Source organism: Clostridium bowmanii (genome assembly GCF_018861315.1).
Classification (GTDB): domain Bacteria; phylum Bacillota; class Clostridia; order Clostridiales; family Clostridiaceae; genus Clostridium_AD; species Clostridium_AD bowmanii.
In genome coordinates this window covers 1-185782 of sequence record NZ_JAHLDL010000005.1, presented here as the reverse complement: position 1 = coordinate 185782, position 185782 = coordinate 1, and the positions used below count along the sequence as shown (strand labels likewise).

The 185782-nt window shown below is 31.7% G+C and carries 159 protein-coding genes, 8 pseudogenes and 1 other annotated feature; of the genes and pseudogenes, 40 read left to right on the top strand and 127 right to left on the bottom strand.

What is annotated here, in order from left to right:
- Positions 1-344: 344 nt before the first annotated feature.
- From KPL51_RS05325 to KPL51_RS05305, 5 genes are all read right to left on the bottom strand, one after another.
- A complete protein-coding gene (locus KPL51_RS05325) occupies positions 345-485 on the bottom strand; it encodes a hypothetical protein (protein WP_216158198.1) in 141 nt (46 codons plus the stop codon).
- Positions 486-647: 162 nt separating this feature from the next.
- The gene (locus KPL51_RS05320) at positions 648-5063 is read right to left on the bottom strand and encodes a rhoptry family protein (protein ID WP_216158196.1); all 4416 of its coding nucleotides are present in this window, start codon (positions 5061-5063) and stop codon (positions 648-650) included.
- Positions 5063-5773, bottom strand: a complete 711-nt coding sequence (locus KPL51_RS05315) for a DUF6063 family protein (protein WP_216158194.1) — start codon at positions 5771-5773, stop codon at positions 5063-5065. The genes KPL51_RS05320 and KPL51_RS05315 overlap by 1 nt, the downstream gene beginning before the upstream one ends.
- 1 nt (position 5774) lies before the next feature.
- Positions 5775-7310 carry an Elf4 domain-containing protein gene (locus tag KPL51_RS05310; RefSeq protein ID WP_216158192.1) on the bottom strand — a complete coding sequence of 512 codons (1536 nt, stop codon included), beginning with the start codon at positions 7308-7310 and terminating at the stop codon, positions 5775-5777.
- A 13-nt stretch (positions 7311-7323) separates the two neighbouring features.
- The gene (locus KPL51_RS05305) at positions 7324-8457 is read right to left on the bottom strand and encodes a Wadjet anti-phage system protein JetD domain-containing protein (protein WP_216158190.1); all 1134 of its coding nucleotides are present in this window, start codon (positions 8455-8457) and stop codon (positions 7324-7326) included.
- Positions 8458-8679: 222 nt separating this feature from the next.
- Here KPL51_RS05305 and pyk point away from each other — a divergent pair, with 222 nt between their 5' ends.
- Positions 8680-10101 carry a pyruvate kinase gene (gene pyk, locus KPL51_RS05300; RefSeq protein ID WP_216158188.1) on the top strand — a complete coding sequence of 474 codons (1422 nt, stop codon included), beginning with the start codon at positions 8680-8682 and terminating at the stop codon, positions 10099-10101.
- A 96-nt stretch (positions 10102-10197) separates the two neighbouring features.
- On the opposite strand, the gene KPL51_RS05295 is transcribed toward pyk, so the two are convergent.
- The 3 genes from KPL51_RS05295 to KPL51_RS05285 form a co-directional block, all read right to left on the bottom strand.
- Positions 10198-10842, bottom strand: coding sequence for a YidC/Oxa1 family membrane protein insertase (locus tag KPL51_RS05295; protein WP_216158186.1), 645 nt, complete (start codon positions 10840-10842; stop codon positions 10198-10200).
- 26 nt (positions 10843-10868) lie between these two features.
- On the bottom strand, positions 10869-11114 hold the full coding sequence (locus tag KPL51_RS05290) for a hypothetical protein (RefSeq protein WP_216158184.1): 246 nt from the start codon (positions 11112-11114) through the stop codon (positions 10869-10871).
- 228 nt (positions 11115-11342) lie between these two features.
- A complete protein-coding gene (locus KPL51_RS05285; RefSeq protein WP_216158182.1) occupies positions 11343-11546 on the bottom strand; it encodes a DUF6440 family protein in 204 nt (67 codons plus the stop codon).
- Between the two features lie 305 nt (positions 11547-11851).
- On the opposite strand from KPL51_RS05285, the gene KPL51_RS05280 reads away from it, so the two are divergent.
- Together KPL51_RS05280 and KPL51_RS05275 are read left to right on the top strand one after the other, a co-directional pair.
- Positions 11852-11989, top strand: coding sequence for a zinc ribbon-containing protein (locus tag KPL51_RS05280; RefSeq protein ID WP_216158180.1), 138 nt, complete (start codon positions 11852-11854; stop codon positions 11987-11989).
- 24 nt (positions 11990-12013) lie between these two features.
- Positions 12014-12878: pseudogene (locus KPL51_RS05275) on the top strand (aldo/keto reductase).
- Positions 12879-12929: 51 nt separating this feature from the next.
- On the opposite strand, the gene KPL51_RS05270 reads toward KPL51_RS05275, so the two are convergent.
- The 7 genes from KPL51_RS05270 to KPL51_RS05240 form a co-directional block, all read right to left on the bottom strand.
- Positions 12930-14243: a hemolysin family protein gene (locus tag KPL51_RS05270; protein ID WP_216158178.1), complete on the bottom strand. Its 1314-nt coding sequence runs from the start codon at positions 14241-14243 to the stop codon at positions 12930-12932.
- A 104-nt stretch (positions 14244-14347) separates the two neighbouring features.
- Positions 14348-15436 carry a DUF1648 domain-containing protein gene (locus KPL51_RS05265; protein ID WP_216158176.1) on the bottom strand — a complete coding sequence of 363 codons (1089 nt, stop codon included), beginning with the start codon at positions 15434-15436 and terminating at the stop codon, positions 14348-14350.
- A gap of 11 nt (positions 15437-15447) precedes the next feature.
- Positions 15448-15828 (bottom strand): GntR family transcriptional regulator, encoded by a 381-nt coding sequence (locus KPL51_RS05260; RefSeq protein ID WP_216158174.1) that lies wholly within the window; start codon positions 15826-15828, stop codon positions 15448-15450.
- Positions 15829-15848: 20 nt separating this feature from the next.
- Positions 15849-16295: a DUF3887 domain-containing protein gene (locus KPL51_RS05255; protein ID WP_216158172.1), complete on the bottom strand. Its 447-nt coding sequence runs from the start codon at positions 16293-16295 to the stop codon at positions 15849-15851.
- 517 nt (positions 16296-16812) lie between these two features.
- Positions 16813-17367, bottom strand: coding sequence for a hypothetical protein (locus KPL51_RS05250; protein ID WP_216158170.1), 555 nt, complete (start codon positions 17365-17367; stop codon positions 16813-16815).
- Between the two features lie 2 nt (positions 17368-17369).
- A complete protein-coding gene (locus tag KPL51_RS05245; RefSeq protein WP_216158168.1) occupies positions 17370-18200 on the bottom strand; it encodes a hypothetical protein in 831 nt (276 codons plus the stop codon).
- Positions 18201-18330: 130 nt separating this feature from the next.
- Complete coding sequence (locus KPL51_RS05240; RefSeq protein ID WP_216158166.1) at positions 18331-22269, bottom strand: PDDEXK-like endonuclease domain-containing protein; 3939 nt, start codon at positions 22267-22269, stop codon at positions 18331-18333.
- A gap of 268 nt (positions 22270-22537) precedes the next feature.
- On the opposite strand from KPL51_RS05240, the pseudogene KPL51_RS24465 reads away from it, so the two are divergent.
- Positions 22538-22678: pseudogene (locus tag KPL51_RS24465) on the top strand (redoxin domain-containing protein); the annotation flags it as partial.
- A 12-nt stretch (positions 22679-22690) separates the two neighbouring features.
- On the opposite strand, the gene KPL51_RS05230 reads toward KPL51_RS24465, so the two are convergent.
- The 5 genes from KPL51_RS05230 to KPL51_RS05210 all read right to left on the bottom strand — a co-directional run bounded on the left by KPL51_RS05230 (position 22691) and on the right by KPL51_RS05210 (position 27855).
- Positions 22691-24346 (bottom strand): oleate hydratase, encoded by a 1656-nt coding sequence (locus tag KPL51_RS05230; RefSeq protein WP_216158164.1) that lies wholly within the window; start codon positions 24344-24346, stop codon positions 22691-22693.
- A gap of 322 nt (positions 24347-24668) precedes the next feature.
- Positions 24669-25427 (bottom strand): AIM24 family protein, encoded by a 759-nt coding sequence (locus KPL51_RS05225; RefSeq protein WP_216158162.1) that lies wholly within the window; start codon positions 25425-25427, stop codon positions 24669-24671.
- 134 nt (positions 25428-25561) lie between these two features.
- Positions 25562-25744, bottom strand: coding sequence for a hypothetical protein (locus tag KPL51_RS05220; RefSeq protein WP_216158160.1), 183 nt, complete (start codon positions 25742-25744; stop codon positions 25562-25564).
- Positions 25745-25991: 247 nt separating this feature from the next.
- Complete coding sequence (locus tag KPL51_RS05215) at positions 25992-26840, bottom strand: methyl-accepting chemotaxis protein (protein ID WP_216158158.1); 849 nt, start codon at positions 26838-26840, stop codon at positions 25992-25994.
- Between the two features lie 235 nt (positions 26841-27075).
- Positions 27076-27855 (bottom strand): SDR family NAD(P)-dependent oxidoreductase, encoded by a 780-nt coding sequence (locus tag KPL51_RS05210; RefSeq protein WP_216158156.1) that lies wholly within the window; start codon positions 27853-27855, stop codon positions 27076-27078.
- A 137-nt stretch (positions 27856-27992) separates the two neighbouring features.
- Here KPL51_RS05210 and KPL51_RS05205 point away from each other — a divergent pair, with 137 nt between their 5' ends.
- From KPL51_RS05205 to KPL51_RS05195, 3 genes are all read left to right on the top strand, one after another.
- Positions 27993-29567: a PucR family transcriptional regulator gene (locus KPL51_RS05205; protein WP_216158154.1), complete on the top strand. Its 1575-nt coding sequence runs from the start codon at positions 27993-27995 to the stop codon at positions 29565-29567.
- 202 nt (positions 29568-29769) lie between these two features.
- Positions 29770-31707 (top strand): NAD(P)/FAD-dependent oxidoreductase, encoded by a 1938-nt coding sequence (locus KPL51_RS05200; protein WP_216158152.1) that lies wholly within the window; start codon positions 29770-29772, stop codon positions 31705-31707.
- Between the two features lie 53 nt (positions 31708-31760).
- Positions 31761-32555: an acetoacetate decarboxylase family protein gene (locus tag KPL51_RS05195; RefSeq protein WP_216158150.1), complete on the top strand. Its 795-nt coding sequence runs from the start codon at positions 31761-31763 to the stop codon at positions 32553-32555.
- 75 nt (positions 32556-32630) lie between these two features.
- Here the strand turns inward: KPL51_RS05195 and KPL51_RS05190 are convergent, their stop codons facing one another.
- Positions 32631-32924 carry a hypothetical protein gene (locus KPL51_RS05190; protein ID WP_216158148.1) on the bottom strand — a complete coding sequence of 98 codons (294 nt, stop codon included), beginning with the start codon at positions 32922-32924 and terminating at the stop codon, positions 32631-32633.
- Positions 32925-33282: 358 nt separating this feature from the next.
- Here KPL51_RS05190 and KPL51_RS05185 point away from each other — a divergent pair, with 358 nt between their 5' ends.
- Together KPL51_RS05185 and KPL51_RS05180 are read left to right on the top strand one after the other, a co-directional pair.
- The gene (locus KPL51_RS05185; protein WP_224853844.1) at positions 33283-34740 is read left to right on the top strand and encodes a sensor histidine kinase; all 1458 of its coding nucleotides are present in this window, start codon (positions 33283-33285) and stop codon (positions 34738-34740) included.
- A 71-nt stretch (positions 34741-34811) separates the two neighbouring features.
- Positions 34812-36005 carry a leucine-rich repeat domain-containing protein gene (locus KPL51_RS05180; protein WP_216158146.1) on the top strand — a complete coding sequence of 398 codons (1194 nt, stop codon included), beginning with the start codon at positions 34812-34814 and terminating at the stop codon, positions 36003-36005.
- A gap of 1 nt (position 36006) precedes the next feature.
- Here KPL51_RS05180 and KPL51_RS23375 read toward each other — a convergent pair whose 3' ends face one another.
- From KPL51_RS23375 to KPL51_RS05165, 4 genes are all read right to left on the bottom strand, one after another.
- The gene (locus KPL51_RS23375) at positions 36007-36192 is read right to left on the bottom strand and encodes an FMN-binding protein (RefSeq protein ID WP_312888414.1); all 186 of its coding nucleotides are present in this window, start codon (positions 36190-36192) and stop codon (positions 36007-36009) included.
- Positions 36193-36340: 148 nt separating this feature from the next.
- Entirely contained in the window at positions 36341-36658 is a 318-nt protein-coding gene (locus tag KPL51_RS23370) for a hypothetical protein (protein WP_224853848.1), read from the bottom strand.
- Positions 36659-36803: 145 nt separating this feature from the next.
- Entirely contained in the window at positions 36804-38939 is a 2136-nt protein-coding gene (locus KPL51_RS05170) for a transporter substrate-binding domain-containing diguanylate cyclase (protein ID WP_216158144.1), read from the bottom strand.
- Positions 38940-39194: 255 nt separating this feature from the next.
- Entirely contained in the window at positions 39195-39353 is a 159-nt protein-coding gene (locus tag KPL51_RS05165; protein ID WP_216158142.1) for a hypothetical protein, read from the bottom strand.
- A gap of 96 nt (positions 39354-39449) precedes the next feature.
- Positions 39450-39503: a sequence feature (sodium ion sensor (DUF1646 type); this cis-regulatory element may regulate processes involved in with the transportation of sodium ions), on the bottom strand.
- 478 nt (positions 39504-39981) lie between these two features.
- Here KPL51_RS05165 and KPL51_RS23970 point away from each other — a divergent pair.
- The gene (locus KPL51_RS23970; protein WP_263628297.1) at positions 39982-40113 is read left to right on the top strand and encodes an LDCC motif putative metal-binding protein; all 132 of its coding nucleotides are present in this window, start codon (positions 39982-39984) and stop codon (positions 40111-40113) included.
- Between the two features lie 101 nt (positions 40114-40214).
- Here KPL51_RS23970 and KPL51_RS05160 read toward each other — a convergent pair whose 3' ends face one another.
- The 3 genes from KPL51_RS05160 to KPL51_RS05150 form a co-directional block, all read right to left on the bottom strand.
- Positions 40215-40676 carry a hypothetical protein gene (locus KPL51_RS05160; protein WP_216158140.1) on the bottom strand — a complete coding sequence of 154 codons (462 nt, stop codon included), beginning with the start codon at positions 40674-40676 and terminating at the stop codon, positions 40215-40217.
- A 160-nt stretch (positions 40677-40836) separates the two neighbouring features.
- The gene (locus KPL51_RS05155) at positions 40837-41019 is read right to left on the bottom strand and encodes a ferredoxin (protein ID WP_216158221.1); all 183 of its coding nucleotides are present in this window, start codon (positions 41017-41019) and stop codon (positions 40837-40839) included.
- A gap of 462 nt (positions 41020-41481) precedes the next feature.
- Positions 41482-42593 (bottom strand): IS3 family transposase gene (locus KPL51_RS05150; protein ID WP_216158138.1). Its coding sequence is split into 2 segments (ribosomal slippage): positions 41482-42347 and positions 42347-42593, totalling 1113 coding nucleotides; the frame shifts between segments, so codons are not numbered across the junction.
- A 128-nt stretch (positions 42594-42721) separates the two neighbouring features.
- Between KPL51_RS05150 and KPL51_RS23965 the strand changes: the two genes are divergently transcribed.
- The gene (locus KPL51_RS23965; protein WP_263628298.1) at positions 42722-42850 is read left to right on the top strand and encodes a hypothetical protein; all 129 of its coding nucleotides are present in this window, start codon (positions 42722-42724) and stop codon (positions 42848-42850) included.
- A gap of 308 nt (positions 42851-43158) precedes the next feature.
- On the opposite strand, the gene KPL51_RS05140 is transcribed toward KPL51_RS23965, so the two are convergent.
- From KPL51_RS05140 to KPL51_RS23365, 14 genes and pseudogenes are all read right to left on the bottom strand, one after another.
- Positions 43159-44058 carry an AraC family transcriptional regulator gene (locus tag KPL51_RS05140; protein ID WP_216158136.1) on the bottom strand — a complete coding sequence of 300 codons (900 nt, stop codon included), beginning with the start codon at positions 44056-44058 and terminating at the stop codon, positions 43159-43161.
- A gap of 383 nt (positions 44059-44441) precedes the next feature.
- Entirely contained in the window at positions 44442-45050 is a 609-nt protein-coding gene (locus tag KPL51_RS05135) for a hypothetical protein (RefSeq protein ID WP_216158134.1), read from the bottom strand.
- Positions 45051-45155: 105 nt separating this feature from the next.
- The gene (locus KPL51_RS05130) at positions 45156-46826 is read right to left on the bottom strand and encodes a transposase (RefSeq protein ID WP_216158133.1); all 1671 of its coding nucleotides are present in this window, start codon (positions 46824-46826) and stop codon (positions 45156-45158) included.
- A gap of 439 nt (positions 46827-47265) precedes the next feature.
- The gene (locus KPL51_RS23960) at positions 47266-47754 is read right to left on the bottom strand and encodes a transposase (RefSeq protein WP_312888411.1); all 489 of its coding nucleotides are present in this window, start codon (positions 47752-47754) and stop codon (positions 47266-47268) included.
- A gap of 17 nt (positions 47755-47771) precedes the next feature.
- Positions 47772-48710 carry an IS4 family transposase gene (locus KPL51_RS05120; protein WP_216158131.1) on the bottom strand — a complete coding sequence of 313 codons (939 nt, stop codon included), beginning with the start codon at positions 48708-48710 and terminating at the stop codon, positions 47772-47774.
- A 305-nt stretch (positions 48711-49015) separates the two neighbouring features.
- Positions 49016-49279 carry a Txe/YoeB family addiction module toxin gene (locus KPL51_RS05115; RefSeq protein WP_216158129.1) on the bottom strand — a complete coding sequence of 88 codons (264 nt, stop codon included), beginning with the start codon at positions 49277-49279 and terminating at the stop codon, positions 49016-49018.
- Positions 49267-49521, bottom strand: a complete 255-nt coding sequence (locus KPL51_RS05110) for a type II toxin-antitoxin system Phd/YefM family antitoxin (protein WP_216158127.1) — start codon at positions 49519-49521, stop codon at positions 49267-49269. The genes KPL51_RS05115 and KPL51_RS05110 overlap by 13 nt, the downstream gene beginning before the upstream one ends.
- A 234-nt stretch (positions 49522-49755) precedes the next feature.
- Positions 49756-50148 (bottom strand): tyrosine-type recombinase/integrase, encoded by a 393-nt coding sequence (locus KPL51_RS05105; RefSeq protein WP_312888402.1) that lies wholly within the window; start codon positions 50146-50148, stop codon positions 49756-49758.
- Positions 50149-50471: 323 nt separating this feature from the next.
- Positions 50472-51467: a CPBP family intramembrane glutamic endopeptidase gene (locus KPL51_RS05100; protein ID WP_216158125.1), complete on the bottom strand. Its 996-nt coding sequence runs from the start codon at positions 51465-51467 to the stop codon at positions 50472-50474.
- Positions 51468-51502: 35 nt separating this feature from the next.
- A complete protein-coding gene (locus KPL51_RS24260) occupies positions 51503-51571 on the bottom strand; it encodes a hypothetical protein (protein WP_312888409.1) in 69 nt (22 codons plus the stop codon).
- 229 nt (positions 51572-51800) lie between these two features.
- Entirely contained in the window at positions 51801-53621 is a 1821-nt protein-coding gene (ltrA, locus tag KPL51_RS05090; RefSeq protein ID WP_216158123.1) for a group II intron reverse transcriptase/maturase, read from the bottom strand.
- Positions 53622-54926: 1305 nt separating this feature from the next.
- Positions 54927-55397 (bottom strand): DUF6773 family protein, encoded by a 471-nt coding sequence (locus KPL51_RS05085; protein ID WP_216158121.1) that lies wholly within the window; start codon positions 55395-55397, stop codon positions 54927-54929.
- Positions 55398-55399: 2 nt separating this feature from the next.
- Complete coding sequence (locus KPL51_RS05080; protein WP_216158119.1) at positions 55400-55594, bottom strand: helix-turn-helix transcriptional regulator; 195 nt, start codon at positions 55592-55594, stop codon at positions 55400-55402.
- Between the two features lie 242 nt (positions 55595-55836).
- Positions 55837-56003, bottom strand: a pseudogene (locus KPL51_RS23365) (FAD-dependent oxidoreductase); the annotation flags it as partial.
- 351 nt (positions 56004-56354) lie between these two features.
- Between KPL51_RS23365 and KPL51_RS05075 the strand changes: the two are divergent.
- Together KPL51_RS05075 and KPL51_RS05070 are read left to right on the top strand one after the other, a co-directional pair.
- Positions 56355-56642 carry a hypothetical protein gene (locus KPL51_RS05075; protein WP_216158117.1) on the top strand — a complete coding sequence of 96 codons (288 nt, stop codon included), beginning with the start codon at positions 56355-56357 and terminating at the stop codon, positions 56640-56642.
- A 159-nt stretch (positions 56643-56801) separates the two neighbouring features.
- Complete coding sequence (locus KPL51_RS05070; RefSeq protein WP_224853852.1) at positions 56802-57704, top strand: HAD-IA family hydrolase; 903 nt, start codon at positions 56802-56804, stop codon at positions 57702-57704.
- A gap of 556 nt (positions 57705-58260) precedes the next feature.
- Here the strand turns inward: KPL51_RS05070 and KPL51_RS05065 are convergent.
- Positions 58261-58548: a hypothetical protein gene (locus tag KPL51_RS05065; RefSeq protein WP_224853856.1), complete on the bottom strand. Its 288-nt coding sequence runs from the start codon at positions 58546-58548 to the stop codon at positions 58261-58263.
- 341 nt (positions 58549-58889) lie between these two features.
- On the opposite strand from KPL51_RS05065, the gene KPL51_RS05060 reads away from it, so the two are divergent.
- From KPL51_RS05060 to KPL51_RS05050, 3 genes are all read left to right on the top strand, one after another.
- Positions 58890-59492 (top strand): recombinase family protein, encoded by a 603-nt coding sequence (locus KPL51_RS05060; RefSeq protein ID WP_216158115.1) that lies wholly within the window; start codon positions 58890-58892, stop codon positions 59490-59492.
- Between the two features lie 345 nt (positions 59493-59837).
- The gene (locus KPL51_RS05055; RefSeq protein WP_216158113.1) at positions 59838-60020 is read left to right on the top strand and encodes a hypothetical protein; all 183 of its coding nucleotides are present in this window, start codon (positions 59838-59840) and stop codon (positions 60018-60020) included.
- A 167-nt stretch (positions 60021-60187) separates the two neighbouring features.
- Positions 60188-60451: a hypothetical protein gene (locus KPL51_RS05050; RefSeq protein ID WP_216158111.1), complete on the top strand. Its 264-nt coding sequence runs from the start codon at positions 60188-60190 to the stop codon at positions 60449-60451.
- Positions 60452-60622: 171 nt separating this feature from the next.
- Here KPL51_RS05050 and KPL51_RS05045 read toward each other — a convergent pair whose 3' ends face one another.
- Together KPL51_RS05045 and KPL51_RS05040 are read right to left on the bottom strand one after the other, a co-directional pair.
- Positions 60623-60760 carry a hypothetical protein gene (locus KPL51_RS05045; RefSeq protein ID WP_216158109.1) on the bottom strand — a complete coding sequence of 46 codons (138 nt, stop codon included), beginning with the start codon at positions 60758-60760 and terminating at the stop codon, positions 60623-60625.
- 20 nt (positions 60761-60780) lie between these two features.
- Positions 60781-61497, bottom strand: coding sequence for a hypothetical protein (locus KPL51_RS05040; protein ID WP_216158107.1), 717 nt, complete (start codon positions 61495-61497; stop codon positions 60781-60783).
- A 357-nt stretch (positions 61498-61854) separates the two neighbouring features.
- Between KPL51_RS05040 and KPL51_RS05035 the strand changes: the two genes are divergently transcribed.
- The 3 genes from KPL51_RS05035 (at position 61855) to KPL51_RS05030 (ending at position 65508) form a co-directional block, all read left to right on the top strand.
- Positions 61855-64710 (top strand): Tn3 family transposase, encoded by a 2856-nt coding sequence (locus tag KPL51_RS05035; protein ID WP_224853861.1) that lies wholly within the window; start codon positions 61855-61857, stop codon positions 64708-64710.
- A gap of 84 nt (positions 64711-64794) precedes the next feature.
- Positions 64795-64929, top strand: coding sequence for a hypothetical protein (locus KPL51_RS23955; protein ID WP_263628300.1), 135 nt, complete (start codon positions 64795-64797; stop codon positions 64927-64929).
- A gap of 30 nt (positions 64930-64959) precedes the next feature.
- On the top strand, positions 64960-65508 hold the full coding sequence (locus KPL51_RS05030) for a tyrosine-type recombinase/integrase (protein ID WP_224853864.1): 549 nt from the start codon (positions 64960-64962) through the stop codon (positions 65506-65508).
- Between the two features lie 558 nt (positions 65509-66066).
- On the opposite strand, the gene KPL51_RS05025 is transcribed toward KPL51_RS05030, so the two are convergent.
- The 14 genes from KPL51_RS05025 to KPL51_RS04950 all read right to left on the bottom strand — a co-directional run bounded on the left by KPL51_RS05025 (position 66067) and on the right by KPL51_RS04950 (position 81719).
- On the bottom strand, positions 66067-67674 hold the full coding sequence (locus KPL51_RS05025; RefSeq protein WP_216158105.1) for a chemotaxis protein CheW: 1608 nt from the start codon (positions 67672-67674) through the stop codon (positions 66067-66069).
- Positions 67658-68431, bottom strand: coding sequence for a ParA family protein (locus KPL51_RS05020; RefSeq protein WP_216158103.1), 774 nt, complete (start codon positions 68429-68431; stop codon positions 67658-67660). Before KPL51_RS05020 ends, KPL51_RS05025 begins: the two co-directional genes overlap by 17 nt.
- A 33-nt stretch (positions 68432-68464) precedes the next feature.
- Positions 68465-70702, bottom strand: a complete 2238-nt coding sequence (locus tag KPL51_RS05015; RefSeq protein ID WP_216158101.1) for an Hpt domain-containing protein — start codon at positions 70700-70702, stop codon at positions 68465-68467.
- Between the two features lie 12 nt (positions 70703-70714).
- Complete coding sequence (locus tag KPL51_RS05010; protein WP_224853867.1) at positions 70715-71086, bottom strand: response regulator; 372 nt, start codon at positions 71084-71086, stop codon at positions 70715-70717.
- Positions 71087-71102: 16 nt separating this feature from the next.
- Positions 71103-71927, bottom strand: coding sequence for a CheR family methyltransferase (locus tag KPL51_RS05005; protein WP_216158099.1), 825 nt, complete (start codon positions 71925-71927; stop codon positions 71103-71105).
- Positions 71924-73783, bottom strand: coding sequence for a HEAT repeat domain-containing protein (locus KPL51_RS05000; protein ID WP_216158097.1), 1860 nt, complete (start codon positions 73781-73783; stop codon positions 71924-71926). The genes KPL51_RS05005 and KPL51_RS05000 overlap by 4 nt, the downstream gene beginning before the upstream one ends.
- The gene (locus KPL51_RS04995; RefSeq protein WP_224853896.1) at positions 73776-75227 is read right to left on the bottom strand and encodes an Hpt domain-containing protein; all 1452 of its coding nucleotides are present in this window, start codon (positions 75225-75227) and stop codon (positions 73776-73778) included. The genes KPL51_RS05000 and KPL51_RS04995 overlap by 8 nt, the downstream gene beginning before the upstream one ends.
- Positions 75228-75254: 27 nt before the next feature.
- Entirely contained in the window at positions 75255-75665 is a 411-nt protein-coding gene (locus KPL51_RS04990) for a response regulator (RefSeq protein WP_216158093.1), read from the bottom strand.
- Between the two features lie 35 nt (positions 75666-75700).
- Positions 75701-76780 (bottom strand): protein-glutamate methylesterase/protein-glutamine glutaminase, encoded by a 1080-nt coding sequence (locus KPL51_RS04985; RefSeq protein WP_224853871.1) that lies wholly within the window; start codon positions 76778-76780, stop codon positions 75701-75703.
- 111 nt (positions 76781-76891) lie between these two features.
- Entirely contained in the window at positions 76892-78367 is a 1476-nt protein-coding gene (locus tag KPL51_RS23355; RefSeq protein WP_312888399.1) for a chemotaxis protein CheW, read from the bottom strand.
- An 18-nt stretch (positions 78368-78385) separates the two neighbouring features.
- Positions 78386-80332: a methyl-accepting chemotaxis protein gene (locus tag KPL51_RS04965; RefSeq protein ID WP_216158091.1), complete on the bottom strand. Its 1947-nt coding sequence runs from the start codon at positions 80330-80332 to the stop codon at positions 78386-78388.
- A 51-nt stretch (positions 80333-80383) separates the two neighbouring features.
- Positions 80384-80632, bottom strand: a complete 249-nt coding sequence (locus tag KPL51_RS04960; RefSeq protein WP_216158089.1) for a hypothetical protein — start codon at positions 80630-80632, stop codon at positions 80384-80386.
- 53 nt (positions 80633-80685) lie between these two features.
- Positions 80686-81045 (bottom strand): response regulator, encoded by a 360-nt coding sequence (locus KPL51_RS04955; protein ID WP_216158087.1) that lies wholly within the window; start codon positions 81043-81045, stop codon positions 80686-80688.
- Between the two features lie 281 nt (positions 81046-81326).
- A complete protein-coding gene (locus tag KPL51_RS04950) occupies positions 81327-81719 on the bottom strand; it encodes a bacteriohemerythrin (protein WP_216158085.1) in 393 nt (130 codons plus the stop codon).
- Between the two features lie 610 nt (positions 81720-82329).
- Here KPL51_RS04950 and KPL51_RS04945 point away from each other — a divergent pair.
- From KPL51_RS04945 to KPL51_RS04930, 4 genes are all read left to right on the top strand, one after another.
- Positions 82330-83474, top strand: a protein-coding gene (locus KPL51_RS04945; RefSeq protein WP_224853874.1) for an IS3 family transposase whose coding sequence is annotated in 2 segments (ribosomal slippage) — positions 82330-82567 and positions 82567-83474 — 1146 coding nt in all. Because the reading frame shifts where the segments join, the coding sequence is not laid out codon by codon here.
- Positions 83475-83510: 36 nt separating this feature from the next.
- Positions 83511-84572, top strand: a complete 1062-nt coding sequence (istA, locus tag KPL51_RS04940) for an IS21 family transposase (RefSeq protein WP_216158207.1) — start codon at positions 83511-83513, stop codon at positions 84570-84572.
- A gap of 55 nt (positions 84573-84627) precedes the next feature.
- Positions 84628-84831 carry a hypothetical protein gene (locus tag KPL51_RS04935; protein WP_216158083.1) on the top strand — a complete coding sequence of 68 codons (204 nt, stop codon included), beginning with the start codon at positions 84628-84630 and terminating at the stop codon, positions 84829-84831.
- Entirely contained in the window at positions 84828-85280 is a 453-nt protein-coding gene (locus tag KPL51_RS04930) for an ATP-binding protein (RefSeq protein ID WP_216158080.1), read from the top strand. The genes KPL51_RS04935 and KPL51_RS04930 overlap by 4 nt, the downstream gene beginning before the upstream one ends.
- Here the strand turns inward: KPL51_RS04930 and KPL51_RS23950 are convergent.
- Together KPL51_RS23950 and KPL51_RS04925 are read right to left on the bottom strand one after the other, a co-directional pair.
- Positions 85262-85390, bottom strand: coding sequence for a hypothetical protein (locus KPL51_RS23950; RefSeq protein WP_263628302.1), 129 nt, complete (start codon positions 85388-85390; stop codon positions 85262-85264). The genes KPL51_RS04930 and KPL51_RS23950 overlap by 19 nt on opposite strands.
- A gap of 278 nt (positions 85391-85668) precedes the next feature.
- Entirely contained in the window at positions 85669-87357 is a 1689-nt protein-coding gene (locus tag KPL51_RS04925; protein WP_216158078.1) for an IS1634 family transposase, read from the bottom strand.
- Between the two features lie 208 nt (positions 87358-87565).
- Here KPL51_RS04925 and KPL51_RS04920 point away from each other — a divergent pair.
- A pseudogene (locus KPL51_RS04920) lies at positions 87566-87742 on the top strand (tyrosine-type recombinase/integrase); the annotation flags it as partial.
- A 118-nt stretch (positions 87743-87860) separates the two neighbouring features.
- Here the strand turns inward: KPL51_RS04920 and KPL51_RS04915 are convergent.
- The 22 genes and pseudogenes from KPL51_RS04915 to KPL51_RS04810 form a co-directional block, all read right to left on the bottom strand.
- Positions 87861-88049, bottom strand: a complete 189-nt coding sequence (locus KPL51_RS04915; protein ID WP_216158076.1) for a ferredoxin — start codon at positions 88047-88049, stop codon at positions 87861-87863.
- 28 nt (positions 88050-88077) lie between these two features.
- Positions 88078-88242 (bottom strand): rubredoxin, encoded by a 165-nt coding sequence (rd, locus tag KPL51_RS04910; protein WP_216158074.1) that lies wholly within the window; start codon positions 88240-88242, stop codon positions 88078-88080.
- A gap of 22 nt (positions 88243-88264) precedes the next feature.
- Positions 88265-89452: pseudogene (locus tag KPL51_RS04905) on the bottom strand (anaerobic nitric oxide reductase flavorubredoxin).
- Between the two features lie 123 nt (positions 89453-89575).
- Positions 89576-90790, bottom strand: coding sequence for an NAD(P)/FAD-dependent oxidoreductase (locus tag KPL51_RS04900; protein WP_216158072.1), 1215 nt, complete (start codon positions 90788-90790; stop codon positions 89576-89578).
- Between the two features lie 150 nt (positions 90791-90940).
- Positions 90941-91129, bottom strand: a complete 189-nt coding sequence (locus KPL51_RS04895; protein ID WP_216158070.1) for a hypothetical protein — start codon at positions 91127-91129, stop codon at positions 90941-90943.
- A 194-nt stretch (positions 91130-91323) separates the two neighbouring features.
- A complete protein-coding gene (locus tag KPL51_RS04890; RefSeq protein WP_216158068.1) occupies positions 91324-92595 on the bottom strand; it encodes a sensor domain-containing protein in 1272 nt (423 codons plus the stop codon).
- A gap of 273 nt (positions 92596-92868) precedes the next feature.
- Positions 92869-94434 (bottom strand): FAD-dependent oxidoreductase, encoded by a 1566-nt coding sequence (locus KPL51_RS04885; RefSeq protein ID WP_216158066.1) that lies wholly within the window; start codon positions 94432-94434, stop codon positions 92869-92871.
- 235 nt (positions 94435-94669) lie between these two features.
- Positions 94670-98098, bottom strand: coding sequence for a pyruvate carboxylase (locus KPL51_RS04880; protein ID WP_216158064.1), 3429 nt, complete (start codon positions 98096-98098; stop codon positions 94670-94672).
- 210 nt (positions 98099-98308) lie between these two features.
- On the bottom strand, positions 98309-98875 hold the full coding sequence (locus tag KPL51_RS04875; protein ID WP_216158062.1) for a hypothetical protein: 567 nt from the start codon (positions 98873-98875) through the stop codon (positions 98309-98311).
- 78 nt (positions 98876-98953) lie between these two features.
- The gene (locus tag KPL51_RS04870) at positions 98954-99658 is read right to left on the bottom strand and encodes an LrgB family protein (protein WP_216158060.1); all 705 of its coding nucleotides are present in this window, start codon (positions 99656-99658) and stop codon (positions 98954-98956) included.
- Entirely contained in the window at positions 99651-100004 is a 354-nt protein-coding gene (locus KPL51_RS04865) for a CidA/LrgA family protein (protein ID WP_216158058.1), read from the bottom strand. The genes KPL51_RS04870 and KPL51_RS04865 overlap by 8 nt, the downstream gene beginning before the upstream one ends.
- A gap of 515 nt (positions 100005-100519) precedes the next feature.
- Positions 100520-101953: a YfcC family protein gene (locus tag KPL51_RS04860; RefSeq protein WP_216158056.1), complete on the bottom strand. Its 1434-nt coding sequence runs from the start codon at positions 101951-101953 to the stop codon at positions 100520-100522.
- 59 nt (positions 101954-102012) lie between these two features.
- Positions 102013-103188: a beta-aspartyl-peptidase gene (gene iadA, locus KPL51_RS04855; RefSeq protein WP_216158054.1), complete on the bottom strand. Its 1176-nt coding sequence runs from the start codon at positions 103186-103188 to the stop codon at positions 102013-102015.
- A 151-nt stretch (positions 103189-103339) separates the two neighbouring features.
- On the bottom strand, positions 103340-105031 hold the full coding sequence (locus tag KPL51_RS04850; RefSeq protein WP_216158052.1) for a sigma 54-interacting transcriptional regulator: 1692 nt from the start codon (positions 105029-105031) through the stop codon (positions 103340-103342).
- Between the two features lie 47 nt (positions 105032-105078).
- A complete protein-coding gene (locus tag KPL51_RS04845; RefSeq protein ID WP_216158050.1) occupies positions 105079-105930 on the bottom strand; it encodes an FAD binding domain-containing protein in 852 nt (283 codons plus the stop codon).
- 267 nt (positions 105931-106197) lie between these two features.
- Positions 106198-108558, bottom strand: coding sequence for a xanthine dehydrogenase family protein molybdopterin-binding subunit (locus KPL51_RS04840; protein WP_216158047.1), 2361 nt, complete (start codon positions 108556-108558; stop codon positions 106198-106200).
- Positions 108551-109093: a (2Fe-2S)-binding protein gene (locus tag KPL51_RS04835; RefSeq protein ID WP_216158045.1), complete on the bottom strand. Its 543-nt coding sequence runs from the start codon at positions 109091-109093 to the stop codon at positions 108551-108553. The genes KPL51_RS04840 and KPL51_RS04835 overlap by 8 nt, the downstream gene beginning before the upstream one ends.
- Position 109094: 1 nt before the next feature.
- On the bottom strand, positions 109095-109955 hold the full coding sequence (locus tag KPL51_RS24255; protein WP_216158043.1) for an FAD binding domain-containing protein: 861 nt from the start codon (positions 109953-109955) through the stop codon (positions 109095-109097).
- Between the two features lie 151 nt (positions 109956-110106).
- Positions 110107-111375, bottom strand: coding sequence for a uracil-xanthine permease family protein (locus KPL51_RS04825; RefSeq protein ID WP_216158042.1), 1269 nt, complete (start codon positions 111373-111375; stop codon positions 110107-110109).
- Between the two features lie 184 nt (positions 111376-111559).
- Positions 111560-111862, bottom strand: a complete 303-nt coding sequence (locus tag KPL51_RS04820) for a cyclase family protein (RefSeq protein ID WP_224853878.1) — start codon at positions 111860-111862, stop codon at positions 111560-111562.
- 24 nt (positions 111863-111886) lie between these two features.
- The gene (locus KPL51_RS04815) at positions 111887-113296 is read right to left on the bottom strand and encodes a YlbE family protein (protein ID WP_216158040.1); all 1410 of its coding nucleotides are present in this window, start codon (positions 113294-113296) and stop codon (positions 111887-111889) included.
- Between the two features lie 14 nt (positions 113297-113310).
- A complete protein-coding gene (locus KPL51_RS04810; RefSeq protein ID WP_216158038.1) occupies positions 113311-113517 on the bottom strand; it encodes an oxamate carbamoyltransferase subunit AllH family protein in 207 nt (68 codons plus the stop codon).
- 391 nt (positions 113518-113908) lie between these two features.
- Here KPL51_RS04810 and KPL51_RS04805 point away from each other — a divergent pair.
- Both KPL51_RS04805 and KPL51_RS04800 read left to right on the top strand, forming a co-directional pair.
- Positions 113909-114298 (top strand): annotated as a pseudogene (locus KPL51_RS04805) (ABC transporter ATP-binding protein); the annotation flags it as partial.
- Between the two features lie 16 nt (positions 114299-114314).
- The gene (locus KPL51_RS04800) at positions 114315-114941 is read left to right on the top strand and encodes an ABC transporter permease subunit (protein WP_216158036.1); all 627 of its coding nucleotides are present in this window, start codon (positions 114315-114317) and stop codon (positions 114939-114941) included.
- A 200-nt stretch (positions 114942-115141) separates the two neighbouring features.
- Here KPL51_RS04800 and KPL51_RS04795 read toward each other — a convergent pair whose 3' ends face one another.
- The 10 genes from KPL51_RS04795 to ssnA all read right to left on the bottom strand — a co-directional run bounded on the left by KPL51_RS04795 (position 115142) and on the right by ssnA (position 129471).
- A complete protein-coding gene (locus KPL51_RS04795; RefSeq protein ID WP_216158034.1) occupies positions 115142-116452 on the bottom strand; it encodes a dihydroorotase in 1311 nt (436 codons plus the stop codon).
- Positions 116453-116481: 29 nt separating this feature from the next.
- The gene (gene dpaL / locus KPL51_RS04790) at positions 116482-117741 is read right to left on the bottom strand and encodes a diaminopropionate ammonia-lyase (protein ID WP_216158032.1); all 1260 of its coding nucleotides are present in this window, start codon (positions 117739-117741) and stop codon (positions 116482-116484) included.
- A 298-nt stretch (positions 117742-118039) separates the two neighbouring features.
- Entirely contained in the window at positions 118040-119062 is a 1023-nt protein-coding gene (locus KPL51_RS04785; protein WP_216158030.1) for a molybdopterin-binding protein, read from the bottom strand.
- Positions 119063-119091: 29 nt separating this feature from the next.
- Positions 119092-119901, bottom strand: coding sequence for an XdhC family protein (locus KPL51_RS04780; RefSeq protein WP_216158028.1), 810 nt, complete (start codon positions 119899-119901; stop codon positions 119092-119094).
- 4 nt (positions 119902-119905) lie between these two features.
- Positions 119906-120715, bottom strand: coding sequence for a selenium-dependent molybdenum cofactor biosynthesis protein YqeB (gene yqeB, locus KPL51_RS04775; RefSeq protein ID WP_216158026.1), 810 nt, complete (start codon positions 120713-120715; stop codon positions 119906-119908).
- Positions 120708-121322 (bottom strand): molybdenum cofactor cytidylyltransferase, encoded by a 615-nt coding sequence (mocA, locus tag KPL51_RS04770; protein WP_224853881.1) that lies wholly within the window; start codon positions 121320-121322, stop codon positions 120708-120710. The genes yqeB and mocA overlap by 8 nt, the downstream gene beginning before the upstream one ends.
- Positions 121323-121649: 327 nt before the next feature.
- A complete protein-coding gene (yqeC, locus tag KPL51_RS04765; protein WP_216158024.1) occupies positions 121650-122384 on the bottom strand; it encodes a selenium cofactor biosynthesis protein YqeC in 735 nt (244 codons plus the stop codon).
- Positions 122385-122517: 133 nt separating this feature from the next.
- On the bottom strand, positions 122518-125076 hold the full coding sequence (xdh, locus tag KPL51_RS04760; protein WP_216158022.1) for a selenium-dependent xanthine dehydrogenase: 2559 nt from the start codon (positions 125074-125076) through the stop codon (positions 122518-122520).
- A 41-nt stretch (positions 125077-125117) separates the two neighbouring features.
- A complete protein-coding gene (ygfK, locus tag KPL51_RS04755; RefSeq protein ID WP_216158020.1) occupies positions 125118-128120 on the bottom strand; it encodes a putative selenate reductase subunit YgfK in 3003 nt (1000 codons plus the stop codon).
- A 19-nt stretch (positions 128121-128139) separates the two neighbouring features.
- Positions 128140-129471, bottom strand: coding sequence for a putative aminohydrolase SsnA (gene ssnA, locus KPL51_RS04750; protein WP_216158018.1), 1332 nt, complete (start codon positions 129469-129471; stop codon positions 128140-128142).
- Between the two features lie 318 nt (positions 129472-129789).
- Here ssnA and dpaL (KPL51_RS04745) point away from each other — a divergent pair, with 318 nt between their 5' ends.
- The 5 genes from dpaL (KPL51_RS04745) to KPL51_RS04725 all read left to right on the top strand — a co-directional run bounded on the left by dpaL (KPL51_RS04745) (position 129790) and on the right by KPL51_RS04725 (position 136220).
- Positions 129790-131001, top strand: coding sequence for a diaminopropionate ammonia-lyase (dpaL, locus tag KPL51_RS04745; protein WP_216158016.1), 1212 nt, complete (start codon positions 129790-129792; stop codon positions 130999-131001).
- A gap of 49 nt (positions 131002-131050) precedes the next feature.
- The gene (locus KPL51_RS04740; RefSeq protein ID WP_216158014.1) at positions 131051-132361 is read left to right on the top strand and encodes a YgeY family selenium metabolism-linked hydrolase; all 1311 of its coding nucleotides are present in this window, start codon (positions 131051-131053) and stop codon (positions 132359-132361) included.
- Positions 132362-132597: 236 nt separating this feature from the next.
- The gene (gene ygeW, locus KPL51_RS04735) at positions 132598-133791 is read left to right on the top strand and encodes a knotted carbamoyltransferase YgeW (protein ID WP_216158012.1); all 1194 of its coding nucleotides are present in this window, start codon (positions 132598-132600) and stop codon (positions 133789-133791) included.
- 96 nt (positions 133792-133887) lie between these two features.
- Positions 133888-134817 (top strand): carbamate kinase, encoded by a 930-nt coding sequence (arcC, locus tag KPL51_RS04730; protein WP_216158010.1) that lies wholly within the window; start codon positions 133888-133890, stop codon positions 134815-134817.
- A 50-nt stretch (positions 134818-134867) separates the two neighbouring features.
- A complete protein-coding gene (locus KPL51_RS04725) occupies positions 134868-136220 on the top strand; it encodes a uracil-xanthine permease family protein (protein WP_216158008.1) in 1353 nt (450 codons plus the stop codon).
- Positions 136221-136321: 101 nt separating this feature from the next.
- Here the strand turns inward: KPL51_RS04725 and KPL51_RS04720 are convergent, their stop codons facing one another.
- From KPL51_RS04720 to ade, 5 genes and pseudogenes are all read right to left on the bottom strand, one after another.
- Positions 136322-137683, bottom strand: a complete 1362-nt coding sequence (locus KPL51_RS04720; protein ID WP_216158007.1) for an NCS2 family permease — start codon at positions 137681-137683, stop codon at positions 136322-136324.
- Positions 137684-137973: 290 nt separating this feature from the next.
- Positions 137974-138741: pseudogene (locus KPL51_RS04715) on the bottom strand (amidohydrolase family protein); the annotation flags it as partial.
- On the bottom strand, positions 138690-138863 hold the full coding sequence (locus tag KPL51_RS04710) for a hypothetical protein (RefSeq protein ID WP_216158002.1): 174 nt from the start codon (positions 138861-138863) through the stop codon (positions 138690-138692). The pseudogene KPL51_RS04715 and the gene KPL51_RS04710, both read right to left, overlap by 52 nt.
- Positions 138864-138953: 90 nt before the next feature.
- Positions 138954-140312 carry a uracil-xanthine permease family protein gene (locus KPL51_RS04705; protein ID WP_216158000.1) on the bottom strand — a complete coding sequence of 453 codons (1359 nt, stop codon included), beginning with the start codon at positions 140310-140312 and terminating at the stop codon, positions 138954-138956.
- Between the two features lie 367 nt (positions 140313-140679).
- Entirely contained in the window at positions 140680-142404 is a 1725-nt protein-coding gene (gene ade, locus KPL51_RS04700; protein ID WP_244998004.1) for an adenine deaminase, read from the bottom strand.
- Positions 142405-142700: 296 nt separating this feature from the next.
- On the opposite strand from ade, the gene KPL51_RS04695 reads away from it, so the two are divergent.
- The gene (locus KPL51_RS04695) at positions 142701-143342 is read left to right on the top strand and encodes a helix-turn-helix transcriptional regulator (protein ID WP_216157998.1); all 642 of its coding nucleotides are present in this window, start codon (positions 142701-142703) and stop codon (positions 143340-143342) included.
- A 29-nt stretch (positions 143343-143371) separates the two neighbouring features.
- A complete protein-coding gene (locus KPL51_RS04690; RefSeq protein ID WP_216157996.1) occupies positions 143372-144763 on the top strand; it encodes a PLP-dependent cysteine synthase family protein in 1392 nt (463 codons plus the stop codon).
- 57 nt (positions 144764-144820) lie between these two features.
- On the opposite strand, the gene KPL51_RS04685 is transcribed toward KPL51_RS04690, so the two are convergent.
- From KPL51_RS04685 to KPL51_RS04675, 3 genes are all read right to left on the bottom strand, one after another.
- Positions 144821-145798: a 2-hydroxyacid dehydrogenase gene (locus tag KPL51_RS04685; RefSeq protein ID WP_216157994.1), complete on the bottom strand. Its 978-nt coding sequence runs from the start codon at positions 145796-145798 to the stop codon at positions 144821-144823.
- A 213-nt stretch (positions 145799-146011) separates the two neighbouring features.
- The gene (locus KPL51_RS04680) at positions 146012-146659 is read right to left on the bottom strand and encodes a L,D-transpeptidase family protein (RefSeq protein WP_216157992.1); all 648 of its coding nucleotides are present in this window, start codon (positions 146657-146659) and stop codon (positions 146012-146014) included.
- Positions 146660-146795: 136 nt separating this feature from the next.
- A complete protein-coding gene (locus KPL51_RS04675; protein ID WP_216157990.1) occupies positions 146796-147506 on the bottom strand; it encodes a DUF8091 domain-containing protein in 711 nt (236 codons plus the stop codon).
- 468 nt (positions 147507-147974) lie between these two features.
- Here KPL51_RS04675 and KPL51_RS04670 point away from each other — a divergent pair, with 468 nt between their 5' ends.
- Together KPL51_RS04670 and KPL51_RS04665 are read left to right on the top strand one after the other, a co-directional pair.
- Positions 147975-148466, top strand: coding sequence for a metallophosphoesterase family protein (locus KPL51_RS04670; RefSeq protein WP_216157988.1), 492 nt, complete (start codon positions 147975-147977; stop codon positions 148464-148466).
- Between the two features lie 111 nt (positions 148467-148577).
- Positions 148578-149435 (top strand): phage holin family protein, encoded by an 858-nt coding sequence (locus tag KPL51_RS04665; RefSeq protein WP_216157985.1) that lies wholly within the window; start codon positions 148578-148580, stop codon positions 149433-149435.
- Positions 149436-149641: 206 nt separating this feature from the next.
- Here the strand turns inward: KPL51_RS04665 and KPL51_RS04660 are convergent, their stop codons facing one another.
- The 5 genes from KPL51_RS04660 to KPL51_RS04640 all read right to left on the bottom strand — a co-directional run bounded on the left by KPL51_RS04660 (position 149642) and on the right by KPL51_RS04640 (position 154657).
- Positions 149642-149854: a heavy-metal-associated domain-containing protein gene (locus KPL51_RS04660; RefSeq protein WP_216157983.1), complete on the bottom strand. Its 213-nt coding sequence runs from the start codon at positions 149852-149854 to the stop codon at positions 149642-149644.
- 244 nt (positions 149855-150098) lie between these two features.
- On the bottom strand, positions 150099-151844 hold the full coding sequence (locus KPL51_RS04655) for a methyl-accepting chemotaxis protein (RefSeq protein ID WP_216157981.1): 1746 nt from the start codon (positions 151842-151844) through the stop codon (positions 150099-150101).
- Positions 151845-151916: 72 nt separating this feature from the next.
- Positions 151917-152450 (bottom strand): DUF5317 domain-containing protein, encoded by a 534-nt coding sequence (locus tag KPL51_RS04650; RefSeq protein ID WP_216157979.1) that lies wholly within the window; start codon positions 152448-152450, stop codon positions 151917-151919.
- 13 nt (positions 152451-152463) lie between these two features.
- Positions 152464-153732 carry an HD-GYP domain-containing protein gene (locus KPL51_RS04645; protein WP_216157977.1) on the bottom strand — a complete coding sequence of 423 codons (1269 nt, stop codon included), beginning with the start codon at positions 153730-153732 and terminating at the stop codon, positions 152464-152466.
- 277 nt (positions 153733-154009) lie between these two features.
- Positions 154010-154657 carry a hypothetical protein gene (locus tag KPL51_RS04640; protein ID WP_216157975.1) on the bottom strand — a complete coding sequence of 216 codons (648 nt, stop codon included), beginning with the start codon at positions 154655-154657 and terminating at the stop codon, positions 154010-154012.
- A gap of 586 nt (positions 154658-155243) precedes the next feature.
- Here KPL51_RS04640 and KPL51_RS04635 point away from each other — a divergent pair.
- From KPL51_RS04635 to KPL51_RS04625, 3 genes are read left to right on the top strand one after another with little or no spacing between them, the layout of a single operon-like run.
- The gene (locus KPL51_RS04635; protein WP_216157973.1) at positions 155244-155726 is read left to right on the top strand and encodes an NADH-quinone oxidoreductase subunit NuoE family protein; all 483 of its coding nucleotides are present in this window, start codon (positions 155244-155246) and stop codon (positions 155724-155726) included.
- Positions 155727-155766: 40 nt separating this feature from the next.
- Positions 155767-157662, top strand: a complete 1896-nt coding sequence (locus KPL51_RS04630) for an NADH-quinone oxidoreductase subunit NuoF (RefSeq protein ID WP_216157971.1) — start codon at positions 155767-155769, stop codon at positions 157660-157662.
- 49 nt (positions 157663-157711) lie between these two features.
- A complete protein-coding gene (locus tag KPL51_RS04625; protein WP_216157970.1) occupies positions 157712-159448 on the top strand; it encodes an NADH-dependent [FeFe] hydrogenase, group A6 in 1737 nt (578 codons plus the stop codon).
- A 38-nt stretch (positions 159449-159486) separates the two neighbouring features.
- On the opposite strand, the gene KPL51_RS04620 is transcribed toward KPL51_RS04625, so the two are convergent.
- From KPL51_RS04620 to KPL51_RS04600, 5 genes are all read right to left on the bottom strand, one after another.
- Entirely contained in the window at positions 159487-160659 is a 1173-nt protein-coding gene (locus KPL51_RS04620; RefSeq protein ID WP_216158201.1) for a SpoIIE family protein phosphatase, read from the bottom strand.
- 1 nt (position 160660) lies between these two features.
- On the bottom strand, positions 160661-162379 hold the full coding sequence (locus KPL51_RS04615) for a [Fe-Fe] hydrogenase large subunit C-terminal domain-containing protein (protein WP_216157968.1): 1719 nt from the start codon (positions 162377-162379) through the stop codon (positions 160661-160663).
- Positions 162372-162629: a (2Fe-2S) ferredoxin domain-containing protein gene (locus KPL51_RS04610; protein ID WP_244998003.1), complete on the bottom strand. Its 258-nt coding sequence runs from the start codon at positions 162627-162629 to the stop codon at positions 162372-162374. The genes KPL51_RS04615 and KPL51_RS04610 overlap by 8 nt, the downstream gene beginning before the upstream one ends.
- Before the next feature lie 297 nt (positions 162630-162926).
- Entirely contained in the window at positions 162927-164117 is a 1191-nt protein-coding gene (gene hydF / locus KPL51_RS04605) for a [FeFe] hydrogenase H-cluster maturation GTPase HydF (protein ID WP_216157965.1), read from the bottom strand.
- Between the two features lie 452 nt (positions 164118-164569).
- Positions 164570-164815 carry a TM1266 family iron-only hydrogenase system putative regulator gene (locus KPL51_RS04600; protein ID WP_216157963.1) on the bottom strand — a complete coding sequence of 82 codons (246 nt, stop codon included), beginning with the start codon at positions 164813-164815 and terminating at the stop codon, positions 164570-164572.
- Positions 164816-165161: 346 nt separating this feature from the next.
- Here KPL51_RS04600 and KPL51_RS04595 point away from each other — a divergent pair, with 346 nt between their 5' ends.
- On the top strand, positions 165162-165929 hold the full coding sequence (locus tag KPL51_RS04595) for a polysaccharide deacetylase family protein (protein ID WP_216157961.1): 768 nt from the start codon (positions 165162-165164) through the stop codon (positions 165927-165929).
- A gap of 72 nt (positions 165930-166001) precedes the next feature.
- Here KPL51_RS04595 and pssA read toward each other — a convergent pair whose 3' ends face one another.
- From pssA to KPL51_RS04530, 13 genes are all read right to left on the bottom strand, one after another.
- Entirely contained in the window at positions 166002-166520 is a 519-nt protein-coding gene (gene pssA, locus KPL51_RS04590) for a CDP-diacylglycerol--serine O-phosphatidyltransferase (protein WP_216157959.1), read from the bottom strand.
- A gap of 156 nt (positions 166521-166676) precedes the next feature.
- Positions 166677-167855, bottom strand: coding sequence for an acetyl-CoA C-acetyltransferase (locus KPL51_RS04585; RefSeq protein WP_216157957.1), 1179 nt, complete (start codon positions 167853-167855; stop codon positions 166677-166679).
- A gap of 389 nt (positions 167856-168244) precedes the next feature.
- Positions 168245-169981 (bottom strand): sigma-54 interaction domain-containing protein, encoded by a 1737-nt coding sequence (locus tag KPL51_RS04580; RefSeq protein WP_216157956.1) that lies wholly within the window; start codon positions 169979-169981, stop codon positions 168245-168247.
- A 235-nt stretch (positions 169982-170216) separates the two neighbouring features.
- Complete coding sequence (gene gltS, locus KPL51_RS04575) at positions 170217-171425, bottom strand: sodium/glutamate symporter (protein WP_216157955.1); 1209 nt, start codon at positions 171423-171425, stop codon at positions 170217-170219.
- A gap of 323 nt (positions 171426-171748) precedes the next feature.
- Positions 171749-172960, bottom strand: coding sequence for a sodium/glutamate symporter (gltS, locus tag KPL51_RS04570; protein ID WP_216157954.1), 1212 nt, complete (start codon positions 172958-172960; stop codon positions 171749-171751).
- A 185-nt stretch (positions 172961-173145) separates the two neighbouring features.
- Positions 173146-174021: a response regulator gene (locus KPL51_RS04565; RefSeq protein WP_216157953.1), complete on the bottom strand. Its 876-nt coding sequence runs from the start codon at positions 174019-174021 to the stop codon at positions 173146-173148.
- A gap of 2 nt (positions 174022-174023) precedes the next feature.
- Entirely contained in the window at positions 174024-175262 is a 1239-nt protein-coding gene (locus tag KPL51_RS04560; RefSeq protein ID WP_216157952.1) for a sensor histidine kinase, read from the bottom strand.
- A 353-nt stretch (positions 175263-175615) separates the two neighbouring features.
- Positions 175616-177304, bottom strand: a complete 1689-nt coding sequence (locus tag KPL51_RS04555) for a tetratricopeptide repeat protein (protein WP_216157951.1) — start codon at positions 177302-177304, stop codon at positions 175616-175618.
- A 73-nt stretch (positions 177305-177377) separates the two neighbouring features.
- Positions 177378-178523 carry a sensor histidine kinase gene (locus KPL51_RS04550; RefSeq protein WP_216157949.1) on the bottom strand — a complete coding sequence of 382 codons (1146 nt, stop codon included), beginning with the start codon at positions 178521-178523 and terminating at the stop codon, positions 177378-177380.
- 258 nt (positions 178524-178781) lie between these two features.
- Positions 178782-179171, bottom strand: a complete 390-nt coding sequence (gene dhaM, locus KPL51_RS04545; RefSeq protein ID WP_216157947.1) for a dihydroxyacetone kinase phosphoryl donor subunit DhaM — start codon at positions 179169-179171, stop codon at positions 178782-178784.
- 3 nt (positions 179172-179174) lie between these two features.
- Complete coding sequence (dhaL, locus tag KPL51_RS04540) at positions 179175-179825, bottom strand: dihydroxyacetone kinase subunit DhaL (protein ID WP_216157945.1); 651 nt, start codon at positions 179823-179825, stop codon at positions 179175-179177.
- Between the two features lie 60 nt (positions 179826-179885).
- On the bottom strand, positions 179886-180884 hold the full coding sequence (dhaK, locus tag KPL51_RS04535; protein ID WP_216157943.1) for a dihydroxyacetone kinase subunit DhaK: 999 nt from the start codon (positions 180882-180884) through the stop codon (positions 179886-179888).
- Between the two features lie 263 nt (positions 180885-181147).
- Positions 181148-182665 (bottom strand): ATP-binding protein, encoded by a 1518-nt coding sequence (locus tag KPL51_RS04530; RefSeq protein WP_216157941.1) that lies wholly within the window; start codon positions 182663-182665, stop codon positions 181148-181150.
- A gap of 321 nt (positions 182666-182986) precedes the next feature.
- Here KPL51_RS04530 and KPL51_RS23350 point away from each other — a divergent pair.
- A pseudogene (locus KPL51_RS23350) lies at positions 182987-183254 on the top strand (cupin domain-containing protein); the annotation flags it as partial.
- A 64-nt stretch (positions 183255-183318) separates the two neighbouring features.
- Here KPL51_RS23350 and KPL51_RS04525 read toward each other — a convergent pair.
- The 3 genes from KPL51_RS04525 to KPL51_RS04515 form a co-directional block, all read right to left on the bottom strand.
- Entirely contained in the window at positions 183319-184521 is a 1203-nt protein-coding gene (locus tag KPL51_RS04525) for a BaiN/RdsA family NAD(P)/FAD-dependent oxidoreductase (RefSeq protein WP_216157939.1), read from the bottom strand.
- Between the two features lie 247 nt (positions 184522-184768).
- Complete coding sequence (locus tag KPL51_RS04520; protein ID WP_216157937.1) at positions 184769-185587, bottom strand: ABC transporter ATP-binding protein; 819 nt, start codon at positions 185585-185587, stop codon at positions 184769-184771.
- A partial coding sequence (locus KPL51_RS04515; RefSeq protein WP_376770074.1) for an oligopeptide/dipeptide ABC transporter ATP-binding protein occupies positions 185580-185782 on the bottom strand: 203 nt, incomplete at its 5' end. The genes KPL51_RS04520 and KPL51_RS04515, both read right to left, overlap by 8 nt.

Here is a 185782-nt window from a genome sequence, read left to right as displayed (position 1 = left end):
TAATAATTCATTTTCTAGAATAAAAAATAATTATAGATATTTAAGTTAAATAATTTGTTAAAAGTTTGTAGTATTGTTGAAAATACAAGTAGAAAATACCCTAAAATTAAATATAGGGATTTTATAATATATTGTGCGGAGTATAAGCTCTAATAGGATTTTTGTTTAGCATAGCAAAAGAGGTTCCTTTTGCAAAAGAAACCTCTTTGAATGAATAATGTAATTCACAGTGATGTTTGTCAAATTTACTATTATAACGTGAGTTTCTAAAAAAAATAGGACGTTGCAAAATGATTTTCAAAAATCATTTTGCAACATCCTAACTTTTCTACTAACATTAAAGACTATTTAATGTTACCTGCTCCTGCGCTTTGTGTTCCGTAAATTGCTGGTCTCTTAGTATTTTTCTGCTTTGAAGATTTTTCTTTTTTCTGGTCGATGACTTTTTTCATTATTTCCATGTTTTTGCTCATTTCATTTTTCATATGTTTTACCACCCTCTTCTTTATTTTTTATATGCATTACATTTTTTACATTTTTATTAGACTTTTTACTTCTAACTTATAAATTAATATTCCCAATGAATATTTTCAAAGTATGGTTTATTCTTTTACTAATTTATTATACCCTAAAAACAGTCCTTTGAGTTAGGATAAATTTAATCCCAGCTGCTCATGTGCTATTTTTCTAAATTCAACTTGCTCCACTGAAACCTGACTTCTTACTTCCATTACTACTGTCTGTTGCTTATTTCCCATAAGTTTTTGGCCTAGTATATAGTTCACATCAAACCTTCCAGAGATAGCGGGTGTTGCACCACGAGTCGGCACAATTAGCTGAACATTATTGGTTTTTAAAAACTCAAATATAGGCTCCCAAATGTATATGTCTTTAGCTGCTCCAAAAGGGTTATCTACAAATATTGTTTTTCTTAATTTATTATTATCAGCATTGAAGGAATTTATATTTTTAATGTAATTGATGATGGATATTAAAAATTGAATATATATTCCTTGTGACTGACCTGTACTACCAACAGCTTCCTCATATTCTAAGGTTTTGCTTTGCTGCGCTATCTGCTCTCTTTTATATAGCTTTAAAACTATTTTATTCATGTCTGTTACGATGACAGAAAAAAGTCTTTTAAGGGCTAGTTGATTTTTAATATATTTAATTTTTTCTATAGTATCATCCATATTATCTACATTTTTTATTGTTTCTTCAATATATTGTGACATGTGGAACTTTTGCTCATCCTCTCTGACATAAGGTAGTTGTAAACTAACCATTTGTATTATCTCATTATTCAAGTTTAATCTTGATAAACGAGGAAGCCTGTCAAGCTCTGTTTTTACATCTCTACAACGTTGGAGGCATTGATTCTGAAAGTTTTCTTTAATTTGTTCCATGTCCTTAATATCATTTTCTATTTTTCCTTTTTGAAGGGATATAAGTTCCTTAATATTCTCTAGGTTTTCTATTAGTATTCTGCATTCACTAATCATATTTGGAACATTGATGCTCCGTGAAAATTCTTCTGCTAGCTCAAAAGCCCCTATATCATTAAGAATTTTTATATTTTTTTCTTTATTACTTTCAAAACTTGCTTTACTATCTTTTGCCTTTTTACAAACTTTGTCATAGTCTTTTTCTAAAATTCCATAATAAGTTTTAATATTTTCTATGTGCCCTAAGATGCCCAATGCCTTATCCTTAGAAATATTACTAGACCTTAAGATTACCTCTATATTAGCTATCATAGCCTTTAATTTTTCAATTGCTTTATCGCTGCTACTTTGTAACTTTAAAAGTTCATTTTTTTTCAAAGCAAGCACTTCTCTCTTTTTAATATTGTCCTCTTGAAATTGTTTAAGTTTAAACACTTCAATTTCAATAGCTACATATTTTCCAAAATCATTTGAGAAATCCTCTTCTAATAGTTCAATCTTTGCCTCTATACCATTTTTACCCAGTCTACATCTATCCACATCTTTTCGAAGATCTTCAACCTGATTTTTAAGCTTTTTTAATTCTTCTCTTAATTTCCACAATTCTTCTTCTGCAGTTAGTGAAATCTCATTTCTATTTTTAAGCTCATAAAGCTTATCTATAGAATATCCTCTATTACCAGCTTCTTTTTCATTCTTATCCATATTGCTTTGGTAATTATTTAATAGTTTCTCTTTGTCTTTTATATCCGAACTTTTTTCTTCTAATGCATCTTTGAGCCCGCGAAATTTTGCTTCTAGTTCATCATCACTTATGCACAATTCTTCATATTGGTCCTCATTATAATATGTTTTATACATATCATTCCAGTCAGCTTTTATTAAATCTCTTTTCATTTCTAAGGATCGTTTTATCTCAAGCTCACTAGCCTGTTGAGTTTTCTCCAAAATCATTAGGTTTTCAATTTCAATATGTTTTAGATTTATTAATTTTAAGTTTTCTATAAAATCATGAAGTGCCTTTTCTTCAAGATTTAAGTTATCCAAATTAGCCTTCAATTCTTTAACGGTCTTTAAATTTTCATCTAAAGTAGCTAACTTATTTTGTAAACTTGTATTTTCTAAGTTTATGTTTTTTATCTTGAGGTCAAGACCATCTAATGCTTTAATGCATGCAATTCTTTCATTTTCCAATGAATTTTTATCTGATTTTAATTTACCACAATTATCTCTAATTACTTCTATTTTGTTATCATAAGAAAACTGAAATTCTTTAATATATGTACTGTCTATTTTTAGTGTTTCTTCATTTCTTTTTAGAAGCTCTAGGTTATTTCTTATATCTACTATCTGACTTTCAATTTTATCTTTTTCTTCTTTGATTTTCTCTGAATTTATAAAGTTTGATTTATCTTTTATAGCAAAGGTCAAACCATTAACATTGAAATTAAGTTTATCTTTAATAGCCTCTAAATTAATAATTGGAATAGCATAATTTCCAAAATCGCAGTCCTTAAATTTTTCATCTTTAAGAAGCTTATTAAAATTGTAAGTTACAATAACGCAGTAAGGTAGAAAAGGTATTTTACTTAAAAGGTTTTCTTTTTCTAGTGCAGAGCGACCTTGGAGAAATTCTATGCCTAAGATACCGTCCTCATTGTAGTTCTTATTAATATATTCTTTAACTTTTAATATTTCTCTAGTTGTAGGCATAGGTTTATCTTGATCTAATTGAGTATAATAATCTAAAGACTGTTGTAATTTTTCCTCTTGCCCGAGTATTATTTTAAGGAGCTCTTTATATTTAATATCTAGACCATTACTTAAAGATAAAACATCACTGGCTCCATAAACTTCTATTAATTTATAAGTCTTAATTTTATCTATATCATACTGAGTAGTTAAATCATTATACTCGGTAATTTTGCCTTCTATGGAGGTTATCTTTTCATCACGTTTAGCACTATCAATTTTATAATTACTCATTTGATCCTTCACATGATCAAATAGGGACTTATTGTTTTTCAATTTTTGAGAAGTATCAGCTCTATCTACTTCAAAACTCGCAATATCACTATCTATATCACCTAAAATCATAATATCCAACTGATTTCTAAGAGTGATACCTACCTTTTTCAGCGATTTAAGCTTATCCTTTGATTGTACTATATTACTTTTACAGATAGCTATATTATTATCAATATCTCTTTCAGTCTTTGTAGATTCCATTATCTTACTTGAAAGGTCAGTAACTTTACTCAAAGATTCACTAAGCTTATTATTTAAATCTTTAAGAACAATCTCATCTCTAATTTTTTTATTATAAGCTAGTATTTTTAATTCCGCGGCTATTGTTTCATTGGCTTTAAAAATATTCTGCATCAACTGATTTATTTCAGAATATTTGTTTTTACTGTCTACAAAATCCACAAAATAATTTTTCGCTTCTCTAAGGTTAATCTCATTGTCTATTCTATCAGCCTTAAACTTTGCACTTTTAAATTTGTTATCTGAAGTTTCAAGTTCCTCTTGTATTTTACTTAGCTTATTTTTCATAATCTGTAGCTTTATAGTTTGGATGTTCTTTTCTATTTCCATATTTTCTTTGTTTATACTTTCTATTTCTCCTTCTAGTGAATTTTTCTCTTCGTATTTGCTTTCTATATTGCTTTGCACCGTATTAAAGGTTTTCACAATAGCATCTTCTATTTTATCTTTATCTTCATATACATTAAGGAGTGTATTGGTCTTGTTTACAAAATCCAAAGCAACATCTGATTGCCTATCAAATTTCGAGATTTCGCTTTTCTTTTTAGATAACTCTATTATTTTATCCTTTATATCCAAAAGAGTTTTTGCCATATCCTCCTCGTCATTCAACTTATTAGTTTTAGCCATAAAAGCCTTTTGAATAATTTTTTCTATAAGTAAATCCTCGACGATCTTTCTTGAGGTCCTATAGTTTTGCTCAAAATAACCTCTCACATGACCCTCAGTCTTATTTATTCCCCTAATAATTTCCCATTCGCTCTCATATAAACCATGCTCACTAATAAACCTTTGATATTCTCCCTTTCGGTCTTCAAAGATGTCGGAAGTAACAATAAAAGAGTTATCACTTTGAAGCGCTCTTAATTGTTTTTTTAGGCCATTATAGGTTACTCTTTCTTTATTATCTTGCAAGGATAAATTATTTATATCATTTTCATTATAAGTATTATAAAACATACAGTAGTTAAAATAATCGAATGGTGCAGTATCCTTTTTATTTTCACTACTTCCAGAAGTATCTGTACCTTTTCTAGCGCAAAAACCTGTTACCATATACTTATAACCAGATTTATCTCCATCATCTAATTGCCACTCGATTAGTGAGTGAATCACATTACTAGATTCTTTGCCTCTAAAGAGCTTTTCTATTGGTTGCTTCTCATCTAGATGACAATTTGGTATAAGGTTTTGCAGGAGCAATAACATTAGAAGGCTTTTACCCCCACCGTTTGCAAGGTCATAAAGTGTATTGCTACATGAAAATTCCATTTTGAAGTCATCATATGTTTGAGTCCCATTATTATATTTAACATTATTTACTCTTACCCTATTTATTTGCGGCATTAATTGAGCCCTCCTTCTGACATGATTTCATAGAGCCTGCCTCTAAAATCTTCAAAGTAATTTTCTATCAATGCTTTAAATCTATCATTAGCATAATAACGTTCTTCTACCTCAATAAAAAGGTTCTGATCCTTTAGAAAATTAAAGACAATTTTTATATATCCAAGCTTTGAACCTTTATATGCTCTAGTATTTACTACTAACTCATTGCTGTGCGTTAAAGGAAGCTCCTCCCATAAAACAGCTATGGCATTAAAACTATTCTCCTCAAGTTCATTTTTTGCTATTACATCTAATTTACTAATGATACTAGAAAGTGAGCCATCAACACTCCGCAATACATCCTCAATTTTTATATATTCTTGAAAGGTGTAACTTGAGGAATCCTTATAAAACAATGTAATGATATTATAAATAATAAAATAGCACGTATATAATTCTTTATTGACCTTAAGTCCTAGCATCTTCCTTAATTCTTCATTAGTATAGCCAAAAACCTTATTCTTTTCTCCAGCGGTAATGTATAAAGCTTCCTTATGTTGATATAGTGTTAAATTAAGTTTATCAATCATGCTACCAAATATATTATACATTTCCATATTTGAATTATATTCTTCGTATAGGTCTGTATTGTCTTTCGCACTTACACTCTCCCCTGTAATAAGCTTTGAAAACAGCTCAAGGGCTTTCTCCATATTCCAGTTATCCAATTTATTCAACCCTTTCAAATTTTATATTGGTAATTTTAAATAAAGATGATATTTCTATTACATCCTCTGGTATTGGTATTACTTTAAATTTAAGTCCTTTAAACTCATTGCGGTTTTCAGGTGTTAATATGTCAATAATTATTTTATCGAATATAGTTTTTTCATCTTCTATAAGTTTGGCCATATCATAATAATTCTTTTGTGCAATATGGAGTATAAAGGAATAATAATCACCATTTTTCAATATATCCCCTTTAAACACGTCTACTAAATACTCATTAAACTCTCGAAGGGAAAACTCACCCTTCTCCAAAAGACACTTCATTAATAGCTTCATAAGTATTATGAAATTCTGAGCTATTCTTTCATCTTCTACATCATCAAGGGAGGTATATTCTATTTCCTCACTTACGGTAACTTCTTCTATATCTTCTTCATTATTAGGTCTATAGGTTAATAGCTCATCTGTATTTTTCAAATTAAAAGTCTTGTTAAACTTTATCTTTAACAATGGATTCATAAGGTATGCTAGTAGCTCAACATTATCTAAAAGTAAAGTCTTGTCATAGATAGCTTTGAAGTCAAAAGACATTCTAAGTTTATTTAACGTAACCTTCTTAATTATTTCATCTGATTTTATCTTAAGGTCAGTAGAAGAGTTTAAAAGCTCACTATGCTTTGAAATCGCTCGTTTAATCTCAGTTTCTAGATTGTAAATATATTCTCTATTTTTCAAGAAATCCTCTTCTGTACTACTACTAGCATTTTCCTCAATTCTTTCAAGGGCTAGTTCTATTAACCTCTTATTTTTATCAAAGAGGCTCTGCTCCTCATCAAACCACTTCATATTATTTCTAAAAAGTTCATCTGATGCTTTTATCCCTTCAAAAACGTTATAACTCAAAATATTCAAAATCTCATTCTTCCGCTTAATTAGTTTGCTAACTTCATTATTAATTCTTTTTACAACTTCAATACCGCCTTTAAAATTCTTTGACTCGATCATTTTCGACAGCAGTATCTGTTGAATGCTTATTTTGCTCTCATCTTTTATTTCCTTTGTATCAAGGTAAAACTCAATTGCCTGCGAGGTTATGTAATAACTGATGGTATTATCCTCTATTTTGGATTCAATTAATTTGATTCTAGAAGACATCCTTTGCTTTTCCACAGGATCAAAGTAATTATAGGAAAAAGGCTTTCCATCATTTATAATTTTATCGAAAATGTAATTTACAAGTTGCATGTTTTCTTTTTCATCTAGGTACAAATTGTAATCCCGTTTTAAAATTTCAGTGGTAAACTGAGAATACTGTTCAAAGGATACCCCTATGTCATTAAAATTGTTTTCTTCTATAAATAGCCTTAATGTTGCTATCACAATGTAACCCATGTCAATATAGTTATATATGCCATCCTTAAATGAATCTAAAGATACATCCCTAATCTTAAAAAACGGATAATATTTTTTAAGATTTTGCATCCTTTCATTATGCTCACTCATTATCTCATCAATATAATTGAATTCACTATTCAAAATTCACCAACTCCTAATCTATATCTATTAATGCAACTGCTTCCTGGGGTATATACTTCTTACTATTTAATATCTCAATAAGCTTATTTGAATAATAATTTTCAAATTCTAAATTAACTACTTCTATAGCACAGCTTAATACATTAGGTTCTATGGTGTAATATCTGGAAAGATCAATGCTATTCATATTTTGTATATCTTCTCCTTGATTTAAACCGATATTAACATCCTCATCCCTCAAAAAATTTCTAAGCCTTGGAAGGACGTCAATATTAAAATTATCTAAAAGTATTGAATATAAAGAACTGCAAAACTTTATATTGTAACTTGCGAATTTTTCTTTAAAGAGCTTGTATATTAAAAAACCCTCACTATCTATGTCCCCAAAGTATTTAATACTGTCCCTGAAATTTATACCATACTCCTTTGCGAGGTCAAAAGAACTTATAATCTTTTTTCCTTCTCCATATATAATCATATCGAATACCTCACAGATTTTTTTGTTTTTTAATGTGGAATAGGTATCTTTGTTTTCAATAATTAGAATTTCTCTGCTTTCCTTTTGAAAAAAGCTCGCTTTCACCTGATAAAAAAATGGTTCCTGTGTTTTATAGCAATTAAAATCCTCATATTTCATTTTAAGATTCAACAAAATTTCAAGTCCTAAATTTATCTTACTCTTAGGATTTTCGAAAAATTTTTCATCATTAAACAACTTAAAAGATAATTCATTCGAGGTGAGGTGTGGCCTATCTTTCTGAATATAATAGTCATTAAGCTTTTGCAAATACTTCTTATGTTTTTTATATTTATCCTGATTCCTAAAATAATAATCAAGATTTTTTAAATTTAGCTTACTTATCTCAAGGATGATTTTATTATCCGTTTCCTTATTACTAATATTATCTATAACATCAAATTTACAGTGAATTCGATTCCCTTTTTTTACTTTTCCACGAGACTTTAGTTTACTGTCAATACATAATTTACTGATAACATTTTCAAATAACTTATATTGAGATACCCTAATATAATTCACTTTGCTTTCATTATCATGAGAAAAGAAAAGTAGTTTTTCTATATCAATAGTTTTGTTTTTATAACTTTTAAGATTTTTTATAATATTCTTATATATTTCTTCAAACATGAGGTTCTTCCTTTCTTTATTATATATCTTTAATTATATTATAGTCGTTTCCTTACAATTTTCATAGCTGGCTAACTTTGCCTTATCAGAATATACTTTTATGTCATTATCTCCGCCTTATACTTGAATTTATGTTATAATTAGTATAACTATAATTACAGTAAACGTTTGTGTAAATCATCACTTTTCTGATGATAACTCAATGAAAGGAGTTAATAAACAATGAGAATGACAAAAACAATATGTACCTTAGGACCTGCAGTAGATGATGATAATTTATTAGAACAACTCATCCTTGGAGGTATGGATGTAGCAAGATTAAATTTTTCTCATGGTACTCACGAGGAACAAAAAATAAGAGTGGATAGAGTAAAAAAAATCAGAGAAAAGTTAAACATCCCCGTTCCATTATTACTTGATACTAAAGGACCGGAAATTAGATTAGGTAAATTTGAGAAAGGTGAAGTAATATTAAAAGAGAACAATGAGTTTGTACTTGTAAATGAAAATATCTTAGGAACGGAAGCTAGATCAACTATTTCCCACAAGCAACTATATGAAGATGTTAAGGTTGGTACAAAAATATTAATAAATGATGGACTTGTAGCAATAGAAGTACAAAATGTTGTAGGCAAGGACATCCATTGCAAAATATTAAATGGTGGAGCCATAAGTAATAATAAGGGAGTCAATATTCCTGAAACAGACACCCATTTACCTGCAATAACAGATCAAGATATTGAAGATATAAGGTTTGCTATAGATAATGAATTTGATTTTATAGCCTGCTCTTTTGTAAGAAAGGCTTCAAATGTAATTGAAGTCAGAGATATATTAAAAAAATATGGCGGTCAGGATATAATGGTAATTTCAAAGATTGAAAACAGAGAAGGTGTAAACAATTTTGATGAGATACTAAACGTTTCAGATGGCATTATGGTGGCTAGAGGAGATTTAGGTGTAGAAATACCTACAGAGGAAGTTCCAATTGTTCAAAAAATGATAATCAAAAAATGCTATAAAAGTGGTAAACCAGTAATAACTGCAACTCAAATGCTAGATTCAATGATTAAAAATCCAAGGCCTACAAGAGCTGAAGCTAGCGATGTAGCAAATGCTGTATATGATGGAACCAGTGCAATTATGCTTTCAGGTGAAAGTGCTATTGGTAAATATCCTATTGAAAGTGTAAAAACTATGGTTAGAATTGCTCAAATGGCAGAAAAATCTATTGATTATGGCAGTAAACTCGCTGCAATGCAATTTAACATGGTGGAGAATGTTACTAATGCTATAAGCTATGCTACTTGTGCCATTGCTCTTCAGTTAAAAGCAGCTGCAATAATTTCTGCAACTGAATCTGGCCAAACCGCTAAAATGATTTCTAGATTTAGGGCATATTGTCCCATAATAGCAACTACATCAAATCCAAGAGTTCAAAGACAGCTATGTATTTCCTGGGGGGTAGTTCCATTACTAGTTAAAGAAGCATTAAATGTTGAAGAAATGTTTGAAATTGGAGTTGAAAAAGCTTTATCCATTAAATTAGTTAAACAAGGAGATGTTGTTGTAATAACAGCTGGAGGTCCAGTAGGAATAGCTGGAACAACTAATTTATTAAAAGTTCAAACAGTTACCCAATAGGGTTCAATTAATAAGTAATTAACAATTCATTTTCCAATAAGATATTAAAAATCCTGCTACCAAAATGCGATAGCAGGATTTTTTTTCTAATATTTATTAATTTTGAGTTTTGAGATTTTTCATATATATTCTAAAAATAAGCTCTTCTAAAAAGTTAAATACACTTGTGGTTATTAAATATATACCCACTGCAATTGGCGCTGCTTTAGCAACAAATAAGCCAACCACAGCCATTATTACAATATTACTTTTGCTCATAGTAGCCTGCCCTTCAATTTTGAAGAAAGTTACATATGAAAGTAAACTTGGAGTTAACGATGCAAGTACATATATCAGTGGAATTATAAAATAACTGTCTGAAATTTTAATACTAGACACCCAAGGTATAAGATATGTTCCCACATCTACAGGAATTTTATTAAACACACTCCACATAGTCATTAATATAGGCAGTTGAATCAATGTTACTAAACATCCTAGCATGCCTTTTGCACTTTCAACAGAATGTTTTTTAACCTCTTCTTCAAGTCTAATTTTATTATCTTTATATTTTTCCTTAATTTCTTGCATTTTTACAGAAAGCTTTTGCTGCTGTTGCATAGATTTTTTTTGTTTAAAAGACATCGGTGAAAGTACTAATCTCACACCTACAGTAAGTAAAACTATTGCTAGTCCCCAATCCCCAGTAAAACTAAAAATTGAATTTAATAAAAGACTTAAAAAATCAAAAATGATGTTCATTTTTATCCTCCTTCGAATAATTTTGGCTAAAACATCATTTCAATTTTAAATCGCTCTAAATATATCCATATACCATATTTTTCATAAGTTATATAATCCTCAGGAAGTAACTTTTTTATAAATCCAAGCCACCGAATTAAAACATTTCTTGTAATGTTTCCTTCAGTTTTCTGCCTAAGATTTTTACAGGAGTATACAGTATAAGAGAATATGCTAGCAACTAATATCACTAAAAACATTAACTGAATTAAATTTATTAAGTCATAATTCAACTTACACTCCCCCTTCTTTACTATTTTTATTTATTATATCATAATAAGTTTATTATATACCATAGTATTTTCATAATAGATAGTAAACATTTACAAGTGTTTATTATCTATGTTAGAACAATAACACATATAATTGAATAAAAAGCAATTATATGTTAATGTTTACATATATTTAACAATAGAAATATAAAAAACTATTAGTAAATAGACTATGAAAATATAAGAATATTACAATTTCATTTGTGAAAACATAGCATTTCCATCCTTATCCAATAATAATGTGAGCCCGCCAGTATAATCCTTGATATTAATCAAATAATTTATTCCTGTTTTCGCATTTTCAATCATTTTGCAACGTACTGTTATGGAATTAGTGGGATCATATACAGTTTTAAATATCTTATTTCTACTATTATGGTTTGTACCGAACATTTTTTCCTCCTATATTCCTGTGACTTAATATTATATAAATTAGTCTTACATATTATACCTTGAAATTTTAAACTCTTCTTAAACATGGCCAAATTATAAAGATTTTAATCATAACTTTTATTAGTATTTAAGTTTGTCCCATTAAACATCAACTTGCCTATAAATCAAATTAAATTACTTATAAAAAATTGCTATTATTATCAAAGTTTTGTACTCTTAGTATAACGTTTGACTTATGCCCTTAAATTCTAACAATATAATTACAAAATAATATTGAATACATATATAAAAAGGAAGTGATAAGATTGAATACTACAGGACAAAAGCCTGGAAAAGGCGATTACAAATGTACTACTTGTGGAGAAATCGTTCATTTAGAGCTAGATTCTGAATTTTTACCTTTATGCCCTAAATGTCGCAGAACTACCTATGAAAAACTGTAGATATAAAAATATGGAGGTGTGCAAATGGATAAAATACAATTAGGAAGAACAAATTTAACGGTAACAAGAAGCGGTTTTGGGGCACTGCCCATGCAAAGGATAGAAAAACACTACTTGAACATTTGCAAATAAGTCTTAAAAATTTGAAAACCGATTATGTAGATATCCTTCAGTTACATAACCCAGATATTCTTCCCGATCCCGAAGATCCAGAAGGTCTCTATGCTGGTCTTCGGGAAGCTAAGAAAAAAGGACTTGTTCGTTTTATAGGAATTACAAATCACAAAATAAAAAACGCAATGGATGCAGCCGCTTCAGGGCTATATGACACTGTTCAATTTCCCTTAAGTTCACTATCTGCGGATATTGATTTAAGATTAATTGAGGAATGCAAAAAAAAAATGTGGGCCTTATTGCAATGAAGGCACTTTCTGGTGGTCTAATAACTAATGCTGCCTCGGCCTTTTCATTTCTAAGACAATTTGATAATGTTGTACCTATATGGGGGATACAAAGAGAGACCGAGTTAGACCAATTTATTTCTCTTGAAAAAAATCCACCACCACTAGACAAGTCTATGTGGTCCATTATTAGCAAGGATCGTGCTGAGCTTTCTGGAGATTTCTGTCGTACTTGTGGCTATTGTCTTCCTTGCCCTGCTGGAATTGAAATTCCTACATGTGCCAGAATATCTCTTCTTTTTAGAAGAGCTCCTTATGAAGGCTTCTTAGAGGATAGCTTTAAAGAAAAGATGGAGCTTATAAATAATTGTATAGAATGTGGGCACTGTAAAAATCACTGTCCTTATAAGCTCGATACTCCAAACCTTTTAAAAAGAGAACTTAAAAACTACAATGAATTTCAAATACACTTGTTTTATAAGCAATAACTGTACCAATGTATAAATAAAAATGCTCTGCTTTTAAAAGCAGAACATCATTTATATGCATATCTTAATCTTTCCTATTCTTCTTTCTTTAACTTCCTCTATTTTAAATGTTACATCACCATATTGAATAGTTTTGTTTTCATTTTTCTTTGGAATACACCCCAACAGACTAACTAAAAATCCGCCTATTGTATTGTAATTTTCTGACACTAAATTCAAGTCTAGATTATCATTTAATTCATCTATTGAAAGTAGTCCATCCACTATATAAGTGTTGTTATCAACTTTTCTTATATCAGGTTCGTCATAATCATATTCATCCTCAATATTTCCCATAACTTCTTCTATAAGATCTTTAGTAGTAACTACCCCTGTAAATCCACCGTATTCATCTATAAGTACAGCCATATGATTTTTAGTTTTCTTTAGTTCTCTAAATAATTCATCTATATTTTTGCTTTCATAAACAAAGTAAGGAGAGTGTAATATATTCTTAATATTTACATTTTCAAAACCATTTGTACGAGCCTCTATTATAAAATCTTTCATGTGAAGTACTCCTATGATGTTATCCACATCACCGTCATATACTGGCACTCTAGAATACTTTCCATCTAATAGCTCGTCTAAAAATTGCACAACAGGATCATTTATATCAATCAAGAACACTTCGGTTCTTGGAGTCATAACTTCTGTAGCTGATTTATCATCAAATTCGATAATATTATTTATCATCTTTTTTGCAGTTTCATTTATAGTACCGCGTTCTTGTCCCACTTCTATCAGTGATTTTATTTCTTCCTTTGATATTTCTTCTTCTATTTTTTTATTGCTAAGACCAGTAATCTTAACTAAAAAATTAGTAGATGCTGAAAGTAACCATGCAAAAGGGACAACTAATTTAGATATATAAAGAATAGGTACTACTGAAAACATTGCAATAGCTTCTGACTTTTGCTGTGCTATGCGCTTTGGAAACAATTCACCAAACACAAGCATTCCATAAGTTAATCCAATTATTATTAAAGCTAAAGCTATTCGCTTACTATAAGGTACGTTTAAACTATTTAAAACTCCAGCAAAACTATTAGATATATCCGTAGCAGCAGAAGCAATAGCAAAAAATCCAACAACTGTAATTACAATTTGAATAGTTGATAAAAATTTTGTTGGCTCCTCAATAAGTTTTGATAATATCTGTGCTTTTCTATTACCTTCCTCAGCAAGCTGCTTAATTTTATTTTTGTTCAATGATACTATTGCCATTTCTGCTGATGCAAAGAATGCATTGACCAGTATTAAAATACCAATTAGTATAAATTGCGCCATAATATTATTGGGCGCAGGGTCTGGGATTGAATCCATTAATAATTCCTCCTCTTAAATAAAAAATCTTCATACCTTACATCATACCACAAAAACTGATTGTTTTATTGATATTATAAGAATTATTATATTATTACACCTAATTAATTCAATATATATGGTAGCATTAATACTGCTATTACAACGCCACTACCTAATAATATACCTACCGCTCTCCCTAAATTAACTGTCCACCCAACACCAAATCTTTTTTCTATAAAAATTGTTGGATCTTCCTTATTTATATAAAAAATTCCAAATCTCCAGTACTTATCATCATTTCGATCTAACATCTTACCATGAGTTGTCATATTATCTTTAATTTTCAGTCTGCTTCCTCCTTGTCCTGTGAGTATTGATAAGGCAATAGAAACACCCACAAGAATCCCAATGATTATAATTAGCATAATTATCATTAATTTAGTTGAAAATTGTGCAACTTGAAATATGATTAAGTTTGCATAAAGAAACAATAAATTCATAATGGTTGCAGCGAAAACCATATAACCAGACCATATATATCTAAATCTTTTATTTTTCTGTTTTGATTGTTCTGGATTTGAAGTATTTAGCTGTTGTTTTCCCCACCCAATTATCTTATATGAAACAAAAGAAATAATAAAGATAACTATCTGAAATTTTGGCATTGCATAGATAATTTTTGAAGATTTCATCATATTTCCATTTATTTCACCAGCAAAGTCCCAATGAGTTGGTACTATCTCAGGTAATAACTTATAATATTTAAAACCTATATAAAATGTAATTGAGATAATTAATACAGGAACTAAAAACCACCAAGGAGACACTAAAGTTTTTGTACCTTTATCTTTAGAAAAACTAGTGTCGATTGTAACAATCTGTTTTTTTATTATTAATACTTTTTTATTACTAAAGATATAAATTATTAGTGTAAATAACAAATATAATAAAATTAATACAGTATACTCAATAGATGCATAATAGTTAAGAAAAATATACATTATTATTATTAAAATTGCAAAAACAGCAGTGTTAAGTACGATATAGTTCTTATACACTTTTTTTAAAAGTGCACTATCCCTCTCATTTTCTGGTACTCTTATTCCAAAATATATTTCTTTTCTTGTGATTTTTGGTTTAATAATTTGAAATGCAAAAATTACAATAAAAATGCAGAAATTCAAAATAAAATTAACAGTATTATTAATCATCTTGTTTCACCTCATCTATTTGAATATTGTTTAAAAGCAGTTCTTGTGATCTTTATAAATTCTTCTTCAGTAATTCCTCTGCAATAGGCCTCTGCAATTATAAACTCTACCTCTTCCGTCAGTTGTTCATGATATTCATCTGTAAGTAGTGTACTTGTACTGTTTACTACGGCACCTTTTCTTCTATCTATTGAAATAAAACCCTCCGCTTTTAATTCATTATATGTTTTATTTACGGTATGCATGTTAATACCAATATCCTCTGCCATTTGACGGACTGAAGGTAAGCTTTCACCCCGTGAAAGCTCACCTTTTGCCAATCCAAGAATTATTTGTTTTTTTAATTGAACATATATTGGTATTTCACCTTCAAAATCTATTTTTATAATCATTAATATCACCTGTCTTTAGTTTATTTTACAAGATTAGGAGATTTAAAAAATATGCCTTCTACAAGTATTTTGCCATCATTTTCTGTAAAACTAGCAGTAACCTGAACATCTTTTTTTTCCTTAGAGTATTTTGCAGTGTATATTACAGTTTTAAATATCTTTCCGTCTTTTTTAGTTTCAGCTGCTGCAGTAAATTTCTTAGACTCATACTTTCCTATTTTATCACTAAAAGAAGTGCAAAGTGTTTTAAAACTTTCCTCTGGAATACCTTTTTTTAACTCATCACTAAAGTCTTTAGAAAATTGTGCATAATCACCTTTTCCCACTGCCTGAAGAATATTCTCAGTTAATGGTGCTGCATATTCTACATCTTTTTCTGCTAATTTTTTGTTGCACCCAGTAAGTATTGAAGCCATAACAAGCACTGAACATAAAATTACAAATAATTTTTTAAATGAATCTTTCATCATATTTCCCCCTTATTATTTATTTATTTTTCAGATGATCGTAACTTTTCCTCAGTTTTAAATTTATTTCTAAATTTAAAACTTGTTATTATAGATATAAAAGCCATAATCATAACATAAACCTCAATAAATACAGTATTTACTCCAAAATGCATCAAAATCCCCAAAGGACTATCTAGTAGAGCATGAAAAAATATTGCATAAAGAAAATAAATATTTTTTCTATACTTTACGACTTAAAGTACCATTACCACTCCCCCTTCTTATTGAAAAAAAGGATCATTACTGTTATGGTTGTTATACATATACTATAACATCTATAACTGTTGTTCAACCTTTCTATTCTTTCTTATTTTATTAAATTTAACCTGTTTAGCCATTATAATGTTAATATCTTCTATATGCTTGGTTTTACTTTAATTTTATAATAGTATTAGAGAAATCATAAAACTTTTTTAGTATTATTATAATAAAAGAATTACTCACTTATCTTGTGAGTAATTCTTTTAAATACTTTTTATATCAAAACTCCCTTACATTTTTTAAACACTAAAGCAACAGAAATACCTGCACACATTTGAATAATTCCTACAATAATCAAAAAAACAATTCTAACATTTGAATATAGATTTATTGAGAATGGAGCACAGGCCAAATATATTAAAGATATAATCAAGTAAAATTTCATTGAAACCCTTGAGCTCTCCATAAGTTCATTTAACCCTCGTTCTTTACAAAGCTCATATACTCCCATGCATAAAATACATATTAGATAAATTTTAATTATTATAGCTATGGAGGCAATTATCAATGTGAGTAATCCCACATTATAAACCTCACCTGTTATAACATTGCTACTGGGGTCATTCCATATGTCATTTAATGTAAGTAATATTAATATCACAACAGGTATTTTTCCTTTTTCATATAATTTATGCTGTGATGATAAAATACACAAACTAGAATAAATAAAAATATATCCTATGAAATCTGGCAGTATATTTATAATGTTTACATTAAAACTAATAAAAACCATAGCCCAAGATAATCGTTTATACCCTTTAGCATACATTTTTACTCTTCACCTCCAATATTTTTCAATGCATCTATATCAAAATACTTTGGCGACTGCATGTGCATATTAAAAAAACAAGGAGTACTTCCTAAATTACCGGATAAATCTTCTGTTAGAACATTCAAAGGAAAACTATAAGCATTATTTTGCTTTATAAGATTTTCATTAAAATTGAACCCATAGTTTATATAAAGTATTTCACCTTTTTTTAAATATAAAGGAAACTTAACTTCAGAAAGTAATTTATTATTAACTTTAATTTCTAGTATATCTTTTACCTCTTCATTAAACCTACCATCTATTCCCGTAACTTTTAAATCTTTATCCGCTATAAGATTAGAGCTGCCCGTATTATCACTGGATGATGAGGCGCTATAAAATTTAAAAGCTCTTGCCAGAAGCTCATCGCTAAACAAATATATCTTACCCAAATTTACATTCATGGTTTTCCCATCTGAAAATTCAATAATGGCTTTAGTAATGACCTTATTCTTATATTCCTCTGGTATATCAGAATCACTTCCATTTAAAATGTCAATTCTTATGTTTTTCAACATGTAATATCGCTTATCACTATTAACATCGGTATCAGTAAAATTCATGCTTTGCGTTCCTAGTTCAGGAAATATGACACTTGTTATTTCTCTTTGTGAACTTAGATCTTTAATATAATATATATCAAAACTATTCATACCTTTTGGTATATCATAATAATGATTTATAAATAAAGGCTCTTTAATAACTTTATTTTGATAATAAGCAATATTTAAAGTCCAGCATAATACTAGAATTGCCAACCCCAGAATTATGTATTTTTTATTGAAATTCATACTTATGCCCCCTATTCTTATAACCATTCCACTAACACGATTCAACATAATTATGATATTTCCTTTAAAAAACGCATTAAAAGAAATGAAATGCTCCAATTGTATTGAAGTGTTTCATTTCTTTTCCAAACTATTTAATATTCTCCGTATTTATAGCCTTAGCTCCCCCCAACTTAAATTTATTTACTTCATTTACAATTTTCTTAATTTCCTTTTCAGGATTTGTCCACCAATCTTTGCTCCAAATTCTAATAATATTCCAGCCTCTACTTTCAAGATATCGTCGCCTAAAAATATCCCTCTCTCTTGCAGACTTTGAAGAGTGGTAGGCTGCTCCATCACATTCGATACCTAAAATATATTTAGAATTTTCCTTGTCATATACTGCTAGGTCTATCTTGTAACCAGATACCCCTATTTGAGAATCAATAATTAAGCCTTCCTTTTCAATAGCATCGTGAACTTGGTTTTCAAAATCCGAATCAAAATTATCCTCTTCATAACGAGTAACTCCAGAATCGCATACACTATAAAGTATGTCTCGTGCTATTTCATTATTTCCTTCTGAAACTGCCTTTACATATTGAAGATATTTTTTAAACAATTTAGGTCCATTATTTTTTGAAGAATCAACATTTAAATCCTCTGGTTCTATGGAAGTTACAAGGTAGATCTTTTTCTTAGCTCTACTAATAGCAACATTTAATCTATTTTCTCCACCGTCTTGAGATAAAGAACCAAAACTAGCAGTTACTCTACCATTTTCATTTTTTGCATAAGCAGTAGAAAATATTATAATATCTCTTTCATCTCCTTGTACATTTTCAATGTTCTTTACAAATAAACTGAAATCCTCATTATTTTCCACTCTATCACTCTCTGCAAAATACCGCTCCCCAAATTCGTGGTCTTTCCCAGCCTCTAGTTCTAATAAATCATCAATTAAATCCCTTTGAGTAATATTAAATGTAATTATCCCAATAGTTTCATTTTCATTTCTATTTTTAAGAATGGTTTTAACAAGATTAATAACTTCCTTGGCCTCTTCAGGATTTGTCCTAGAAGTCCACTTTCCACAAACTTTAATTCTCTCAATGGGGTGTACTCCCTCACTATTTGTCTTAGCTATGTTTGGTGAAACCTCAAGTTTTCCACCATAAAAGGCATAATTAGAGAAATTAATAAGTTCATCATATTTAGATCTATAATGATAATAAAGAGAGGTAGATACAAAGCTATACTTTGCAAGATCTAAAAGACTTTCTTCTTCAAATGCTGCAGCAGTTTCTAAATCCTCATCTTCTTCTTCTTCACCATCATATTTACTAGTAAAAGTTGATGATGGTTTTAACTGTTTACTATCACCTGCGACCACTACTTTTTTACCCCTATATACTGTAGGGATTGAGGATTCGATGAATATCTGAGATGCTTCATCAAATATAATTACATCAAATAACCCCTCTACTAAAGGTAACACCTCAGAAACTGATTCAGGCGATAACAGCCAGCAAGGATAAAGCTCAAATATGCTGTCAGAGAATTTCGAAACAAACTCCCTAATATGAAGAAGCCTACTCTTTTTGGTGCACTGTCTATGCATTTCCTTCCAAAGTTTCTCATTACAAAACTTGTTTTTCAAAGCAATATTATCCCATTTTCGATTTATATAAAGAGGTACAGATTTTCTCTTTTTAACCATAGCATCAGAAATCTCTGTCCTTATTGTTTCAAAATTTTCTATGCCTTCTAGCTCTCTTGCATATTCACGTTGTAATCTAGAAATTTGAACCTGAATAGCTAGTGCAGGTAATTTAGTTAATATCTCCTCTGCCTTTTCAAAATCGTCTTCCTTACAATAAACATAGTCTAGTACTGTTATTTGATTTTCTTTTATATCATTTACTATCCCTTTTAATGAACTTATCTCATCATATTTATTTAGCACATTTAATATTAGACATAGGCTTTCTAAAGTTTCTTCATTATTATCAAAATTTTGGATTACTTTATCAAACTCATCCGCAATTAATACAGCCTTTAGGAATTCAAATTTTCCAGTTATCTCTTTTATGCTAGAAACTTCCACTTCAAGTTTTTTAACAATTTCACTTTGTATCTGTTTAAATTTTCTCAAATTACCTTCTTCGAGAGCCCTATTCTTCTTTAAGTTTAACCAATAACTTATTCTAAATTTGGAACCATTAGTTAGCTTTTCTAGAAGATTCCCGTTCTCACTTTCATTTATCTTCCTAGCGCTTTCATTTAATGAGGTATTTTTAATAGCTAGGTCTTTTGAATAGGACAAATACTCAAGGTTACTTTTTAATTCGTTTAGCTTAACTTCGTAATGTTCGGATAAATCCTCTATCTCATGCAAGGAATCTTCTAAATCATAAATATCAATATTATCTTTTATATATAGAGAATATTTATTATCTCCTGCAATATTCTTTAGCCTATAGAACTTATGAGCTTTTTCATCTAAAAGTAAAGATTTGCATATGTTTTCCAGCTCTTTATATTCCAACTTTTCAAAAGGATATGATTTTCTAAAACCCCTAAAGAACTTATCTAAATTATCATCCACTTCCATAACAATTCTTTTTGAGCTGTACATCTCTTGCAGTGATAATCCAAAATCTTGCTTTTTAGTTAATACATTTCCTAAGATATTAAGCTTTTCTAATCTTTCATCTACAATAGTCGACATAGCTACTATTTCATCAGAATTTAGTTCCTTCATTTCTAATGACTCAATTCTATCTGCAATAATTGCATAAAACTTCTTTTTATCAACATCTTTGTTGAACATTATCATCTTTGAATTAATTCTAGCCGAGCGATTATAAATTACGTCTAGTGCTGCTTTCTTTTGGGAAACCATAAGCACTTTCTTGCCCTTACTTAGATATTGTGAAATTATATTCACTATTGTCTGAGATTTTCCCGTTCCTGGAGGTCCATAAATAACCAATGCTGAGCACTCACTTGCCCTTTTAACTGCAATTTCTTGGCTATAATCCAAATCAGAAATGAAATAATAATCCTTTTCCAAAATGTCTCTTTTTTCATTTTTATCACTTATTTCTAAATCTGCTAAAGCTTCAATGGTGTCTTCATTTTTAAGCAACTTATACATTAAATCATTACTTAAGTCTTCACTTTCCATATCTTTATAATCATTATAAATAGAATTCGCTATATTGAAGTGTCCCATAACAATATTGTTTCTAATTACGAGTTCTCCCAATCTATAATTAAACACAGTTTCTTTTACAATCTCTTTAAACCTCGTTGTCTCTGATTCATCGTAAGATATAATAACGTTAACTTTTTTTAATTCTTCAAGTACCCCTTTAATTAAATCGTCCCCAAAAATACTCAAATCATCATATTCAGTCTGAATATTCGCTATCTTTTCTTCATTATACTTTGCATATCCTATTAAAAATACCTTATTTAAAATAATAGGAAAATCCACTCTGTTTTTTATGTACCACTTATCCCCCTTTTTATTAACCTCTATGGGGAATAAAAAAATTGGTGCCTTAGTATACGTCTTGTCCTTAAAGTATCCCTCTACAAAAGGATATCCTATATATAATTCATATCTTCCCGTTTCTTTTTCTGTACTTTTAATTTCTTTTATAAGTGTCTTAATAGTACTAGAATATGTTGTAATTACTTCTTGTTTTTGTCTTAACTTTTCATCTGCTTCCTCATATATATTATTAAATTTGTCCTCAAGCACCTTCAATTTTAAATCTGAGGAGTTTTCTGATGCTATTATCTTTTTAGCTTCTTCCGCACTAGTTTTCTTATGTTCATGCTTTAGCTTTTTTGATTCATTATTGTACCACTGGTATGGATCTTCTAATATCTTAATTTCTTTATTGCTTCTACAGCTTAAAAACTCAATTAATTTCTCGCTGATTTTTTCATCAAATTCACTAAGTCTCATGATATCAAAGGCTCTTTTTTTATAGAGCTTTTTAAGCACTAGGCTTCTGTTTCTTGCACTAACATTCACTAACCTGGTGCTATATTTTTCTAATATTTCTTTCATATTATCTCCTATTTTAGTTTTAAGTTTATTTGTATATCCATTATTCATCAGTATTTATATGAATTTTTCTATGTGGATATACACCCTTATTAATTTTATCTCTTGCTCTCAGTAATTGCAAGGTTTCATCCTACTACACATTTTATTTTAAGCCGATAACCACTTATCATGTGAATGGCACCTATCTATTAAATAATGGTATAATTATTATTATTATTATTATTAAACAAGACGAGTGATACTTATGCTAAACTAAGGAGATAAAGCACCTAACTTCACATTAAAAAGCGAGCAAGATAAGAATTTAACTTTAAGTGATTTAAAAGAAAAAAGGGCAGTTCTTTACTTTTACCCCAAGGATGATATCGAAAAAAAGAGTCATAAGCTTTTAAAGCCTATGACTCTTTAATATTGTTTTGTATTATTTCAGTAAAGATTTTATTGCAATTAATTCTTTACTTAGGTTATCATCCTTCATCATTTCAAGTGCAGAATTAAGTAGTACACGTACATCATGTTGTCCTTTATAAATAGGAGTAAGTCTCTTATTTAAATTTAGGAATTTATAAACAGCAATCTGTGCACCTCTTACAGAATAATCCATAGTAAATACTACATCATCTTTTATTTCACAGAATTGTCCAAGTAATGCTAAGTTAGTTGAACCTTCTGGAATATTTAGAGGTCTATCACCCTTTGCCCTAGTTAAAAATTGTGCAGTTGTAAAAGGTAATATACATGGTATACAAATAGATGTTTCAATAATCTTCTTCATATCTTCCTTAAAGTTTAGATGATATAATACCTCAGCTAATATTTCCTCACCAGTACAATCTACCATTCTCTTCTTTATAAAATCACCTTTTGCGTATGGGAACAGTGAATAGCCCCATATAATTTGTATTTCCTCAGGTTGACTAAGGAAATGTGGTTGATTATGCAAAACTATTGTCATGAGCCATGAAGAGTCTCTAAATGTCATATGAGCCCCAGTTCCAGGCTGATTCCCTGAGAATTCTATTATTTTCTTATACATTGTTGGGTCCTTAAGTGTAACTGTAAAAGATTCCCACATGGACTCTTCAACACGGTCATCAAAAACATTTGGATTACCAAATTCAGGACGACCTACAGCGATTTTCTCCCATAAATCCCATGCTCCACCTACATGTTTATCATTAATTACTGGAGCTGTAGTCATTGATCCAAGACTAGTACCAGCTGTTAATGAACCGATAGTAGCAAATGCAAAATCTCCCTCTCCAACCTCTACTCTACTCTCTTTTCCATTTTTAAGACATTTGAATGCTGTAACAGTAGTTTCAGTATCTGATGGTTTAAATTCTAAATCAATTACTCTTGTATTTAATTCAAAATTAACACCTTGTGCCTTTAACCATTCTGTCATAGGTAATAACATTGAATCATATTGATTATATGGTGTACGACGTATTCCAGATAAATCTTTAAGTCGTGGTAATTCTTGTATAAACCTATGAAGATATCTCTTAAGTTCAACAGCACTATGCCAAGTCTCAAATGCAAAGAGTGTAGTCCACTGAAGCCAAAAATTTGTTTTAAAAAATGCTTCTGGAAAACAATCTTCGATAGTTTTTGTTCCTAGTGAATCTTCAGAATTAATCATTATATCCATTAATGCCATTCTATCCTGGCGGTCAAGCCCTAAAGTTGATACATCTAATATGTTAGCATCATTATCTATTAATCTAGCCTTTGCATGAGTATGAATTTTTTTATTAAAAGCATTAAATTCATCAAGTATTGAAACTTTAGGATCAGTTAATGAAGGAATGCTCTCCATTATTCCAAAAGTACAAGCATAAGCTTCTCTATCAAACATTCTTCCACCACGGATTACATAACCATCCTTTGCATTACCATTTCCGTCCATACTTCCACCTGTTATGCCTAATTCTTCATATATATGAATATTTTTTCCTGGAACATGTCCATCTCTAATTAAATATATTGCAGCTGCCATTGATGCAAGTCCAGCACCAACCATATAGGCATTTGTTTTTTCTACATCAATAGTTTGATCAAAATTAAATTTCATTTTTAATACCTCCATTTGAAAATATACCATAAGTTATTAACCTACAGAAATTTTACATTTATTAAGTTTACTACTTGCAACAACTTGCAAGCACTTGTAATCACTTGCAAGTACTTGCTATAGGTATAATATAAATCCAAAGGGAGGTAAGGTATACAATCACTTTCGGGAAATTGTCTTAAAACCATACACATAGCTCATAATGTATAAATATTTTTACAACTAAATAAGTACCACCCATATGCAAGCAGCAGGTTATAATTGAAAAAAATACCCCCTAAAGCATGTACACTCATGCCTTAGAGGGCGATTAAAATATGAATTATACATTCATTGGTTTATTTTTTCTGGTAGGTGCGATCCAAACCTCTCCAGTTCCTTGGAAGGTTTGTAAATATCCTTCGCGTTTTGATTTTTCTATTTTAGTTTCTATTTTACCTCTTATTACAATTGAAAAGTTACCATCAATTTTTAATGTCTCATTATTCAGTTCATAAATTAGAACTTCGTCGAAGGGAACCTCACTCTCTAAAACAGCGATACCACTTCCACTTAGTTTTGGTTGTCTAAATCCATCTCCGCTTACTAAACCTGTGGCAATGTTTTTATTTGTATGTACGGAAAGTTCAATGCTATCTTCACAACAATAAAACATTCCATCATCTAAAATAAGATCTTCGTTATCTAATTCTAGAATATAAAAATACTTATACGAGGGGTCTAAATATATTTCACCGTATTTACCATAATACTTTGAGGTAAATGAGGCTTCTCCAGTACCAACATTCTTAAAAAATCCCTTAGAGGCAGAAGGTGCGTTTTTCTGAATCTCTATTTGGATTGGGCCCTTCATAAATTGAAGCTCCCCAGGTTGTACGAGTACTCCTCCACCGTTAATGCTAATTCTAACTTGACGAAGCTTTTCCCCACCATATTGTGTAGGTATAGTATTTACCGAAGCAGCGTTAAAAACACCAGCATTTCTAGGTTTTTTATATTCAAGTACTTCAAATATTGTATTATTAACGCTTGTTGACGTATCTATTACTCTTACTGCATCTGAAAAATCAGGATTAAACATAATTAATTTCCTCCGTTATTTTATTTATTACTACTGTTATTCTTGTATACTTTACCATTACAACCACCATTTTTCAACTTTATCACAGCATATAATAAATTCTATAATTGCACCACCATCTTTTGTAAATGCTCCTATTTAAATAAGTTTATAAAAAACTTTATAGCAATAATAATAAACCTTTCAAAACAAAAACATACAATTTTTTTTGAAGAATCTTTCAGAGCTTCATCAAACCCATCTTTTACAGGTTGGCGGACTTGTAAAAAACTGCGGTTGTGAGCCTTCAAAAGATTTTTTTGTTTTTTGTTTTTCAATATGACTCCTCCTTTATCGCACATTATTGCTCCCAATATGAGGATTTAATTAAAATGTACTATATCGTATAGGAACATATGTTCTCATAAATAGAGTATAGCATAAAATAATAGATAAGTATACCAGCCCAAGCCACCCCTTAGGAAATTATTGTTATATGCTAGTGCCACCCAAGTGACAAGTTATAAGTCACAAAAAAATAGTGCCCTCTCACAGGCACTATATCATCTAAATTTATTAAGTTATTTAAAAAAGAGTTTCTGCCATTTTAATTAGATTTTCGGATACATCATTGAGTTTATCACTACTAGCTGCTAATTCTTGAGCTTGAGCAGCCTGCTGCTGGCTAATTGCCGCAAAATTCTCTAAAAAACCTATTAGACCATTTACATCACTTTTCAATGAAGACAAGGTTGCACTTATTTTTGTGGCAGAATCTTTAGTATTATATGCTAATTTTCTAATTTCCCCAGCAACAACTGAAAATCCCCGTCCATGCTCACCCTCTCTAGCAGCTTCAATAGATGCGTTTAGCCCCAAAAGATTTGTAGTACTAGCTATAGATTTAACATATGAAACTACATCATCCATGCTATTAATTTGCGCTTGTATTCTATTAATCTCACTATTCATATTTTGCGAACTGCTAGCTAATTCCTCTGCAGAAGCAGCAAATTGATTAACAGAACTTGATAATTCTGCTGAAAATATTTGTAGTCCTTTCGAAGAGTCTAAGACTGACTGCTCCTTAGCTTGTGAGATCCCAACCCCTACAGTCCCTACCACATTCCCTGTATCACTATTTATTAATGGAATTGCAAATGTATTTATACAAAATCCAAATACTTCTTTTGGAAATGACAGAAATTGTCGCTCTTTAGTTTCGATGGCTTTTTCAGAGCCACCCTTTTTATTAACATTAGAAAACAGCTCATTTCCCTCCTTAATGCCTAATTGAAAGGTTTTTGCTGGTTTAACTAAAATAACCTTTTCTAAATCTGTAAGAATGATAAAAGCATCTGTAACAAACATAGCTGTAATTATATCAAAAGACGTCTTTACTGCTGAAAAAAATTGTTCATCACTTGAATTCATATGTATTCCCCCTATTTTTATATAAATTTAAATTTTAATTGGTTCCCTCATTTGTATATACATATAATTTAATAAATAATATATCATGTCATTTTGAATTATATCATATTTCATTAAAAATCAAGAAAATATTTACAACAAAATAAGATGCCCTAAGCTCAATTAGGAGTTTAGGGCATTTATAATTTTCATACTATTTTCTATTGCACAGAATTAAAATCTCATTCCATAAAATTTAAGTTAATGTATATCCACCATCAACTAAAATTGTTTGACCTGTTATAAATCCACCAGCTTCAGAGCAAAGCATATTTGCAATTCCTTTAAAGTCTTCAGGGAATCCCCAACGTCCTACTGGACATTTTGCAGCAACTACTCTATCCATCATTAGTTTTTTCATTGGTGGGTTTGCAGTCATTTTAGTAAAAATAGGACCTGGAGCAATTGCATTTACAGTAACTCCATAAGGAGCTAGTTCAAGTCCGAAAGATCTAGTAACCCCTCTTATTGCATGTTTTGTAATTACATAAGGTGACATTCCAGAACGCATTCCTAAATAACCAGCTATTGAAGATACATTCAAAATTCTTCCACCATTTCCGGCTTTAATAAAGTATTTTCCTGCTTCTGCAGTAAGTGCAACCACCTGATTTAAATTTATTTGCAAGCAACGTTGATATTCTTCTTCACTATAAGTATCCCCAACAGGATTATGTGATTCTACTCCTGCGCCATTTATTAATATATCAAATTTTCCATATTCTTTTAAAGCTTCAGGTATAATTGTACCTACTTCTTCTGCTTTTCCTACATTGGCATGTATTGGAAAAAACTTTTGTCCCGCTGCTTCAACAAGAGCTTTGGTTTCCTCATATGATGTACTTGAATATGTGCCGGCAATATCTACCCCCGCTTCTGCTAGGCCTACTGCGATTGCTTGACCAATTCCAGTTGCTGAACCAGTAACTATAGCCACTTTTCCCTTAATATTTGATAGAACGTTTACATTTTTCATAATTTATTACCCCCACTTTTAATCTATTATTAATATAACATAGTGTATCATGCTGAAAAATCTGTTACTATATTAAATAATCCAAAAGCTATTGTCTTAGTTGTGCGAAATGCACTATAATAGAATCGAGGTGGATTATGAGTATAAATTTTAATGGCTTACGTGAATATCTTTTAAAAAAAACTAAAGAAGTTTACTTTAATATTGAACCGCAAAACAGTTTTGTTGATACAGAGTTAATTACTGATGAAACAACACTTTATTTACAAGATTATATATATGTTGGTTGCACTTCAAATTTCAAGGTAAATATGGACAAATTAGCTAATGCATGCTTTATTTTGATAAATGATGATTGTACAATATTAGAAAAATACATTAACAATAACTTGAAAATAATCGAGATAAACCCAAATGAAAATATATTAGAAATTTTTAATGAAGTAAGAGCTTTTTTTCGTAGAGACATAAAATATAATCAATTTAAAATATCCTTACTAGAGGCTTTTCTTTCAGGTGAAGGCCTATGTAAAATAATAAATATCGCTTCAAAATTAATTGGAAACCCCCTAATTGTTATTGACCTCAGTTTCAAGGTATTAGCTAGTTCTCCAATAGAAAATATTACTGATTTATTGTGGATGGATAATGTAAAAAAAGGGTATTGCTCTTATGAATTTATTGCTGAATTAACAAAATTAGAAACTCTAAAAAAAGGAAGAAAAACAAAACGTCCCTTTGTTGTCACCTGCCCCCTAAGTCCTATCAAAAAAATCGCATTCAAAATACAAGTGAACGATAAAACTATAGGAAATATTTTGTTACTTGAATGTGAAAAACAAACTGATCCTGATGACTATAATTATCTGATATTAATAAGCGAAATAATATCAAAAGAATTAGGAAAGAAGCAATTTTATAAGAATACAAAAAATGTTCTAAGTGAGGAAATCTTATATGATTTATTAGAAAACAATATAAAAAACAGATCACTAATCCAAGAAAGATTGAAAAATTGCACCTTAATATTTAGTAAGCATATTTTTGTGTTAGTGCTTGATATATCTAATTTTGAACTTAAACAATCTGTATATTCCAGGTATTTGAGTCCTACACTGTTAAGTCTTTTTCCAATGAGCAATTCAATTTATTATAATGGCGCTATTGTGATAATAGATGACAGGGAAGAATTTGTAGAAAAAGAAAATAAAACTCAACTAGTTAAAAATTTTTTAATAGAAAATAATTTAAAAATGGGAATCAGTAGCGAGTTTTCTTCAATAGAAGATTGTAGCATATACTATCATCAAGCAATAAGGTCATTGGAAATAGGAAATATCCTTGGCGAAGAAGAATGTATTTATAAGCATGAAGATATTGAGCCTTATAATTTTATTTACATGATTAAAAACAATGTATTAAAGGAAGATTTTTATAACAATTCAATTTATATACTAAAAAAGTTTGATAAAATAAATAGTTCTGAATTGTACAAAACATTATATATATATTTGAAAAATAATCATAATATGACAAAATCATCAGATGAATTGTTTATACATCGTAATACTTTAAGGTATAGATTACAGAAAATTGTAGACCTTATAGGACTAGATTTAGATGAAAATGATAATAGCTTTAAACTATATTATGCTTGTAAAGCAATAAATTTTTATAAAAAACTTACTAATTCACACATTGCAAAAAAATAAATAAATCTCTTTATAATCTCTGATTTTTCAGAGATTATTTTTATTTATCGCATATAATTTCATCAATAATTTATGTTATAGTGCATAACGCACAATGATTATATTAGTTTTTGGATTTTCTCCCATAGTAAGCCATTTTCTACAATGTTATAATTCAATTAATCTAGAAGACCAGCAAAAATGTACGGGAGGGTTATATACAATGAAATATGAAAAGCTTTTCAGCAAGGGTAAAATAGGTAGCTTAGAAATAAAAAATAGAATAGTAATGCCTGCAATGGGAACGAATTTGGCTTCCTATACTGGGGAAGCATCTAATGAAATCATTGCTTATTATGAAGAAAGAGCAAAAGGTGGATGTGGACTCATAATCACTGAAATCACTAGAATAGATGATGAAACTGGAGCAGGAATGCCCAATCAATTGTGTTCAATGAGCCTAAAACAAATTCCAAGACTGGAAAATCTTTCTAGTAGAATGCATAAACATAACACAAAAATATTTTTGCAATTACATCATCCAGGTAGAGAAAATCACGCTATGATGATTGATGGTCGTCAAATAGCTGGACCAAGTCCTATAATGTCATCAGCTATTGGCGAAATGCCTAGAGAGATGACAATAACTGAAATTGAAGGACTAGTTGTAAAATTTGTAAAGGGTGCTGTTTTTGCACAAATGGCTGGTATAGATGGAGTAGAAATTCATGCTGCTCATGGATATCTTGTTGCACAGTTTTTGAGCCCACAATCAAATCATAGAGAAGATAAATATGGTGGCAGTTTTGAAAAAAGAATGAGATTTATAACTGAGATAATCATGGGTATACGTGCAAAATGTGGTCCTAAATTCCCAATATCAGTAAGAATTGATGGAAATGAATTTGTTAAAGATGGCATAACTTTAGAAGAGGCAATTCAAGAAGCAATTTATTTAGAAAAAATAGGTATAGATGTTATTAATGTAAGCTCTGGAACATATGAATCGGTTACTACAATAATAGAACCAATTTCATATCCTCAAGGCTGGAAAAGACATTTAGCTAAAGCTATAAAAGCCGCAGTTAAAATCCCTGTAATCGCTTGTGATGTCATTAGAAAACCTGATATGGCAGAAACTATATTAAACGAGGATAATTTGGATTTTGTTGCACTAGGTAGAGCACAATTGGCAGATCCAGAATGGGGCATTAAAGCAAAACAAGGTAGAGAAGACGATATTAGACCTTGTATATCATGTCTTAACTGTATAGAAAGTGTTATGAAATGCGAAAACATAAAATGTGCAGTTAACCCAAGAGTGGGAAGAGAATTAGAATATCCTGATTTTCCAAAGACCGGAGAAGGTAGAAAAGTTGTAATTGTTGGTGGTGGTCCTGCCGGAATGGAAGCTGCAAGGGTTTTAGCATTAAAACAATTTGTTCCTATAATATTTGAAGAAAAAGAATATTTAGGTGGAAATGTATATCTTGCTACTAAACCTCCACTAAAAGAGAAATTGGATTGGTTCCTTGAATACCAAAAATCAACAATTAAGAAGTTAAATGTTGAGGTAAGATTAAATGAAAAGGCAACTTTAGAAAAAATTAATAAAATTCAACCATATGCAGTATTTATTGCAGCAGGATCAAATTCTATAGTTCCAAATATTCCAGGAATAGACCAAAGCTTTGTATATACATCAACTGATATTTTAGAAAGCAAGGCTGTATTAGAAAATAAGAATATAGTAATTGCTGGTTCAGGAATGACAGGTCTTGAAATAGCTGAGCTATTAACTTCTAAGGGAAATAAAGTAACTGTAATTGAGATGGCAGATAAAATTGGACCTTCCGGATATCTACCTAATGTAATAGATATAAGTATGAGACTTGCAAAAGCTGGAGTGTCACTTCTGCCTTGTAGCAAACTTATAAATATTAAAGATGGCGAAATAGATATTGAAAATACTAAAGATCAAAAATTGACTACATTAAAAGCTGATGCAGTAGTATTATCTTTAGGTGTTAAATCCAATAATGAAATAGTAAAAGAAATAGAAGACAATTATGGTATTGTTGAACTATTAGGAGATGTTTGTAAACCAGGTAGAGTCGTAGATGCAGTTTTAAATGGATTTGAAAAAGCATATGTGCTTTAGTAAGATATAGAATTATATAAAAATAAAACTAATTAATTGAGGGGGCTTATATTATGTATAGTTTTACAAAGACAATGGATCAAATAAAGTCATTACAGGGAAATCAGACAATATTTTTCGGAGCAGAAACATTAAACACAGTTTGGGAAACAAAACCAGAAATTATAGCGAAATTACTTCCAGCTCCATTGAAACCAGTAAAGAACAAACCATTAGTTTCAACTTTTGTAGCAAATTATCCTAAAACAAGCTTTGCTCCTGCATACAAAGAAGCTGGGTTGTTTATACTTGCAGAATTAGACGGTGCAGTAGGTAGATACTGTTTATCTATGCCAATTACTGATGGAATGGCAATGTCAATGGGAAGAGAAGTTTGTGGACTTCCAAAAAAAATGGCGAACATAGATTTCGAAGTAAAAGATGGAAAAGCAGTAGGAAAAATTAGTCGTAATGGAATAGAATTTTTCACAGTTAATGCTGATGTGTTAGGAAAATTAAATGAAGATGGTAAAGTTTCCGAACTTAATGAAGCCATAAGTGAATTTATGTATAATATAACCTATGCAAAATCAGCAGATGGTTGTGGTTTCTTATTAAGTCCTACTTTGATAAAACAAAAATTAGCAGTCGCTGATATAACAGAAGATAAATTAGCTACCTCTTCTGTAGTTATGATAGATTCTCCACATGATCCATGGGCAGAACTTGAAGTAGTAAGAATGATAGGTTCTCAATATATGGTTAGTACAAATACATTAGAACCTGGCGAAAATATGTACTTCAATAAGATTGATCCTATGGGATTTGTTCCATACTCATTCACAAAATGGGATTGGTGGTCTAAGTAACAATAATTTTCATATAATTTTAATCTTAAAGGAACCTGTCACACCTGCTCTTTAGGGGGTATGGTCAGGTTCCTTTTATACTATTTTCTCCAATGCACCCTTTAACCCTAACATAGGTAAATGTATTTCATTTTCCTTCATCAGCTCTTCTAATACTTCCATAAAAACACCTTTTTCACTTTTAATATGTACCCTATCTATTACTTCATTAATGTCATCTAGTCCTGAAAACTCCCCTCCCCATTCACCACAACATGTAATGTTCACACCACAGCTCGGACTTCCATCAATCCCAATAACACCAAGAACTTCGAATTTATCTGTTTCATTTATATATTCCTTCAATTGTAATATGATGGGCTTTAACATCCTTCTACAATTTTCTTTTTATCCATAATTTTCCTTCCATATATATTAAATTATATTTTAATTTATTACATTAAGTTTAAATATACCACATTTTATTTATCATTAAAAATTCAAAATACTAATAGATATAAAGTTATCAATAGGCAATAGCTATAAGCCAAAATACTGATTTTTAAAGCAATTAGAAAACCTCACCGTTAAGTTATTTATAAATGAATTCTTTTTATTATAATGAATTGTAACATATTGTAGTATTATGTAATATATTGTGTTATTATGTTAAAAGAGATAATTCTATTAAATTTAAAATAGAATCAAATTGTAATAGAAGTTTATTTGAGAATCGAGGATAATTATTATGTGTAAAAATAAAAGTAGACGAACTATGGTATTGGGGTATTTTTCTATTGCTTGTTTATCACTAGTTATAATATTATTTAGTATTTATAGTATGAATAAGGTATGTATGGAATCTGATTTTATTATAAAAAAAATACTTCCAGCAAAAACATTTTCAACGGAAATTCTAACATCATTAATTAACCAAGAAACAGGTATAAGGGCTTATATCATTTCAGAAGATAAAAGTTTTTTAGAGCCCTATTATTTAGGACACAATCAATTACAAGGCTATTATAATTCTCTTGATAATTTGAAACATACGTCAGTAGGAATGGAAACTGCTAATCAACTTAATGCTCAGATGAAATCCATCGAAGCATTTTTTAAAAATCAAATATCCTTAGTTGATAATGGAAACTCAGCTCAGGCAAAATCTAACTTAAATAAAGGTAAAAATTTAGTCGACCAATTTAGGGCCACTGATAATATACTGATAAACAAAATTAATTTAGAGGTAAATATTTCTCGTAACAATGTTGCAAATACTCAAATAATTCAACGGTGCCTATTGGCCTTCTTAGGCTTTATACTTATTGTATGTAATCTTCTCTTTATTAGGTATATATGGAATTATACTTACGAAGAAGTTAAGAAAAAAAATGAAATGAACAAAGAATTACAAAAATTACTAATATCCCACGAAGAATTTACTGCAAACATCTCACATGAACTTAAAACACCATTAAATGTGATTTTTTCAGCAATACAACTCTTCCAAATGTATTGCAATAATGGTTCATTAGACCAGCGAAAAGACACAATAATTAAATATCTTGACTCAATGAAACTAAATTCTTATAGGTTATCAAAACTTATAAATAATATAGTTGATTCATCAAAAATTCAAGCAGGATTTTTTAAATTAAACTTGTCAAATAACAATATAGTGGAAGTTGTAGAAGACATAGTGATGTCTGTAACTGATTTTACCGACAGCAAAGGCTTACATATTATTTTTGATACAGATACAGAAGAAAAAATTATTGCTTGTGACCCCGAAATGATACAGAGAATATTATTAAATCTTATATCAAATGCAATAAAGTTTTCAAAAGTTGGTGATGGAATATTTGTAGACGTTGTGGATAAAAATGAATTTGTTGAAATATCAGTTAAAGACAATGGAATTGGAATTGAAAAAAAGAACTTAGATATGATATTTGATAGATTTAAACAGGTAGACAAATCACTATCAAGAAATGCAGAAGGTACGGGGATTGGCTTAAGTTTAGTTAAATCCATCGTAGAATTACATGGCGGTAGTATATGTGCTGAAAGTGAATTTGGAAAAGGAAGCAATTTTATCGTTTCACTTCCTTCAGCCAAGGTAATTGAAGAAAATGATCAATATAATAGCAAAGTTAAAAGTGGAGATGAAAGTATAAAAGTAGAGCTCTCAGATGTTTATTCGTAATTGCTTATGGGCTTAATATACACTAACAACGTTAAATGTGAATATATTACTATAACTGGAGGATCATGAATATGATAAATGAAATACATATTAAATTTAAGTTTATAAATAGCATTACTATTTTTTTATTTAGTATTAGTATTGTTGGTTGTAGTTCTGCACAAATTGTGTTTTCAAATAGCGCTACTGAACAAACCTCAATAAGCGTCCAGGTTACGGAGAGTACAGTTATTACATTTCCAGATAAGAATTTAGAACAAACAATAAGAGATGAAATACAATGCCCTACTGGAGATATTTTAAAGGATGATGTTGATAAGATAACAAAGCTTCAAAATGCTGAGGGCAAACATATTGCGAATCTTTCAGGTATAGAGCATTTAACTAATTTGTCCTCGTTAAATTTAGGTAATAATCATATTATCAACATAAGTCCTTTAAAGCATTTAACTAACTTGACTAATTTGAATTTAGCCACTAACCAAATAAGTAACATAGACCCTTTGAAAAATTTGACTAACTTGACTAATCTGGATTTAGCTACTAATCAGATGAGTGACATTGAACCTTTAAAATGTTTGACTAACTTGACTCATTTGAATCTAACTGCTAATCAAATGAGTAACATAGAATCATTAAAAAATCTAACTAAGTTAACTAATTTATATTTAGCTACAAATAAAATGATTAACATAGAGCCCTTAAAAGGACTTACCAACTTAACTAATCTAGATTTAGCCACTAATCAAATCAGCAACATAGAATCTTTAAAAGGTTTAACTAACTTGATCAATTTAGATTTAGCTACTAATCAGATGAGTAATATAGATTCCTTAAAAGGTTTAACGAACTTGACTAGTTTAGATTTATCTACTAATCAAATGAGTAACATAGACCCTTTAAAAGGATTAGATAACTTAATTGAATTAAATTTAAAAACTAATCAAATCGAGGATTATTCTCCGGCTGTAGTTTATTCCAAGAGCATGGTAAATATATACATTGCCAACACAACTATTGTACCTAAACAAAAGACATTAAGTGATATTAATCAAGTTGCAGATAGTCCAGTTATTACAACTCCAGATGATAATTTTCAAAAATCAATAAGTGGTACAACACCATCTCCTACTGGAGATATTTTAAAGAGTGATGTTGATAAGATAACAGACCCTCAAAACAATACAAATGTTTCAGGAATAGAAAATGTTACTGATCCCAATTTAGATACTAATAACATTAGTGATAAAGGTAACTTAAATTAATCTATGCTTTAGCTTGGCTTAACGCATCCTGAGCTGCACTGATAATTCCTTCACTACTGTAAGTAGCACCAGAAACAGTTTCTACAGAAGTTGATTGAGCTGAGATTATTTCAGAAATTATAGTACTTTCTGCCACATCGTAAAATCTTGGGGTATCCTGATTTGATACTGTTTCAACATTAGTGATTTTATTATTTTCTACTGTAACTGAAATTTCAGTTGTACCTCTTCTAAACCCAGTGCCAGTTCCTGTATAGGTTCCATCCGTATATTTTTGAGAAGTGCTATTTGTACTAGTACTTACAGTCGTACTAGTTGATGCGCTTAATGCACTTTTAGCTAATACAGATCCCCCCTACATTATTAATAGCATAAAGTCCTACCATAGCAGCTATGGCTACAGAACTAGCTAGTTCAGGAGTTATATTTTCACCAAGAACATTTACCTTAGTATTACTCCTAGGACATGTTTCAATACACTTTAAACAATTAATGCAATCTCCACCACATACACTCTCAACTTTATAGAGGGGTAATCCCATGGTCCATACAACAACTATAAGTAATAGCAGGACTAAATATTTTACGTATTTTAGAGCAGCATCTACTTTTTCGTTTACTTTAAAATTTATCTTGAATACATTTTTGGACAATAAATGAAGTAAATCATTATAGGTTCCAAAAGCACAAATCCAACCACATTTTTATTTGTTTTGTGTAACTTTTGATAAAATGGAATTTATTTAGCATCAAAAAAAGTGCCTATTTAGGCACTTTTTTTCATCATACATTCTTCTTTTATTTTTCGTTTTTAATTTTCTTTTTATCTTCATACATTCTTTTATCAGCAAGAGCAATTATGGTATCAATATTTTCTTCAGAACAATGTCTTATAGCATATCCAAATGCTGCAGATATTTTAATGCTTTTATTTATATTAACTATTAAGCTTTTTTCTGAAATAATCCTTTTAACCTTTAATATGTACCTATCTACTTCCTCTTCATTTATGCTCTCCAATATTAAAAGGAATTCATCACCACCCATTCTTAAAATAAGGTTACATTCAGAAAAAGCTTGTCTCAGTGTATCAGCAAAACATTTTAACAATTCATCACCAATAATATGACCATATTTGTCGTTAACCGTTTTTAAATTATTCACGTCAGAAACAATTATTGTCTGAGGATATTTACAAGTGTCTAGCTTGTCCTTTACTTTATCATTATAATAATTTCTATTGTAAACATTTGTTAATGCATCCGTATATAAAAGATGTTCCTTTTCCCTAAGCAAAGATGTCTTAGTCTTTTCACTTATCAAATCTTTAAATAATTTAATTACAAACAATATTATCAGAAATATCAAAGCAGCTAGACCTAGAATTGCAAAAATAAGGTATTTGTATTTCTGATTACTTGTTTCATGAGGTACTTCAGCATAGCCCGCATTGAATAATTCATCCATATCCATAAGAGGGATAACCTTATCAATTATACTTGCAAGTTCAGGAGTATTTTTTGAAATTCCATAATATAAGTATGAATCTGTACTTGTTGTTCCCTTTTGAACAATATCATATAACTGCATATTTTCAATATAAAAACGAAGTACACTTGGATTTTCTATAATATATTCAACTTTTCCTTCTTGAAGTAGCTTTAGTGATTCCTGAATATTGTTAGTCTCTATAATGTTTACACTTGTAAGGTTTTTCCTAAGATATTCATTGTGCCAAAAACCTTTTATAACAGCAACTTTTTTTCCTTCAAGTCCAAAAACATCACTAGCATCTTTTATTCCAATTTTGCCCATAATTATATCTCTTTCAGTGCTGTAAGGCCTTGGGTATATTATATGTTTTAGTCTATCATCAGTTCTAGCAATATTTAAAACATTTATTTCACCTTTCACAAGCTTTTGCTCAAGTATATCAAAATCATCATAAACATAATTAAATTTTATACCAGTTTTAGCCGATATATCTTTTGTAATTTCTCCACTTATGCCTCCATAAATACCATCTTTGTAATAATCAAAGGGAAGGTAATCCTTTGTAATACCAATAGTTGCTGTGCCATTATTCTTAAGCCAGTCCGTTTCACTTTGTGTAAGTTTCATAATTTTTATGTTATACTCAATTCCGCTTTCCATCATCAATTTAGGCAGGCTCCTAACCAATAATTCATTAACCTCTTTATCTAATATTGAAGCCAGAATCTTGTCCACTTTTCTTGTAGAAAGTGTTCTATCAGAGCTTATTTTATCTAGCTTAAAAACATACTTTAATTCTGGAAACTCATAAATATAATCATATACTGCATCACCGCCTGATGTAATAAATGCATCAATTTCATTATTCTTTAATGCTGATATCAAGTCTATTTCAGAATTATATGTTTTTGGGGCATACTTTATATTCTTATAAAGTTGAGGCAATAGTTCCATTACAATATCATTTTTAAGAAACCCTATTGCTCTTTTATCAATATCACCTATGGTATGTATATCTCCGCCTTCTCTAGCTATAAGTGCATAAGGAGACTTGCTTAAAGGCTTAGTGAAAACCATGAGTTTATCTCTTTCAGGAGTTTTGTTTGCTCCAAAAAGAATATCAACACTACCATTTTGAAGTCCAGAATAAACCTCTCCCCAAGTCTTTGATGCTTCAAGTCTTATATTAATACCTAAATCTTTATTAATAATTTTTATTAGTGGAATTAAATATCCTTTTTCTGCAGCATTATATTTAAAATATTCACTTCCAGAATACGGGTCTATGCCAAGAGTTAAAACTCTATTTTTATTTTTAGCTAGCCATTGTTGTTCTTCACTAGTTAAAGATACAGCGCTACTTGAGCTTGAAAATACAATGCTTCCAATGGAAACCACTATAATTAAAATAAGTAAAAAATTTTTCAAAAAATATTTCAATTGTATCACACCCCAAAAGTAATTATTATACATTTGTTATCCCTTTTAATCAGTTATAATATTTACTATAGTTCTATAAACTAATTAAAATTCCTTTAAAAAAAACATATTGACTAAATCCTTCAATGTTTAAGCTACATTTTTTTGCAAAAAATAATTTATGGGAAGCCATTTTGGCTTACCATAAAAATTGCAGTATTATTAATGTGTAGTATCCTCTGCTTAATAGAATGTCCCAGGAGCCATCTTTTATCCTTATTTTTTATTTGCTTTCTTTTGTCTTTCTTCTTTTTCTCTCTCTTCTTTTTCTCTCTCTTCTTTTTCAATTTTTTTAGGAAAAACAAAAGTAAAGTAAGCAAATCCTAAAATTAATACCCCCACTGTAAACATTATCATTATATCTTGACCAGTCATATGATTACCTCCTCGTATTAGTTGGTGTCAGTCTTTTATGTTAATATTTTAAAATAAATTTATCAAAAAAATAATAGGGTGGGAACCTCAAATAAGAGTTTCCCACCCTAGAAACAAATTTCTTGGAATCAAACCTAAGTTTGTCCAACCGATAAAAAATATTATACTACCATGATACTACAAAATTTATATTAATTCAATTTATGATGTAGTACCGCCCACATGGCAAGTGCCCCCTATGTAGAGCTGCAATCTGTTTCGCAGTATGAATTGTAATTATAAAGTATTTATTAAGTTTAATAAAAACACAGATTATCCGTATATAATATAAATTGTAAGAAGAACACTATTGAAATATTTACTAGGGTAACTTCCTCTGTTTAAGTTGATGTATTCGAGTTACATATTATAAAAACTTGAAGTTATAGTTAGAAACCTTACCTTAATTATTGGCATTAGGTAAGTTTTTTATGGTTAAGCATAAATCATTATAATTTTCCTATTAAATTAATTTTTATTGTATAATCTTTATATTATATTCATATCTTAATGCTAGACTTAATTATTAGATAATAAATATTTCAAATAAATCGTGTTGTTTAAAATTAATTTAAATGGAGGTATATATATGAATATATTTAAAAAATGGTATAACAATTTTATAAAAGATATGGAAAAAGCCAATAAAGAAAGTTTTGGTGATAAAAAATTAGATTGCTGTGGCTTAAATGATAATAAGAAAAAAAAAGGTCATAAGTAATGCCACCTACACGACCAATGAATGTCAAAAATCCTTAGCTTAGGCTAAGGATTTTTGAGTTTCTACTCTTTCCATTTAATAATTGAAATTTGCGATATATTTTAGTAACTCTTTAACATTTTCTCATGTAATAAGTATATTTGCTTCATTATAATTTTATCAGCTTGAACTTGTGTTATTGTTCCATTATCTACAAGATTCGTTAATGGATTTATATAACTTATATTGTTGCTATACTTATGTATTTTAGGATCTTGCTCAGCCATAGTTTTAGTCTTTTCTAGATTTATTTTCTTTCCATCTTGAGGTTTACTAATTATAGCTTTAATTTTATTTGCTTGGTCTGCAGTTATAGTATTGGGAGCTACAGGGTTTACAAAATTTTTATCTAAGCCCTGTTTTATATTAACATTACCTAGTTTGCGCTCATTTGTTAAAAGTGCCCTTCCATATATGTTTAGTGGTTGCACAGTTGCTGCAAAAGCATTACTAACGGATGATAAAAGTATACCTCCTGTTATTAATCCTGCAAGAATCTTTGTTCTTGAAAATATATTTATCACTTTAATCTTTCCTCCTTCATTTATTCTTATTGATTCTATTTCTAAATTATATCCAATAAAAATGTCAAAAAGGTGTCAATATTATGTTTGTTTTGTGTATTTTTCATTAATAAAGGGACTATACTCAATTAAAAGTTTAGTCCCTTTATAATTTTACTGTTTACTCCACTATTATGGCACTCACTGGACACTGCTCTTCAGCATCTTTAGCACTCTCCATTAAATTATCTTCTATTTCATTTTCAGAAGCTTCAGCCTTTCCATCATCATCCATTTCAAAAATTTCAGGACATACAGCCGCACACAATCCGCATCCTATACATGTTTCTACCTCGTATTTTATCTTATCTAAATATATTTTACATTATCCTGAAAGCATAGATTTAAAGGCATCTATCAGATATATAATAATTTTCATGCTTTTATATTAACTAATTGTATCTGATTGTATTTTATGTAACGGTGGCAAATGGGTGGCATTGCCACCATAAAACTCAACTTTAGTATTTAACCTACATCACATATTTCAACCCGTTAATATTTCTATATTTATACTTAACATGCTATAAAATAGTGCATATGAATTTAGTTTCCTTAATCAACAATAATTCTAATCTACACATGCTTATACGTCAACAGTCAACATATTTCATTTTATTATTATTCTACCTTTCAATAAACAAATACATAAAAAGGAAAAAAATTTCACATGACTTCTCTTTTCATTAAAAAAATCATAAATAAACCCTCGACCTTCAGATTCGAAAGAAACAGTTTGGATTGTCAACACTTTCTTGTACAAATTTTATTCGGTCATATTTGCTAGGGGATATTCTATTGGTGTCATATAATTTAAAGCACTCTGAATACGCTTATTGTTATACCAGAATACATAACTTCGTAAATCCCTTTTTAGCTCTTCCAAGCTTTTAAAAATCCTGTTAAATGCAAATTCTGTTTTTATAATTTTATAACTAGCCTCAGCAACAGCATTATCATAAGGACATCCTTTTTTGCTTAGTGAACGCTTTATCTTAAAGGCTTCTAAAACTTCGTCTATTATCTTATTTTTAAATTCATTACCCCTGTCGGTGTGGAATATTTTTATTTTAGTTAAATTTATATTAGTGCTCATAAATGCTTCATAAACTAATTCAGCATCCTTTCTAGGACCTGATGAATATCCCACTATTTCTCTATTAAAAAGGTTGATTAATAAACATATATAATGCCAGTTACCTGACACATTAACATATGTAAGATCACTTACTACTATTTCTAGATCGCTCCTATTATCAAATTCTCTATTTACTATATTATCTATCTTTTCCTCATTACAGCTAGCCTTATGCCCCTTATACTGCTTTACAGTATAATTAGAAACTAATCTGTATTTATCCATAACCTGCCTTATTTTTCTTCTTGAGGCTATTATATTTTGCTTTTTTAACTCTATTTTTATCTTTCTTGAACCATAATTATTTTTGCTTTCTCTAAATATTAATATAACTTCGTTTTCAAGCTGAGTATTATATACCCTAGCTTTTTTCTTATAATAAATTAGACTTCTGGGTATACTTAACGTTCTACACATTGCGCTGATACTGTACTTTTCCTTGTTTGATAAAATCAGGTCTATCTTCGTCCCATTATCAGCGCTGCTTGCTTTAAAATATCATTTTCCATCATTAATTGTTTATTTTCCTTACGAAGACGTAGTAGTTCATTCTCTTCTATGGTCCGATTATCTTTAGCCTTGAAAGACCCAGATTCGCTATAATCATTTAACCACTTAATTATTGTAGACTTTGCTATTTGATACTCTCTTGCTATATCTGCTGTTGATTTACCATTTTGCTTAAGAGCTACTATTTGCTTTTTAAATTCCTCTGTATAATTTTTTGTTTTTCCTGCCATGATATTTTACACACTCCTTTTTATCTATTATATCATGACCGAATGTTTACCGTACAATTTATTATAACCTATCCACCTTACGTAAACAACAAGAAGGCTTACCATCCCCAAAACAAATTAAAAGAGAAATGACAGATGCTAGTAAGGATATTTTAATTGCAGCTAAAAATAAACGTATTCAAGATCAATTTAAAGAAATTAAGAAACTTAAAGTGGAACTATCATACCTTCGAGGACAAATATATGATAGTAATTAATTCTATCATATAGATAAAAATAGGGCTCTTGATATAAAATACTCTAGAGCCCCATTTTACTTGCTAATCAAAATACAGTTGGCATCGTTGACCGATTCTACGAAAAAAAAGGAAAATTGTTAACTAAGGTAAGTCAAAAGTCTTCCCTTAAAACCAGCCTCAATGATTACGAAAAGCGCCTAGATAAATCAAATCACAAAATATATGTTTAATAAAATGCAGAAGTGATTTATATATAATATTTAGTCTGGTTAAATACAAGATACTATATCACAAGAAAACTTTATTTTTATATAGTATCATACATTTTATATGCTTTTTATTGGAATATAAATCTTCATTGAAACTTTATCATATTCCCAAGAATGACAATGCTCATCATAATGCTCAAAGTCGAATTTACTTTCGTCAATTTCATATTGTGAATTTGGAAACCATTGTTGAAGTATATAGGTCCAAGTTCCATTTATGGAATCTATAAAGTTTTCTTCTTGCACTTCTGGTGTCGTAAATATAGCATAGGTAGCAGCAGGAATTTCTAATTTGTACATATCATCAATGGCTTTATCAAAGTTATCAACACCAACACCCATTAGATATGAAAAGTCATCAGTATCCATATTGGTATTAATACAAATGCAATACTCACCATGTTTTAGTGGAGTTAGCTGTTGATACAATTTTTCCTCACAATTGTTATCATCAAAACCACGTTGAGCCCAGAATGCTGGGATATCACTTGAACGTAATACATTTTTAAGGTTATTCTTAAATTCATACCCAACCACCTTAAAGCTAGGCATTTCAATTATTTTAGGTCCCATTATAATTCCTCCAGTTTGATTATTTCTTAAATATACTAAATTTATTTTTGGTGGTAATCCTTTTGGAGCATGAATTCTGTATAGACTTGGTGGATATCCAAAAGCACGTTTAACGGCTTTATTAAAACCTGCATGAGTTTCAAAGCCATAATCCATTGCTATATCAATTATCTTTGCTCCATTCGTTAGATTTTGTAAAGCAAATTGCAATTTTCGTTTTGTTACATAATCCATTACTGATAAATGGACAAAACTACTAAATATTTTATAATAATGATAGGTTGAAAACCCTGCAATTGAGGCTAGTGTATCTACAGATAATTTATCCTCAATATGCGCATCAATATAATCAATAGTTTTTTGTATTAAGTTAATATACTCCATTAATTCACCTCATTTAAACTCATTAGATCCCCGTACGGTAATTATATAATAGCATTTATAAATAAAATTTCTTGTCCTAACTTGTTAATATTATAATTTTAAAAGAAGTATCATAACATTTCTTTAAATCATAATAGCAAAAAATTTAAAGATAGGCTAAATCTAACTACCAACATATGTGATGAAAAGTCATTTATCATCAATCTTAAGAAAAATAAAAAAGGCATTGCTGCCTCCTGGATTTGTGTACAATATCTTACTATAGAGAATTTTCTTTACAATATAATATTATCATTTAATTCCATTTATTTAAATATTTTTTAACTATGGATTACACATTGTTTACATACCAACAACGTGATAACTAGTTATTTAAGACACTTTCATATAACTGAGTATAGATAACGAGTATATGTCGGCTGTACCCGTAATTTTGTCCATTTTTCTGAAATCCACGATAAGTCTACATCCTTAAATTCTTCCTTCGGTATTTTTTCTAAACGAGCTAATTTTCTATTTTTACGTATAATAGTTATTACGTCCTCCATTGTTTTATCTTGTGTTGTAGAATATAACTCTACATTATCCAAAACTTTAAAAAGAGTTACTCTGCACTTTCCTTTAATGCAGTCCCATGCAAATGGAAAATAATTATCACCAGCATATGTATTATGAATTTCACATTTATTTATAATTTCATCTGGATTTAATGTATTCTGTGTCTTTAAAGCTTCAGCTATTGCGTCAAAGCGCTCTTCTTTATTCCCTTCTGTTTTATATGCAATCATAATATCTTTTAAAGTGGTTATTAAATTACAAGCTGTCTTTGAATGAGCCAGCTTGTATTCAATTTGTTTATCACGTGCTTTATTTTGTCGTGACTTAACTAATTTAACAAACATTTCGCCAATGTCATCAAGAATGTTAGCATATTTTTGGGTAATAAATGCAACAGCAAGAGTGTATCTTTTATATTCTTCAAGTTCTTTCATTTTTGAGGCATTTAATGCAACATTGTTAATAAAATATGATAAAATTTATATTCTATGACATGATTAGACCACAAAAACTTGCGTTTTATCCGTTAGGATATTGGGCTATTCCAATTTTAGCTTGTTTAACTTGAATATATTGTAAAATACCAGAAAAATAGCAATAAAAAATTTATTTAGGGCGTCAGCCGTATTTTTGAGAAGGTTAACTAGCAGCTTTTTAAAGTTATATGCTGCAATTTTAAATCCGACCCATAATTTTGAGCGCAGTAGTCCCAGAATAGGCATATTGTCAATTTTATATCTTCGTCTTAGTACTGAGGGTATACCCTCAACATCTGCTCTTTGATTAATAATTTCGATATATTCTGATTGAGACATTTTTTCTCTTTGAAGGTCATTGTTACGTCTTTTCTCGCTAACACTGATAGTATTAAATTTCTTTTGTGATTTTATTGGGCATTTATTCTTAAGAGGACATTTTTCACAGATATCTTTGCTAAACTTTGCTGTATAGGCGTTTGATTTGTTATATGATTCTTCAGGTTCAGCTCCGTTAGGACAACTAATTATTATATTTTTTTCTTTATCCACAGCAAATTTACTGTAATCTAGTTTATCTGTGGATGGTTTTCTTCCAACTAGCTCACCTGGTATTAACTCAATATTTTGCTTGAGTGCTTCTTTTGATTTTTCTTGCTCGTAATAAGCACCATCTGTAATCATTTGAATCTTTTCATCAGCTTTTTTCTTTTCAGAAATAGCCTTTATAACATCATCTGAAAATCTAGAATCGCTGTAGATATTAGGCTTAAGGTCATAATCAGTTATAATGCTAGTATCATCGTTAAAAGTTTCAACAATATTTGCAACATAACCGATATTCCCAGTATACTTAAATCTAAATGTAGCATCTGGATCCGTAGGATTTTGGAGACTTGTTGAAGTTATCTCTTTACCAACCTTAGGCGTTAATTTATTATTTTCATCTATAGTTGTTTGGTCTTGAAGCATTCTAACTAAAAGCTGATAATTTTCGCTATTGGTTATAATTGAATCTAACTTTGAACATGTATCATAAAGCATTTCTGAATGCCTAAGTAAAGTTAACAACTTAGAAGTAGCTTCTAAGTCTTGAGTTCTATATATAGTTTCATTTTTATTACCTTTCTCCAGGTAGGTTAAACATTCCTCCGGAATAAGGGAGTTATTATATTCATTAAGGTCTTTAATGACCCTATAGTTAACAGAATAAACTAATTCAAGCCTGCTAAGTTTTTTACATGAAGAACTAACCATTAAAGAATCTACTCTAACTTTTTTGTTATCAATGCAAAGATATTTTGCAGCAGAGGCGGCTAGCACTTCTACTTCAAGTTTAATTAAATCAATGCCCGTAAGTTGTTCATATTCAATAACTCTATTTCTAAAATTTGTTAAGGTATTTATAGAAACAGGCTGCTTATCATAGGCTGTAGTATAAAGGGCATACTGGTATCTTATATCAAAGTGAAGAGAACCAATAAGTTCTTCATCAGTCTGTTGAAATATTTCTTTTATCATAAGTAAAGCAATAATGATATTTATAGGTGTGTTGGGTCTTGATGCATGATTACTACTATAAATTACAGAAAAACGCTCCTCATTTATTTGAGGAAAAACATAATCTCTAAAGGACTGAGCCCAGCAATTCTTTAAAATATTTTGAAGATATTTAGGCATTTGGGCTACAGGATCCAAAAATGTAGTTTGTTGAGTGTTATTTTTGCAAAACATAGTAATCCTCCTAAAGTGGTCATTTTGGTATTATTATATCATAAATACTGCTCTTGGAAGTAATTACAAGCTTTTTGTGGGATAATCATGACATATAATCATAATACTTATATTTTATTGTCATAGAATTTTTAAAACAGTTATATATCAAGTGTTTTAAAGAATTTAGTAGAATACTTATTGCGTTAGATTACCAAAATATAATTTAGGAGTAGGGTTAGAGCCAACTAATCCGACAATGTTGGCGCAACCCCATAGCCATCAAGCTAAGCAATATTAAATAATATTGGGTTATAACCAAATACAATATTTTGCCATTAATTTTCCTTTTGTAAATGTGAATGGGGTATTGTAAGTGCATATTAGTATTTGACCAATTTTATGGCGCACCAAAAAAAACACGTATATAGTGGGAAATTTATGAGTTTATTAATTTGATTTATGCTGCAAATTTAACCTTTGTTGAAATCTGTTTATAACATACTCCAAGAATATCAAAAACAGTTTTCTTGTCCTTTTTATGAGATTTAAGGCCATTTTTAACTACATTTTTAAATACTGACTTTAAGTTATTGAAAGTTTTACTAGGAAACTTTATAAGATCAAAGTATAGTCTATCAATATATTCATGAACTATCTCAGAAACCTTCATTTCACTGGCTTCAAGTTCTTTATTCTTTATTGCCAAAGATCTCATTTTAAACATTACAGCAGAGCTTAAAAGTAGCAGAATAAGTTTTCCGTAAAGCTGACATTGAAACCGTTCTATTTTAACTTGCTTTACAGCATGTATATGAAATATGGATTTCCACGTTTTAAAGATTATTTCAATTTGCCAACGCAATTCATAAAACTCATATACTTGCTTTGCACTTAAAACTTCTTGCTCAATATTTGTTATATACATAGATATTCCTAATAAATCAATCGTATTACCGCTTTTTTCTATACCTTTCTTTTTAGCATTCTTTTTACTTTTTTCTGACCTTTTTTCAATTGCTCATTTGTTAGTTTATATAAAATAAGCCTGGTTTTTAGCTTTTTCCCTTGACCTATATAGACATCTTTAAGTTCGTAATGTTCTCCATCATTCATTTGTTTCATGATGTCAGAAATATAGATTCTTTTAAAAACGCTTGATTTTTTTGGAGTACCATTCTTGTAATACTCTATATCATTACTTTCTATATACACTGCTATATTAGGCTTGAGTCTCGATATATAAAATGCTTTTCTTTTTTCTATGTCCAAAAAATCTTCAAAGCTGAAATATCCAAGGTCTCTTAAAATAAGATCCCCAGCTTTGATAGTCTCTCTTATTTTGCTTCCAAAAGTATTGTCACTTCCGGAGCCAGCTTCTACTTGCATATTAAGAAGATTTCCAGATTTCAATTCATATTCTAGTTGTATTTTTACACCTGAAGCTTGAGAGCATCCACCAGATCCGGGATAAATACCTTTATAGCTTTCTGGTACTTGAAAAGCAGTAGAATCAAGTATTCTTATTCGTTTGAAATATTTATCCCATTTACTTGGTATACGCGTATTATTTGTGATTGTTTGGTGTAATAATTTTTCGAAAATCTTCTTCAAAAACTTTACACATCTTTCATTTAAACGTTGGTCTAATGCCTGATTGGACACAAATATGCCTGTTTTTTCACTAAGTTTTGTGCATAAGGTGACAAGTGTATTACTGGCTACATCTACATCCATAAAGCAGCATAAGCAAACGTATTCCCATGCGCGAGTTTTACTTTTTCTTTTCACAAAACCTGTTTCTCTCGCGACTTCTTCAATCTCTTCTTTTGAAAAACAGAGTTTAAGTTCATCTGCAAAAAGTTTTATATCTCCATCCAATTTTATTTTTTTTCCTTGTGTCATTTATAATTCCCCCATGATGTCTTTTTATTGTCTCTTTAATAATAACATTTTTACAAATGGGGGAATTTATTTTCATGGGGTTCTCTTAGCTTGATGGCTATGTTGCCTTACCCCATCATGGCCAAGTTCCCGTTAAATTCTTTTTCCTTAATGGGGTACAAGTAGTATATATATCATGAATACATTTGTATTATACAGAAAAATTTAATTTTTAGTACTTATAAAAATACACCTATATATTGGCGCCACTTCTCAAAAATAATTAAAAAATGATTCCTTCCCAATACAGAAATCATCAACACATATTATTGATAATGTGTCCACATTCTTAAAATCTTAATTATATTTTCTTTTTCATAAACATCATAAATTAATCTATGCTTTATATTAATCCTTCGAGAATAGAAGCCTTTTAAATCGCCTATAAGTTTTTCATATGGTGGTGGAGTTTGATAAGGATTTTCTTTTATTATCTTTAACAGATCTTTTGCTTTTTTATCTAAACTACAGGATTCTAATTTTTTAGCATCCTTTTGAGCTTGTTTGGTGAAAACTATTATATATCCCATCCTATATCCTCCAAAGACTTACACTCTTCAAGAGGCTCATTAGCTCCATCTAAAATACTTTCCCTCATGCCGGGTATTCCTAAAAGGTATAAAGTTTCTTGAATTGATGACCAATCTTCCAGGCTTACCATTACAACATCACCTTTCTTACTAGTTATCTGTACAGGTTCTGAATTTGCAATAGTTTGTTCTATTATATTGAATATATCTTTCCTAGCATTAGTAATCGGAACAGTTCTCATAATTAATCACCTCTTTATATATATATTCTACTGTACATTTTAACGTACGTCAAAACATTTTTTAATTAAAAAATGTTTTGTCTTATAAATAAAAATTCTCTATGCTCTTATCTTTTATATCCTCATTAATACCAATATATCTTAAAGTAACACTAGGTGAGGAATGATTGAATATTTCTTGAAGTAGCGCAACATCTTTATATTGTTTGTAGTGCCAATAGCCAAAGGTCTTTCTTAGGTGTGAGTCCCTATCTCTGCAAGTCCAATATGCTTCGCTACACTATTAAGTATTCGATATGCCTGGACTCTACCAATGGGATGATTTTCACCTTTTCTACTTTGGAATAAATAATCTTCTTCCGACATTAGTCTAATATATTTATCTATTTCTATTTTTAATAATGAATTTATGAGAAATCTTCTTATTTTATTTGTTTTTTGCTCTATTATTTTAATGTGTGTTTTATTTTTTAAATCTTTAACTTTAAGTTCTAATATATCACCGATCCTAAGACCTGTATTAATTCCTATAATAAACATTAAATAGTTTTTATATCCTGTTCTCAACAAATCTATTTTCATTTCTTCAAGCTTTTCCCTATCTCTAATTGGCTGAACTAGCTTCATGCTCTAACACTCCTTAATATTATAATTAAGACTGTTATAATACATTCAAAGTAAAAAATCAACTTATTATAATACATTCAAAACAAAATTTTTAAGGAATGAGCAATACACCCAAAGTGAATGTAACTCAATTACACTTATGTTACATTCACATTGCTAATATAAACTTAACACAAGTAACCCCATATCAAGATATGGGGTTACTTCGACATATAAGAAACATGCGAACTAACTTATTTAAAACAATATATTGAAGTAGATTATTAATATTCAATAGCTTTGCTTAAAGATATTACAAATTAAACATTTACAAATTTTTTTAATTATTCTCTAGATATCTTACCCTTATACTCTTTAGTAAATAGAAATGGTAGGAATACAATAGTGCAAAAGATTAAACTTAGTATTAAGTCCTTTAGTGAAATTGGTTTACCATAGGCACTACTGGCATCAATAAAAATACTGTTATTAATTAAATGAATAATTATAACTGACCAAAGGTTTCTAGTTTTCATATAGACAAATCCAAAGAAAATACTAATCAAAATACAATAGCCAATATGAGATATTACACAATAAATAGGGGTGGATGGACTGTATAGCATAAAACAAAGTGGTAAATGCCATATCCCCCATATAAATCCTAATATAATAACACCAAGTTTTTCACCGAATAAAACTTGAAGTTTTGGCTGTAAGTATTCCCTCCATCCCAGTTCTTCTCCAAAGAATAATATAAAGGAGGACAAAACACCAATTGGCACAATAATAATAAGTAAAGGGACTGTATGCATAGTTTTTTTTAGTATTTCAGATAAATTACTATAAGTAAGTCCACTAAATATAACTATAATTAATCTAAGTCCAATATACAATAAACCCAATAATATAACATTCTTAAAGTTCTTTCCAAAAACCATACTAATTTTTTCAAAACAATTATCTTTATTAATCTTTATCATAAAGAAAGCAAATATACTAACTATAGTTACGAGTATCACTATAACATTAGATACATGAGCTGGAAAAGCAAAAACTCCAACAATCAATATAAGGATAGATAAAATACTGTAAATAATATAGAGCTTAAAGAAGCTCATTAATCCCTTGGGAATATTATCTTTATCATAATAAATTTTTACCCCAATGGCAGCTAATGCGGGATAAAGCATCTGTACTGATGCAAATGCTTGAACACCACTGGCATCAATATGTTTGTATACAAAAAACATTAATATACCCATACTAAATGTAATTGAAAAGGTAGCTAATAAGAATGCTACTATTTCGTTTTTAATTTTATTCAAATTTGTATCCATATAATCTCATCCTCACCATAAATTATTTAAAAGTACTATATATAAAACTTTTTCAACTCATTCTTTATTTCTTTTGAAAGATTATACCATCGGATTCCCTGTATTGCGCCTTCTAACGCATATAACCTATTTATGCAAGCAGAGTATTAATACTCTTATTCTAAGCCAAGCTTGCTTATATCCAATTTCAATTAAATATTTAACCTTTTCTACACCATTCATATTTAAAAATACTGATGGTTGTCGGGTAGGTAGGGAGCCTTACGGCTCCTTTCCACCCTAAGAACCGGACTTGTATGTTTCCACACATCCGGCTCAAGCCTTCTTTTTACCTCAAACAAGTTGGTATTTAAACTTCTTAAAAGCCTTCTTAATCATTTGGTATCCTTCTTTGCTATTAGGTTCTACTTGATTATTTTTGAAGTACGTGGCGATTTTTGGTAAATCTCTTCCTCCTCCATATTTTTCAAGTAGTGTTCGGTGGTATCGCTGACAACTTTTATGTAACAATTCTAAGTTGTCATATCTTTCATCACCGCCTAATTTACGAGGTACAATTTGATTAATATTTAAAGATTCTTCTCCCACTAATGATTGTTTACATACTCTACATTTGTAGTTACTGAGTTTTGCTAACTTTCTTCTGCTCGAAACATTATCATTTATAAAATCTTTCTTATCTCTTTTTTCAAAATACTCTTTTAAACTTCCATCATCAGGACTATTCCTATATTTAACTACAGCATGCCTCACTATTGGTATCCAGCTCATTTTAAATAACTGGGTATTTCTATCATGAGGGTCTGTTAGTATCCATTTATCTTTACTAACTCCTGTATAATCTGACTTGAAATAGTTTTTGTAAATCCATTTAAATGGTTTTTGGGGGTGTAAGCTTTTCAGATGCTTTCTTGTCTTAATCCATATATAACTGTCGAGTTTTCCAAATGTTTTCTTTGCAACTTGGCTTGACCAATATTTTCCTACCCCTCTTATTATAGGGTTCAATTTTTTTATTAAATCACCAACTGGTCTTCCTCTAAATTGTATGAACACATTCTTTATTGTTTCCCTGGCTTTTTTTACACTTGTGTTTGATGGTTTTATTAATAAATGCATACCATTGTTAGTCTTATACTGTCTTAGATTGAATCCAAGAAAATCGAAGCCTTCACTAATATGTGTTACTTTAGTTTTATCATCTGCAAGTGTTAGCCCTCTTTTATTAAGGTATGGTTTAAGTTTTTGATACATATTTATAGCATCTTCCTCTGTTTTACATAAAATTACAAAGTCATCAGCATATTTTACTACTCCAACCGAGTTCCTGGCTAATGTATGATTCCCACCATCGATGTGGTATCTTACACCAATTTCTTCTTCCATACCATGCAAGGCTATATTAGCTAATAAAGGTGAGACAAGCCCCCCTTGCGTGGTTCCTGAATGTGTATAATTGAATGAATTATTATCAACATATCCTGCTTTCAACCATTTGTATATAGTTTTTATAGCAGGAAACCCCGTTAAACAATCTATAATGTATTGATGATTGAGATTATCAAAGCAACCCTTGAAATCGCCCTCAAATACCCACTGTCTTGTACTTCTTGATGATAGCTTAGTGAATAGGTTGACAATGGCATCTTGGGTTCTTCGCTTAGGTCTGAATCCATATGAGGAAGGTTCAAATTTCGCTTCCCATTGTGGCTCAAGAGCATTTTTAACTATGTTTTGATAAATCCTATCTTTTATAACTGGTATTCCTAAAGGTCGCATTTTACCATTTTTCTTAGGTATGTATACTCTCTTTACTGGCTTTGGTCTAATATGTTTAATGCTATATTTCTTGAGAAGATTATACAATTTCAATCTATCACTTGAAGTGATTGCAATTTGACCGTCAACACCAGCTGTTTTTTTACCTTTATTAATTTGTGTAACTCTTTTTATTGAAAGCAGCAAATTAGCATTAGTTCTAATCATTAGTCTTTGAAGTTTTCTTACTTTTCTTTTCTGTCCCAACTGTTCGGCACGAAAAATCCGTTGGCGAAGTTTCTTCACATATTCATATATTTTCTTCCAGTTTATTAATGACCAACTCTCTATATGTGGAGAAACAGCCGAGGTATTAAATTTATTAATAGTTTTCATAACATGTCTCTCCTTAAAAAGATTCTTCTTTACGTTTTCTTTCATGTTGATGACCACGTAGAAGTCTGCCCTCTTTCGAGTGAGTTATAAAACTCTATCCAGCGGGTTATTTTTTTTACCCTGAACTTTCATCCTACTGGCATTCGCTTTCTCCACTATCCCTTACCCCCTGGTATTGTAGCTTTCTTTCGATTGCCCTACCTCTAACGAGGAACACAAAGGGCTTATCAAGTTCCACTATTAGTAGATTCAAATGGGGAAGCATCCCTCTATACTCCGATGGATATATGGGTTACTGCATGATTGGAATGCGATACAATCTTTCCTATCCATATTAAGCTTGTTATTCCGCAGTACACTTATCGTAAATGACGAAGATTACAAAGGTTCAACTTTCGTTTATACTTTCCATTTTTCCCCTAACCCAACATTGCTTCTGCGCAAAGCAATGACCTTAGGTAATTAACTCTCATGCAACCTACAAACCAATTACTCGGAATGCAGTTTCGAGCGAGGATACGTTTAGTAACTAACGCAGTTTCTCACGAAACACTACTAATTAGCGACTTCTTGTCGCACCACATTCTATTACCACTACGCAACAAAAATTTTATTTAATTATACTATTATTACCGTAATTTGGATATAAAAAAATGAATGTAAGATTTTATATAAAAGATTACATTCGTACATAAGAATTTAAAACTTAAAATTTATAAAAATAATTAACTCTATGAATTTAAAAGTAAAATAATTGAATTTATGTAATTATAGTTCCTTAACGTACGAAATATCATTTTTGCTGAAGCTACCCCTATTACTAAAAATAATGACATTATTAATTTTGATTTATTATTATTAATCTAATCCACCACCTTTAACTAATCTTATGGCTACGAAACAACCTATTGGTAGATTATACTATTAATAATGAGATTATATATATCAATAATTTTCATTGTTTTTTTAATGAAGTTCGTGTTTTATCAGCTTAAAGAATATTAGTTCGATATTGAATAGTTATAAAATATAGTATAAAAAGCAACTTGTAAATTCAAAGTTACTACGCAAAATGTAAGTACTTATAGGCTTGATTACAATAAACTTGGGTTTGCTAGCTTTGTTGCTGTGGGAGAGACTATTGAAGGTACAACACTTGCATTTCCGTTAGGTTTATCGGCTATATATTCTATAATATTCTGCTTGTAGGTTATTTAGTATTTGAAAAACGGAATATTTAAAGGTCTTATGTTTAGATAAAAGGTGCTAATTTACACGCCAACTGCCATGTAAATTAGCACCTTTTTATTTATCTTCATATTGTTTAGCAATTTTATCCACACGTTTTTTTGAAAGTCGATTCAATCCCCAATGGCTCAAAAACCAATAAGAAAACATACACAAAAAAATAATGAATATTCTTTCTTTATTTTGCTGATATCTTGTATAATCATTTATTACTAAAAGTGTTGTAATGGTTAGACTCGAAATTAAACTGGAGAATAGGTATTTTATTATTGTAGGATTTTTTGTACCAATAACACAATAAGCATTAATGTCATTACCTATCATGATATTTTTAAAAACAACATAGGCTGAACCACCTAAAAACGCAATAAGCTCTGTCATATAACTGCTAAAAGGTGTAATTAATATAAATTGCTTATACACTATAGAAGCTAATAAAAAAATAGATACTAATTGATATGTATCGCTACCTATTTTTCGTTGTAGCTCCACAACTCTTTCATCTTCTTTAATGTTATTGTTTGTCATTTTCATTCCCCCCAAAATAAATCATTTAATGTTTTATTTAATACATTGCATATGGTAATGGTAAGATTAAGTGATGGATTATAATTTCCTGTTTCTATCATACTAATTGTCTGTCTTGTGACTCCTACCTTTTCCGCAAGTTGTTCCTGTGACAAATCGCACTCTACACGAGCGATTTTCATACGTTTATTTTTCAATCACAAAACCTCCTTATATTGCTTATTGTAATATATATCATTCTAAATGTCAATTATATATTGTTTAGAGACTTATGAGCAAGTATATAATTCCTCTTCCGACTATATAAAAACACTTTTAATGAATTACATTTACAATAAATTTATTAAATTATGTCGAATATATATACTTACATAGAATTCATAATGTAAAGGTTGAAGGGGTTCATGTGGACACCACAAATATAAGTTTGCAAGGTTCTTACAAGGGTTACCATTCTAACTGCATTTGTTGCTAGTGGTATATAGCTCTTATCCTTTGCTGAGTTATAGCTACCACACAACACGCTCCTGCTGTATATACTCCCTCAGCACTAGTTCTCATATACTCTTCTATTATTATTGCTCCGTTTGGAAGAGCATCTAATTTGGGTGTTTTTGCCTATCCCCCCGAAAAGGTAAGTTAGTATGTTAATATGAGGCTATAACAGCATCCTTTGGTACTTAAAAGTAATATGTTACATAATATAATCAAATATTAATAATAAGTAACATTCAAATTGATATTCTATATCAGAATACAAAAAATCGTTGGTAACTAAGGAAAGTGAAAGTTACACAAGTATATTGTGTAACTTTCAAAACACCTAAAATCCGTATTAATAATATCTTTTGCACCTAATATACCTTTTTGGCGGGATAGGCAAAACTACCCATTATACAAAGTAATTTGGAAGCAATATTAAATTCTTTTATAAGTATTGCAGATGGTAGCAACAATTTGATAAAAAATAAAGACATAGAGCTTGAAGAACTAAAGAATAAATATAAAAACATGTTATCAGATAAAGAAAGTAGTATTATAGAACAAAAAGAAGAATTACAAAAAGTTTACGAAGATTTACTTGTAGTACAAAAAGATAGCAAAGAGAGCAGTGATGAACTACTAAGCATTAGAATTGATCATAGCAAACAAATGGAGCTATTAGCGGGTACAGCCGACATACGAGTAAAAATGAGCCACATGATGGAATTAATATCCAATATGTGGCTATGTATTGTTTTATAGGTGTTGCACCAAGTCTATTTGTATTTGAAACATTTCATATATTCTTTTTATAACCCCAATGAAACATATTTTAATAGTGTCATTAGGGTATACTTTGTGAAATATATCGTTAATTTTCAAATAAAACACCTTTAAAGCCACATCATGGAACTATTATCCATGATGTGGCTCATTTTTACATGTATGTCGGCTGTACCCGTTCGTGATATTAAGAAAGCAGTGAGATTAATTAATAATGGTGCAAAATTTGTTGGGACAAACACTGATAGAACCTTTCCAAGTGCCGAGGGACCCTTACCAGCAGTTGGAACAATTGTAGAGGCGATTCGAGTAGCAACAGAAAAGAGACCTATAATTATAGGAAAGCCTTATCCATACATGTTTAATAAAACCATTGAAAATTTAAAAATGTCATCTAGAATAGTAATGGTTGGAGACAATCCATATACGGATGTTTTAGGAGCACATCAGGTAGGAATACCAGCTATTTTAGTATCAGATGAAAAGACAAATAAATTTCCATCAGTCAGAGATTTCCGTAATCCAGATGCCACGATTCAAAACTTAAAGAATTTATTTGATAGTAATGTAAGCATAAAAAAATGGATTTCGCCTTCTTTTTTATGGCCAAGTGACGGTGTTAAAGCAGGGGTGGCAGGCATTGTATTTGATAAGTCGGAGCAAGTTCTTTTAATGAGACGTGTAGATAATGGGATGTGGGGTATTCCCTCGGGGCACGTTGAACCTGGAGAAAGCGTAGAAGATGCAATAATCAGAGAAATTTGTGAGGAAACTGGTCTAATAGTTAAAGTTAACCGATTAATAGGAGTTTATTCTGACCCAGTTTCACAAGTTTTTCCATATCCCAACGGTGAAGTGAGTCATTTTATTACCACTTGTTTCGAATGTGAAGTTGTTGGAGGTAATTTAATTAAAAATAGTGAAGAAACATTAGATGTAGATTACTTTGATTTTAATTGTTTACCAAAAAATCTTTTGCCAATGCATCCAAGATGGCTTAAAGATGCGTTAGAAAAAGAAAAAATTTCATATATACGTTAATATGGATTCTTGGGGATTAATAATCATATACAATGAATCATAATTTATCTTTATATATTGTAATAATTCCTTACTATAATATGTAAATATAATTTAAGCAAAAGTATCGTTGTATTCTTCTATATAATTAAGTTTATGATATTAAATGTAATATTGTATACTACTTTTGCATTTAGTAAATGTGATTAAACCTAAAAGCAACAATCTTTATCCTCAGTATCTTTTACCAACTAAAACTAGCGTGTATGAAGAATTAATGAAGAGTTATCCAATATACTCCAAACTATTAAACCTTGTTACTAATTCTAACAACTATCTTTTCAAGCTATGAGATTTAATAATTTTATAGCTAATTTTTTTTCTTTAAATGGTTATTGAAGAATTAATACAAACAACATCTCCATAGAAAGTTGGAATATCTCTTTTAAAATCAAAAGACCAATAATAACATTTACAGATGAGTTAGGTGTTGAAGCATGATTATCACTGTATAAATTGGGTGTTTTTGCCCATCCCCCCGAAAAGGCTGAATAAGCAAAACATCCTGGTATGAATATTATGTAGGATTCCCGTCATAGTCACCATCTATTTCTACTTCGGCCTCATGTAGTGCTTCATCTTCTTCTGGATTATCTGGATCAATATATTTTCTACATTTAGCATAAAGCCATATATTCATTGGGCGGTTATTGACGACTTCGACTTCATCAAAATCAAGTTCAGAATTTCGCATCAAATAATCCTCTATAATCTCTTGCAAGTCCTCTTCATTGATTTCAAATTTATGCTCTACAAAACCTTCTTTGCTATAATACTTTGTTGGATATACATCACGTATTGCCATAGTCCACCTCTTCCCCTTAATCAATATTTGTATTTATTATAATATAAACATTGATGTTATAACACAAAAATAATCACAGTACTAAAATAGCACCTAATACATCCATTGCTTTTAAAACAGTAGCAATGGACTTAATTCAATTTGGTTGTTTTTGCCCATTCCATCCAAAATACGGAATAAGGACTATTTCACAAAGTACACTTTTTGAAATGGTGATATTATTATACTTTTTATATGTCAAAACTTCAACATTTTTATATATGAAACACTTCAAATAGATTGTATACTTATTGAAGTATTATTATGATTTTCATATAAAGTTTAATAAGGAGCTATATAGGATGAGAAGTTTTTTTTATGCAAGGGTAAGTAGTAAAGACCAATCTTTAGAAAGACAAGTTGCTACAGCTAAAGAACTTGGAATACAGGATGAATATATATTTATAGAAAAAGCCAGTGGTAAAGATTTTAAAAGACCTGAATATCAGTTAATGAAGCGTATTCTTCGAAGTGGTGATATTTTATACATCAAATCGCTTGATAGATTAGGAAGAAATAAGCAAATGCTTTTGGATGAGTGGAAGGAGCTTATAAAAAATAAAGAAATTGATATAATTGTTTTAGATATGCCTTTGCTTAATACAACAAAATATAAGGATATGAAAGGTATAGAAAGTTTAATTGTTGATTTGATACTGCAGCTATTAAGTTATATGGCAGAGGATGAACGTACAAGAATAAAAGAAAGACAAAAGGAAGGCATTAGCATTGCTATGAAAAAAGGAATCAAATTTGGAAGAAAGAAAATACCCATTGATGAAAACTTTAAAGATGTTTATAGGAAGTGGAAGCAAGGGAATATAACTGCTGTAAAAGCTATGGAGCTTGTTGACATGAAAAATAATACTTTTTATAGAAGAGTTAAAGAATATGAATCACTTTGATAATATTTTAAAAATTCCTTGGATAATTTGCCTATTCCACCTTTTCGGGGGGATGGGCAAAAACACCCTATAAGTATACTTTAACTAACTCGTTTTGAGCAAAAAAATAAGAGCTTTATCATTTAGTGATTAAACCCTAGATATATCAATGCTTTACACTGATGTTATATTCTTTTTCGAGTTAGAACTATTAGGTATTAGTTCTAACTCGGAATTTTTTGATAAAGCATATTTTTGGTAATAACTGTCTTAACGTATATTTTCCGCGTTTTGCGAGCACTACCCCTAATAGTAAATACAGAGAGGGAATATACTGTTGCCGACATCAATAAAAAAGAACTGGTATTGCCAAAGCCTTCAACAAGGTACATAGGCATTTTAAAAGCCCAAACAGAAAAAATACGGATAGCAACAAGCAATAAATATTTCAAGTTTGACGAAGAAGATGGGGTTAAAAGTTTTAGCAGAAGAGAATATCTTCTTGACCAACCGAAATCAAAATTATATGCAATCTGTAAAAATCATTAGCTAATGAGGATTTGGAGGCTATTAAAAGCAATGCTTTTAAAATTCAAACTTGAATATATTTACCATTGTAGGAATATAATAATGTAAATATATACAAAATGTGCTATAATTTCTATAGATTTAAGTCGGCATTGTAAAATATTATGAATTAGTGGGGGGGAAAGATTATGAAGTCAATGATATGTAAAAACCCAGTAATATCGGTAGTTGTTATAAATATAATTACTTTCATTATGGTTATGTATGCAATAAGCGAAAGGGCATATGCCTTTATATTGTTACTAACAATAGTAGGCATTGTAAATAGACGAATTATTGAGAATGGAGAAAATATTGATAAACAAAAGAAAACTACAATGCTTATCAGTTTCTTTTTAATAGTGATTATTCAATTTGCTTATCTTATGTATATGATATACTCAAATCATTAATGCGTTATAATATACAATATTCTAATTAAGCATTACAACTACTAAAAACAAATAATCCATAAAATACCGTAATATTCATAACTGAATTTACGGTATTTTATGGATTATTTGTTATTTTTCCCAATGAGACAAAGTCTAAATATAGATATATTTAACGTTAAAAGAACATATCTAGCAAGAATAACCATGATTACAGCAATTACAAAATTTAGTTAGAAGTCCTTTATACTTGCTAGCTGGTTGTTTTTGCCCAAATATAGCAAGAATTATAACAACTATAAATCCTATAGTAGATGAAATATTCCCCATATTATGTCTCCTTTATAATGTTATTGTGAAACAACTGTGTAAACCATCTCATTAGCCATGTGAATACAAACACCTCGACCAACATTATTAGTATCTATTCTATTTGCAAGTAATAGTATATAGCCACTTGTTAAGATTTCTGCTACAAGGGATACTGGACTTACTACACCTATAATTCCGCATACTGCCCCGTAAGTTCCTCCAACACCACCTATCCCATTTAAGTTACCAACTACTTTATGAACGGTATTATTACTTAAATATCTGTTATATCCCCACCAAAAATAATGTGTAACTGTAACGCCTACGTCTGCCGCCATAGTTACAGCAGATAAATCACTGTTAGTAGTAGCTTTATTTGTTATATTTATATTTAAATTATTATCAGTTACTAATTCACCAGATTTAATAAGTTTGTTTAAAACATCAAGATGTGCTGCTAACCCATTAACAGTTTTACTTTGATAACTGCTTTTAATAGCCTTACTTACATCTAATGTTAATGTTCCATTAGAATTTCTAGTTATATATTTGTCTAATCCAATTAATTCAGAAGGTGCAGTTTCAAGTGTCGTTTGAGGTACAGCTTGAGTTACAGCTGGTGGTACAATAGTGCTAGTAGTAGCCTGAATTGAATTGTTATTATTTAGTGTAGACTTGGTATTTGTAGTTGCAAAAGCAGTAGTGCTACCAAATACACTACAAACTAAACATAATGCAATTATTTTCTTATGCATATTAATAATTCACTCCCTTGTTTATAATATTTTTTTAGAAATATAAGGTAATACCTTAATTATTACTATACTACATAAATTTGTATAATTCAACACCAAAAGTATTAAATGTTATTATCTGGACATAAAATAGCTAAATTTGCTATAATCTCCTAATAGGGGTATGAAGAACATAGCTGTCACCAGAAGCAATAGGAAATTTTTGATTTTCCATATATGAAAGTTCCGAATCTTATTTTGGAACTTGAACTTAGGTGTATTTAAAGCGTTTAATTGAGTATTTTTGGGCTATATGCTATGCTAATACCAGAAAAAGTTCCTACTCTTGACATTATAGGAACTTTCGAAAGGTGATATATGGAATCTAATAATAAAATTGATCAGAGCTTTAAATTTAGTGAGATAGAAATAGATTTTGTAAATAATAATAGAAAAGTAGAAACAAAAATAGGTTTTGCAGTTCTTTATAAATTCTTTCAAAATAATGGACGTTTCCCATATTCCAAGTTTGAAATTTCAAATGAACTTATTTGTTATATTTCTGAACAAATTGGAGTAGATAGCTCTTGTTATAATGATTATGATTGGAATGGAAAGTCAATAATTAATCACAGAAAGCAAATTAGAGAGCTCTTCTTATTTAGAGAGTGTACCGTTCAGGACTATAATACGATTAAAATATGGATTTTGAGTAACGTCCTCCCTAAAAATGATGATTATGAATTAGTTAAAAATGAAGTATATAAGCAATTCAAGGAACTAAAAATAGAACCAACCACACCAGAAAGAATAGAAAGAATAGTCAGTTCAGCTATAAATACATATGAAAATAATATCTTTGAAAGTATTTTTAATAAGTTGACAGTTGAAACTATCAAAAATTTCGACTTGTTCCTTGCTACTGAATCACAAAATAACAACATGGAACAAATAATATGGTTTAATGATTTCAATATTGATCCTGACGGTGCAAATATTAAAAGTGTTTTTAATGAATCTAATAAATTAAAAACTATTGAAGGTATGATGATACCAGAAGATATTTTCAAGGAGGTACCGCCTAAGTATTTAAAAAAGTACTATAAACGCAGTAAAGCTGAAAATATCAGCGAATTTAAAAGGCATCCGGATGCCATGAGAAATGGTCTATTAGCTATATTTTTTCATTTTAAATCAATGGAGATTAAGGATAATTTAGTGGATTTACTTATAAAAATATTGAATAATTTAGACACAAGTGCAAATAGAAAAATAAAAAAGGAACTTGCAGAGAGCACAAATTATACTAGGAATAAAAATAAATTACTTTTAAAAATTGCTAAAGCTGTTGTAGAGATCCCAGAAGCTAAGACGTGCGACCTAATATATCCAATAGCAGATGAGCAAAAATTAAAGGATTTAATTAATGAGTTAGAAAATAAGAGTGATGATATATTAAATAAGAAAAATTATAATAACATGAGATCTTCCTATCAAAGGCATTATAGGCGTATTTTGCCGGATATAATAAATGCGTTGAATTTCAATTCAAATAATGATAAATATAAGCCTATAATAAAGGCAATAGAACTTATAAAGAAGTATTTAGATTCAAAATCACGTTATTATTCAAAGGATGAAATAGTTCCCATTGAGGGTGTTGTTAGACCTATGTGGAAAGATATGATAGAAGATAAATCGGGGAAAAATAACGCACTTAGAATTAAGAGAGCTAACTATGAATTGTGTGCCTTGCAGGCTTTAAAGGATAAGCTTCGCTGCAGAGAGGTTTGGATAAGTGGCGCTGATAAATACAGGAACCCTGATGAGGATCTTCCAAAGGACTTTGATATAAAAAAAGAGGAATACTACTTAGCAATAAATCAGCTTTTAGATGTAAATGACTTTATTGAAAAGATAAAATCATCTATGAAAGATTCTTTATCTAAGCTAAATAAGACTATTCCTAAAAATGAAAAGGTTAAAATCCTAGATATAGGAAATGGAAGAATAAAAATTTCGCCATCTCCAAAACAACCAGAGGCAAAAAATCTTTTGAAATTGAAACGTGAAATATCAAATCGTTGGCCTGATTTGAATTTATTAGATGTTTTTAAAGAAGCTGACTTAAGAATTGACTTCACAAAACATTTAAAAACTAGCGCAACTCAAGAAAGGTTAACCCGAGAAATTATAAGAAAACGTTTGTTAGTCTCTCTTTATGGAATGGGAACAAATATGGGACTAAAAGCTGTTTCTTCAAAGGGTTTAGATGAAAACTATATGGATTTGGAGTACATAAAAAGAAAGTTCATAAACAAGGATAATTTAAGAGCTGCAATTGCTGAAGTAGTAAATGCTACTTTGAAAATTCGCAGTGAAAATATTTGGGGGAGTGCGACAACAACTTGTGCATCAGATTCTAAAAAATTTGGAGCATGGGACCAAAATTTAAGGGCAGAGTGGCATAACAGATATCATGGCCGAGGAATTATGATTTACTGGCATGTTGAGAAAAAGTCTTTATGTGTATATTCTCAAGTGAAATCTTGTTCATCGTCAGAGGTTGCTTCTGCTACTTACGGTGTTCTTAGACATTGTACTGACATGAGTATAGAAAAAAACTATGTTGACACACATGGACAAAGTGAAGTAGCCTTTGCGTTCAGTTGTTTGCTTGGTTTCAAGCTAATGCCTCGTATCAAAAATATCAACAAACAAAAACTGTATAAACCTGAAATAAGTGATGAAGATTATTCGAACATTGAACTTGTTATGAAAAAGAAACCGATTAATTGGGAATTAATTAGACAGCAATATGATCAAATGGTAAAATACGCAACAGCATTAAGACTTGGTACTGCTGATGCAGAATCTATTTTAAAAAAATTTACTAAAAATAATCTTCAGCATCCCACATACCAGGCATTAAGTGAGCTTGGAAGAGCAATAAAAACTATATTTATTTGCAGATATGTTATGTCAGAAGAAATGCGAATAGAAATTAACCAAGGATTAAATGTTATTGAAAATTGGAATAGTGCAAATAATTTTATTTTTTGCGCAAGAGGTCGTGAATTTTCAACTAATAATATTGAAGACCAGGAAATATCAGCTTTGGCTCTCCATTTAATACAAAACTGTATGGTATATGTTAATACATTATTGATTCAAGATATTTTATCTGAGAAAGAGTGGTTAATAGTATGGAAAAAGAAGATTTTAGAGCTATAACGCCATTAATTTATAGCCATGTTAATCCCTATGGTAATTTTAACTTAGATATGGATAAACGGATACATTTGGGGGTGAAAAAAAATGTCTACTAAATTACAAAGAACAGCTCTCAAAAAAAAAGCAAAGGAACTTGCAAAATATCTTCGTAAAGAAAGACCTGACTATAATTATTTGAAAAGTTTATTCAAGTATCTTAGAGAAGAATTAGAAATTTAGGTTCCACGAAACGCAAGAAAATTACCGTATGTGCCAACAGAGGATGAAATAAAAAATTATTATAAAGTAGTATGGAATTCCAAAAATTTTCAGGACATGCTAATTATCAAGGTTTTGATTTATACGGGTGTTAGAGTCAGTGAGTTAGTTAACATAAAGATTAGTGATATAGATTTATTAAACTGTCAGATAAAAATTAATCAAGGTAAGGGTAATAAGGATCGTGTGGTTCCTTTCCCAGAGGGATTTAAAGAGGTACTTGGTATACATTGTAACAATAATCTGAAAAATAATGCCACCTATTTATTTGAATCGTCATGGAAAAAGAAATATACAGACCGTGGCATAAGAAAAATCTTAGAAAAATATTCTGTGCAAGCTGGTTTAAAAACAATGATATCTCCCCATAAATTAAGGCATTTCTTGTTTACCTGGCTAAAAAAACAAGGCATAGACGATGCTTTGATACAACCATATTCAGGTCACGAAAGCAGAAAAACCCTTGAAATATATTCAAAATTATCAATTACTGAAGCTCAAGAGGCTTATAATGAGGTGATTAACGAATTCCCAATATAAGGATTCCGGTTTGCGGTTGCTAGCAGCTATGTTCTTCATACCCCTAGTAGGGGTAGTCAAAAAAATACTTACTTGTAGTCTATCCTCCGATATAAAAACACACTAACTTACCTTTTCGGGGGGATAGGCAAAAACACCCAAGTTCAGTATACTCTGGGTGCAATATCTCAGAGTTTTTTTATTTCACATCTTAAAGTGTACAATAATCAACCCCTACCGCTTATAAAGGGATTATGTTTTGGTTATACTAGATATAAAAGTGAGGTGTTACTAATGGCTATAGCTCATAAAACAGTTATTTCCTTTGGACTTGTTGCTATTCCAATATCAATGTATATCGCGACGCAAGACCGGGTACAGCCGACATATACACGTATGTCGGCTGTACCCGAAACCCATCTACAGCAATATCACATTCCCCATACCTTTTTAAAAATTTAAACAAGAAAATTCTGCTTATTGCATCATCTTCAGCTATTAATATCCTCATAACGGCTTCTCCTCAATCTAAGACTTGGTTGCTTATTTAATAAGTCTTTCTCATTGTGCCTCGCCTTTTTACATAAAGCCTAACACTTCTTTAAGATTCAAAATTAAAACAATTCTTTTTCCATCATCTAGTTTTGCTATTTTATCTATATAACTATCATTTTTATCAAATACACCTTTGGCCCCTTCCAAATAACTTTTTGAAAACCTTAATACCTCAGAAGTGGAATCTATTATAATACCTACTTTGTTATTTTTGAACTCTACAACTAAGAATTTGGATGCCCCAAATATACCTAAATCTTGAATATCAAACAATTTTCTAAGATTTAGTATTGGTATTATATCTCCTCGTAAATTAACCATGCCGGTAATAAAAACTGGAGCACCGGGCAAATGAGAGATTTCACTGATTCTGTTGATCCCTTGTACATTATTAATTTCTATTCCATACTCCTCCGCTCCTAGTTTAAAAACTACTATATGCTCAAAATCATTGTCTTCTTCAGCCACATGTAATGATTTATCATTTACTGTTTCCATGTGATCAACCTGCGAAATTCCTTTCACTTCCTCTGAACTAATTAGTTTTAGAGGTTCCAACATCATTATCAGCCTTTTACCCTTATTTAGGTTATAAATTCCTTTAACGTAGGAACTACTGGCAATATCACTACTTTTTTTAAATAATTTCTTCGCAACCACCATTACATGTGATACTTTATCAACTATTACTCCAAAGGAAAAGCTACCATTGTTTATAATTACCACACGACTGCACTCCTCGGGCTGGTTACAATCCATACCAAGAAGTTTTCCTAGATTAACCACCGCTAGAAGCTTATTTCTGATAGAAAACATTCCTTCAATGAAGCTTGGCGTATTAGGTACCTTCATGATATCTGGCAACCTGATTATTTCTTTTACATGATTAATACTTACCCCATACTCGCCTATGCCAATATTAAATATAATGATTTGGTCTTCTTCATCCTCTTTGGTTTGTAAAACTTTTAAACTTTCCAAAGGTGTATGTCCATCATTCGTCATTTCCTTAAGATCGCAAGCTTTTGTAATTTTCTCAGCATCAACAAGCATCACCACCCTTTTCCCATTATTAAGTATGAGAATAGAATTTATAACTCCACCATCAATTCCCTTAATGCTACTTGGTGGTTCTTTAATAGTTGACCCCTCAACAGTTATTACTTCAGTAACCTTATCACATAAAAGTCCTACCTTGTTACCATGCATATCTGTAACAATAATTCTACTGCTGTCGTCAAATTCCTTGTGAGGAATACCGAACAATTTTCTGCAGTCAATAACAGGTAGCAAATCGCCCCTTAGGCTACATAAACCAGTTATATACATTGGTACATTAGGAATCTTTATCAGTTCTGGAATCCTAATTATTTCTTTTATATTGGATATATTTAATGCAAATTCTTCTTCTTCCACCTTAAAAACTATCACTTCAATTTTCTTTACAGCTATAATAGTTTGTTTCTTTCCCTGTTGCACCTTTGGATCAATATATTCTTGACTTCCTTTTTCTATATCTAATTGTATATTTACCAGATTTTTTTGTATCTTGGCCTTTTGTTTTTTTGCAGTCATTTCCTTTTTTATCTTTTCAAAATTATCAGAACTATTTTTACTAACCTTTCCTGCCATGTATACCCACCAGCCTTTCCACTATATGCTGAAATTGCTTGGAGGACTCTTCATCACATTCAAAAACTGTTTTTCCCATCTTACCACTTTCTGTAATTTTAATTCTTCTGTAAATAGGTGCTGTTAATACATCAGTATCTTCAAAAAATTCCTTCATGAACTCTAAATTTTCCTTTCCATCACTGGTTCTCTGATCAAACATATTGGGTACTACCATAGAAATCATACGCTCGTCTAAGTTCAAGTCTGAAAGGTACTCATAAATATTTCCGATGGCTCTTACAGCAGCAGCTTCTACCTGAACCGGCACAATAATACCATCAACAAAATGTAAAACCGCATCATTAATTTTACTTCGCTGTGGTCCGCAATCCACAATCACATAATTATAGCTAAGCTTTTCTAGGTCCATAAGTTTATCCTTTAAAAATGAGCTTATATCAGGTTCTTTATAAAGTTCTTCATTGATTCGATTAATATATTTTGAAGGGAGTAAATCCAAATTTTCCCTTGCACTCAATATACATTCGCGAAGAGTTATGTTATCATGTTTAACTATAATATCATATAAACTCTTTTTATAATCATCTGAAGTAAATCCAAGAAAAAGACTGGCGTCATTTTGTCCATCCATATCTATGAGCAATACTCTTTTTCCCCTTATAGCGAGGCCATGTGCAATATGCACTGCAATAGTGCTTTTGCCCACACCTCCTTTATTATTTAATACGGCGTATTTCTGAAGTTTTTCATCCATTCCACTGAACCTCCTTTTAAAGGCAGTAAATTTTTAATTTTCCACAAATTTCAATATATCAACAGGATTTACAATTAAGACCACTTGCCCATTTCCAAGTAAGGTTGAACCGGAAATGCCTGGAATAGAAGCTAGATGCCCCTCTAATGTCTTTACTACAAACTCCTGTTCATTTTTAAGCTTATCCACGGCGATTGCATAATTTACAGTGCCATTAGATAAAATTATAGCATTTACTTCTTCATTTTCAGTATTCCTCTCCCCCGTTAGAAAAAGCTTGCTGAGCCATTCAATTCCAATTGCCTCTCCCCTTAAATAGGTAAAAAACTTCCCATTAAATTCATGAATGCTATTTCTACTAATTTTTACGGTTTCAACTATATACTCCAAAGGAAAAATGTAGGTTTCGCGTTCTACTTCCACAATCAAACCTCGTGAGACTGCCAGTGTAAGTGGTAATCGAATAATCATCTTTGTTCCTTTATCCACTTCACTTTCAATTGTAACCTTTCCATTGATTTTAGATATATTACTTTTTACTATATCCATTCCAACCCCACGACCAGATACTTCCGTAATCTTTTTTGCCATACTGAAGCCTGGGAGGAAAATAAGGTTTATCAATTGATCTTTATTCATCACTTCAGCTTCTTTTTCAGTGATTAGGCCTTTATCAATCGCCTTTTGTTTTACATTCTCTGAATCTATTCCTTTTCCGTCATCTTCTATTTCAATTAACACATTTTTGTTCTTATTATAAGCCCTAAGTATAATGCTTCCAGTTTCTGGCTTACCTTTAAATAGACGCTCATTTGGATCCTCAATGCCGTGATCTGCAGAATTTCTTATTAAATGTACTAATGGATCGCTGATCTGCTCGATAATTGTTTTATCAATTTCTGTGCTCTCACCCTCCATGTATAATTCCATCCTTTTACCAGTACTCTGAGCAATATCCCTTATAACTCTGGGCATTTTTTGAAACACTGTTTTAATTTCTACCATTCTTATAGACATAATTGCATTCTGAAGTTCATCAGAGATTCTATTAACATATGCTCCTACCTGCTTTACTTCCTTGGACATTTCTGGTAGATCATACTCCAGATTCAATTTTTCAGATATATGCATAAAGGAATTTTTCGCAATTATAAGCTCTGAAATAGTATTCATCATTTTATCAAGCTTATCTTCATTAACCCGAATGCTTTGCGGTACGCTACCATTTGACTTTATATCCTCAGTCTTACCTGCATCTTGCCCGATTATTGCCACAGCACTTTTTCCTAAGGGGGTAGATAGTTTTTCAACATTTGATATCTGTTCTTTGATTTTTTCAATGATTCCCTTATCATACACTGCATTAAATTCTTCTGAATCAACAGAACTCATAAAAGACTTTAAATAATCCATCATAATAAAACTTAAATCAACCAGATTTTTTTCAAACTTACATTCCTTATCCCTTACCAAAGCTAGCAGGCTTTCAAAAGTATGTACAACTTTGGAAAATTTCTTTAGACCCGCATAAAGACTACTCTGTGGATTCGTAACTGCAAGGTATATTCCTATTCCACCTTTGATACTGTGGACAGCTCTGAATATTTCATTGATGGCCTCCCTGTCATTGCTAGTGGTATCAAGTCTTATTAATAAATCATTTTCCATTCTCTCAATATTTTCTGTGCTTTCAATGAGAAACTGCTCTTTGATTCCATAAGCTAGTCCTTCCTTAAATTCCTCTGATTCTAAAATATCTAAGCTTATCTCATTCTCCAATGGTTGTTGTTCCCCAGTATTAATGTATTCATCGCTTTTCACTTCGCAATTTACAAAGGCTAGCTTTAAAATTTCAAGTATATCCTCTTCCCTCTGCTCATATTTAAGTTCCAGATACATCACACCATTTTCAGACCTAAAATCTCGCTTTTTTAGTACCTCAAACAGCTTTTTTATATAAGCAGATAAAAAGTCTACATACAAAAGTATACTATCAATAAGCCCAGTGTTTACAGTCACTTTTAAATCTTTTATAGCATCAAGTGTAATTTCAACCTCATAACTTAACCTTGTAATGCTCCTAAGCCCTACGAAGGAAGAACCGCTCTTTATACTGTGGACGCATTCAAAAATATTATTGAGTATTTGGCTATCTTTTGAGTGAAGTTCCAGTTTCAGTATTTCTTTCTCAAGTCCATCAAGATATTTCACCCAATCATCAATAAACATTTTTAACATATGGATATCTTCTATATAGATTCTACTGCACATAATATTCACCCCTTAGCCTTGAAGAAGCATTTTGATAGTTCTTACTAATTTTTCAGGATCCGTAGGTTTTACCATTTGTATTCTATTATCTTGTTCCGTTCCCATGAGTTTTGATTCATACTCATCCTCAGTGGAGATTATAATAACTTTAATAGCAATACCATGTTCCTGTACATTTTTTATAAGTTCGTATCCATCCATTTTGGGCATGTTTATATCTGTTACTAGTAGTTGATATTCATCACTAAGAAGCTTTTCAAGGGCTACAATCCCATTTTCCGCAGTTTCCACCTCATAACCAAACATTTTTATTATATAGCTGTGGAAATTTCTTACCATTTCCGAATCGTCCACCACCAGTATTTTCTTTTTAGGGTTTTTCACTGAACTTCTCCTCCTCTCATTTAGGCCTTGAATACGTTATGGTGTCCCCTATTCTTTTAACCTTGTAGGCAGAAGAAATCCGCCCCACAGATTCTGAGTGTCCAAGGAACATAAAGCCACCGGGATTCAAGGACTCATAAAAGCTAGCTAAAACATTTTTTCTTGACTCGTCATCAAAGTATATTAAACAGTTACGACAAAATATAAAATCACAACCGTTAATATTATTCATCTCATATTCATCCATCAGATTAATTCGTTTAAAAGTTACTGATTTTCTCACATTCAGATTAACAAGGTACTTGTCATTTCGCCTTGTGAAGTATTTCTCCAGGTACTCAGGAGGAACATCCTTTATAGCTCTACTTTCATAAATCCCCATTTTTGCACTTTGTAGCACTTCAGTGTTTATGTCGGAAGCAAGTATCTGAATTTCCCATTCCTCTGACCTCTCAAGCATTTCTTGAAGAATAATGAACAAGGTATAAGGTTCTTCTCCTGTAGCGCAGGCTGCGCACCATATTTTAATTTTTTTGCTGTTTTCTTTTTCTTTTGTAACTATAGGCAATACATCCTCTGCAAAATTACGCAATTGAGGAAAATCACGAAAAAAGTAAGTTTCGTTTACAGTAAGATCGTTGATTAGTTTATAAAACTCAGAGGAGTCATTTGTAAATTTTAATATCATAAAATACTCATTTAAATCTACCATTTCCAGTAATTCGGCACGCTTCTCAATCCTCTTTTGCACAAAATACTTTTTATTATATTCGTAATGTAATCCTGTTCTTTTGTAAATCAATTTTATAAACTTATCAAATAGTTCATCTGATAATATCATTCCACCACCTCATTTTTACACAAAGCTTGAGTGGCAGCTTCAATGACTTCTTCAACCTTGTCACTTAGCATTCTTTCCAGTACACTAATTGCCTCTCTGCTTTTCATAAAACTCAATGCTTTAACGGCTGCTATTCTTGTGAGGGTATCGAGGCTATAGGCGGCATCCTTTATAATATTTAACACAGTATCATTATTAAATCTGTACAAATTAGAGATAATTTCCATCTTGTTTACAGTATCACTTTCATCCTCATAGAGTTTTTTCAATAGGTTAAGACTCCTATCATTAATTCTACTATTCAAGACTTTTATAGCCCTTTTTCTAACCAATGGATATGGGTCATTAATCATTGTAGTCATAAAATCGTAAAACCCATCATCTTCAGACCACTTAACAATGTCTACCAAACCGGCCCTAACAATTTCATTCATGTCATCCATTCTAGAGTTTATAAAATTCCAGCCCATACTAGCATCAATTCTAAATAAAACTTCCAAAGCCTCAATACCTTCTTCCCCGGTGTTTCGCTTCACTATTTCCTGGAGCAATTTAATATTTACATCATAAGAAATTGAAACAAGCTTTTGGGCTACTGCTTTCCTGACCTTTGGACTTTTATTCTCCAATTTTAAAAGAATGCCCTCAATATCGAGGTTGTCTGTAGTATCTATATTTTCAACTGATGCTACAGCGGCTTCTTCATAGAAGTCAGACAACTCTTCAAGCAATAATGTATTTTTATATGAATGAATATCTGTAATAATAGAAATAGCTAATATGGATATGTCTCTGTCTCTGGAATTGCATAATTCCTCTACTAATTTATTAAATCCCTGTATCTGTTTTTTATGAATTAGCTTAAGGCCCATCAGTACTAATTCCGTATCTTTGCATCCTAATATCTTATACACAAAATCTTTAGGGATATTCTGAAGTTCTTGAATAAGCTCATAAATGTTCTCTTTGAAGAATTCTTCACCCTTATTAAAATTATAGATTTCTTCCATATCATCAAGAAAAAAATTCAACTGTAGTTTTACTAAGGCAGCAACAAAGACAAGTATTTGTTCTGAATTATGATAGTCTAAGTGCTCTCTTAAAATTAATTCAAGTTTCTTAACAGGTACTTCAGGAAGCTTGGACACTTCAATTTTTGATATCAGACTGCTTAATGCAAAAATCAGATTTGAATCATCTATCACAAAATCTCTTGTGTATTTATTTATGATAGAGTCAATATCACGGTATGAACCTAAACTCCCAAGGGTCCTAATGTAGGTATTCACTAAAATATTTTTTTCTATATCAGTTGCATTCACAGAAAAAATTTTCTCCTCCATACACTCCAATAAATGTTTTAAATCCAGACTTCCAACGGTCCTTAAAAGTGCATTAATAATCCACACACTACTTGTCTTTTTTAGGATTTCACAAAGTTTGTTCTCAGCCTCTTTATATTGATGCTCAGCAATAACTTCCAAAACTGCTTCCACAACATTCTCATCCTCATCCTCAAGAGCTTCCAAAGCAATCTCAGCGCTTTGTCTTCCCTTTATATATTTTAAAGCATCTAATGCGAATTTTCGTATATTTCTGTCCTTATCTAAAAGTTTTACTTTTAAAATCGGTAATGACTTCTCTGAAAGTGTTATTAATATCTCAATAGCAATATTCCTTATGTACGCATCCTTTGAATAGAGCAGGTCAGAAGCAAGCTCAGCACTTCGTTCATGTTTCATACTGCCGATTTTTTGTGCAAGCTTCTCCTGACGGTACCTTTCCTTTTCTACTAAAAGTCCTTCTATAAGTGCCTTCATTTCTTTTTCATTAAATAGATTTAAATCATTATTCATGCTTCACCTCCTTTACCTTTTCACTAATTCTATTGAAAAATTTCTCAGACTGAAAAACTTCTGAAATTGCATGGCGCTCCGACACGAATACATTAAATTCCTCAATGGATTTTATAGAATCAAAGATATTAATTATACGTCTAACATTAGGACCCTCTGCTATAATACCTACCTCTATGTCTTGGGATTCTAGGTGTTTTTTTATCTCTATGAAATCCTTAACTTCATTTTCATGCAATATTGACAGCTTGCTTAAATCTATAAGAAGTACTAAAGTTGCAGACTTGTTCAACTTTTCAATAAACTCCTTAAGTCTACTGATAAAGTTGTCTCCTTCTAATTTGAAAATATTTACAATATATTTGCCTTTTATTTTATTATAGAGCACTTCCATTTCATTTATTATTTGAGCTTGGATAGAGTAGCAAAGTTTTTCATCCGCCTCCACTTCTCCCTCATATATCCTAATGATATTGCTATATAATTCATTGAAATGCGCTATACACTCGCTAATCATATTTTTATTTTTCATATCACCAAAGGCATCAACAGCTCGGCTGTGTAAAGACGTCATTATGTCAACATCTTCTTTATCTGTTTTAAATTCCTTAGACAGATTGAATGCTATTTTATGTAGTTTCATAAATGCCTTTAGAATAATCAGGTACAAGGTACAGTCATCATCAATAAAGCTATAATCCTTTTGCTCCACCTTACTTCTGCTTAAATCCACTATATTTATTTTTTCGATATAAAACAAGGTAAAATGTGTATATAATTCAGCCTCATCAATATCTGTGGTTATAATAATTTCAAAAGCTTTTATATCATTATTACAGGAGCCTTCTGAAAAATAATCGTCACCAACACTTGAATATACAAGAGTTCCAATATCGCCCACACAATTTAATATCATTAGTATTACAGGGGATACCATAGGTGCATCCTCTTCAAAAAAGAAGGTTATATAATACTTATTTTCCCCCTTAGACTCTTTACTTAAGTGAAAAGAAATAATTCCAAGCTCAGGCTTCTCTATAACAGTCTTTTCCACTTCCTTTTTATTAACTCTTATAAATACTTCAACCATTTCTTTAATTCTGGTTGCAGAATTTTCAAGACTCTCCATAATTTCCTTAGACCCCTGCTCATTTTTATATAACAGCATCTTTTTAACGGTATCCAAACCTTCGAAACAAAGAGATACTATACTCTTGTCAAAGAGGATTGAGCCGTTTCTTGCACAATCCAGCATATCTTCAATTTTATGCATAAGGTTCCCAATATCCTCATATCCTACCATGTGAGAAGAACCCTTTATAGTATGTGCTATTCTGAATAACTCATTAACGTCAAGGCCTGAGTATTCCATTTCAAGTCTTATGATGCATTCTTCTGCCCTTTGGAGCATATCTTCCGTTTCTTCCATATATAACTGCATCATGTCATCCACTAAACTCACCCCCTAAAATTATTTAACAATTTGTATTATAGCCTCTCTCCACCTTTCTAGTTTTTGCACTGAATGATCAATGATATTCATCACATACTCCTCACTTTCAAAAGGTTTATATATATAATCATTAGCTCCATATTCTAAGGAGCCTAGTATTTTATCCATAGTTGAATGTTGTGTCATCATTATAATCTGAGTCATTGAATCATATTTTTTTATTTCTCTTAAGAGCCCAAGCCCATCCATTTCTGGCATTTCAATATCTATTAGTACAATGTGGTACTTGTCACCTTTAATTTTTTTAAAAGCATCAATAGCGCTTTTAGTAGTTTCAACTTTATAGCCTTCTTGCTCCAATCGTTTCTTAAGTGTAGATAACTCTTCTTCCTCTTTATCAACTATCAGAATCTTATATTTATACTTCATTAGAACCCCCCTACAATAAATAAAAATCTTGTAACCTAAGCTCTTTTCACCGCTTTTATTATTGCATCTGCTATCTTATAAGAGGGTAGTACTATTTCTGCACCGCCTCTTTCTATTGCTTCCCTTGGCATACCGAAAACCACTGCAGTAGATTCATCCTCAGCGATGGTAAAACCTCCAGCACGTCGTATCTTTACCATGGCATCAGCTCCATCGTCCCCCATGCCTGTCATTAAAACCCCAATTACATTTTTCCCACCATAAGACTCCAGCACAGATTCCATTGTTACATTCACTGATGGCATAAAAATTGTTTTAGGAGTACTTGGGAGTCTTAAGGTACCACCGTCCCCTCTAATCACCAATTGATATCCCCCAGGAGCAAGATATCCTCTGCCATTTTGGAGAACATCACCTGGCTCTGCTTCCTTAATTGGAATGCGGCAGGCACCATCTAATCTTTTTGCAAAAGAAGATGTAAAAGAGGGTGGCATGTGTTGTATGATGATTACAGCGGCTTTGAGATCCTCTGGAAGCAATGGCAGTACCTCCATAAGAGTTCCCGGGCCACCTGTAGAAATACCTATAACCACTACCTTTGACAGTTTAGTGTCTTTTCTATACTCTGATTTCTTTACGTCTGCATATCTCTTTGTAGGAGTAACGCTACTGCGTCTTTGTACTCTATCCCTTATACTTTTCTTATTTACACTTTTATAAGCCAGCTTTATCTTTTCTATTATCTCTCTTCCAACTATATGAATATTGGAAGATACGGTTCCTGAGGGTTTTGCAACATAGTCAAAGGCACCAAGTTCTAAAGCTTCAAAGGTTGTCATTGCACCTTCCTCAGTAAGAGAACTTACCATTAAAACAGGCATTTGAGGATAATCACTCTGTATATATTGCATAGAAGTTAACCCATCCATAACTGGCATATTAATATCCATAGTAATCACATCCGGATTCAATTCATGTACCTTTTCAATAGCGTCTTGACCGTCCCTTGCTGTACCCACCACTTCAAGACTTGAGTCAGTCATGATTATCTCTTTCAAGGCCCTTCTCATAAGGGCAGAGTCATCTACTATTAATACTTTAATTCTGTCTTGCACAATTATCACCTACCATAATTATTAGATAAATCTGGCATACTCAAAAGCATAAATTTTATTAATACTTCGGAGTATGCCTTTATTAATTATCACCTACAGTGATGTCTAAATTTAACTAAAGCTTAACACTTTACTAATATCAAGAATCAAAATCATTCTTTTTCCGCCCTCAAGTTTACCAACAGCTTCTACATAGTCACTATCTATCCCACTGCTCAATATATCTGGTGGAGACTCTATAAGGTTTTTTTCAAACCTGAGAACTTCAGATACTGAATCTACAACAATTCCTGTTCTTTTCCCATTAAAATCAACTATGATAATTCTTGTAGAATCCGTTACCTGTTTTTCAGGAAGATTAAAAAGTCTTCTTAAATTCAGAGCAGGAATAACATTACCTCTTAAATTTACAATCCCTTCTATACAGTAGGGAGCCCTAGGTACCTTAGTAACTTCTGGCATTCTATTGATTTCCTGCACATTAGTTATCTTAACCCCATACTCTTCCAGATCTATTTTGAAGGTAACCAACTGCTCTTCCTCCACCAAATTTGCTATAATGTTTTTCTCCTCTGCATTCTTCTCATGATCTCCATTGATGCTACTGATTGAACTTAATTCATCCTCTGAAATCAGTTTTAAGGGTTCTAGAATCAGAATCATTCGTTTACCATTATCCAGCTTTGCAATTCCTTTAAGCTGTTCCCCACTTTGAGAGGAGAATTTTGGAGGTGGCTGAATAATACTTGTAGGTACCCTCAAAACTTCTGAGATCTTGTCCACCATTATTCCAGCAGTGAAAGTGCCCATATCTACTACGAGTATTCTAGTATGGTCGTCGATGTCCATGTGCTCCATTCCAAAATAAGCCCTTAAGTTTATTATAGGGAGCAAATTATTTCGCAATGAAACTACTCCTTCTACATAGGCTTCACAATTAGGAATCTTTACGATTTGAGGTACACGTATAATCTCTTTCACCTTCATGATTCCAATGGCATATTCCTCTTTATTCAGAAGAAATGAAACCAGTTGTTCCTCATCTATAGACTGAGCATTCGTACTATCTATTAATGTATTATTTTTTTGAGAGCTTTGGTCCTGCCCCTTTTTTTTCTGTTTCACGGTGCCATTTACGTTTAAAGCCCTAACCACATCTAAAAGCATTACAAGTCTTTTTCCATTGTTAAGCTTTACAACACCATTCAAATAGTCAGAATCCACATTTTTAACAATCTGAGGTGGTTCTTCTATATGGTCAGTAGCTACCCTAATTACCTCGGATACCTTATCCACGAGCATTCCCGTAGGCTTACCATCCACATCAATGACAAGAATCCTGCTGTTTTCATCTTTACTTTTTCTTTCTAAATTAAATCTGATTCTTCCGTCTATAATAGGTAGCACATTACCTCTTAAGTTGCAAGCACCTTCCACATAACTTGGCGCATTAGGTACCTTTGTGATATCAGGAACTCTTATAATTTCTTTGACATCCATGATGTCTGCCCCGAACTCATCCTCTCCAAGCAGGAAGGTAACTAGCTGACGCTCTGCATTGATAGTATTGTTTATACCAGTAGCCATAATTATCCCCTCCATCAGTTACATATTTTGTAGTTCATCAGCCAGACCAGATATTTCTTCAATAGCTTCAGCTAGCTCCTGCATACCTTTTGATTGCTCAGAAGCTGCATTTGAGGCCTGTTGTGCTGCACTACTTGCTTCCTGAGCTGCAGTAGCAATCTGATCCACACCTTTTCTTGCCTGCTCTAAGGCTACCTGAGACTCATCAGATCCTGTCTGGATTTCATTAGATCCAGTAAGTATTTTTATCATGTTTTCCTCGATAACGTTAAGATTATGAGTGGTCTTCTTTGCCTTTTCCACTTCTGAGAAAGAGTTTTTGCTAGAAATTTCTGTATCCGCTGAGACCCTTTGAATCTGGTTTTGGATGGCGCGTACAAGGTCTTTTATCTTATCTGTGTTTTCTGCAGATTCATTAGCAAGAGCTCTTATATCAACTGCAACTACAGAGAACCCTCTTCCGAATTCTCCTGCCCTTGCAGCTTCAATAGAACCATTTACTGCCAACATATTTGTCTGTATAGTAACATTTACAATGGCATCTACGATTTTATCAATTCTTCTGGTAGTCTCTTCAAGACTTTTTATATTTTTAGCCGCAACCATTGAAATTTGTGCAGAGCTAGATATACCTGTGGTCATGTTATCAAGTGCAATTTTATTGGTTTCTAAAAGTTTTTGAAGCTCACCTATCTTATCTGCAGAAAAACCTGCTCTTTCACTCATTTGCTTTGAAGCTACGGCAAGCTTTTCAGCAAGTAAGGCAGCTTTATCCGTAAGATCACTCTGATCCTGTGCTCCTGCAGATATCTGCTCCATAGCCTTTAATATCTCTGCTGAAGTCGAGTTTCCTTCCTCCACATTGGATGATAGTTGTTCCGAGGCAGCTGCCATAGATTCAGAAGACTTCTGAGCATCCGTGGAAACCTTCAGATCCTCTGCCATTTGAGCCAGGTCTCCAGCACCAGCATTCAGCTCGTTGAATGCCTTGTTTTGCATTTGGATTGACCTCTCAACTTCTTCTGCAGCACTACCTTGCTGCTCTGCAGCTACTGCAATTTGTTCAGCAATAGCCAAAAATTCCACTGCTCCCTTGTTTGCATCTATTGCATTTTGGGATACTTCTGCTATTCCTTTCATAACTAAAATAACCTCTTCATTAATTTTAGCAAGATCTGCTGTAGTTTTCTTTGCATTTTCAACCTCATCATTTGCAGCCTTACCCGCATTCTCTATATCAACAACTACAACTTTTACGTTATTTTGAATCTCATTTACCAGCTCTTTGATGTTTCTTGCAGACTTCTCGGAGGTTTCTGCAAGATTTCTAACTTCATCCGCTACTACTGCAAAGCCTTTTCCATGTTCACCAGCTCTTGCAGCTTCTATAGCTGCATTTAATGCAAGAAGATTGGTCTGATCAGCAATTCTCACAACAGCCTGTACTATTTCACCCACTTCGTTTGATTGCTTTTCCAGTTCGCCAATAAGTCTTACTGATTCCATATTTGTCTCTGCGGATTCTCTGATGCCCTTAATCATAAGTTCTATATCATTTGATGTATTTGAGATCAACTCTTGTGCTATTTCAGCTCTTTGAAGGGATTCCTTTGCATTTTTATCGGCTATAACTGATGCTTTATCTACCTGATTAATAGCCGTTCTTGACTCTTCAGCTGCAGAAGCGGTTTCAGTGGCTCCGCTGGCAATCTGCTGCATAGTTGCTCCTAGCTCCTCTGCCGCACTGCTTGCCTCTTCTATTCCTGAAGCCATTTGCTCTGTTGCTACTGCAATTCTCTCTGCCAATTGTTGTTGCTTTGCCATAGTTCTAGCTTTTACCTTGTCCTGTGCTTGTCTTCTGGCAATCTCTCTCTTTCTCTCCATTTCATCCGTTGCAGTTACAGTGACACGGGATGTACCCTTTTCAATTTTGCTGCTTGAAGGTCTTGCTAATTTCTTTTCCATAATAAATTACCCCCTAAAGTTTTTAATCATCTAATTTAATATCTATATTAATTAAATTTCGTTACTATCTTTTTCATGCCCTGGATAATAAATTATATAGTACATATTCATGCCATCTCCCGTAGGTTCATTTCCTAAATAACCATCACGATGCAAGAGACCTACCTTCTGGCGAAGCTCTTCAATACTACACCTAATGTTTTTTTCAACAAGCAGCTTATGAATTTCAGCCAAAGTATTTAACTCCGACTCACTACTTTTTATGTACATTAAGAGTTCTTCTTCACTCAATTGAAGCATTAAACTACCTCCCTTCATTGCATAATATATTACCAATAATTTCTTTAATGTACTTACTTTTTAAACTTACTCAAATTCTTTATCACCACATCACTTTTGTAAGGCTTTACTAAAAAGCCTTTTGCACCAGCTAAAATAGCCTTCTGTACAGTAGATTCTTGTCCCATTGCTGAAATCATTATAACTGTAGGCACATAATCCATTTTTTTTATCTCAATCATACATTCAAGACCGTCCATTTCAGGCATTGTTATGTCAAGTGTAACCAAATCCGGTCTTAGTTCTTTGATTTTTTTTAGTGCCACTTTTCCATTTTCAGCTTCGCCTACAACCTCGAAACCATTACTCTGGAGCAATTGCTTCAGTTGTAACCTTATGAATGCAGCATCATCCACAATTAATACTCTAGTCATATAAATCCTCCTTTCTGATTAAATGTCTAATCCTGTACCCTTAGTACTTTTATATTGCCATCCTGCGAAAAATCTATATAATTTGACCCAACACTAATATTAGAGTCTAAATATCTTGTGGAGGCACATATACTATTTCACCTAAATCTACATTGATTAACACGAGAATAGTCTAATAGCCAACTAAATATATATACAATAAGCCTATGTATTATTTATATCAATTTACGTATAATAAGTATATGATAGCAAATGTGTGAATTTTATAAAAAAATTTAAATTTACAAGTTTTTTATAAGACTATCCTTCTTTAATATGTGCTCAAGAATCCAATCAAATAAAAATAAAATTAATTCCATAATGTCTTTATCTTGGTTTTGGTCTAGCTTAGCTAGATTATAAGAATCTAGCTTTTTAATAAAGCCATCATGTTCTACCTTTTGATCAGAATAATCTCGGTAATTGTTTTTTAACATATATTCCTCTTCATATTTGAAGTGATATTTAGCGTATTGAAATAAATCTTCTATTATTTGAACAATTTCATGATATTTATCTAAAGTAATATTATTATTTAACAAATTTAATGCGCTGTTTCCTAATTCAAAAAGTTTTTTGTGCTGCGCATCAATTAAGGATACACCGATTAAATATTCATCTTTCCATTTTAGCATAATTCTTTTTCCCTCCATTTAATTATTAGTAGTTATTAAATTAAATTACAAACCACTTGTTGTTAATAATATAAAATCTATATTATTTATTATCGACTGATATTTTTTAATCTTAATAGAGTTGTTCACATAGTGAGAATTTTTTTGCTATTTACAATATTTATTACATATTATATTTGTAGCTAATATACCCTACGTAAAGGTATACCATTACGTAGGGGCAAAAATCCTATAAAATTATGTTCGTAAAGTATAATAAAACAATTACGAATATCTACGTAAATTGCAATTACCTTTATGACGATGTTTTAAGGTTCTGTTGGTGTGATTCAGCCCTATGTTGGAGAGACCCCACCAACTACTAAAAATAATAATCGAAATAAGAAAAGCCACGTATTGAAATTAATATCCAGAATGTGGCTCATTTTTACTCGTTAACTATACTATAAAAATAGATAGCACTTATAGTACACATAGGAGTTAAAAACACAAGGTTTGTACGTTGTTTAATAAAAAACTATACCTTGTGTTTAAAGTATGGTGTTAGTATAGTATTGTAGACACGGAAACTCGAACGGTATAAAATAAGAATTGAAGGGATGTGTCTACAATGGGAAGAACTCAAAAACAATATACAGATGAATTTAAAAATACTTTAGTAGAACTATATAATTCTGGAAAGTCCTTGGCAGATCTAAGTCGCGAATATGGCATAGCAAAATCAACAATAACAGTGTGGATAAATAAACTAAAACCAATAGCTGTTGATAATGATAAAATTATAACTACAGAAGACTATCGGAAAATGTTAAAAAAGATAGCAATACTTGAAGAGGAAAATGAAATATTAAAAAAGGCCACTGCCATATTCGCAAGAAAATAAGTAGTATATTTGATTTCATTACTGATAATACGAATTATCACGGTATTAGAATCATGTGCAAGGTACTAAAGGTCTCCAGGAGCTCCTATTACAATCATTTAAGTAAGAAACCATGCAAGCGTGAACTAGAAAATCAAATGCTTGAAAGTGAAATATTACAAATATATACAGCTAGTAAAAAGCGGTATGGATCACCAAAAATCAATAAATCTCTTCAACAATTGGGTATAAATATTAGTTTGAAAAGGACCCAGAGAATTATGAGAAAGCTGGGGATAAAATCTATAATTATTAAAAAATATAGACCAACCTCTTCAAAAAACAAAGTTGTGGAAAAACAAAATGTTTTAAAAAGGGATTTTTCCACAAATACAATAAATGAAAAATGGGTAACTGATATAACCTACATATATACAATTAAGGATGGCTGGTGTTACCTAGCCTCAGTTATGGACTTGCACACAAGAAAAATAGTAGGGCACTCTATGTCTAAAAACATAGATACAAAATTGGCTTTACAAGCTGTTAAGAATGCCGTAAAGCTACAAAGGCCTACTAAACAATTGATACTTCATAGTGATCTTGGTAGTCAATACACAAGCTTAGACTTTAAAGAGTATATATTAAACTCAAAAATAATAACGCACTCATTTAGTGGTAAGGGCTGTCCCTATGATAATGCTAGTATCGAGTCTTACCATGCTTCGCTCAAAAAGGAAGAAGTGCATCTTGTTAGTTATTATGACTTTAATGCTGCAAAGCTAGCTGTTTTTGAATACATAGAATCTTGGTATAACAGAATAAGGATCCATAGTAGCATAGGTTATATTTCTCCACAAAAATGTGAAGACCTAGCTAGAAAGATTTCATGATTTGTTCGAGAATATGTGTCTACACTATTGACATAGATCCATATTGAAGAAAACCAACAAAAAAGACATGCCGGTAGGCATAAGCAGCAAAGGAAGAAAATTGATATATATGATGCGTTGATAGAAGAAAATTATGATATAAGTTATCCAACTGTGAGTAACTATATAAAAAAAATTCTTAAAAATAGAGCGGAAGCATTTATTAAATTAGAATATGAGCTTGGATATATTTGTGAATTCGATTGGGGGGAAGTTAAATTAACTATTAATAATGTGAATAGAAAATTTCAAATGGCAGTATTTACATCTGCAAAAGGTAATTATAGATATGCGCAGTTATTTCCTAAACAAAATTCAGAGTGTTTTCAAGAGTCACATGCTTTATTCTTTGAACATATAGGACAAGTATATAGAACAATAGTTTACGATAATATGAAAGTTGCAGTGAAAAAATTTGTAGGTCCAACTGAGAAGGAGCCTACGGAAGCATTGCTTAAAATGTCCATGTATTATGGTTTTGACTTTAGGTTTTGTAACGTTAGATCAGGTAATGAAAAAGGTCACGTAGAGCGAAGTGTAGAGGTAGTAAGACGTAAGGCATTTTGTAAAAATGATAGTTTTATGTCATTAGAAGAAGCTAATGATTATATTATGGAAACGTGTGATAAATTGAATAACAAACCCCAGAAATCAAGAACTATGAAGACTGCAAAAGAAATTCTTAATGAGGAGAGAGAGCACATGGGGCCTTATATGGCAAAACTTGATACAGTAAGAATAGAAGAGCCTAGAGTAGATAAATATTCAACGTTCTCAGTAAATACCTGCCGGTATTCTGTGACTGATATGTACGTTGGAAAAAGAATATTCATTAAAATATATTCAAATAATATTGTTTGTTTTAGTGAGGGCAAAACAATAGCTTGCCATGAAAGGAAGCTAGGGTTTTATGAATGGTCCATTAAACTAGAGCATTATCTCAATACCTTTAAAAGAAAACCAGGATCATTAGCTTCAAGCACTGCAATGCTACAAGCAGACCCTAGGATCCAAAGTATCTACATACCTATTATAACAAAAGAGAAAAGGATTTTATAGAGTTACTTTTGTTTATAGGAGAAAATAATATTTCTAAGTTCAAAATGCAATAAGTTTGCTAAATAAAATAAATTCCACAGATATAACAACTGAAAAAATAAAGTCCATTTGTAATAGAGATTATACTAACTTCATTGAAAATAATGTTATTCAACTAAGTTCAACTGTTGAACCAGAACCTAATGATTTGCTAGATGCGTATAAATTTTTAATACCTATATCAACAGAAGGCTTTAATAATGAGGTGGCAATAATATGAATGATAAAAAGAAATTATATAAAAATATTGAAGAATTAACAATAGAACTTAAGCTTTCAGGTATAAAAAACAGCTTTGAGGAATGTGCAAAAGATGCTTGTGTTAATGATGTAAGCTATGAAGAATTTCTTTATAATCTGTTGGGAAAAGAACAGGTTTTAAGAAATGAAAGTAACAAACAAAGTAGAATTAGAATAGCTAAGTTTCCATATAAAAAATATATCGAAGATCTTGTAATAGAAGATTTACCAGTTGATGCTAAAAAGAAATCAAAGACGTTAAGCTCACTTGAATTTATTAGTACAGGACAAAATGTAATTTTAGCTGGAAATCCTGGGACAGGCAATTATAGAAAGTTTTTGTTTATCGAAAGATTTTTAAAAATATCAAGTAATAATGTCTTATATATATTAAAATCTTTCGATAATAATTACTTACAAAAATCCTGAAGCCAATTTAACAAATCAGTATCTTCTGTCCAAATCGGAATATCTTGCGTTACAACATCAATATACATTGATTCCAATGCTTTTCTTTTTATTTCTGTATCAGCTCTCAAATAGACTTCTGTTGTAGTAACGCTTACATGTCCAAGAAAATCTCTTATATCTTATACTCCGCACAATGTATTAGAAAATCCTTATATTTAATTTTAAGGGTTTTTTTAGTTGTATTTTCAAAAATAGTGCTAAATTTTTACATACTTTAATGATGAAGTTAATTGTAATTTTTTTCTATGTTATATATAAACTATAAGTCATTAACTTTAGAACTTTAGAACTTTAGAATATCAGAATATTAGCTTAAAATAATATTAAACATTAATGTTATTTACTTTTATTCATTCCAATAAAATACGCATTCAGATATGCCCAGATATTTCAGTAATTTTTTATGGCTTTCTGAAATTGGGCGAACCAAAGAACGATATTTTTTACCTTCAACTGTGATAACCTTAACACCTATACCCGTGTTGAAAACACCTAATATTGCGACCAAAGATGGCTGCTTCATTTTTATGCCGCCAGGCCCTATTATAATTGCATCTTCTGCCTTCATTTCTCGCCTTACCACATTTTCAGCAACAGATAGTATCATCATTGATATTAAAATAAGGTACGTCAGTGCCTCTATACGCTCTGGTGTATCTAAATATAGTGAATTAACAAAATGTGGTGATTTAAGCTGATGAAACTTTTTTTCAACTCCAATTTGTGTTTTATATTCCCTAAGTAAATCTTCAGCTTTTAAACTAAGATCATTGCTACAAAGTATGAATGTACAAGCTTGCTCAAAGTTTTTCTGTATTTTTTCTTCATCTTCGCTTATTTCTATTTGTAAAAAATGCTCCATTATGTGTTCAACTTTACTTGTATCCGTGGGTTGACGACCTTTTTTCTTTTTTTCTGTAACTATTATTTGTATACTTACATTGTGATATTTGACTTTTTTTAAGTCCTTTTTAAATAATCTTAAAATTTCTTTGTTAGCATCTTCTTCACATGCAAAAGCTGTCTTTATATATGTTTTTGAAAGTTTTCTCAATACCTCTTTTTCCTTAATTACTTGCTTTACAATTGTTTTCTTCTTAATATTTTCAAGATTTACAGAATAACATACTGCACATTTTAATTTGGTATCTTCATATGTGCAATCTCGCTCTATTATATAATATTTACTTACTTTGCCTTGTGATGTTTGAATTTCTATCTCTCTCATTTGCGATCTACGATCGAGAGCTTCTCGTATAGATTCTTTTGCAAGTGTGGTCGTTTCAGGCATCCTTGTTATAAGCTTAATATTTCTGATTTCTGCTTTTTTTAAATTTCCTGCTGTAAAAAGTGCACTATCTGCTATATAATGAAAATCTTCAGTGGAAATGTTGAGTCTTTCAAGAACATCTTTAACATCTTCAAGAGTTTCGCTATTATATGTTTTGTCATCTTTGTTTCCTGATAATACCTTTGCATCAACTATAACTCCGTTAGCTACGCCTATACCCATCTTAATTTGTTTTTTATCTTGTCTTTTTTGTTTACTGTGACCAAAATCTATTGATATTACGCCTTGCTTAAGTTCCTCAGTTTCATATGTTCCCCACATTACCTTTGAAGTTGTGTCATAATTTATATTTACTACTTTTATTCCATAATTAGCAAATGCTTGAGCACTTAGTTCTCCAAAGATTTTCCTTGGTCCAGCGGCATAAAATGCATCTAAAAATTTACCAAATCTATCATCATTAATTTGACTCAAATCTATAGGGCTATGAAATATTCCTTCAAGGTCTTTTTCCTTATAGTATTCATTTAAAAGGTATAATGGGTAATGGTTATCACAAATATTTACAATCATCATCTCAGCCATTATCCCGTAAGGGATATCAGTCTTTCTTCCTAAACTTTTTTCCAAACTTAAGTTGAACACTTCTGCTAAATTGAGCTGTTCGCAAAGACCAACCATGAAATTCATTTTACTATCGTAGTACGTTTCAATATCAAGAGATAACATATCATTTATATCCATAAGTTTACTCACCTTCAAAAAGTATTTTATGAATATATTCGACATAAAACTAAGAAATCCTTTTTGTAAATAATTGTAAATGAATATCTTTTTAGTAAATAATTAGTTTTAAAATTCATTCAGCGGAGTATAAGTTATATAAATAAGATTCACACCAGCTTCTAACAGGTGAAAAGCTTTTGTGTGCCTTAAATGGAGAGCTCCCCATTTTAGGCATACACATGCCACCATGTTACTTGAAGCTGGTGCAAACATAAAGGATATTCAAACTCGCCTTGGTCACAGTAAACTATCCACCACTATGGATACCTATTCCCATGTAACTACTAAGATTAAAAATGATAGTGTTAATATTTTTGAAAATATAATTGCCACCATAAAATAATTAACGGTGGCAAATGGGTGGCAAATACATTATCTCTAAGTTGAAATACCTCTTAATATTGGGCATAAAAAAGCACCAGCTTCAGCTAGTGCTAATATTTATTACTATTGTTTATTATTTACTCAACTGTTATAGCACTAACTGGGCACTGTTCTTCAGCATCTTTAGCACTATCCATTAGCTTATCTTTTATTTCATTTTCTGATGCTTCTGCTTTTCCATCATCATCCATTTCAAAAATTTCAGGACATACAGCCGCACACAATCCGCATCCTATACATGTATCCTTATCAACATAACCTTTCATAAAAATAACCCTCCTTTATCAATAAATTTTATTCTTCCACTTTTTCAAAATCTGATTTTGGTACCCCACATAATGGGCATACCCAATCTTCGTCTATATCCTGAAATTTTGTTCCAGGAGCCACCCCACTATCATTATCTCCTTCTGCTGGATCATAAATATAACCACATACTATACAAACATATTTCTCCATAATAAACCTCCTTAAAATGTAATTAGATTTTTTCTATAATATTCCTTCCAAAATCTCTACATCTGTTCAATCCATCCTCATCTGGATTCCACAATTCTCTTATTCCATCATTTATTACCTGAAAACCAGCTTTGTTTAATTCATCAGTAATTAATTTTGTAGATTCTCCACTCCATCCATAACTGCCAAAGGCGGCTGCACTCTTTCCTTTAAATTCAAGTCCTTTAATCATTTCTAGTATTGCCGCTGTGGAGGATAATATTCCTTTATTTATTGTTGATGAACCAACAAGCACGATTTTTGATTTAAATACTGCTGTAATAATATCATTTTTATCACTTTTAGACGAGTTGAAAATCTTAATTGTAATATCACTATTAGAACTTTTTACACCTTCTGCTATGGCTTCAGCCATTCTTCTTGTATCATTCCACATAGTATCATAAATTATAGTGATTTGATTTTCCTGATAATTTTTTGCCCATTCCATATATTTATTTACTACTTGCAATGGATTATCTCTCCATATTATCCCATGACTAGGACAAATCATATCAACAGATAAATTAAAGCTTAATATCTCTTCTATTTTCCTTACTACAAATTTGCTAAATGGAGTTAAAATATTGGCATAATATTTTGTTGCTTCTTGAAATAATTCTGCCTGATCAACTTTGTCATTATACATAAATTCTGAGGCATAATGTTGTCCAAAGGCATCATTACTAAATAGGATATTCTCCCCAGACATATATGTAAACATAGTATCTGGCCAATGAAGCATTTTTGCTTCTACAAATGTCAATTTATTTTTACCTAAATCTAGTGTATCCCCAGTTTTAACCTCTACAAAGTTCCAGTCCTTGTGATAATGTCCCTTTATTATCTTAGCTCCACTTTTTGTGCAATAAATTGGGGTGTTAGGTATTTCCTTCATTAAATCTGTAAGGGCACCACTATGATCACTTTCAGAATGATTCATTATTATATAATCAATTTTGTTTAAATCAATTTCATTTTTTAAATTAGCAATAAACTCCTTAGAAAATGGGCTCCAAACAGTATCCATTAGTACTGTTTTTTCATCTTTAATTAAATATGAATTATATTAAGACCCTTTATGTGTGGAATATTCTTCACCATGGAATGTTCTAAGCTCCCAATCTATTTTTCCAATCCAGGTTACAGTATCGCTTATTTTAAAGCTCATAAACTCTCCTCCATCTTTCTATTAAATAAAACTATCTATGCTTGTTTATAGGTTTATTATAGTTCTATAAACTTATAACTTCAGTAACGCATGTTACCGCTTTGAAATCGCTTATCTCTTGTATTAACTACTTTTAAGTTTCAGTAATAAATCATTTACTCCTACATTTAATAAATCTATGTTTGAAAACACAATCTTTTTTTCTATGGCATTCTTTAATATTGTAGAATACTTATTGTCACCTATTACAATAGCACCTATTATTTTATTATCTCTAATAAATAATCTCTTATACGATAAACTATCAGTACTCTCCTCTATTATTGTTTTATCACATCGCTTCTCATCTACCTCACCCATAGAGAAAAGTGCTATATTAAAAGCATTTAATATAGTCACTGGTACAACACCAACGTATACTTCATGTTTACCTACAATATTATATCCAGCTGTTTTCCCTTGCTCAATAGCAATGTTCCAAAGTCCCACTATCTTTCCATCTAACTCTGCTACATCCCCTGCTGCATAAACATTCTCTACATTAGTTTCCATTCTGTCATTAACTACAATCCCAATATTAGTTTTTACCTCTGTGTTCTCTAATAATTCCTTATTAGCCCTTATTCCAACAGAAAAAATCACCATATCACTGTCAATAGTTTTTCCATCCTTTGTTTCTACACCTTTCACCTTATTTTCTCCAAGAATTTTTACTATTTGCGAATTTAAAAGCACTTTAGTTTTAAACCCTTCAATTGCCGTTTTAAGAATTTCAGATGCTCTTTTATCTAACTGGCGAGGCATTAACCTTTCTTGAAACTCAACTAGGATAGCATCTTTACCATACCTATAGAGACTCCATACTGTCTCTATGCCTTGCACTCCACCTCCTACATTTAGTATAGTTTTCTTATCATTAATACTATCTTGTATATTTCGTATATTATCTAATTTTCTTATTGTATAAACATTTTCCTTATTAATACCATCAATGGATGGCATAAAGTTTTTAGAGCCGTTAGCTAGTAATAGCTTATTATAACCAAATCTGTTTCCATCATGCAATATAATTTCACTTTTAATTGTGTCAATTCCAACAACTTCAGTATTAAGATACAATTTCACATTATTTGATTCATACCAGTCTTTTTTCTGAAGCATTATTTTTTCTTCTTCTAGATTATCAAATAATCCTTTTGTTAACTTTATTCTATAATAAGGATAATATTTTTCATTTTGAAATATGAATATATTTATATCACTATCAATTTCTCTAATTGCTTTTACTGCATTTACAGCTGCAACACCGCCGCCTATTATAACTACGTTATCAATCATTTTAATCGCCTCCATTGTAATTGATTCGTAATACTATTCTATCCCTTTTCGTCTTCCTTTAATATGATTTAAATCAAATAGAATCTTTAAAATAACCATAATTGCTTATACTATTTAATCTATTATGGTTATTCTTATTTAGGGTACTTTTTATTTGGAAACCTTTATACTATAAGCTGTTAGTTGTCGTTTAGTTTCTTCCAATTGACCATCAACTACACTCGCTTTTTCTATGTGATTTACTATACCTTCAGATGTTATTTTTAATATTTCATCAACATCTACTATTTCTTTACTCATGTTTTCAATGTGGCACTTTTGCTCAGTTAAAATTTCCATTACTACCTTAACTTCCTTATCCACTCTCGCTACAGATGATAGACTCCCCTCTATCTTTTCTGCTGCATTACTAGAAGCCCTAACTCCACTGGCAATTACCTCATTAAATCTACTTGAATTATTTAAGACTACCTTTGTTTCATCTTCTATGCTCCCTATTAAATTTGAAATGTCCTTGGTGCTTTTTTTTATAGTTATTCTGTAATATAGAAGTTATAATCCTTACCACCTTTTTTCTTAGTAAAGTACATAGCATTATCTGCATTATGAATAAGATCTTTCATATTATCTGAATCACCTGGATAAATAGCTATTCCTATGCTTATATCTACATCCAAATTCACATTATTCCATTGCACAGGTTTAGCTACATAATCAAGCATTCTATTAGCAAGATTTGAAGCATCATCCTTAGTCTTTATAAAAGGTTGAATCACAAGGAACTCGTCTCCTCCAAGTCTTCCAATTATATCAGCTTTTCTTACATTCTCTTGTAGTCTTTTTGCTATGTTTTTTAACACTTCATCCCCTGCATTGTGTCCATGTAAGTCATTTATTGATTTAAATTTGTCTACATCAAAAAGCATCACTGCAAATTTATACTTGTTTCTTTTAGATTGCTCTAATATTTTTTTAAATTGCTTCATCAAAAATCCTCTATTTGGAATATCTGTTAAAGCATCATAATTTGCAAGATACTTAATTTTTTCTTCATATTGTTTTCTTTCAGTAATATCACGAATAATATGAATCCTAACCAATTCACCGTTTATCTCTGTAGTCCTGGAGCTTACTTCTACAGGAAAACTTGAACCATCTTTTCTAACATTGACACATTCATATACTATTCCATATGAAGATGACATTTCCATTTGCTCTTGATAATCTTTCATAGTTAAAGGATGTCTTAATTGTTGTAATTTCATATTTAAAAACTCTACACGAGAGTAACCATATTTTTCTACCGCAGTTTTATTTGCATCAATAATTCTTTCATCTGCATTAATATAAAGTATTATATCCTTCGCATTCTCAAACAGTATAAAGTGTTTTTTTAACACTTCATTAGCTTTCATAATATCTGTAATATCTGTAATATCATTAAATATAATAATAACTTGGCCTTTAATTGGACTAATAATATTAACTTTGAAGTACTTGTCTATAGTTTTAAAGTATATGTTTTGTTGCATTCCTTTACCGCTTGAAGCAACTTGACCACATGCATCAATCCATTTTGTATCTATATCCGGGTATAATTCCTTTATTGTTTTACCTACAATATTTTCTCTACTACCTCCAGCCATATTAATAAAATAATTATTTAGCTCTAATATTTTAAAGTCTAGCGGGATTCCGTCACTCCCACAAATAACCTCATTTAGTAGAAACCCTTCTTCCAAAGAATCAAAAAATTTACTGAAATATACCTCACAATCACCATTACAGACGTAACGTTTAAACATTTATATATATCCACCCCTTAAATGTTAATTTAGTGACTTATTATACTTTAAACTCAATAAAGCCATGGAAACCTAATCAATACACGATTAAAATCCCTGACTTTATATTAACATTAATTTTCATTTAAGTTATCTTTTATTTTGAGGCCTTATGATTAATGACATACTCCCCAATATGAGATGCAAAATCTTTTTTACTTATAGATAAATTAACTATATTTTTATCATCAGCCATTCCAAACAAAACATTTGACGATACCCATTTGATTTATATCAAATTATCTTTGAATCAATTATGTTTTTACCCTCTTTGTAGTGATTTAATTTACGAACAGCAGGACCTTCTATAATATCGCCTTCGAAAGTAAATCTTGATCCATGACAAGGACAATCCCAAGATCTTTCTGCACTATTCCATTTTAGTTCACACCCTATATGTGTGCATGTTATATCAACTATATGAAGCTCACCATTTTTATCTCTATATGCCCCATATCTTTCTCCACGGAGCTCTACTATCTTTCCCTCATCAACATTTAAATCAATATTATGTTGCCCATCATTAAGCTTTCCTTTTATTAACTCCACTGCAACATCATAATTTTCTTTTATGAAGTTTTTAATTCCTTCAGTTAAAATATGGCGCGATGGATTGTATACCTCTTGATATGGGTTTTCTTTTTTAATTATTATATCCCTTAGTATATTAGCAGCTGCTGTTCCATTTGTCATGCCCCATTCTCCATAACCTGTAGCCACATAAATATTTTCTGATTTAGAAGTAAGATTTCCTACATATGGCACACCATCTATTGTTATGTAATCTTGAGTTGACCATCTATATAAAAACTTCTCAACTGTAAAATTTTGCTCTGCACATTTCTTCAAGTTTTCATAATGTTCCATCATGTCGCCACCGTGAGCAGTTTTATGGTCTTGCCCCCCAATAATTATCATCTGACTATCCCTATATTTCTGCATGCGAAAATACCACCCTGTATCTCCTGCATCTACAAATGTACCTTTAGGCAATTCTTCTTTTATTTTTGCAGTTATTACATATGACCGCTCTGGCCTAAGTCTTGCAAAATATAATCCTAGCCCATCATAAAAAGGAAAATGTGAAGCTAAAATAACTTTTGAAGCTGTTACTTTGAAACCTGTATCGGTTATTACAGTATATAATTTATCGTGTTTTATATCTACAGCTCTTGTATGTTCATATATTTGACTATCACTTCCATAAATAATTTCGGCAAGCTTAAGAAGATACTTTCTTGGGTGAAATTGAGCTTGATTTTCAAAGCATATTGCAGCTTTAATTGAAAATGGCAACTCTAACTTTTTAACATAATTTGCTTTTATCCCTAGACTTTTAGCTGCTTTAGTTTCTTCCTTAATAATCTCCATATAATTCTCATCAGTTGTATAGATATAAGCTGGTAGTCTACAAAAATCACAATCAATGTTATATTCTTTTACGGTGTTTTCTATGAAATTTATAGCACCCTCATTAGCATCTGCGTATTGCTTAGCTTTTTTTATTCCCATGTTTTTAATTAGTTCACTATATATTATATCGTGTTGTGAAGTAATATATGCTGTAGTGTGTCCTGAAGTTCCCTGGGCTATTTTTTCTGCCTCTATTAATGCTACTTTGAAACCTTCCTTTTTTAAAAGAAGAGCAGCTGTAATTCCTGTAATACCTCCTCCTATAATTACTATATCAACATTAATGTCTTTATCTAAAGTGGGATAGTTTGTTTCAGAAGTTGAATCTAACCAATAAGATTTAGGGGTTAGATCATTATCAACAGTTATATCATTTTTTTCATTCATAAGTTTTACATCCTTTCTTAAACAATAAATGGATGTACTTATTTTGTGCTTATATCACTAAAAATATGTATATTATTAGTAATACCTTTGAATCTAATAATAAATATTTAAAATAAATTCCCCCAAACTTATAGTTTGAGAGAATTTAATTTGATTCTTAGTTCGTATATACTTTCATTGCTAAAACAATTCAACCTTTTTTACTTCCACCAACATGTCACGTGGGTGGCACCGCCTATTTTAAATTTATAAGCAGTTCTCCAGCCTTTACCTGTTGTCCTTCTTTAACAACAATTGAGTCAACCACACCTGCTACAGATGTGCTTACTCTAGTCTCCATCTTCATAGCTTCAACTATCATTAATGGTTGATTTTCAGTTACTGTATCGCCCTCTACAACTAGAATAGCAGAAACAGTTCCAGGTATTGGTGCTCCAATTTCTAGTGGATTTTCTGCATCCGCCATTTCAATAGCGGCAAACTCTTGTAGATCTTTGTTATTTCTATCTTTTATTTTTATTTCTCTTCTATTTCCATCCACTTCGAAAGCAACAACTTTGTTGCCTTCTAAATCAAGTTTGCCAATTTTAAGTAGCTTTATCATGTAGGTTTTCCCATCAGCTATTTCTGCTTCACAGGTTTCACCCTCATATAGACCGTGAAAATACACATCACTTCCGATTCTACTTAAATCTCCAAACTCCTTAGTGTATTTTAAATAGCCATCGAATACCTCAGGGTATAATGAATAGCTTAGTACATCTTTTTTATCTGGGATAAAATTAAACTTTTCTGTTAAATGTTTTTCTATTTCACCAAAATCTTCATCAGGAAGTAATTCACCAGGTCTTGTAGTAATTGGCTCCGCGCCTTTTAAAACTAATTTCTGCAGTCTTTCTGGAAATCCTCCCATTGGCTGACCCATCATTCCTTTAAAGTATGATACCACTGAATCTGGGAAAGACATATTAGTTGCTTTATCGTATATATTTTCTGGTGTTAGTTCATTTTGAACCATAAATATTGCAAAATCTCCAACCATCTTAGATGATGGAGTTACTTTTACAATATCACCCACCATGTCATTAACCACTTTATAGGTTTCTTTAATTTCACTAAATTTATGTCCAAGACCGAAACTTTCCACTTGAGGCTTAAGATTAGAATATTGACCTCCTGGAATCTCATATCTATAAATTTCAGCGGAACCAGATTTGAGTCCCGATTCAAACTGATAATAAACTGGTCTTACTGCATCCCAATAATCGGAAATACCTTGAATTCCTTTAAGGTCTATACCTGTATCTCTATCAGTATTCTTAAGTGCTGCAACAACTGAGTTCAGAGCTGGTTGACTTGTAAGTCCTGACATACTATTAAAAGCAGTATCTACAATATCAACACCAGCTTGCGCCGCCATTAAAACTGTAGCAACTCCATTACCCGTAGTATCATGGGTATGAAGATGTATAGGCATTCCTACTTCTTTCTTTAGTGCATCTATTAACTTAAAGGCAGCATGGGGTTTAAGTAAGGCAGACATATCTTTTATCCCTAAAATATGAGCTCCTGTTTTTTCAATTTCCTTAGCTAGCTTTATATAATAATCTAAATTGTATTTATCTTTTTTATCATTTAAGATATCTCCAGTGTAACAAATACAAGCTTCTGCAACCTTACCACTTTTAAGAACTTCTTCTATTGAAATCTCCATTCCTTTTAGCCAATTTAGAGAATCAAAAATTCTAAAAACATCAATGCCTGTGTCTGCAGACTCTTTAATAAATTCACGGATTATATTATCTGGATAATTTTTATACCCAACTGCATTGGCTCCACGTATAAGCATCTGGAAAAGTACATTAGGAATTTTCGATCGTAGCTGCGTTAATCTTTCCCATGGGGACTCATTTAAATAACGATAGGCTACATCAAAAGTAGCTCCTCCCCACATCTCAAGTGAAAATAAGTCTCCTCCATAAACAGAAGTAGCGCTTGCTATCTTTAACATATCCTTTGTTCTTACTCTAGTTGCCATTAGTGATTGATGAGCATCTCTCATAGTGGTGTCTGTTAACAGTAATTTATTTTGTTCTTTAACCCATTTTAAAAGCCCTTCAGTCCCCTGCATATCTAAAATCTGTTTTGTACCGCTCAATTTTTCTGGCATTATAATTTTAGGAACTTGTGGCACATCATAAAACTTTTTGATGCCATTGGTTTCATTCACCACTTTTTCTCCAATGAAATTAAGTACTCGACTTTCTTCATCTGCCTTAGGCGCAATGGATATTAATTCAGGATTCTCTTCAATAAAATCTGTATTACATTCTCCCTTTAAAAAAGTAGGATGATTCAGTACATTAATTAAAAAGCCTATGTTTGTCTTTACCCCTGTAATTCTAGTTTCCTCCACTGCTCTTATAGATTTCTTTATAGCATCTTGAAAGGTTCTAGACCAGGATATATTTTTTACGAGTAGACTATCATAGTAAGGGCTGATTACCGCCCCAGCAAATCCATTACCGCCATCTAGCCTTATTCCAAAGCCAGAACCTGTTCTATATTCTTCTATTTTCCCAGTATCTGGGGCAAAACTATTAGAAGGATCCTCTGTTGTTATCCTGCACTGAATAGAATAACCGTTAACTTTAACATCATCTTGACAAGATATCCCGATATTTTTAGAATTTAGAGCATAATCTTCCGCTATAAGTATTTGACTTTGAACTATATCAATACCTGTTACCATTTCTGTAACGGTATGTTCAACTTGAATTCTTGGATTCATTTCTATAAAATAATGGTTTCCATGAGTATCAACTAAGAACTCCAAGGTTCCAGCGCTTCTATAATTTACTGATTTAGCTATTTTTATTGCATCATTACAGATTTCATTTCTTTTTTCCTGGGATATTGAGAAAGCAGGAGTGAATTCTACAACCTTTTGATGCCTTCTTTGGATGGAACAATCTCTTTCATGCAAATGGACAATATTACCAAATTTATCTCCGAGAACCTGTACTTCTATATGTTTAGACTTTTCAAGATACTTTTCTATAAAAAGATGGTCTATACCAAAGGCTTTCTTTGATTCACTTTTAGCGCTTCTATAAGAAGAGGCCAGTTCACCCTCATTTCTTACAATTCTCATACCTCGTCCACCGCCACCTGCAACTGCTTTTAGCATAACGGGATATCCACATTTATCCGCAAGGATCTTTGCCTCTTCAAATGTTTCAATATTTTTTTCATCACCAGGTATAGTAGGAACTCCTACTGCTTTTGCAACAATTTTAGATTTAATTTTATCCCCAAGTTTATCCATCATTTCCGCGGTAGGTCCTATAAATTCAATGCCTGCACTAGCACATTTTTTTGCGAATTCAGGGTTCTCTGATAAGAAACCATACCCTGGGTGAATGGCATCTACCCCTTTTTTAAGTGCAAGACTTATTATCTCCTCAATATTTAGATATGCCTCAACAGGACTTTTGTTTTCTCCAATTAAATAAGCTTCGTCTGCCTTAGTTTTGAACAGTGAATATTTATCCTCATTAGAATAAATCGCTACTGTACGAATTCCAAGTTCATGACAGGCCCTAAAAACTCTTATGGCAATTTCGCCTCTATTTGCTACAAGTACTCTTTTAAATTTTTTCACAGTTGTTCCCTCCTGTATTAAGCTTTTGTGCTCTTTATTATTCATTATTCACTACAACAAGAATACAGGATTTTCAACAAAAATGCAATTTTATTTTATATTCTGCGTCATTTTTTTGGAATTATATTCAAAATAAGAAAAGCTATCCACATGCCATTTGCCATGTAGACAGCCCTTATTTAACATGCCACTTGCCACGTGTGTGACACCTTATTTCAATTCATTTAAGGTCTCCAATAATACATTAAAATTCTTCTTAGCTATTATTTCTCTATCCTTATAGGTTCCCATCTTTTGTTTTTGTAGCTTTTCATTTTTGTCTAAATTTTCTAGTTCCTCCACTATAGTTTGTTTAAATCTTGGGATGATGTTTATTATTTTTTTGATTCCATAAACATATTCATCGTCATAAAGCTTAAAACATTGAAATAAACCTGATGTAAGCCTACCATCTGAAAACATATAAATATACCTATCACTCATTTCCTCTGATAAATCGACTTCAACTTTATGCTTATACAACCTAAAAATAACATCATTTTTCTCAACAAAAATGGGAAATATCATAGAAAAAAGCACAATTATTTTCTGTTCTTCTTCAACTAGACCTGAAAAATCATTTTCATTTAATTTTTCAATTATATCATCTGTAAAAATACACTTTCGTATTTCTTTTCCCAATTTGCTTCTCAATTTTTGCTCTTTCTCGTCAGACAATAGATTATCTATTGAATTAAACAACTTATTTAGTGGACCTATGGCTCCATTTTTTTCCATAAACTACCTCCTTAATTAGGTACATTATATTTATAGGTACAATTAAATTCTCCAAAAAATATAATATACTTCAAAAAATTATTTTAAGAACATAAGAAACAATCTCCATAAAGTTGGATATAAAAGAACAGCAACAATACCTGAAATAGCCATAGTTATGCCACTCATTGCTCCCTCTGTTTCACCTATTTCCATAGCCCTTGCAGTGCCTAGTGCGTGGGAAGAAGCACCCATAGCAATTCCAAGCGCGACACTATCATTAATTTTAAATACATTATATAAAAGTGGTCCACCAATTGAACCTATAATCCCTGTGATTATTATACCTACAACTGTAATTGATGAAATTCCACCTAACTGATTTGATAATGCAATTCCTATAGGTGTTGTTATAGACTTAGGTAACAATGATTCAATAAGCACATGGTCAAATCCAAATACTTTCGAAAGAAATACCACACATAAAAAACCTACAATAGCACCACTAAAAATTCCTATAAGTATTGCAATAGCATTTTTCTTAAATAGTGCAAATTTCTTATACATGGGTAGTGCTAATGCCACCGTTGCAGGAAATAAGAAAAAGGAAATTATTTGACCTCCCTTATTGTACTCTTCATATTTAATATGAAACTTTGTAAGAAAAAATATTAGTATAATAATGGCTATCATAAGTGGATTGAAAATTGAAAGTTTCCCTTTCTTCTTTATGTAAATTCCAATTTCATAAGCCATAAGAGATGCTACTACACCAAAAACTGGTGAACTAATTAACTCATTCATATTTACGCCCGCTCCTTAGAAATTTAACTACGAATACTGTTACAATCCAAACTAAACACGTGGAAATAACAACTATAATGAGAAATGGTATCCATTTTCCTTTTAGCACGCCAAAGGCCGTCATTAGGCCTACCCCCGCAGGTATAAAGAAAAATGACATGTTTGATAGAAGAAACTCGCAAAGTTCTTCTATCATTTCAACTTTAATTATTCCTACTTCTAGTCCTAAGAACAATAAAACAAGTCCAATAACTGATCCTGGAATCGGCAAATTAAATGTTAATTGTAATACTGTACCAATAAGGTATGGAATCAAAATAATCATCAATTGTCTTAAGTACTTCATTATTTCACCTACTTGTTATAAATTATTTTGTTTCACAAAACTCAGGAATGTAATCTTATTATTTATGATTATAAAAATTCTACTTATTTATACATGTACTCTCTCCCAAAATACAAGTTCAAATGAATCGGAAAACATATTTTTTAATAGTGTTTTATAAAACAGTTTATCAGCAACCAAAATATATCACTCCTTAATTAAATATTAATGATACAAATATTAAACATACTTTACCAATAATTACTTATACACATCATACCCATAACAACTAGTCCATTTAGGTATAACATTGTTTGACCCAGTAGTCAAAAGCGAAACATTGAAGATTAATCCTTAGTAAACGATAATCATAATTTCATAGATATGGGAATGTCCCATTTGCTTACTTTTCCTAAAAAAAGGTGTCATCCACATGGTAAGTGGAATGTGACTAATACCTTTTTCAACAAAAATAACCCCAGTAACTACTAACTTATTCTAGTAATTACCGGGGTTATTCAAAAACTTTATATATTTTAAACTGCACTAATTCCCAATCCAACTATTAAGAAAATAGCTGCTATTACCCATAATACGGCTACAAGCGGAAGTATGAATTTCACATATTTATTCCATGGAATTCTTGCTATTCCAAGTGCTGCCATTAGAGTTCCTGATGTTGGTGTAATCATATTTGATAAACCTGTTCCATATTGATATGCAGTTACTACTACCTGTCTGTTTACATTCACTAAATCGCCTAGTGGAGCCATAACTGGAATAGTTAAGGCGGCCTGTCCCGAAGAAGATGGAACTAGGAATGCAATAGCATTTTGTACTAAAAGCATAAGACTTGTAAATATCCCTTTAGGAAGCCCACTCAAAGTGTTAGCTAGTGTATTCAATATAGTATCAATAATTTTACCATCTTGTGCTACAACAAGGATACCTCTTGCTAGTCCTATAACTACAGCTGCAGAAGTTAAATCTTTACATCCTTGAACAAAAGAGTCTGCTATTTCCTTTTGCCCTGCTTCTTTAGCTATCATAGTAATAATTGCTGCAAACAAAGCAATTCCAAAGAATATCATAGATATTTCTTCTATATACCACTCCCACTTTTTAACTCCATAAATCATAAGCATAATACCAAATGCAAATCCTAAAAGCACTAATGCATGATTCCATTTAAATTCTTTTTTGTCTGCATCTCCTGCGTTTCCTAAGAAATATGCTTTATTTTCTTTATCCAATTGGAACATGGGTGACTTTTCCGGATTTTTTTTGACTCTATGTGCATACCACATTACGAAAGTAATCACAAAGGCCATGAAAATCACCCATTGAATCCACCTAAAACTAACACCAGAGCCTGGTGCAAGTTCTGCGATTCCTTGTGCTATTCCAACCGAAAAAGGATTAGTTGTGGATGCTGCCGTTCCAGCTGCTGCTGCTAGAGATACAGTCATAAACCCCGTTATGGAATCATAACCCAATGACATCATCAGAGGAATAAATACCATGTAAAAGGGAATGGTTTCCTCGCACATTCCAAAGGTAGTGCCCCCAAGGCCAAACAAAATCATGGCTACTGGAATGATTAGTAAATCCTTGCCTTCAAGAGTTCTCACCGTCTTTGCAAGTCCTGCTTCAATAGCACCAGATTTAGATATAATTCCAAAAGATCCTCCAATAATTAGAACAAACACAAGCACTTCTGCCGCTGCTTTTCCACCTCTTATTGGTGCCATTAATATGCCTTTTACACCTTGACGTACATCTGTTACTTTCCCATCTTTGTCCGTAGTAACTTTGTTTATATTTTGATAGGTGCCAGCTATAGGAACAGTTTTTCCTGCTTTTTCTTCTGTGTTAAATTGACCACTAGGAATGATCCAAGTTAAAATCGCCATAAATACAATAATAGAAAAAATTAGTATATAGGTATGTGGTATTCTACTTTTTTTCATTATTTCCCCCCTAAATTTAATATTAAATAATTAAGTTAATTTATGTGAAAATCAAAAGTCTATTTCTCAAAAATTCCTTTTACAATTACCTGTCCCTGGGACACCATTTCCCTTCCCTTTGCCAAAACATATTGAATATCCAGACTTTCATTATCAATAATAACTATATCCCCATCCCTTCCTTCTTGAATTTTCCCTTTATTAAATAATTTTAAATTGTCTGCCACATTAGAAGTTATAACTTTAATAGCATCTTCAAAATTAACACCATCTTTTAAAACTGCATCCTTTACTTCTCTATACAATGATTTTACAGACCCAACACCAAGACCCGTAAATTCTCTTTTTTCATTAAAAATAGGCATACTTCCCTGTCCATCTGAAGAAAATGAAATTTGCTCCACAGGGATTCCCCGTTCTAATAACATCTTTAACCCTGTACTAGCTTTTACTTCATCTTCCTCTAAAAAATCTGGATCCGAACTTGTTGTTAAATCTACAATACCACCAAGTTTTGCAAACACAACCCCAGCCTCAAAAACTTTTATGCTTCTGTTTATATGAGTAGGAATTACCTGTTTTATTGGTATTTCTGTTTCCTCCACTAACCGATGGAGATATTCTAATCTTCTTTTCCCATCTCCAATGTGGACATTTACAACTCCAGCTTTACCAGAAAGCATTCCTCCCACTCTAGCTAGTGCCACTACATTTGCAAACTGTTCAAAGGTAGGTTGCGTTGATCTATGATCTGATAATGCTATCTCTCCAACGCCAATTACTTTATCTATTAAAATAACGTCTGTTTTACAATTTTCTGTAATTGTTTTCACAGGAATGTCATAAGCTCCTGTATATATATACGTAGTAATTCCTTCTTCTTCTAAGGCTCTAGATTTTGCAAACAGACTATTCATATCCCTACATACCCCATCCGTACCTAAACATCCTACTACTGTTGTAATTCCACCTGAAAGAATTTCAGACAATTGTATCTCTGGCGTTCGAGTTTTAAAACTACCTTCACCACCCCCACCTAAAATATGTACATGTGAATCTATAAAACCAGGTAATACCATTTTTCCCTTTGCCTCAATTACCTTTATATTTCCAAAGTTTTCCGGCACATCAATAGCATCATATATACCCTCAATTACTCCTCCTGCGATTACTACATCCTTTTTTCCTAAATACTTAGGTGCATATACTTCTCCATTTTTAATTACTGTAATCATTATTTGCCTCCTTGTAGTTTGAAAGTTCTAAATCTTCTTCCAAATATAAGTAAAGCAAGTTCCATGCCAATGCAGGAACTTGCTTTTTACAACACTTTATGTTCTTGATGGTGATGCTACTGGTTAAAATCATTAACCATTAGCATCACCATTATATATTTTTACCTAGAAGTTGTTCACCTTTTTCCGTTAATTGAGTTCCCACTTTTCCTCTTCCCTTTGTAATAAATCCATTCTTTTCAAGATGATTCAATTTACTCCTCATGGCTTGTTCTGTAACCAAATTTCCTTTAGATGAAATCACTTCTGAGAGCTTTCTTCTTCCTACTAAGATTCCTTCTTTCTGCAATCTAAAGATCTCCAATAAAATACTTCCCATTTCCTCAGACAAATCTGTTTTTTGTTTCACTTCAAAACAGCATCTTTTTTGAACATCTAAAGGCAAATCCAATGCTTGTAATTTATCTTCCTCTCTTAATGCAATTGCATACTCTACTGCATTTAAAAGTTCACGAATGTTCCCGTACCAATCTTGCGATTCTATCATTTCTATAAAACTTTCCCCAAACTCCAGTTTTTCCTTGTTGTTTTTTATAAAATTTCTTGCAATAGGTAAAATATCAACCTTTCTGCTACGTAGTGGTGGAATCTCTATATATCCTATTTTTAATCTATAGTACAAATCTTCCCGAAACTTTCCCTCTTCTATCCGTTTTAGTAAGTTTTTATTGGTTGCGGATACAATTCTTATATCTAAGGAAAGTATCCGATTCCCCCCCACTCTCATAATTTCTTTTTCTTGTAGAACCCTTAAGAGTCTTGCTTGAACTGCTAAAGGAGCATCTCCAATCTCATCCAAAAAAATAGTTCCACCACTAGCTTGTTCAAATATTCCCATCTTGCCACCTTTTTTAGCTCCTGTAAAAGAACCCTCTTCATAACCAAAAAGCTCACTTTCCACTAAATTCTCCGGTAGCGCGCTAAAGTTAAGTGCAATAAACGGGCCATTTTTCCTTTTAGAAGCATTATGAATAGCAGAAGCAAAAAGTTCTTTTCCAGTTCCACTTTCTCCATGAATTAATACTGCTAAATCTGTTTTAGCAAGTTTTTTTCCAATGCTTTTAGCATTTTTAATACATTCACTGACTCCAATAATGTGGTCAAAGGTGTACTTTGCAAAATATCTTTTTTGAATCAAAACATTTTCTATATGTTTTTCAAACTCAAGCATTTCTTTGTTTTTCACCATTAAATTCTTGCTAAGTTCTATAATTTTTTTAACATATCTAAGCGAAATATCCGTTGCTCTGCCATCTACACAATCTATTTTATACATAATTTCAAACAAGGTGCTCATATCAAAAGGTCTAGACCCTATATCAACTATTGTTTGTATTCCTTTTGGAACCTTATCTACCTCTCCAGGAGTTACTGCTATATCACAATGTTGATAACTTTTTATACCTGGATAATAGGGTATATATTTGATATGATCTATTCCTAGACCCATTAGAATATCTATACAACCATAGGTGGTTTCCGCTACATCATTGACAAAAATCACTTTGCATCCACTTGGTAAAAATAAAAGCTTGTCAATATTGCTATAGTTAATAGTTCTATTTGCAATAACAATAGGAATATCTTTCTTTATCTCAAAAGATATTTCTTTAAGCACCAACTCACTAGAAAAAATAAACAAATCCCCCCAGATTTCTTCGTCAATGCCCTCGTCAATTGCATAACTCTTTATAGATGCGATATCAGAAAAATATTCTTTAAGCTGACTATGCAAAAATACCTTTGTTTGGGATGTGCCGGCAATTAAAACTAATTTTTTCATTCTTTCACCTTCTTATTTACTGTGCCAAAATGCAGAAAATTCCTCTATTATTTTGTATGAATATTTTCCAAAAACTCTCCCATCAAATTCAAGCAAACACACTTTCTATAATCAACTATAGACTTCTCATCATTGCTTATGGGTATTATAATTTTAAAATATTCTTCCTTTATATTTTCTATTATACTTTTAAGCTCTCCCTTATTAAGTCCCTTAAGCCTATCCTCAAGTTCCCTGGACCTCACTGACCTTGACCCCACTGCCACAAAAGCCATTCTCACATCTACAATTCTCTCATGTTCCAAAGTATAAAATCCTATAAAGGATGCTTTTGTAAGTGCTGTAGATTTTCTTGTTCCTACTTTCCTGTAGTAGAATAACATGGGATTATTTATAGGAATTCTAATTTCTACTAAAAGCTCCTGTGCTTTTAAATCTTTTTTGCCGGGTTGTAGCACAAAATTCACTAATTCTATTTCTCTTATTTCATTTAAGCTTTCTACTACTAATGTAGCATCTAAAGCATATAAAAGCGGTAATATATCTCCTGCTTCTAAGGGATTGCATATATTTCCTCCTATAGTTGCAGCATTTCTAATTCCTGGTGATCCAATGGACAATATTACTTCTTTAAAATATTTAGGTATTAATATATTTGTTTCTAATTCAGCAAGTGTACATGCAGCTCCAATTGAAATGTATTTCTCATCTATCTTAATGTTTTTGAGTTCTTTTAAATGTTTTATGAGGATAACATCACAATCAAATTCATGCAGGCTTTCTGACCATTTCTTTGCTTTTACTACTAAATCTGTACCACCAGCTAAAATTGTGCATTTTCTATTGTTTAAAAATCTTAGAGCTTCTTCCTTACTTTTAGGTATAAAAGTTTCTACCATGGCCTTCCCCCTTCTAGAAGCTAAAAAAATTGCTTCTGTAACACTATTATTATATCATGTACATATTCATTAATTGCATAATATTTATTACCATATTTATCCTTTCCATGTTAGCTTTTCTTCTTAATAAGCCTTATGGGCTTATTACCGCATATCGATCACAACTCCACATAAAAGTGCCAGGTATATACCTGCAACTAATGCATTTAAAAATGCTAAAGTTAGGGAATATGCCTGACACCATGTTTTAAAATTCCAACTCTAATATTACTTTTCCAATAGCTTTACAATGGCAAGTGCAACATTTTCAGGAGAGAGTGGTAACTTATAAAAATTAATGCCTAATGCATCATAAAGTGCATTTCCAATAACAGATGGCACAGAAATCATAGGGTGTTCACCAACCCCTCTGGCACCAAAAGGCCCATCCGGTTGAGGATTTTCAATTAATATAGGAATAATCTCTATTGGGATATCCTTTGCAGTAGGTATTTTATTGTCTGTAAAGGATGGATTCATAAGTCTTCCCTCTGGAGTAAACTTATACCCTTCAATTATTGCAGAGCCTATCCCCTGAAGTACTCCACCCATAATTTGTCCTTCTACAAGTTTCCTGTTGATTGCCTGCCCTATATCAAAAGCAGAGACTATTTTAATAATTTGAATGTCTCCTGTTTCAACATCAACCTCAAGTTCTACTCCATGAGCTCCAAAAGTCCAATCAAGAGCTGGTAATCCCTGTCCTGTTTCCGGGTCTAGAAAAGTAAGTCCATCAGCCATATAGGTACCCTTTGCTATAAGAGGTCCACCGATGCCATTTCCATTACCATAGGCATAACCAAGAGCAAGATCCTTATACTTTATTTTTCTATCCTTATGATGAATACGGAAAATATATTCATCTCCATGTGCCAAGTCTTCAACTGAAGTTCGGAGTGCTTGAGCGGCCATTTCCTTCATTTGACTTAACATATTTTCTGCACATCTCTTTACTGCATTTCCACCCATAAAAGTATATTTTGAAGCAACAGTAGACCAGTCATAAGGATGACGACTTGTATCGTTTTCGCATATTACTTTTACTTTTTCTATTGGCATATCAAGTACTTCTGCTGCAATTTGAGCCATTATTGTATTTGCTCCCTGACCAATATCTATAGCCCCAATCATAATGCGTATATTGCCATCATCATCCATCTGCATGATTGCAGAGGTAGAAGTATGTGGCGGCATAGCTGGAGCTTTCTGAAGGCAAGCAAGTCCCTTTCCACGGAGCTTTCCAGTACCTACGTTTTCCTTGCGCTGCTCATCTGAGCGGTATCCCGTCCAACCTATTTCCTTTGCCACAGCCTCTAGACATTCATCTGGCCTTCCTGAATTTTCATTTATAAGCTCACCACTTATTGTGTGACAACCAGGCCTTAATATATTTTTCATACGGAATTCATAAGGATCCATTCCAAGTTTCTGTGCCACCATATCCATCTGGCGCTCCATAACCCAGTGTGTTTCAAGATGCCCAAAGCCTCTATAAGCAGTGCTAAACACTTTGTTTGTATAAAGTGTTCGAGAGTGAAGCTCAATATTAGGTATTTCGTAGGGTCCTGCACCGGAATAAGTTGCTGACTTTCCAACATTTACACCATAATCAGCATAAGCTCCACTGTCCCAATCGTAATAAATTTCGACTGCAGTAATGGTACCGTCTTTTTTTACGCCGGTCTTAACACGCCCACGCATACCAGCCCTTGTCGGAAGTTGATTGAATTCCTCTTCCCTGGTTGCAGTTAACTTCACAGGCCTTCCTTTGCAAGCACGTGAGAGAACTGTTACCAGTGGTTCAAGGTGTATTCCTGCCTTGCCTCCAAATCCTCCACCCACATAAGGTACTATTACCTGTACATCAGATGTGGATATATTAAGAGCTTTGGCCAGTAGTTTACGTACTCCGAAGGGAGATTGAGTAGAGGTCCATATTTTAACCTTATTTGTATAGATGTCAGCTTGGGCTATGGAAGCATGAGTTTCCATTGGTACGTGAGCAACTGCTGGCAAAGTAAGTTCGTTTTCAACAATAAGGTCAGCTTCCTCGAATCCCTTTTTAATATTACCCTTTATGGTCTTATTCCAACTTGCAATGTTGGAGTCCTTTTGTGGGAAGAAAACACCTTTAACATATTCAAGTTCGTTTATATCATCATGAACGAGTATTTTACCTTCTAGTGCTTCATCAACAGTTTGTATACTAGATAACTGTTTATATTTAATTTTAACTTTTGTTATTGCAAATTCAGCAGTCTTTTCATCTACTGCGGCTACTGCAACAACGGGCTCTCCCTGGTATCTAACCGTACCTCTTGCCAATATTCGCTTATCAACCATATAAAGTCCCACAAGATATGGTATATCATCACCTACAAGTACAGCTTTAACCCCAGGTATTACTTTAGCTTCACTTACATCTATAGATACAATTTCTGCTCTTGCAAAAGGAGAATAAATACACTTCGCATACAACATTCCTGGAAATTCCAGGTCTGCCGCATAATTTGCTTGACCTGTTACTTTTTCCAGTGCTTCAGCTCTGTCAGAAGTTTTTCCAATATGGCGATACTCTTTATCACTCATTCAGCATTTCCTCCCTTTCAAGCTTAGCTGCTGATGTAATTGCCTTAATAATTGGAAAATAACCTGTGCAGCGACAAAAATTACCTGCAATTGCTTCTTTTATTTCCTTCTCATTAGGATTGGGATTTCTGTCTAAAAGCGCACGCGCAGACATTAGCATTCCTGGAGTGCAAAAGCCACATTGGAGGGCATCGTAGGTTATGAACTCCCTTTGAAGTATTGATAATTTTCCGTTTTTATTAAGCCCTTCTACAGTTATGATGTTAGCATCCATAGCTTCTAATGCTAGGACGATACATGAATTTATAGCATAACCATTCATTATTATTGTGCAAGCTCCACATTCACCTTCGCCACAGCCTTCCTTTGAACCGAAAAGCTTTAACTCATTACGTAAAAAATTAAGAAGAGTCATAGTTGGATCAATATAAGTACAAACACTTTCTCCATTAACAGTGCAGTTAAGCCTAACCTTTGGAAGCCCAGAATCAAAATGAGTAAAGCAGTTTTCACTATTATTATGTTTTTCGCACATTCTATTTACCTCCCATTACTGTTGCCGCTAAATGTAGTAGAGCACGTTTTACAAGAACTCCACATACATGAAGACGATATTCAGAAGATGATCTCACATCAGAAATTGGCTTTATGATATTCCTTACTTCTTTACCAGCCATAATTGCAAGTTCAGTATTTAGTGGTTGCCCACTCAGCTCTTCTTCAAGCTTTACTATCCTAATTGGTGTTGCTGCCACAGCAGTGATAGCTAATCTTATTTTTTTATCATCTGTCAGCCTAGCAGTCACACCCACTATAGCAAGGTCATGCCCCTTTATCCTTCCTTGTTTCAAAAATATGCTGGTATCACCTTCTAAAACATCTGGAAGAGAAACTCCAATAACAAGTTCATTTTTCTTAAGCACTGTCTTCTTCACACCTGTAAAAAATGAATTGATTGGTATCGTTCTAGTACCTTCTGCACTTGCAATATGAACCACTGCATCATATACCATAAGGGGACCTGCAAGATCTGCTCCAGGTGATGCATTGCAAATATTCCCCACAAGTGTAGCACGGTTTCGTAGCTGGTAAGAAGCAAGACAATTTGCTGCTTGTACCAATGCTGGATACTTTTCAATAATAGGCTTTGATTCTGCAACTTGATTAACAGTAACGCAGGCTCCAATAAATAGCCCCACTGTGCTTTTATAGTCTAAACGATTTGTCTCAGGTATGCCTTTAATATCAAGAATATGCTGGGGTGTTTCTAAATTATGTCTAAGAATGATCATTAAATCTGTGCCACCAGCCAAGATTCTAGTGCCCTCATTTTGCTGAAGATAATTAAGAGCTTCTGTCAACATTTGCGATTTTACATAATCAAACTTGCTTAACACTATTGACCTCCTTATTGTACTGACTAAAAGCCGTACATTAATTTATAATATTTATATTAGATTCATAAGTTGACCCTTTAAATTAAAATCCCCCCCGAACTATTGTCCGAGGGATGATAAATTTTATTATTGAACAATATATATAATAGTCTTAATTATTTTTTAATGGTTTTTTCCTATTTAATAATGCATTTAATACAATTCCAACTATTGCAGCAAGACTAAGTCCTGAAATCGTAACGTTTTCATTTATAGGTATTCCAATATTAATTCCTGTATATTTTTGTAAATAAGTTGTTCCAAGGCCTATAATTAACATAGCAGCTATTACTGTAATAATTCCAGCATCATATACTTTAATATTAGTTTTCATATTTTTAACACCTATAAGAGCAATCATAGTAAAAAGCATTAAACTTATTCCACCCATTACTGGTACTGGAATTGACATTAGGAAGCCACCAACTTTTGCAACAAAACCAAGAATAATCGCAAATATAGCAGTAAGTCTTAAAATCGATGGATCATAATTTTTTGTAAGCGCTAAAACTCCCGTATTTTCACTATAAGTAGTATTAGCCGGTCCACCTATAAATCCAGCAACCAATGTAGCTAATCCATCTCCCAGTAGTGTACGATTTAAGCCTGGGTCCTTAATAAAGTCTTTCCCTACTACCTGACCGTTAGTTGTTATATCACCAACATGTTCCATGAAAACAGCCAAAACCACTGGGGTAATGATCAAAATAGCACCCATATCAAATTTAGGGAAAGTAAAGTTAGGTATAGCAACTATAGCAGCTTTACTTATTATTGAAGTATCAACAAAACCTATGGCAAGACACACTAAGTATCCTACAATAACACCAGACAGTATTGCAATTTGTTTGAAAAACCCCTTACCTTTTAAGGTTATCAGTAGTGCTGTTCCTAAAGTTATAACTGCAACCCATATTTTAACTTTAGCCATATCAATTGCCACTGGAATTAAATTAAGTCCTATTAATATTATCATTGGGCCTACAACCTGTGGTGGTAATACATTTTTAATTTTTTCAACACCAATTTTTTTAATGATTATAGATACTATTACATAAATAAAACCAGCTACAACTATACCTCCCTGAGCATAAGTAAGATCTCCATTAAACATTCCCTTTACTGTAATTATTACTGGTATAAATGCAAATGAGGATCCTAAAAATACTGGTACCTTTCCCTTCGTACATAAATGGAATATAAGAGTACCTACTCCTGCCGCAATTAATGCCACTGATGGATCCAGACCTGTTAGTATAGGAACCAAAACTGTAGCTCCAAACATTGCAATTAAATGTTGAATGGCTAAAATAGTTTTTCTAGAGGTTTTTAGAAACTTTACCTTTCTTTCCACGTTGGTATTATTAGGGTTATTAACCATATAATATTCTCCTTATATATTAGTATGTAACCAGTCTAATTTAATAAGCTGCCTAATTAATATATATGTGCGTATTTTACTAAATATGGTTAACTATTATAAGATTTCAACATTATTTTTAATTTTTTCATTATTTTTGTGTTCTATAATTATAATTATTTTATATTATGTTTTATATTATGTTTTATATTATGGAGACAGTTAATAATAAATTCGATAAATCAACAACAACTCCAGGTGCCACAAGTTCTTCTAATGGAATACTTGCTATATCACGTCCATGTGTACAAAAATGTAGTGAACCATCAAGATGAGTACCAACATGATTTGAATGAGTTAGCACCTGGCCATTTGCACCATTGGATGATAGTCTTTTAAAGAACTTAATTTCCAGTGGTTCATAGGTTGGCCATGCTGGTGTTAAATGAGAAATTTTTTGAGTTAAATCGTACATTTTCACATTTTTAAAAGCATCAATAATATTCATTATAAAACCTCCATTTATATTAAGTTAAATTATTTTAGTAAGAAAAGAAGTAAGTGCATCTTCAAAACACTTCATTGGTGGGCGAACTATACCTGCCCCTACTTGGCCAATACCAGCTCTATTACATGCGATTCCAGTATTTATTACAGGTAAAATTCCTATTTCAATAACTTTTCTAATATCAATCCCAGTTGGAGTTCCCCTAAAATTTATATTTGGAATTTTAAATGAATTATTTTCAGTACAAGTTATCTCGTACATACTTGTTGTATAATTTATAGCATCCTTAGGTGTTCCCCCTACGAATTGAACAATTGCCGGGGCCGTTGCCATAGCAAAGCCACCTATTCCTGCTGTTTCAGTTATACAGCTATCTCCAATGTCTGGATTAGCATCCTTCTCCTCAAAACCCGGAAAATAGAGGCCCTTAACCAGCGCGCAAGGTGCGGTAAACCATTCATCCCCTGTGCCAGCTACCCTTATCCCAAAATTAGTACCGTTCCTTGACATTGCATAAACCACAGTACTATTTGGAATATCACTTAGCGGATCTAAGCTACATTTACATGCTGGCATAGATACATTTAGGAAAAAATGATCATTTTTATCTATAAAGGTCAATACTTCAGCTTTTTCATCTTTAGAATATTTCGTTTTAACAATACTAGGTGCAAGTTCCCTAAATAAAAGTGAGGTTCCTGCCTTATTTCTGTTATGTCCCTCATCACCCATTTGAAGACTTTGAGCTATTATACTTTTCAAATCAATACTTCCCTTTATTTCCAAAGCTTCCTTAAGTACCGGTGCAAGTATATTTTCCATCCAGTTAAGTCTATCAATGACTTCTGGGCTAAATGCTCCGAACCTAAGTACCTTGCCTAAGCCTTCGTTGAGAGTACAGTATGCAAAATTTCCAAAGGTCTTATTTTTCAAAATCCAAACTGGCATTGAAGATGTAACTACCCCTGCCATAGGTCCTACTGTGCAGTGATGATGACAAGAATCAAATATTATCTCCCCTGAAGAAGCAAGAATTCTTCCTTCTTCCTCATTTAATACTAATCCTTCATATATTAATCCACCAACAATTGCCCCTTTAAGTGGTTCACTCATTTGTTCCCAAGCTATGGGTGGACCTGCATGAAGTATTGTATTTTTAGTCATTCCTGGTATATGTGTTCCTGCCGTTCCTATACCAACAATTATGGGCTCTGCCGCAAGAAGTCTGGCAATTGCCTCCTTGTTTGCAACATCAATTTTTTCACTTACACTGTCTCCCTCTAAAAGTGAAAGCTTTTTACTTGCCTCACTTGGTGGCCTCCAATTAACCTGCATACTCTGTACATCCTGTGTCTTTAAATCAGTATTAAAAGACTCTAGTCCCATATTTATAACAATAAGTTTTTCACTGAATATTTTATTTATATCGGGCATTGCACGCACCTCCACTATATTTTATTACTAACTCTAGTTATCTTTTGAAGCCCACAGCCAATTATTTCACTGTTAAATTTGTATATTTGATTAAGATTTAATTTGTAATAATTACCCATATATATGCATGCCATCATGAGCCCGCTAATAAAATCATCCATTGCTGGAGTAAGCTCACTGAATATTGCATGCATTTTTAAAAACAGAAAGAACTTGTCCACATAATCCTCCTCTTTTTAAAATAAGGTTTTGAAGATTCTCGCATATAAATAATCCTTTCATTAAGATCATCCCTTTATATTTAAATCTTATTATAAAATTTCTTTTTTTATTCGTTAATATCTTTATATGTAATTTATAAATATTTTATAACTTATTTTTAAGAATATTAATTGACACAAAATTCCTGACTTAGCATTAATAATAAATAGGGAATATACCTAGCTTTATGTAAACAGTCCAGCTATAATTTATAAGCCTAAAATAGATTGCAAATTTTTTCTAACTTTTTGTCCTATTGTACGTTTAATAATTGCGAGGTGAAAAAAATGAATGCAATAAATATATCGAATCTAAAAAAATCTTATGATGGAAGGACTAATGCAATAAACACTTATAAAAGAACTTGCACGAGAAAATGAAGTTACAATCTTTCTTTGCACTCATCAGTTAAAATATGCTGAAGATATTTGCACATTGTATGGTTTCGTAAATAATGGTAATGTTCTTGGCTTCGGTACTTTTGATGAACTTGCGTCAAAGAAAAATGCAAGTCTTCAATTAAAAATCAGAGGCAAAAATATTTCTGAGAAATATGGACTTATTTATGAGGGGAATAATCTATATGGTAAATCTATTTCAAGGGACGCCGATGTGAATGCTATTATACATAATATAGTAGCAACCGGTGGGGAAGTTTATGAGGTGCTGCAACAGAACTGGTCCTTGGAGCAGCTGTATTTCAAGTATATAAAAGGCACAGTAGGTGGTGTAACATTGTAATAATGGGGGGATTAATATGAATAGAATTGAAAAAGCATTAATTAAAAAATATTTAAACGAGATAACAAGTTCAAAACAGGTAATGAAAATTGCTATAAATTATATGTTTCCATCATACTTTCTTATAATACCCATAATGTGTTCAGGAATTATTGGAACCAGTAGTTTAGTAGGCGAAAAAGAACATAAGACAATGGAAACACTACTTTATACACCAATATCCATGGAACAACTGCTAAGGGCAAAGATTTTAGGTGTTTTTATACCATTCTATATTATAACTCTACTTTCATTTATAGCTTTTGGCATAATAATCAATATAGGCGGCCTCATACATTTTGGAGGACTAATTTTTCCAGATATAAAATGGCTCATTATCATACTTTGGATTTCACCTGCATTTAATTTGTTATCCTTAACCTTCACTGTGATGGTGTCCGCAAAGCAAAAAACCTTTCAAGAAGCGCAGCAAGTAAGCGGCATTCTTGTTCTTCCTGTAATTCTTCTACTGGTAGGTCAAATGACAGGTATAATTATGCTCAATAACTTTATTATGTTTACAGCAGGTGCCGTACATCTAATAATAGATTCTGTATTAATAAAGATGATTACTTCTAAATTTATTCCTGAGAAGCTGATTTAATGTTAAATCTAACAAAACTTACTCTATATTTATGTGAGAATTTTCTTATGTCTATATAGAATCATAAGTAATAATTTTTAAGATTAACTGTTTTTTCTTAGATTATGCTAACAAAAGTATATATTGCGTAGAATGCATTCCAGCAATGTATACTTTTCGTTATAGCATAATCTATGAAAAAACCTTTCAATTCTAAATTCTTAATACTTTAATTCCCGACTTAAATACTCACCCTTCCCGCCTATGAAAACACCATCTTTAACTACAAATTTACCCTTAGCAATAGTCGAGCAAACCTTTCCGGTTACTTCCATATCACTGTACATATTGTAGTCCGCATTTGAATGATTATCTTTTATAACATAATGTGTATTCTGATCAAACACAACTATATCTGCATCTGTTCCTGGAAGTAGAGTTCCTTTGCTGGGATACAATCCATGTGTAATTGCAGGATTTTTAGTAAACTTGTCTATTATTTTTTCCCCAAACTTAGCGTACATTAATGGGAAAGAATATTCTACTCCCCCTACACCCATAGGGATTTCATCAACGAATTCTCTATTTTTCTCCGCTGAATTAAAGGGGCAATGATCTGTGCCTATTGTAAAAATATTATCTATTTGATCATTTAATTTTTTCACTTCCCTATCACTTCGAAGTGGAGGTGTCATTGTGTATAAATACCCATTCCTCTGTAGATATTTAGCTGAAGAAAAAATAAAGTAATGCGGACAACTTTCAAGGATAAAATCCTTATTGAGGATAGACTTATAATTTTCCTTAAGTCTCTCAACGGTTGTCCCACAATTCGTATGAACAATATACATTCTTCCGTCTCTATATTTAGTCATTTCAGCAAGCTTTATAACCTCACTTATTTCTGCTATTGCAGGTCTTGCACTTTCATGCTGCATTACATGTATTTTCTCACCTTCTAATATTAGACCATCATTTTCTGAATGTGCCAGTAGAAGAGTCCCTATTTCTTTAGTATTTCTCAAAAGCTTGTCTATAGTTCTATCCATTGTACGTCTACCCGAACTTGAATAGGTGGTAAATAGTTTTATTGTAGGAATTCCGAGTGTTTTAGCTTCATTCATAAAACTAGCAGGTTCTTCGTCTAAACCAGCAATAGTTGCATGAAATGCATAATCGATGACGCTATCCTCAGCCAAAGATCTCCTTAGAGTGTAAGCCTTTTTTAATGCTTCATTGCTTTTTACTGGATCTAAAAAATCAATATATGTTGTAATGCCACCAAAAGCTGCAGTTTTTGAACCATTATAGAAATCATCTACTGAAGTGTTTTTTCCGCAATTAAGATCAAAATGCACATGAGGATCAATAAACCCTGGTAATACATCTCTTCCCTTTGCATCATATTCTTCTTTAGCTTCAAGTGCCACTCGGGAAATTGTTGATATTTTATCATCTTTAATATACAGATTTCCTTCATACCAATGACCTTCTATATATATCCTTCCATTTATAATTCCTAAATCAAACATCTACTACACCTTCTCCTCTCTATATTATGCTATTTGTTTAAATGTGGCTCGCAATCAAGACATGGCAGTTCATACATACCATCCCAAAGTATATCTCTATAATTTACAGGATCCGTATCTCCCTCAGTACTAAATAATAGTACAACAGAATTTTTATCTAATTTAAGCTGTTTTCTTATAGACTCTGTATACTTTTTTTGCATAAGAATAGATAATAAACCTATACCAACAGCGCCAGATTCCCCCGAAACAATCTTTTCATCTTGTCCTAGCGGACTAGCAAGAATTCTCATACCTCTTGCAGTTACATAATCAGGACAAGTACAATAACAATATGCAAAATCCCGTATTATCTCCCATCCCATAGGAATAGCTTCACCACAAGCAAGCCCTGCCATAATAGAGTGAAGTGATCCCTCTACTTTATGAGGTTTACCATCATTAATAGACGCAGACTTAAACATACAAGCCGCATTTGTAGGTTCCATAATTGTCACAATAGGATACTCCGCCTTGTATAAATTCACATATGCCCCAAGTACCCCTCCGGCCATAGCTCCTACCCCTGCCTGTAGAAAAACGTGAGTTGGCTTTTCAATTCCTAAATTATGTAGTTGCGCAAAAGCCTCATATCCCATAGCGGAATAGCCCTGCATAATCCACATAGGTATTTCAGTGTAGCCTTCCCAAGATGTATCTTGAACCATTTGCCATCCATTATCCAAGGACTTTTGCAAGGCATATCTAACAGTATCATCATAGTTAAAATCTGTTACTTCAGCTTCTGCACCTAAATCTTTAATAGCTTGTACACGTCTAAAAGCTGTACCCTTTGGCAAATATATTACTGCCTTTTGACCTAGTTGTTTAGCAGTCCAAGCTACTCCCCTGCCATGGTTGCCATCTGAACAGGTAACAAAAGTAATTTCCCCAGTCTTTTTTCTTATCTCCATAGACTTTAAATCTTCAAAACTTGTATCTTCTATATTTACACCTAATCTTTGGCATAAAAATTTTCCAATGGCATAAGATGCACCTAACATCTTAAAGGAATTTAGATCTATCCTTTTGGATTCATCCTTAACAAAAATACTTTTTACTCCAAGCTCCCTGGCCAAACTTTTAAGTTCTACTAGTGGCGTAACATTGTAAGCTTTAATGGTTTCATGAAATTTCTTTACTTTTTCAAGTTGCTCCACACATAAAAATTCCGGATAATTTTCTTTTTTATCCCTGTGTTTTTTTTTAGAAAAAATAGCCTGTATTTTATTTTCGTGTAATAAATCCATGAATAGACCCACTCCTTTTGTATTATAATTTTGCATTTGCCTTTTTAACTTGTACCAATATAATATTTACAAATATTAAAAAAATTACATAACAAAGAAAATAAAATATGATGTTCTAAAGCTCGCTTCAATGCATTATACGTAATATATACTTTTTTTGCGTATAAAAACATTTATTAACAAATGAAAACTTATAAAAGTTATCCACATTGTTTTCCGCAAGCTGTTTCCTATATAATAAAAACAAAAAATAATTAATCTAAAATTAATTTAAATAATTTCTCATACTTAGTTTACATTAGTAACCCTTTCCGAAGTTACAATTAGGATATCTACACACTTCACATTCCATGCAAAGACCACCATGTCCATACCTTGCTATATCAACAAAGCTCAACTTCTCCTTTGCTAGAATCCTTGGCAAAACCAAATCAAATATCGTTGTCCTACTATACATTACGCAACCTGGTAGTCCTAAAATTGGAATATCTCCTTTATAAGCTAATAAAAACATTGCCCCTGGAAGTACCGGTGAACCATAAGTTATAAGCTCTGCTCCTGTTTTTATAATCGCTGCTGGAGTAACATCATCAGGGTCTACTGACATACCGCCTGTACAAATCACCATGTCACAACCCTTGTCAATCCAAGTTTCCACTGCCTCTGTTATTTTTTCCTCATCATCAGAGCATATGACTTGTCCAAGTACTTCACAACCATATTCCTCTACTTTACTTCTTATTACTGGACCAAAGGCATCTTTTATTCTACCATGGTATACCTCACTACCTGTAGTTACAATTCCAACTTTCATTGCTGTATATGGAATAATACTTACAATTTTCGAATCCCCAATTAAATTCTCTGCTTTTTTTATCTTTTCCTCATCAATAACAAGAGGAATAACTCTTGTTCCAGCAACTTTTTGTCCTTTTTTTATAGGATAGTTATTGTGAAGTGTAACTAAAATTATCTCCCCTAAGCAATTAAGCTTAAGTAATAGTTCCGTATTAATTACAAGAAGTCCATCATAAGCTGCTATAAAATTAATTTTACCTTCTTTTACTTCACTAAAAGTTAATCCGACTCCTGCTGTAAGTGCTGTAAGTCTTGCTGCTGCATCATTTTCATGAAGATATCCTTCTTTTTTCTCCCATACAAATAGGTTCTCTTTCCCTATGGAAAGTAATACTGGTATATCTTCTTCTACAATTATATGACCTTTTTTAAAGGCTATATCCTTGAGTACTCCTGGAATAATTTGAGTAATATCATGACATAAAACTGATCCAACTGCTTCTTTTACAGGTATTTTTTTCATATTAGTCACCTCTATTTAGTATAGTAGATCTAAAAATTTACTTTTTTTACATCCTTTAAACTTTGCAGCGAACCTTTATTTTTAACCAATAATATTTCACACATAATTCCAAAAGCAATTTCATTTGGCTCCTCTGATGAAATATTAATTCCTATTGGTGCATATACCTTTTTAAGTGTTTCTCTTGCAATTCCTTCACTTAAAAGATTCTTCATAACAAATTCTGTCTTTTTCTTGCTTCCAATCATTCCAATATATGAAGCATTAGATTCGGCAGTAGCCTTAAGTGCATCTGCGTCACATTTATGACCTCTTGTTACTATGATAACATAGGTGCTTTTATCAATAGAATACTCAGAAACCCTAGCCCCTATATCCCCCACAATTATTTCATCTGCACCTTCAAAACGCTTTTCATTTGCAAATTCTGCCCGATCATCAAATATTACAGTATAAAAATCTAGTATCTTTGCTAACTTAAAAAGTTCTACTCCTATATGTCCCGCCCCTATAATAAGTAGCTTTAATCTAGGTTTAAATATCTTTACATACACAATAGCTTTTCCTCCGCACTGCATATTTAAGTCACCCTCATCATTTAATTCAAAGGTGAATTCTCCATCTTTTTCTTCCTTAATGCACTCTATGGCTTTTTCTATCACTACAAACTCAATATTCCCTCCACCAATACTTCCCTCAATTTTTCCATCTTCCCAAACTGCCATGAGAGATCCTTTTTTTCTTGGTGTAGATCCCTTTATGTCTATAATTGTGACTAAGGCCGCCTTGTGTCCGTTTTTTAGATTTTCATAAATTTCTTTTAAGATTTTCTCTTCCATAATATTAAACCTCCTGAGTTTCAGTCATTAAATAAAGTATTGCTTCTAATACTCCACCTGCTATACTTCTTGCTTTATCAGAGATAGTGTAACAATTTGTTTTTTCTGAAAGTCTTGGATCAATATCTGCTATTTTAAATCCCTCAGTTACAGTTATTCCACTGCGCAAAATTCCTCTTAATAAACCTGATATCGTTGCTTTTATTGGTACATCTCCTATATACGCAATAATATCATCTTTTTGGACCACATCACCAATATGAAGAACATTCACCATTGTTCCGGCGCAAACAGAGTGTATTACTCTTTCTTTAGAAAACCCCATGATATTTCCTGGAATACCTGTGTTTTTAGCAGCCTGTCCCTCAAATATTAGCCTACCCAAATTATGCCCTCTAGTAGTCTCTATTACAACATCCACATCTTCTCCTGCTGTAAACCCGGGTCCTAGCGCAATGGTTATATCAGCCATATCCACTGTTGTCCCCAAATTTTTCTTAGCAATAATAGCATCAACTACTATTTTAGGCTTAATTATTTTAATATATTTACCTTGTTCATCTATAATCACTGGAACTTTTTTATCATTCCAGGCATTTTCTATTTCACTTAAAGAGTTTACATGGATAGCTATGATTCCTTCTATTTCTATTTCCCCTTGATATACTGCTTCACCAAAAGAAACATCTCGCCTTATAGAGGTAGGCTCTGGTACCTCTAAAACCAATACCTTAAATCCACTTCTAAACAATTTTTGAATGGTACCAGATGCTAAATCTCCTCCGCCACGTATAACCACAATATCATTAAACATATTCATTATTCTCCTCTAGTTTTAGAATATACTCATAATTTTCATTAGTATCAACATCAAATAGTTCCCAGCCATCATTTATTTCTATAAGTTTAACTTTATCTAAATTTTCATTTATTATTATTTTCCCACCAACGTCTCCTTGCAATTTCAAAAAGTCATCCTTAAAGGAAATTGGAAATATAACAGGATTCCCATGCCTGACATCACACTTTGGAACAATTATATAATCGTAATTTTCTGTAAACTCATGGGTTAATTTTTTTATTGTATTTTCATCTAAAAAAGGCTGATCTGCCGTAAAAAACATATATCCATTAGTTTTTTTGGCATGAATTACACCCAATTTTATAGATTCACTTATTCCTTTATCTGCATTTTGATTTTTCACAACTACTAAACCGTATCTATTTCCAATTTCTATTATTTTTTTATTCCTACCTACAAGAATAATCTCTGAAAACCCACACTTTTCAATAGTTTCAATTGTGTGCTCTATTAGTGATTTGCCTCTATATTTCAAGAGAAGCTTGTTCTTACCCATTCTTCTTGAGTACCCCGCTGCTAATATTATTGCACTTATGCTCATTATATCACCTGCTTTCATGCTTAACTACACTTAGTTTACTAAATTTCATTTACTTTACATATGCGTCAATATTTCTTTTGTGACTTGCAAAAGAACTCTAAACAGGAAATTTAATTAAGAAGTTCTAATCTTTTGCAAATATAAAATTCTCTATCCTCTGGGCAATTATCTGGAGGACATAACAATTATTAATTGTTATGCGCTCACATTCGTCATCCTGCCTCAGGTTCGCTAACCTGACATCCTGTCAGGTTCACGAGAATTTTATATTTTTAAAAGAAGAATTTCTAAAATGAGTTTCAATTGTTTTTTTCGTTTCTTATTGCAAGTCACTCCGGATAAATTTCATACATTACTGTAATATGTGTCATTTTTTAGACTTCCAATGATTATGTTATCTATTAAGTTCTTAGGATTTAAATTCATTTCCTCTATTAACAACTTAGCTAGTATTAAATCATCAGGCTCTTCTACTTTATTGATAAATAATATTTTTTCTCCCTTCGCTGCCTTGAACAATCCTAGTGGATTCAATATTAGCTCAGTTAGGTGCTTAAGATTAACAGTATTCCCCATTTTAGCACCAGTTATTTCACAGAATATTTTACTTCTATGAATATTGTCCTCATTGATTATCATTCCTAATGATTGTATATCCATTATACCTATAGTTTTTGTAGTTTTCCAGTGTATAATTGGTTCAAATTCACTCCATGCTTTTAAGCTTTTTTCCTTCGCTCCATCTGCTTCTATTAATATATAGTCAAAATAAGGTACTAACTCATCTAAGTCTTTTAAACTGAGTCCTAATATTTTATTTTCATCATTTATTCCTAATCCTAATACATAAATTCCATTTTCATTCATACTAGAATATCTAAAAAAATCATATTTATCAGTACAGATGAAATCATATTTATCTAATGATGGAAGATATATCTTTGTGGTTGTGGTTACTAAAATTTTATTACTCTTTCTAAGCTCTTCTGCAAGTTTAAACATCATGGTTGTTTTCCCACCTGCTCCAACAATAGATAAAATATCCTTTTTCACTAATCCAATATATTTACTTAGCTTCATATGGTCACCCACTCATTAATATCCAAAAAATAACTAGTCAGTATACTAGTTATTTTTTGAATATGGTTAATTAAAATTAGCAACTGCTAACTTGTTTTTTTAGTTAACAGTGAACAATAATCTACATTTTATTTTATTTTTTCTTACTGTATGGTGTATTGGTAAGTGGTAACTTTGTTCTAAACTCTCCATCATAGTTATAGTATGCACCAGCCACAGCAGGAGGAGTAGGTATTGAACATATCTCTCCTATTCCTTTTGCCCCATAAGCAAGATTAGTGTTTCCTCTACCTAAAATAATAGATTCTATTTTTGGTATTTCTGTTGATTTAAATAATCCTAATGTTCCAAATTTTGCAGTGGGAACACTATTTTTAAGAGGATAATCTTCTGTTAGAGAATATCCAAGGCTCATAACAACTCCGCCTTCAATCTGTCCCTCAATGTTTTTAGGATTTATAGGAGTTCCAACATCATGAACTGCAATAACCTTTTCAATTTTACCTTCATCATTTAACAAAACAACATGTGTAGCATAACCGTAAGCTACATGACTTACAGGATTTTGTTTATTCGAATTCATTTTATCAGTTATCCCTTTAAATTCGCCATAGAATTCTTGGCCCTCTAAATTTTCTAAGGTTTGATAACTTAATACATCTAAAAGTTTTCTAGCTGCTCTTTTGGCTGCCTCACCTGTGAATAATGTTTGACGTGAGGCTGTTGTATTTCCAGAATTAGGGCAAGTCAAAGTATCTGGCGCCGCATGTACAACCTTATCCGGTGATATATTAAGAGTTTCACAAACTATTTGTGTTAAAATAGTCCCAAGCCCTTGTCCAATACATGCTGCACTGGTATGAATATAAACTTTACCATCCTTTATAATCAATTTACATCTTCCAACATCAGGAAGGCCAACCCCAAGTCCACTATTTTTTATAGCACAAGCTATTCCCGCTTTAGGGTTTTGCATGCAAATTTCTCTTACTGCATCCAGTGTTTCTACAATTGATGTAGATGAGTCTGCAATTTGACCATTAGGAAGTATCTGACCTGGCCTAATTGCATTTCTATATCTTATTTCAAAGGGAGTTACTCCTGCCATTACTGCAAGCTGATTCAAATTACTCTCTATTGCAAAACAACTCTGTGTTACTCCAAAACCTCTAAATGCACCAGCTGGCGGATTATTCGTATATACTGCTTTCCCAACTATATCAATATTTTGATAATTATATGGGCCAGCTGCATGGGTGCATGCTCTTTGTAGCACTGGTCCACCTAGTGATGCATAGGCTCCTGTATCAGCTATTATAATAGCTTTCATAGCAGTCAAATATCCATTTTCATCACAGGCAGTTGTCATCTCAATCTCCATAGCATGACGTTTAGGATGAACCATTATACTTTCCCTTCGACTTAAGGCAAACTTTACAGGTCTCTTGGATAAATAAGCAAGAATTGCTGCGTGGTGTTGAACACTCATATCTTCTTTTCCGCCAAAACCACCGCCAACTATTTTGCTTATAACTCTTACTTTACTTTGGTCTATTCCTAATGCTTCTGAACATTCCTTTAGTGTTTGATAAATTCCCTGATCTGCGCAATATATTATTATTCCATCATTGCCATCTGGCAGGGCAACTGATGTTTCTGTTTCTAAAAAAGCATGTTCTGTAAATGGCGTACTATATTTATTTGTTATTACATATTTTGAATTTTTTATATATTTATCTGGATTACCAAACACTAAGTTTTCAGTTGTGAGTATATTACCAGTTGCATGTATCTGAGGCGCATTTGCCTTTAGTGCCTCTTCTGGACAAGTAACCGGTGTTAATTCCTCAAAATCTATTTTAACTAGCGATTTAGCTTTTTCTAGTATTTCTGATGTTTCAGCAGATATTAGTACTATAGCATCTCCTATGCAATGGGTTATACTTCCTACTGGTATTAATACATCCCAATCCTTTACAATGTGACCAATCTTTTGATTACCTGGGAGTTCATCAGCTGTTATTACTGCATACACTCCTTGTAACTTTTTAGCTTCACTAATATCTATGGACTTTACTAAAGCACGTGGATATTTAGTTCTAACCGCTCCACCATAAGTCAAACCATCTATGCGAATATCATCTACATATTCTGCCTTGCCTAGAACTTTGTCCACAGCATCAATTCTATTTAATTTTTCTCCTACTAAGCCCTTACAACTACAAACAGACACTTGTATATTTTCTCTTATTACTTTAGCAGCTAATTTTACAGCATCAATTATTTTTGCATATCCCGTGCAACGGCAGATATTATTTTTTAAAGCATTTTTTATTTCATCCTCGGTTGGATCTTCTACCTTATCAATAAGGCCCTTTGCACTTATAACCATTCCTGGAGTGCAAAAACCACATTGAACTGCCCCTGATTCCATAAAAGCATATCCATATACATCTTTTTCTCTGCCACTTAATCCTTCAACTGTTATAATATTTTTATCTACAAGCTTACTTGTTTTTAAAATACATGCTTTTTTCGCCTGGCCATCAACTAAAACCATACAAGTTCCACAGGCACCTTCAGAGCAACCATTTTTTACTGATGTTAAATTCAAATCTTCTCTTAAAAATGTAATTAACTTTTTATCTTCACTAGTACTAACCTTATTACCATTTACAACAAATTCAAACATTATTGCACCCCATTTTGTGATGATTTTTATTACACCAACTTTTAAATCATATAACTATAATCTGTTATTACAGCCCAAATCATATTTTCAATTTCTATAGGTATTCCTGTATCATCGGAAGTTAAATTAACTTCTAAAACCTTATCTTGTAGTCTAACTCTTACAATCTTTTTATCGCTATCTATTAATACAAATCCCTGGTTTTCGCTATTTTCAAAGTCTGCTTCCTTAGCAAATAGTGTGAATTTTTCTTTATATGGAGCACTATCATAAGGACAGAACATCTCACAGTTTCCACACTCATTACACATTTTATCAACATGAATTATTTGATGCATGCTATTTCCCTTTACTTTTATAGCAATATTGGCACGATTAGGACATACATCAACGCAGGCTTCGCATACTGTTGAACATTGAAGACATCTTTCACATTCTGCTTTGCCACTTACGGACATTTTTAGTATACCCTTTTTAGCTGTTATTGCTTTAATATTCGTGTTTGCCTCAATTAGTTTCATTGAAAAATCATGGTTCTTTTCTTGTTTAACTATAGCTCTTGCAACTTTTGTAGCATCGGCTATTCCCTCAACTACTGTAGCAGGTCCGTGCAATCCATCTCCTGCCACGTATACCCCTTTAATATTTGTTTCTAATGTTACCACATCTACAATAGCTTGCTCTTTTTCATTTATACTAATATTATTTTCCTTGAATATTACAGCATCTACCTTTTCACCAACTGCTGATATAACAATATCTGCTGGTATATCTATCATCTTGCCACTTGCAACTGGTCTTCTTCTACCACTTTCATCTGGTCGTCCTAGTTCCATAATCTCACAACTAAGAACACCTTTTGTAATCTTAACTGGTGCTAGCAATTCCTTAAATTCTACTCCATCTTGGAGCGCTAACTGCAATTCTTCCATATCTGCAGGCATGTATTTTTTAGTTCTACGATAAACTAAATATACAGTTTCTACTCCCTCTGCTCTTTTGGCTGCTCTAGCTGCATCCATAGCAGTGTTACCACCGCCTACTACAACCACATTTCTTCCAAGGTTTAATGTACTATCTTTACTTCTTAATCTCTCTAAGAATTGTAGTACATTAATTACATTTTCACCTTCGATGTTTAACTTACCTGGTTTCCACGCACCAATGGCAAATAAGACATATTTATATCCTTGTTTTTTCAAATTCTCTACAGAATTCTGCTCTGAATTTAATTCAACCTTAATTCCTAGGCTACAAACCAGGTCAATGTCTTTTTGAACAGTGTCATGTGGCAGTCTAAATTCTGGAACAATATGATTCACTATTCCTCCTAAAGCATTCCTTTTCTCGAAGATAGTCACATCCATTCCTTCTCTTGCAAGGAAATATGCTGCTGCAAGACCTGTAGTTCCTCCACCGACTATGGCTACTCGTCCACCACTCTTTTCTGTTTTTACAAGTTCCTTTAATAAATCCTCATATGCATTTTCTGCTGCTTGTAATTTTATATTTCTTATATTAACTGATTCATCGCAGAAATTCCTAATGCATTTGCCCATACATGCATGGCTACATATTGTTCCCGTAATAAATGGTAGTGGGTTTTTTTCTACTATAACCCTTAGTGCTTCAAGATGTTTCCCTTGATCTACAAGATTTATGTATTCTGGAATATCTTGAGATATAGGACATCCCACTTCACATGCTGAAATAAAACAATCCGCTAGCGGTACTTTTTTATTTATTTTTCCAGTATAATTTGGTTTTATAGGTTTTATATGATGAATATCCTTTACTGATTTATCTTTTAGCTCATTTAATTTTTCATTATCCATAACATATTTATTTGCATATTCTAACTTGCTTAATTTTTCAGCAATTTGAACACATCTATGATAGCCACCAACCTTTAACAATGTTGTTGCTATAGTTATAGGCCATATTCCAGCTTCAAATATATGATCTATATTAAAAAAGTCTGCACCACCTGAATAAGATATTTTTAATTTTCCATCAAATTCATTTGAAAGCATAGATGCTAGAGCTATAGAAAGAGGATATAGAGATTTTCCTGACATATACATCTCATCACCTGGTAATTCTGCATTTTTAATGAGCGCTGGAACTGTATTAGTTAGTTTAACTCCAAAGGACAATCCCTTTTGGCTTGCTAAATCTTGCAGTTTTCTAAACATAACAATAGCATCATTAAATTGTAAGTCTTCATTGAAGTGATGCTGATCAAATGAAACGTAATCATATCCCATACTATCTAAGGTTTTACGTACAAATTCATACCCTAATAATGTAGGATTACATTTTACATAGGTGTTTAATCCTTTCTCATTTATTAAATATGTTGCAATATGTTCAATTTCTTTTGCAGGACATCCGTGTAATGTGGATAAAGTTATTGATCTACATACTCTAGGTGATATGTTTTTAACAAATTCACTATCTATATTTTTAAATTTATTTATATTGTCTAATACGTATGAGGTGCATTCCCTCCATATTCTACTTTTAGATGCATCTTTAAGACCCATAATAAATTCATCTATTTTAGGTGAAGAAATCCCTTTAAAATCGTATCCTACACTCATATTAAAAATAAATCCATCTGGGCTTCCTAGCTCTAACTCTTTTGATAATATTTTTAGTGCAAGCCAAGCTTTAACATATTCATCATAGGCCTGCGTTACTCTAAGTTCTGTGGACCATTCCACGTTGTAGCACTCATCTTCTGCACTTATACAAGGCTTTGACACAGGTAAATCTTCTCCATCAAGAGTTTGTACTGTTTTTAACTCAAAAAATCTACATCCTGAAACATATGCTGCAATTATATTTTGTGCTAACTGTGTATGTGGACCAGCTGCAGGTCCAAAAGGAGTTTCAATTTTTTCTCCAAATATTTCAAGCACCTTATCATCATTCTTTTTAAAAAACTTGTTTACTCCAAATATTTTTCCCTGCTCTTTATTTTCATAAGTTATCCATTCCATTAATTCTTTAAATGGAATAGGTGTCATTCTATCACCCATGGTAAAACCCCCTATTATTTTATTTATTTATTCTACTCCATAATTCATTTGACACTTCTCTTGATTTTGCCATGATTTTTTCAGAATCAGCAACAATTATTTTACGGTCCTTCATAAGAACTTTACCATTTATCATAGTGGTTGTTACGCATCTTCCATTAATACCAAATAGAATATGAGAATTAGCATTATTTGCGTTTAATGGAGTTAATGGATCGTATTCTGCTACTATAATATCTGCATAAGCACCTTTTTTTATAACTCCCAATGGTTTTTCAAAAAATCTACCTGCAATCTTTGCATTGTTATCAAAAATCATTTGTGGTACTTCGCCCCATGCAACTGTTGGGTCACAGTTCTGGTGCTTGTGCAAAATGTTTGCAACCTTCATGGACTCAAACATGTCACTGGTATATCCATCAGTTCCAAGACCTACAGTCAATCCTTTTTTTATAAGTTCTAGAACAGGTGTACAGCCTACAGCATTGCCCATATTAGATTCGGGATTATGAACTACCATTGTATCCCTTTCCTTTAATAAGTCCATCTCAGAAGGATTTATATGTATACAGTGAACTGCAATAGTCTTACTACCTAAAATATCAAAGTCGAATAAATGGTTAACTAATCTTTTATTATATTTTTTAAGAGAATCGTATACATCATCTATACCTTCAGCTGTATGAATATGGTATCCAGCATCATATGGCATATTTTCAGCACAATACTCAAGAGTTTTATTACTTAATGTAAAGGATGCATGAAGTCCCATCATTCCCTTCTGCATATCAGAACGATCATTTTTTGCCGACTTCATAAAGTCAACGTTTTCACTTACAGCTTGTTTCATTTTTTCCTGTCCATCTCTATCGGAAACTTCATAACATAGAGATGTACGAATACCTAGCTCTTTAGCTACATCTGCTATTTGAAATAAACTTCCGCAAGTACTACCGTAACTTGCATGGTGATCAAAGACAGTTGTAACACCGTTTCTTATACAATCTAAATAGGTTGCATATGCACTATATTTTGTATCTTCCAGTGTTAATAATCTATCTATTCTCCACCACATTCCCTCAAGAATGTCTTTAAAACCTTTAGGGTTATAACCATTAATAGAAAGCCCCCTAGCAAAGGCACTATATATGTGATGATGAGTATTAATTAATCCTGGCATAATTAAACCATTTTTAGCATCTACAAACTCAGCTCCCTGGTACTTTTTCTTCATTTGCTCCGTGCTTCCTAAATCTACAATAATATTAGCATCAATGCAAACACACCCATCTTCAATAAATGTATTCTTATCATCTCTTGTAAATAACGTACCATTACCTATTAGTATCATACTGTCCCTCCTATAATATATTTAATGTAATACAAAATTAATTAATTGTTCTAATTATTTTCATTATTCTAAATTTATTTTACCATTGTTTTTAAACATTTTCAATTTATTTCTAAAATTTTTGTAAGTTTAAAAAATATTTGTATTTTCCCATTGATTTTTAAAAAGCATACTGATATACTTAATTTATAAAATATTTGCAAAATTTAAATAATTCATGGATTTTTGATAATTTTGGATAAACTTATTGCAAGTATTAAAAGGATCTAATCTACTATTACATAAATATATCGAAATAAAATTTTTGGAGGTTTTGTTATGAACAAAATAAAGTGGTTACGGAATGAACTTCCTAAAACCTGTGATAAAAATCTTAATATAATGTCTCATGAAAACGTTGCTAAAGCAGCTTCTTTTCATAAAAGTTTCCCGGAGTATACTGAAACGCCTTTAGCCAAACTAGATAATATGGCTAAATTCCTTGGACTTAAAAAACTTTATGTAAAAGATGAATCTTTTAGATTTGGATTAAATGCTTTTAAAGTCTTAGGTGGCTCTTATGCTATAGGTCGTTACATAGCAAAACAATTAGATAAGGATATATCGCAGCTTCCTTATGATGTTATTACATCAAAAGAACTTCTTAATGAATTCGGTCAGACAACTTTCTTTACTGCGACTGATGGAAATCACGGAAGAGGTCTTGCATGGGCAGCTAATAAGTTAAACCAAAAATGTGTTGTTTTTATGCCTAAAGGTTCATCTGAAATTAGACTTAAAAACATTCAAAAGGAAAATGCTACAGCTACAATAGAAGAAGTAAATTACGATGAATGTGTCCGTATTGCAATGGCAGAATCAGCAAAAGTTCCGAGTTCTGTAGTTATTCAAGATACAGCTTGGGAAGGTTATGAAGAAATACCTTCTTGGATTATGCAAGGTTATGGAACAATGGCAATGGAGGCTAATAATCAATTACATAAAGATAATTGTGATGCACCCACTCATATTTTCATACAGGCAGGTGTAGGTTCTCTTGCTGGTGCAGTTCAAGGATATTTTGCAAATGTTTATCCTGATAACCCCCCAATAGTTACTGTAGTAGAGCCAAATAAAGCTGATTGCATATTCCGCTCTGCTGCTGCTAAAGATGGAGATATAAGAATCGTTACTGATGATATGCAAACAATCATGGCAGGACTTGCTTGCGGCGAACCAAATACAATTGCATGGGATATTTTGAAAAATAACAGTTCCTTCTTTGTATCTTGTCCTGATAATATTTCTGCTAATGGTATGAGAATACTTGCTGTACCACTTAAGGGAGACCCTAGAGTTATTTCTGGTGAATCTGGAGCTGTAACAATGGGTATTTTGTTTAACATTATGCAAAATGAAGATTTAAAAGATTTAAAACAAGCTTTAAAGCTTGATGAAAACTCAAAGGTTCTAATATTCTCAACAGAGGGCAATACTGACCCAGAATTTTTCCGTGAAATCGTTTGGAATGGTGATTATTCATCATTATAATAAATATGCTTCAACATAAAATTCCCAAATTTAAGGAGGAATAAAAAAAATGGATTTTAATGCTATTAAACAAAAATCAGAGGCTTATGAAGTTCAGATGACAAAATTTTTACGTGACTTAATTGCTATCCCTGGCGAAAGCTGTGGAGAAGAAGGTGTTGTTAAAAGAATAGAGCAAGAAATGAACTCTCTTGGTTTTGACAAAGTAGAAATTGATGCGCAAGGTAATATTTTAGGTTACGTGGGAACAGGTAAAACCCTTATAGCTTTTGATGCTCATATTGACACTGTTGGTCTTGGAGAGCTCAGTAACTGGACTTTTGATCCTTATATAGGTTATGAAACTGAAGAGGAAATTGGTGGACGTGGTACGTCTGACCAACTTGGTGGTATCGTATCCGCTGTATACGGCGCTAAGATAATGAAAGATCTTAACATGTTAAGCAAAGACTACACAGCTCTCGTGGTTGGATCAGTACAAGAAGAGGACTGCGACGGAAACTGCTGGCTGCACATCATAGAACAGGACAAAATCAAACCTGAATTTGTTGTAAGCACAGAACCAACTGATAGCGGTATCTACAGAGGACATAGAGGACGTATGGAAATACGTGTTGATGTTAAAGGTGTTTCATGCCACGGTTCAGCTCCAGAAAGAGGAGACAACGCAATCTACAAAATGGCTGAAATATTAATGGATGTCAAAAACCTTAACACAAATGATGCTGCTGATTCTACAGAAATCAAAGGTCTCGTAAAAATGTTAGATAAAAAGTTCAACCCTAATTTTGAAGAAGCTAATTTCCTCGGACGTGGCACTATAGCTGCATCAGAAATATTCTTTACTTCACCAAGCCGTTGCGCTGTAGCTGACTCTTGCGCGATTTCACTCGACCGTCGTATGACATCTGGAGAAACATGGGAAAGCTGTTTAGAAGAAATTCGTCAACTTCCAGCTGCTAAAAAATACAATGCAGAGGTTACTATGTATAACTATGACAAAAAAAGTTGGACTGGCCTTTCATACCCTCAGGAATGCTACTTCCCTACATGGGTTATACCTGAAGATCATGCTGTTGTTAAGGCAATGGAAGAATCATACAAAGGGATGTTTGGATTAGCAAGAAGCGGTTCTGCCAGCACTGATGAAGTGAGAAAAGCTCGCCCACTTACTGATAAATGGACATTCTCAACAAACGGTGTTGCTATAATGGGTCGTCATGAAATACCATGCATAGGTTTCGGCCCGGGTGCAGAATCTCAGGCACATGCTCCAAATGAAAGAACTTGGAAAGAAGACCTAGTTAAATGTGCTGCTGTATATGCTGCTCTTCCAACAATATATTGCAAAAACAAATAAAGTCATATGTTGCTATAAATGCTATCTCTCTTCACTAAGTAATTCTAATCGGATTTTATTAAAATATCCTAAAAATCATAAACTCGCTATGCTCAAACATATGATTTTCTAACGACTATTTCAACAAAATCCGTTAAGAATTGCTAAGTTTGTTCAAATAGCATTTTACAAAACATATAACTTTTTAACGTACTAAAAGATGTAAAAAATAATTAAATATAAAGGGGAGTTTATAAATGGCTTTAATGGATAAATACGTTAGCAAATTGAACACACTAGATTTCAAAAATATGTACAATAATGATTTTCTTCTTACTTGGGAAAAATCAAAAAACGAATTAGAAGCAGTATTCACTGTTGCAGAAGCTCTTAAAGAATTAAGAGTAAATAACATGTCCTCAAAGATTTTTGATAGTGGTCTTGGAATTTCACTATTCCGTGATAATTCAACTCGTACAAGATTTAGCTTTGCTTCCGCTTGTAACCTCCTTGGACTTGAAGTTCAAGATCTTGATGAAGGAAAATCTCAGGTTGCTCATGGTGAAACAGTAAGAGAAACTGCTAACATGATTTCATTCATGGCAGATGTTATAGGTATTCGTGATGATATGTATATTGGAAAAGGTAATGCTTATATGCGTGAAGTATCTGCTGCTGTAAAAGAAGGTAACGACGAAGGAGTACTCGAACAGCGCCCAACACTTGTTAATTTACAGTGTGATATAGATCATCCTACTCAATGCATGGCCGATTGTCTTCATATTATCAATGAACTTGGCGGCATTGAAAATTTGAAAGGTAAAAAAGTTGCTATGTCTTGGGCATACTCACCATCTTATGGTAAGCCACTTTCAGTTCCTCAAGGAGTAATAGGTCTTTTAACCCGTTTTGGTATGGACGTTGTTCTTGCCCATCCTGAAGGTTACGAAGTTATGAGTGATGTAGAAGAAATTGCAATAAAAAATGCTGCAGAGTCTGGTGGTTCATTTACAAAAACAAATTCTATGGAAGAAGCATTCAAAGATGCTGACATAGTTTATCCCAAAAGCTGGGCCCCTTTTGTTGCTATGGAAAAAAGAACAGATTTGTATGGAAAAGGTGATACTGCTGGTATAAACCTACTTGAAAAAGAGCTTTTGGCACAAAATGCTGAGCATAAAGATTGGGAATGTACTGAAGAACTTATGAAAACAACAAAAAATGGAAAAGCACTTTATCTTCATTGCTTGCCTGCTGATATTTCTGGGGTTAATTGTGAAGTTGGAGAAGTTGCTGCCACTGTATTTGATAGATATAGAAAACCACTTTATGCAGAAGCCAGTTACAAACCATATACAATAGCATCTATGATTTTCTTAAGTAAAGTTAAAAATCCACAAGAAGTTTTATCTATGCTTGAAAAGAAGAATGAACAACGTGAAATAAAATAATATTCTAATTTGTTTTTATAGTAAAAGGCTATGCTGAATTATAAATTCTACATAGCCTTTTAATTTTAAAATTGAATTCACAAGGGGGATAATATCATGAAGAAAAAAGTAGTAATCGCATTGGGTGGCAATGCTCTTGGAAGTAATTTAAAGGAACAAATGGCAGCTGTAAAATCTACTGCAAAAGCTATAGTTGATCTTATAGAAGAGGGAAATGAAGTTGTTATATCTCATGGAAATGGGCCTCAAGTTGGCATGATTAATATTGCAATGAGTGAACTCCATAAAAACAATCCTAAATATTCACTATGCCCCATGTCTGTATGTGTTGCAATGAGCCAAGCTTATATTGGTTACGATTTACAAAATGCACTTAGAGAAGAACTACTTACCCGTAATATAGACAAAAATGTTTCAACAATAATAACGCAAGTTGAAGTAGACCCTACGGATAAAGCCTTTGAAAATCCAACTAAACCTATTGGCAGTTTCATGACAAGAGAAGAAGCTGACCTTGCTATAAAAAACGGCAAAAAAGTTGTTGAAGATGCTGGTCGTGGATATAGAGAAGTGGTTGCATCACCAAAGCCAGTAGGCATTATAGAAATTGAAACAATAAAATCATTGGTAGATATAGGCCAAGTTGTTATCGCATGTGGCGGTGGTGGTATTCCTGTTATAAAAAAGGGTAATCATCTAAAAGGCGTAAGCGCAGTTATCGATAAGGATTTTGCTAGTTGTACTCTTGCAAAAGAACTTAATGCAGATTGTCTTATTATTTTAACAGCTGTAGAAAAAGTTGCTATAAACTTTGGTAAACCAAATGAAAAATGGCTCCATAATATTACAGTGAATGAAATTAGTAGATATGCAAAAGAAGGTCACTTTGCTCCTGGTTCAATGCTTCCTAAGGTAGAGGCTGCAATCGATTTCGCTTCTTCAAAAGAAGGCAGATATTCACTAATTACTCTACTTGAAAAAGCTAAAGATGGTATAGCAGGTACTACAGGTACTATTATAAAATAAATAAAATAAGGATAGTGTTTACACTATCCTAAATCATTGGAGGTAATTTTATGAGTTCTAATCAAAAGTCTTTACTATTTCAATATGATGGTAGACCTTCACTCAAAGAAATTATACCATTAGGCATGCAACACGTTGTTGCTATGATTGTGGGTTGTGTTACACCCGCGCTCATAGTTGCCGGAGTTGCAAATCTCACTGCTGCTGACAAGATTTTGCTTGTACAATCCTCACTTTTTTTTGCCGGCATAGCCACTTTAATTCAGATCTTTCCACTTGGTAAACGTATTGGTTCTAGGCTGCCTGTAATTATGGGTGTAAGTTTTGCATACGTTCCAACATTAACGGCTATTACTGGTGAATTTAATATTGCTACAGTTTTCGGTGCCCAAATAATAGGTGGTTTAGTTGCCATAATTTTTGGAATATTTTTAAAAAAACTTATAAAATTCTTTCCACCGCTTGTTACTGGTACAGTTATATTTTCCATAGGATTATCACTGTATTCAGTCGCTATTAAATATATAGCTGGTGGAGTTGGTTCTGCAACTTTCGGTTCTCCTAGAAACTGGGTTGTTGCATTAATAACACTTGCCGTTGTAATGTTCTTAAATTTTTTCACTAAGGGTAATCTCAAGCTGGCCTCTATTTTAATAGGTATGGTGGTAGGATATGTTATTTCTATATTTCTTGGGATGGTATCCTTTACTGCAGTTACTTCAGCAGGTCTCTTTCAGGTTCCCAGGCCTCTACACTTTGGTATTAGCTTTAATACTACGGCTATAATATCTATGGCTATAATGTACATTGTAAATTCTGTTCAAGCTATAGGTGATTTATCAGCTACAACAGAAGGGGGTATGGATAGATTACCTACACATAAAGAGCTTTCTGGTGGTATTATCGGAAACGGATTTTCAAGTATAATCGGTGCTCTATTCGGTTGTATGCCAACTGCAACTTATAGCCAAAATGTTGGTATAGTAATAACAAATAAAGTTATCAATAAATGGGTATTTGCTTTTGCTTCTTTCGTTGTAATTTTAGCTGGCCTTATTCCTAAATTTGCTTCACTACTTACAACTATTCCTCAATGTGTTCTTGGTGGTGCAACAATCTCTGTTTTTGCTACAATAACAATGACTGGAGTTAAGATGATTGCTTCAAATAATCTTTCAATGAGAAATTCAGCGGTTGTAGGAATCGCAATTGCCTTAGGTATAGGTATTGTTGAAGTCCCTAATGCATTTGCTTTATTCCCAATATGGTTTATATCTATATTTGGAAAATCATCTATTGTTGTTACAACATTAGTTGCCATAGCATTAAACCTAATCTTACCTAAAGATAAAACTGAAGAAGCTATTATTCACAATGCTGAAGATCAAAAAAAAGCAATGTAATAAATGAATTAAATAGCCTTTATAAAATAAAGAACAATTCGCACTATATAATAATGCGAATTGTTCTTTTACTTATAATTACTTATTTTATAATATTCCTATTATTTCATCCCAGTTACAACTAACTTAGCAATAAACAGTACTGCTAAAATATAAATTACAACTGAAACCTTTTTCCTTTTACTAGGATCTTTAGTGAATATATTGTTTATAAGATTTAACACAGCATATGAAAGGATTCCCATAGTTAAACCATCGCCTATACTATAAGTAAGTGGCATTAGTGCGATTGTTAAGAAAGCAGGTACACCCTCTGTATAATCACTGAAATCTATTTTAACTATATTTTCAATCATAAAGAACCCTACAATTATAAGAGCAGGTGCAGTTGCGCAGGTTGGTATTGCAATGAATATAGGTGAAAAGAACATTGCCAGTAAGAATAATATACCTGTTACAACAGAAGCAAGTCCAGTTCTAGCACCTTCTGCAAATCCAGCTGAACTTTCTACAAAAGTAGTTACAGTTGAAGTTCCAAGAACAGCTCCTACAGTAGTACCAACGGCATCTACAAGTAGCGCACGTCCACAATTTTTTACGTTACCATCTTTATCAACCATTCCAACCTTTGAAGCAACTCCTACTAGTGTTCCTACAGTATCGAAAAAATCAACAAATAAAAATGTTAACATTATTGTTAGAAATTCTAATATTCTACTTGAATCTTTTAAGTATGAAAAATCTAGTTTACCTGCAATTGGTGCTATTGATTCAAATTTAAATATACCTTTTGGTGTACTTATTCCAGCAGCTACTGCAGCTGTTGGTGATATTATTGCGAATAGCCAAGCAAGCATAGTACTGGCAGCTATTCCCCATAATATAGCTCCTTTAATATTTTTCTTTGATAACACTACAATTATAATTACCCCTACTACAGTTATTAATACCGTAGGCTTTGTAAAATTACCTAGGGCTACCTTTGTTGCTGGATTAGTAACTACAATACCTGCATCTACAAAACCAATAAATGCAATAAAAAGTCCAATACCTGCTGTAACCGCTAATTTTAAAGTTGTTGGTATAGCGTTAACTACCGCTTCTCTAACACTAGTTAAGGATAATATGATAAAAATAACACCTTCTACAAACACAGCTGCTAGTGCTACTTGCCATGGAACTTTCATTCCTATTACTACCGTATAAGCAAAGAATGCATTGAGTCCCATTCCAGGTGCTAGCGCAAAAGGAAGATTAGCATATAATCCCATAAAAATTGTAGTAAGTCCCGCCATTAGGCAAGTTACTGTTACTATTGCAGGAGCTGGCATTCCTACGGCAGGATCTCCCAATATGTTGGCATTAACTGCAATTATGTATGCCATGGTTAAAAATGTGGTCACTCCTCCAATAATCTCTTTTCTCACGTCACTTCCATTTTCTTCAATCTTAAAATATTCCATTTTGTTCCCCCCATGTTTTATATTTATTAAGCCCTACGAATTATGCGCAAGACGAAATTTCAAATATAGTTTATCCACTTTTCAAAATAGCATTTTTAATACATATGTTTGATTTACATTGGCATATTTTATGGGCTATTCTTTTAAAAAATTTTTAAATTGCGCCTTCCTGAATATCTGATATGTTCCCATCAGGTTCCAGTTACTTTATCAAAAGCATCAACTCTTCTAATACTTTTTCCAATACTCATTTTATGCCTCCTTATATACTAAATATATTCTTTCTTTCTTTAATACTCTTTTACAAATTTCTTTGCCACCTCATGGCTTTCATGATAGATTTTTTCTTCATCAATATTTACAAGCACACCATCTTTCACTACAATTACACCATTTACCATAGTATAATCCACAGCACATTTAACCCCCACAGTACTAAGTAGAGCTTTAGGATCAAGTTCAGCTCCTATAAGCTCTATCTTATTAAGGTTTATCATAAATAAATCTGCTGCCATTCCAACAGATAGTTTTCCAATATCTGAGCGTCCAAGAACTTTTGCACTACCTTTTGTAGCTATTTTTAGTATGTCATATGCAGTTGGTGCATTTTTACCAGAATTTAATCTATGGAGTAAAAATGCAACTCTCATCTCTTCAAGCATGTTTGAACCATCGTTGCTTGTGCTTCCGTCAACCCCAAGCCCAACTGGTACTTTTAGCTTTAGCATTTGAGGAATCTTAGCAATTCCCGATGACAACTTCATGTTAGATATAGGGCAATGGGCAATCCCTGTTCCAGTTCTAGCAAGTGTTTTAATTTCATCACCATTAAAGCGAATGCCATGTGCAAACCATACATCGCAGCCTAGCCATCCCAAGCTTTCCATATACTCAAGTGGCCGCATATTAAATTTTTCTAAAGTAAATTTTTGCTCATCCGCCGTTTCTGCAAGATGAGTATGTAACCTAACCCCCAGTTTTCTTGCAAGTTTAGCTGATTCACGCATTAAATCTCCAGTAACACTAAATGGTGAACAAGGAGCAAGAGCAACTTTATTGCACCGTTTTCAATATACATATTTATATTTTCAAATAAACTGTCATCATCATCACAGGTTACAAGATACTTAATATTTTTAATGAAATCGAATTTTTCATTATTTTCTCCTAGTCTAATCATGAAACAATAGCTGTTATATTATCACATAATTAGTGTCTCCCCTAAAATTACTATCTTATCTAAATAGAAAGCATTTTAATTATTTATATATTACATTGCCTTTTTTATTGGTTCAATTGTTTTTGAATCTATGTTTAATTTGGATTCATCTTTTAATACTATGTTAAGTAATAAAGCTACCACTGTACCTGCACTTATTCCTGAAGAAAAGAAACTCTTAACTGCCGCTGGCATGCTACTTAAAATATCAGGTCTTACGGAAACCCCTATGCCAACGCCAAGTGAAACAGCAAGAATAAGCATATTTCTATTGTTAAGTTCTACATCTTTAAGGGTCTTAATTCCTGCTGATACAACCATTCCAAACATTATAATACCTGCACCACCTAAAACTGGATTGGGCATAATAGCAACGATTGCTCCGAATTTTGGAAATATTCCCAGTACCATTAGGATAATTCCCGAAATAGCAACTACAGATTTACTTGCTACTTTAGTAAGCGGTATAAGTCCAACATTTTGTGAAAAGGAGGTATTGGGACCAGCATTAACAAATCCTGCAATAAGAGAGCCAACTCCATCGCAAAGTATACCCCTTGAAATATCTTCTGATGATAAATCTTTACCTGCCGCTTCACCAACAGCGAAAAGACATCCTACTGTCTCAACAGTTGTTACTAAATAAGCTGTAATAAATGCAACAAATGCGGAGAACTTAAAGGTGATCCCATATTTTAAAGGCATTGGGAAAGCAATCCAACTAGCATTTGTAATGGTTGAAAAATCTAACATGCCAAGTGGAAAACATATTGCATATCCAAATATTAAACCAATTATAACTGATGCAGTAGAAAGGATTCCTTTTCCATATCTATTTAATAATACAATTACCGTCAAGACTGAAAGCGCTATACATAGATTTCTTATGCTACCATAGTCTTTAGATCCAACTCCACCAGCAGACCAATCTATTGCTACCGGTAATAAAGTCAAACCAATTAACATAACAACTGTTCCTGTTACAATGGGAGGAAAGAATTTCCTTAGTGGTCTTATAAAGCGACTTAAAAAAATCTCAATAAAAGATCCCATTATCGTTGCCCCAAATATTCCCGGTAATCCATAAGCCGCACCTACCACTAAAGAGGGCCCAACAAATGTAAAATCAGTTCCCATAACACATGGAAGTCTAGCTCCAACAGGCCCAACCCCTCTAGCTTGAATATATGTAGTTATACCCGCTGCAAATAGTGCAGCACTTACTAAAAATGCAATATCCTGTCCAGGTAATTTTAAAGCGCCACCAACTATTAGCGGCACTGCAACAATACCCCCGAATGCTGCCATAATGTGCTGAAACCCGAGTAAAATTGACATGCCCATTGGCGGTTTATCGTCTATCTTGTATAAGATATCATCGTTGCTTTTAGATGAATTTACTGTTTTCATAAAACATCCCCCTTAAATAATTGAATTTTTTGGATTATTTTTAACGTAAATCTTAAGATATGTAATTGAAATAAATGCATTTATTTTATGTGTTTTCTTCATTCAGATTACCATTTTAAAAATTTAAAGTCAATAAAATTTACAAAATATTTTCACAATTCAAAAAACTTTAGTAATTCTTATAAGGTCTTCTCTTATTACTGCTATGTTTTTCAAAGGTAAATAAAAAAGCAAGTTGCTTTATGTTATAAAAGCAACTTGCACAATACACTTATAAATAAATGCTTATTAATATGAAGGGTTTAGATAATATAATAATACAGTTTAACTAATACTCTTTTATATCATAATATTATTTTATATACCCTTACAAATTGGTAAGCTCGAATTTTGTCACATCAAATAAACCTTTATCAGTGATTTTAAGCTTAGGAATAACAGGTAATGCCATAAATGCTAAAGTCATAAAAGCATTTACGTTATCATTGATGCCCAATTCTTCCATAGCAATTTTATTAAGCTTCTCATGGCCTTTTGACACAGTCTCTAAATCTTTACTAGACATTATCCCTCCAATATCTAAAGGCAAACATCCCCTCACTTCACCATCTTTTACAATAACCAAACCTCCACCAATATCTCTTATCTTTTGGACAGCTATTTTAACGTTCATGTCATTATTACCTATGACCACCAAGTTATGTGAATCATGTGCTATGGTAGAAGCAATAGCTCCATTTTTCAGACCGTATCCTTCAATTAAACCCTTACCAATATTTCCAGTGCTATTATGTCTTTCAAATACATAAATAGGTAAAACATCCACAGTTTCATCATATGTATAATACCCATCATCATCTACCTTTACATCTCGAATTACACTTTCAGTAAAAAGACTATGATCCATAATTTTAATGACTTTTGCAGAGCTCGCTGTTATTTTTATTTTTAAATCATCCTCTGTAAAATCTTTTATATTAACACTATTAGATACAACTTCTAATAATTTTTTATCTTCTTTTATAGATTTATACCAATCCTCTTTTATTTGCTTGCCTTTTTTAAAAGTCTTTAACACATTAAAATCTGTCAAATTATCAACTATTATAAAATCCGCTATATATCCAGGTGCAATCGCCCCAAGATTTTTAAGGCCATAACATTCTGCTGAATTTAGTGTGGCCATTCTAATAGCAGTTATAGGACTAACTCCTGCTCTTATGGCAAGTCTAATGTTATTGTCTATATGTCCTTCATGTAAAATATCAGTAGGATGCCTATCATCCGTGCAAAAAGTAAATCTGCGTTCATTGAATTGATTTACAGCACCAACTAAATCCAATAGATTCTTAGCAGCTGAGCCCTCTCTTATCGCAATATAAATTCCATTTCTAAGTCTATCTAATACCTCTTTATGGTTCATACATTCATGATCTGTTTTTACACCAGATAGTGCATAGGCATTTAATTCTTTTTCTTTTATTATAGGCCCGTGCCCGTCCACTATTTTATGATATTTATCAGTAAGTTGAAGTTTTTTCATAATGCCTTCATCTGTAAAAACAACCCCTTGATAATTCATTAGTTCTCCAAGACCTAATACTCTTTCATTTTGCATAAGTTCTTCTAAATCTTCCGCTTCTAATACGGCACCTGATGTTTCAAATATGGTAGCAGGGACGCAGGAGGGCAACATAATATATACATCAAGAGGTAAATTTTCACTGGATTCAATCATATACTTTATCCCCTCAAGTCCTTTAACATTAGCTATTTCGTGGCAATCAGAAATAACAGTTGTAGTTCCCCTTGGTAGTACAGCCCTGGCAAATTGATATGGCGAACTCATAGATGATTCTATATGAACATGGGAGTCAATTAACCCAGGAACTATATATTTACCTTTACCATCTATTACCTCTTCACCTTCGTAATCACCAATACCAACAAATATTCCATCGCTAATGGCCAATTTACCATAAATAATTTCTTGTGAGAAAACATTTATAACATTGCAATTTTCAATAACTAAATCTGCTTTTTTTCTACTAGTGGCTGCCTGGATTAAATCTTTAGTTTTACTTATTTTCATATTAATAACTACTCCTTTGTATACCATATATTTCATCACATTACCATTTAAGAAAATAAAAGTCAATAATATTTACAGAATATTTTGTAAACTAAATTTATTTTCATATAACCAATAAATTTATTTCTTACAACGCATAATTCATTATATTAAATATATTACTAAAAATTTTGTAAATCAACTTTTTTTTTGTAAATTAGATTGATTTTAAAAATAAAGATTGATATACTTAATTATAGAACATTTGTAATATTCTTTTAATTTCAAACAATATTATATGAATTGTGAGGTTATGTATGGAAAACGATTGTAATCTAGATTTTCTAAAAAGATTAGCTAAAGGTATTTCAGTTCAATTTGGACGAAATTGTGAAGTAGTTATACATGACATATCTTCCGATCATGTAGATTACCCAATTATCTTTATTGAAAATGGTCATGTTACACACAGAGATACAAGTACTAGCGCTTCCCGGATTGTTTTAAATGCTTTAAAACATGTTTCTACATCCCTGGAAGATAAATTAAATTATACTACCAAAACTCATGATGGTAAAATCCTAAAATCAAGTACCATCTATATACGCGATAGTGAAAATAAACCTACGGGTATATTTTCTATAAATTACGATATTACAGAATTAACTATAGCTAAAAATTGCATAGACTCCCTAACTAGTTATAAAGAAGATATTGATGAGGCAAACCAAATCCCTCAGAATGTTAATCAACTTTTAGATGACTTATTAGATGAATCTGTAAAAAAAATAGGTAAACCTGTTGCACTTATGAGTAAAGAAGAAAAAATACAAGCTATTCAATTTCTCAATGAAGCCGGTGCTTTTTTAATTACAAAGGCTGGCGACAAAACAGCAAACTTTTTTGGTATTTCAAAGTACTCCATTTACAATTATATAGATATTAAAAATAAAATTTAATATAATTAAAAATCAAGGAGGATAAAAACATGTCAAAAAATTTAGTTTGGGGACCCACTTTTGAGGAGATGCTTAATCCAGAAACAATACCTTGTGAAATAAGAGAAAAGGCTTTAAAAGCAAGAATTGAAGCTCCATTAGATCCTATAAATTTATTTAATATTAATTGGACTGACCATAATGGAAAGGTATGTTATATGGTTATTCCTAAAGAACTCACCGGTGTTTGTGCAAATATAATAGTTATGTATAGCAAAAATTTCCCAACAGGCAGCCATAAAGTTGGTGCAACATATTCCGTTACTATGGAAAAACAATTAGCTGGAGAAATAATACCAGGCATTGATACTATTGTCTTTCCTTCCACAGGTAATTACGGTATAGGCGGTTCTTGGACAGGTCCTCGTATGGGTTATACTACAAAAATAATTCTTCCAGAACTTATGAGTAAAGAACGTTTTGAAAAAATTGAATATTATGGTGCTACTTATATTAAAACATCTGGTTGTGAAAGTAGTGTTAAAGAAATATATGATAAGTGCTGGGAACTAAAGGCTGAAAGCCCTAATAACAAAATTTTAAATCAGTTTGAGAGCTTTGGTAATTACATGTTCCACTATCATGTAACAGGAAATTCAATTGATAAAGTAGTAAAAGAGCTTAAAGAAAAAGGCATTGGTAATGGCAGAGCTGCCGCTCTAGTTTCTTCCATGGGCTCTTCAGGTACTATAGCTTCAGGTGATAGATTAAAACAATTGTATCCTGAAACAAAAATAATTGGGTTAGAACCAATACAATGCCCAACTCTATATAGTAATGGCTTTGGTGATCATGATATACAAGGAATTGGGGACAAACATGTTACTTGGATACACAATGTTATGAATATGGATGCAATGATTTGTATTGACGATATGGAAAGTAAAAAGGGCTTACAACTATTAACAAGTGATATTGGAAAAGATTATCTTGTGGATGTGGTTGGTATGTCTAAAGAAAATGTGGAGTCTCTTTCACAAATTTTAGGTATATCTGGAGTTTGTAATTTAATTGGAGCTATCAAAACTGCTAAATATTATGAAATGACTGAAAATGATAATGTATTTACCATCTGTACTGATACCATTGATAGGTATCATTCGGTAATGAATAATCTAGATAGTGAATTTGGTCCTATGGACAAAACTGAAGCTGCTGTTAGATATAATTGTATTTTTAAAAATATTAAACTAGATTACATCCAAGAAGGCACCTATGCAACCAGAAAGAGATGGCATAATTTAAAATACTACACTTGGGTAGAACAACAAGGAAAAACCGTTCAGGAACTAAATTCTCAAAAATCACAAGATTATTGGATAGAAAAACAAAGTCAAATAAAAGGTATTGATGAGAAGTTAAAGGAAGTAAGAGGATATTAAATCCTAAAACAAAGCACTCCTATTCACTAAGTGAATGGAAGTGCTTTGTTAGTCTTATTATTTTAATACTTCATTGTTAACACAAGTATCAGGTTTTTTATCTTGAAGCACTTTAATGATGTTTTTAGCTGCAATTAATCCCATATTTGTTCTTGTCTCCATAGTAGCTGAAGCAATATGTGGAAGGATTACAACATTGTTCATGTCTAGAAGTTCTGGCTCAATTTCTGGCTCATTTTCATATACATCAAGCCCAGCTCCCCATATTTCACCTTGCTTAAGGGCTTTAACTAATTCTTTTTCATCAATTACTGGACCTCTAGATGTATTAACTATAACTGCAGTTTTCTTCATCATAGAAAATTCCTTTTCACTAATATAATGAGTGGTAGAAGGCAATAGGGGTACATGCAATGAAACAAAGTCAGCTTCCTTTAACAATGTTTCCTTATCAACATAAATAGCCCCTAATTCTTCTTCAATTTTAGAATTATGCCTTAGACCAGTGTAAAGTATTTTCATATCGAAAGCCTTAGCTTTCTTTGCAAAGTTAAAACCAATTCTCCCCGCTCCTACAAGACCTAGTGTCTTACCAGTGATGTCTCGTCCAAGAAACATCATAGGATCCCAACATTGAAAAGCACCATTTCTTGTAAATTTATCTGCCGATACTATTCTTCTAGATACCGCCATAAGAAGTGTCCATGCAAGATCTGCAGTTGCATCATCTAACACTCCAGGAGTGTTTGTAATGATTATCCCTTTTTGGGTAGCTGCAGTTATATCAATATTATTGTAGCCCACACCATAATTAGCAAATATTTTGCATTTGCTTCCAGCAGCCTCAAGCACCTCTGCATCAATATTATCAGTTATAAGGCATAAAACCGCATCCATTCCTTTAACTTTTTCTAGCAGCTCTTCCCTTGTTAAAACTCTATCTTGTGAATTTATTTCTACAATAAAATGTTCTTCTAAAAGTTCAATAACCTCATCTGGTATCATTCTTGTAATGTAGACTTTCTTCTTATCCAATATATTCTACCTCCTGTAATTATAATGTCCTCTTGTAATAGTATATTTCTTTATTTTTACAGTTTAAATATATAATTTATAGATATATCACTTATATATATAAATTATATATTTATATTATACTTCATCATATACTCGCTAAAAAGTTAATTTTTAAAATATTAACAAATATATTTTACTCTAAGGACATAATTTACTTACTAATTTTCTTTCCTATTCATAAATTTCCACAGGAGTATTCATTTTAGCATAATCCCAAATAATCCTAATATCATCATCGGACACTGCCATACATCCAAATGTCCAATCACCTTGATTTCCGCCACCATGTATTCCTACTGACCCACCTAAAGAAGTTGTCCAATCTGGTCTTTTCCCATTTTCAATTTGAGTCTCTATTTCTTTAAATGCAAGGTCATCTATCAAACCATTTTGTAATCCCCTCTTTGCATCTTCTATATTAGGATAACTTAACCCTAGGAAAAGAGTATACTTACTTTCTTCATTTCTTGTGCAGACATAATATTTACCTTCTGGAGTTTTCTTATCGCCATCCTTATACTTATCACCAATTACAGCTCCCCCTAGGGCAACTTTAAATCTACCTATTAATATATCATCTCCATATACTTCTAATGTCCTTAAGCCTTTGTATACCTTTATAACTACCTCCTGGGGTTCTGTTGAAGGCTTTGTAAAAAACAAGTTCTCACCCGCCAGAGTCCAAATTATTTGTTTATCCGATTCATCTACTTCATAAAAGCTAGCATTGTATGCTTTAAAATTGTTTTTATATATTTCATAGGCACCTATTGCCCCCACTGCAAGTAATGTTCCAATAACTATATCCTTTTTTTTCAATTGTATCTTCCTTTCTATCTTATATATTATATATTTTCCATTATTCTTACTTTAAATCTACTTTCTCATAAAATTTAAAAATAATATAATTTTTAAGTGTTGATAAATACTATAGCTTTCATTTATTATTCACAATTTAACATATCTCAAATATAAGTTCATTTCGAAGTTTTCCTACTTCTTTAATAATCTCCATTTTTTTCAAACAATATGTTACTTTCCTTGCCTTATATACTGTAATTTTTAATGTTTTTGCTAATTCTTTATTTGTAAACTTCTCAGTTAATTCATTTGGTAGAAATCTCAAAAAATCTTTTTTCTCCTTAAAGATAACTTTTTCTACAACCTCCACTAACTTTCTATCCACAATACTAATACCTTTTCTTCTCCAGCTTCCCTTCCCATCCTTACACCTTATCTCTTCTTCTTTAGTCAATAATATCTCCAGTATAAAATTCTCTTCCTCTATCAAATCAGGTATCCTAATTAGTTCATCAAATAAATCCAATAGCTTCCCTTTTTTAGGAGATTTTCTTCTACTAATTAATTTATCCAAATCATCCATTGTTACTATATATTTTTCAATAGCTATCGGGTGTACAAGCCTAACCATATTATATTTAACCAAGGCCCTTAGTTTATTACCAATAGCACTAAAATTCCTTGTTTGTATTTCTATTAATGAATCTTCTCTTACTAAATCAATTATATATTTATCCACTTTTACTTCTAACCTATCCCCTGGCATAGCATACCATTGCTTAATAGATGAATGCAGTGATCTCTCATTATTTATATTTATTCCTGATTGCTCCAAAACATAGACTATATCTTCTGTTTGTCCCATTTTTTCTCCTCGCCATTAACGTTCTATTTAAGTTATAATTTATTATACAATAATCATACCAAAAATGTTATGATAAAGGAATTAAATACGGAATATATTGTTAAAGATACTGTGTAAAATAATATATATTTTTAAATTAGATATTTTTTTTAGATTATGCTAACAAAAATATATATTGCGTAGAATGCATTTGAACAAACCATAGTAATTCACAATTTATTTTATTTATAGCTGCGTGTAGAAAAATGCATGTTTGAGCATAGCGAGTTTGCATTTTTTAGCAGATATGAATAAAATAAATTTTAGAATTACTCGGTGATGTGAATGCATTTTAGCAATATATATTTTTCGTTCTAGCATAATATAAGAAAAACTTCTATTAAAACTTTATAATGTATTTGATACTTAAATACTATTTATGTATCAAGGCACACTATATATTAATATACTAATATAAGGTGATGAAATATGAAAATTGTGATATTATCTGATACTCATGTAAAAAAACATAACGATAAAATTTTCAAATTCTTAGATAATATATCTAAAGATACTGATATGATAATTCATGCTGGTGATTATGTTTCCTCTAGTGTGGTATCAAAACTAAGAGAGCATAAAAATTTTGTTGGCGTATGGGGGAATAATGACAAAGGATACATTAGAGATCTATTAAAAGAAAAAATGATCATCTCCGTGGAAGGTTATAACATTGGTTTGTACCACGGTCATGGTAATAACAAAAATACACTAGAGAGTGCTTATAACCAGTTTAGTGGAGATAAAGTAGATATAATTGTCTTTGGTCACAGTCATCAACCACTTATTTTGACTAAAAATAAAATACTCATGATAAATCCAGGTTCACCCTCCTACAAGAGACGTGAACCATGGTATTCTTACGTTATTTTAGAAATACAAGATAGAAAAATAAATGTTCAATTGAAGTTTTTCAATTAAACATCATCCATATCATTTCTCTTAATTACTGCATATATTATATGGAATAATTAATTGTTGAAATTATTTATTCCATATTTGCATTTGTGCACTCTTAATGGAGATGAAAAAATGGTCACAAACGAAAATCCCCTAAAAATATATGAAGTATCTGGAATATTAGGATTTCTATCAAATATGTTTACAAGCATGCAAACTTCCTATATTATTCTCTTAGTGCTTATTATTTTAGATACTTTCACAGGAATATCTACCGCTATAAAATACAAAAGATTTTCCAGTACTGGATTACGTAAAGCTACTAAAAAAGTTATCACTTATACACTTTGCATAATCACAGTTAGATTGCTAGAGGCTATTCTAAGTCCCCTAATAACAACCAGCATGTTATCCCAAATTATTACAGCTTATTTAGGTATCACAGAAAGTGTAAGCATTTTAGAAAATCTAACCCTACTGGGAGTGCCTATATCTGCTAATATTATACCATTACTAATTAAAACCTTAAAGATACCTTTGTTAAATACTATATTAGAAACCTCTAAAAATAAAAAAAATGACTTTTCTGATATTGATGATATAATAAATTATCAAATTCCTACTTTTGAGGATAAATATATACGAAGATTTTTAGAAATTAAATGTGATGTAATTAAATGTATTATAAATCAAATCCTGCTTATAGATGAAACCACTTCTGATAATATGGATATATTCTTTTATAAGATACTATCAACAGTAGAATTAGGTTTCAATGATATGAATAAGAAATGGGAAGAAGAAAAAATCCCAACTAACTATATTAAAAATCTTTCCTCGCAGAACCAACCTAAAGTAGCTATATGCATTGGAAAACTTAAAGGTATTTGTTATTCAGACAAAAGCACAAGCGAGAAAAAGAATCAAATCATCGATTGCATTTTAATAATTTTATATCAAACAATAATTGATGCACGTAAAATCATTTAATCGTAAATCCTAGATTTTAATTTAATCTAGGATTTATTCACCTTTTGATCATCAAATTTTTTATTTTAAAGTGTTCCATATATCATTGCATTCACATAATATAAACAAATTCAGATATAATTAACACTGCCCCTGTCCATTAAAATGAACAGGGGCAGTGTTAATTATGCTAACATTTATAATCATAAAGCTAAGTAGTCGCTGTATTAATCTTCTTCTATTTCAGTAACTTCATATCCTGCATCTTCAATAGCTTCTGTAATTTCACTATCGTTTATTTCATCTTCAAATTCCGCTGTTGCAAATTTTTCTTCTAAATCAACTTTTACTTTAATAGCACCAATGTCTAATAGGGCTTCTTTAACATGGCTTACACAATGACTGCAACTCATTCCATCAATATATATTTTTTTCTTCATTTATAATACCCCTTTCGATTGTTAATTTATATTATTATATATGTTCCATTTTAAATTATATAATCAATAAGTCAACTTAATTTTATAATAATTGCAAAAATTCTTTTTTATCTAATCATAATAAAAAATACTTACAACTAAATTAGGAGAATTTAATATGGAACCACTAAAAATTTCATAATGTTATATTTAGAATATTATACCCAAAAACCCAAAATAAAATCTTTATATATACTTTCATTCTTTACTCTAACTTTAATTTTGATAACTTGTTCATTAATTCTAAGGTAAAATTGTCTAATTCTTTTAACACAAGTTGCAAATTTGTTACTTCATCTACCTGGTACTGAATGCTTGCTGCCACACTTTCAGTAGCAATATTATTTTCTTTTGAAATACTTGCAAGTTTTTCAATTTGATTGTTTATGGTAGATGCATTAGCTGACATTTCTTCAGTAGCTGATGATACTTCCTCTACCTTTTGTGAAACTGTGCTGATAGAACTGGCTATTTTATCAAATTTATTAGCTGCAGTGCCCACGTAACTATATACCTCTTTTACTCTATGTGAAACTCCCTCCATGGAAATACCTGCTGCTGCTATTCCCCTTTGAACTTCTACAATAAGCTGCGATATCTCTTCAGCAGATTTGGATGATTCTTCTGCTAATTTTCTTACTTCATCTGCAACTACTGCAAATCCTCTTCCTTGTTCCCCTGCTCTAGCAGCTTCAATAGAAGCATTTAGCGCTAGTAAATTGGTTTGTTCGGATATTGCAGTAATCGCAACTACTATACCATTTATAGCTTCTGACTTTTTGTCTAGTTCCTTAACCAATTGTGAAGTATTTCCTACTTCCTCTACTATATTTTTAGATTGACTTGCAAGTTCTGTCATAGTTTCATTTCCTTCACTTGCGTTATCTTTAGCTTCAATCGCTTGCTCTGTAACCATTTGAGAATTATTAGCAATTTGGCTTACTGCATCATTGATATAATGCATGTTATTAGCTGAACTATCTAATTCTTCTGCCTGCTCATCTATTCTTGAAGCAATATTCTCAGTCAATATATTCATTTCTTTAAAACCTTCTACATTTCTGTGGAATGCTTCCGTGAATTTTTCTTCAATATCATAAATTTCCTTAGAAGTCTTACTAATATGAACTAAAAGTTCTTGGAAGGTATCTAACATTTTATTAGTTGACCCAGCAAGTTCACCTATTTCATCGTCACTCTCTATTTGGATTCTTTTTGTTAAATCCCCTTCTAAATTAGACATCTCACCCATTTTTCTCACTAGCACATTTATGGATTTAGTCTGTCTTTTAGTAATTTTTGTAACCATTAACCTTATAATTAAAATAACTATAATAGAAAATATAATTACCCCTAGTAAAATTAATAGTTGTGCTTGCAATATAGCATCTAATTTAATATCTAATACTACTAGTGTATTCATTCCCTTTCGTGTCTTTATAGGTATATAGGTAGTCATGGAGGATGTCCTATTAATTACATCTCTCTGAACATCTGAAGTTGTTGATTTACCAGTACTTATAGCATTATCAATTATTCCTTTATTGGTGGCATCCTCAAAGACATCTCCAAACTTAGCATGACTTTCTTTAGATTTATCTATAATGTATGTCCACTTATTATCTGAATTTAAAGTAACAATAGATATATCTTGTATGAAATTTGCTCCCTTTTTACTTAAAAAAGTCATTCCATCATTAAGATCCGCATAAATTTCACTATTTTCTTTTTCACTTATAAACTTATCATAATCTACCTTTTCTAGCCTATTGGTAATTACTGTGGTAACTGTCGGTGCTAATGCCACCACTACTTTTTTAATAGATGATTGGAGCAATAAATATGTAGCAACTATTATTATTAAAAATATAGAAACTATTAGCATCATTATTCTTTTACTTAATTTATCACTTATGGAGCCCTTCTTTTTCTTATGCATAATTTTTTTCATTTTAATTATCCCCTCTATGAAATTATTTTTTTAAGCTCTATAACAAAAACAGCTAAGCTTTAGCCACTTGTGCTAATTTTTAGCTGTTTTCTTCATTCCTGTGATTATAAATAGCATTAATCCTACCACTGCAATAATATCCCCTATACTTATGGCAAAGTTTCTTAAGAAAGTTAGCGGAATAATATCTCCTAAAAACCATACTTTAGTATTTTCATTTATTAAAGAATAAAGGCCTTCCTTACTCATATTTAAAGTAAGTCCAGCAGTGTGCGCTGCCTTAGCACCTACTGGCATGGTGCCTCCATTCAAGAAAATTGCAATAGCATTTAGTAAAAAGCCTAAACCCATAAGCAGAATAAACTTATTTTTCCTATTAAAATAAATAAAAATTACTAATAGTCCATACATGATAAAATCTAAAAAATATGTAAAGATCCCAATATTAAAAAAACCTTTTTTTATTGATATAACAATAAAAAATTCAATGAAGAAAGATATAAAAACAAGATATGTAGCCTTTACATCTACATTTTCCAAATTCTTTATCTTTCCTTTTAATATGTATCCAATTATCACTGCAAAAAATAATGCCTCAATAAACATGTTAACCCTCACCTTATTTTTTTTGTTTTTCAAGCATTTTTAAATACGCCTCTACTACTTTTGGATGAAATTGCGCACCAGAACATTTTTTCAGCTCTTCCATAATCGCATCCTGATTAAAGGCTTTTCTATAAAGTCTATCAGATGCCATAGCATCTATTGAATCTGCAAGTTGTACAATAAAGATATCTAGGCTTAATTCCTCGGCCTTTTTACCTTCAGGATATCCTTTTCCATCATACCTCTCATGGTGATATCGTACGATTGGTAAAATACTTTCAAGATTTTTAATATCCTTTAAAATATTGTAACCTATGAGTGGATGTGTTTTAATGATGTCGAATTCTTCATTGGTAAGTTTTCCAGGTTTATTTAAAATTTGATCATCAATTCCAATCTTTCCAACGTCATGGAGTAAAGCTGCCATATTTAATCTTTCAATTTTCCAATCGCTATATTTCAATTCCTTAGCAATACTAGATGAAATCTCAGCAACTCTTTGTGAATGTCCTTCCGTATACTTATCTCTTGCCTCCATAGCGAGCATTAATGCATCCACGGTTTCAACATATTGAGATTTTGTTTGTATGTATAAGGTGAACGTATATCTTGTTAATAATATCGGAACTAATACAAGTATTACTCCACCAAAACTGTATAAATTGAATACATAGGCTAATATTATACCAAAGGGAGCCATAGCAAAAGTATTTAATAATACTAGTTTAAAATTACTTATAAATGAATATATAATACTCTTTTTATTCATTATTGAATATACAATTGATATCATAAATATGTTAACTACATAAAACACAATACTGAAAACAATAATTTGTAATATATTATTATCTAATTTACCATTATAGGTAGTTCCACCCACTAATTTATAAAAATAATTCCCATATATGATTGGTAATACTAAGCTACACAAATTAAATAATGTTCCATAAAAAGGTGTGTTAAATATGTGAGTATATTTATTATTATATTTAGGTAATCTAAATATAAAACCTAACGCTGAAATTATTATTGTATTTAAGGCTCCAAATAAAATAAAACAAGAAACCGTAATTGCAAAACTTGTGCTAAAAGAGATTTTTTTAAAAATCACTGTAAGGCTTTCTGTTAAAGCTGTTAAAAATATAAAAAATATAAAAATATCTAATCTTATTTGAAAAAAAACTATATGTTCTGTTTCGAAGAAAATAAAAAAAGATATAAAAGTTATAAGATATGTACTTATAAGATATATTTTTAAATTTGACGGTAGTTTCTTCATTATTTTCCTCCTATATATTTTAAAGGCCGATAATCCTAAATTACCACATCCAAGTTGCTGTTGATCCACCAGCTATAGCAAGTGCTAATATAGCTAATAATATTGTAGTTAATTTTTTCATTATTAAAATCCCCCTTTGACTTAAATTAATAGGGCTACGCTATAACCTATCATAATTTCTCTCCGCTAGGGTAAACAACTAAAATAACAAAATTAAAACTATTTTAAAAAAAAACAGAATATCGGCATCGGCCCTTAAAGCAATTTAATAAGCCACCTAGTGGCTCTTCAACAACTTTAATTGTTGTTGAAATGTGTTTTTTAGTATTCTTCTATTTATAGCAGCTAGGGTAGCTTTGGCTATAGCTTCATTAATATCATTTGTCACAATTGCAGACCCTACCATGGTTTCTTCCAATTCATTTATAACCATATTTACGAGCACTGATACAAAAGTTACTTCTCTATTAGTAGTACTAAGTACATCTTGCACATCAAATATATAGGCTTGTCCAATGATTTTTTCCACAGCATCTATAGTGGCTTTTGCTACTATTTTTTTTCTGTTTGCTGCAGTTTTAATTCCTATTTGTGTTACATAAAATTCTTGTTCTTCATATAAAAGCTTAACTTTGCACTCTAACATATTTGCCTGAACATCTAAGGAAATCCCTCCGAATTTTATTCTTTTTATAGGATCACATTCATCAGTTTCAATTTGTGCAATACTGATAACTTTTCTATCTATTCTATAATCAAAAGAAGTTAAAAGAATAGATTCGATATCTCTAACTATTTGCTTTGGTGCCCTTAAGGTACTCGCCATTATGTGTAGCTCTTGAATTTCATTATCTTGCTGTATTATTTTTGTACTAATAACACCATTTATTTTATTTATCAAGCCTTCAAAATTATCTAATTCCATAATACATACCTCTTTCCTTCAACAATAAGCAAATTATAGCACATTCAGTATTGCTATACAAAATTTTACATATTCTTTATTTTAGCATTACTGTTCATCTAATATTAACATATTATTGCCAATTAATATATAATTTTTTTCCTAAATTATACTATTTATTTCTATATTTTAACAAGTACAGTCACCATAGAATATTGTTTTATATTTCACCATAATCCTAAATTATTTTAGGCATTTTAGTATACCTCTTCTTATATTTGCAATAATCAAAATTTACTAATTATTTAGTAGATTTTTTAATAAAATACTATTATAATATATTTGATGTAGTGGCTTGAAATTTTATGAACATACGAATAATAAGATTCAATTTGAAATGTATTGCGATGTGCCTCTATAATTTTTTAATATATTTCATACATTAATGACATTTTTTTATATGTTCACAAAAATGATTATACAGTTATTCGTTAAAATTTAATTTTTCACATTATTTCAGTGTAATGCATCATTATAAGATGGGTTGTATTTAGAAATTTATAATGCATCTGTATGCAATCATAGATTTTAAAGGAGGTATGTTGTAGTGTGTTCTAATTGTTTAAAGGGAGAAGATTTCAAAGTTCTAGAAAAATTTATTAATGACCTTCCAAGTAAAGAAGGTGCTCTTATCGAAGTGCTTCACAAAGCACAAGGCTTATTTGGCTACTTACCTCACGAAGTACAAGCTTTTGTCGCAGAAAAGTTAAATATTCCAGTTTCTAAAGTTTATGGTGTTGTTACTTTTTATTCTTACTTTACTATTAAACCAAGAGGTGAATATGTAATAAATGTTTGCATGGGTACTGCTTGCTTTGTTAGAGGTTCTGGAGATGTACTTGAAGAGTTTCAAAAGGAGTTAAAGGTTAAAACTGGAGAAACTACTGGTGATGGTAGATTTACATTAGGATCTTTACGATGTGTAGGTGCTTGTGGTCTTGCACCTGTAGTAACTGTAAATGATAAAGTTTATGGGCATGTTACAGTTGATCAAGTAGATAAAATATTAGCAGAGTATACCATAGGTTAGTATGCCATAGGCGAGTATTCCAAGTAGGAGGGAAAATAAATTGAATAAAATTAATTCTTTTGATGAACTTAAAAAAATTCAAAATAAATATAATACATTACTAGAACTTAGAAAAATAAATGAAGAAAAAGAACTAGCTTCTGAAGGAAATAGATGTACGAGGTATTTATCAATTTGCGGTGGTACTGGTTGTAAGTCCGCTCAAAGTGATGAAATATTAGCAAATCTACAAAAGGAAATCGCTACTAACGGACTAACTGATGAAGTAACAGCTGATATAACAGGTTGTTTTGGTTTCTGTGAAAAAGGCCCAATTCTTAAGGTTTCTCCTGATAACGTATTCTACGTTAATGTTAAACCAAGCGATGCAGAGGAAATAGTTAAAGAGCATTTATTAAAAGGTAAGATTGTTGATAGACTTTTATTTGAAGAGCCAAGTGTGCACATTAAAATAAAAAAACAGGAAGATATGTCCTTCTATAAGAAGCAAGTAAGAATTGCCCTTAGAAACTGTGGTCTTATTAATCCTGAAGACATAAAAGAGTACATAGCTGAAGATGGCTATTTAGCTTTAGGCAGAGTAATTACAGAAATGTCTCAAGATGATATTATAAAATTAATGATTGACTCAGGACTTCGAGGCAGAGGCGGCGGTGGCTTCCCAACAGGTAAAAAATGGGCTTTTGCTAAAATGTACGATGCTGATCAAAAATATATAATTTGTAATGCTGACGAAGGAGATCCTGGTGCTTTCATGGACCGTTCTATTCTTGAAGGAGACCCTCACAGTGTTCTAGAAGCTATGGCAATAGCAGGTTACAGTATCGGTGCTTCAATTGGTGATATTTATATTAGAGCAGAATATCCACTTGCTATTAGTAGGCTGAGAACAGCTATAGGCCAAGCTCGTGAATGTGGTCTTCTTGGAAAAAACATTTTAGGTACAAATTTTAACTTTGATATAGAAATTAAATATGGTGCTGGTGCTTTCGTATGTGGAGAAGAAACTGCACTAATTCAATCTATTGAAGGTTCTCGTGGAGAACCAACCAATAAACCACCATTCCCAGCTCAAAGTGGATTATGGAATAAGCCAACTTGTGTTAATAATGTTGAAACCCTTGCAAATATTCCTGCTATTGTTAACAAAGGTGCTGCTTGGTATAGTTCTATAGGAACAGCAACCTCTAAGGGAACAAAAGTTTTTGCTCTTGCTGGTAAAATCAATAACGTTGGACTAGTTGAAGTTCCAATGGGTACTACCCTTCGCGAAATCATATTCGATATCGGCGGGGGAATTAAAAATGGCCGTGAATTTAAAGCTGTTCAAACAGGAGGGCCTTCTGGTGGATGTATTACATCCGAATTCTTAGACACTCCAATAGATTATGAATCACTTGGTGCTATTGGCTCTATGATGGGTTCTGGTGGTATGATTGTTATGGATGAAGATAATTGTATGATTGATATAGCTAAATTCTATTTAGAATTTACTGTTGAAGAGTCTTGTGGTAAATGTTCTCCTTGTAGAATAGGAAATAAACGTCTTCTTGAAATGTTAGAAAAAATTTCAAAAGGAAATGGGACAAAAGAAGACTTGCACAAACTAAAATCACTTGCAAATACCATCAAAGATACTTCACTTTGTGGACTAGGACAAACTGCTCCAAATCCAGTGCTAAGCACTATTAAGTACTTTCTAAGTGAATATGAGGCTCATATATATGATAAAACTTGCCCTGCTGGAGTCTGTAAACACCTATTAAGATACAATATCACGGATAAATGCATCGGTTGTACAAAATGTGCAAGACAATGTCCTGTTAGCTGTATTAGTGGAAAAGTTAAAACATTACATGTTATTGACCAAGAAAAATGTATTAAGTGTGGTGCATGCCTAGTTGCATGTCCAGTTAATGCAATTATCAAAAAATAATATGGCAATGTGTTTTTAAAATAAAGATTATAAGAAAGAGGTGCACGCTGTGAGTTTGATTACTCTTACTATAAACGATCAAAAGGTCCATGTAGAAGAAGGCTCAACTATTCTACAAGCTGCTAGAATGTTAAATATAAGCATTCCTACATTATGTCACTTAAATATGCATGATGGGAGAACTACAAATCACCCAGGTTCCTGTCGAGTGTGCGTAGTTGAAGTAATTGGCCGAAGAAACTTAGCCCCTGCTTGTTCAACTCCTGCTACAGAGGGCATGGTCATTAAAACAACTTCAATTAGAGCTATTAAAGCACGTAGAACTGTGCTCGAATTAATTTTATCTGACCATCCACAAGATTGCTTATTATGCGAAAAAAATACCGTTTGTGAATTACAAAGATTAGCTGCTGAACTAGGTATTCGTGAAATTCGCTACAAAGGTGAAATGTCAACTTACCCTATAGATAATTCAACTAGTTCTATTGTTAGAAATCTAGATAAATGTATATTATGCAGACGTTGCGAAACTATGTGTAATGAAGTGCAAACTGTTGGAGTTTTATCAGGCGTAAACAGAGGCTTTCAAACTGTTGTATCTCCTGCTTTTGGACTACCCATGGGAGAGACAAATTGTACTTTCTGCGGGCAATGCGTTGCTGTATGCCCAACTGGAGCATTAACAGAAGTTAATAACTCTTCTAAAGTTTGGAATGCCCTTGATCAAACTGAAAAAGTTGTAGTTGTTCAAACTGCTCCTGCTGTTAGAGCTGCACTAGGTGAAGAATTCGGACTTCCACATGGTACTGCTGTTACCGGAAAGATGGTGGCTGCACTAAGAGCTTTAGGATTTACTAAGGTATTTGATACTGATTTTGCCGCTGACTTAACAATAATGGAAGAGGCTAGCGAATTTGCTCATAGATTGCAACATGGTGGAAAGCTTCCAATGCTTACAAGCTGTTGTCCTGGTTGGGTTAAGTTCTTTGAGCATCAATTTAATGATTTATTAGATATTCCATCTACATGTAAATCACCACAACAAATGTGGGGTGCTGTTGCTAAAACGTATCTTGCTGGCAAAATGAATATAGAGGCAAAAGACATGATAGTTGTATCTGTAATGCCTTGTCTCGCAAAAAAATATGAAGCTGCGCGGCCTGAGATGGCTACAAACGGAATACCAGATGTAGATATAGTTATAAGCACAAGAGAACTGGCTAAAATGATAAAAGAAGCTGGAATTGATTTTAACTCATTACCAGAAGAAGAGTTTGATAATCCCCTGGGAGAATCTACTGGTGCTGGAGCTTTATTTGGTACATCTGGCGGAGTTATGGAAGCAGCACTTCGTACTGCTTATGAGTGGTTAACAAATGAAACACTTGAAAATGTAGATTTTGAAGAAGTTCGAGGGATGGAAGGCATAAAAGAAGCTTCTGTAAAGATTAATGACCTAGATGTTAAAGTTGCTATAGCTAGTGGTCTTGGAAATGCTCGTAAATTATTAGAAGCTATTAGGTCCGGAGAAGCTAACTATCATTTAATTGAAATTATGGCTTGCCCTGGTGGATGTATTAATGGTGGTGGGCAACCTTATGCAAATGATTATGAAGATATATTATCAAAGAGAATGTCTGTTTTATATAGTGAAGATAAAAACAAGACTATAAGAAAATCTCATGAAAATCCATACATCAAAAAAATATATGATGAATTCCTTGGGGAACCTTATGGTAAAAAAGCACATGAACTTCTTCATACGCAATATGTAAAACGCAAATAACAATAAGTAAAAAACAGCAGATCTAACTGCTGTTTTTTTTATAGATAATTAATGTTAACATGTTTTCCTAATTTTTTCATATAATCTCCTAGCTGATCCACAAGCTTAAGCTTAATACTTAAATCTATTGGAAAATTGGGGTTTTGATGCGCTGGATTTATAGCCTTTCCCACCCATAAATTAAAATGTGTACAATCCTCTATCAAAATTTTAACCAGTCTGCTAGCTCCGTCTTTACCATTTAAATCACAGTATGGTTCTTCTTTTGAAAAACTAGCTTCATACTTACCTAACTTCTCTAGGGCCTTGCTTAAAGTTAAGACTCCTTCAGTTATTAAATCTATTCCTTCCATAGTTGCCGTAGGAGGTACATCCTTATCATAAAAATCTAAGTTTACTTTGAGCTCTCGGCCAAGTTCCCGTTTTACAATATTAGTGGTGGTCCCCCCACAAATTATTTTTTTACCATTTCCACTCATAAATTCTTTAATAGCATAACTATCGTTTCGCTCATCCGTAGGCGGTCCGGTGAATAAATCAACAATTTCAGGCTTTCTAGCTTTTACACATACAACAGTAGTATCATCTCCAGGGTGTCCTCCATATAAATCCCAACACACCTGAATTAAATCCTTTTCAATGTTCTTTGCACTTCGCCTACATTGTGAATTGCGAATCAAGTAATTTTGGACGTTATCCCAACTCCAACCTAAATTTAATATGTTGCCAATTCCTGCATGAATACATCCATCACTTACAACTGTAAGAACATCACCCTCTTGCAAGGTAAATTGGCTTTCAACTACTTTTTTTTCATTTATAATACTTTCCTTTTTCTTCATATCAATGCCCTCATTATTCCTTATCAAAAAGAAAGGTGGATTATCATATTCTGCTATATAAGCTCTTCCATCATTATAAATTTTCATCAGAGTAAAGGTACAATAGGCAATTTGGCGGACCTTACACACCGGTAATGTGTTTACTATAGTATCTACAGTTTCATAGATGTCCGCTCCTTCCTTAAGCATAGTGCTGGCAATTTTTGATGTTAAGGAGGCTAATATATTAGCTTTAACCCCACTACCTAGGCCATCTGCCATGACAATTATAGTACTGTCCTCAAGTCTTATTATTTCTACCCTATCCCCGCATAGTTCCTCATCTTTTTTTATCAAACTATCATAAGCTACATCAATAAACAAATCCATTTTATTCACCATCTTCACCTGCTACTATTTTTTTTAGCTTGGTTAAGATAATTTTAGTTTCTGCAGTAGTTTCACCAAGCAGACTTGCAATCTCTTGAGCAACCCTCATTTGCTTTTCTATAACCTCTTGGGCAGCATTTAGTGTATTTGTTTTTACCTTCATTAGTTCTTTTTTGTTTTTCTCCTCAGCTATAATATTAATCATACTTGCTAGTACCATATCTTGCTTTGGAAGATACACTATATTTTCTAAAAACACTACACCATACTGTGGATAAGCCACTTTTTTACCTATTATATTTTCTCCAGTTTCTCTTACTTTTTTAAAATCCGTATCATCAATAAGTATTGATATAGGTTTACCTATAATATTTTGAGATTGTATTTTAAATATAGCCTTGGCAGCTGGATTTATCTCGCGTACATTCATTTCTCCATCTAATAGAATTAGATGGGACGCCGTATTTTCAACAATTTCATTAGAAAGACTTTCTGCCCTGGTTCTCATATAGTGCAGACACATAGTAGTTTCCGCCATACCTTCAAATATAGCTTGAGCCTTTAATCTGCAAGAGTTGTACCCACACACGCCACAATTTAATTCATCCTTGGGCTCAAATTTATCCATTTTTTTCAAAATAGCTGTAATCTCTTCTTCCGTGGCTATAATCCTATTAATGGATTTCCCAGTAAATTCTCTGTTAAAATCTATATTCGTAGGAATCTCAGTATTTATTGGATCATTATAGTTTTTACGACTCTTTATATAGTTTTTAACTTTTTTTAATTTCGTATAATAATTCTCACCATTTTTAACCATTACTGGTCCACCAATACAGCTTCCCTTACATGCACTAGCCTCAATTAATACTCCTTTTAAGTCGCCATTCTTAATACTATTAAATACTTCTATGCACTCTTCCATACCACTTACAGTAATGACACTAAGCGAAGACTGTTTTAGTTTTTCACCCATTGCTTCTATAATACCACCACCCATAGGAAAGCCTTGGCCTTTACTATATGGATTAATATTAAAATTTTCTTCCTCTATGTTATATATTTCTATACCAGTTTCCATTATCCAGGAATTTAATTCATCAAAAGTTAATACCGCATCAATTACATTATCTTTTCGAAAATACTCAAACTCAGATTTTTTTGCTAGGCATGGTCCTATAAATACAACAAAACTATCTTCACCAAATTTATCCTTTAATAATTTTCCATGGGCTATCATTGGAGACACCCTTGGAATCAAATATGGAATAACCTCTTCATAGTATTTTTCTACTAGGTAGTTAGCTGATGGACATGCTGTTGTTATATAAACCTCTCTCTTATTATCCAAAATATAATCATTATATAGCTGCGCCACTATCTCTGCTCCTACTGCGGTTTCTTCTATTATACTAAATCCTAACTTCTTTAAAGCTGACACCACCATGCCTTGCTCCACATCAAAGTAGCCAGCAAAGGACGGTGCTAAACTTGCTATAATTTTCTTACCAGTATATATAGCTGTTTTTACACAATCCAAATCGCTTTTAATTTCTCTGGCATTTTGTGGACATATAGTAAGGCAATGACCACATTCTATACATCTTTCTTCATCTATAGTAGCTTGTTCATTTTCAAATTTTATTGCCTTCACAGGACATGAACGAAGGCATTTATAACAACTTTTACAATAGGCTTTAGAAAAATTCATATTACTCATTTGATAAACCCCGCATGATAGTATCGTGAAAAAACAATTCTACATTATTCTCATTAAGCGAGAAAAATTCATTATCATTCACAGTTGCAGAAACTCCCTCAGTGCATCTTCCAATACAAAATGCTCCTTTAAGCTCCACCCTATTTTCCACCTTATTTTCTGCGATTAACCTTTGTAACTCTTGTATTACTTTATGAGACCCTTTTAAATGACAAGCACTCCCCACGCAAATACTAATAGTTATCATCATTATCATCCCTTCAAATAAATTTACTCTATATTAATTTATATTGATTTTAAAATTACATCCCTATGATTGAATTTTACAACAATTATTGGAAAATTAATATAGAAACCTTGATTTTTTATTAACAATCCTTTAATTATTTATTAACCCCCTTAATTCTTTTTAACAACCACAATTAAAAAAATATCCACAACTAAAAACTATAATTAGTCTTAGTTGTGGATATTTTTTTATTTTATAGAAATTTAACATAATATATGTCCACTGATTCATGACCCAAGTCACAAAAGTACCTGTGGATTATTCAAAAGCGCTAAGCACTCTATCTAATATTCCATTTATATGAGCTATAGCTATACCAAAATTGGTGATAGGTAGTCCCTCCATATTAGCTTTTTTAATTCTTGACATTAACTGTTGCCTATTAAACATACAAGCTCCACAATGTACAACTAGCTTATATTCGGTTAAATCCTCTGGAAAAGCACTTCCCGCACAAACCGTTATATCTAGTTTTCCACCCACTTTTCCCTCCAGCCATATAGGAAGTTTTTCTCTACCAATATCGCCTTCTAGAGGATGATGAGTACAAGCTTCTGCTATAAGAACCTTATCCCCTGGTTTAAGAGAATCTATAGCCCTTGCACCTTTAACTAAACTATTTAAATCTCCTTTATACCTAGCCATAAGTATAGAGAAAGAAGTAAGAGGTATATCCTTTGGTATTATAGAATTAACCTTCTTAAACACCTGAGAATCCGTGATTACTAAATCTGGTTTGCGCTTTAGTGAATCTAAAACATCCTGAAGTTCACTATCCTTTACTACTAATGCCATTGCATCATTATCAAGAAGGTCTCTTATTATTTGAACTTGCGGAAGTATTAATCTTCCTTTTGGTGCTTGAATATCTTGTGGTGCCACAACCAATACTATCGCCTTTGGTTTTACTAAATCGCCAACAATTGTACTCTTTTCAAAATCTTCTGGAGCCATCTTCATAATTGCTTTTTTAAGTTCATCAATATTAATTTTATCTTTAGCGCTAACCTTAACGAAAGGTATATTTATCACCTTTTGAATCCTATCTAATTTCACGTCACCTTTATCAACTTTGTTGATAACTCCAACTACGGGTATTTTTCTTTGCTTTAAATCTTCATACCATTCGCGTTCTAGACTTAAATCTGACACATTACCATCTATAACTAAAAGTGCCAAATCCGTTTTATCCATAACTTCTTTAGTCTTCTTTACTCTAAGCTCTCCAATTTCGCCCCTGTCATCAAGTCCCGCAGTATCTATAATCACAACAGGTCCTATTGGAAGTAGCTCCATAGCCTTATATACGGGGTCTGTAGTAGTCCCTGCTAGTTCTGATACTAGAGCAATATCCTGTGCCGTAATTGCATTTATTAAACTAGACTTACCCACATTTCTTTTTCCAAAAATAGCTATATGAAGCCTATTAGCATTCGGTGTTTCTTGCATACTCAACCACTCCTATACATATATTTTTTAAAACTATATTTTGCTTTATTTTTATTAGAAACACATAGGAAATATATAAATCATAGTACTCTATCCTAACATCCTGCATCCCGACTTTCATGATTCGTCACTTATATCGCCATATACCCCAACATTAAGTATGAAGTTTATCCGTAGTGATTTGCATAAGAAACGCATAAACTATTGAAATTTGATTTAGAAATTCTTCTTTTGCGAATATAAAATTCTCGTAAGCCTGCCAGGAAGCATAACAATTAATAATTGTTATGTCCCCCAGCGAACCACCCAGAGGTGGCTAGGGAACCTGAGGCAAGACACCAAATGTTCCCGTTAGAGAATTTTATATTCGCAAAAGATTAGAATTTCTTAATCAAACTTCTAGTTTACAGTTCTTATGCAAATCAAGGAGGATAAATTTCATAATTTTACAACTATTGTTTAGTTATCGCAGTTTTAACATTTACCCCAGAAATTTTCCCAAGCTTCCCTGTCATTGCACTTATTTCATCCATTGTTCCATCCACAATTATAGAAATCACAAATATTCCTCTATCTTTATAAGGTACACCAATTCGTCCTACAATTAAATTTCCAAAACCATGAAGTATCTCATTAACAGAAGTAGCATTATCAAACTCTTCTATTATAATTCCTACTACACCAATTCTTTTTTCCATATTACTCCTCTACTTCTTTTTATTTTTTTGCCACAATCATTCAAACTTAAGCCCAAATAATAAAACCCCCTACAATTATAGAAGGTCAAAGAACACCTGTTAGTGTTAAAACTTTGTTCCTCCCCTTTTGCTTAGAAAATTCTTTACAATTAGGTGGAATTCATATTTGTTAAATTTTATTACTTATTTTCTCCATACAATCAGAAGATTCTAACTCTATGAAGCAAGATAATTATACAAAATTTCAGTATTGATTGTCAATGACTTATGTATTGAAAATATACTGCTTTAATACAGCCTTATTTGGGTAAACTAAATGTGAAAAATAATAAAGGTGGTTGATAATATGACTCTGCGAAAAAAAACTGTTTTTCTTTTTACTACCCTAATTATTCTCTTATTATTATCTAGCAGTTCCCATATAGACAATATAACAAAAAACAGTCCGGCTTTTCTAGCTTTAAATACATCCTTAAAAGACTCCGGAGATTTTAAAGCTTCAAAGATTGCTTATCTAACTTTTGATGATGGTCCTACTTATGTTATAACTGCTGCACTATTGGATGTATTAAAAAAGGAAAATGTAAAAGCTACCTTCTTTGTTGTAGGTAAAGAAATTGAAGGAAAGGAATCAATCCTTAAGAGAATATACCTTGAAGGTCATAGTATTGGTCTTCACACCTATAGTCATAACTTTAAAAAAATATATAGAAGCACAGAAGATTTGATCTGTGAAATGGAAAAAACATCGGATAAAATTCAGGAAGTAATAGGTATCACCCCTAAAATTATTAGGTTTCCCGGTGGTAGCTCTAAACACCTAAATGCCTTTTCTTTGAAAGCTCTTCATAAGAATAGTTTTAAAGTTTATGATTGGAATGTCAATATTTACGATGGTATAAACCCTAACCTAAGTGTCTCAAAGCTTATTGAAAACTCACAAATTATTAAAGGGAATAAAAATGCTGCCATCGTGCTCATGCATTGCAACTTCAATAATAAGAACACAGTAAAAGCTCTACCTGAAATAATAAAATATTATAAAAAATTAGGTTATAAATTTAAATCTATTACTGAAGATACTCCTGAATATTACTATAAATTCAAGATTTAAAAAAAAGCCTCACCATAAGGTGAGGCAAGTGCTATAATTGCGTTTTCAAAAAAAATTTTTTAAATTATATTATTACATTTTTTTAAATTTAAATTTACTTAACATCAAATAAGATAATACAATCAACAAAAAAATAGTAGGTCCTAAATTTGACGGTCTATGAAACATGAATAATGCATACAGTGCTAAAAATGTGCCAGTAATAGTAATAGGAATTCCTGAAAAAACTCCATCAAAATCCGTAATATTATATTTTGCTAACCTATAAGCTCCTGCTACCGGAAAAACTAAAACCATTATATACCCAATAGACCCTAGTGAAGCAAAACTATAAATATTAAATATCAATATAGAAGGTGCTACGCCAAAAGATATTAAATCAGATAATGAATCTAGCTCTTTACCTAAATCGTTATCCACTTTTAAGTACCTAGCTATTCTGCCATCGTATCTATCAAATATTCCTGCTAAAAGAATAAATAGTGCTGCTATTTTATAATTACCCTCAAAGCTCATAAGTATAGACATAATTCCACAAGACATATTGCTTAAGGTGAACATGTTTGGAACAGCATTTTTTATTTTAACCATCTATATCACTCCTATAATTATAAGTATACCATACTACTAACACTTATTCTTTAGTATTATGCCACATTATTATTAAATCTATCTTAATTTTTTTTATTCATAATTTTAACAAAAATAAAAAAAAGGCCAGCATTTTTTGCTGGTCTTTTTGTTTTATTATCTTTCAACAATAATAGCAGTTCCTTGACCGCCACCTATGCAAAGTGTAGCAAGTCCAGTTTTAGAATCTCTTTTTATCATTTCATGTATTAATGTAACAAGTATTCTTGCTCCTGAACCTCCTACTGGATGACCTAATGCAATAGCTCCACCATTAACATTTACTATTTCTGTATTAAATCCTAAATCTTTAGCTACAGCTAAGGACTGAGCAGCAAATGCCTCATTAGCTTCTATTAAATCTAAATTGGCTACAGTCATTCCTGCTTTTTTTAATGCTTTTGTAGTTGCAGAAACTGGTCCATATCCCATTATTTTAGGATCTACTCCACCTGATGCATAAGCTTTTATTGTAACTAGTGGTTTAACACCTAGTTCTTCAGCTTTTGCTTTTGACATTACTATAAACATAGCTGCACCATCATTTATTCCTGATGCATTACCTGCTGTTACAGTACCATCTTTTTTAAATGCTGGTCTTAATTTTCTTAATTTTTCTATAGTTGAACCAAATTTAGGGAATTCATCTTGATCAAATATTATTGGATCACCTTTTCTTTGAGGGATCTCAACTGGAACGATCTCATCCTTAAATTTACCTTCTTTTATAGCTTTTTCAGCTTTTAATTGACTTTTTAAAGAAAATTGATCTTGATCTTCTCTTGTTATGTTCCATTTTTCTGCTATATTCTCTGCAGTAACTCCCATATGATAATCATTAAATGCATCCCAAAGAGAATCTTTAATCATAGTATCAACTATTTTTCCATCTCCCATTTTTGCACCCCATCTATTGTTTGGAAGTGCATATGGAGCATTACTCATGCTTTCAGTTCCACCTGCAAGTACTATATCTGCGTCTCCACACATTATAGTTTGTGCTGCCATACTTACTGCTCTTAGTCCTGAACCACATACCATATTTAGTGTAAAAGCTGTAGATTCATCAGACATGCCTGCATATATTGCTACTTGTCTTGCGACATTTTGTCCAAGTCCTGCTTGTATTACATTTCCGATAATAGCATCTTCTATTAGTTCTGGTTTAACACCTGATCTTTTAATGGCTTCTTTAGCTGCGATAGTTCCTATTTGTACAGCTGACAATTTTGATAATGCTCCACCAAAACTTCCTATTGCTGTTCTTGCTGCTGATACAATTACTACGTCTCTCATATTCTAACCTCCATTTATTTATTCCTTTAATAGACTATTACAATATAATAGGAATTCATCATTCGATTTAATTTCTTTCCTACTACATATATTACTAGCATTTTTCATGCCAAGTTGATAAATTCTTATAAAGTGCACTATATCAACCTCTTTCCTTATTATAACACAAATTTCAACAGTAAGTGTAAACCTAGTTAACATTAATAATTCAAAGAATTTCTATACTTTTAGTTTGTTAATATTATAACCTTATTGTTAAAAAAATCACTAAAAGTGTTTTCAATGCGTTTATATAACTACACATAAAATTTTTCATGTGGTTATTACCTAAATTACAGTAACAATTATTTATATAAAAACAGCACTTGTAAACTTAGTTTACATGTGTACTATTGTAGATAAGTCTCTTTTATTAAATTATACCGGTTTAATTTTTTATATAATCCAGCTCTGCTAAGCCCTAATATTTTTGCTGTTTCTTTTTTATTTCCACCAGTTTTCTTGATACATTGCATAATAAGATCTTTTTCAAGAGTTTCAACAACATCTTTCAAATAATTATTTCCTAATGAATATTTTTTCACCTTATTCCTAATTATCTTCTCCGGCAAATGTTTAGGTCCTATACAAAGCTCTCCCTCTAAAAGATTTATAGCTCTTTCTATTACATTCTCAAGTTGTCTTATATTCCCGGGCCAATTATATGATTTTAAATAATCAATGGCTTCACTTGAAATTCCCTCAGAGTAAACACCATATTTTTTACTTATCTTCATCCTAAGTACATTTGATAATTCCTCAATATCCTCTATTCTTTCCCTAAGTGACGGCAATTTCAAATGCATAACATCCAACCTATAATACAAATCTTCTCTAAATTCACCATCTTTAATTAACTTTTCTAAGGACTTATTAGTAGAGGCAATAACTCTTACATCAACTTGAATAACATCATTCCCGCCAACTCTCACTAACTCTTTTTCTTGAATAACCCTTAGTAGTTTAACTTGCATATTCATAGGCATATCGCCAATTTCATCTAATAAAATGGTGCCACCATTGGCATGTTCAAACTTACCCTTTTTACCCGATCTTTTAGCACCAGTAAAAGCACCCTCCTCATAGCCAAACATTTCCGACTCAAAAAGCTCTGCTGGAATAGCGCCGCAATTAATTTTTACAAAGGGCTTTAGACATCTACTGCTGGCATTGTGAATTGAGTGAGCGAAAAGTTCTTTACCCGTTCCACTTTCACCAGTAATTAAAACGTTTGAATCTATCTTAGCTACTCTTCTCGCCAGGTGCATTACCTCGCGGCTCTTTGCACTGTGCCCTATAATATTACGAAAAGTATATATTGCTTTTCCATCCCCACTCAACCCATTTTTATAGTATTCAAACTCTTTTTCTAAATTGGATAATTTATTGCTTAATATTTTAAAATTGCTTAAATCCTTAAACATGACTTTTTCAATGGCCCCTACAGTTTTCCCATCTTCCACTATAGGCACTCTCATTGAAATCATCTTGTGCCCATTGGTCTCTTGAATTTCACCAAATTGTTTTTCGCCAGTCTTTGCTACTATATGTACTTTTGTGTTTTCAATAACATCCGTCACATGCTTTCCCTCAGGATTTTCACAATTAATAAGTTCTTTATATGCATTACTCATCATGGTTATTATCCCATTTTTATCTACCACCACTACACACTCGTTTACAGTATTAATAATTGTATTTAAAATATTGTCGGAAACATTACCATTATTTTGCGAACTAGTTACTGTAGTATTTTGTAAATCAATTAATGTTTTGCAATCTTTTTTTTCACTAAATATTTGAAGTCCACCTATTACTTCGCCATTTTCAATTATTGATTTACGAGTTACAATAAATTTTTCCTCTTCTATATTTATTTGTGTATCTCCATTTTCAATTACACTTAATAATTCACTATGTGGAACTACAGTTAATATGCATTTTCCTATGCTATCTTTTGCATTAACCATTAACATTTTTTCAGCTGCATTATTAATTATTTTTACAATACCTCTGTTGTCTATAACAATAACACCTTCATTAATACTACATATAACTTCATTATAGTAATTATTAATTGTATCCATTTGTCACCTTCCCTTAAGCTTATATAACAATTATAAAGTTCATAGTTTTTTTTATCAAGACATACTTTGAAAATCCTTAGCAAAAACTCCATTTGTATGATAGGAAAATGACGTCTGCCTTTTGTCCATACTAAATTTTACGTCATAAAAAAAGTATATATTACTAAAAGGTTCTTTTAGTAATATATACTTTGGAACATATTAAATTATAAAATTGTGAAATTAAATGACTTTATTATTTCCCAAAAACATTCATAAATGTAGTAATAATTCCAGCATTACAGAAATCTATAAATAAGCTTCCCACCAGTGGAACTATAAAAAATGCTTTTGGAGCAATACCGTATTTTATTGTCAAAGCTTCCATATTAGCCATTGCATTTGGTGTAGCACCCATACCAAATCCACAATTACCAGAAGCCATTACTGCTGCATCATAATCTCTACCCATTAAATTAAAGGTTACGAAATATGCAAACAATCCAACTAGTAATGCTTGAGCTAATAACATCACTATTAAGGGAAGTGCTAAATCCGCTAATTGCCATAACTTTAATCCCATTAATGCCATAGATAGGAATATAGATAATGAAATGCCTCCCAATATATCAATTTCTTCTAAGTTAATTTTAAATGAACTTGTAGAATCAGATATATTTCTTATAATTGCGGCTGCAAACATAGCACCTATATATACCGGAAAAGTCATTCCTGTTTTTTCGAGAAGCATGGATATAACTGTACCTAATCCCATTGCTAAGAGTATCTGAGATACAGCACCCATAAAGTTTTCAGGATTCAACTGTTTCCTAGTTTCTTCTTTTGTTGCTGCTGCTTCATTAGCCACATCAGAATTAATCGTTTTCATAGGGTATGAAAGATTCTTTTTTTCAATTAATCGTTTACCTATAGGTCCTCCAATGATGCTACCCATAATTAAACCAAAGGTTGCCGATGCCATTGCTACTGTTGTTGCACCTGCTGCACCTGCTTTTTCAAATATTGGACCAAAGGCACCAGCGGTACCATGTCCACCAACCATAGGAACAGAAGCTGTACTGAGACCTATAAGAGGATTCAGACCAAAGACCTTAGCAAGTGTAATTCCTGTAATATCTTGAAGAATTACAAGTACTACTGATATTCCCAAAAATATAAATACCCCTGTGCCGCCTTTTTTTAGTAGTTTAAGACTTGCAGTAAAACCAATAGTTGTAAAGAATGCCGTCATAAATAATTTTTGAAGAGTTATGTCCATATCAAAAACCAATACGTTACTTACCTTTAATATTAAAGTTATTACTGCAAAAAGCAAACCTCCAATTACTGGTGCCGGTATACAATACTTATCTAAAAAACCTAACTTATTTTTAATTTGTTGTCCTATAAACAAGACAACAACCGCTAGTGCCGCTGCTTGAACCATATCTAACTTAAATGCCATTTGCTATACCCCCTGAATAATATTTTTTAGTTTCTAATTAAATTATACAGAGCTTCTACAAATAACGACACAATGCTACAGTTTCTTTCAGAAATAAATTAATTTTTCAAACTATTGGTATTCTTTTAACTATTTTCATTTTTTTAACAATTGCATAAATAGCTTGTCTATTATTCTTCAAAACACTAAACTATATGCTTTCATAAAACTTCATTATACACTACTGTTTAGCATAAAAAAAATATGTATTACTAAAGATTGCTTTTAGTAATACATACTTTGAACCATATTAAATTATAGAACTGTGAAAGTAAAAGAGTTTATTACTTTCCAAAAACATTCATAAATGTGGTAATGATTCCGGCGTTACAGAAATCTATAAATAAACTTCCCACCAATGGCACTATAAAAAATGCTCTTGGAGCATGGCCATATTTATCTGTCATAGCACCCATGTTAGCCATTGCATTTGGAGTAGCTCCCATACCAAATCCACAATTACCAGAGCACATTACTGCTGCATCATAATCTCTACCCATTAAATTGAAGGTTACAAAATATGCAAACAATCCCATTAATACTGTTTGAGCTAATAACATTACTATTAGAGGTACTGCTAAATCTGCTAATTGCCATAGTTTTAATCCCATTAATGCCATAGATAGGAATATAGATAATGAAATTCCTCCTATAATATCAATTTCTTCTAAATTAACTTTAAATAAACTTGTAGAATCAGATATATTTCTTATAATTGCAGCTGCAAACATCGCGCCTATATATACTGGGAAAGTCATACCTGTTTTCTCTAGAAGCATAGATATAATTGTACCTATTCCCATTGCTAAAAATATCTGAGATACAGCACCCATAAAGTTTTCAGGAATCAACTGTTTCCCAGTTTCTTCTTTTGTAGATGCTACTTCTTTATCCGTAGCGGATGCATTAATCGTTTTCATAGGGTATGAAAGATTGTTTTTATCGATTAACCTTTTTCCTATTGGTCCGCCAATTATGCTACCCATAATTAAACCAAATGTTGCTGATGCCATTGCTACTGTTGATGCACCTACTGCACCTGCTTTTTCGAATATTGGACCAAAAGCACCTGCTGTTCCATGCCCACCTACCATAGGAACAGAAGCTGTACTAAGACCTATAAGTGGATTTAGATTAAACATTTTAGCAAGTGTAATCCCTGTAATATCTTGAAGAATTACAAGTACTACGGATACTCCTAAAAAAATAAAAACCCCTTTTCCACCTTTTTTTAGTAGTTTAAGACTTGCAGTGAAACCAATAGTTGTAAAGAATGCCGTCATAAATAATTTTTGAAGAGTTACATCCATATCAAAAACCAATAAGCCACTTACTTTTAATATTAAAGTTATTATTGCAAAAAGCAAACCTCCAATTACTGGTGCCGGTATACAGTACCTATCTAAAACAGGTAACCTATTTTTAATCTTTTGTCCTATAAATAAGACAACAACTGCGAGTGCTGCTGCTTGAACCATATCTAATTTAAAATCCATTTGTTATACCCCCTTATTTTTTTATATTACATTATATAATATATTATAAAGAGTGCATACTAATAACAACACAATACTACAAAATACTTCATTAAAAAATAAAATTTTCATACTATTCATGCCTTTCACGCCTTTCACATCTTTCACACCTTTTATCATGACATTAATCTAAACTATTAAAATAATTATGAGCCTAACTTGGTAATAATACTTTCAATGAATTTTTTAGTATTTATTTTCCCTTGCTCTTCCTGTGCATTGTTTATATGTCTCATTTCCTGTCTTACTTGTTTAAAGTCAAATAATAAAGTACTATATTCCATAAATATACTACTACTATAATCATCACAACCCAGCTCTGATATAGTCTCCAATGCCTTTTGAATTGTTCTTCTCACCCTTTGTTCTAGAGCTTTTTTATTTGCATTTAGATTTTCATCACCTTTCTCTTCCAGTATGATTTCGTGATATATTTTTTGCAACTTATATGTAGAAGTTGGATTTCTTTTTTTAAAATCTACTATTTTATGTATAATCACAATTAACTCGTTACTTCCTGCAGAACCAGCAATACCTATATCAGCAAAAATATTACTTATTCCATCCTCTATAAGTAACTCTTTTCCTATGCTTTTATCACTGTTTAAATTTAATACTGCATTTTTTATAAGTGCTAGGGAATTTTCAAGCTCAATATTATGACATATGCCTTTTATAACATTAATAACCTCTATGCTGTTTATTGGTTTACTTATAAAGAAAATTATTCCACTTTCATATGCCTTCGATACAACTGACTCATCTTCAACTTGAGATATCATAATAAACTTACCTTTATATCCTTGCTTCTTGCTCTCCTTCATTATTTCAATGCCATCCACTACAGGAAGCAAAAGATCAATGAGTATTATATCTGGATTATAAAATAATATTTCTTGCACAGCATCTTTCCCACTATCTATTTCACATATAACCTTTCCAAGATCATTTTTTTTTATGAGAATTCCTAGCATTTTTCTAATATTAACATCATCATCTAGGATTAAAAATGTTTCTTTCATAGTTATCCTCCATTCAATGATTTTCTAGGTATTTTTAATATAAAAGTAGTCCCTAAGGTTCCCTCTGATTTTACTTCTATAAGTCCACCTAAATCATCAATAATATTTTTCACATGTGAAAGTCCTATGCCCGTAGAAGACTTCCCTGTTATTTCATCATACTTAGTAGTAAACCCTGGATTGAAAATATATGGGATAATATCTTCATCAATACCTTTCCCTGTGTCACCTACCTCAAAATATATATTATTTTCATCTTCTCTTTCAGATATTTTAATGTAATCGCCATTTTCACAGTCATCTATACTATTTACAATTAGATTATTAAGCACAACAAATAAATTATAATGAGCCCTAACAGTAAAATCCTTTTCATATTCAAATGATATTACTATTTCCTTTTGACTTTCCTTTATATATCTACTAGTATTATCTTTAATAATAGTAAAGATATTTGAAAGTGACATAGAATCTTCATCCTCAAAATTTTCTAGGAGTGCCTCAAATCCTTTTAACACTCTATAATGATCTTTTTTAATTTCATGTACCTCTCTAGCAATGTCCAAGGTTTTTTCCCTTAAATATTCATTGTTTTTATAGGTTTCATATAAACTATAGCTTTTCGACATTACCTTTTCGATATCATTCATAGACTTCTTTAAATAAAACATTTCTGCCTGTATATTTGATATCAGCAAATTTAGTTCTGTATATCTCTTTTGATGCTCACTATTCAATATAAATAATTTTTGTTTATTATTAGTGAGATATGCCAAGTAGGTTCCAGATGCTCTAATAAACCCTACAAAAATTATAATTCTTACTATATAGAAGTTAATATTATTTCGCATCAAGGCTTCAATTATATTAGATAGTGAATCCGTCAATGCTAATAAAAAAATAGTATTTACTATATTATGCCTATATTTTTTAACTTTAGTAGCCCAAAGCAGGACTCCATAGATTAAATAATATACAAGTGATGGAAAATTAAAAGCTACTGTATCTATAAGCGCCTGGTGCAACAGTAATATGCCAAAAGTACTTCTTGTCATAAATACACCGAGTCCACACAAAATCGCCATTGTTACTTCTGACATGTCATCCATTATTAGTATGCATAAATTGAAAATTATCACTCCTGCCGAAAATTTAAATTGACTCTCAAATGGATAAAAATATATTTCTCCAAATAGTGCTACAATTACTGATATAATAATGTATTTCTTAATCTTTGACATATAATCCTCCAAACAAGCAAATATTATTTAACTTGCCATTCTTATAAGTTTAGTTATACTACTTAATGATAAGTCACAATCAAATAAATAACAAGCAAAATACCCTCAAAGTATAAATATTTTGGGGTATTAAATCAATAATGTAAAATTTTAAATGCAGCTCTCTAATTTCAAATTCCGTAGGAGTTAAAGTTTTCTTTCATTCAAAATACTCCTTTATACATATATAGTGAAAAATCATTCTATTATGTAGTATTAGATCAAAATATTCATGCTAAAAATAAATAAGAGCAGAGATACTTAATCTCTGCTCCTCTATATAAATAGGATTAAAAAGCTGAATATTTTCGTTGCTAATTCGTTATAATTTTATCTAAATCTTCAAGAAACTCTACTAATTCATCTTTATTGCTAATGTAATGGTATATCTTGTATTTATTCACATATGAAGTTGAAAATTCCTGTTTAACACAGCCTAACCTGTTATAATAATCAAGTAATTTATTGAAATTTATATATTGAATCCTAAATTCTTCTGGGACACTAATTATTATATTTTTAATCTGTTTGCATACATCCAGGTAAAGTGTTTTAGTTTTTTCAGAGTTATGCACTCTAAAATAATATGCTCCTAAACTACTAGAAATTTTTAAATGAAGCTCACAGTTCTTTATTTCCACAGCTAATTCTAGTGCACTATTTAACATTTGCTCCTTTTCTTCATTATTACATCTTAATGCCTCTATATATTTGTGCTTTAACCTTACATCTTCACTTTCTGCTTTCATATCTGTATATTCATCTACTAATTTAAAAGCTAATTCACTCTGCTCTAAGTCTATAAGATCTAATGCCACATCATACACTATATGGCAGATGACCTGTGAACTTTTATATTTTGATAGTATATATTTTATACCTTCTAAAGACCTTAATATTTCCGTCTTATTCTTAGCACATCTAAGTTTTATAAATTCATATACGATTCCTGTGTTCCATTTAATTATTGACTCTTCATTACCCAACAGATCTAAAGCTAATTGAATGTTTTGTTTAGCTTTAGGAATTTCACCAAATTGCAAGAATAAATTTGCAACTGATTTATAAAACCTAGATAATCTTGGTCCTTGATCTGGGTAAATTTCAAGCTCGCTAGTAGCTAATTTAAAATAAACAAAAGCTTCTTCATAATTATTTAATTTTAGATTTATACTAGTTAAAATTACATATGCATAAAATACCATAGCTTCCAAATGTGCTTCCTCAGCTTTTTTCAAAGCAAGTTTACACCAATAAAGTGCCTTTTCATATTTTAAACAATTAAAATATTCTTCTCCAATATTAATATAAGCAAATACATTGAATTCAGAATAGTTACTATCTTCACTTTGATCCCTTAATTTAAAAAAATACTCTAGTGCTTTTTCATTGTTTTGTAACTTATCTGAATAGACTACGCCAATATTATTTAGAATGCCTAAAGTTCCTCTCAAACAATTTCCACTTTCAAAAGAAACCAATGATTGCTTAAGTAAATCTAAATGTTCATCTGCACTAGTTATGTCATCATATAAATTTGCTATCGCATTTAAAATTCTTCCCTTATAAATAATATATTCTTCGGTGCAAAGTTTTAGGGCCTGATTTCCGATTTCTCTTGCTTTATAATATTCATTTTTTATATGATATACTTTAAGTAAATACAGACTTATATCTAATTTTCCCTTAACATAATCTGTGTCTTTAAGAAGTTTTTCAACTATTTCTGCATACTTTATGCTTTCTTGTACTTCACCCTTATAAAAATAACCTTCTGCTATTTTAACTAATGCATCCACTTGATATATCTTATCATCTAAAATCACAGCGGTTTGGTAGGCACTTTTAAAATATTCAAGACTCCTATCGATATCCCCATTTTTTTCAATTAAATCTCCAAGTTTTATCTGTAAATCAAACTTTTCATTAACTCTATCCTCAACTTGATATGTTTTTAAGGTTTCTTCAAGTTTATTTATAGTTTCTTCTGAATTATTTTCCATTTTTCACGCCCCCATCACAGCAAACTATTCCTAGAATAGAAATTTTTCTTATATAGATACCTCTTACAATATATTATATATCTGAAAATTCAACTTTTACTCTTTCGAGTCTACTATCCTCATATTCTGAATACATCTTGGTTTGCGCTTCTTCATTTATTGTTATAATTGGTAATTCAACAATAAACTCAGACCCCTTGCCGTATTCACTCTTAACAACTACGGTACCTTTGTGCATCTCTACAAGTGACTTTACTAGTGAGAGTCCTATGCCACTTCCCTCTCTATTTCTAGTAAAAGACTTATCAACTTGCCTAAATCTATGAAAAATAACCTCTAACTTATCTTCCTGTATTCCTATTCCGTCATCTTTAATTGAAATATACACTGATTTTTCTTCATGAGTGCCTATCTCTACTTCAATATTACCATTTTTATCTGTGAATTTTAGTGCATTTGATAAGAGATTTAATAGTATTCTTTCTATTTTATCTGCATCAAAGGCCATAACTTGCTTTTTAATTTTCTTTTCGAATATTATATTAACTGATTTCACTTTTGCATATAAGTTTATAGACTGAATAATCCCTTCTGTAAGCTCTACGATATCATAGTTATGCAGTTCAACATAAAAATAACTAGAATCTATCTTAGTTAAATCAATAATATTATTAATAAGTCTAAGTAATCTAAGTGCATTTTGCTTCATAATTTCCAGGTATTTATGCAGTTTTAAATTTGGATCTACTATGGTTCCGTTTGTTGTATACAACTCTAATAACTGCATGGCTCCCATAAGTATGTTTAAGGGGGTTTTAAACTCGTGAGATATATTAGCAAAAAAATCTGTTTTAAGCTTATCATATTCTAGTTTTTCTTCTTTCTCTTTAAGCCCCTTAACCATATTTTCCAGCTCCATAGTCTTATCCTTTAGCTCTAATTCTAATCTCCTATCTATAGTATTACATTTTATAGAACTTCTTTCTACAAATATCCTTTTAGTGAGTAAGAACACTAATATTGCAGTTATTAGTCCCATGATCAATAAAAGTGCGAATATATTTTTAGCAAATATATAAATTTGAGAATAACTATAATTAACTTTATTATATAGCATGGCTTTCGTACTAATATTGGCGGTCACAAAAATTGCCAATGATAAAATTAAACATAAAACTATTGCAAATGCCAGTATGTAATTAGTGCGCTTTTTTTTCATATTAAACCTCTCTTATATTAAATAATATTATACATACTTATTTATTCGACACCGTACAATAAATTCCTTTACATTATTTTATTTAAAATAACAAATTTTAGTATACTAATATATCTATTATTACTGATATATGTTCAGATTAGAATACAATTATGTTGTACATTTACAAAAACTGTATTGGGATTGCCAGTACAGTTTTTGTTTTTATTCTTTTTATTCTTTTTATTCTTTTTATTCTTTTTATTCTTTTTATTGTTTTTATGGCATCTTATGAAGACATAAACTCTTAACCGCTCCTTGAATCTCTATTAAATTTTTACCAATGCTACTTTCCACTGCCACTACTATAGCACCTTCAACTAAAGCCGCATCAACAACCATTATATTTTTCTGCATCTCTTCTGAAAGAGTTTCAATAGCCATTTGTGCATTCATATATGCACTACCAAGATCAAATAATATTGCCACACCATCTTCTGAATATACTTGATTTATGGCTAAAATAATCTTTTCTATATCTGTTCCTAGTCCATTATCACTAGTTCCACCAGCTGCTACAATAGGTACATTATCAGCCATTTGGAGTGCTAGCTCTTTTACTCCTTCTGCTACTTTACTACTATGTGAAATTACTACAATTCCTACCATGTATTACACCAATCCTTCTTTTATGCCTTTTACTTCTTCATAAATAGTATTTAATATTAAGTAGCTTGAAGTTGCGCCTGCATCTTGATGACCAATACTTCTTTTTCCAAGATAACTAGCTCTCCCTTTAGTAGCAATTATAGTTTTTGTATATTCTACTCCCTTTAGTGCTGCATCTTTTGAAGCTTTTAAAACTTCTATTGGCATTAACCCAGATTTATGAGCTTCTTTCATAGCATCAATAGCAGGAGCTATTGCATCTATCATTGTCTTTTCTCCTCTTTCAGCTTTTCCTCTCATAACAACTCCACCTAAAGCAGCTTCCAATATTTTAATAAAATCTTCAACATCTATATTTGCTTTTCCATTAGCATCTATAGCAGCTTTCATAAAGGCTGTGCCATATAATGGTCCAGATGCCCCCCCCACATTTGAAACTAATGCCATTCCCGTCTTCTTAAGAATTTCTCCAATATCATTTCCATTATTGTCTCTTAATTTTTCTCTAACAGCAATAAACCCCTTATTCATATTAATTCCATGATCTCCATCACCTATAGCTGCATCCAGCTCACATAGATAACTCTTATTTTCTTCAATTACATTTGCGATTTTATTTAATATTGTAATAACTTGTAATCCTGAAATACTCATTTTATTACCTCCCTATATATTGAAGTATTTTGATTTTAAGTCATCAGAGGCATTATTATACTATAGCACTTTTAATGCTGGAGTATCTGCAGGAGCATCTAGCAGAACCTTTAATTCATCATCAAGTTTTAGCAAAGTAACTGAAACTCCTGCCATTTCAAGAGAAGTCATAAATTCTCCAACAAAAGTTTTGTAAATCTTTATCCCCTTTTCTTCTAACATCATATGAACTTTTCTATTTACAATATAAAGCTCCATTAATGGTGTAGATGCAAGTCCATTTACCATAACTGCAACTTCAGCCCCTGGTTCCAGTGGCATATCAGTTAATATTTTAGAAACCAGGTGCTCTACTATTTCATCAACAGGCCTTAGAGTTTCTTTATGAGTACCAGGTTCTCCATGTATACCAGTTCCAATTTCAACTTCATCTTCCGCTAATGTGAAATTAGGTTTCCCTGCTGCAGGAACTATGCAAGGTGTTATTGCCATTCCCATACTTCGTACATTCGCTATTACCTTTTCAGCAACTGTCTTAACTTCCTGCAGGTTTGCTCCTGTTTCTGCTTTTGCCCCAGCTATTTTATGTACAAATACAGTTCCAGCTATTCCTCTTCTTCCAGCTGTATAAAGACTATTTTCAACTGCTACATCGTCATTAACAACAATACTTTCAATTTTTATTCCATCCATCTCAGCCATTTCACCGGCCATTTCAAAATTCATTATATCTCCTGTATAGTTTTTAACTACTAGTAGAACACCACTTCCCCCATCCACTGCTTTTACAGCTTCATATATTGGATCTGGAGTTGGTGATGTAAATACTGCACCACACACTGCCGCATCTAACATTCCCGTTCCTACATATCCTGCATGTGCTGGCTCATGTCCACTTCCACCCCCACTAACTAATGCAACTTTTCCGGATATAGGAGAATTTTTTCTAACAAGTACCTCTGCATTTCCTAGCTTTCTAACATACTCTGGATGTGCCATTACTATACCTTCAATCATCTCCTCAACAACAAATTCTGGGTTATTAATTAGTTTTTTCATTTATAAACGCCTCCATTTAACAAATAAAAATTAGTATACCTTCTATCTTCTACATAATAATGGCCAATCCTCCATAACATTCAAAATTTTCTAACAATTATATTTATATTTATATTTATGATCATCCTTATGTTTCTTAGTTTCTTATGTCTTCATTAGAAATACATATGCCCCCTAAATAATAAAAAACCTGTTACCTTACTTAATCTTAGTAATGTAACAGGTTTTTCTTAACTTCCTATACTTCTTTAATATATATCCCATTAAAAAAATACATCTGAAAGTTCAACTTGTAAATCTTCAGTTTTATTTCGAAGAGTACTACTAACGAATATCTCTTCTTGCCTCACAGTTCTTTTAGGCAGCTCAACTATAAATTCACTTCCTTTTCCAAGTTCACTTTCAACATATATTCTACCCTGATGCAATTCAACAATGGCTTTAACTAAACTTAGCCCTATCCCAGTACCCTCTGCATTTCTTGATAAGGATTTGTTTACTTGCTTAAATCTATTAAATATCATATCTAATTGATTAGGTTCAATGCCTATACCATTATCTTTTACGGATATTTCAATAAACTCATTCTTATCTTGAATTTTTACAAATATTTCGTTTCCTTCATCAGAAAATTTGATTGCATTTGATATAAGATTTAGTACTATCCGTTCTATCTTTTCTGGATCACAAGCAATAATATTTTCTTCTGTATCTGTATCAAAAATTATGCTTAAGCCCTTTACATCAGTATAAGCAGAAACTGAAATAACTATTTCCTCTACTATTTCCACTATATTATTATTTGATAATTTAAGTTCAAAGAATCCTGCTTCAATTTTTGATAAATCCACTATGTTATTAATGAGTTTGGATAACCTATGGCAATTTTTCATCATAGAATTAATGTATCTAAAAATCGAATCCCGATTTTTGTCTAATGAGCCATTCTTGCAATACATATTAAATAATTGTATTGTTGAATAAATTACATTCAGCGGAGTTTTAAGTTCATGAGATATATTAGCTAAAAACTCCTCCTGGGATTTCAGTTCTTTTTCCATGCTTTTATTAGATTTTATTTCAGTTGTAATATCTATAGATAAAAACTCAATGACTACTTCTAGCTCTTTCTTTTGTTCTTCAATTTTCTTATTTTTGCTTACCATTATTTGGTTTAATATATTAAGTTTATTATTTTGTTTTCTAAGCAATAATTCACGTTCTATCGAATCAACTACAGTAGTCAATGTCATTAGGAAAAATGGATTGTGAAGTATTACCGCAGTCATAATACATATACTTCCTAGTATTGCATTATCAATATCCATATAATGAAATGGCACTCCATAACAAGCACTGTTATGCAAAAATGTATGATAATGATTTGTTCCTATTAATTGCACCGGATGATTTTGTTTTAGTGTTAAACTAACCACATTTGTACCCATATCCTCTTCGCTAAATTGAATACCAGTCTTAATTCCCAGTTGATCTATTGTTGATTTAATTGTTTCATCCCCTAGCATATCCAATAAATAACCATTTTCGTCTGAAATTACTATTACTATAGGAGTACCTTCTAATGATTTTATTATTTTCTCACTAAAAAATTTTACCACCTCTAAAATGTCCTTATAAGCTTCTTTCTTTTCTGCTAACTTTAATTCAGCCATAATGTTTTTGGGTGGCTCATGTTCGCTAGAGTTCATACCTAACTCAATGCACCTTTTTTTAGATTCTATAATATAAGTTGGTTCTTGCTGATAATCTTGTTGTAGCATATCTTGCATACCTCCTAGGTCACTAAAACTAACTATGGGTTTGTCTTATCTATCAATAATGTTATAATTTAACAACTAGCCTCAATCTTTTAAATTAATTCGCAAACTTTGTCAATTTTTATATAAAATTGTAATTACTTAAATTTTATCATACCTTTGCTTCATAGACAATCCTAAACCGCTATCTTACAATAAATACATTATATAATGCTAATCATTGTAACTACTAACCTATTTGCTTATAATTAAGTAAAATCAAATTTTTTAACAAAGGAGATAAATTATGTACTCATCCCAATACTTTATTGACACATTAAATTTGGTTCTCCCCTTACAATATATATGATAAGCCCAAATGGAAAACTTACTACTAAGCAACTAGGTCTCGATATAGAAAATGGAGAACCCCCCAGCTTCTAGTACCAAAAAATTATATTTTTGGTTCTACTATGAATATCTCATGATTCTTTCTTGTTGGATGTATGGTATCCCCTGGCTTTGACTTAAAGATTTTGAAATGTTTGAAAGAGATGCTCTTATCGCTAAGTACTCTGATCATAAGGATATAATAGTTAGGCTTACAAAATAAGTATTACTTTATAATTAAAGCCCCAACAAGAATCAATAATTCTTGTTGGGGCATATGATATAGATTAATTACTTCCTGCTAAATATCCAGTTGAAAATGCCATTTGAAGATTGTATCCACCTGTCTCAGCATCAATATCTATAACTTCTCCTGCAAAATAAAGATTTTTTATAAGCTTTGATTCCATAGTTGAAGCATTTATTTCTTTGACTTTAACTCCACCTGAAGTCACTTGAGCTGCTTTAATTGATAAGGTTTCTCTAGCTGTTAATCTCATTTCCTTCATATACGAAATTATCTTATTTTCATCGGTCTTCCTTAAGTCACTAATCTTAACCTCTGTTAGTCCTAATAGGTCAAAAATTTCCTTCAAGAAGTTTTGTGGAAGAGTACCTTTTAAATTATTAAGTACAGTCTTATTTAAATTACTTCTCATAATTTCATATATTTCCTCCTTAGATTTATCTCTTAAAAAATCTAAAGTAACTTCCACTTCCCCCTCTATTAAAGCTTTGTTTATATAAGATGAAAGCTTTAATACCGCTGGTCCTGATATTCCAAAATGGGTAAATATCATATCACCAAACTTTTCAATACTATGTTTATTAATCTTAGCTGAAATAACAACATCCTTCATTGAAACTCCTTGTAAACTCTTTACAAACTCTTCCTTTATAACTAGTGGAATTAAGGCTGCATATAAAGGTGTTATAGTGTGTCCATTTCTTCTTAATTCTTCAAACATAGAACCATCTGAACCTGTATCAGGGTAACTCTTTCCGCCTGTTGTAACAATTACTTTCTCTCCTAAAATTCGTCTACCATCATCAGTTACTACCCCTTTAATTACTCCCTCTTCAACAATCAACCCTTGGACTTTACTATTATACATAACCTTAACCTTATTTTTTTCTAAATCAACCTTTAGTAATTCTATAACTTCCTCAGCTCTATTACTTTTGGTGTATATCTTTTGGTCAAGCTCCTCATTATATTCTAATCCATTTACTTTAAAGTATTCTAAAAGTTGAAGATTTGTAAATGTATAAAGAGCGCTATATAGAAATTTTTTATTGTTTACTATTTTATAAAAAAATTCCTCTATATCTCTATTATTTGTAATATTGCATCTGCCTCCACCTGTAAGTTTCAGCTTGGCACCAATTTCTTTATTTCTTTCTATTAATATAACTTCACTATTTTTTGCTGCACTAATTGCTGCCATAATTCCGGCAGGTCCTCCGCCAACAACAATAACTTTTAACATATAAACACCTCACTGTGCTTCATTTTTTTTATTTTCTCTTAAATTATACTTTATGATATTTAACTCTAAGTAAGTTCCAATTATATATGAAAAATGTGAAAGTGTATATGATTAATTCATTAGAAAACCCACAACTAATTAATTCGTTGTGGGTTTCACTTGTTAAATCTAATTTTGATGAAACTGTGATAAAATCTCATAAAATATTAAAAATCACTTAATAATAAGTACCTTTTAATCCACTTTTCTATCCAACAGTTGTTAAATCCCACTTTTCATAAATCTTAGGTACATCGTTAATTAGTCTCTTAGTATAAGTCTCTTTAGGATTTAATATAACCTCATCTGCGCGCCCATGTTCCACGAATTTACCATGCTCCATAATATATACACTGTCAGATACATAGTATGCAAGTCCAATATCATGGGTAATGAATATAATTGTCATGTTGTTTTCGTCCCTGAGTTTCAGTAGCATATCCAGTATAGTTGCTCTTGAACATGCATCTACCATGGATGTAGGTTCATCTGCAATTAAAATTTTCGGTTTTAAGAGGAATATCCTTGCAATCATAAGCCGTTGCATCTGTCCTCCTGATAACTCAAAGGGGTATTTATTTGTAAGTTCTTCAAATTTTAAGTTTACAAAACTGCAAGCTTCTGTTATAAGTTCCAACTTTTTTTCCTTGGGAAGATGTTTTCCGCCTCTCATATTTATACAGTCCAAAAGTACGAAGTCTATCTTATAAAACATATTAAAGGATGCAAATGGATCCTGAAATACGGCCTGTATTCCCTTCCAGTAGTCCTTTTTCTTTTTATGGGTAGATATATCTCGCCTCGCACCTTCAAATCCTACTTCACCTTCTGTTACACTAATAAGTCCGAGTATCATCTGAGATAAGGTGGTCTTACCGCTTCCGCTTTCGCCTACAATGGAGATAACTTCACCCTTATAAAAATCGAAATCTATATGATCCACGGCCACGGTTTTTGTTTTACTATTGCCAAATATCTTAGTAACACCTCTTCCGCTTAAGCATGGAACCATTTTATCATCATTCATCTGCATAAACCTCCTTAAGATGCTCAATTGAATGGATACAACGATACATCCTTCCACCCGCAAATTCTTTTGGAGTAATATTTTGAAGGCTACATTCAGGTTTTACATATTTACAACGTTCTGCAAATCTGCAGCCTTCTAGAGGATGCTTTAAATTTGGTGGAGTACCAGGAATAACAGAAAGCTTTTTATCTC

Excerpts from the sequence above, each read along its gene's own strand:
- dpaL (WP_216158032.1), bottom strand. The coding sequence starts at position 117,741 with ATGGATTTATTACACGAAAATAAAATACAGGCTATTTTTTCTAAAAAA.
- KPL51_RS05000 (WP_216158097.1), bottom strand. The coding sequence starts at position 73,783 with ATGAATAATGATTTAAATCTATTTAATGAAAAAGAAATGAAGGCACTT.
- dhaM (WP_216157947.1), bottom strand. The coding sequence starts at position 179,171 with ATGGTAGGAATTGTAGTAATTTCACATAGTAGTAAAGTAGCAGAAGGA.
- KPL51_RS05200 (WP_216158152.1), top strand. The coding sequence starts at position 29,770 with ATGAAATATGAAAAGCTTTTCAGCAAGGGTAAAATAGGTAGCTTAGAA.
- KPL51_RS04800 (WP_216158036.1), top strand. The coding sequence starts at position 114,315 with ATGAATAGAATTGAAAAAGCATTAATTAAAAAATATTTAAACGAGATA.
- KPL51_RS04555 (WP_216157951.1), bottom strand. The coding sequence starts at position 177,304 with ATGGAAAATAATTCAGAAGAAACTATAAATAAACTTGAAGAAACCTTA.
- KPL51_RS05240 (WP_216158166.1), bottom strand. The coding sequence starts at position 22,269 with ATGAAAGAAATATTAGAAAAATATAGCACCAGGTTAGTGAATGTTAGT.
- yqeC (WP_216158024.1), bottom strand. The coding sequence starts at position 122,384 with ATGAAGCTAAGTAAATATATTGGATTAGTGAAAAAGGATATTTTATCT.
- arcC (WP_216158010.1), top strand. The coding sequence starts at position 133,888 with ATGAAGAAAAAAGTAGTAATCGCATTGGGTGGCAATGCTCTTGGAAGT.
- KPL51_RS04925 (WP_216158078.1), bottom strand. The coding sequence starts at position 87,357 with ATGGATATAAATGATATGTTATCTCTTGATATTGAAACGTACTACGAT.
- KPL51_RS23955 (WP_263628300.1), top strand. The coding sequence starts at position 64,795 with ATGTCTACTAAATTACAAAGAACAGCTCTCAAAAAAAAAGCAAAGGAA.
- KPL51_RS04560 (WP_216157952.1), bottom strand. The coding sequence starts at position 175,262 with ATGTCAAAGATTAAGAAATACATTATTATATCAGTAATTGTAGCACTA.
- KPL51_RS04990 (WP_216158093.1), bottom strand. The coding sequence starts at position 75,665 with ATGAAGTATAAATATAAGATTCTGATAGTTGATAAAGAGGAAGAAGAG.
- KPL51_RS05295 (WP_216158186.1), bottom strand. The coding sequence starts at position 10,842 with ATGAACATCATTTTTGATTTTTTAAGTCTTTTATTAAATTCAATTTTT.
- gltS (WP_216157955.1), bottom strand. The coding sequence starts at position 171,425 with ATGGCATTTAAGTTAGATATGGTTCAAGCAGCGGCACTAGCGGTTGTT.
- KPL51_RS04835 (WP_216158045.1), bottom strand. The coding sequence starts at position 109,093 with ATGTGCGAAAAACATAATAATAGTGAAAACTGCTTTACTCATTTTGAT.
- KPL51_RS04690 (WP_216157996.1), top strand. The coding sequence starts at position 143,372 with ATGTCAAAAAATTTAGTTTGGGGACCCACTTTTGAGGAGATGCTTAAT.
- KPL51_RS05040 (WP_216158107.1), bottom strand. The coding sequence starts at position 61,497 with ATGCATAAGAAAATAATTGCATTATGTTTAGTTTGTAGTGTATTTGGT.
- KPL51_RS04785 (WP_216158030.1), bottom strand. The coding sequence starts at position 119,062 with ATGAAAAAAATACCTGTAAAAGAAGCAGTTGGATCAGTTTTATGTCAT.
- KPL51_RS04600 (WP_216157963.1), bottom strand. The coding sequence starts at position 164,815 with ATGGAAAAAAGAATTGGTGTAGTAGGAATTATAATAGAAGAGTTTGAT.
- KPL51_RS04820 (WP_224853878.1), bottom strand. The coding sequence starts at position 111,862 with ATGAATATTATTGATGCTTTTAAAAATGTGAAAATGTACGATTTAACT.
- KPL51_RS05305 (WP_216158190.1), bottom strand. The coding sequence starts at position 8,457 with ATGTTTGAAGAAATATATAAGAATATTATAAAAAATCTTAAAAGTTAT.
- KPL51_RS04620 (WP_216158201.1), bottom strand. The coding sequence starts at position 160,659 with ATGGATTTGTTTATTGATGTAGCTTATGATAGTTTGATAAAAAAAGAT.
- KPL51_RS05190 (WP_216158148.1), bottom strand. The coding sequence starts at position 32,924 with ATGTTAAAGCCCATCATATTACAATTGAAGGAATATATAAATGAAACA.
- KPL51_RS04530 (WP_216157941.1), bottom strand. The coding sequence starts at position 182,665 with ATGCTACAACAAGATTATCAGCAAGAACCAACTTATATTATAGAATCT.
- KPL51_RS05165 (WP_216158142.1), bottom strand. The coding sequence starts at position 39,353 with ATGACTGGTCAAGATATAATGATAATGTTTACAGTGGGGGTATTAATT.
- KPL51_RS23355 (WP_312888399.1), bottom strand. The coding sequence starts at position 78,367 with ATGGCTACTGGTATAAACAATACTATCAATGCAGAGCGTCAGCTAGTT.
- ygeW (WP_216158012.1), top strand. The coding sequence starts at position 132,598 with ATGGCTTTAATGGATAAATACGTTAGCAAATTGAACACACTAGATTTC.
- KPL51_RS04640 (WP_216157975.1), bottom strand. The coding sequence starts at position 154,657 with ATGGAATTAGATAATTTTGAAGGCTTGATAAATAAAATAAATGGTGTT.
- ltrA (WP_216158123.1), bottom strand. The coding sequence starts at position 53,621 with ATGAAAACTATTAATAAATTTAATACCTCGGCTGTTTCTCCACATATA.
- KPL51_RS04665 (WP_216157985.1), top strand. The coding sequence starts at position 148,578 with ATGGTCACAAACGAAAATCCCCTAAAAATATATGAAGTATCTGGAATA.
- xdh (WP_216158022.1), bottom strand. The coding sequence starts at position 125,076 with ATGTTTGAATTTGTTGTAAATGGTAATAAGGTTAGTACTAGTGAAGAT.
- KPL51_RS05035 (WP_224853861.1), top strand. The coding sequence starts at position 61,855 with ATGGAATCTAATAATAAAATTGATCAGAGCTTTAAATTTAGTGAGATA.
- KPL51_RS05325 (WP_216158198.1), bottom strand. The coding sequence starts at position 485 with ATGAAAAATGAAATGAGCAAAAACATGGAAATAATGAAAAAAGTCATC.
- KPL51_RS04650 (WP_216157979.1), bottom strand. The coding sequence starts at position 152,450 with ATGTTTATTGAGGCATTATTTTTTGCAGTGATAATTGGATACATATTA.
- KPL51_RS05180 (WP_216158146.1), top strand. The coding sequence starts at position 34,812 with ATGATAAATGAAATACATATTAAATTTAAGTTTATAAATAGCATTACT.
- KPL51_RS04660 (WP_216157983.1), bottom strand. The coding sequence starts at position 149,854 with ATGAAGAAAAAAATATATATTGATGGAATGAGTTGCAGTCATTGTGTA.
- KPL51_RS05195 (WP_216158150.1), top strand. The coding sequence starts at position 31,761 with ATGTATAGTTTTACAAAGACAATGGATCAAATAAAGTCATTACAGGGA.
- KPL51_RS04960 (WP_216158089.1), bottom strand. The coding sequence starts at position 80,632 with ATGCTTCAATTGAGTGAAGAAGAACTCTTAATGTACATAAAAAGTAGT.
- KPL51_RS05070 (WP_224853852.1), top strand. The coding sequence starts at position 56,802 with ATGATGTGGCTCATTTTTACATGTATGTCGGCTGTACCCGTTCGTGAT.
- KPL51_RS05205 (WP_216158154.1), top strand. The coding sequence starts at position 27,993 with ATGAGTATAAATTTTAATGGCTTACGTGAATATCTTTTAAAAAAAACT.
- iadA (WP_216158054.1), bottom strand. The coding sequence starts at position 103,188 with ATGATTACAGTAATTAAAAATGGAGAAGTATATGCACCTAAGTATTTA.
- KPL51_RS04845 (WP_216158050.1), bottom strand. The coding sequence starts at position 105,930 with ATGGTAGAAACTTTTATACCTAAAAGTAAGGAAGAAGCTCTAAGATTT.
- KPL51_RS04860 (WP_216158056.1), bottom strand. The coding sequence starts at position 101,953 with ATGAAAAAAAGTAGAATACCACATACCTATATACTAATTTTTTCTATT.
- KPL51_RS04645 (WP_216157977.1), bottom strand. The coding sequence starts at position 153,732 with ATGAAGAAACTACCGTCAAATTTAAAAATATATCTTATAAGTACATAT.
- KPL51_RS04875 (WP_216158062.1), bottom strand. The coding sequence starts at position 98,875 with ATGGAAAAAAATGGAGCCATAGGTCCACTAAATAAGTTGTTTAATTCA.
- dhaL (WP_216157945.1), bottom strand. The coding sequence starts at position 179,825 with ATGAGTATTTCAGGATTACAAGTTATTACAATATTAAATAAAATCGCA.
- KPL51_RS04695 (WP_216157998.1), top strand. The coding sequence starts at position 142,701 with ATGGAAAACGATTGTAATCTAGATTTTCTAAAAAGATTAGCTAAAGGT.
- KPL51_RS05085 (WP_216158121.1), bottom strand. The coding sequence starts at position 55,397 with ATGACAAACAATAACATTAAAGAAGATGAAAGAGTTGTGGAGCTACAA.
- KPL51_RS05105 (WP_312888402.1), bottom strand. The coding sequence starts at position 50,148 with ATGAAGCTAGTTCAGCCAATTAGAGATAGGGAAAAGCTTGAAGAAATG.
- KPL51_RS04595 (WP_216157961.1), top strand. The coding sequence starts at position 165,162 with ATGACTCTGCGAAAAAAAACTGTTTTTCTTTTTACTACCCTAATTATT.
- KPL51_RS05230 (WP_216158164.1), bottom strand. The coding sequence starts at position 24,346 with ATGAAATTTAATTTTGATCAAACTATTGATGTAGAAAAAACAAATGCC.
- KPL51_RS05265 (WP_216158176.1), bottom strand. The coding sequence starts at position 15,436 with ATGATTAATAATACTGTTAATTTTATTTTGAATTTCTGCATTTTTATT.
- KPL51_RS05320 (WP_216158196.1), bottom strand. The coding sequence starts at position 5,063 with ATGCCGCAAATAAATAGGGTAAGAGTAAATAATGTTAAATATAATAAT.
- KPL51_RS04610 (WP_244998003.1), bottom strand. The coding sequence starts at position 162,629 with ATGATGATAACTATTAGTATTTGCGTGGGGAGTGCTTGTCATTTAAAA.
- KPL51_RS05020 (WP_216158103.1), bottom strand. The coding sequence starts at position 68,431 with ATGGATGAAAAACTTCAGAAATACGCCGTATTAAATAATAAAGGAGGT.
- dhaK (WP_216157943.1), bottom strand. The coding sequence starts at position 180,884 with ATGAAAAAACTAATTAATAACCCAGAATTTGTTGTTGAGGAGATGATT.
- KPL51_RS04740 (WP_216158014.1), top strand. The coding sequence starts at position 131,051 with ATGGATTTTAATGCTATTAAACAAAAATCAGAGGCTTATGAAGTTCAG.
- KPL51_RS05005 (WP_216158099.1), bottom strand. The coding sequence starts at position 71,927 with ATGATATTATCAGATGAACTATTTGATAAGTTTATAAAATTGATTTAC.
- KPL51_RS04705 (WP_216158000.1), bottom strand. The coding sequence starts at position 140,312 with ATGAAAACAGTAAATTCATCTAAAAGCAACGATGATATCTTATACAAG.
- KPL51_RS05015 (WP_216158101.1), bottom strand. The coding sequence starts at position 70,702 with ATGTGCAGTAGAATCTATATAGAAGATATCCATATGTTAAAAATGTTT.
- hydF (WP_216157965.1), bottom strand. The coding sequence starts at position 164,117 with ATGCAAGAAACACCGAATGCTAATAGGCTTCATATAGCTATTTTTGGA.
- KPL51_RS04890 (WP_216158068.1), bottom strand. The coding sequence starts at position 92,595 with ATGTTTAAACGTTACGTCTGTAATGGTGATTGTGAGGTATATTTCAGT.
- KPL51_RS04825 (WP_216158042.1), bottom strand. The coding sequence starts at position 111,375 with ATGGTTAATAACCCTAATAATACCAACGTGGAAAGAAAGGTAAAGTTT.
- KPL51_RS04965 (WP_216158091.1), bottom strand. The coding sequence starts at position 80,332 with ATGGAAAAGAAATTAGCAAGACCTTCAAGCAGCAAAATTGAAAAGGGT.
- KPL51_RS05270 (WP_216158178.1), bottom strand. The coding sequence starts at position 14,243 with ATGGATTCAATCCCAGACCCTGCGCCCAATAATATTATGGCGCAATTT.
- KPL51_RS04520 (WP_216157937.1), bottom strand. The coding sequence starts at position 185,587 with ATGAATGATGATAAAATGGTTCCATGCTTAAGCGGAAGAGGTGTTACT.
- KPL51_RS04815 (WP_216158040.1), bottom strand. The coding sequence starts at position 113,296 with ATGCCCGATATAAATAAAATATTCAGTGAAAAACTTATTGTTATAAAT.
- KPL51_RS04670 (WP_216157988.1), top strand. The coding sequence starts at position 147,975 with ATGAAAATTGTGATATTATCTGATACTCATGTAAAAAAACATAACGAT.
- KPL51_RS04915 (WP_216158076.1), bottom strand. The coding sequence starts at position 88,049 with ATGAAAGGTTATGTTGATAAGGATACATGTATAGGATGCGGATTGTGT.
- KPL51_RS04840 (WP_216158047.1), bottom strand. The coding sequence starts at position 108,558 with ATGAGTGATAAAGAGTATCGCCATATTGGAAAAACTTCTGACAGAGCT.
- KPL51_RS05130 (WP_216158133.1), bottom strand. The coding sequence starts at position 46,826 with ATGTTTTGCAAAAATAACACTCAACAAACTACATTTTTGGATCCTGTA.
- KPL51_RS05245 (WP_216158168.1), bottom strand. The coding sequence starts at position 18,200 with ATGAATTTCAATAAAAAATACATAATTCTGGGGTTGGCAATTCTAGTA.
- KPL51_RS04720 (WP_216158007.1), bottom strand. The coding sequence starts at position 137,683 with ATGGAATATTTTAAGATTGAAGAAAATGGAAGTGACGTGAGAAAAGAG.
- KPL51_RS04870 (WP_216158060.1), bottom strand. The coding sequence starts at position 99,658 with ATGAATGAGTTAATTAGTTCACCAGTTTTTGGTGTAGTAGCATCTCTT.
- KPL51_RS05100 (WP_216158125.1), bottom strand. The coding sequence starts at position 51,467 with ATGGATACAAATTTGAATAAAATTAAAAACGAAATAGTAGCATTCTTA.
- KPL51_RS04615 (WP_216157968.1), bottom strand. The coding sequence starts at position 162,379 with ATGAGTAATATGAATTTTTCTAAAGCCTATTGTAAAAGTTGTTATAAA.
- KPL51_RS05115 (WP_216158129.1), bottom strand. The coding sequence starts at position 49,279 with ATGGGATATATAATAGTTTTCACCAAACAAGCTCAAAAGGATGCTAAA.
- KPL51_RS05210 (WP_216158156.1), bottom strand. The coding sequence starts at position 27,855 with ATGAAAAATGTAAACGTTCTATCAAATATTAAGGGAAAAGTGGCTATA.
- KPL51_RS05025 (WP_216158105.1), bottom strand. The coding sequence starts at position 67,674 with ATGGCAGGAAAGGTTAGTAAAAATAGTTCTGATAATTTTGAAAAGATA.
- KPL51_RS23965 (WP_263628298.1), top strand. The coding sequence starts at position 42,722 with ATGACAGATGCTAGTAAGGATATTTTAATTGCAGCTAAAAATAAACGT.
- KPL51_RS04550 (WP_216157949.1), bottom strand. The coding sequence starts at position 178,523 with ATGAAAAAAAAGCGCACTAATTACATACTGGCATTTGCAATAGTTTTA.
- KPL51_RS04995 (WP_224853896.1), bottom strand. The coding sequence starts at position 75,227 with ATGATGCAGTTATATATGGAAGAAACGGAAGATATGCTCCAAAGGGCA.
- rd (WP_216158074.1), bottom strand. The coding sequence starts at position 88,242 with ATGGAGAAATATGTTTGTATAGTATGTGGTTATATTTATGATCCAGCA.
- KPL51_RS04865 (WP_216158058.1), bottom strand. The coding sequence starts at position 100,004 with ATGAAGTACTTAAGACAATTGATGATTATTTTGATTCCATACCTTATT.
- dpaL (WP_216158016.1), top strand. The coding sequence starts at position 129,790 with ATGAACAAAATAAAGTGGTTACGGAATGAACTTCCTAAAACCTGTGAT.
- KPL51_RS04900 (WP_216158072.1), bottom strand. The coding sequence starts at position 90,790 with ATGATTGATAACGTAGTTATAATAGGCGGCGGTGTTGCAGCTGTAAAT.
- KPL51_RS05050 (WP_216158111.1), top strand. The coding sequence starts at position 60,188 with ATGAAGTCAATGATATGTAAAAACCCAGTAATATCGGTAGTTGTTATA.
- KPL51_RS04885 (WP_216158066.1), bottom strand. The coding sequence starts at position 94,434 with ATGAATGAAAAAAATGATATAACTGTTGATAATGATCTAACCCCTAAA.
- KPL51_RS05185 (WP_224853844.1), top strand. The coding sequence starts at position 33,283 with ATGTGTAAAAATAAAAGTAGACGAACTATGGTATTGGGGTATTTTTCT.
- ygfK (WP_216158020.1), bottom strand. The coding sequence starts at position 128,120 with ATGGGTGATAGAATGACACCTATTCCATTTAAAGAATTAATGGAATGG.
- KPL51_RS05140 (WP_216158136.1), bottom strand. The coding sequence starts at position 44,058 with ATGGAGTATATTAACTTAATACAAAAAACTATTGATTATATTGATGCG.
- KPL51_RS04675 (WP_216157990.1), bottom strand. The coding sequence starts at position 147,506 with ATGGGACAAACAGAAGATATAGTCTATGTTTTGGAGCAATCAGGAATA.
- KPL51_RS04950 (WP_216158085.1), bottom strand. The coding sequence starts at position 81,719 with ATGCTAAAATGGAAAGATGAATATTTAATCGGTGTATCCTTAATTGAT.
- KPL51_RS04850 (WP_216158052.1), bottom strand. The coding sequence starts at position 105,031 with ATGAAAAAATTAGTTTTAATTGCCGGCACATCCCAAACAAAGGTATTT.
- KPL51_RS04955 (WP_216158087.1), bottom strand. The coding sequence starts at position 81,045 with ATGACTAGAGTATTAATTGTGGATGATGCTGCATTCATAAGGTTACAA.
- KPL51_RS05255 (WP_216158172.1), bottom strand. The coding sequence starts at position 16,295 with ATGAAAGATTCATTTAAAAAATTATTTGTAATTTTATGTTCAGTGCTT.
- mocA (WP_224853881.1), bottom strand. The coding sequence starts at position 121,322 with ATGAAAGCAGGTGATATAATGAGCATAAGTGCAATAATATTAGCAGCG.
- KPL51_RS05110 (WP_216158127.1), bottom strand. The coding sequence starts at position 49,521 with ATGAGAACTGTTCCGATTACTAATGCTAGGAAAGATATATTCAATATA.
- KPL51_RS05120 (WP_216158131.1), bottom strand. The coding sequence starts at position 48,710 with ATGACACAAGGAAAAAAAATAAAATTGGATGGAGATATAAAACTTTTT.
- yqeB (WP_216158026.1), bottom strand. The coding sequence starts at position 120,715 with ATGTTTAATGATATTGTGGTTATACGTGGCGGAGGAGATTTAGCATCT.
- KPL51_RS05065 (WP_224853856.1), bottom strand. The coding sequence starts at position 58,548 with ATGGCAATACGTGATGTATATCCAACAAAGTATTATAGCAAAGAAGGT.
- KPL51_RS04655 (WP_216157981.1), bottom strand. The coding sequence starts at position 151,844 with ATGAAAAAAATTATGCATAAGAAAAAGAAGGGCTCCATAAGTGATAAA.
- KPL51_RS05225 (WP_216158162.1), bottom strand. The coding sequence starts at position 25,427 with ATGTTTAATCCTGATTTTTCAGATGCAGTAAGAGTAATAGATACGTCA.
- pssA (WP_216157959.1), bottom strand. The coding sequence starts at position 166,520 with ATGGTTAAAATAAAAAATGCTGTTCCAAACATGTTCACCTTAAGCAAT.
- pyk (WP_216158188.1), top strand. The coding sequence starts at position 8,680 with ATGAGAATGACAAAAACAATATGTACCTTAGGACCTGCAGTAGATGAT.
- ade (WP_244998004.1), bottom strand. The coding sequence starts at position 142,404 with ATGAAAATAAGTAAAACTAAAGATTTAATCCAGGCAGCCACTAGTAGA.
- KPL51_RS04565 (WP_216157953.1), bottom strand. The coding sequence starts at position 174,021 with ATGAAAGAAACATTTTTAATCCTAGATGATGATGTTAATATTAGAAAA.
- KPL51_RS05285 (WP_216158182.1), bottom strand. The coding sequence starts at position 11,546 with ATGTTCGGTACAAACCATAATAGTAGAAATAAGATATTTAAAACTGTA.
- KPL51_RS04710 (WP_216158002.1), bottom strand. The coding sequence starts at position 138,863 with ATGATTAGACTAGGAGAAAATAATGAAAAATTCGATTTCATTAAAAAT.
- KPL51_RS04895 (WP_216158070.1), bottom strand. The coding sequence starts at position 91,129 with ATGGAAATTTTAACTGAGCAAAAGTGCCACATTGAAAACATGAGTAAA.
- ssnA (WP_216158018.1), bottom strand. The coding sequence starts at position 129,471 with ATGATACTAATAGGTAATGGTACGTTATTTACAAGAGATGATAAGAAT.
- KPL51_RS04580 (WP_216157956.1), bottom strand. The coding sequence starts at position 169,981 with ATGGATACAATTAATAATTACTATAATGAAGTTATATGTAGTATTAAT.
- gltS (WP_216157954.1), bottom strand. The coding sequence starts at position 172,960 with ATGGATTTTAAATTAGATATGGTTCAAGCAGCAGCACTCGCAGTTGTT.
- KPL51_RS05135 (WP_216158134.1), bottom strand. The coding sequence starts at position 45,050 with ATGAAAGAACTTGAAGAATATAAAAGATACACTCTTGCTGTTGCATTT.
- KPL51_RS05250 (WP_216158170.1), bottom strand. The coding sequence starts at position 17,367 with ATGTATGCTAAAGGGTATAAACGATTATCTTGGGCTATGGTTTTTATT.
- KPL51_RS04725 (WP_216158008.1), top strand. The coding sequence starts at position 134,868 with ATGAGTTCTAATCAAAAGTCTTTACTATTTCAATATGATGGTAGACCT.
- KPL51_RS05060 (WP_216158115.1), top strand. The coding sequence starts at position 58,890 with ATGAGAAGTTTTTTTTATGCAAGGGTAAGTAGTAAAGACCAATCTTTA.
- KPL51_RS23970 (WP_263628297.1), top strand. The coding sequence starts at position 39,982 with ATGAATATATTTAAAAAATGGTATAACAATTTTATAAAAGATATGGAA.
- KPL51_RS04930 (WP_216158080.1), top strand. The coding sequence starts at position 84,828 with ATGAATGATAAAAAGAAATTATATAAAAATATTGAAGAATTAACAATA.
- KPL51_RS04780 (WP_216158028.1), bottom strand. The coding sequence starts at position 119,901 with ATGGAAGAGAAAATCTTAAAAGAAATTTATGAAAATCTAAAAAACGGA.
- KPL51_RS04525 (WP_216157939.1), bottom strand. The coding sequence starts at position 184,521 with ATGTTAAAAGTTATTGTTGTTGGCGGAGGACCTGCCGGAATTATGGCA.
- KPL51_RS05045 (WP_216158109.1), bottom strand. The coding sequence starts at position 60,760 with ATGGGGAATATTTCATCTACTATAGGATTTATAGTTGTTATAATTCTT.
- KPL51_RS04795 (WP_216158034.1), bottom strand. The coding sequence starts at position 116,452 with ATGTTTGATTTAGGAATTATAAATGGAAGGATATATATAGAAGGTCAT.
- KPL51_RS05260 (WP_216158174.1), bottom strand. The coding sequence starts at position 15,828 with ATGATTATAAAAATAGATTTTGAAGGTGAAATACCAATATATGTTCAA.
- KPL51_RS04585 (WP_216157957.1), bottom strand. The coding sequence starts at position 167,855 with ATGAGAGACGTAGTAATTGTATCAGCAGCAAGAACAGCAATAGGAAGT.
- KPL51_RS05215 (WP_216158158.1), bottom strand. The coding sequence starts at position 26,840 with ATGAATTCAAGTGATGAACAATTTTTTTCAGCAGTAAAGACGTCTTTT.